Annotated in this window: 195 protein-coding genes and 10 pseudogenes (2 of these 205 only partly in view); 90 read left to right on the plus strand and 115 right to left on the minus strand. The window is 68.8% G+C overall.

What is annotated here, in order from left to right:
- From WS92_RS10420 to WS92_RS10430, 3 genes are all read right to left on the minus strand, one after another.
- Positions 1-344, minus strand: partial view of a DUF488 domain-containing protein gene (locus tag WS92_RS10420; protein WP_006027521.1) — the 5' portion only. Its footprint begins 46 nt before the window's first position; the window shows 344 of its 390 coding nt (coding positions 1-344); it begins with the start codon at positions 342-344; the stop codon falls past the left edge of the window.
- 262 nt (positions 345-606) lie between these two features.
- Entirely contained in the window at positions 607-1,809 is a 1,203-nt protein-coding gene (locus WS92_RS10425) for an amino acid aminotransferase (protein ID WP_059930144.1), read from the minus strand.
- A 31-nt stretch (positions 1,810-1,840) separates the two neighbouring features.
- Positions 1,841-3,226, minus strand: a complete 1,386-nt coding sequence (locus tag WS92_RS10430) for an amino acid permease (protein ID WP_059930146.1) — start codon at positions 3,224-3,226, stop codon at positions 1,841-1,843.
- A gap of 330 nt (positions 3,227-3,556) precedes the next feature.
- Between WS92_RS10430 and WS92_RS10435 the strand changes: the two genes are divergently transcribed.
- Entirely contained in the window at positions 3,557-4,024 is a 468-nt protein-coding gene (locus tag WS92_RS10435; RefSeq protein WP_006027524.1) for an Lrp/AsnC family transcriptional regulator, read from the plus strand.
- Between the two features lie 36 nt (positions 4,025-4,060).
- Here WS92_RS10435 and WS92_RS10440 read toward each other — a convergent pair whose 3' ends face one another.
- The 13 genes and pseudogenes from WS92_RS10440 to WS92_RS10495 form a co-directional block, all read right to left on the minus strand.
- Positions 4,061-4,681 (minus strand): PAQR family membrane homeostasis protein TrhA, encoded by a 621-nt coding sequence (locus WS92_RS10440; RefSeq protein ID WP_009914721.1) that lies wholly within the window; start codon positions 4,679-4,681, stop codon positions 4,061-4,063.
- Between the two features lie 261 nt (positions 4,682-4,942).
- A complete protein-coding gene (locus WS92_RS10445; RefSeq protein ID WP_051139245.1) occupies positions 4,943-6,040 on the minus strand; it encodes a branched-chain amino acid ABC transporter substrate-binding protein in 1,098 nt (365 codons plus the stop codon).
- A 141-nt stretch (positions 6,041-6,181) separates the two neighbouring features.
- Positions 6,182-6,262, minus strand: a pseudogene (locus tag WS92_RS31785) (DUF4442 domain-containing protein); the annotation flags it as partial.
- Positions 6,263-6,313: 51 nt separating this feature from the next.
- Positions 6,314-6,652 (minus strand): L-rhamnose mutarotase, encoded by a 339-nt coding sequence (locus WS92_RS10450; protein ID WP_009914716.1) that lies wholly within the window; start codon positions 6,650-6,652, stop codon positions 6,314-6,316.
- Between the two features lie 35 nt (positions 6,653-6,687).
- Positions 6,688-7,464: an SDR family oxidoreductase gene (locus tag WS92_RS10455; protein ID WP_059930148.1), complete on the minus strand. Its 777-nt coding sequence runs from the start codon at positions 7,462-7,464 to the stop codon at positions 6,688-6,690.
- 109 nt (positions 7,465-7,573) lie between these two features.
- Entirely contained in the window at positions 7,574-8,416 is an 843-nt protein-coding gene (locus tag WS92_RS10460; RefSeq protein WP_006027529.1) for an ureidoglycolate lyase, read from the minus strand.
- 70 nt (positions 8,417-8,486) lie between these two features.
- Positions 8,487-9,230, minus strand: coding sequence for an SDR family oxidoreductase (locus WS92_RS10465; protein ID WP_059930150.1), 744 nt, complete (start codon positions 9,228-9,230; stop codon positions 8,487-8,489).
- Between the two features lie 157 nt (positions 9,231-9,387).
- Positions 9,388-10,227, minus strand: coding sequence for an amidohydrolase family protein (locus WS92_RS10470; RefSeq protein WP_059930152.1), 840 nt, complete (start codon positions 10,225-10,227; stop codon positions 9,388-9,390).
- Between the two features lie 136 nt (positions 10,228-10,363).
- Positions 10,364-11,710 (minus strand): UxaA family hydrolase, encoded by a 1,347-nt coding sequence (locus tag WS92_RS10475; protein ID WP_059930154.1) that lies wholly within the window; start codon positions 11,708-11,710, stop codon positions 10,364-10,366.
- A gap of 36 nt (positions 11,711-11,746) precedes the next feature.
- On the minus strand, positions 11,747-12,067 hold the full coding sequence (locus WS92_RS10480; protein ID WP_059930156.1) for a UxaA family hydrolase: 321 nt from the start codon (positions 12,065-12,067) through the stop codon (positions 11,747-11,749).
- Entirely contained in the window at positions 12,064-13,089 is a 1,026-nt protein-coding gene (locus WS92_RS10485) for an ABC transporter permease (protein ID WP_059930158.1), read from the minus strand. The genes WS92_RS10480 and WS92_RS10485 overlap by 4 nt, the downstream gene beginning before the upstream one ends.
- A complete protein-coding gene (locus tag WS92_RS10490) occupies positions 13,079-14,644 on the minus strand; it encodes a sugar ABC transporter ATP-binding protein (protein ID WP_059930160.1) in 1,566 nt (521 codons plus the stop codon). Before WS92_RS10490 ends, WS92_RS10485 begins: the two co-directional genes overlap by 11 nt.
- Positions 14,641-15,654: a sugar ABC transporter substrate-binding protein gene (locus WS92_RS10495; protein WP_006027536.1), complete on the minus strand. Its 1,014-nt coding sequence runs from the start codon at positions 15,652-15,654 to the stop codon at positions 14,641-14,643. Before WS92_RS10495 ends, WS92_RS10490 begins: the two co-directional genes overlap by 4 nt.
- Positions 15,655-15,832: 178 nt before the next feature.
- Here WS92_RS10495 and WS92_RS10500 point away from each other — a divergent pair, with 178 nt between their 5' ends.
- Positions 15,833-16,657: an IclR family transcriptional regulator gene (locus WS92_RS10500; protein WP_059930162.1), complete on the plus strand. Its 825-nt coding sequence runs from the start codon at positions 15,833-15,835 to the stop codon at positions 16,655-16,657.
- Between the two features lie 362 nt (positions 16,658-17,019).
- Here WS92_RS10500 and WS92_RS10505 read toward each other — a convergent pair whose 3' ends face one another.
- Positions 17,020-20,595 carry a YadA-like family protein gene (locus WS92_RS10505; RefSeq protein WP_059930164.1) on the minus strand — a complete coding sequence of 1,192 codons (3,576 nt, stop codon included), beginning with the start codon at positions 20,593-20,595 and terminating at the stop codon, positions 17,020-17,022.
- 794 nt (positions 20,596-21,389) lie between these two features.
- On the minus strand, positions 21,390-21,563 hold the full coding sequence (locus WS92_RS35710) for a hypothetical protein (protein WP_156442981.1): 174 nt from the start codon (positions 21,561-21,563) through the stop codon (positions 21,390-21,392).
- A gap of 397 nt (positions 21,564-21,960) precedes the next feature.
- Between WS92_RS35710 and WS92_RS10510 the strand changes: the two genes are divergently transcribed.
- Both WS92_RS10510 and WS92_RS10515 read left to right on the plus strand, forming a co-directional pair.
- On the plus strand, positions 21,961-22,794 hold the full coding sequence (locus WS92_RS10510; protein ID WP_059930166.1) for a response regulator transcription factor: 834 nt from the start codon (positions 21,961-21,963) through the stop codon (positions 22,792-22,794).
- Positions 22,787-25,180, plus strand: a complete 2,394-nt coding sequence (locus WS92_RS10515) for a sensor histidine kinase (RefSeq protein ID WP_059930328.1) — start codon at positions 22,787-22,789, stop codon at positions 25,178-25,180. Before WS92_RS10510 ends, WS92_RS10515 begins: the two co-directional genes overlap by 8 nt.
- A 57-nt stretch (positions 25,181-25,237) precedes the next feature.
- Here the strand turns inward: WS92_RS10515 and WS92_RS10520 are convergent, their stop codons facing one another.
- Positions 25,238-27,454, minus strand: coding sequence for a TonB-dependent siderophore receptor (locus WS92_RS10520; RefSeq protein ID WP_059930168.1), 2,217 nt, complete (start codon positions 27,452-27,454; stop codon positions 25,238-25,240).
- Between the two features lie 557 nt (positions 27,455-28,011).
- Here WS92_RS10520 and WS92_RS10525 point away from each other — a divergent pair.
- Positions 28,012-28,452, plus strand: coding sequence for a DUF1801 domain-containing protein (locus WS92_RS10525; RefSeq protein WP_059930170.1), 441 nt, complete (start codon positions 28,012-28,014; stop codon positions 28,450-28,452).
- A 67-nt stretch (positions 28,453-28,519) separates the two neighbouring features.
- Here the strand turns inward: WS92_RS10525 and WS92_RS10530 are convergent, their stop codons facing one another.
- Entirely contained in the window at positions 28,520-28,936 is a 417-nt protein-coding gene (locus tag WS92_RS10530) for a cupin domain-containing protein (RefSeq protein ID WP_015603149.1), read from the minus strand.
- Between WS92_RS10530 and WS92_RS35715 the strand changes: the two genes are divergently transcribed.
- Positions 28,935-29,078 (plus strand): hypothetical protein, encoded by a 144-nt coding sequence (locus WS92_RS35715; protein ID WP_156442982.1) that lies wholly within the window; start codon positions 28,935-28,937, stop codon positions 29,076-29,078. The genes WS92_RS10530 and WS92_RS35715 overlap by 2 nt on opposite strands.
- 167 nt (positions 29,079-29,245) lie before the next feature.
- On the opposite strand, the gene WS92_RS10535 is transcribed toward WS92_RS35715, so the two are convergent.
- The 9 genes from WS92_RS10535 to WS92_RS10575 form a co-directional block, all read right to left on the minus strand.
- Entirely contained in the window at positions 29,246-30,181 is a 936-nt protein-coding gene (locus tag WS92_RS10535; RefSeq protein ID WP_006027545.1) for an SMP-30/gluconolactonase/LRE family protein, read from the minus strand.
- Positions 30,182-30,238: 57 nt separating this feature from the next.
- Complete coding sequence (gene araH, locus WS92_RS10540) at positions 30,239-31,258, minus strand: L-arabinose ABC transporter permease AraH (protein ID WP_009914699.1); 1,020 nt, start codon at positions 31,256-31,258, stop codon at positions 30,239-30,241.
- Positions 31,259-31,293: 35 nt separating this feature from the next.
- Complete coding sequence (araG, locus tag WS92_RS10545) at positions 31,294-32,844, minus strand: L-arabinose ABC transporter ATP-binding protein AraG (protein ID WP_059930172.1); 1,551 nt, start codon at positions 32,842-32,844, stop codon at positions 31,294-31,296.
- 22 nt (positions 32,845-32,866) lie between these two features.
- Entirely contained in the window at positions 32,867-33,871 is a 1,005-nt protein-coding gene (locus tag WS92_RS10550; RefSeq protein WP_006027548.1) for an arabinose ABC transporter substrate-binding protein, read from the minus strand.
- 266 nt (positions 33,872-34,137) lie between these two features.
- Positions 34,138-35,067 carry a Gfo/Idh/MocA family protein gene (locus tag WS92_RS10555; protein WP_061083841.1) on the minus strand — a complete coding sequence of 310 codons (930 nt, stop codon included), beginning with the start codon at positions 35,065-35,067 and terminating at the stop codon, positions 34,138-34,140.
- A 30-nt stretch (positions 35,068-35,097) separates the two neighbouring features.
- Entirely contained in the window at positions 35,098-36,027 is a 930-nt protein-coding gene (locus WS92_RS10560) for a dihydrodipicolinate synthase family protein (protein WP_006027550.1), read from the minus strand.
- A 47-nt stretch (positions 36,028-36,074) separates the two neighbouring features.
- Complete coding sequence (locus WS92_RS10565; protein WP_082743570.1) at positions 36,075-37,484, minus strand: MFS transporter; 1,410 nt, start codon at positions 37,482-37,484, stop codon at positions 36,075-36,077.
- Between the two features lie 125 nt (positions 37,485-37,609).
- Complete coding sequence (locus WS92_RS10570; protein ID WP_015602683.1) at positions 37,610-39,196, minus strand: aldehyde dehydrogenase (NADP(+)); 1,587 nt, start codon at positions 39,194-39,196, stop codon at positions 37,610-37,612.
- Positions 39,197-39,211: 15 nt separating this feature from the next.
- Positions 39,212-40,963 (minus strand): IlvD/Edd family dehydratase, encoded by a 1,752-nt coding sequence (locus WS92_RS10575; RefSeq protein ID WP_015603555.1) that lies wholly within the window; start codon positions 40,961-40,963, stop codon positions 39,212-39,214.
- A gap of 107 nt (positions 40,964-41,070) precedes the next feature.
- On the opposite strand from WS92_RS10575, the gene WS92_RS10580 reads away from it, so the two are divergent.
- Entirely contained in the window at positions 41,071-42,045 is a 975-nt protein-coding gene (locus tag WS92_RS10580; protein WP_006027554.1) for a LysR substrate-binding domain-containing protein, read from the plus strand.
- A gap of 57 nt (positions 42,046-42,102) precedes the next feature.
- On the opposite strand, the gene WS92_RS10585 is transcribed toward WS92_RS10580, so the two are convergent.
- Positions 42,103-42,324 (minus strand): hypothetical protein, encoded by a 222-nt coding sequence (locus WS92_RS10585; protein ID WP_015603889.1) that lies wholly within the window; start codon positions 42,322-42,324, stop codon positions 42,103-42,105.
- A gap of 940 nt (positions 42,325-43,264) precedes the next feature.
- Here WS92_RS10585 and WS92_RS10590 point away from each other — a divergent pair.
- From WS92_RS10590 to WS92_RS10610, 5 genes are all read left to right on the plus strand, one after another.
- Positions 43,265-43,909, plus strand: coding sequence for a response regulator (locus tag WS92_RS10590; RefSeq protein WP_059930176.1), 645 nt, complete (start codon positions 43,265-43,267; stop codon positions 43,907-43,909).
- 329 nt (positions 43,910-44,238) lie between these two features.
- A complete protein-coding gene (locus WS92_RS10595; protein ID WP_059930178.1) occupies positions 44,239-45,219 on the plus strand; it encodes an alpha/beta hydrolase in 981 nt (326 codons plus the stop codon).
- Positions 45,220-45,464: 245 nt separating this feature from the next.
- Entirely contained in the window at positions 45,465-47,132 is a 1,668-nt protein-coding gene (locus WS92_RS10600) for a phospholipase C (RefSeq protein ID WP_015603269.1), read from the plus strand.
- Positions 47,133-47,178: 46 nt separating this feature from the next.
- Positions 47,179-48,756, plus strand: coding sequence for a cytochrome-c peroxidase (locus WS92_RS10605; RefSeq protein ID WP_308411139.1), 1,578 nt, complete (start codon positions 47,179-47,181; stop codon positions 48,754-48,756).
- Between the two features lie 228 nt (positions 48,757-48,984).
- Entirely contained in the window at positions 48,985-49,308 is a 324-nt protein-coding gene (locus tag WS92_RS10610; protein ID WP_006027563.1) for an H-type lectin domain-containing protein, read from the plus strand.
- A 131-nt stretch (positions 49,309-49,439) separates the two neighbouring features.
- Here WS92_RS10610 and WS92_RS10615 read toward each other — a convergent pair whose 3' ends face one another.
- A complete protein-coding gene (locus WS92_RS10615) occupies positions 49,440-50,768 on the minus strand; it encodes a chloride channel protein (protein WP_059930332.1) in 1,329 nt (442 codons plus the stop codon).
- A gap of 322 nt (positions 50,769-51,090) precedes the next feature.
- On the opposite strand from WS92_RS10615, the gene WS92_RS10620 reads away from it, so the two are divergent.
- The 4 genes from WS92_RS10620 (at position 51,091) to WS92_RS10635 (ending at position 55,187) form a co-directional block, all read left to right on the plus strand.
- Positions 51,091-51,819 carry a GntR family transcriptional regulator gene (locus WS92_RS10620; RefSeq protein WP_006027565.1) on the plus strand — a complete coding sequence of 243 codons (729 nt, stop codon included), beginning with the start codon at positions 51,091-51,093 and terminating at the stop codon, positions 51,817-51,819.
- Positions 51,820-51,884: 65 nt separating this feature from the next.
- Positions 51,885-52,682: an SDR family oxidoreductase gene (locus tag WS92_RS10625; protein ID WP_059930180.1), complete on the plus strand. Its 798-nt coding sequence runs from the start codon at positions 51,885-51,887 to the stop codon at positions 52,680-52,682.
- Positions 52,683-52,753: 71 nt separating this feature from the next.
- Positions 52,754-53,686: a 3,5-dioxohexanoate:acetyl-CoA acetone transferase gene (locus WS92_RS10630; RefSeq protein ID WP_006027567.1), complete on the plus strand. Its 933-nt coding sequence runs from the start codon at positions 52,754-52,756 to the stop codon at positions 53,684-53,686.
- A gap of 196 nt (positions 53,687-53,882) precedes the next feature.
- Complete coding sequence (locus WS92_RS10635; RefSeq protein ID WP_006027568.1) at positions 53,883-55,187, plus strand: MFS transporter; 1,305 nt, start codon at positions 53,883-53,885, stop codon at positions 55,185-55,187.
- 63 nt (positions 55,188-55,250) lie between these two features.
- On the opposite strand, the gene codA is transcribed toward WS92_RS10635, so the two are convergent.
- The 5 genes from codA to WS92_RS10660 all read right to left on the minus strand — a co-directional run bounded on the left by codA (position 55,251) and on the right by WS92_RS10660 (position 61,218).
- Positions 55,251-56,507, minus strand: coding sequence for a cytosine deaminase (gene codA, locus WS92_RS10640; RefSeq protein ID WP_059930183.1), 1,257 nt, complete (start codon positions 56,505-56,507; stop codon positions 55,251-55,253).
- The gene (locus WS92_RS10645) at positions 56,507-57,739 is read right to left on the minus strand and encodes a PucR family transcriptional regulator (protein WP_059930185.1); all 1,233 of its coding nucleotides are present in this window, start codon (positions 57,737-57,739) and stop codon (positions 56,507-56,509) included. Before WS92_RS10645 ends, codA begins: the two co-directional genes overlap by 1 nt.
- 4 nt (positions 57,740-57,743) lie before the next feature.
- Positions 57,744-59,006, minus strand: a complete 1,263-nt coding sequence (codB, locus tag WS92_RS10650; RefSeq protein ID WP_009914674.1) for a cytosine permease — start codon at positions 59,004-59,006, stop codon at positions 57,744-57,746.
- A 473-nt stretch (positions 59,007-59,479) separates the two neighbouring features.
- Positions 59,480-59,944, minus strand: a complete 465-nt coding sequence (locus tag WS92_RS10655) for a VOC family protein (RefSeq protein ID WP_059930187.1) — start codon at positions 59,942-59,944, stop codon at positions 59,480-59,482.
- Positions 59,945-60,063: 119 nt separating this feature from the next.
- Positions 60,064-61,218, minus strand: coding sequence for a porin (locus tag WS92_RS10660; RefSeq protein ID WP_059930189.1), 1,155 nt, complete (start codon positions 61,216-61,218; stop codon positions 60,064-60,066).
- A gap of 17 nt (positions 61,219-61,235) precedes the next feature.
- Here WS92_RS10660 and WS92_RS37155 point away from each other — a divergent pair.
- Together WS92_RS37155 and WS92_RS10665 are read left to right on the plus strand one after the other, a co-directional pair.
- A pseudogene (locus tag WS92_RS37155) lies at positions 61,236-61,470 on the plus strand (hypothetical protein).
- 68 nt (positions 61,471-61,538) lie between these two features.
- The gene (locus WS92_RS10665; RefSeq protein ID WP_015603033.1) at positions 61,539-61,841 is read left to right on the plus strand and encodes a DUF4148 domain-containing protein; all 303 of its coding nucleotides are present in this window, start codon (positions 61,539-61,541) and stop codon (positions 61,839-61,841) included.
- Between the two features lie 211 nt (positions 61,842-62,052).
- Here the strand turns inward: WS92_RS10665 and WS92_RS10670 are convergent, their stop codons facing one another.
- Positions 62,053-63,063, minus strand: coding sequence for a LysR family transcriptional regulator (locus WS92_RS10670; protein WP_009914671.1), 1,011 nt, complete (start codon positions 63,061-63,063; stop codon positions 62,053-62,055).
- A 205-nt stretch (positions 63,064-63,268) separates the two neighbouring features.
- On the opposite strand from WS92_RS10670, the gene WS92_RS10675 reads away from it, so the two are divergent.
- From WS92_RS10675 to WS92_RS10685, 3 genes are all read left to right on the plus strand, one after another.
- Positions 63,269-65,506, plus strand: a complete 2,238-nt coding sequence (locus WS92_RS10675) for an FUSC family protein (RefSeq protein ID WP_059930191.1) — start codon at positions 63,269-63,271, stop codon at positions 65,504-65,506.
- Between the two features lie 128 nt (positions 65,507-65,634).
- Positions 65,635-65,853 (plus strand): hypothetical protein, encoded by a 219-nt coding sequence (locus WS92_RS10680; protein WP_004195003.1) that lies wholly within the window; start codon positions 65,635-65,637, stop codon positions 65,851-65,853.
- Between the two features lie 174 nt (positions 65,854-66,027).
- Complete coding sequence (locus tag WS92_RS10685) at positions 66,028-67,662, plus strand: histidine-type phosphatase (RefSeq protein ID WP_059930193.1); 1,635 nt, start codon at positions 66,028-66,030, stop codon at positions 67,660-67,662.
- Here the strand turns inward: WS92_RS10685 and WS92_RS10690 are convergent.
- Both WS92_RS10690 and WS92_RS10695 read right to left on the minus strand, forming a co-directional pair.
- Positions 67,653-68,783, minus strand: a complete 1,131-nt coding sequence (locus WS92_RS10690) for a DmpA family aminopeptidase (protein ID WP_059930195.1) — start codon at positions 68,781-68,783, stop codon at positions 67,653-67,655. The two genes, WS92_RS10685 and WS92_RS10690, sit on opposite strands and share 10 nt — an antisense overlap.
- Positions 68,784-68,824: 41 nt before the next feature.
- The gene (locus tag WS92_RS10695; protein ID WP_009914663.1) at positions 68,825-70,234 is read right to left on the minus strand and encodes an APC family permease; all 1,410 of its coding nucleotides are present in this window, start codon (positions 70,232-70,234) and stop codon (positions 68,825-68,827) included.
- A gap of 148 nt (positions 70,235-70,382) precedes the next feature.
- Between WS92_RS10695 and WS92_RS10700 the strand changes: the two genes are divergently transcribed.
- On the plus strand, positions 70,383-71,156 hold the full coding sequence (locus WS92_RS10700) for a helix-turn-helix transcriptional regulator (RefSeq protein ID WP_231755896.1): 774 nt from the start codon (positions 70,383-70,385) through the stop codon (positions 71,154-71,156).
- 126 nt (positions 71,157-71,282) lie between these two features.
- A complete protein-coding gene (locus tag WS92_RS10705; protein WP_006027582.1) occupies positions 71,283-71,654 on the plus strand; it encodes a COG4315 family predicted lipoprotein in 372 nt (123 codons plus the stop codon).
- Between the two features lie 179 nt (positions 71,655-71,833).
- On the opposite strand, the gene WS92_RS10710 is transcribed toward WS92_RS10705, so the two are convergent.
- Both WS92_RS10710 and WS92_RS10715 read right to left on the minus strand, forming a co-directional pair.
- Entirely contained in the window at positions 71,834-73,351 is a 1,518-nt protein-coding gene (locus WS92_RS10710; protein WP_059930334.1) for a CoA-acylating methylmalonate-semialdehyde dehydrogenase, read from the minus strand.
- Positions 73,352-73,431: 80 nt separating this feature from the next.
- Complete coding sequence (locus WS92_RS10715; RefSeq protein ID WP_059930199.1) at positions 73,432-74,832, minus strand: omega-aminotransferase AptA; 1,401 nt, start codon at positions 74,830-74,832, stop codon at positions 73,432-73,434.
- A 58-nt stretch (positions 74,833-74,890) separates the two neighbouring features.
- Between WS92_RS10715 and WS92_RS10720 the strand changes: the two genes are divergently transcribed.
- The 3 genes from WS92_RS10720 (at position 74,891) to WS92_RS10730 (ending at position 77,701) form a co-directional block, all read left to right on the plus strand.
- Complete coding sequence (locus tag WS92_RS10720; protein ID WP_006027585.1) at positions 74,891-75,841, plus strand: LysR family transcriptional regulator; 951 nt, start codon at positions 74,891-74,893, stop codon at positions 75,839-75,841.
- Between the two features lie 442 nt (positions 75,842-76,283).
- A complete protein-coding gene (locus WS92_RS34650) occupies positions 76,284-77,072 on the plus strand; it encodes a hypothetical protein (RefSeq protein WP_059930201.1) in 789 nt (262 codons plus the stop codon).
- Positions 77,073-77,206: 134 nt separating this feature from the next.
- The gene (locus tag WS92_RS10730) at positions 77,207-77,701 is read left to right on the plus strand and encodes a 2,4'-dihydroxyacetophenone dioxygenase family protein (protein ID WP_006027587.1); all 495 of its coding nucleotides are present in this window, start codon (positions 77,207-77,209) and stop codon (positions 77,699-77,701) included.
- 112 nt (positions 77,702-77,813) lie between these two features.
- Here the strand turns inward: WS92_RS10730 and WS92_RS10735 are convergent, their stop codons facing one another.
- The 4 genes from WS92_RS10735 to WS92_RS35720 form a co-directional block, all read right to left on the minus strand.
- Positions 77,814-78,575, minus strand: coding sequence for a metallophosphoesterase (locus WS92_RS10735; RefSeq protein ID WP_059930204.1), 762 nt, complete (start codon positions 78,573-78,575; stop codon positions 77,814-77,816).
- Between the two features lie 52 nt (positions 78,576-78,627).
- The gene (locus tag WS92_RS10740) at positions 78,628-79,596 is read right to left on the minus strand and encodes an acetyl-CoA carboxylase carboxyltransferase subunit alpha (protein WP_009914660.1); all 969 of its coding nucleotides are present in this window, start codon (positions 79,594-79,596) and stop codon (positions 78,628-78,630) included.
- 511 nt (positions 79,597-80,107) lie between these two features.
- Complete coding sequence (locus tag WS92_RS10745; protein ID WP_059930206.1) at positions 80,108-80,437, minus strand: hypothetical protein; 330 nt, start codon at positions 80,435-80,437, stop codon at positions 80,108-80,110.
- A 56-nt stretch (positions 80,438-80,493) separates the two neighbouring features.
- On the minus strand, positions 80,494-80,706 hold the full coding sequence (locus tag WS92_RS35720) for a hypothetical protein (protein WP_009914659.1): 213 nt from the start codon (positions 80,704-80,706) through the stop codon (positions 80,494-80,496).
- Between the two features lie 653 nt (positions 80,707-81,359).
- Here WS92_RS35720 and WS92_RS10755 point away from each other — a divergent pair.
- From WS92_RS10755 to WS92_RS10775, 5 genes are all read left to right on the plus strand, one after another.
- On the plus strand, positions 81,360-82,925 hold the full coding sequence (locus WS92_RS10755; protein ID WP_059930208.1) for an HlyD family secretion protein: 1,566 nt from the start codon (positions 81,360-81,362) through the stop codon (positions 82,923-82,925).
- A 17-nt stretch (positions 82,926-82,942) separates the two neighbouring features.
- On the plus strand, positions 82,943-84,274 hold the full coding sequence (locus tag WS92_RS10760) for a hypothetical protein (protein ID WP_059930210.1): 1,332 nt from the start codon (positions 82,943-82,945) through the stop codon (positions 84,272-84,274).
- A 2-nt stretch (positions 84,275-84,276) separates the two neighbouring features.
- Complete coding sequence (locus tag WS92_RS10765; RefSeq protein ID WP_059930212.1) at positions 84,277-86,244, plus strand: glycosyltransferase family 2 protein; 1,968 nt, start codon at positions 84,277-84,279, stop codon at positions 86,242-86,244.
- Positions 86,245-86,293: 49 nt separating this feature from the next.
- Positions 86,294-87,886, plus strand: a complete 1,593-nt coding sequence (locus tag WS92_RS10770) for an efflux transporter outer membrane subunit (protein WP_059930213.1) — start codon at positions 86,294-86,296, stop codon at positions 87,884-87,886.
- Positions 87,887-88,198: 312 nt separating this feature from the next.
- On the plus strand, positions 88,199-90,226 hold the full coding sequence (locus WS92_RS10775) for a methyl-accepting chemotaxis protein (protein ID WP_059930215.1): 2,028 nt from the start codon (positions 88,199-88,201) through the stop codon (positions 90,224-90,226).
- Positions 90,227-90,301: 75 nt separating this feature from the next.
- On the opposite strand, the pseudogene WS92_RS10780 reads toward WS92_RS10775, so the two are convergent.
- Together WS92_RS10780 and WS92_RS10785 are read right to left on the minus strand one after the other, a co-directional pair.
- Positions 90,302-90,526: pseudogene (locus WS92_RS10780) on the minus strand (hypothetical protein); the annotation flags it as partial.
- 124 nt (positions 90,527-90,650) lie between these two features.
- A complete protein-coding gene (locus WS92_RS10785) occupies positions 90,651-92,312 on the minus strand; it encodes an acyl-CoA synthetase (RefSeq protein ID WP_059930219.1) in 1,662 nt (553 codons plus the stop codon).
- A gap of 154 nt (positions 92,313-92,466) precedes the next feature.
- On the opposite strand from WS92_RS10785, the gene WS92_RS10790 reads away from it, so the two are divergent.
- The 6 genes from WS92_RS10790 to WS92_RS10815 all read left to right on the plus strand — a co-directional run bounded on the left by WS92_RS10790 (position 92,467) and on the right by WS92_RS10815 (position 101,737).
- Complete coding sequence (locus tag WS92_RS10790; protein ID WP_231755897.1) at positions 92,467-93,273, plus strand: Crp/Fnr family transcriptional regulator; 807 nt, start codon at positions 92,467-92,469, stop codon at positions 93,271-93,273.
- 295 nt (positions 93,274-93,568) lie between these two features.
- Complete coding sequence (locus WS92_RS10795) at positions 93,569-96,781, plus strand: efflux RND transporter permease subunit (protein WP_059930224.1); 3,213 nt, start codon at positions 93,569-93,571, stop codon at positions 96,779-96,781.
- A 15-nt stretch (positions 96,782-96,796) separates the two neighbouring features.
- Positions 96,797-98,050 (plus strand): efflux RND transporter periplasmic adaptor subunit, encoded by a 1,254-nt coding sequence (locus WS92_RS10800; RefSeq protein ID WP_015603405.1) that lies wholly within the window; start codon positions 96,797-96,799, stop codon positions 98,048-98,050.
- 8 nt (positions 98,051-98,058) lie between these two features.
- Positions 98,059-99,609, plus strand: coding sequence for an efflux transporter outer membrane subunit (locus tag WS92_RS10805; protein WP_059930336.1), 1,551 nt, complete (start codon positions 98,059-98,061; stop codon positions 99,607-99,609).
- Positions 99,606-100,301: a heavy metal response regulator transcription factor gene (locus tag WS92_RS10810; protein ID WP_015603449.1), complete on the plus strand. Its 696-nt coding sequence runs from the start codon at positions 99,606-99,608 to the stop codon at positions 100,299-100,301. Before WS92_RS10805 ends, WS92_RS10810 begins: the two co-directional genes overlap by 4 nt.
- The gene (locus tag WS92_RS10815) at positions 100,301-101,737 is read left to right on the plus strand and encodes a heavy metal sensor histidine kinase (protein WP_059930226.1); all 1,437 of its coding nucleotides are present in this window, start codon (positions 100,301-100,303) and stop codon (positions 101,735-101,737) included. The genes WS92_RS10810 and WS92_RS10815 overlap by 1 nt, the downstream gene beginning before the upstream one ends.
- A 19-nt stretch (positions 101,738-101,756) precedes the next feature.
- Here WS92_RS10815 and WS92_RS10820 read toward each other — a convergent pair whose 3' ends face one another.
- Entirely contained in the window at positions 101,757-102,476 is a 720-nt protein-coding gene (locus tag WS92_RS10820; RefSeq protein ID WP_059930228.1) for a pyridoxamine 5'-phosphate oxidase family protein, read from the minus strand.
- A gap of 103 nt (positions 102,477-102,579) precedes the next feature.
- On the opposite strand from WS92_RS10820, the gene WS92_RS10825 reads away from it, so the two are divergent.
- Both WS92_RS10825 and WS92_RS10830 read left to right on the plus strand, forming a co-directional pair.
- Complete coding sequence (locus WS92_RS10825; RefSeq protein WP_059930230.1) at positions 102,580-104,088, plus strand: MocR-like pyridoxine biosynthesis transcription factor PdxR; 1,509 nt, start codon at positions 102,580-102,582, stop codon at positions 104,086-104,088.
- Between the two features lie 170 nt (positions 104,089-104,258).
- Positions 104,259-105,053 carry an SDR family NAD(P)-dependent oxidoreductase gene (locus WS92_RS10830; protein WP_059930232.1) on the plus strand — a complete coding sequence of 265 codons (795 nt, stop codon included), beginning with the start codon at positions 104,259-104,261 and terminating at the stop codon, positions 105,051-105,053.
- Positions 105,054-105,119: 66 nt separating this feature from the next.
- Here the strand turns inward: WS92_RS10830 and bamE are convergent, their stop codons facing one another.
- From bamE to fabI, 4 genes and pseudogenes are all read right to left on the minus strand, one after another.
- The gene (bamE, locus tag WS92_RS10835) at positions 105,120-105,527 is read right to left on the minus strand and encodes an outer membrane protein assembly factor BamE domain-containing protein (RefSeq protein ID WP_059930235.1); all 408 of its coding nucleotides are present in this window, start codon (positions 105,525-105,527) and stop codon (positions 105,120-105,122) included.
- A gap of 129 nt (positions 105,528-105,656) precedes the next feature.
- A complete protein-coding gene (locus tag WS92_RS10840) occupies positions 105,657-106,727 on the minus strand; it encodes an AI-2E family transporter (protein WP_006027607.1) in 1,071 nt (356 codons plus the stop codon).
- Positions 106,728-106,883: 156 nt separating this feature from the next.
- Positions 106,884-107,039, minus strand: a pseudogene (locus WS92_RS37160) (GNAT family N-acetyltransferase); the annotation flags it as partial.
- 2 nt (positions 107,040-107,041) lie between these two features.
- On the minus strand, positions 107,042-107,803 hold the full coding sequence (gene fabI / locus WS92_RS10845) for an enoyl-ACP reductase FabI (RefSeq protein WP_059930237.1): 762 nt from the start codon (positions 107,801-107,803) through the stop codon (positions 107,042-107,044).
- A gap of 55 nt (positions 107,804-107,858) precedes the next feature.
- Here fabI and WS92_RS36510 point away from each other — a divergent pair, with 55 nt between their 5' ends.
- Positions 107,859-108,302, plus strand: coding sequence for a hypothetical protein (locus WS92_RS36510; RefSeq protein WP_242425346.1), 444 nt, complete (start codon positions 107,859-107,861; stop codon positions 108,300-108,302).
- A gap of 75 nt (positions 108,303-108,377) precedes the next feature.
- Here the strand turns inward: WS92_RS36510 and WS92_RS10855 are convergent, their stop codons facing one another.
- From WS92_RS10855 to WS92_RS10865, 3 genes are all read right to left on the minus strand, one after another.
- The gene (locus WS92_RS10855; protein WP_059930241.1) at positions 108,378-109,475 is read right to left on the minus strand and encodes an NADH:flavin oxidoreductase/NADH oxidase; all 1,098 of its coding nucleotides are present in this window, start codon (positions 109,473-109,475) and stop codon (positions 108,378-108,380) included.
- A gap of 89 nt (positions 109,476-109,564) precedes the next feature.
- Positions 109,565-110,245: a type 1 glutamine amidotransferase domain-containing protein gene (locus WS92_RS10860; RefSeq protein ID WP_059930243.1), complete on the minus strand. Its 681-nt coding sequence runs from the start codon at positions 110,243-110,245 to the stop codon at positions 109,565-109,567.
- Between the two features lie 142 nt (positions 110,246-110,387).
- Entirely contained in the window at positions 110,388-110,990 is a 603-nt protein-coding gene (locus tag WS92_RS10865; protein WP_015602979.1) for a TetR/AcrR family transcriptional regulator, read from the minus strand.
- Between the two features lie 343 nt (positions 110,991-111,333).
- On the opposite strand from WS92_RS10865, the gene WS92_RS10875 reads away from it, so the two are divergent.
- The 3 genes and pseudogenes from WS92_RS10875 to WS92_RS36515 all read left to right on the plus strand — a co-directional run.
- The gene (locus WS92_RS10875) at positions 111,334-112,626 is read left to right on the plus strand and encodes an MASE1 domain-containing protein (protein ID WP_059930245.1); all 1,293 of its coding nucleotides are present in this window, start codon (positions 111,334-111,336) and stop codon (positions 112,624-112,626) included.
- Between the two features lie 13 nt (positions 112,627-112,639).
- A complete protein-coding gene (locus WS92_RS10880) occupies positions 112,640-113,455 on the plus strand; it encodes an alpha/beta hydrolase (protein WP_059930247.1) in 816 nt (271 codons plus the stop codon).
- A pseudogene (locus WS92_RS36515) lies at positions 113,434-113,716 on the plus strand (short-chain dehydrogenase/reductase); the annotation flags it as partial. The gene WS92_RS10880 and the pseudogene WS92_RS36515, both read left to right, overlap by 22 nt.
- An 85-nt stretch (positions 113,717-113,801) precedes the next feature.
- On the opposite strand, the gene egtD reads toward WS92_RS36515, so the two are convergent.
- The 4 genes from egtD to WS92_RS10900 all read right to left on the minus strand — a co-directional run bounded on the left by egtD (position 113,802) and on the right by WS92_RS10900 (position 116,908).
- Positions 113,802-114,776: an L-histidine N(alpha)-methyltransferase gene (gene egtD, locus WS92_RS10885; protein ID WP_059930249.1), complete on the minus strand. Its 975-nt coding sequence runs from the start codon at positions 114,774-114,776 to the stop codon at positions 113,802-113,804.
- Between the two features lie 4 nt (positions 114,777-114,780).
- Positions 114,781-116,016: an ergothioneine biosynthesis protein EgtB gene (gene egtB / locus WS92_RS10890; protein ID WP_059930340.1), complete on the minus strand. Its 1,236-nt coding sequence runs from the start codon at positions 116,014-116,016 to the stop codon at positions 114,781-114,783.
- Between the two features lie 161 nt (positions 116,017-116,177).
- Positions 116,178-116,558 (minus strand): DUF427 domain-containing protein, encoded by a 381-nt coding sequence (locus WS92_RS10895; RefSeq protein WP_015603053.1) that lies wholly within the window; start codon positions 116,556-116,558, stop codon positions 116,178-116,180.
- Between the two features lie 170 nt (positions 116,559-116,728).
- A complete protein-coding gene (locus WS92_RS10900; RefSeq protein ID WP_009914628.1) occupies positions 116,729-116,908 on the minus strand; it encodes a hypothetical protein in 180 nt (59 codons plus the stop codon).
- Between the two features lie 180 nt (positions 116,909-117,088).
- On the opposite strand from WS92_RS10900, the gene alr reads away from it, so the two are divergent.
- Positions 117,089-118,213, plus strand: coding sequence for an alanine racemase (alr, locus tag WS92_RS10905; protein WP_059930252.1), 1,125 nt, complete (start codon positions 117,089-117,091; stop codon positions 118,211-118,213).
- A 117-nt stretch (positions 118,214-118,330) separates the two neighbouring features.
- Here alr and WS92_RS10910 read toward each other — a convergent pair whose 3' ends face one another.
- Complete coding sequence (locus WS92_RS10910; protein WP_059930253.1) at positions 118,331-119,125, minus strand: enoyl-CoA hydratase; 795 nt, start codon at positions 119,123-119,125, stop codon at positions 118,331-118,333.
- Positions 119,126-119,505: 380 nt separating this feature from the next.
- Between WS92_RS10910 and WS92_RS10915 the strand changes: the two genes are divergently transcribed.
- Together WS92_RS10915 and WS92_RS10920 are read left to right on the plus strand one after the other, a co-directional pair.
- Positions 119,506-119,859: a hypothetical protein gene (locus WS92_RS10915; RefSeq protein WP_041862062.1), complete on the plus strand. Its 354-nt coding sequence runs from the start codon at positions 119,506-119,508 to the stop codon at positions 119,857-119,859.
- Positions 119,860-120,237: 378 nt separating this feature from the next.
- A complete protein-coding gene (locus tag WS92_RS10920; protein ID WP_015602932.1) occupies positions 120,238-120,780 on the plus strand; it encodes a cysteine hydrolase family protein in 543 nt (180 codons plus the stop codon).
- A gap of 186 nt (positions 120,781-120,966) precedes the next feature.
- Here the strand turns inward: WS92_RS10920 and WS92_RS10925 are convergent, their stop codons facing one another.
- The 3 genes from WS92_RS10925 to WS92_RS10940 all read right to left on the minus strand — a co-directional run bounded on the left by WS92_RS10925 (position 120,967) and on the right by WS92_RS10940 (position 125,600).
- On the minus strand, positions 120,967-122,169 hold the full coding sequence (locus tag WS92_RS10925) for a porin (protein ID WP_015603285.1): 1,203 nt from the start codon (positions 122,167-122,169) through the stop codon (positions 120,967-120,969).
- A gap of 800 nt (positions 122,170-122,969) precedes the next feature.
- On the minus strand, positions 122,970-124,835 hold the full coding sequence (locus tag WS92_RS10930; RefSeq protein WP_231755898.1) for a rhodanese-related sulfurtransferase: 1,866 nt from the start codon (positions 124,833-124,835) through the stop codon (positions 122,970-122,972).
- A 165-nt stretch (positions 124,836-125,000) separates the two neighbouring features.
- On the minus strand, positions 125,001-125,600 hold the full coding sequence (locus WS92_RS10940) for a cysteine dioxygenase family protein (protein ID WP_059930342.1): 600 nt from the start codon (positions 125,598-125,600) through the stop codon (positions 125,001-125,003).
- 62 nt (positions 125,601-125,662) lie between these two features.
- On the opposite strand from WS92_RS10940, the gene WS92_RS10945 reads away from it, so the two are divergent.
- Positions 125,663-126,646: a LysR family transcriptional regulator gene (locus tag WS92_RS10945; RefSeq protein ID WP_059930258.1), complete on the plus strand. Its 984-nt coding sequence runs from the start codon at positions 125,663-125,665 to the stop codon at positions 126,644-126,646.
- A 151-nt stretch (positions 126,647-126,797) separates the two neighbouring features.
- On the opposite strand, the gene WS92_RS10950 is transcribed toward WS92_RS10945, so the two are convergent.
- A complete protein-coding gene (locus WS92_RS10950) occupies positions 126,798-128,108 on the minus strand; it encodes an acyl-CoA dehydrogenase family protein (RefSeq protein WP_141668012.1) in 1,311 nt (436 codons plus the stop codon).
- A gap of 319 nt (positions 128,109-128,427) precedes the next feature.
- Here WS92_RS10950 and WS92_RS10955 point away from each other — a divergent pair, with 319 nt between their 5' ends.
- The 8 genes from WS92_RS10955 to WS92_RS10990 all read left to right on the plus strand — a co-directional run bounded on the left by WS92_RS10955 (position 128,428) and on the right by WS92_RS10990 (position 137,219).
- Positions 128,428-129,513 (plus strand): LLM class flavin-dependent oxidoreductase, encoded by a 1,086-nt coding sequence (locus tag WS92_RS10955; RefSeq protein WP_059930262.1) that lies wholly within the window; start codon positions 128,428-128,430, stop codon positions 129,511-129,513.
- A 91-nt stretch (positions 129,514-129,604) separates the two neighbouring features.
- On the plus strand, positions 129,605-130,447 hold the full coding sequence (locus WS92_RS10960; RefSeq protein WP_059930264.1) for a class II aldolase/adducin family protein: 843 nt from the start codon (positions 129,605-129,607) through the stop codon (positions 130,445-130,447).
- A gap of 57 nt (positions 130,448-130,504) precedes the next feature.
- Complete coding sequence (locus WS92_RS10965; protein WP_231755899.1) at positions 130,505-131,587, plus strand: ABC transporter substrate-binding protein; 1,083 nt, start codon at positions 130,505-130,507, stop codon at positions 131,585-131,587.
- A 5-nt stretch (positions 131,588-131,592) separates the two neighbouring features.
- The gene (locus WS92_RS10970) at positions 131,593-132,699 is read left to right on the plus strand and encodes an ABC transporter permease (protein ID WP_059930346.1); all 1,107 of its coding nucleotides are present in this window, start codon (positions 131,593-131,595) and stop codon (positions 132,697-132,699) included.
- A complete protein-coding gene (locus tag WS92_RS10975) occupies positions 132,693-133,541 on the plus strand; it encodes an ABC transporter ATP-binding protein (RefSeq protein ID WP_059930265.1) in 849 nt (282 codons plus the stop codon). The genes WS92_RS10970 and WS92_RS10975 overlap by 7 nt, the downstream gene beginning before the upstream one ends.
- Before the next feature lie 157 nt (positions 133,542-133,698).
- Entirely contained in the window at positions 133,699-134,889 is a 1,191-nt protein-coding gene (locus WS92_RS10980; protein ID WP_059930268.1) for a c-type cytochrome, read from the plus strand.
- Between the two features lie 333 nt (positions 134,890-135,222).
- The gene (locus WS92_RS10985; RefSeq protein ID WP_015603383.1) at positions 135,223-136,191 is read left to right on the plus strand and encodes an ABC transporter substrate-binding protein; all 969 of its coding nucleotides are present in this window, start codon (positions 135,223-135,225) and stop codon (positions 136,189-136,191) included.
- A 158-nt stretch (positions 136,192-136,349) separates the two neighbouring features.
- On the plus strand, positions 136,350-137,219 hold the full coding sequence (locus tag WS92_RS10990) for an MOSC domain-containing protein (RefSeq protein WP_006027639.1): 870 nt from the start codon (positions 136,350-136,352) through the stop codon (positions 137,217-137,219).
- Between the two features lie 108 nt (positions 137,220-137,327).
- Here the strand turns inward: WS92_RS10990 and WS92_RS10995 are convergent, their stop codons facing one another.
- Positions 137,328-138,806, minus strand: a complete 1,479-nt coding sequence (locus WS92_RS10995; RefSeq protein WP_059930270.1) for a sensor histidine kinase — start codon at positions 138,804-138,806, stop codon at positions 137,328-137,330.
- Entirely contained in the window at positions 138,803-139,474 is a 672-nt protein-coding gene (locus WS92_RS11000) for a response regulator (RefSeq protein WP_015603424.1), read from the minus strand. Before WS92_RS11000 ends, WS92_RS10995 begins: the two co-directional genes overlap by 4 nt.
- A gap of 129 nt (positions 139,475-139,603) precedes the next feature.
- On the opposite strand from WS92_RS11000, the gene WS92_RS11005 reads away from it, so the two are divergent.
- The 4 genes from WS92_RS11005 (at position 139,604) to WS92_RS11020 (ending at position 144,790) form a co-directional block, all read left to right on the plus strand.
- Positions 139,604-140,692 carry an ABC transporter substrate-binding protein gene (locus tag WS92_RS11005; protein WP_009914609.1) on the plus strand — a complete coding sequence of 363 codons (1,089 nt, stop codon included), beginning with the start codon at positions 139,604-139,606 and terminating at the stop codon, positions 140,690-140,692.
- 99 nt (positions 140,693-140,791) lie between these two features.
- Positions 140,792-142,561 carry an ABC transporter permease gene (locus WS92_RS11010; RefSeq protein ID WP_059930347.1) on the plus strand — a complete coding sequence of 590 codons (1,770 nt, stop codon included), beginning with the start codon at positions 140,792-140,794 and terminating at the stop codon, positions 142,559-142,561.
- Positions 142,554-143,621: an ABC transporter ATP-binding protein gene (locus WS92_RS11015; protein WP_059930272.1), complete on the plus strand. Its 1,068-nt coding sequence runs from the start codon at positions 142,554-142,556 to the stop codon at positions 143,619-143,621. The genes WS92_RS11010 and WS92_RS11015 overlap by 8 nt, the downstream gene beginning before the upstream one ends.
- 77 nt (positions 143,622-143,698) lie before the next feature.
- Positions 143,699-144,790, plus strand: a complete 1,092-nt coding sequence (locus tag WS92_RS11020) for a porin (protein ID WP_059930274.1) — start codon at positions 143,699-143,701, stop codon at positions 144,788-144,790.
- A gap of 149 nt (positions 144,791-144,939) precedes the next feature.
- Here the strand turns inward: WS92_RS11020 and hpaI are convergent, their stop codons facing one another.
- The 7 genes from hpaI to WS92_RS11055 all read right to left on the minus strand — a co-directional run bounded on the left by hpaI (position 144,940) and on the right by WS92_RS11055 (position 150,897).
- Positions 144,940-145,755 (minus strand): 4-hydroxy-2-oxoheptanedioate aldolase, encoded by an 816-nt coding sequence (gene hpaI / locus WS92_RS11025; RefSeq protein ID WP_015602902.1) that lies wholly within the window; start codon positions 145,753-145,755, stop codon positions 144,940-144,942.
- Between the two features lie 9 nt (positions 145,756-145,764).
- A complete protein-coding gene (gene hpaH, locus WS92_RS11030) occupies positions 145,765-146,568 on the minus strand; it encodes a 2-oxo-hept-4-ene-1,7-dioate hydratase (RefSeq protein WP_006027647.1) in 804 nt (267 codons plus the stop codon).
- A 22-nt stretch (positions 146,569-146,590) separates the two neighbouring features.
- Entirely contained in the window at positions 146,591-146,983 is a 393-nt protein-coding gene (locus WS92_RS11035) for a 5-carboxymethyl-2-hydroxymuconate Delta-isomerase (protein ID WP_006027648.1), read from the minus strand.
- 58 nt (positions 146,984-147,041) lie between these two features.
- A complete protein-coding gene (gene hpaD, locus WS92_RS11040; protein WP_059930276.1) occupies positions 147,042-147,890 on the minus strand; it encodes a 3,4-dihydroxyphenylacetate 2,3-dioxygenase in 849 nt (282 codons plus the stop codon).
- A 69-nt stretch (positions 147,891-147,959) separates the two neighbouring features.
- Positions 147,960-149,423: a 5-carboxymethyl-2-hydroxymuconate semialdehyde dehydrogenase gene (gene hpaE / locus WS92_RS11045; RefSeq protein WP_006027650.1), complete on the minus strand. Its 1,464-nt coding sequence runs from the start codon at positions 149,421-149,423 to the stop codon at positions 147,960-147,962.
- Positions 149,424-149,446: 23 nt separating this feature from the next.
- A complete protein-coding gene (locus tag WS92_RS11050; protein WP_059930278.1) occupies positions 149,447-150,211 on the minus strand; it encodes a fumarylacetoacetate hydrolase family protein in 765 nt (254 codons plus the stop codon).
- The gene (locus WS92_RS11055; RefSeq protein WP_041862055.1) at positions 150,208-150,897 is read right to left on the minus strand and encodes a fumarylacetoacetate hydrolase family protein; all 690 of its coding nucleotides are present in this window, start codon (positions 150,895-150,897) and stop codon (positions 150,208-150,210) included. The genes WS92_RS11050 and WS92_RS11055 overlap by 4 nt, the downstream gene beginning before the upstream one ends.
- A 165-nt stretch (positions 150,898-151,062) precedes the next feature.
- On the opposite strand from WS92_RS11055, the gene hpaR reads away from it, so the two are divergent.
- Positions 151,063-151,500 carry a homoprotocatechuate degradation operon regulator HpaR gene (gene hpaR / locus WS92_RS11060; RefSeq protein WP_009914602.1) on the plus strand — a complete coding sequence of 146 codons (438 nt, stop codon included), beginning with the start codon at positions 151,063-151,065 and terminating at the stop codon, positions 151,498-151,500.
- A gap of 39 nt (positions 151,501-151,539) precedes the next feature.
- On the opposite strand, the gene WS92_RS11065 is transcribed toward hpaR, so the two are convergent.
- Positions 151,540-152,739, minus strand: a complete 1,200-nt coding sequence (locus WS92_RS11065) for an SDR family oxidoreductase (protein ID WP_059930349.1) — start codon at positions 152,737-152,739, stop codon at positions 151,540-151,542.
- A 393-nt stretch (positions 152,740-153,132) separates the two neighbouring features.
- Between WS92_RS11065 and bprR the strand changes: the two genes are divergently transcribed.
- Complete coding sequence (gene bprR, locus WS92_RS11070) at positions 153,133-153,855, plus strand: two-component system response regulator BprR (protein ID WP_015603072.1); 723 nt, start codon at positions 153,133-153,135, stop codon at positions 153,853-153,855.
- Complete coding sequence (locus tag WS92_RS11075; protein WP_059930280.1) at positions 153,856-155,184, plus strand: ATP-binding protein; 1,329 nt, start codon at positions 153,856-153,858, stop codon at positions 155,182-155,184.
- 172 nt (positions 155,185-155,356) lie between these two features.
- On the opposite strand, the gene WS92_RS11080 is transcribed toward WS92_RS11075, so the two are convergent.
- Genes WS92_RS11080 through WS92_RS11090 form a run of 3 tightly spaced genes read right to left on the minus strand, consistent with a single transcriptional unit; the run spans position 155,357 to position 159,260 of the window.
- Complete coding sequence (locus tag WS92_RS11080) at positions 155,357-156,760, minus strand: LLM class flavin-dependent oxidoreductase (protein ID WP_059930282.1); 1,404 nt, start codon at positions 156,758-156,760, stop codon at positions 155,357-155,359.
- 42 nt (positions 156,761-156,802) lie between these two features.
- Entirely contained in the window at positions 156,803-158,017 is a 1,215-nt protein-coding gene (locus tag WS92_RS11085) for an SfnB family sulfur acquisition oxidoreductase (RefSeq protein WP_059930284.1), read from the minus strand.
- A 4-nt stretch (positions 158,018-158,021) separates the two neighbouring features.
- Complete coding sequence (locus WS92_RS11090; protein ID WP_059930286.1) at positions 158,022-159,260, minus strand: SfnB family sulfur acquisition oxidoreductase; 1,239 nt, start codon at positions 159,258-159,260, stop codon at positions 158,022-158,024.
- A 395-nt stretch (positions 159,261-159,655) separates the two neighbouring features.
- Here WS92_RS11090 and WS92_RS11095 point away from each other — a divergent pair, with 395 nt between their 5' ends.
- Positions 159,656-160,009 (plus strand): DUF3564 family protein, encoded by a 354-nt coding sequence (locus WS92_RS11095; protein WP_006027660.1) that lies wholly within the window; start codon positions 159,656-159,658, stop codon positions 160,007-160,009.
- A 349-nt stretch (positions 160,010-160,358) separates the two neighbouring features.
- Here the strand turns inward: WS92_RS11095 and WS92_RS11100 are convergent, their stop codons facing one another.
- Both WS92_RS11100 and WS92_RS11105 read right to left on the minus strand, forming a co-directional pair.
- On the minus strand, positions 160,359-160,757 hold the full coding sequence (locus WS92_RS11100; RefSeq protein ID WP_059930351.1) for a nuclear transport factor 2 family protein: 399 nt from the start codon (positions 160,755-160,757) through the stop codon (positions 160,359-160,361).
- 192 nt (positions 160,758-160,949) lie between these two features.
- Positions 160,950-161,939, minus strand: a complete 990-nt coding sequence (locus WS92_RS11105) for an AraC family transcriptional regulator (protein WP_006027662.1) — start codon at positions 161,937-161,939, stop codon at positions 160,950-160,952.
- 196 nt (positions 161,940-162,135) lie between these two features.
- Between WS92_RS11105 and WS92_RS11110 the strand changes: the two genes are divergently transcribed.
- The 3 genes from WS92_RS11110 to WS92_RS11120 all read left to right on the plus strand — a co-directional run bounded on the left by WS92_RS11110 (position 162,136) and on the right by WS92_RS11120 (position 165,558).
- Positions 162,136-162,597, plus strand: a complete 462-nt coding sequence (locus WS92_RS11110) for a (2Fe-2S)-binding protein (RefSeq protein WP_009914591.1) — start codon at positions 162,136-162,138, stop codon at positions 162,595-162,597.
- Between the two features lie 2 nt (positions 162,598-162,599).
- Positions 162,600-164,828, plus strand: coding sequence for a xanthine dehydrogenase family protein molybdopterin-binding subunit (locus WS92_RS11115; protein ID WP_006027664.1), 2,229 nt, complete (start codon positions 162,600-162,602; stop codon positions 164,826-164,828).
- Between the two features lie 319 nt (positions 164,829-165,147).
- Positions 165,148-165,558 (plus strand): winged helix-turn-helix domain-containing protein, encoded by a 411-nt coding sequence (locus tag WS92_RS11120; RefSeq protein ID WP_059930288.1) that lies wholly within the window; start codon positions 165,148-165,150, stop codon positions 165,556-165,558.
- 49 nt (positions 165,559-165,607) lie between these two features.
- On the opposite strand, the gene asnB is transcribed toward WS92_RS11120, so the two are convergent.
- Both asnB and WS92_RS11130 read right to left on the minus strand, forming a co-directional pair.
- Entirely contained in the window at positions 165,608-167,578 is a 1,971-nt protein-coding gene (asnB, locus tag WS92_RS11125) for an asparagine synthase (glutamine-hydrolyzing) (RefSeq protein WP_059930290.1), read from the minus strand.
- Positions 167,579-167,797: 219 nt separating this feature from the next.
- Positions 167,798-168,622 (minus strand): autoinducer binding domain-containing protein, encoded by an 825-nt coding sequence (locus WS92_RS11130; protein WP_059930292.1) that lies wholly within the window; start codon positions 168,620-168,622, stop codon positions 167,798-167,800.
- Positions 168,623-169,021: 399 nt separating this feature from the next.
- On the opposite strand from WS92_RS11130, the gene WS92_RS11135 reads away from it, so the two are divergent.
- Entirely contained in the window at positions 169,022-169,918 is an 897-nt protein-coding gene (locus WS92_RS11135; RefSeq protein WP_015602631.1) for a helix-turn-helix transcriptional regulator, read from the plus strand.
- A 286-nt stretch (positions 169,919-170,204) separates the two neighbouring features.
- Here the strand turns inward: WS92_RS11135 and treA are convergent, their stop codons facing one another.
- Both treA and WS92_RS11145 read right to left on the minus strand, forming a co-directional pair.
- Entirely contained in the window at positions 170,205-171,899 is a 1,695-nt protein-coding gene (treA, locus tag WS92_RS11140; protein ID WP_059930293.1) for an alpha,alpha-trehalase TreA, read from the minus strand.
- Between the two features lie 120 nt (positions 171,900-172,019).
- On the minus strand, positions 172,020-172,226 hold the full coding sequence (locus WS92_RS11145; protein WP_006027670.1) for a hypothetical protein: 207 nt from the start codon (positions 172,224-172,226) through the stop codon (positions 172,020-172,022).
- 47 nt (positions 172,227-172,273) lie between these two features.
- Here WS92_RS11145 and WS92_RS11150 point away from each other — a divergent pair, with 47 nt between their 5' ends.
- Positions 172,274-173,671: an MFS transporter gene (locus WS92_RS11150; RefSeq protein ID WP_009914584.1), complete on the plus strand. Its 1,398-nt coding sequence runs from the start codon at positions 172,274-172,276 to the stop codon at positions 173,669-173,671.
- A gap of 364 nt (positions 173,672-174,035) precedes the next feature.
- Here the strand turns inward: WS92_RS11150 and WS92_RS11155 are convergent, their stop codons facing one another.
- Positions 174,036-174,584, minus strand: coding sequence for an ISAs1 family transposase (locus WS92_RS11155; RefSeq protein ID WP_061083842.1), 549 nt, complete (start codon positions 174,582-174,584; stop codon positions 174,036-174,038).
- A gap of 277 nt (positions 174,585-174,861) precedes the next feature.
- Between WS92_RS11155 and WS92_RS11160 the strand changes: the two genes are divergently transcribed.
- Complete coding sequence (locus WS92_RS11160) at positions 174,862-176,091, plus strand: winged helix-turn-helix domain-containing protein (protein ID WP_059931660.1); 1,230 nt, start codon at positions 174,862-174,864, stop codon at positions 176,089-176,091.
- 43 nt (positions 176,092-176,134) lie between these two features.
- Here the strand turns inward: WS92_RS11160 and WS92_RS11165 are convergent, their stop codons facing one another.
- The 7 genes from WS92_RS11165 to ftrA all read right to left on the minus strand — a co-directional run bounded on the left by WS92_RS11165 (position 176,135) and on the right by ftrA (position 183,592).
- Positions 176,135-176,353, minus strand: coding sequence for a DUF1653 domain-containing protein (locus WS92_RS11165; protein ID WP_059931658.1), 219 nt, complete (start codon positions 176,351-176,353; stop codon positions 176,135-176,137).
- Between the two features lie 73 nt (positions 176,354-176,426).
- Positions 176,427-176,864, minus strand: coding sequence for a GNAT family N-acetyltransferase (locus WS92_RS11170; protein ID WP_059931656.1), 438 nt, complete (start codon positions 176,862-176,864; stop codon positions 176,427-176,429).
- A gap of 102 nt (positions 176,865-176,966) precedes the next feature.
- The gene (locus WS92_RS11175; protein ID WP_059931654.1) at positions 176,967-179,165 is read right to left on the minus strand and encodes an NHL repeat-containing protein; all 2,199 of its coding nucleotides are present in this window, start codon (positions 179,163-179,165) and stop codon (positions 176,967-176,969) included.
- A 369-nt stretch (positions 179,166-179,534) separates the two neighbouring features.
- Positions 179,535-180,113 (minus strand): NnrU family protein, encoded by a 579-nt coding sequence (locus WS92_RS11180; protein WP_059931686.1) that lies wholly within the window; start codon positions 180,111-180,113, stop codon positions 179,535-179,537.
- A gap of 333 nt (positions 180,114-180,446) precedes the next feature.
- Complete coding sequence (locus tag WS92_RS11185; protein ID WP_059931684.1) at positions 180,447-180,791, minus strand: TfoX/Sxy family protein; 345 nt, start codon at positions 180,789-180,791, stop codon at positions 180,447-180,449.
- 109 nt (positions 180,792-180,900) lie between these two features.
- Complete coding sequence (locus WS92_RS11190; protein ID WP_059931652.1) at positions 180,901-182,352, minus strand: M20 family metallopeptidase; 1,452 nt, start codon at positions 182,350-182,352, stop codon at positions 180,901-180,903.
- A gap of 283 nt (positions 182,353-182,635) precedes the next feature.
- Positions 182,636-183,592, minus strand: coding sequence for a transcriptional regulator FtrA (gene ftrA, locus WS92_RS11195; protein ID WP_059931650.1), 957 nt, complete (start codon positions 183,590-183,592; stop codon positions 182,636-182,638).
- A gap of 121 nt (positions 183,593-183,713) precedes the next feature.
- On the opposite strand from ftrA, the gene WS92_RS11200 reads away from it, so the two are divergent.
- Together WS92_RS11200 and WS92_RS11205 are read left to right on the plus strand one after the other, a co-directional pair.
- Complete coding sequence (locus tag WS92_RS11200) at positions 183,714-184,115, plus strand: rhodanese-like domain-containing protein (protein WP_006027680.1); 402 nt, start codon at positions 183,714-183,716, stop codon at positions 184,113-184,115.
- 156 nt (positions 184,116-184,271) lie between these two features.
- Positions 184,272-184,598, plus strand: coding sequence for a superinfection immunity protein (locus WS92_RS11205; RefSeq protein ID WP_006027681.1), 327 nt, complete (start codon positions 184,272-184,274; stop codon positions 184,596-184,598).
- A gap of 89 nt (positions 184,599-184,687) precedes the next feature.
- On the opposite strand, the gene WS92_RS11210 is transcribed toward WS92_RS11205, so the two are convergent.
- Together WS92_RS11210 and WS92_RS11215 are read right to left on the minus strand one after the other, a co-directional pair.
- On the minus strand, positions 184,688-184,957 hold the full coding sequence (locus WS92_RS11210; RefSeq protein WP_009914577.1) for a YodC family protein: 270 nt from the start codon (positions 184,955-184,957) through the stop codon (positions 184,688-184,690).
- 378 nt (positions 184,958-185,335) lie between these two features.
- A complete protein-coding gene (locus tag WS92_RS11215; RefSeq protein WP_015603620.1) occupies positions 185,336-186,196 on the minus strand; it encodes a MurR/RpiR family transcriptional regulator in 861 nt (286 codons plus the stop codon).
- A gap of 190 nt (positions 186,197-186,386) precedes the next feature.
- On the opposite strand from WS92_RS11215, the gene WS92_RS11220 reads away from it, so the two are divergent.
- Positions 186,387-187,049: a response regulator gene (locus WS92_RS11220; RefSeq protein WP_059931648.1), complete on the plus strand. Its 663-nt coding sequence runs from the start codon at positions 186,387-186,389 to the stop codon at positions 187,047-187,049.
- Entirely contained in the window at positions 187,046-188,425 is a 1,380-nt protein-coding gene (locus WS92_RS11225; protein ID WP_059931646.1) for an ATP-binding protein, read from the plus strand. Before WS92_RS11220 ends, WS92_RS11225 begins: the two co-directional genes overlap by 4 nt.
- Before the next feature lie 432 nt (positions 188,426-188,857).
- Here WS92_RS11225 and WS92_RS11230 read toward each other — a convergent pair whose 3' ends face one another.
- The 3 genes from WS92_RS11230 to WS92_RS11240 form a co-directional block, all read right to left on the minus strand.
- Positions 188,858-189,568, minus strand: coding sequence for a DUF899 family protein (locus WS92_RS11230; RefSeq protein ID WP_006027687.1), 711 nt, complete (start codon positions 189,566-189,568; stop codon positions 188,858-188,860).
- 40 nt (positions 189,569-189,608) lie between these two features.
- Positions 189,609-190,268 carry a glutathione S-transferase family protein gene (locus WS92_RS11235; protein ID WP_006027688.1) on the minus strand — a complete coding sequence of 220 codons (660 nt, stop codon included), beginning with the start codon at positions 190,266-190,268 and terminating at the stop codon, positions 189,609-189,611.
- 83 nt (positions 190,269-190,351) lie between these two features.
- Positions 190,352-190,828 (minus strand): VOC family protein, encoded by a 477-nt coding sequence (locus tag WS92_RS11240; RefSeq protein ID WP_059931644.1) that lies wholly within the window; start codon positions 190,826-190,828, stop codon positions 190,352-190,354.
- Positions 190,829-190,915: 87 nt separating this feature from the next.
- Between WS92_RS11240 and WS92_RS35740 the strand changes: the two genes are divergently transcribed.
- On the plus strand, positions 190,916-191,080 hold the full coding sequence (locus tag WS92_RS35740; protein ID WP_156442995.1) for a hypothetical protein: 165 nt from the start codon (positions 190,916-190,918) through the stop codon (positions 191,078-191,080).
- 57 nt (positions 191,081-191,137) lie between these two features.
- Here WS92_RS35740 and WS92_RS11245 read toward each other — a convergent pair whose 3' ends face one another.
- From WS92_RS11245 to WS92_RS11265, 5 genes and pseudogenes are all read right to left on the minus strand, one after another.
- A complete protein-coding gene (locus WS92_RS11245) occupies positions 191,138-191,401 on the minus strand; it encodes a hypothetical protein (protein WP_015604016.1) in 264 nt (87 codons plus the stop codon).
- A gap of 95 nt (positions 191,402-191,496) precedes the next feature.
- On the minus strand, positions 191,497-193,779 hold the full coding sequence (locus WS92_RS11250) for an amylo-alpha-1,6-glucosidase (protein WP_015603929.1): 2,283 nt from the start codon (positions 193,777-193,779) through the stop codon (positions 191,497-191,499).
- 87 nt (positions 193,780-193,866) lie between these two features.
- Positions 193,867-194,457: an HD domain-containing protein gene (locus WS92_RS11255; RefSeq protein ID WP_059931642.1), complete on the minus strand. Its 591-nt coding sequence runs from the start codon at positions 194,455-194,457 to the stop codon at positions 193,867-193,869.
- Positions 194,458-194,719: 262 nt separating this feature from the next.
- The gene (locus WS92_RS11260; protein ID WP_059931640.1) at positions 194,720-195,274 is read right to left on the minus strand and encodes a helix-turn-helix domain-containing protein; all 555 of its coding nucleotides are present in this window, start codon (positions 195,272-195,274) and stop codon (positions 194,720-194,722) included.
- Between the two features lie 266 nt (positions 195,275-195,540).
- Positions 195,541-196,007: pseudogene (locus WS92_RS11265) on the minus strand (autotransporter outer membrane beta-barrel domain-containing protein); the annotation flags it as partial.
- Between the two features lie 98 nt (positions 196,008-196,105).
- Here WS92_RS11265 and WS92_RS35745 point away from each other — a divergent pair.
- From WS92_RS35745 to WS92_RS36520, 4 genes and pseudogenes are all read left to right on the plus strand, one after another.
- Positions 196,106-196,261, plus strand: a complete 156-nt coding sequence (locus WS92_RS35745) for a hypothetical protein (RefSeq protein ID WP_156442994.1) — start codon at positions 196,106-196,108, stop codon at positions 196,259-196,261.
- A 255-nt stretch (positions 196,262-196,516) separates the two neighbouring features.
- Positions 196,517-197,071, plus strand: a complete 555-nt coding sequence (locus tag WS92_RS11270; protein ID WP_231755927.1) for a hypothetical protein — start codon at positions 196,517-196,519, stop codon at positions 197,069-197,071.
- On the plus strand, positions 197,068-197,511 hold the full coding sequence (locus WS92_RS11275) for a hypothetical protein (RefSeq protein WP_059931636.1): 444 nt from the start codon (positions 197,068-197,070) through the stop codon (positions 197,509-197,511). Before WS92_RS11270 ends, WS92_RS11275 begins: the two co-directional genes overlap by 4 nt.
- A 402-nt stretch (positions 197,512-197,913) precedes the next feature.
- Positions 197,914-198,135: pseudogene (locus WS92_RS36520) on the plus strand (c-type cytochrome); the annotation flags it as partial.
- An 11-nt stretch (positions 198,136-198,146) separates the two neighbouring features.
- On the opposite strand, the gene WS92_RS11280 reads toward WS92_RS36520, so the two are convergent.
- Positions 198,147-199,211 carry a rod shape-determining protein gene (locus WS92_RS11280; protein WP_009914569.1) on the minus strand — a complete coding sequence of 355 codons (1,065 nt, stop codon included), beginning with the start codon at positions 199,209-199,211 and terminating at the stop codon, positions 198,147-198,149.
- A gap of 296 nt (positions 199,212-199,507) precedes the next feature.
- On the opposite strand from WS92_RS11280, the gene WS92_RS11285 reads away from it, so the two are divergent.
- A complete protein-coding gene (locus WS92_RS11285) occupies positions 199,508-201,961 on the plus strand; it encodes a patatin-like phospholipase family protein (protein ID WP_059931634.1) in 2,454 nt (817 codons plus the stop codon).
- 83 nt (positions 201,962-202,044) lie between these two features.
- Here WS92_RS11285 and WS92_RS11290 read toward each other — a convergent pair whose 3' ends face one another.
- Together WS92_RS11290 and WS92_RS11295 are read right to left on the minus strand one after the other, a co-directional pair.
- Positions 202,045-203,160 (minus strand): ATP-binding protein, encoded by a 1,116-nt coding sequence (locus tag WS92_RS11290; RefSeq protein WP_059931632.1) that lies wholly within the window; start codon positions 203,158-203,160, stop codon positions 202,045-202,047.
- Between the two features lie 322 nt (positions 203,161-203,482).
- Positions 203,483-204,193 carry a response regulator gene (locus tag WS92_RS11295; RefSeq protein WP_059931630.1) on the minus strand — a complete coding sequence of 237 codons (711 nt, stop codon included), beginning with the start codon at positions 204,191-204,193 and terminating at the stop codon, positions 203,483-203,485.
- A gap of 349 nt (positions 204,194-204,542) precedes the next feature.
- On the opposite strand from WS92_RS11295, the pseudogene WS92_RS31880 reads away from it, so the two are divergent.
- Positions 204,543-204,893, plus strand: a pseudogene (locus tag WS92_RS31880) (glutaminase); the annotation flags it as partial.
- 369 nt (positions 204,894-205,262) lie between these two features.
- Here the strand turns inward: WS92_RS31880 and WS92_RS11305 are convergent.
- Together WS92_RS11305 and WS92_RS11310 are read right to left on the minus strand one after the other, a co-directional pair.
- Entirely contained in the window at positions 205,263-205,829 is a 567-nt protein-coding gene (locus tag WS92_RS11305; RefSeq protein WP_009914560.1) for a TlpA disulfide reductase family protein, read from the minus strand.
- Positions 205,819-206,886 carry a transporter gene (locus WS92_RS11310; RefSeq protein ID WP_059931628.1) on the minus strand — a complete coding sequence of 356 codons (1,068 nt, stop codon included), beginning with the start codon at positions 206,884-206,886 and terminating at the stop codon, positions 205,819-205,821. The genes WS92_RS11305 and WS92_RS11310 overlap by 11 nt, the downstream gene beginning before the upstream one ends.
- On the opposite strand from WS92_RS11310, the gene WS92_RS36525 reads away from it, so the two are divergent.
- The 7 genes and pseudogenes from WS92_RS36525 to WS92_RS11345 form a co-directional block, all read left to right on the plus strand.
- Positions 206,885-207,547, plus strand: a complete 663-nt coding sequence (locus tag WS92_RS36525; protein ID WP_231755926.1) for a hypothetical protein — start codon at positions 206,885-206,887, stop codon at positions 207,545-207,547. The two genes, WS92_RS11310 and WS92_RS36525, sit on opposite strands and share 2 nt — an antisense overlap.
- Before the next feature lie 743 nt (positions 207,548-208,290).
- Positions 208,291-210,426: a polysaccharide deacetylase family protein gene (locus WS92_RS11320; protein WP_015603623.1), complete on the plus strand. Its 2,136-nt coding sequence runs from the start codon at positions 208,291-208,293 to the stop codon at positions 210,424-210,426.
- A gap of 88 nt (positions 210,427-210,514) precedes the next feature.
- On the plus strand, positions 210,515-211,750 hold the full coding sequence (locus tag WS92_RS11325) for a S53 family peptidase (RefSeq protein WP_059931626.1): 1,236 nt from the start codon (positions 210,515-210,517) through the stop codon (positions 211,748-211,750).
- Positions 211,740-213,500 carry a c-type cytochrome gene (locus WS92_RS11330; RefSeq protein ID WP_231755925.1) on the plus strand — a complete coding sequence of 587 codons (1,761 nt, stop codon included), beginning with the start codon at positions 211,740-211,742 and terminating at the stop codon, positions 213,498-213,500. Before WS92_RS11325 ends, WS92_RS11330 begins: the two co-directional genes overlap by 11 nt.
- A gap of 102 nt (positions 213,501-213,602) precedes the next feature.
- Positions 213,603-214,223, plus strand: a complete 621-nt coding sequence (locus WS92_RS11335) for an SCO family protein (protein WP_141668014.1) — start codon at positions 213,603-213,605, stop codon at positions 214,221-214,223.
- 477 nt (positions 214,224-214,700) lie between these two features.
- Positions 214,701-215,624 carry a glutaminase gene (locus WS92_RS11340; protein WP_015603249.1) on the plus strand — a complete coding sequence of 308 codons (924 nt, stop codon included), beginning with the start codon at positions 214,701-214,703 and terminating at the stop codon, positions 215,622-215,624.
- Between the two features lie 316 nt (positions 215,625-215,940).
- Positions 215,941-216,374: pseudogene (locus tag WS92_RS11345) on the plus strand (immunity 52 family protein); the annotation flags it as partial.
- A 19-nt stretch (positions 216,375-216,393) separates the two neighbouring features.
- Here WS92_RS11345 and WS92_RS37165 read toward each other — a convergent pair.
- The 3 genes and pseudogenes from WS92_RS37165 to sfnG form a co-directional block, all read right to left on the minus strand.
- Positions 216,394-216,516, minus strand: a pseudogene (locus WS92_RS37165) (DNA adenine methylase); the annotation flags it as partial.
- A 93-nt stretch (positions 216,517-216,609) separates the two neighbouring features.
- On the minus strand, positions 216,610-217,332 hold the full coding sequence (locus tag WS92_RS11350) for a ribonuclease T2 (protein ID WP_015603090.1): 723 nt from the start codon (positions 217,330-217,332) through the stop codon (positions 216,610-216,612).
- Positions 217,333-217,489: 157 nt separating this feature from the next.
- Positions 217,490-218,584, minus strand: a complete 1,095-nt coding sequence (gene sfnG / locus WS92_RS11355; protein WP_006027712.1) for a dimethylsulfone monooxygenase SfnG — start codon at positions 218,582-218,584, stop codon at positions 217,490-217,492.
- Between the two features lie 372 nt (positions 218,585-218,956).
- On the opposite strand from sfnG, the gene macA reads away from it, so the two are divergent.
- Genes macA through WS92_RS11370 form a run of 3 tightly spaced genes read left to right on the plus strand, consistent with a single transcriptional unit; the run spans position 218,957 to position 223,515 of the window.
- Positions 218,957-220,156 (plus strand): macrolide transporter subunit MacA, encoded by a 1,200-nt coding sequence (gene macA / locus WS92_RS11360; protein WP_006027714.1) that lies wholly within the window; start codon positions 218,957-218,959, stop codon positions 220,154-220,156.
- A gap of 2 nt (positions 220,157-220,158) precedes the next feature.
- Complete coding sequence (macB, locus tag WS92_RS11365; protein WP_006027715.1) at positions 220,159-222,120, plus strand: macrolide ABC transporter ATP-binding protein/permease MacB; 1,962 nt, start codon at positions 220,159-220,161, stop codon at positions 222,118-222,120.
- A 9-nt stretch (positions 222,121-222,129) separates the two neighbouring features.
- Positions 222,130-223,515 carry an efflux transporter outer membrane subunit gene (locus tag WS92_RS11370; protein WP_059931623.1) on the plus strand — a complete coding sequence of 462 codons (1,386 nt, stop codon included), beginning with the start codon at positions 222,130-222,132 and terminating at the stop codon, positions 223,513-223,515.
- A 95-nt stretch (positions 223,516-223,610) separates the two neighbouring features.
- On the opposite strand, the gene WS92_RS11375 is transcribed toward WS92_RS11370, so the two are convergent.
- The 6 genes from WS92_RS11375 to WS92_RS11400 all read right to left on the minus strand — a co-directional run.
- Positions 223,611-224,759 carry an enoyl-CoA hydratase/isomerase family protein gene (locus WS92_RS11375; protein WP_059931620.1) on the minus strand — a complete coding sequence of 383 codons (1,149 nt, stop codon included), beginning with the start codon at positions 224,757-224,759 and terminating at the stop codon, positions 223,611-223,613.
- Positions 224,756-225,550, minus strand: coding sequence for an enoyl-CoA hydratase (locus WS92_RS11380; protein WP_059931618.1), 795 nt, complete (start codon positions 225,548-225,550; stop codon positions 224,756-224,758). The genes WS92_RS11375 and WS92_RS11380 overlap by 4 nt, the downstream gene beginning before the upstream one ends.
- Positions 225,550-226,446, minus strand: a complete 897-nt coding sequence (gene mmsB, locus WS92_RS11385; RefSeq protein WP_015602520.1) for a 3-hydroxyisobutyrate dehydrogenase — start codon at positions 226,444-226,446, stop codon at positions 225,550-225,552. Before mmsB ends, WS92_RS11380 begins: the two co-directional genes overlap by 1 nt.
- Positions 226,447-226,458: 12 nt before the next feature.
- The gene (locus tag WS92_RS11390) at positions 226,459-227,988 is read right to left on the minus strand and encodes a CoA-acylating methylmalonate-semialdehyde dehydrogenase (protein ID WP_009914541.1); all 1,530 of its coding nucleotides are present in this window, start codon (positions 227,986-227,988) and stop codon (positions 226,459-226,461) included.
- A 78-nt stretch (positions 227,989-228,066) separates the two neighbouring features.
- Positions 228,067-229,770 carry an AMP-binding protein gene (locus WS92_RS11395; protein ID WP_059931616.1) on the minus strand — a complete coding sequence of 568 codons (1,704 nt, stop codon included), beginning with the start codon at positions 229,768-229,770 and terminating at the stop codon, positions 228,067-228,069.
- 207 nt (positions 229,771-229,977) lie between these two features.
- A protein-coding gene (locus tag WS92_RS11400) for an acyl-CoA dehydrogenase family protein (protein ID WP_015603915.1) crosses the window boundary here: on the minus strand, positions 229,978-230,686 show its 3' portion. The gene runs 425 nt beyond the window's last position; the window shows 709 of its 1,134 coding nt (coding positions 426-1,134); the start codon falls outside the window, past its right edge; it ends in the stop codon at positions 229,978-229,980.

The following is a 230,686-nucleotide window of genomic DNA, read 5'->3' on the forward strand; positions in this document are numbered from 1 at the left end:
ACGCTGCGGTGGCAGTGCGCCTCGTTCTCGCAATAGCAGCCGATCGCAAAATTCGACGTTGCCGACAACGCGGCGAGCACGTCGAGCACCCTGCTCGCGTCGCCGTGCTTCATCTCCGCGCGGAACTTGCGCGCGAACGCCTTCCATTCGGCGTCGGATTCCGCCGCCTGCGCTTCGGCGACGAGCTCCGGGCTCGGCGACAGCGTCGGCAGCCAGACGTCGTAGTAGTCGCGCGACGCGAACGCTTCCTTCGGCACGCCGCGCGGCGGACGGCGCACGGTGCCGATCCGCACGCCCTCGTCGTCGGCGCGCGGCTCGCCGAGCCGGACGATGCTGATGCTCATGTTGGACTCCCGTTCAGAGTGATCGACGCGCGGGGCGCGCTTGAGTTGCCGGCGCGCGCGCCGCACACCGCGCGCGGTCCTTGCCGATCCGCGATACCGATGCCGACTCCGCAACCGCATCGCGCCGCCGATCGCCTTCGATGCGATCCGATGCGATCAGCCCCCGACGCGCCGCCGCGGGCATCCGGCATCGCACCGCCCCAACCACATACCGCGCGCGCCAGGGCCCAGCTTCCCGCCGCGCCCGACGCGCGCGCAAACGTCAGACGCCGCTCGCGATCACCGCGCCGATCGCTTCCGCGACGACGCCGACGTTCGCCTCGTTCAGCCCGGCGACGCACATCCGGCCCGAGCGCAGCACATAGACGCCGTGCCGCTCGCGCAGGCATTCGACCTGCGCCTCGGTGAGCCCCGTGTACGTGAACATCCCGCGCTGCCTCACATAGCGCGACAGCGCCTCGCCCTGCACATGCGCGCGCAGGCCGTCGTGGATCGCGCTGCGCATCTTCGCGATGCGCCGGCACATCGCCGCGAGCTCTTCTTCCCATTGCGCGCGCAGCGCGGGCGTCGTCAGCACCTGCGCGACGATCCTCGCGCCGTAGGTCGGCGGATTGCTGTAGTTCGAGCGCACCGCGCCCGCGAGCTGGCCGAGCACGCGCGCGGCCGCCGCCGCGTCCTCGCAGATCACCGACAGCGCGCCGACGCGTTCGCCGTACAGCGAGAAGTTCTTCGAGAACGAGTTGGCGACGAACGCCGGCACGCCGCGGCGCGCGAGCTCGCGGATCGCGAACGCGTCGGCCGCGAGACCCGCGCCGAACCCCTGGTACGCCATGTCGACGAACGGCAGCAGCTCGCGCGCCTGCAGCACGTCGATCAGCTTCAGCCACTGCGCGTCGTCGAGGTCGACGCCCGTCGGGTTGTGGCAGCACGCATGCAGCAGCACGACGCTCTTCTTCGGCAGCGCATCGATCGCGGCCAGCATCGCGTCGAACTTCAGGCCGCCCGTCGCCTCGTCGTAGTACGGGTACGTGTTGACCGTGAAGCCCGCGCGCTCGAAGATGAACCGATGGTTCTCCCAGCTCGGATCGCTGATCCACACCTGCGCGTCCGGAAAGTAGCGCTTGATGAAATCCGCGCCGACCTTGAGCGCGCCCGAACCGCCGAGCGTCTGGACCGTCGCGATGCGCCCGGCCGCGCGCGCGTCGCTGTCCTCGCCGAACACGACCGCCTGCACCGCGTCGCGATACGCCGCGAGCCCCGTCATCGGCAGATACGGCTTCGGACCGGATTCGCGCTGCACGATGGCTTCGGCCTCGCGCACGGCGCCCATCACCGGAATCCGGCCGTCGTCGTCGAAATAGATGCCGATGCTCAGGTTGACCTTGCGCGTGCGCGGGTCCTGCTGGAAGTTCTCGTTCAGCGTGAGAATCGGATCGCCGGGGTATGCATCGATATGTTCAAACATGGCGGTTTCTACAGGTGAAGAAAAATCGGGTTCAACGGGCCGACACGCCGTCGCCGAGCGCATAGCCGGCGCCGCGCTGGCGGAACCGGTAGCCGACCGCGAGCACGACGAGCCACACCGGGATCAGATAGACGGACAGACGCAGATCCGGCGTGCGGAACATGACGACGAGGATGGCCGCCATGAAGACGAGACAGAGATAGTTCGTCAGCGGGTAGCCGAGACTCCTGAAGCGCGTCGTCTCGCCCGCCGCGCGTTTGGCCTGACGAAACCGCAGATGAATCACGCTGATCATTGCCCAGTTGATGATGATCGCCGATACGACGAGCCCCATCAACAGCTCGAACGCCTTGCCCGGCATGAAATAGTTGATCACGACGCACAGCGCGGTCGCGAACGCCGACACGCCGAGCGCGGCGACCGGAATGCCGCACCGGTTCGCGCGCGCGAGCGCCTGCGGCGCGTTGCCCTGCTGCGCGAGGCCGTACAGCATCCGGCTGTTGCAGTACACGCAACTGTTGTAGACGGACAGCGCGGCCGTCAGCACGACCACGTTCAGCACGTTCGCGGCGGTGTCGCTCGACAGCGCGTGGAAGATCAGCACGAACGGACTGCCGCCCGTCACGACCTTCTGCCACGGATACAGCGACAGCAGCACGCCGAGCGCGCCGATGTAGAAAATCAGGATCCGGTAGATCACCTGGTTCGTCGCGCGCGGGATGCTGTGCGACGGATCGTCCGCCTCCGCGGCCGTGATGCCGACGAGCTCGAGGCCGCCGAACGAGAACATGATGACCGCCATCGCCATCGCGAGGCCGCCGATGCCGTTCGGGAAGAAGCCGCCGTGCCGCCACAGGTTCGCGACGCCGGCATCCGGGCCCGCATGCCCCGACAGCAGCAGGTAGCCGCCGAAGCCGATCATCCCGACGATCGCGGCGACCTTGATGATCGAGAACCAGAACTCGGTCTCGCCGTACGACTTGACGCTCGCGAGGTTGACCGCGTTGATCGCGACGAAGAACACGAGCGCGGAGATCCAGGTCGGCACGCCCGGCCACCAGTACTGGACGTAGATGCCGACCGCGGACAGCTCGGCCATGCTGACGAGCACGTACAGCACCCAGTAGTTCCAGCCGGACAGGAAGCCCGTGAAGTGCCCGCAGTATTTGTTCGCGAAATAGCTGAACGAGCCGGCGACGGGCTCGTCGACGACCATCTCGCCCAATTGCCGCATGATGAAGAACGCGACGACGCCGGCGAGCGCATAGCCGAGCAGCACCGACGGCCCCGCCATCCGGATCGTCTGAGCAATGCCGAGGAAAAGCCCCGTGCCGATCGCGCCGCCGAGCGCGATCAACTGGATGTGGCGATTCTTCAGCCCCCGCTTGAGGCCGTCGTTGTCCTGATCTGAAACCATGTCTTCTCCGTCTCGTCCGCCCTTTTTGGAGGCGGCGCGCCTTCGGGCTGGCCCGGGCGCCGTGTACTTGTTCCGGCTGCCGGCGCGGATGTCGCGGCGGGCGGCCGGGCTGGGGATGTCGAGTTCCTGCGCGGCGTGCATCGTCTTCGCGTGGAGCGGGAAGCACAGCCCTCCGCTCCTGCCTGCACGCTCCGAGTTTTTATTGATCCCGCGCAAAAAATCGGGGCTCAGTTTATCGCCGGCAGGATGAAATGGGGTTTCGTAAGCCCTTCATGCAAACCCTACATTATGAGATAAAATTGCACACGGGAGACAATCAAGGAAACAAAAATGCAAGAACCGCTTCTTGATCGCATCGATCGCCATCTGCTCGAGATCCTGCAGGAAAATGGCCGCATCTCCAATCTGGAGCTTGCCAAGGCCGTCGGGCTGTCGCCCGCGCAGACGCTGCGGCGCCACCGGCGCCTCGAGGAGATCGGCGCAATCAAGCGCTACGAGACCCGGCTCGACGCCGACACGCTCGGCTTCGGCGTGACCGCGTTCGTCCAGGTGACGATGGAACGCGGGCACATCCGCGATCTGTCGACATTCCAGAAGCTCGTCTCCGAGCTCGCGCAAATCCAGGAGTGCTTTTCGGTCACGGGCGACATCGACTACGTGCTGAAGGTCGTCGCCGCGGATCTGAAGGGCCTGTCGACGTTCCTGCTCGACACGCTGATGCGCATCCCCGGCGTGAGCGGCGTGCATTCGAGCGTGTGCCTCGACGAGATCAAGTGCACGAGCGCGATGCCGCTGTAACGGCGAGAAGTGGCGAGCAGGACTCGCCGCCGCGCATCATGCGACGTAGCCCGCGACGCTGACGAACTGGCACAGGCTGCCCGCCAGCACGAACAGGTGCCAGATGCCGTGCCCGTGGCGGATGCGCTCGTCGTTGACGAAAAAATAGATGCCGACGCTGTAGATGACGCCGCCCGCCACGAGCCAAGCCGTCCCCGCCGCGGGCAGCGCATGGACCAGCGGGCGGATCGCGACGAGCGCGAGCCAGCCCATCAGCACGTACAGCGCCATCGACACGCTGCGGGTGCGCCGCCCGAGCGTGAGCTCCTGCACGATGCCGAACGCGGCGAGCCCCCAGCTCACGCCGAACAGCGACCAACCCCACGGCCCGCGCAGCGTGACGAGCGTAAACGGCGTGTAGCTGCCCGCGATCAGCAGATAGATTGCCGAGTGATCGCACTTCTGCAGGATGGCTTTCAGGCGCGGGCCGCGCACGCTGTGATAGAGCGTCGAGATCGCGTAGAGCACGCACAGCATCGCGCCGTAGACGCTGAAGCTCACCACCTTGTACGCATCGCCGTCGAGCGCGCCCATCGTCACGAGCGTGGCGAGCCCCGCCACCGACAGCACCGCGCCGACGAGATGGGAAATGCTGTTGAAACGCTCACCGACATGCACGACGCTACGCTCCACTTCGACACGGGTTGATCAAGACGAATAGCTCATATGATACCGATCCCACGGCGAAGACGGCGGCCGCTTCGTGGCCCCGGCCACGCTTGCGGGCAATTTATTCGATGCGGCTTGATCGAGCCGAACAAAATCGACCGCCGCGCGAAGGCCCGCGCGGCAATGCGAAACGAAACGGGCGGACGCCGAACCCGGCGCCCGCCCGTTTCATCGCTCGGCGAGCCGGGCGGCAAACGCCGCCCGCCCCGCTTACATCGTCACCTGATCGAGGAAGGTCTTCTTGCCCCCCTTGAAGTCGTACAGCGAAATCACGCCGTGCTTCAGGTCACCCTTCGAATCGAAGACCGTCGTGCCGATCACGCCCGTGTAGTTCGTCTTCGGCATCGCCGCGAGAATCTTCGCCGGGTCCGTCGAGTTCGCGCGCTTCATCGCGTCGACGATGATGTACACCGCGTCATACGTGAACGGCGCGTCGAAGCGGATCGGCTGGTTGAAGCGCTTCTCGTACTTCGCCTGGAACGCCGCGCCGCCCGGCATCTTCTCGAGCGCCGCGCCCGCCTGCGAGCACACGACGTTGTCGGCCGCATTGCCGGCAAGCGCGGGCAACTGCTCGGTGCATACACCGTCGCCCGAGAAGATCTTCGCGCGCAGGCCGAGCTGCTTCGCCTGCTTCGCGAACGGGCCGCCCGTCGCGTCCATGCCGCCGTACATGATCGCGTCCGGGTTCGTGCCCTTGATCTTCGTCAGGATCGCGCGGAAATCGACCGCCTTGTCGTTCGTCGCGTCGTGCGACAGCACCTTCAGGCCGAGCGCCTTCGCCTTCTTCTCGAACTCGTTCGCGAGGCCCTGGCCGTAGGCCGTCGAATCGTCGACGACGGCGACCGTCCTGATCCCCTTTTGCTTCGCATAGTCGGCGAGCGCCGGGCCTTGCTGCGCGTCGGTCGCGACGACGCGGTAGGTCGTCTTGAAGCCTTGCTGCGTATAGGCCGGATTCGTCGCCGACGGCGAGATCTGCAGGATGCCGGCATCGCTGTAGATCTTCGACGCCGGAATCGACGTCCCCGAGTTCAGGTGGCCGATGACCGCGACGACCTTGCCGTCGACGAGCTTCTGCGCGACCTGCGTCGCGGTGCGCGGGTCGGCCGCGTCGTCCTGCGCGTCGAGCTGGAGCGTGACCTTCTGGCCGCCGATCGTGAAGCCCTTCGCGTTGATTTCCTCGACGGCGAGGCGCGCGCCGTTCTCGTTGTCCTTGCCGAGGTGGGCGATGCCACCCGTCAAGGGCTCGGCGCTGCCGATCTTCACGACCTGATCGGCCAGCGCATGCGCCGAGGCCGCGGCCATCACCATCGCGGCCGCGCTGATCGGCAACAGTCTGTTGGTTTTCCTTTTCACTGCAGTCTCCTTGTTGGACGGGCGTAGATCATATGATCGGATGATACCCGTTCAAAATTCGTGCAGCGAGTCTCGCGAGGAGTCCGCGCCCGCGGCTCAGGCCTTGACGTTCATCGCGATCCGCGCGGTGAACACCGTCTTGCCTTCCGAATCGGTAATCTCGACCGGGACGAGCTCGCGATCGCGGCGTGGCGGTCGGTTTCGAAGGCGTAGGCTCGACGCGCCGCATCACTGCACCGCAAGATCGAAGATCCGCGTCATCGGCGTCCATTTCATGCCGGCGGGCGTCCACGGCGTCGGCTGCTGGAACGTGCCCATCAGCGCTTCCCACTCGACGATCTTCGCGTCGGCGCGCGCGTCGGCGTCGAAACGCGCCGCGTCGAACCGCGCGTCGTCGGTTTCCATCACCATCGTCATCCGCGTGCCGAGCCGATAGATCTCCATCGCCACGACGCCATGCGCGCGAAGATGCGCGGCGACCTCCGGCCAGATCCGCTCGTGATGCGCTTCGTAGCGCGCGATCGCATCCGGGTCGTCCTTCAGGTCCAAAGCAAGGCAGTAACGCATCGCGCGCTCCGTCGTCGATCGTCGGGGAAGCCGCGTCAGGTCAGCGCGCGATCGAGATGCGTGTAGCCGCCGTCGACGAACAGCCACTGCCCCGTCGTGTGCGACGCGCGCTCGGACAGCAGGAACACCGTCGTCCACGCGATCTCGTCGGCGCTCGTCATCCGCTTGCCGAGCGGGATCTTGCGCGCGATCGACTGCAGCTTCGCGTCCGGATCGTCGAACTGCGCGAGCCAGTTCGCGTAGAGCGGCGTCATCACCTCGGCGGGAACCACCGCGTTCACGCGCACGCCGTCGCCCGCGAGCGATGCCGCCCATTCCCGCGTCAACGAAAGCTGCGCGCCCTTCGATGCGCAATAGCCGCTCGTGCCGCCTTGCCCGGTGATCGCGGTCTTCGACGACACGTTGACGATCGCGCCGCGGCTCGCCTTCAGATGCGGCAGGCAATAGTGCGCCATCACGTAGTAGTGGATCAGATTGCTCGCGAGCGACGCGACGAATGCGTCGCGTCCCGCGTCGAGCCCGACGCTGTCGTTGACGCCCGCGTTGTTGACGAGCCCGTCGATCCGGCCAAGCGCCGAGATCGTCTCCTCGACGGCCTCGCGGCAGCGCGCGTCATCGGCGAGTTCGACGCGCACGAAACGCGCGCGCGGCTGCAATGCGAGCATGCGTTCGGCGAACGCCGCGTCGAGCGGGCTGCGGCCGAGCACGACCGGAATCGCGCCTTCCCCGGCCAGCGCGAGCGTGATCGCGCCGCCGATGCCCGAGCCGCCGCCCGTCACGATCACGACCTTGTCTTTCAGGTTCAGGTTCACTTGTCTGCTCCGATGTTTCGACGGGCGCCGCGCCGGATCGCCCGACGGCGAAGCGAAGCGCAGCGGCCGACGCGCGACGCCCGCCCGGTCTTGCCGCGCCCCGTTCGCGTCAACCCTGCACGACCCGCTGCCGCTGCTCGCCGAGCCCCTCGATGCCGACCCTCATCACCTGCCCCGCGCGCAGATAGACGGGCGGTTTCTGGCCGAGCCCGACGCCGGGCGGCGTGCCGGTGGAGATCACGTCTCCCGGCTGCAGGCTCATGAAGCGGCTCAGGTAACTGATCAGGAACGGCACGCGGAAAATCATCGTCGCGGTCGAGCCATTCTGATAGCGATGGCCGTCGACGTCGAGCCACAGTTTCAGCCGGTGCGGGTCCGGCACTTCGTCGGCCGTCACGAGCCAGGGCCCAAGCGGGCCGAACGTGTCGCATCCCTTGCCCTTGTCCCACGTGCCGCCGCGCTCGAGCTGGTACTCGCGCTCGGACACGTCGTTGACCACGCAATAGCCGGCCACGTGCGCGAGCGCATCCGCTTGCGCGATGTGGCGCCCGCCCGTGCCGATCACAACGCCGAGCTCGACCTCCCAGTCGGTCTTCGTCGAGCCGCGCGGGATCTCGACGTCATCGTCGGGGCCGCAGATCGCACTCGTCCATTTGCCGAAGACGACGGGCTCGCTCGGCACGTCCATGCCGGATTCGGCCGCGTGGTCCGAGTAGTTGAGCCCGATGCAGATGAACTTGCCGACGCGGCCGACGCATGCGCCGAGCCGCGGCGCGCCTTCGACGAGCGGCAGGCTCCCCGGATCGATCGCGCGCAGCCGCGCAAGCGCGTCGGGGCCAAGCGCGCTGCCCGCGACGTCGTCGATGACGCCGGACAGATCGCGAATGCGCCCCTGCGCGTCGAGCAGGCCGGGTTTTTCGTGGGACTTCGCCCCGTATCGCAACAGTTTCATGAATTCGCCAGGTAGGTGAGTGCCAATGAACGGCGCATGAACGCCGCATGCGGCCGCCGCGCGGCGGGCTTCAGTTCGACCAGCCGCCGTCGATCAGATGAATCGCGCCCGTCGTGAACGACGATTCGTCGGACGCGAGATACGCGACGAGCGCCGCGATCTCCTCCGGCTTGCCGATGCGCCCCATCGGCTGGCGCGCGACGAACGCGGCGCGCACCGCATCGATCGGCTCGCCGCGCGCGTGCGCCTGCGCGGCGATGCGTGCATCGAGCGACGGCGATTCGACAGTGCCCGGGCAGATCGCGTTGCAGCGAATCCCGTGCGTGACGAAGTCGGCGGCGACGGCCTTCGTCAGGCCGATCACGGCCGCCTTCGTCGCGCCGTAGACGAACCGGTTCGGCACCCCCTTCACGCTCGACGCGGCGGACGCCATGTTGATGATCGAGCCGCGCTCGCGCGCGAGCATCGCGGGCAGGAATGCGCGGATCGTCCGGTACATCGACTTCACGTTCAGATCGAAGCCGAAGTCCCATTCGTCCTCGGTCGCGTCGAGCACCGAGCCCGCGTGGACGAAGCCTGCGCAGTTGAACAGCACGTCGACGGGGCCGATCGCACCGGCGAGCGCGCCGATCGCCGCGCCGTCGCGCACGTCGAGCACGCGCGCATCGAACGGGCCGTCGCGCAACGCGTCGATGCGGATGTCGGTCGCGATCACGCGCGCGCCTTCGCGCGCGAGCCGCTCGGCCGCCGCGCGGCCGATGCCCTGCGCGGCGGCCGTGACGAGCGCCGTCTTGCCTGCCAGTCGTTCTCCCATGTTCAGCTCCCGATGAAGTGATCTCTGCCGGATGAAACGTATCTGTCGATGTGTCGTCGCGCTTGCCGGTCGCGCTTGCCGTTCCCGGCCGCGTGGCGCCGGTCGCGAACGGCGCGCGAAGCGCATCGCATGCTTTCGGGATGCGCGCCGCGCCCGCTCATAGCCGGTAGAACGCCGCGGCGTTCGCGCCGAACACCGCGTCGCACGCGCGTTCGCCGAAGCGCGCGGCGGTCAGCGCGCGCGCGCTCGCATGCCAGAGCGCGTAGTCGCCGTTCAGGTTCAGCACCGGCCAGTCGCTGCCCCAGATCATCCGCGCCGCGCCGAACGCGCCGAACAGATGGTCGACGTAAGGAGCGATGGTTTCGCGGCGCCAGCCGTGCGCGGCCTCGGTCGCGAGCCCGGACAGCTTGCAGTGCACGTTCGGCAGCGCGGCGAGCGCCGCGATGCCGTCGGCCCACGGCTGCCACGCGGCGCGGCCCGCGCGGATCGGCGGCTTCGCGCCGTGATCGACGACGATCCGCAGCCGCGGAAAGCGGCGCGCGAACGTCGCGAGCGGCGCGAGATGGCGCGGCGTCACGAGCGCGTCGAACGCGAGGTCGAGCTCGACGAGCGCGTCGATCGCGGGCGCGAGCGCCGGGTTCGCGATCCACGCGGCATCGGGCAAATCCTGCAGCATCGGGCGCACGCCCTTGAACGCAGGATCGCGCGCGAGCGCGGCGAGCGTGTCGCGCGCATCGGGCGCATCGAGCGGCGCCCAGCCGACCACGCCCGCGATCGACGGCTCGCATCGCGCGAGATCGAGCAGATAGCGGGTCTCGTCGACGGTCGGCGCCGCCTGCACGGCGATCGTGCGTGCGACGCCCGCCGCCGCGCGCAACGGCGCGAAATCGGCGGGGCCGAACGGGCGATACAGCAGCGCGAGCGCGGGCGTGAGCCAGCCGTAGTCGCCGCGCGACGGGTCCCAGTAGTGCTGATGGGCGTCGATGATGCCGGTCACGCGCCGCTCCTTCCGGTCGACGGCGCTGCCGCCGCATCCGATGTCGCGCCAACCGCGCCGCCACGCGCAAGCCTCGCCCGTCGTCCGGCGCCGAAGACTTCCTTCGCCGCCGCCGTCATCCGCCGCGCCGCCGCGCTCATGCCTGCCGCGCCGCGCGCAGCGGCCCCGCGACGGGCAGGCACGCGGGCCCGAGCGGCTCGAACGCCTTGTAGGTCAGGATGAACTCCTGATGGCCGAGCGCCTCGGATTTCGACGTCGCGCCGCTCGCGACCGCGAGCGTCTTCGCGAGAATCTCGCGGCCGACTTCGTCGAGCGTCGCGTGGCCTTCGAGGATGCGGCCCGCGTCGACGTCCATGTCGCCCTCGAGCTTGCGGTATGTCGCCGGATTCGCGCACACCTTGACGACGGGCGCGAGCGCGGAGCCGACCACCGAGCCGCGGCCCGTCGTGAACAGGATCACGTGCGCGCCGCATGCGATCAGCTCGGCGATCTCGGCGTTGTCGCTGATGTTCGGGAATCCGAAGCGCGGCTCGCCGTCCGGCACGACGTCGAGCAGATAGAGGCCCGGCGTCGGCGGCACGTCGCCCGGCTTCACGATGCCGACGATCGGCGACGCGCCGCTCTTCGCATACGCGCCGAGCGATTTCTCCTCCTGCGTCGTGAGTCCGCCGTCCGCGTTGCCGACCGCGAAGCTGCCGTGTCCGAGGATCGAGTAATAGCGCTCGGCCTTCTGCACGCACGCGACGATCTCGCGGCCGAGCTCGGGCCGCGCGGCGCGGTTCTGCATGTGATATTCGCAGCCGACGAGCTCGCCCGTCTCCTCGAACAGGCACGCGGCGCCCTGCTCGACGAGCAGGTCGAACGCGCGGCCGACAGCCGGATTCGCGGTGATGCCGCTCGTGCTGTCCGAGCCGCCGCAGATCGTGCCGACGATCAGCTCGCCGATGCCCATCGGCACCTTCGCCTGCTTCGCGAGCGCCGCTCGCGCATCGCGCACCCAGTCGACGCCCGCGCCGATCGTACTCAGCGTGCCGCCCGCGTCCTGGATCGTCAGCACCTCGGCCGGGCGGCCGCTCGCGCGCACCGCGTCGACGAGGTAGCGCTTGTTCATGCTCTCGCAGCCGAGCGATACGAACAGCACCGCGCCGACGTTCGGATGCGTCGCGAGCCGCTCGATCATCTTTTCCGCGTAACCGTTCGGATAGCAGCCGGGAAAGCCGATCAGATGCACGGGCGGCGCGTCGGCCGCGGGCGGCGCGGCGCCGCCGAAGCGCAGCGGCGTGCGGAACTGCGCGACGATCTCCCGCGCGACGTGATGCGCGCACTCGACGAGATACGCGACCGCGACGACGTTGCGGATGCCCTTGCGCCCGTCGCTGCGCGGATAGCCCGCAAGCACCGCGCGGCGCACGCCGTCGGGCGGCACGCGCTCGCCTTCGGCGGAAATCGCCGCGAAACCCGGCGTCGAGACTGTCATGGACATGAATGGTTCACCTCTGAATAAACGGTTGCGGCCGCGTCAATGTGCGACGAACGCGTGGCCCGCGTCGTGCGTGTACGTCGGCAGGTAGTCGCTCACGAGGTTGTGCGTGTGCAGATGCTCGCCGCGCGCGACGTCGCGAATCACGTGGCCGATCGGCGCGCCGTAGCGCAGCACCTTGTCGTTCGCCGCGAGCGGCGCGCGCGCGAGCTTGTGTCCGGTCTCGATCGTCTGCGCGAGCACGACGCGCTCGCCGTCGATCGTCACGCACTGCCCGGCGCAAAGGCGCGTCGCCGCGATCAGGCAGTTGTCGTCGGGCGACAGCAGCAGCAGCCGCGCGTCGGTGGCGGGCGCGCTCACGATTGCCCCTCGCCGCCCGCGACGCGAGCGACCATCAGCGCGCCCAAAATAATCGCGCCGTAGATCGCCTGAATCCAGAACGACGGCACCTGCGCGAGCGTCAGCAGGTTCTGCACGACGCCGAGCAGCAGCACGCCCGTCAGCGCGCCGAGCATCGTGCCCTTGCCGCCGTCGAGCGAGATGCCGCCGATCACCGCGGCCGCGAACACCGTGAAGATCATCCCGCTGCCCTGGTTCGCGTTGATCGCGCCGACATAGCCCGTGACGACGAGCCCGCCGATCGACGCGAGCACGCTGCCGAGCACGAACACGCCCCACGTGATCCGCTCGACGCGAATCCCGGCCGCGCGCGCGGCCTCGCCGTTGCCGCCGATCGCGTACAGCGCGCGGCCGAGCCGGTGGTAGCGCAGCATGAACGCCGCGCCGCCGAACACGGCCGCCGCGAGCCACACGGACAGCGGCAGGCCGAACACGATCGTCGTCGCGAGCGCGAAGAACGACGGCGGCATGTCGAACAGCGTGCCGCCCTTCGTCGCGCCGACGAGCATCCCGCGCAGCACGATCAGCATCGCGAGCGTGACGATGAACGCGTTCAGGCGCATCCGCACGACGAGAAAGCCGTTGACGAAGCCGATCAGCGCGCCGATCGCGACGATCGCGGCGAGCCCCGCGGCGGCGGGCCACTGGAAGCCGAAGCCGGCGGACGAGGCCGGCATCACGAGCATCGCGCCGATCGCGGGCGCGATGCCGACCGTCGATTCGAGCGACAGGTCGAACTTGCCCGTCAGCACGATCAGCGATTCGGCGAGCACGACGAGCGCGAGCGCCGCCGACGCGCCGAGCACGCTGATCAGATTCGCCTTCGTGAGAAAGCTCGGGCTCACGAACGCGCCGATCGCGATCAGCAGCATGAGCGCGGGCAACAACGCGAGGTCGCGCAACCGCGCGATCTCGAACGGCTTGCGCGCGACGGCGCGCGCCGGCCCCGGCGGCAGCGCGGAACTCGTCAGGCTAGACTTCATGGGCATCGACTCCTTCGATGGATGCAATCAATTCGTTGTCCTGCCAGCCGGCCGGAAACTCGGCGACGATGCGCCCGCGGAACATCACGAGCACGCGGTCGCAGGTGCGCAGATCGTCGAGCTCGCCCGACGCGACGAGCACCGCCTTGCCGTCGTCGCGCACGCGCCCGACGACGGCGAGCAGCGCCTCCTTCGATTTCACGTCGACGCCCGCGGTCGGATCGATCAGCACGAGCACGCGCGGATCGTTCGCAAGCGCGCGCGCCATCACGACCTTCTGCTGATTGCCGCCCGACAGCCCCGACACCGGCTGCCGCGGCCCCTGCGCGACGATGCCGAGCGCGTCGATCATCCGCGCGCCGAAGGCGTGCTTTTTCGCGGGCGGCGCAAGCCCGAAGCGCCCGAAGCGCCCGAGCGCGCCCGCGATCGTCATCGATGCGTTCTCGGCCACCGATTCGCCGAGCACGAGCCCTTCGCGATGGCGATCCTTCGGCACGCAACCGACGCCGCGCGCGAGCGCGGCGGGGACGTTGCCCGGCGGCAGCGCGTCGCCGTCGATGCGGATCGCGCCCGCGCGCGGCGCGCGCAACCCGGCCACCGCCTCCGCGACGCCCGTGCGGCCGCTGCTCGTCGCGCCGGCCAGCCCGACGACCTCGCCGCGCCGCACGCAAAACGACACATGCGCGTAATCGCCGCCCGCGAGGCCGTCCACTTCGAGCGCGCGCGGCGCATCGGCCGGCAGCGGCGGGCGGCGCGCCGCATCGGCCACGGCGAGCCCGCCGCGCTCGCCCGTCATCGCCTCGATCAGCGCGTCGCGCGGCAGCGCCGCCACGGGCGCGCTGACGATGCGCCGCGCGTCGCGCAGCACCGTCACCGCCTGGCAGATGTCGTACACCTCCTGCAGGTGATGCGAGATGAACAGGAACGTCACGCCGTCGCGCTGCAGCTCGCGAATCCGCGCGAACAGCCGCTTGATCTCGTCGCCGTCGAGCTGCGCGGTCGGCTCGTCGAGGATGATGAAGCGCGCGCCGTACGACAGCGCCCGCGCGATCTCGACGAGCTGGCGCGCCTCGACCGTCAGGTCGCCCGCGCACGCGTCCTCGCCGACGTCGATCCGCCAGTGGTCGAGCAGCGCGCGCGCGTCGCGCCGCAGCGCGCGCCAGTCGATCGCGCCGCGCTTCGTCGGCTGCCGGTTGATGAACAGGTTCTCGGCGACGGTGAGCTCGCGGATGATCGTCGAGTGCTGATAGACGCACGCGACGCGCGCGCGCCAGCCGTCGCGATCGGCGAGCGGCGGCGCATCCTCGCCGCCGAAGCGCACGATGCCCGCGTCCGGCTTGCGCAGCCCGGTGAGAATCGACACGAGCGTCGACTTGCCCGCGCCGTTGCGCCCGACGAGCGCGTGCGACTCGCCCGGCCGCACGCACAGATCGACGTCCGCGAGCGCGGTGTGCGGGCCGAAGCGCTTGGTGACGGCGCGCGCCTCGACGACGGGCGCGCCGCCGCACGCGGCGGCGGCGGCAGTGACATCGGCGGTGGCGGCGGTCGCGTTCATTTGATCGTGTTGCCCCACAGGCTCTTGTCGTCGACGTTCGCCTTCGTCACGAGCGGCGCCGGCAACTGGTCTTCGAGAATGCCCGGCGCGCGCTGCACGATCACGCTGCCGTGATCGGTCGGCCCCGGCCTGAACGTCTGGCCGGCGAGCGCCGCCTTGATGTAGAAGAGCCCGTAGCGCGCGTACAGGTCGGCGGGCTGCGACACGGTGGCGTCGATGTCGCCGCGGCGGATCGCTTCGTATTCCTGCGGGATGCCGTCGTTGCTGACGATCACGACGTGCTTCGCGTCGCCCGCCGGATACAGCATCTGCTTGCGGCGCAGCGTTTGCAGCGTCGGCGACAGATAGACGCCGCCCGCCTGCATGTAGATGCCCTTCACGTCCGGATTCGCGGTCAGCAGGCTGTCGAGTGCGGTCGCGGCGACGTCGCCCTTCCACGCGGCCGGGATCTCGAGCACCTGCAGGTGCGGATAGCCCTTCATGCACGCGCGGAACGCCTCCGAGCGGTCGCGGCCGTTCACCGACGCGAGATCGCCCATGATCTGCACGACCTTGCCCGCCTGCACGTGCTCGCCGAGGTACTTGCAGGCCTTCTCGCCGTATGCGCGGTTGTCGGCGCGCACGACCATCGCGACCTTGCCCTGCGTCGGCGCGACGTCGACCGCGACGACGCTCACCTTGCGCGCGGCCGCCGCGTCGAGCGCGCGGCCGATCGCCGCCGAATCGAGCGGCCCGACGACGATCCCCTTCGCGCCGAGATTCAGCAGGGTGGTCATGTCCGTGATCTGCTGCGCGGGATCGCCGTTCGAATTGACGGGCGCGAGCGCATCGATCTGCATGTCCTTCGCGTAATGCAGCAGATAGTTGTTGTACGACTGCCAGAACGGCGAAGTCAGCAAAGGCAGGTCGAGCCCGACCTTGCCCGTGTCCGCGCCCGCCGGCGCGGCGGCGATCGCGCCCGCCAGCGCGACGCACCCGGCGAGCGCTCGCCCGCGATTGATCCACGTCATGCCTGTCTCCTTTCCTCTGATGTTTGTCGGCCCGGCGTGCGGACCGTTGCCATATGTTCACTGGCGAAATTATTATTTATATACGGACTTTTTGAAGTCAAGGAGACCGTGGCGCAGAATGACTGCGTATTTTCCCTATCCCTGTCCTCACCCCTATCCGACGCACCCGATCGCCAACATGAACGCCAGGAAACCACGACCGGCCGGCTCCGCCGACGAACCGCAGGATATCGACGATGCGGACCGCTACCGCGCGCCGGCGCTCGACAAGGGGCTCGACATCCTCGAGCTGCTGTCCGAACGCAAGGATGGCTTGACGCGCACGGAGATCACGAAGGAGCTCGGCCGCAACGCGAGCGAGATCTACCGGATGCTCGAGCGGCTCGTCGCGCGCCAGTACGTGATCCGCTCGCCGGGCGGCGACCGTTATTCGCTGAGCCTGAAGCTGTATGCGCTCGCGCACCGGCACCCGCCGATGCACCGGCTGATCGCCGAGGCGCTGCCGCCGATGCAGCGCTTCGCGGACGCGGCCGAGCAGTCGTGCCATCTGTCCGTCTACGATCGGGGCAACCTGCTCGTGATCGCGCAGGTCGACGGGCCCGGCATCTGGGGGATGTCGGTGAAGCTCGGCTCGCGTGTCGGGCTCATCGATACCGCGTCGGGCCACGCGATGCTCGCGTTCCAGTCCGCCGAGCAGCGCGCGCACATGCTCGCCGAGCACACGAAGGTGAAAGGCGAGCAGCCGCTCGCCGCGCGCAATCTCGACGCGCGCCTCGACGCGATCCGCGCGGCCGGACACGTGCAGCAGGACAGCCGCCAGATGTTCGGCGTCACCGACGTCACCTACCCGATCCTCGGCCCGGCGGGCCAGGCGATCGCCGTGCTCACGTGCCCGTACATCCGCCGGATCGACGCGTACGTCGCGCCGCAGCTCGACGAGGTCGTCGCGCTGCTGCACGCGACGGCGGCGCGGTTGTCGATGGTCGGCGAGGCGGCCGTGTGACGATCGCGCCGGCGCGGCCGGGCCGCGCGGTCAGTCGGTCAAACCGGCGGCGGATCGCCGAGCCACCTCTCAGGCAGGCAAGGTCAGTCGGAATTCGTGGGGGGCCGCAACGGGTTGGCCAAGCAGCGGTCTGTCAGATGGAAGCGCTGCATGAATGCAGCAGGCGATCGATAATCGAGATGCGCCTGCGTGCGTTGCCGGCTGTGGAAGATCTCGATGTATCCGCGGATCGTGGAAAGCGCCATCGGCAGCGCCGTAAAGCTCGATACGAGGAACCGCGAAGCGACATGCCCTGCCCGGGCATGTCGCTCATCGAACACAAGCCAGGTCCGACCGAATCGTTCCTGACGACGCGGCTTCGCTCAGAACTGATAGCCCGCGCCCACCACCGCGCCGAAGTCCGAACGGCTGTTGCCCGTCACCGACGCCTTCACCACCCACTTGTTGTTTTCGGTCACGTAGCTGTAGCCGGCCGCGAAACCCTGCTGGCCGTGATAGTTCGCCGTCGCGGCCGACACCATCGAACGGCCCGCGCCGGTCGGTTGCGGCAACCCGGCCACCGCCATCGCCGACGCAACGCCGCCGTACATGTCTTTCTTCAGGTCGTTGAACGAGTTGTACACCTGACCGATGCGCTGATCCGTATAAGCCTTCGCATCCGATCTGGCCGACTGGACGTTGTCGTTCAACTGCTGAACGTTGACGGCGTCGGTCGGGGCCGTGCCGGCCGCGACGTTCGTGACCTGGCGTTCGTTGCCCTTCGCGCCGACCGAGAACGAATTGTCGCGATCCGCGACCGAGCCTTGACCGACTGCGACCGAATTCTTGCCGCTCGCCGTCGCCGTCGAGCCGAACGAACCCGCCTCCGCGCGCGCGATCCAGTTCGTGTTCGCATCGGTCGCCGTCGCCCTGACCCTTTCGTTGTCCGCAACGTTCTTCAGCGCGCTGTTCAACTGGCCGACGTTGACGGCATCGTTGTTGTTGACGCCCGCGGCAACGCCCGTCAGAACGCGGTCGCCCGACGTGCCGGAGAAATTCACCGACGTGCCGCCCGTGTCCTTGCCGACCGTGATCGGGCTGCCCGCGTCTTGCTGCTGCACCAGACCGGCCTTGCCGTTCGCAACATCGTCCACCTTGTTTTCGATGTGGGTCACGCGGTTATCGAGATTGTTGATCGCCTGCGTGTTTTGCGAGACTTGCTGATTCGTCGCATACAGTTGCGAACCGTTCACCGCCTGGGTGCTGTCGGCCGACAATTTGCCCGCCGCGACGTTGTTGATCACGACCGGCCCCGAGCCGTTGCCGACGAGCGTCACCGAGTTCAGGCGCGCGCCCGTCGTCGGATCGACATCGTATTGGACGGCGTTTTTCGTGCCTTCCTGCACCGCGCCCGCCACCTTGTCGTTCAACTGCTTCACGTTCACGGCATCGGTATCCGCGATGCCGGTTGCGACATTTTTCAGTTGCACCGGCGCCGACTTGTCGCCGCCCGCGAACGTGACGGCGTTCAGACGCGTCGAGCCATCGGCGCTGTAATCGTACTGAACGGCGCGCGAAGCCTTGCTGTCCACGCCGCTCAGGTCGCCCTTGAGCGCATTCAACTGCTGGCCGTTCACCGCGTCGGTGCTCGTGTCGGAAATCTCGCCCGGCGCGACGTTCGTGATTTTCTGCGGCGAAGCCGAGCCATGCGAGGCATCGTATGCGCCGAGCGTCGAATTCCACTGCAACGCGTCTTGCTTGAGCGCCGAAATGTCGGTCGTGTTGTTCGCGATGTTCGTCGCGTTCTGCGTCACGCGGCCATCGATCGCGGTGACTTGATCGCCGAGTTTCGTCACGTTGCCGCTGATGTTGCTGATGCTCGCTTCGGTCGCGCCGACGCGTTGATTCGTCGCGTACAGTTGCGCGCCGTTCACGGCGTCGGCGCTGGTTGCGTTCAGCGCGCCCGCCGCGACGTTGGTGATCGTCACCGCGCCCGGCTGACCGCCGGCGAGCGTGATCGAATTCAGGCGATCGCCTTGCGCGCCCGTGTCGTACACGACCGCATTCTTCGTCGCGCCGCCGATTTGACCGTTGATCTGGTCTTGCACGCTCTTCAGTTGCGCGCCATTGATTGCATCCGTGCTCGTAGCGGAAATGTCGCCCGCCGCCACGTTCGTGATTTTCTGCGCGGCGCCGCTGCCGTGAGAAGCGTCGTACGCGCCGGCCGACTTCGACCATTGCAGCGCGTCTTGCTGCAACGCGCCGATTTGGGTCGTGTTGTTCGTCACGCGCTGATCGATGTTGTCGATCTGCGTGGACAGATCGCCCGTCGCTTTCGACAGTTGGCCGACGTTCACGGCGTCCATTGCATCCTTGCCGTCCGCGACGTTTTTCAGCGCGACGGCCTGCGACGCGCCGACACCGCCGAGCGTCACCGATTGCTTGCCCGCGTCGTCGTACTTCACCGACAGCTTGTCGGACGCTTGCAGGTTCGTGATGTCCGTCGCGTTCTGCGCGACCTGTTGATTCGTCGCGTACAGTTGCGAGCCGTTCACGGCATCGCTGCTGTCGGCCGACAGCTTTCCGGCCGCGACATTCGTCACGGTCGTGCCGTTCGCCCCTTGCAGCGTCACCTTGTCGAAACCCTCCGCGCCGTCGTATTTCACGTTGCGCTTGTCGGCGGCCTGCAGATTCGACACGTCGGCTTGCGTGCCGACGAGACTCGTGCTCAGGTTCGTGACGTTCGCGTTCGTCTGGCTGAGCGATGTGCTCAAATTGGTCACGTTGCCTTGCAGATTCGCGATGTTCGTCACGGCCGACGACAGCGACGATTGAATCGGCGAAATCGCGCCGTCGAGCTGACCGACGTTCACCGCATCGTGCGCGTCCTTGCCGTCCGCGACGCCCTGGATCGTGGTGCCGTTCGCGCCCTTGAGCGTAATCGACGATTTGTCGGCGCCATCGTATTTCACCGAGAGCGCGTCCGAAGCCTGCAGATTCGTGATGTTGCTCGTAGCCGTGGAAAGCGACGTATTGATGTTCGCGATCTGGCCGCCGATCGTCGTGCCGAGGTTCGTGACGTTCGTATTCGTCTGGTCGATCTGGCCTTGCAGACCGCTGTTGACGTTCTTCAACTGCTGAACGTTCACGGCGTCCGTATCGGCCGCGCCCGCTGCGACGTTTTTCAGTTGACGCTCGTGAGCGAGCGAGCCGAACGACACGGCGCCGCCGACAGGCGCCGCCGTGCCGCCGAAAACCGGCGTGCCGCCGTTGTTCGCCCCCGCCGCGCCCGAGCCGATCGCGATCTGATCGTCTCCGTTCGTCACCGCACCTGCGCCGATTGCGATGGCGCGCTTGCCTGCCGCGCGCGTTTGCGTGGTTGCGTCGTACGTTGCGCCGCCCGACACGCCATCGTTGCCGCCACCGACCGCCGAACCGATCGCGATCGACTGCGAATCCTGCGCGAGCGCCGAATGGCCGAGCGCGATGCTGCGGTCGCCCTTCGCATCCGCGACGTTGCCGAGGGCCATCGAAAAATCGCCGAGCGCCGCCGATTGGCGGCCCACCGCGAGCGACGTATTGCCCGCCGCGACCGCCACCGTGCCGATTGCCGTTGCCGAATTCGCGAGCGACTGCGCGCCGACGCCTACGGCGATCGCGCCGCCGCCGCCGGTGCCCCCCTTGCTGTTCGCGTTCGACTGGTCGCCGATCGCAATGCCGGCCACCCCGGCTTTCGCGTTGGTCCCTGCACTGTAGCTCGAGCTGCTCACCGCGACATAATTTCCGCTCTTCGTTGCGACGCAGAGCGGGTTCGTGCCGTCGATGCATTGACCGCTGAGTGCGTTGTCCGGGTTGCCGCGATCCACGAAGTTGGCTTGAGCGTGGGCGGCTCCCGAGGCGAGAAGACCCGTGCCCGCGAACATCGTCGTGACGATCATCGAAATGTGTTTCTTCTTCATGCTTTCTTCTCCGTTCTACGTAGCGTCTGGTTAATTAAGAACTACTAACTTGCTGAACTGCATGTCGATCACGAGTCCGACAATGGACGAACGCGAATCGCATTCCGCGCACATCGACACTCGCGCCGATGCGCGCGGCCATCGGCCTGAGGGCGTCGATCATTGAGGCACGGGCCGCCAACTCCGGGCCGTGCGGCATTTCCGCCGGAAGGTCCGGCCGCCTATCGCCCGGAGGCTTGCCTTTCCGGTAACAAATCCTCTTGAATCAGGTACGCATATGATTTTTCAAAAATCACCGCGGCATCGAATACATCAGCCGACACGATTTTAAAAATCATAAAATCCGGATATTCAGATCACGGTCTATTTTCATCACCCCACGCGAATCACGCACCTTCCGCCTTCGATATTGAGCAGCCGATAAATAGAGATGAATCAGCGCGCGCCAATCCCTCGGCATCAATCCGATTTCATCAGGCCCCTTCCATTTAAGTTCATTTCCGGACTGCGGCGCCGCCACTTACACTCTTTATCCACCCGAGTAAGTTCGGCATCCAACTTTCGAGCAGATTATGAAACAGCAACCATCAGGAGCAAAGGCATCATTGTTTATAAATTGTCAAATTCTCATTCATTCCCCTCTCCTTTAAAATCTTTAATACTTAATGTTTTCCAAATAGGAAAAATACTTTTCCAGAGCGGATCGCATGAAATTGATGTCACGCGACATACCGGGCAGAAATCCCGGATACCCCAGAACACTCGACCAGCGGGGAACCAGTGGCGAACGGTCATCACGATGAGCGACACGCTCGACAAGCCTCACCGGCGACGGCGTTTTTGCCTTGCCGCGAAAGCTGAAGATTCGACGCGCCCGTGCCGATGCCGCCCGTATAACCGGTCACGGTCACGCGCGAGAAACGCTTGCCGCATTGCTGATTCGGCGGATAAGCGAGCTTCAAGAACATGCGTGTAGCGCGGTTATTCGGATCGCCAAATCTCTTTTTTAGCGGAAATATTCTTTTCTGGCGCGAACATCATCAACATATTTCAAAAGCACGCCGAATGCCGACCGACTGAAATATCAAATAAATTCAAATCGAGCCAAAATCGTCACCGCCAAAATAGAACCGTGATACGGTTCGAGACGTTTCATCGCGGCCGTCCGGTCTTGCGGTGCTTGCCCGCCGCCGCCCCGCTCTCTGCCTGGACAGGCAGCGCGGCAGGACGACTGGGACGGGATACCCCCAAGCGTCAGTTTCGTCAGCTTATAATTTTCTGCGCCGATGTTTTGCCCCAATGGAGCCGGCGGAACGCGGCGCCCGCAGACCAACTAAATCAGACCATTCCGATTCGTTCGCAACCATGTCAGCTCGCTTGCCCAGTTCGACGTCGCTTCGCGCCGCGCCGGTTCTCTCGGACGCGCACCTTCTTGTCGTGGATGACCGGCCGAACGAACTTCAGTTGCTGGTCGAGATCTTGCGCGCCGCGCACTGCCGGATCAGCGTCGCGTTCGATGGCTTGCAGGCGTACCATCGCGCGCAGGCCATTTCGCCCGACCTGATCCTGATGGACGTGCGCATGCCGCACATGGACGGCTTTGCCGCATGCCGGCTGCTCACGTCCACGCCGTCGACCCAAGCCATCCCGATCATCATGCTGACCGCCGCCGGCGACCTCGGGGATCGTATCGAGGGACTCGAGATCGGCGCGATCGACTACATCATCAAGCCGTTCGAGCCCGCCGAGGTGATCGCACGCATCCGGAATCATTTGAAGAAGCCGCCCGGCAGCCGGCCCCCGGAGCACTTGCCCGCCCTTCCCGACCATCCGGACGCCTCCCTGGTGCGCGCCGCGAGCGAAGTCCTGCTGCGCGACCTGCGCAATCCGCCGGCGCTCGAGGCACTCGCCAAACTGGTCGGCACTCACGAAAAGCGGCTGTCCCGGGTGTTCCGCGACAACCTCGGCCAGACAGTGTTCGAATATCTGCGCGACACGCGGTTGCGCACGGCGCAGCGCTTTCTTGCGCAAACATCGATGGGCATTGGAGACATTGCCCAGGAAATCGGCTTTTCCAACGCAGGCAATTTCGCGACCGCCTTTCGCGAGCGCTTCGGCGTCACGCCGTCCGATTGGCGGCGGCTGCACGGCCGCGGCAATGCAACCGGCACCGCCGAAGGCCGGCAACCCGATGCGTAGCCTACGCGGGCCTTGCGGCCGTGCGCGTCACGTCGCGCTGTTCATTCTGCTGGCCGCATGCCTCACGTGGATGACGGCACGCGCCGCGACGGCCGAAAGCCCGGCGCGACTGGACGGCATATCGATCTTCGAGGACCCCACGGCCGCGATGCCGGTCGATCGGGTGCTTGCGCGCCTCTCGAACGCGCAGGGCGGCTTTTTGCCGGCAACGCGAGCGCGGCTCAATCCGGGGTTTTCCCGGTCTGCGTGGTGGCTGCGCGTCACGCTCGTCAATCGCGACAGCGCCGAGCATCCGCTCGTGCTGGCACTGCGCGATGCGCGTATCGACCAGGCGGATTTCTATATCTTCCGGAACGGACGATGGACGCTCGGCGCGCGCTTCCCTTCGCATGACGCCGATGCAGGCGGAATGCCGCCGCGGTATCCGACGCTCGACACGACGCTGCTTGCCGGCGAAAGAATTCCCGTCCTGGTGCGAGTCACGTCCCGCAAGACATTGCGGCTGGCGCCGGCGGTGTTCACCCGTGCAGCGTGGCACGCCCACGAGGTGCGCGCCGCCATGTGGAATTTCGGCCTGTTCGGCGGGCTGCTGGCGCTCGTATGGTGCGCGCTGCTGGTCGGCTTCTTTTCCCGCAGCACCGCGTTCTATCTGCTCGCCGCCTTATGCCTCGGCACGACGCTGTTCGAGGCGGCATTCCGCGGCTATACGCGGGCGTATTTATGGCCCGATGCGCCCGAGTGGTCGGCGCGCAGCGAAACGCTGTTTGCGTATTTTTCCCTTGCGCTCTTCATCGTGTTCGTCTTGAAGATCGCGAGAGGCGAGAAGGTCGACATGCCGGTGCAGGCCGCGTATGTGGCGATGCTGTGCCTCCAGTGCATCGGAATGGCGGGCGCCGCGCTCGGCGATCTCCTGGTCTTCGCCCGGTTCTGCCTGCAACTGAACATCGCATTCGCCGTCCTGAACGTCTGCACCGCACTGCTGCTTGCCCGACGCGGCACCCCGACCGGCCGTCTGATGCTGGTCACGATCGGCTTCGCCCTCTTCAACTTCCTGATTCGGGTCGTCGACGGGATGGATGCGATGCCGCCGGCGCTGTCATGGCTCAGATCCGACATTTACCCCAATCCCGTCATCGCGATCATCGGTCTCGCCACGCATCTGATGGTTCTGGCCGCCTGGATCAACCATGTGGGGCGTCAACGCACCGAGGCGAGAAAGCGCCTCGAACACTGGCAGCTCACGGAGCAGGACCGCCTGCGGGACGAAGTCGCGAAGCGCACGGTCGCGCTCAACGAAGCGCTGCATCAGGCGCAAACCAACATGCAGCAGAAAATCGAGACGCTCGGGTATGTCAGCCACGATCTGCGCGCGCCGCTGTCGACAATCAACGGGTATTCGAAGCTCCTGCTGCAAAGCGCAACGTCGAGCCAGTCCCGGCTGATCCAGTCCATCGACCGAAGCATCCGCTATCAGCTCGCGCTGATCGACGAGCTGCTCGCATATACGAAGGCCGAGCTCCAGCCGCTCGCCCTTTCCCCCGAGGCCACGGATTTGCCCAGGCTGCTGGACGACATCGGCAGCTACGCCGTCGCGCTCTGCGCGCAGCAGGAAAACCGGTTCGTCTATCAGCCGCTGACGCCGCTGCCCCAAACGCTCGAAATCGACGGAATCCGTCTCCAGCAGGTATTGCTCAACCTGCTTTCCAACGCATCGAAATTCACGCGCAAGGGTGTCGTCACGCTCTCTGCCCATGCGCGCCGGCAAGCCGATGGCTACCGCATCGGCATCGAAATCACCGACACGGGCATCGGGATCGATCTCACGGAACGCGCCGACATCTTCCGCGCCTATCAGCAGGTCCACGTCGTCAACGGCGGCACCGGGCTCGGTCTGTTCATCGCGCAGCGCATCGTGAGGGCCATGAATGGCGAGCTGGCCGTCTCCAGCCAGCCAGGTGTCGGAACGTCGTTCTCATTCGAGATCGCCGCGCCCGCCGTCGGGCACGCGCTCGTCTCTCCGGCGGCGCGTCCGGGGCCGTCGCAGCCGGACGCCGACGCGGAGCATGCCCCCGCTTCACGCGCGACTCGCCATCCGTGCGCCGAGGCGCTTGACGAACTGGGCCGACTGGCCAGGGATGGCCGCCTCACGGATATCGAGGACTGGATCGGCCGATATGCGCACGATCCCGGCTATGCGGCCTTCTTGCAGGAAGTGCGAGAGCATGTCGACGCGCTGGATTTCCAGCGAATCGAGGCGCGGGTGGATGCGTTGCGACACGCAGGCGAGCCGGGCCCGCCCCCCGCCGCCGAAACGCAGGCCGCCGCGCATGCGCGGCCGGCATCCAGGCGCACGCTGAACCCCGCGGAAGACGGCTGCGCCGGATGAACGGCGTTGCCGCTCGATGCGGCGGCGCATCGCCGGCACGCCCGTCATCGCGGCTCGTCACCAGTTGTATTTCGCGCTGGCGAGGACGGTGCGCTCGTTGCCGAATACGCAGACCGCGGACGATTGGCAACCGCTGACGAAATGCCGGTCGAACACGTTCGTCACGTTCAGCGCGAAACGCCAGGCGCGGGTGTCGTAGTGCAGCGCCGCATCGTACAGCGTGTAGCTCGCGACGTTCAGTGCGTTGTCCGGCGCGCCCGCCGACGCGCTCTGGTAGCGAATGCCGCCGCCGAACCCCAGCCCCGGGAGCGGGCCCGCATGCGATGTCCAGTCGCCCCACAGCGACGCCATCTGGCGCGGGAGCGGAACCGCGACCGGCCAGTGGTTCAGCGACGCGTCGTTCGCCTTCACGTTCTTCACATCCTGATAGACATATGACGCGACGATCGACAGTTCCGGCGTGACCTTGCCCACCGCGCTCAGCTCGACGCCTCGCGAGCGCACCTCGCCCGTCTGCACGAACGACGTGCCCGTCGGATCGAGATTCGTCGGCGCGGGCGTCACCACGTTCGTCTCGTCGATCCGGTAGACGGCGGCGCTCAGCATGAGGTTCCTGCCGGGCGCCTGCCAGCGCAGGCCAGCCTCGATCTGCGCGCCGCGCGTCGGCTTCGGCACGCCGCCGCCGAATATCCTGACGCCGATCACCGGATTGAACGACGTCGCGTAGCCGACGTATGGCGACAGCCCGTGGTCGCCCCGGTAGGTCAGCCCGAGGCGGCCCGAGAACGCGCTGACGTCCGCCCTCGACTGCGCGCCCGCCGCGAGATCGTCCTGCCGGATGCTCACCCGGTCCTCGCGGCCGCCGATCGTGAGCGCCCAGCGGCGCCACTCGATCTGGTCCTGCGCGTATACGCCGAACGTGTTCATCGCCGTGTACTGATCGATGTGGCCCAACGACGTCGGGCCGGAGAAGATCGCCGCCGTGACAGGCGTGTAGACGGGATCGTAAAGATTCAGGCTCGGCGCCAGCGCGAGCCATACGCTGTTGGTCGTCGTCTGCCGGTTGTAGTGCAAGCCGAGCAGCAGCGTGTGTTCGAGCGGCCCCGTGCCGAAGCGCGCCTGCGCGTTGCTGTCGATGTCGAAGCGGCTGTAGTTCAACTGGAACAGCCCCGCGAAGCGCATCATGTCCGTCGTGCTGCCGCGGGCAAGGCCGTTGCCGAAAACCGATGCGTCGTCGAGCGACAGGTGCATCCAGCGCACGCTCTGGCGCAGCGTCCACGTCGAATCGAGTGCGTGCTCGAACTGATAGCCGACGGACCACTGTTTCTTCCGGTAATCGTTGAACGCCGGGTCCCCCATGTAGATGTCCGGCGACAGGCGGCCATTCGGATTCGGCAGCACGGCGCCCCGTGCGGGCAGGAAATTGAACGAGATGTCGCTCTGGTCCCGCAGGCAGGACGCGGAAACCGTCAGCGAAGTGCGGGCATCCGGCCGCCACCGGAACGACGGCGCAAGCGCGATGCGCCGGTCCGCGTTCGGGCCGGTCGACGCGTTGCCGTCGCGCGCGACGCCGACGAGGCGGTACGCATATTCGCCGTCCCCGCCCAGCCTGTCGCCGACGTCGAACATGAACTGCTTGCGCGCATCATTGCCGATCTGCACGCCTGCTTCGCGCACGCGCTCGCCGTCGGCCCGCTTCGTCCGCACGTCGACGATCGCGCCCGGATCGCCCGCGCCGTAAAGCACCGACGCCGGCCCGCGCAGCACGCCGACGCTGTCGATCATGAACGGATCGACGCGCCAGTTCGCGATGGTGGCCGTATTCGGCGCCTGCAATCCGTCGACGAACAACGTGGGCGTGAAGCCGCGCAGCGCCGCATACCAGTCGGTACGGCTGTCGGAGCCGAACGATGCGAAGCCCGGCACGTAGCGCAGCGCCTGGTTGAGATCGGTCGCGCCGGTCATCTCGATCTGCTGCGCCGTGACGACGTTGATCGTCTGGGGCACCTCGGCGATCGGCGTGTCCGTCTTCGTGCCGATCGCCGTGCGCATTCCGACGAGCCCGATCGACGCCGCGTTCGCCTCGCCTTTCACCGCGATCTCCGGCAACGTGACGCCGGGCGCCGCATCGATCCGGCTCGCCGCGCCCATCGCCTGCGCGTCGTTCACGGCTTGCGCCGCCTGCGCACAGGCATGGCCGGACGCCGCCGCACCAAGCACGCCCCCGGCAACGATCGTGATCGCACGCCGGCTCGCATCCGTTCCCCTCCCCATCATTCAATGCCCCGTCATGGTGGCGGCCGGTTCGGCCTGCCCGTTGGTCAAAGTGCGGGCCGTCCGGCGTCCGCTTCGCTTTTTCGATGATTGTCGCTCGCGCCGGCAGCGCGTCCCGGCCGGTTGCGCCGTGGACGAACGCCGATGATATCGGTTGAAAATTGCACTGCCTTTAAAGCGGTCCGTCGAATGGCCCGCGTCGGCCGCCCGGGCGGGCCGCGAGCATGATCGCCAATAACGGACGCGATGCCAAGCGATCAGCGCCCCTTGACGCGAAGGCCGGACGGAATCGCTCCGCGACCGGGAGCCCGACGAATGATGGGAAAGCCGCGCCGTCCGAGACGAAATCGGATGGCCGAATCGGGCCGCCGGCCCAGGCGCGCCCGTTCCGGCCGTTCGGCCGAACGGCCAAAATCGCGCGTAGGCGCCGAAGATCGAGTACTGTGGAAGCCATGCGTCGGGCTTGCGGCGTCCGGATGCGCGAGCGCGTGCGCGCCGATCGCATCGAATCGCCTCGGCATCGATTGCAAAGAACCCGACAGCCTCCGGATGAGCCCATGAAAAACACCGATTCGCCCGAAAACCAGCCGGCCTCCGGGCTGATCGACCGACGGATCGCCGAACTCGGCGACTGGCGCGGCGACACGCTGAGCCGGATGCGCCGGCTGATCCATGAAGCGGACCCGGACGTCGTCGAGGAATGGAAGTGGAGAGGCACCCCCGTCTGGTCGCACGACGGCATCATCTGCACCGGCGAGTCGTACAAGGCGGTCGTCAAGCTGACTTTCGCCAAGGGCGCATCGCTCGACGATCCGGCCGGACTCTTCAATTCGAGCCTCGACGGCAACGTCCGGCGCACGATCGACATCCGCGAAGGCGAGACGCTTGACGCCAACGCGTTCAAGACGCTCGTGCGCGCCGCGATCGCGGTCAATCAGTCGAACGGCAAGGCGAAGGCGGAGTCGAAGGCAAAGCGCGCGAAGCCGGACGAGAAATGACAAATGACGCAACGCGCGAAACGCGCGGCGGCCGAGCCCGCGCCACGCGCTCCGCTTCGCGCGCCCGTCACCGCAACGCGCCGGCCAGCTTGCGGATCGCCCTGTGGACGAAAAGCGCCGGCCCGGCAAGGTGCGGCCGCAGGATCGCGTGCTTGCGCACGTACTTCGGCACGTGCCATTCGGTGCGGCTGCCGGCGTAGAACAACGCGGCGTCGCCGGCGCGCAGCGTGCGGGGCGGGTCGCCGTCCGACGAGACGATCACCTCGCCCTCGATCACGTGAATGGTTTCGTCGCAGTCGAAGTACCAGTTGAAACGCCCCGCGGTGCAATCCCAGACCCACATCGACGTCGTCGAGTCGGGGCTGCACGACCACCGGCCGCTGCGCGCAACGGGCGCTCCTTCGATGATCCATCCGGGATCGATCGGAGAAGGTTGCAATACGACGTCGTCCAGCCGTACGGCCTCGAAAACGGAACGGGACATGGATCTGCCTCTGCTGCTGTTCAATCCGGAAATGACGGGAAACGCGCGGCGGCCGGAAACGGCGGGACATCCGCCGGACACGCTCTGCGAACGAGCCGAAGCGGCTATTTTGCAAGCTTTGTTTTCGGCGGCGCAAGGATGATATTTGCGATTTGTAATAAATCACACGCTCGCGGAGAGCCGCGCGCCTACGATCGAATCGCGGCGGCGCGCGCACCGCGGACGCCACGCACATTCCCGCGACGCCCGGAGGACGCATACCGGCCGATGCCCGGCTTGCGCTTCACGCCGGATTTGGCGCAGCCCGCTTCATGCGTTGCGCGCGAGCGCGAACCGCGGCGTCGCGATTCCCGCATGGCGCGTACCGGCGACGAACACGCCGCCCGCGCCCGGATCGCGCGCGAGCGCGCCGCCGTCGAGGCCGACGCGCGCGCTCGTCACGTATAGCCGCCCGTCGCCGTCGAGCGCCACGCAGCTCGGCTGCGGCGTCGGCACCGCGATGCGATCGGTCTCGACGCCTTGCGCGTCGTAGCGCACGACCCGCGCGCCGCCCCACTGCGCGTTCCACACGCCGCCACTTGCATCGACCGTCGAGCCGTCGGGCTCGCCGTCCGCGTCGGCAAGCCGGACGAACGACCGGACGCGATCGACGCCGCCGCCCGGCCGGTAGTCGCACACCTGGATTTCCCGCGTCGGCGAATCGCAGAAATACATCGCCGAGCCGTCCGGAGAAAATGCGATGCCGTTCGCGATCGCGGCGGGCGGCAGCGCAAGCCGCTGCAGGCTCAAATCCGCGTTCAGCCGGTAATAGCCGCCCACCGCGCGCGGCGACGCGCCGCCGCCCTCGTCCTTCATCCCGAACACGAAGGCGCCCGCGCGGTCGCAGCGGCCGTCGTTGACGCGCGTCGGCAGCTCGGGCTCGACGTCGACGACCGGCGCGAGCGCCCGCCGGCGCGTGTCGAAGAACGCGATGCGCGACGCAAGGCCGACGAGCAGCACATCGGGATCGTCGGTGAGCGCGAAGCATGCGATGCGCTCGGGCATCTCCCAACTGTCCGTCGCCGCGCCGCCGTACGCGCCGGCCGCGCGCCATCGCCACAGGCGCGCGCCTTCGATGTCGACCCAGTACAGCGCGCGCGTCGCGTCGCACCACGTCGCGCCTTCGCCCAGCGCGTTGCGGCAGTCGACCAGCAGCGTCGCGGCGGCTGCCGCATCCGTTCGCGCCGGTCGATTCGATGATTCCATATCGTCTCCTGATGTCGCGGTGCTGCCACGCGGCCGGAGGGCCGCGCGGCAGCAAGGTCAGCCCCGCATCGCGCGCCGCCGACTGCGACGATACTGGTCGAACAGCACCGCGAGCAACAGAATGCCGCCGCGTATCAGATATTGGTAAAACGTCGGCACGTTGAGGAGGCTCATCGCGTCCTGCACCGAGCCCATGATCAGCACGCCGACGAGCACGCCCGAAATCGTCGCGACGCCGCCCGTCAGCGACACGCCGCCCAGCACGCACGCCGAGATCACGCCGAGCTCGAGGCCGACCGACGTCTTCGGGTCGCCCAGGCTCATCCGCGACGCGAGCATCACGCCGGCGAAGCCCGTCACGAGCCCCTGCAGCACGAACACGGTGATCCTGATTCGCATGACGGGCAGGCCGGCGAGCAGCGCCGCCTCGCCGTTGCCGCCGACGGCGAGCACGTTCTTGCCGAACACTGTCTTGCGCAGCAGGAAGCCGAACGCGACGAAGCCGACGATGTTGCTCCAGATCGGATACGAGATGCCGAGGAACGAGCCCGAGCCAAGCGCGAAGAAGCGCTCCTCGGAGATCATCACCGCGTCGCCGTTCGACGTGATGAACGCGAGCCCGCGCACGACCTCCATCATCGCGAGCGTGACGATCAGCGAATTGATCCGCCAGCGCGCGATCAGCACGCCGTTGACGAGCCCGACCGCGCCGCCCGCGAGCACGCCCGCCGCGGCGCCGAGCGCGATGCTGTGCGTCGCCGTGATGAGCGTCGAGGCGACGACGCCCGAGAACGCGACGATCGACGCGACCGACAGGTCGACCTCGCCCAGCGCGAGCACGAACATCATCGTGACCGCAATCGAGCCGATCAGCGTGACCGACAGCAACAGGCCCTGGATGTTGCGGGCCGTCAGGAAGTCCGGCACGGCGATCGCGAGCGCCGCGAACAGCGCGACGAACACGACGACGATGCCGGAGCGGTTGAGGAGATCCCACGCGGCGGCGCGCGGCCGCGTGACGGATGCCGGGGAATCGGCTGGGGAAGAAGTGCCTTGGGGTTGCATGGCTTGACTCATGTCGTTCGCGTTTTCCGGTTTGCGCTGCCGCGCCGCTAGCGCGGCAGCGCGAGCTTGATCAATGCGTCGGGGCTCGCCTGCGCCTTCGCCACGCAGCCGGCGATCCGCCCTTCCTTCATCACGACGATGCGGTCCGACACGCCGATCACCTCGGCCAGATCGCTCGACACGATGAGCACCGTGCGGCCCGCGTCGGCGAGCTCGTAGAACAGGTTGTAGATTTCCGCGCGCGCGCCGACGTCGATGCCGCGCGTCGGCTCGTCCATCAGGAACACGTCGATGCGCTCGGCGAGCCAGCGCGCGAGGATCACCTTCTGCTGGTTGCCGCCCGACAGCGCGCCGATCGGCGTATCGGCGTCGCGCGTCTTGATCGCGAGCCGCGCGATGTAGCGCGCGGCGAGCTCGCGCTCGCGCCGAGCGTCGAGCAGCAAGCGCGCGGGGCTGAAGTGGCGCCGCGCGCTCAGGTTCAGGTTGTCCGCGACCGACGCGATCGCGACGATCCCTTCCTGCTTGCGGTCCTCCGGGCACAGCGCGATGCCGGCGCGCACCGCGTCGCGCGGGCTCGCGAACGACACGCGCCGGCCGTTCAGCTCGACGTGGCCCGCGCTCGGGCGCGCGGCGCCGTACAGCAGCTTCATCAGCTCCGAGCGCCCGGCGCCGACGAGCCCGAAGAAGCCGACGATCTCGCCGCGCCGCGCGCTGAACGACACCGGCTCGGCGAGGCCCGGCCCGCACAGGCCCTTCGCCTCGATCGCCACGTCGCCCGGCTCGCGCGGCCGATAGCCGTACACGTCGGCGATCGGGCGGCCGACCATGCAGCCGATCAGCCTGTCGCGATCGAGATCGGCGACCGATTCGAACGTCTCGATGCGGCGGCCGTCGCGAAACACCGTCACGCGGTCGCACAGCGCGTCGACCTCCTCCATCCGGTGCGTGACGTAGATGATCGCGCGGCCGTCCGCGCGCAGCGCGTGAATGATCCGGAACAGGCGCTCGGTCTCGCGCGCGGACAGCGAGCTCGTCGGCTCGTCGAACGCGATCACGCGCGCGTCGCGCATCAGCGCCTTGCCGATCTCGATCATCTGCCGCTGCCCGATCGACAGCAGCTTCACCGGCGTGTTCGGATCGATCCGCTCGCCGAGCCGCTCGAGCCCGGCCGTCGCGCGCGCGACGAGCGCGCGCTCGTCGAGCACGCCGGCGCGGTTCGGCAGTTGCCCGAGCATCAGGTTCTCGGCGACCGTCAGCTCGGGCACGAGATGCAGTTCCTGATAGATGATCGCGATGCCCGCCTCGAGCGCCGCGCGCGTCGAGCCGAAGCGCTGCGCGTGCCCGTTCAGCCGCAGCGTGCCCGCCTGCGGCTGGTTCACGCCGGAGAGCACCTTCAGGAGCGTCGACTTGCCCGCGCCGTTCTCGCCCATCAGCCCGTGCACCTCGCCCGCGCGCACCGACAGCGACACCGCGTCGAGCGCGCGCACGCCGGGAAACGTCACGGTGACGCCGTCGAGCTCGAGGCATGCGGCGCGCGGCGCAGGGCCGGCCGCGCCGGCCGCCGGCGCGCCGCGCGTGTGTATCGTCGTGTCAGTCATCGGTTCCTCGTCGACGTGCCGCTCAGATGCCCAGCTCGGCGCGCACCGCCTGCCAGTTCTCGCGCGTCATCAGCTTGCCGCTCGTCTGCGTATCGGCGGGCGGCGCCTTGCCGCTGCGGATCCAGTCGACGAGGTTCTGCGCGCTCTGCTTGCCGTGGTTCGTCGAGCTGACCGCGATCGTGCCGAAGAAGCCCGTCGGCTCCTTCTTCTGGAATTCGGCGAACGCCTCGCCCGCGCCGTTGATGCCGACGCCGATCACGTCCGCCGCCGGAATGTGCAGTTGCTCGGTCGCGCGCACCGCGCCCAGCACCGTTTCCTCGTTCAGCGCGAAGATCACCCACTTCTTCACGTTCGGATGCCGCGCGAGCACGGGCGCCGCCGCGCTGAAGCCGCCTTCGTCGTCGGTCGTCTTCTGCGGCGCGTCGAAGATGTTCTCTTTCCTGAAGCCGCTCGCGAGGAGCGCCTGCGTCGCGCCGTCGGTGCGCAGCTTCGCGGTCGGCAGCTCGTAGTTCGTCACGCGCAGCGCGCCGACTTCCTCCGGCTTCCAGCCGCGCCTTTTCATCTCGTCGGCGATCGCCTGGCCCACCTGGTTGCCGATCTTCGTCGCCGACATCCCGAGGTGCGGCACGTTCGCGAGCGGCTTGCCCGACGAATCGACGAGCTGGTCGTCGACGGTCACGAACTTCATGTCGTAGCGCTTCGCGCGCGCGGCGATCGCGGGCCCGAGGCGCACGTCCGGCGCGCAGATCACGAAGCCCTGCGCGCCCTGCGTGCCGAGGTTGTCGATCGCGGCGAGCACCTTCTCGCCGTCCGGCGTGCCGATGTTGACGACCGCGAAGCCGTCCTTTCGGCCGAGCGACGTCGCGGCCTTCTGCTCGTTGATGAACCACGCCTGCTCGGGCATCTTCACGAGGAAGCCGATCTTCAGCGGCGTGTCCGCGCGGGTCGCGGCGGGCATCGCGAGCGGCGCGGCAAGAAGCGCCGCGAACGCGGCGCGCAGGGTCAATCGGCGAATCGTGCGGGTCATGGTGCGTCTCCTTGTCATGTTGCGTCTCCTTGATGTGGGTCGTTTCCGACTGTCGTGCGTGTTGCCGGCTGCGTGCCGGCTGTATGCCGGCTTGCTGCCGATTCATGGCGGCTCGTCGCGGCGCGTTGCCGTGTTGCGTTGCCGTGTTGCCTTGCCGTGTTGCCGCGTTTGCCGCATGTCGCCGTGCGTCGCCATACAGCGCGTGCGCGAATCCGGCGCATGCTCCAGCTCCGCGCGCCCGTCCGCCGCCCATGCCCGGCGGCGCTTCAGCGGTGAAACGGGTCGGCCGCGATGCGCCGGCCGACCATGAACGCGTCGGCGACGAGCCGCAGCGGCCGATCGTCGACGTCGCTCTCGCGCGCCGCGATCAACGCATGAAAGCGTGCGTACAGCGACGGGTATTCGCACTCGGGCGGCAGCGCGACGGGCTCGCCCGCGATCGACAGCCGCGCGCCGCCCGCGCCGATCGCGAGCACGCCGCCGTCGGTATCGACCGCGATGTCCCATTGCTCGACCGGGCCGTGCCGCCAGTCGAACTCCGCGCGCACCGGCACGCCCGCCGTGTCGACGCAGTCGAGCTCGGCCGCGATCGGGGTGTGCACGTTGGCGGGCACGACGAGCGTCGCCGCGCGCAGCACGAGCTCGCGCGGCAAGATCCGCGTGACGATCGACAGCGCGTTGATGCCCGGATCGAACACGCCGAGCCCGCCCGGCTCCCAGATCCACTGCTGCCCCGGATGCCAGCGCCGCACGTCTTCCTTCCAGCGCACCTGCACCGCGCGGATCGTGCGCGTGGCGAGCCACGCGCACGCGGGCTCGACCGCGCGCGCATGCCGCGAATGCCAGCTCGCGAAGAGCGTGCGGCCGCGCTCGCGCGCGAGCGCGCGCAGCGCCGCGATTTCGCCGACCGTCGCACCCGGCGGCTTTTCGAGCATCACGTGCTTGCCGGCGTCGAGCGCGGCGCGCGCCTGCGCGTAGCGCACCTGCGGCGGCGCGGCGAGCGACACCGCGTCGAGCGCCGGCTCGGCGGCGAGCAGCGCGCCGATGTCCGGGTGATTGCGCACGCCGCGAACTTCCGCGTGGCGGCTCGCGCATGCGCGCAGATCGAAGCCCGGCTCAGCCGCGATCGCGGGCAGGTGCTGATCGCGCGCGATCTTGCCGATGCCGACGAGGCCGAGCGTGTAGACGGTATTCATCGCATGACTCCTTGCCGGGTTCGCCGCGCGTCAGCGCGCCCAGCGCAGCACGAGCGGATCGAGCCGGCGCGCGATCTCGATCAGCTCGGCGCGCGAATCCGGATGGATCGGCGGCAGCGGATGCCGCGGCCGCTCGCACGCGATCACGCCGCCCTCGCGCATCAGCGCCTTCGCGGCGACGAGCCCCGTCTGCCGGTTCTCGTGATTGATGAGCGGCAGCCAGCGCTGGTACAGCGCGAACGCGTCGTCGGCGCGCCCGTCGCGATGCGCGTCGACGATCGGCCGGATTCCGTCCGGATACGCGCCGCCCGTCATCGCGCCCGTCGCGCCCGCGTTCAGGTCCGCGAGCAGCGTGATCGCCTCCTCGCCGTCCCACGGCCCCTCGATCGCGTCGCCGCCGAGCCGGATCAGCTCGCGCAGCTTGTTCGCCGCGCCCGGCGTCTCGATCTTGAAGTACGACACCTGCTCGATCTCGCGCGCCATCCGCGCGAGAAACGGCGCGGACAGCACGGTGCCGCTCGCGGGCGCGTCCTGGATCATGATCGGGATGTCGAGCGCGTCCGACAGGCGCGCGTAGAACGCGTGGATCTGCGTGTCGGGCACGCGGAACGTCGCGCCGTGATACGGCGGCATCGCCATCACCATCGCCGCGCCCAGCTCCTGCGCGCGGCGGCTGCGCGCCGCGCAGACCCGCGTGCTGTAGTGCGTCGTCGTCACGATCACGGGCACGCGGCCCGCGACGTGCTCGAGAATCGTTCGCGTGAGCACGTCGCGCTCGTCGTCGGCGAGCGCGAACTGCTCGGAGAAGTTCGCGAGGATGCAAAGGCCCTCCGAGCCCGCATCGATCATGAAATCGACCGCGCGCATCTGGCTCGGCAGATCCAGCTCGCCGGTCTCGGTAAACGTCGTCGGCACGACGGGGAAGACGCCGCGGTAGCGCGGCGAGCGGCTCGTATTCATCGGTCGGTTCCTGCGTCAGTGAAAGCGTTCATCGGTCCAGGGCCTGTTCATGTGCGGATGCGCGGTTCGCCGGCGAGCCCGCCCGCATCCGGCAGCGGCGCGCGCAGCGCCGCGCGCACGACGAACGTCATCGGCACCGCGAACGCGAGCGTCGCGGCGAGGAAATACAGGCCCGCGGCGAGGCTGCCCGTCGCGTCCTTGATGAGGCCGATGCCGTATGGGCCAACGTAGCCGCCGAGATTCGCGAGCGAGTTGATCGCCGCGATGCCGACTGCGGCGCTCGTGCCCGTCAGGAATTCGCCGGGCAGCGCCCAGACGACGGCCTGGATCGAATAGATCGAGAACGCGCTCAGACAGATGAACAGGAACTGCAGCGCGGGCGCATGGACGGCCGCGCTCGCGGCGAGCGTGAGCGCGGCCGCCGCCGACACGATCGCGATGTGGCCGTAGCGCTCGCGCTTGCGATCCGAATGGCGCGGCACGACGAGCAGCCCGCCGACCGCGAACAGGTACGGCACCGCGAACAGCAGGCCGGTTGCCGCATCGCCGACGCCGAACGCCTTGATGATCGTCGGCAGCCACAGCGACAGCCCGTAGATGCTGAGCGGAAACGGCAGGAACAGCGCGGCGAGCAGCAGCACGCGCGTATCGCGCAGCGCGGCGAGCGGCCGGTGGTGCGAGTGCGGCCGGTACGCGCGGCGGTCGGCGTCGAGCTCGCGCTCGATCCAGCGGCGATCGACCGCGTCGAGCCAGCGCGCGTGCGCGGGCGACGCCGGCAACAGCCGCAGCGTCGGCGCGGCGAGCAGCACGGCGGGCAACCCGCTCGCGACGAACAGCGCCTGCCAGTTCGACAGGCCGAGCACGCCGTGCGTCGCGAGCAGCATGCCCGCGAGCGGCCCGGTCACGATGCCGGCGATCGGCTGCGCGAGCACGAGCAGACCGATCACCCGCGCGCGATGACGCATCGGAAACCATTGCGTGAGGAAATAGAGGATGCCCGGATAGAGCCCCGCCTCCACCGCGCCAAGCAGGAAGCGCAGCACATAGAAGCTCGCCGGCCCTTCGACGAGCGCCATCGCGACCGTGATCGCCCCCCACGTGACGAGAATCCGCGAGAACCACACGCGCGCGCCGAAGCGCTCGAGCGCGAGATTGCTCGGCACCTCGCACAGGAAGTAGCCGATGAAGAAGAGGCCCGCGCCGAGGCCGTACGCGGCGTCGCTCAGGCCCACGGCCGCGTTCATGTACAGCTTCGCGAAGCCGACGACGGTCCGGTCGACATACGCGACCACGTAGATCAGCGCGAGAAACGGCACCAGCTTGCGCGTGAGCAGGCGCACGATGCGCCGCTCGTCGTCGCCCGATGTGGCCGAGGGGGCGTGCGGCGGCGCGGCGTCGGCGCGCGCGCCGCTCGCGTCGGGCAATGCGTGCGCGGAAATCATGCGCTCGGTGGCCATGCTGTCGTCTCCTTATGTCTTCGATGTCGCGATGTCTCGCGCCGGCGTCGCCGCCGGTCTGCGTTGCGCGCTTTGGTGCGCGCTTTGGTGCGCGCTTCGCGTTGCGTTCGTGCGTCCGCGCTCGCCTAGCGCGGCGCGGCGGCTTCCCGCCGGCCGCCGACCCGGCGCGGCACGGCGAGCGGATTGCCGTCGCGCAGCGCGCCGGGCAGCAGCGCGTCGTCAACGTTCTGGTAGCAGATGGGCCGCTGAAAGCGCTCGATCGCGGCGGTGCCGACCGACGTGCTGCGGCCGTCCGAGGTCGCCGGGAACGGTCCGCCGTGAACGATCGCGTCGCACACTTCGACGCCCGTCGGAAAGCCGTTCGCGAGAATGCGGCCCGCGCGGCGCTCGACGATCGGCAGCAGCGTGCGCGCGAGCTCGCGATCGTCGGCGCTCAGGTGCAGCGTCACCGTCAACTGCCCTTCGAGCCGCCGCATCGCATCGCGCATCTCGTCGGCGCTCGCGCATTCGACGAGCACGCTCGACGGGCCGAACACTTCGTCGGCGAGCGTCGCGTCGGCCATCAGGTCGCGCGCGCTCACGCGCAGCAGCGCCGCCTGCGCGCGATCGCCGGCCGCCGCGCCGCGCGCGACGACATCGACGGCCGGATGGCGCGCGAGCCGCGCGACGCCCGCGTCGTAAGCGCGCAGGATGCCCGCGCTCAGCATCACGCCCGCCGGCACGTCGCGCAGCGCGCGCGCGGCGGCGTCGACGAACGCGTCGAAGCCCGCGCCCGCGATGCCGAGCGCGAGGCCCGGATTCGTGCAGAACTGCCCGCAGCCGAGCGTGACCGACGCGACGAACTCGCGCGCGAGCGCCTCACCGCGCGCCGCGAGCGCGCCGGGCAGCAGCAGGTTCGGATTCACGCTGCTCATCTCCGCGTAGACCGGAATCGGCACGGGCCGCGCCGCCGCGAGCGCGGCAAGCGCGAGGCCGCCCGCGCGCGAGCCGGTGAAGCCGACCGCGCGGATCGCCGGATGCGCGACGAGCGCGCGGCCGACGTCGTGCCCCGCGTCGGCGAGGAGCGCGAACACGCCGGCCGGCAGCGCGGCCGCGCGCACGGCCGCCTGCACCGCGCGCCCGACGAGCTCGGACGTGCCGGGATGCGCGGGATGCGCCTTCACGACGACCGGGCAGCCGGCCGCGAGCGCCGCCGCCGCATCGCCGCCCGCGACCGAAAACGCGAGCGGGAAATTGCTCGCGCCGAACACCGCGACCGGGCCCACGCCGATGCGCAGGAAGCGCAGATCGCCGCGCGGCGGCTGCCGCTCCGGCAGCGCGGGCTCGATCCGCACGTCGAGCGCGTCGCCGCCGCGCACGAGCGCCGCGAACATCCGCAATTGGTTCGCGGTGCGCGCGCGCTCGCCTTCGAGCCGCGCGCGCGGCAAGCCGGTCTCGGCCATCGCGCGCACGATCAGCGCGTCGCCGAGCGCTTCGATCCGCGCGGCGATGTCGTCGAGCAGATCCGCGCGGCGCGATGCGGCGAGCGCGCGGTACGTGTCGAACGCGGCATCGGCGAGCGCGCATGCCGCATCGACGTCCGCCGGCAGCGCGCCATGAAAGACCGGCTCGGCGATCGCCGCGCCCGTCGCCGCGTCGATCGCGTGAAACGCCTCGCCCCGGCCGCGCCGCGCGCCGCCGTCGATCAGGAGTTCGCCCGTGGGCCCGCTCATCGTCGCGCCTCCCGGTCAGTGCGAATGCCGCGGCACAGCGGCGCCGCGCCGGCCGACCAGGAAGTCGAGGTCGCAGCCCTCGTCCGCCTGCAGCACGTGGTCGACGTAAAGACGCGCGTAGCCGCCGCTGCCCGCCTGCCCGGCGGCACCCGGCGCGCTCGCCGGATCGAGGTCCGACAGCCGGCGCGCGAGCTCGTCGTCGCTCACGTCGAGCGTGAGCGTGCCCGCTTCGCAATCGAGCGCGATCCAGTCGCCGTTGCGCACCGCCGCGAGCGGGCCGCCCGCCGCCGCCTCCGGCGCGACGTGCAGCACGACCGTGCCGTACGCGGTGCCGCTCATTCGCGCGTCCGAGATCCGCACCATGTCCTTCACGCCCTGGCGCAACAGCTTCGGCGGCAGCCCCATGTTGCCGACCTCGGCCATGCCCGGATAGCCGCGCGGCCCGCAGTTCTTCAGCACGAGCACCGAGCTCGCGTCGACGTCGAGCGCCTCGTCGTCGATCGTCGCCTTGTAGTGCTCGAAGTTCTCGAACACCACCGCGCGGCCGCGATGCCTGAGCAACTCCGGGCTCGCCGCGGACGGCTTGAGCACCGCGCCGCGCGGCGCGAGATTGCCGCGCAGGACCCGGATGCCGCCGTCTGCGATCAGCGGCCGCGCGAGCGGACGGATCACTTCGTCGTCGTGGTTCGGCGCGTCGCGCACGTTCTCCCACAGCGACTTGCCGTTGACGGTCAGCGCGCCCGGATGCGGCAGCAGGTTCGCCTCGCCCAGCCGGCGCAGCACGGCGGGCAGCCCGCCCGCGTAATAGAACTCCTCCATCAGGAACCGGCCCGACGGCATCAGATCGACGATCGTCGGCGTATCGCGGCCGATGCGCATCCAATCCTCGAGCTCGAGCGGCACGCCGAGCCGCCCGGCGATCGCCTTCAGATGGATCACCGCGTTCGTCGAGCCGCCGATCGCCGCGTTCGCGCGGATCGCGTTCTCGAACGCCGCGCGCGTCAGGATCGTCGACAGCACGAGCCCTTCGTGCGCCATCTCGACGATGCGCGCGCCCGACAGGTGCGCGAGCACGTAGCGGCGCGCATCGACGGCCGGGATCGCCGCGTTGTGCGGCAGCGCGACGCCGAGCGCTTCGGCCAGGCACGCCATCGTCGACGCGGTGCCCATCGTGTTGCAGGTGCCCGCCGAGCGCGACATGCCGGCCTCCGCCGACAGGAAGCGGTGCAGGTCGATCTCGCCCGCCTTCAGCGCCTCGTGCAGTTGCCACACGGCGGTGCCGGAGCCGATGTTCTTGCCGTCGAGCTTGCCGTTGAGCATCGGGCCGCCGGACACGACGATCGCCGGCACGTCGCAGCTCGCCGCGCCCATCAGCAGCGCGGGGGTCGTCTTGTCGCAGCCGGCGAGCAGCACGACCGCGTCGATCGGGTTGCCGCGAATCGCCTCCTCGACGTCCATCGAGGCGAGATTGCGCGTGAGCATCGCGGACGGCCGCAGGTTCGATTCGCCGTTCGAGAACACCGGAAACTCGACCGGAAAGCCGCCCGCCTCGTAGACGCCGCGCTTCACGTGCTCGGCGAGCTTGCGAAAGTGCGCGTTGCACGGCGTGAGCTCCGACCAGGTATTGCAGATGCCGACGATCGGCCGGCCGTCGAATTCGTGATCGGGAATACCCTGATTCTTCATCCAGCTCCGGTACATGAAGCCGTTCTTGTCATGGGTGCCGAACCATTGAGCCGAGCGCAGCTTGGGTTTGGATGCCGACATCGTCACGTCCTGTATGGCGGAATATTCGGCGCAGTCTAGGGAGAATTTTGATAACCTACTAATGACGTTTTGGCGCTTTCAGATATCTTTTAAATATTGATATAAAAATGCCGACAACACTCCCGACAACGCTCGACACGCATCCCCGGGCGATCCGAAGCCGACTGAAGACGCGCCAGTTGCTGCTGATCGTCGCGCTCGCCGACGAGGGCAACATCCACCGCGCGGCGGCGGCGCTGAACATGACGCAGCCGGCCGCGTCGAAGCTGCTGCGCGAACTGGAGGACACGATCGGCGCGATGCTGTTCGAGCGGATGCCGCGCGGCATGCGGCCGACGCTGTATGGCGACGCCCTGATCCGCCACGCGCGCGCGGCGCTCGGCAGCCTCGACCAGGCGCAGGACGAGCTGGCCGCGCTGAAGGCCGGACGCCTCGGGCACGTCGCGATCGGCGCGATCACATCCCCGGGCCTGCGGCTGCTGCCGCCCGCCGTCGCGGCGGTCAAGGCGACGCACGCGAACGTCCGGATCTCGGTCGAGATCGACACGAGCAACGTGCTGCTCGAACGCCTCGCGCAGGACAAGCTCGACGTCGTCGTGGGCCGCCTGTCGGCTGAGCACGACAAGCTGCGGCTGCGCTACGCGCCGCTGACGGGCGAGCCGGTGGCGGCCGTCGTGCGGGCCGGGCATCCGCTCCTCGAACGCGCGCCGCTGACACTGGCCGACGTGCAGCGCGCCGCGTGGGTCGTGCCGCCCGCGGGCAGCGTGCTGCGCCATCGCTTCGAGCTGATGTTCCAGCGCGCGAGCCTCACGCCGCCCGCGAACGTCGTCGAGACCGCCGCGCTCCTGTTCGTCACGCGCGTGCTCGAGCGCAGCGACATGATCGCGGTGCTCGCAGAGGACGTCGCGCGCTACTACGCGACGCACGGCATCGTCGCGATGCTGCCGCTCGAGATGGATTGCCGGATGGACGATTTCGGGATCATCACGCGCACGGACAAGGTGTATGCGCCCGCGGCGAGCGTGACGATCGATGCGATTCGCGACGCCGCGCGCGAGATTTATGGGGTGGCGGCGGCTTGATGACGTAGGGGCCCGACGGTCCGCGGGATCGAGCGAGCGGGCCGGGTGCCGCGGCGCTCAGATTCGCTGCACCGCGGCCGCCTTCGCACACGCGATCCGCTCGACCAGTTCGCGGCCGAGCGGCGTCAGGAGCGCGCCCGGCACGATCGACCGTCCCCCGCCCATCGCCGTCGCGAGCCCCATCTCGACGAGCGAAACGAATTCCGGATCGCCCATGTCGACATCCTCGGGCGAACGCGCGATACACAACAACGTCGAGAGTTCATGCGGCGTCAACATGATCATGTCTCCGTCATCGAGCGCCGCGTGCCTGCGCCGGCCGCGTCGCTCACGCTGGGTCCGTGTTCGAAACTGCGCTCCCTCGCACTGTGCAGGCACAGGCCGCGAAAGAATATCGGCAATTACGAGATAAGCGCATGGCCGCAATTCGTCGGCTTGCAGGATTTTGCCGATTCCGCAGCGGATTCGATTGCCGTTTTCGCGGGCATGGCGCGGCGATTCGCCGGCTGCGCCTGCGTTTGCGCGGCTCGCACGCGCATCGGAAAAACGTTTTCCTCGTTTCGAATTGCGCGGTGCAATCGAACAGCCGCGCTGCCGGCGCTCGCCGACTTTCGACGCAACGAAGCTTCGAGCGGACACGTCGCAACACCGCGCATCGACATCGTCATCGGCGGGCGTCGTCCGCCCGGTCACGCAGACTAATCGACACGGTCCCGACATCGTGCGGCAAGCCTGTCGTCCGACGGTATGAGCAATTCGCCGGGCCGCGCCGCGAAACGCCATCCGCGATTTCACCCATACGATTGCGCGCGCAACCATCAGGATCACGTAAGCAAGGTGGCATAAGATTGAAACGTGGCACTCGGCTCGAGCGCCGCACCGCACGTCCGCCATTCGGCGGACGACGAAACCGACGACGTGAACGACACATCCGCGCGAACGCGTCGCGCCGCATCCGCCGGATATCGTCGGCGCCGCGCAGCTCGCACGAAGCCGCAGCCTCGACGCCTTTCAAGCCGTAGCGACTTGTCGCAACGCGCGCGCCGGGTTCGGAGAAACCCGCCGACGCCCGACGCGACGCAACGGTCCGGGGAACGAGCGTCCGGAGTTCGGCCGGATCGCCGCATGCGTTCGCGCGCCGCCGCGACGCGGCGCGGCGCGAGCGCTGATCGCCGATACGCGATGGCCATAAGCAGGTGCGCGCTACGAGGCTTCGCCGATGATCAGGCTGTTGATGGTGGACCGTCACGCAGTGTTGCGCGACGGCTTGCGACACATACTCGAAAAATCCGGCGAGTTCGAAATCGACGGCGAGGCAGGCGACGCCCCGTCCGCGTTCGAGCTCGTCAAGCAGGGCCGCGCCGGAATCGCGCTCCTCGATCAAACCACGCTCGGCCACGATTGCGCGGACCTGATCCATCGCATCCGCCGCACGGCGCCGTCCACGCGCGTCCTCGTGATGGCCGCGCGCGCAAGCCAGCGGCACGCGGCCGAGGCATTCCAGGCCGGCGCGTCCGGCTACCTGACGAAGCAAAGCGGTTGCGACGAGCTGATCGCCGCGCTGCGCAAGATCGCGGCAGGCGGCGTGTACGTCAGCATGGACGTCGCCGAACAGCTCGCGGAAAATCTGCATGCGCCGTCGGACGCGGACGTGCCGCCGCACGAGCGGCTGTCGAAGCGCGAATTCGAGGTATTCCTTCATCTCGCGGCGGGCGACACGCCCGCCGAGATCGCGCAAGCGCTCGGGATCAGCGCGAAGACCGTGCGGATCTACAAGGCGCACGTGCTCGACAAGTTGGCATTGCCGAACGAATCGGCGCTCGTGCGGTACGCGGTCGCGCATCGGATCGGCGATCCGCCGTGATCGGCGCCGCGCCGCAGATCGCGCCGCGGGCCACGTGTCCGGTCGCGCCGCGCCCATTTCCGCGCCCATTTGCCGGCCGCGGCGAAGGCGCGTCATGCGATGCCGCGCCGCGCATCCGGTAACATGGGCGCGCCCGCGCCCGGCGTCCCGATGCGCACGAGCCGTCGCGAAATCGCGATGGCCCGACGGCCGCGTGGACCGGCCGTGCAACGAACGCGCCGCGAGAGACTCGCCCCCCGCCCTCGGCAAACCCGCGCACGCGCTTTCCCCTACGATGCCGACGCCGCGAAAGCGGCGTCGTCTTCCGATTCCGATCCGGAGCCTTCGACATGGACTTCACCCGACGCAGCCTGCTCGGCGCCGCGCTCGCCGGCGCGCTCGACACGATCGCGCCGGCCGCGCACGCGCAGACCGCCATGCACGGCGCGCCGCAGCCGGGCGACGCGCCCCGCGCCGTTCCCGATGAAACGATTGCGCTGTGGCCGGGCCCCGCGCCCGACCCGGTCGCGACGGGCGCAGGCGACGGCGAGCGGAGCGGCAGGCACGGCAGCGTGTCGCGCGTCGCCCGGCCGCGGCTCGACGTCTACCGGCCCGCGCACGGCAATGGCGGCGCGGCGCTCGTGATCGCGGGCGGCGGCTACGATCACATCGAGCTCGGCAACGAGAGCACGCCGATGTGCGCGTGGCTGAAGTCGCTCGGCGTGACCGCGTTCGAGCTCGTGTACCGGCTGCCCGGGCAAGGCTGGTCGCGGCTCGCGCCGCTGCAGGACGGCCAGCGCGCGATGCGCGTGATCCGCGCGCGCGCGAAGCGCGACGGCATCGATCCCGCGCGGATCGCGATCGTCGGCTTTTCCGCGGGCGGACATCTCGCCGGGATGACGGCCGTCGAACCCGACGCGCGGCGCTACGCGAGCGTCGACGACGCCGATCGCGAATCCGCGCGCCCCGATCTCGCCGCGCTGCTCTATCCGGTGCTCACGCTGATGCCGCCGTTCGATCGCACGCGCACGCGGCTGCACGCCATAGGCGCGCATCCGGCTCAGGCTGACAGCGAAGCGCTGTCGGTGAACCTGCACGTGAGCGCACGCACGCCGCCGACGTTTCTCGCGCACGCGTTCGACGATCCAATCGCGCCGATCGACAACAGCCTGCTGATGGCGAGCGCGCTGCGCGCGGCGCAGGCGAGCGTCGAGCTGCACGCGTTCCAGGCGGGCGGCCACGGCTGGGGAATGGGCAAGCCCGGCAGCGCCGTGCACGCATGGCCCGCGCTTTTCGAGCAGTGGGCGCGGCTGAACCGGCTGCTGCCGTGATGCAATCGCGCGCGGCGCGCGCCCTACGATCGTCTTTCCGCCCGTAACGCCGCCGATACCCGCCTGTAACCCTGCCGAAGGCGCAGCGCCTCCATAACTTCATACCGAACTGATCCAATGCTGCCGTTTCGTTTCCGGCGCGCGGCGCGTCCCCGACGCCCGCTCTTGCCGCGCAGCCGGCTCCCGTCGCGCGATCCTCCGCGGATCGCCGTCAATCGAGCGATCTTTCATTGGAGTCCTGCCTGATGTTTCGTCGAGCCTTGATCGCCACCGCGTGCGCCGGATCGGCCATCGCCCTCTACGCGTGCGGCGGCACCGACAGCAGCACGCCCGTCACGTCGCAAAACGCGTTGCAGACCGCGACGCCGATCAAGCACCTCGTTGTAATCTACGGCGAGAACGTATCGTTCGACCACTACTTCGGCACCTATCCGAACGCCGCGAACCCGCCGGGCGAGCCGGCGTTCAGCGCCGCGTCGGGCACGCCGCCGATCAACGGCCTGTCGGGCCTGCTGCTCACCGCGAACCCGAACGCGACGAATCCCGCGAACGGCGCGGGCGCGGCCAATCCGTTCCGCCTCGACCGCACGCAGGCCGCGACGGCCGACCAGAACCACGCGTACACGGCCGAAGAGCAGGCGTACGACAACGGCCTCGCGGACCTCTTCCCGAAATACACGGGCAAGGGTTCGAGCGGCGGCGCGGGCGCGTTCGGCACGACGGGCCAGGTGATGGGCTACTTCGACGGCAACACGGTGACCGCGCTGTGGAACTACGCGCAGCGCTTCGCGATGAGCGACAACGCGTACACGTCGACCTACGGCCCGTCGACGCCGGGCGCGCTCAACGTGATCGCCGGCCAGACCGACGGGATGCAGATCGTGAAGACGTCGAAGGCCGTGTCGACGCTCGCGAAGACCTCGTACTACGTCAATGACGGCCAGGGCGGCCTCACGATGATCAACGACGTCGACCCGGGCTACGACGTGTGCTCGAGCCCGACCGATCAGGCGATGATGTCCGGCAAGAACATCGGCGATCTGCTGAACGCGCGCAACATCACGTGGGGCGGCTTCATGGGCGGCTTCAACCTGTCGACGGCGAACGCGAACGGCACGACGGGCTGCAAGCGCAGCACGATCGCGACCGCGGTGAACGCGGCGACAGCCGACTACATCCCGCACCACAACTGGTTCCAGTACTACGCGTCGACCGCGAACCCGCAGCACACGCGCCCGAGCGCGATCGCGGCGATCGGCTCGAGCGTCGAGACGGACGGCAAGACGCCCGAGCCCGCGAACCACCAGTACGACTCGGACGACTTCTTCGCGGCCGTGAAGGCGGGCAACTTCCCGTCGGTCAGCTTCCTGAAGGCGCCCGCCGCGCAGGACGCGCACGCCGGCTACTCGGACCCGCTCGACGAGCAGCAGTTCGTGACGAAGATCATCAACTTCCTGCAGCAGCAGCCCGACTGGGCGAACACCGCGGTGATCGTCACGTACGACGACTCGGACGGCTGGTACGACCATGCGTACACGTCGCCGACGCGCGCGTCGTTCGACGCGGTCGATCAACTGAACGGCAACGGCGTGTGCGGCGCCGGCGCCGCGACGACGGGCGTCGCCGGCGCGCCCGTCAACGGCCGCTGCGGCCCGGGCACGCGGATTCCGTTCGTCGTCGTATCGCCGTGGGCGAAGCAGAACTACGTGAGCCACACGCTGATCGACCAGGCGTCGGTCGTGCGCTTCATCGAGGACAACTGGCTCGGCGGCCAGCGGATCGGCGGCGGCTCGTTCGATGCGACGGCGGGCGACATGCGCGATCTGTTCGACTTCTCGGGCGCGGTGAACAAGACGCCGCTGTACCTCGACCCGACGCTCGGCACGAAGCTCGCGACGGCGCCTTCGATCTGACGTCCTCGTCACGCACGCGGCGCGCCGCGCTGCCGCGCGACGCGCAATGCGCAACTGGCCGGCTGTCGTTCCGGCGCGCCGCGCCGGATTTTTCTTTTGCACGATCACGACCGAACGCTCCAGCATGGCCGAACCGCTTTCCGCGCAATCCGCTGCGCCTTCCCGCTCCGACGATTCCGCCCGGCCTCCTCGCCCCGCCCGATTCGACGCGTGCGCATCGGCGGCGCCTTCCGCCCCCTCGCCCCATGCACCCCATGCGCGCCGCCGCCGCGCGCACGCGATGCGCCACGTGCTGTCGGCCGCCGCGTTCGGCGTGCTCGGTCTCGCCGCATTCGCGCTCGCGTTTCCCGAGCACGCGCCGAGCGCGGTCGGCGCGATCGTCGAAGACCTGACGGGCGCGAATCCGCATCCGGTCGTGCTGCGCCGCCCGGCCGCCGAACCGTTGAGCGCGGTCGCGCAGCTCGGCCGGGCGTTGTTCTTCGATCCGTCGCTGTCCGCGTCGGGCCGACAGTCGTGCGCGTCGTGCCATAGTCCCGACCATGCATACGGCCCGCCGAACGATCTCGACGTGCAACTGGGCGGCGCCGCGCTGACGCGGCCCGGCTACCGGCCGCCGCCGTCGCTGATGTATCTGTACCGCCAGCCGAACTTCAGCATCGGCCCCGACTCGTCGGAGAACGACGATGCGGCGAGCGTCGCGCAACAGGCCGCGTCGGCGGCGGGCGTCGTGCGCGCGCAGAAGACGGCGGGCGCGGACGCCGCGCCGCAACTCGTGCCGCAAGGCGGGATGTTCTGGGACGGCCGCGCGGATACGCTGCAGCAGCAGGCGTTCGGCCCGCTGATGAATCCGGTCGAAATGGCGAACGCGAGCACCGACGACGTCGCGCACAAGCTCGCGAACGCGCGGTACGCGCCGCAGTTCCGGCAGTTGTTCGGCCCGCGTATCTTCGACGACGCGCGTCTTGCGGTGTCCGAAGCAATGTTCGCGATAGCGCGCTACCAGGTGGAGGACCCGTCGTTCCATCCGTATTCGAGCAAGTACGACCGCTGGCTCGAAGGCGACGCGCGGCTCACGCAGGCCGAGCTGCGCGGGCTGCGGCTCTTCAACGATCCGGCGAAGGCGAATTGCGCGGGCTGCCATCTGTCGAAGCCGGGCGCGGACGGCCTGCCGCCGATGTTCACCGATTTCCAGTACGAAGCGCTCGGCGTGCCGCGCAACCGCGCGCTCGCGCAGAACCGCAATCCGGCGTTCCACGATCTCGGCGTCTGCGGGCCGTTCCGCGACGACCTGAAAACGCAGACGCAATACTGCGGGATGTTCGCGACGCCGTCGCTGCGCAACGTCGCGACGCGCCGCGTGTTCTTCCACAACGGCGTCTATCACTCGCTCGATCGGGTGCTCGCGTTCTACAACCTGCGCAGCGTCGATCCGGGCAGGATCTATCCGCGCGACGCGAGCGGCCAAGTGCAGCAATACGACGACATCCCTAGCGCATATCGCGCGAACGTCGACGTCGCCGACGCGCCGTTCGACCGCAAGCCGGGCGACGCGCCCGCGATGACCGGGCAGGACATGCGCGACATCGTCGCATTCCTGAACACGCTGACCGACGAGAAGCGCTGAGCTTCGCGATGTGCGGCGGGTGGAATCGCGAACGGGGGTGTTCGCGATTCCGGGCTCTCCCGCCCCCCGGTTCCCCGGCCCACGCCGCCGGCGACGGCCGGCGCCCGCAAGCTACAACGTCTCCGAGTTGTTCGTCGCGCGGCGCGATTTCTATAACGTTCGTACGGCCGTCGGTCATCGACGGGCCCGTGCATCGCATTACTTCAACAATACGATGGAGAATTCGACATGACCCAGAAATTCGTCGGTACGCACGTCGTCGGGCCGCGCGAGAAGCTGCCGCCTGGCAAGCCGTGGATCAATGCGCCGCTGACCGTCAAGGTTCCGTTCCCGGCGGAATTCACCGCCATTCCCGTTGTCATCGCGAGCGCGTTGCAGGACCCGAAACATGCGTCTCCGTATCCGGACACGTTCGCCGTCACCGTGATCAACGTCAGCAAGACCGATTTCACGGTCAACATCTGCCGCACCGATTATGTTCGCGACGAGTACACGACGAGCGGCTGGGGCCAGAATCTGCATCTGGCCTACATCGCGGAGACGCCCGCCTGATCGGGCATTCGGCGCGGCATTCGCGGCGCGCGACGCGCTTCCGATGTTCGCGCGGAAAACGGCGATGCCTGTCGAATCGCGCCGGCGGCAGGCATCGCCGATCGACATCGCCGATTGCGCCGTCGAGCCGGTCACGCCTTTCTTTCTCTCCTCCGCGCGAGCACCCGAAACACCGCGACCGCTCCCGCCGCCGCGATCAGCATCGGAATCAGGAAATCGTGCCCAACGCGCGTGAACTCGACCACGAGCACGATCGCGGTGAGCGGCATCTGCATCGACGCGGCGAGAAACGCGGCCGCGCCGACGATCGCGAACGCGCCGGTCGGCTCGCCCGGCCACGCAACACTCCATAGCCCGCCGAGCACGATCGCGAGCAACGCGCCGTTCGCGATCCCCGGCGTCAGCAGACCGCCCTCGGCGCCCGCGCGCAGGCTGCTCCACGTGATCGCGATCTTCAGCACGAGCAGCGTCGCCGCGAGCCCCATCACGAGTTGTCCGTCGAAGCCGAGCGCGACCGGCCCCTTGCCGTTGCCGAGTAGTGGCGGAAACACCGTCGCGAGCGCGCCGACGATCGTGAAGTTGACGAGCGCGAGCACCGGCAGCCGCGCGTCCTTCGGCGCGCGCGCCCGCGCGTGTGCGGTCAGCCGCGCGAAGCCGTACGCGGCGACGCCGAAGAGCGGCCCGCACACGGCCGACCACGCGAACAGCGAAGCGCCGGCCGCGAGCGGCGCGACGTGGTACTGCTGCTCGTTGCCGAGCCCGATCCAGGCGACGAGCGTCGCGATCGCGGACGTCGCGACGGCCGGCACGAGCGCGCGCCACGCGAACGTGCCGAGCAGCACCTCGAGCACGAACAGCGCGCCGCCGAGTGGCACGTTGTAGACGGCGGCGAGCCCGGCGCCCGCGCCGCACGCGACCATCACCCGCGCGTCGGCAGCGGGCAGCCCGACGCGATGCGCGAGCCAGCCGGCCCACATCGCGCCGATCTCGCGCGGCGCGACCTCGCGGCCGAGCGGCGAGCCGAGCGCGACGGTGACGATCTGCAGCAGCGCGTGCGCGGTCGTGCTCGCGGCCGGCATTCGCGGATCGTCGGCGCGCACCGCGCGGCGAATGCCGACGAGCGGCGCGCCGAACCGGTACAGCGCCCACCAGCCGCCGCCCGCGACGACGCCGCAACCGATCAGCACCACGAACCGCCGCAGCGGAGGCGCGGCCGTCACGCCCTGAAGGAAGCTCTCTTCGCCGATCGCGTGCGCGACGTCGTACCCATACGCGACGTGCTGGATCGCGTGCAGCAGCAGCGCGAGCAGCATGCCGCCCAGGCCCGCGCCGACACCCGTCAGCAGCGTGACGGCGGCGAGCTCGACGAGCGGACCGCGCGCGGCGGCGGACGCGGATGACGACGGCCGGGCGGAAGGAATCGACGAAGCGGACGAAGCAGATGCGATCGGATTGAACATGTGCGATGACGAATCGAGGAAGCGAACGCGCGCGTCTCGGCACGCTCGCTCGGCATGGACGAATGGCGCCATCGTATGCGCCGGTCAATCATGAAACAAATGGATTTTTCTTATCCATTGATGAGCTCTACACATTCAATCCGACGTCACGCGTTGCGCTCGTCCCGCCCGGACCGGCGACGCTGTCCGTGTCACGCCCCAGGCGCCCCTCCTCGCGTTTTCCCTGATCGCCGCGCGCTTGACACCGCGCATCGCATCGACAACACTTCATGACACCGCAAGTGTGATCACGGATCACAGATCAAACTACAAGGAGTCCGTCTTGGCGCCGCGCATCGTCCCGCCCGCTCTCGAAGCCATCGAACAGGAAACGATGGCCGACAAGGTCTACCAGCAACTGCGCGAGGCGCTGATGAGCGGCCGCTTCGCGCCCGGCCAGGCACTCAGCCTGCGCAGCGTCGCCGAGGCGGTCGGCTCGTCGACGATGCCCGTGCGCGCCGCGCTCACGCGGCTGCGCGCGGAGCGCGCGCTCGTCGACGGCCCGAACCGTGCGCTCGTCGTGCCGCCGATGACGGTCGAGATGCTCGACGAGCTGCGCGACGTGCGGATCGCGCTCGAAGGCTGCGTCGCCGAGCGCGCGGCGACGCGGATGACCGACGCGCAGATCGCCGGCGTGCGGCGCATCTGCGAGACGATGAACGCGCACGTCGAAGCCGGCCGAAGCCGCGCGTACCTGCAAAGCAACTTCGCGTTCCACAACGCGATCTACACGCACGGCGCGAGCGAGAACACGCTCGCGATCATCCGGAATCTATGGATGCGGATCGGCCCGTTCCTGAACATGGTCGCGCTCGACGTGCCGCATATGCGGCGCTCGATGGACGCGCACCGCGCGATCGTCGACGCGCTCGAGCGCCGCGACGGCGCGGGCGCGCGTGCGGGCATCGCGCTCGACATCGGCGGCGCCGCGCACGACCTCGCCGGGACGCTCGCGGCCGGGCGCGAGCGGCTCGGCCCGCGCCGGCTCGCGAAGAACGCGAAGAACGAATAGGCTTCGCGAATCGAATCATCTGCATCGCCAAACAAAACAACTGACATCACTGGAGACAGACACGCATGGCCGCAATCGATCTGCTGAAACCATACGCCGGGCTGCGCGTACTCGTGACGGGCGGCGCGTCCGGCATCGGACTCGCGATCGCCGACGCGTTCGCCGAATGCGGCGGCAAGGTTCACGTCTGCGACGCGTCCGAGAAGGCGCTTGCCGCGCTCGCGGACCGGCCGTCGCGCGCCGCGCTCGGCACGACGCTCGCCGACGTCGCCGATCCGGCCGCCGTCGGGCGCGTGTTCGACGATGTCGCGCGCACGCTCGGCGGGCTCGACGTGCTCGTCAACAACGCCGGCGTCGCCGGACCGACGGGCGGCATCGACGAGATCGATCCCGCGCAATGGGAGCAGACAGTCGCGATCAACCTGAACGCGCAGTTCCAGTTCGCGCGCCGCGCGGTGCCGATGCTGCGCGACGCGCCGCACGGCGGCGCGATCATCGCGCTGTCGTCGGTCGCGGGGCGGCTCGGCTATGCGTTTCGCACGCCGTATTCGGCCACGAAGTGGGCGGTCGTCGGCCTCGTGAAGAGCCTCGCGATCGAGCTCGGCCCGCTCGGCATCCGCGTGAACGCGATCCAGCCGGGCATCGTGCGCGGCCCGCGGATGCGCCGCGTGATCGAGGCGCGCGCCGCGCAACTCGGCATCGGCCACGACGAGATGGAAGCGCGCTATCTCGAGAAAATCTCGCTGCGCCGGATGACCGATCCGGACGAGATCGCGGCGACCGCGCTGTTCCTCTGCTCGCCGGGCGGGCACGGGATTTCCGGACAGGCGATTTCCGTCTGCGGCAACGTCGAGGCGCTCTGATCCGCCGCCATTCATTCGCCCTTCATTGCCTCCATCTCCCTTCACCGCCGAGCATCGAAAGGAGCCCTAACGTGGCCAGCCCCCGCAAAGTCGTCATCACCTGCGCGCCGACGGGCGCGATCCATACGCCGTCGATGTCGCCGCATCTGCCCGTGACGCCGCGCGAGATCGAGGATGCCGCGGTCGCGGCGGCCGAAGCCGGCGCGGCGATCCTGCACCTGCACGCGCGCGATCCCGCCGACGGCCGGCCGACGCAGGACCCGGCCGTGTTCGCCGAATTCCTGCCGCGCATCAAGGCGCGCACCAACGCGGTGATCAACATCACGACGGGCGGCAGCCCGCACATGACGGTCGCCGAGCGCCTGCGTCCCGCGCATCATTTCCAGCCCGAAGTCGCGTCGCTGAACATGGGCTCGATGAACTTCGGCCTGTATCCGATGCTCGAGCGCTTTCGCGAATTCCGGCATCCGTGGGAGCGCGAGCATCTTGAAAAGAGCCGCGATCTCGTGTTCAAGAACACGTTCGCCGACATCGAGACGATCCTCGCGAACTGCAGCGCGAACGGCACCCGCTTCGAATTCGAGTGCTACGACATTTCGCACCTGTACAACCTCGCGCATTTCGTCGAGCGCGGGCTCGCGAAGCCGCCGTTCTTCATCCAGAGCGTGTTCGGGCTCCTCGGCGGCATCGGCGCGCATCCGGAGGATCTCGCGCACATGCGCCGCACGGCGGACCGCCTGTTCGGCGGCGATTACGTGTGGTCGGTCCTCGGCACGGGCAAAAACCAGATTCCGCTCGCGACGATCGGCGCGGCCCAGGGCGCGAACGTGCGCGTCGGCATCGAGGATTCGCTGTGGATCGCGCCCGGCAAGCTCGCCGAATCGAGCGCCGCGCAGGTGCGCAAGATTCGTCAGGTGCTCGAAGGATTGTCGCTCGAGATCGCGACGCCCGCCGACGCGCGCGCGATGCTCGCGCTCAAGGGCGGCGACGCGGTCAACTTCTGAGCCCGCGCCGCCCGACCATTCGACACGCAAGCGCAGACACGCGGCATCGGCGCACGCCGATGCCCGGCAGGCCGCCTTTCGCCCCGCTCGCCCCGAGCGCCGCCGGCGCGCGGCCCGCGCATCTGCCCGTCATCTGCTGAACGCGGAGCGCCGTGCTTGCCGTGCGCTCCGGATCGCCTCTCACGGAGTCGCACCCATGTCCGCACCCCATGCCGAAGCCCTCTATCCGCCTGTCGGCGACGCGCGCGCGTCGTTGAACCGCCTGCTGTTTCGCAAGCTGATGCCGATCCTGATCACCGCGTACGTGATCAGCTTTCTCGACCGCACGAACATCGCGTTCGCGAAGCACTCGATGGCCATCGATCTCGGCCTCTCGTCGGCGGCATACGGCCTCGGCGCGGGGCTCTTCTTCCTCACGTACGCATTGTTCGAGATCCCGAGCAATCTGATCATGCATTGCGCCGGCGCACGGTTCTGGATCGCGCGGATCATGATCACGTGGGGCGCGCTGTCCGTCGCGATGGCGCTCGTGCGCGGCGAAACCTCCTTCTACGCGATGCGGCTCCTGCTCGGCGCCGCGGAGGCCGGGCTCTTTCCGGGCGTGATGCTGTATCTGACCTACTGGTTCGGTCGCGAGGAACGCGCGCGCGCAACCGGCTATTTCCTGCTCGGCGTATGCGTCGCGAATATCGTCGGCGGCCCGCTCGCGGGCGCGCTGCTCGAGCTCGACGGCGCGCTCGGGCTGCACGGCTGGCAGTGGCTCTTCATCGTCGAAGGCGTTCCGGCGATCGCGCTCGCGTTCGTCATCTGGACCCGCCTGCCGGACCGGCCGAGCGACGCGCGCTGGCTCGCGCCCGAGCTCGGCCGCGCGCTCGAGCGCACGCTCGCGAACGAGCAGGCGGCGGGCACGGCGGCGCACGGCGCGCACGCGTTCGGCGCCGCGCTGCGCGATCCGCAGATCTGGCTCGCGATCTTCGTGTACTTCTGCCATCAATTGACGATCTACACGATGATCTTCTTCCTGCCTGGCATCATCGGCGAATCGGGACGCGTCACGCCGATCGTCGTCGGCCTGCTGAGCGCGATGCCGTGGATCGCCGCGGCGCTCGGCGCGGCGACGCTGCCGCGCTTCGCGCGCGATTCGTCGCGGTCGCGGCGGATTCTGTGCATGGGGCTCGCGGTGATGGCGGCGGGGCTCGTCTGCGCCGCGTATGCGCCGCCCGCGGCCGCGCTCGCGAGCGCGTGCGCGGCCGCGTCGATGTTCTTCGTCGTGCAGTCGATCGTCTTCACGTTTCCGGCCTCGCGCCTCGCGGGCAGCGCACTCGCGGGCGGGCTCGGCCTCGTCAACACGTGCGGCCTGCTCGGCGGCTTCGTCGGGCCCACCGTGGTCGGCGCGATCGAGCAGACGACCGGCCACGCGAAGAACGGCCTCGCGTTTCTCGCGATCGCGCTCGTCGTCGCCGCGTTCGCGAGCCTGCGGCTGCGTCACGGGCACGAGTGACGGCATCGAACGCGGCGGGCGGTGAGCGGCAAGCGGCGGGCCGCATGCGTCCGCCGCCACGCGTCAGCGCGCGGCCGGGTAGTCGATGCGCTCGGGCACGCGGCGCATGATCACGTCGCCGCCGCGAATCGACAGCAGCGCCTTCGCCTGCCGCCGCAGCGCCTCGTAATCGTCGGACGCGTCGAGCACGACGAGATTCGCGGGGCGCCCCGGCTCGATTCCGTAGCGCTCGCCGAGATGCATCGCGCGCGCGCTGTGGTCGGTGACGAAATCGAGGCTGCGCGCGAGATCCTGATAGCCCATCATGTGGCAGATGTGCAGCCCCGCATCGAGTGCGCGCAGGATGTTGCCGTTGCCGAGCGGATACCACGGATCGCGAATCGAATCCTGGCCGAAGCACACGTTCATCCCGGCGCGGTCGAGCTCGGCGACGCGCGTGAGGCCGCGGCGCTTCGGGAACGTGTCGAAGCGGCCCTGCAGATGAATGCTCTCGGTCGGGCACGAAATGAAGTTGATCTCCGAGCGCTTGAGCAGGCGAAACAGCTTCGAGCAGTACGCATTGTCGTACGAGCCCATCGCGGTCGTGTGGCTCGCCGTCACGCGCGCGCCGATCCCGCGCACGCGCGCCTCTTCGGCGAGCACTTCGAGAAAGCGCGAGTTCGGATCGTCGGTCTCGTCGCAGTGCACGTCGACGAGGCAGCCGCTGCGCTCGGCGAGATCCATCAGGAACGCGATCGAGCTCACGCCCTGCTCGCGCGTGTTCTCGAAGTGCGGAATGCCGCCGACGACGTCCGCGCCCATCTCGATCGCCCGCTCCATCAGCGCGCGGCCGCCGTCGAACGATTCGATCCCTTCCTGCGGAAACGCGACGATCTGCAGATCGACCAGCCCGCGCGCCTCGGCCTTCACTTCGAGCATCGCCTCGAGCGCCGCAAGCGAAGGGTCGGTCACGTCGACGTGCGTGCGCACGTGCTGGATGCCGTGATCGCGCAGCATCCCGATCGCCGCATGCGCGCGCGCCTTCGTGTCCTCGCGTGTGATCGTCGCCTTGCGCTGCGCCCAGCGCTCGATCCCCTCGAACAGCGTGCCGCTCATGTTCCACTCGGGCTCGCCCGCCGTCAGCACCGCATCGAGGTGGATATGCGGCTCGACGAGCGGCGGGATCACGAGCTTGCCGTCGACGTCAATTTCGTCCGCGCGCGGCGCGCCTTGCACGCCGATGCGCGCCGGCTGCGGCGTGACGCTCGCGATCGCGCCGCCGTCGAGCGCGATGCTGAAAAGGCCGCTGCGCTTGCGCAGCGTCGCGTTGATGAGCTTCATCAGAACTCCTGTCGTTGCGTGTCCGACATCCGCCAAGCGAGCAGCGCGACGGATGCGTTCAACCGAAAATACGGATCGGCGAGCGATTGCCCCGATTGCGTCTCGATCCTGCGCAGCCGGTGATTGAGCGTGTTGCGATGGATCGACAGTTGCTCGGCCGCCTTGATCGCGTTGCCGTTTTCCTGAAGCAGCGCTTCGAGCGTTTCGATCAGCATCGTCGGATGCTTGCGGTTGCTGTCGAGCAGATTGCCGAGCGTTTCCTTCACGAAGCCGTCGATCAGCGTCGGATCGGGAATGGCGGCGAGCAGCTTCAGCACGCCCAGCTCGCTGTAGTCGCACAGCCCCTGCCCCGCGCGCATGCCCTCGGCGACGCCGAGCGCCTGCCGCGCCTCGGCGAGCCCGCGGCAGTAATGGCGCGCGGCGCCGACCGTCGACGAGATCCCGACGAACAGCGTGAGCGGGCCGATCTGCCGGTTCAACGCGTCGCGCAGCGCGCCGAGCGCGAGCTTGTGCTTCCTGAAACGCGGATCGTCGCACGGCAGCAGCAGCACGAACAGTTCGCCCTGCTCGACCACCGGCAACGCGCCGTCCTCGTCGCGCAGCCAGTCGTCCAGGCCGCGCTGCACCGTCTGCCGCGCATCCTGCAGCAGCGCCTCCGCCGCGGCCGGATCGCGGCCTTCGAAGAGCGCGGGCACGCCCGCGAGCCGCAGCGCGACGACGCGGCGCGGCCGATCGAGCGCGAGCTGGAGGTTGCGCGCGCGATGGGCCGCGATGTCGATGCTCGGGTAATCGCCCGTCAGCAACTGGTTCACGATGTCGCGCTGCGAGCGCAGCGTGTTCTCGTGCCGCACGAGCGCGGTGCCGATCAACTGCGTGACGATCACCATCTTCAGCAGATACGGCTGCTCGATCAGCACGATCTCGAGCTGCTCGGCAAGCGCGACGACCGAATCGGGAATGCGGCGAATGAACGCCTCGCCCGTCAGGATCACCATCCCGGCGATGCGGCTCTTCGCGCCTTCGCGAATCAGTTGCAGCAGGTTCGCCTCGTCGCGCGGATGATTGATCCCGGTGACGAACACGAGCTCGCCGCCCATCACCCAGTCGGCGATGCCTTCGTTCTCCGCGACGTAGTACCAGCGCACCGGCCGTTGCACGCCGCGCTCGCCCGCGCGCAGCGCGAGCTCTTCGAGACCGGGCAACTGCAGGATCTCGCCCACGGTCAGACTCATCGCTTCACTCCCCCTGGACCGACGGCGCACGCGCGGTTCGGCCCGCGATCTGCACGAACACGACATAGCAGAGCGACGACGCGGCGATGCCCACGAGCGGCGCGATCCACGGCGACGCGTATGCGAGCGCCGCGCCGATCGCATACGCGGCGAGCCCGGCGGCGTTCAAGCGCGGCAGCCGCGCGGTCGCGATCGCCGGATAGCGGCCGCGGTGGCGATACCAGAAGTCGGCGAGCATCACGCCGCCGACGGGCGGAATGATCGAGCCGAGCAGGATCAGGAACGGAATCAGCAGTTCGTACATGCCGCCGATCGCGAGCACGATGCCGAGCACCGCGCCTGCGAGCGTCAGCGTGCGGCGGCGCTCGCTGCGCAACAGATGGCACGCGGCCGCCGATACGTTGTAGATCGTCGGCCCCTGGATCGTCCACAGGTTCAGGCAGAGCATCACGACGGCCGCGATCGACAGCCCTTGCAGCATCATCACTTCGACGATGTCGGACTGCTGATAGACGATCGCGCAGTACGCGCCCGCGACGATCATCAACCCGTTGCCGACGAAAAAGCCGATCATGCTCGCCGCGACGGCCGCGCGGCCGCTTTTCGCGAGCCGCGTCCAGTTCGTCGCCTGCGTCGCGCCGCTCGCGAACGTGCCGAACACCATCGTGACCGCGGCGGCGAAGCTCATCGGCTGCGTCGGCACGATCTTCGCGAGGCCCGGCCAGCCGCCGACGTCGCGCGTCGCGATCCACATCGACGTGACGAGCAGCACGAACATCAGCGGCACCGACACGCGCGACAGCGCGTCCATCCCGCGATAGCCGACGATCGCGGTGATCGAGAAGCCAAATCCGAACAGCACCATCAGCGGCGTCGTCACCGACGCGGGCCAGCCGAGCATCTTGACGAGCACGATCGCGACAGTCGCGGTGCCCCACGCGTACCAGCCGAGCTCGGCGAAGCCGAGCAGGAAATCGGACAGCTTGCTGCCGACTTCGCCGAAGCAGAAGCGCCCCATCAGCACCGAATTCAGCCCGCTGCGCGACGCGACGAACGCGAGCGCGGCCGCGTAGGCGGCGAGCAGCAGATTGCCGACGACCGCGACCCACACCATGTCGACGACGCGAAACGCGACGCCGATCTTGCCGCCCGCGAACATCGTGCCCGTGAAGAACGTGAAGCTGAGCAGCACCATCGTGATCGACAGTGCGCCTTTGCGCTCGTGCGCCGGCACCTCGCTCAATGAAAATTCGCCCCGTGTCGCCATGTCTTTTGGCCTCCAGCATTTCAGCGTGAACGGATGATGCCCGGCCAATAAAGCCGCCGCATCCCGATTCGGACAATTAATACCGAAATCGAACTCGAGTATGGCAAAGCGGACAATTCCCGTCATTCACCTTGCACAAGCGACATCCATCATGCCGCTACCCGGCCGCCATTTTACTGTGCAAATCGCTCAACGCAATCACACGATCAAAGAGGAATAATTCGAGCGGCGAAAACCGGTTCGCGCGGGTATTGAAATAATTGCCGATAATGCCCGGATTTTGGCTGACATATTTTTGGGAAATCGGTTAGCGAGCGCTCGCAGAAAAAGCGCGCTGAAAAATGCAGCGAGAACGGTGCGCGCATCCGGCGGCTCGCGCGGCCGGCCAATCGTCGGATGATAGGCGGACGGATCGATTGGCCGATTGCGCGGCGCGACGGAAATCGGTGCGAAGCGAATGCGCTACGGCGCGCTCATCGCCAGCCTTCGATCGAAAGCCCGCTGTGATGCGCGGCTTCTTCGCGCGACACGCGGCGCACCGTCTGGCCGAACGTCCAGACGTGCCGCTCCGGGTCGCGCGCGCGATACGTGCGGTCGCCGTAGAACTGATCGGCGGGCTCCTGCAGGATCACGGCGCCCGCGGCGCGGGCCCGTTCGCAATGCGCGTCGATGTCGGATTGGAGTTGCACGTGCACGCACTGCGTATTCTTGCCGTCGAGCGACTCGGGGCTGACCGCGAAGTCGCTCCAGCCGCCCTCGCCGATCATCACGATGCCGTCGCCGAACGACATCTCGGCGTGCGCGATGCGCCCTTGCGCATCGCTGACGACGACGCAGCGCGCGAAGCCGAATGCGCGCTCGAGCCATTCGAGCGCGGCGCGCGGATCGCGGTAGAACACCGCGCTGCTCAACGACGGGCGATGGGACGTGGCATTCATCGGAACGGCTCCTCCGGAGTTGGCGAAGCACCACTGTCGTCAACGCCGCAGGCGGCGTCAAGCCATAAATTCGGGCTCCGTCCCTTACCCGTGCGCGACGCGGCGCGGTGCCGGAACCGTTAGAAGCGCGTGCGCAGGCCGACCGCCGCGACGACCTGATTGCCCGTCGACGACGCGCCGCCCGCGGTATTGATCATCGCGACGTAATTGCGGCCCGACGCGTGCTGGTACATCCCTTCGAGGTAGACGTCGGTGCGCAGCGACAAACGGTACACCGCCTGCAGATCGACCTGATGCCACTTCGGATCGGAACCGTATTTGACGGTGTTGTCGACGTGGCCGTCCGTGTACGTGTACGCGCCGCCGATGCTGAATGCGGGCGTCAACTGATACTTGCCGTTCAGTTCGTAGTTGTCGAAGCGCACCGTGCCGCCCGTCGAGCCGAACGACGCGGTGTTCTCGTATTCGGCGCGCGTGTAGACGAAGCCGACCGTCGCCGGGCCGAACGCGTAGTTCAGGCCGCCGCCGTACGAGCGCATCCGGTCCGCGCCGAGCGAGAAGCCGCCCTTGCCGTTCGCCGCCGATTCGACGATGTCGACCGCGCCCGGGCTGCCCGCCGTCGTCCCCTTCGAGCCGTTGATCTGCAGGTAGCCGGCCGCGACGCTCAGCGGCCCGCGCGTGTAGCTCGCGCCGAAGCTGTATGCGCGGTTCGTCGCGAAATCGGTGCTGTTCGACATCGCGTACATGCCGCCGAACTTGAAGCCCGCGTACGTGTTGCTCGTGTACTTGATCGCGTTGTTGATCCGCAGCGAGTGGTTCAGGTTGTCGTTGTCGAACGGATGCGCGAAGCTCGCGTCGCCGAACGTGCCCGCCGTCGCCGACAGCGGCGCAACGAAATCGACGAGCGAATCGTATTGCCGGCCGATCGTCAGGGTGCCGAAACGATTGTCGGACAGCCCGACGTACGCGAACCGGCCGAACAGCCGGCCGTCCTGGCCGAGCTTGCCGTTCTCGGCGTTGAAGCCGTTCTCCAGCACGAACAGCGCCTTCAGGCCGCCGCCGAGATCCTCGGCGCCGCGCACGCCGAAGCGGCTGCCGTTCACCGCGCCTGTCGTCGCCTGCACGAGGCCGCCGTGCGAATTGCCGCTCGCGACGTTGTTCGTGTACATGATGCCCGCGTCGATCAGGCCGTACAGCGTGACCGAGCTCTGCGCGTGCGCGGCCGTCGCGGCCAGAACCCCTGCGGTTGCGCATGCAAACCGGATGTTTTTCACAACGAAACTCCTTGTTGATTGGAATGAAACGACTCGATCCGACGACGGTCGAGTTTAGGGATTCGTTCGCTCCGGATCTGCGGCCCGATGCGCAGCGCTTCTTTGCGCAGGCCGGAACGAACGGACACATTTCCGTCACGAAGCCTCGCCCCGATCGGCCGCGTGACGCGCGCCGCGCGCCCTTCAGTGTTGTGCAATCTGGAAGGCTGCGTGCCGGCGCGGCCGGTTTTTCCGCGCGCGGCGGCTGCGTAGACTTTGCCTCGTCAGTTCGGGACGCCGAACCGCGAACTGCATCGAATCGAATCACACTGGAGGTCATCTTGAAATCGATCGTCGTCACCGCTGCCGCCGCCCTCGTGCTCGCCGCACCGGCCGTCTCGTTTGCCCAGTCGTCGAACGGCTCGCTCACGCGCGCGCAAGTCATTCAGGAACTCGTCGATCTGGAATCCGTCGGCTATCAGCCGTCGCGCGGCAACGACAACACCTACCCCGACGACATCCAGGCCGCCCAGCGCCGTCTCGACGCGAAGCGCCTCGCCGCACGCAAGGCGGCCGAGGCCGCGCACGGTCCGGCCGTCGCGGGCGCGGCACAAGCTGGCAAGCCCGCGGCCGGCGCGCAGTAAGCGGGCATCGCTCGGGAGGCATCGTTCAGGGAGGCATCGTCGGTGAAGAGGCGGGCGCGATGCGCCGCCTCTTTTTTGCCGTCTCGCCGTCGCGCGGCCGCCCCCTCTCGATCGCGCGAACGAACGCCGCGCATCGCCGAAGCCGAGCCCGTGACATGCGACATGCGACATGCAGGCGACATGCCGGCGCCGACATCGACGCATGGATCACTCAATGACTGAGCGCGTGCGCCGATTCGAGCCCGACGTCGAGCGCCCCGGCGATCGCGCTTTGCGTCGCATCGGACGCTTCCGCGCCGATCGCCGACAGCATCGCCTCGTCGCGCGCGATCATCTTCGGCATGTGAAAGCGCAGCGCTTCCACCCAGGTGCGCACTTTCGCGTCGATGAAGCGGCGCGACGGATAGAGCGCGTAGACGTTCATCTTCTGCAGCCGATGCGCGGGCAGCACGCGCACGAGGTTTCCGCAGCGCAGGTCTTCGATCGCAGCATAGAGCGGCAGCATGCCGATGCCGATGCCCGCGCGGATCGCAACCGCGAGCGACTCGGCGGTGTTGGTCTGCACCGGGCCGTCGACCTTGATCTCCTCGGCGCCGTTCGGCCCTTCGAGCAGCCACTCGTTCGTCGGAAACGCCGGCGTGCGCAGCGTGAGGCACGCGTGCCGCGCGAGATCGCGCGGCGTGCGCGGCGCGCCGTGCGCGCGCAGATACGCGGGCGTCGCGCACAGGATGCTGAACGTCGAGCCGAGCAGATGCGACACCAGCTCGGAATCGGGCAGCGACGACGCGGTCACGACCGCCATGTCGCTCGATCCGTCGAACAGGTCGGGCATCCGCTGCGACAGCGTGAGCTCGATCGAGACGTCCGGATGCTGGCTGCGATACGCGGTGAGCGCCGGCAGCACGTAGTGCTGGCCGATGCTCGCGAAGCTGTGCATGCGCAGCACGCCCGCCGGGCGCTCGTGCGCGCAGCTCGCCTCCTCCTCCGCCTGATCGACGTCGGCGAGAATCTGCCGGCATCGCAGCAGGTAGCGCTCGCCCGCGGGCGTCAACGCGAGGCGCCGCGTCGAGCGGTTCATCAGGCGCGTGCGCAGCCGCGCCTCGAGCTCCGACACCGCGCGCGACATCGCGCCCGTTGTCGAATTCAGCGATTGCGCGGCCGCCGTGAAGCTGCCCGCCTCCACCACGCGGGCGAACACCCGCATGTTCTGTAGCGTATCCATTCCCGTCCGAAACGTATGTAGAGACGATATTGTCCTCCCGCAAGGACCGCACATTGTTGCTGCCACGGCAACTATGGTTTCCCTGTGGTCGCGTTAATGCGCGTGCGCGCGACTCCTACAATCGGCGCCTCTCCGGTCGGACTGGCATCGTCGCGCGAGGCCGGAGGCCCCCGATTCGCGCCCGCCAGAAGCACCGCCCACAGCCATGAAGCACGAGCCCGCGCTACAGCGATTCCTCATCGATCCGCAACGATGGCAGGGGCGGCTGCGAAGCGCCGTCAGGCTCGCGCGCGACTGGGCGGGCCACGACGGCCTCGTCTGGCTGCATCTCGCGAAGACGGTGGCGGCCGCGCTGCTCGCGATGGGCATCGCGATGCTGCTCGACCTGTCGCAGCCGCGGATCGCGATGACGACCGTGTTCGTGCTGATGCAGCCGATGAGCGGGATGGTGCTCGCGAAGAGCTTCTATCGCGTCGTCGGCACGGGCGTCGGGCTCGTCGCGGCGCTCGCGCTAGGGGGCCTCTTCGCGCAGCAGCCGGAGCTGTACATGGCGGGCATCACGCTGTGGGTCGCGGGCTGCATCGCGGCCGCCGTGCGCAACCGGCACTTCCGCTGGTACGGCTACGTGCTCGCCGGCTACACCGCCGCGCTGATCGGCCTGCCCGCGGTGATGGCGCCGAACACGCTGTTTCTGTCGGCGCTCACGCGCGCGGCCGAAGTCGCGGTCGGGATCTTCTGCTCGGGCGCCGTCAGCGCGCTCGTGTTTCCGCTCAGCTCGAGCGCTGCGCTGATGCGCACGCTGAACGCGCGGCACGCCGGCTTCGTCGCGTTCGCGGCGAGCACGATGGCGGGCGCGGTCGAGCGCCGCGATTTCGAGCGGCGCTTCGCCGACTTCGTCGACGGCATCGTCGGCTTCGAGGCGACCCGCGCGTTCGCGACGTTCGAGGACCCGCACATCCGCGCGCGCAGCCGCCGGCTCGCGCGGCTGAACAGCGAGTTCATGAACGCGTGCGCGCGGCTTCATGCGTTCCATCAGTTGCTCAGGCGGCTGCGCGCGAATCATGCGGCCGAGGTGCTCGCGGCGATCGCCCCGCACGTCGATGCGCTGTCGGACGTGCTGTGCGCGCTGCGCCGCGATCTCGCGCAGCCGCGCGCGGCGCCGTCATCGTCGCCCGCGCCCACGCCCTCGGTCGCGCTCGTCGAGCTGAGTGCGTATCTCGCCGCGCTGCCCAAGCGCGCGCGCGCGTCGCGACGCGCGGTCGAGACGCTCGCGCCCGCCGGCGTGCTCGACTTCGACACCGCGATCGAGCTGCTCTACCGCTTCGTCGACGAATTCCTCGGCTACGCGGAAACGCACGCGTCGCTCGCGCTCGACAGCCACGTGCTCGAACGCTCGATCACGCGCTACGCGGTGAAGACCAATCGCTACTTCGTCGGCTTCACGTTCCTGCGCACGCTCGTCGCGATGGGTGCGATGAGCGCGTTCTGGATCGCGTCCGAGTGGCCGAGCGGCGCGCTCGCGGTGATCGGCACCGCGATCGCGTGCGCGCTCAGCTCGACCGCGCCGCGCGCGAGCCGCTTCGTCGCGCAGATGGCCGCGGGCGCGGCGCTCGCGACGCTCGCGGGCTATCTGTACGTGTGCCGCGTGTATCCGAACATCGACGGCTTCCCGCTGCTGTGCGTGGCGCTCGCGCCCGTGCTCGCGGCGGGCGCGTATCTCGCGACGCGTCCGGGCAAGTCCGGCTACGGGATCGGCTTCGTCGTGTTCTTCTGCCTGCTCGCGGGGCCGGACAACGTGATCGTCTACGCGCCCGACGTGCTGATCAACAACGGGCTCGCGCTCGTCGTGTCGATGCTCGCCGCATCGATCGCGTTCGCGGTGGTGTTTCCCGCCGAGATGCCGTGGCTCACCGGCCGGATCGCGCGCGACCTGCGCCGGCAGATCGCGCTCGCGTGCGACGGCCCGCTGCAAGGGCTCGACCAGCGCTTTCAGTCGAGCTCGCACGATCTGATGTCGCAACTGCGCAATCTGCTGATGAAGCGCTCGCGCCGGCATCGCGACGCGCTGCGCTGGATGCTCGCGACGCTCGAAATCGGCCACGCGGTGATCGACCTGCGGCGCGAGATGCAGGCGTTCACGGCCGCGCAGCCCGCGCAGGCGCTGCGCTGGAGCGCGTTGATCGACGCGGTGCGCGAGGCGCTGCCGCGGCTGTTCGAGACGCCCGACGCGCATCGGCTCGCGCGTGCGCTGAAGTCGGTCAATCTCGCGATCCGCGCGGTCCGGCACACGCAGCACCTGTGGTACGCGGTGCCCGACGAGCGCCGCCGGATGCAGCGCATCGTCAGTTGCCTGCACTTCATCCGCAGCGCGCTGATCGATCAGGACGCGCCGTTCAATCGGGGCTCGCGCGCCCGCGAACGCGTGCGCGCGAGCCGCATGTGACGCGCGAAACGATCGTTGTGCGAAATGGAAAGAAGCTCCCCAGGCCGGGCGATTAATCCCAACCCGACCGAGTCATATAGTTTCATCACCGTCGAGCAAGACGGCAAAACCCTCAAGGAGAAAATCAAATGAAGTCGCTGCAAATCGCCGTCGTCGCGCTGTCGCTGTCCGCCGTCATGGCCGCCGCTCACGCGCAACCCGCCGCCGCCGATGCGGGCCGGCAGCCGGCGAACCGCACCGAGGCCGTGCAAGCCGCCGGCCGCGTCCCCGCCGCTCATCAAGACCGCCAGGACCCGAACGCATGCGTCGGCCCGGTCAGCTTCTGCAACATCTACTTCGGCAGCTAAGCGTCGTGCGCGCCGCGCTCCCGATGGAACGGAAAGCTCGCATCGAGCTTTCCGTTCGATGACTTCAAGCTGTCAAAAACCTTTGCGAGACTGCGCGCTCGATTCACCGTCCGCGCAACGCTTCGACGAGCGGCGGTGCCGTCCGGCCGAACCAACCTAGCCCCTTCCGTTTCGATGAAACGCTGCCTCGCCCCGCTCTTCCTGTGCATCGCGCTCGCCGCCTGCGGCGCCGATGACGCGGACGACGCCGCCGCGCCGCCGTCCACCCAGCCGAACCCGACGCCGGACGCACCCGCGTCGACACCCGCCCCGACACCCGCCGCGCCCACCTACTACCAGACGAAGACGCCCTATAGGCCGCAGCAGAATGCGTCGAGCTACGAAGCGCCGCCCGCGGGCTACGCACCCGTCTACACCGAGATGGTCGCGCGCCACGGCTCGCGCGGATTGTCCGGCTTCAAGTACGACGGCGCGATCTACGACATGCTGCAAAAGGCGGACGCCGAAGGCTCGCTAACGCCGCTCGGCCAGCAACTGAAGGCCGACACGTTCGCGATGATGAAGGCGAACGCGCTGCTCGGCTACGGCGTCGCGGGCATCTCGACGCCCGGCTACGGCAATCTCACGCAGGCGGGCATTCGCGAGCATCAGCAGCTCGCCGCGCGGCTGCTGCAGCGGCTGCCCGCGCTGTTCGACACGGTCGCGGGCGCGGCGGGCGGCACGCCGCGCAAGATCGTCGTCGTCCATTCCGGGCAGGACCGCGCGGTCGACAGCTCGGCCTACTTCTCGGGCGCGCTCGTCGCCGCGCGCCCCGCGCTCGCGCCGGCGATCACGCGGCCGGGCGCGCCGGCCGGCTATCCGGAAGGCGCGCCCGTTGCGCAAGCAGCGGGCGTCAATCGCTTCCTGCTGTACTTCCATGCACTGAAGCCGTCGGTCGATCTCGTCGCGTCGACGACCGATCCGCATTACGCGACCTATCGCGACAGCCTCGCGTACCAGGCTTACGGCAGCGACGCCGCCGTCGCCGCGAAGCTCGACGCGATCATGCAGTCGCCGCAAACGTCGCAGGTCGCGCAAACGGTGCTCGCCGGGCTCGTGAAACCGGATTTCGCCGCGAAGCTCGGCACGGCGGGCTACACGTTCTCGAACACGGGCACGTACACGTTCGCGTCGGCGGACGCCCGGTTCGCCAACACGCTGAAGGGCGACGGCAAGACCAGGATCAAGTCCGCCGCCGACGCGGCGAACGTGCTGTACAACCTGCTGCAGGTCGCGCCCGCGATGACGGCCGAGACGGGCGGCGTCACGATGGAGCGCTACATCGCCGCGCCGCAGGCCGAGTACCTCGCGTATCTTCAGGACGCCGAGGATTTCTACGAGAAAGGCCCCGGCGTCGCCGAAGCGAATCCCGTCACGTACCGGATGGCGCAGGCGCTCGTCGACGATTTCTTCGGCGAGATCGACGCGATCGCGCGCGGCGACCTGACGAACGCGGCGAAGCTGCGCTTCACGCACGCCGAAGTCGTGATTCCGTTCGCGTCGATCCTGAAGCTGAAGAACGTGTTCGCTCCCGTGCCGCAAGCGCAGACCTACACGTATGCGGACAATCCATGGCGCGGCGAAACGGTGTCGCCGATGGCCGCGAACCTGCAATGGGACGTCTACCGCAACGGCTCGCGGCTCATCGTGAAGATGCTGTACAACGAGCGCGAGACCGATTTTCAGCCCGCTTGCGACGGCGCGCGAATCGCGCCCGGCAGCCGCTTCTACGACTACGCCGGCTTGCGCCGCTGCCACGGCTATAGCTGAGCGTCTCCCGCGCGCGGCCGCCAGCCGGTCTCGCGCAACGCATCGACGAGCCGCGCGGCGCCGAGCGCGTCGACGCGCACGCCGCGCGCCGCGAGATCGGTGGCCGCGACGAGCGCGTTGACGATCGCCTCCTCGACCGCTTCCGCCGCCGCGTCGAACAACGCGCAGATGTGCACGTCGGCGACCATCCGCACGCCGACTGTCGTCGGGGCCGGCCGGCCGTAGCTCGCGATCGGCAGGCCCGTATTGCCGGTTGCGAACGCGACGAAGATATCGCCGCTCGAGTTGTCGGTGCCGCCGCCGCAGCGCGCGAGCCCGATGCCCGCGCGCTGCGCGAGCCGCGTGCACTGATGCGGCAGCAGCGGCGCGTCGGTCGCGAGCGTCACGACGATCGAGCCCATGCCGGCCTCGCCCGCCGCGCCCGGCGCGCCGAACGGCGAATGGAGCCCGCGCAGCACTTCGCCGACCGGGTAGCCCGCGACGCGCAGCGCCGCGCGCTGTCCGTAGTTCGCCTGCACGAGCGCGCCGACCGTCCAGCCGCCCGCCGTCTCGGCGACGACGCGCGACGCGGTGCCGATGCCGCCCTTGAACTCGTGGCAGATCATGCCGGTGCCGCCGCCGACGCAGCCCTCCTCGACCGCGCCCGAACGCGCGGCGGCAAGCGCCTGCGCGACGTGCCCGGCGCGCACGTGCTGCCCCCAGATGTCGTTCAGGAGTCCGTCGAACGTCTCCATCACGACGGGCATGCACCAGTACACGTGCTCGCGATCGCGCGCGCCGCCCTGCTCGCGCTCGGCGGCGACGAGCGCATCGCGCACGACGCCGACGCTGTGCGTGTTCGTATAGGCGATCGGCGTCGTCAGCAGTCCCGCCTCGCGAATCCATTCGAGCCCGGTCGCGTCACCGTTGCCGTTGAGCACGTGGACGCCCGCGAAGCACGGCTCGTCACGCGCGCGCGCGGCGCGCGGCTCGATCACCGTCACGCCGGTGTGCGCCGACGCGTCGCCCGCGTCGACGTGCAGCGTGCAATGCCCGACCCGCACGCCGGCGACGTCGGTGATGGCGTTCAGGGGCCCCGGCTTGCCGCGGCCGATGCGAATGCCCAGATCTCGTGTGCGCATGCTGATGGTCCTCTCTTTCGGTTCGTTGCCCGGTTCGTTTTTCAGAGCTCGCGGAACGCCGCGCTGCGGCGCGCCCAGCGCGCGTAGGCCGCGAGCGAGACGGCCGCGAGCCCCGCGATGATGTACAGGTCGGTCGGCTTCGCCGCGGCGGCGATCGTCGTGTACAGCGTATATCCCGCGCCCGCGATCGCGACGATGGGCGGCAGCGGCCACCACGGCATCCGGTAATGATGATCGACGTCGCGCCGCGTCACGCGGCTCGCGAGCGCCGCGACGCCGACGGCGAGATAGATGAGCAGCAGCAGATCGACGGTGAACGCGGTCAGCTCGTCGAGGCTCGACACGAACACGAGCAGCGTCGACGGCACGGCGAGCGTGAGCGTGGCGATCCACGGCGATTCGAGGCGAGCATGGATGCGCGTGAACGCGCCGTTGCACGCGCGCGACCACAACGCATGGCGGCCGCTGCTGTACAGGAAGCGCCCGACCATGATAACGATCGCGATGATCGCGTTGAACACGGACAGGAAGATGCCGCCGCTCACGACGCGCGACACGCCCGGATTGCTGAGCGCGCGCACGACATAGCCGATCGGATCGGCGCTCTTCGCGAGCTCGACGAACGACGGCGCGCCGAGCACGATTGCGGTGAGCGGCACGAGCTCGACGACGAGAATCACCGCGAGCGAGCAGATCACCGCTTTCGCGATGTCGCGATTGCCGCCTGCGAGATCCTCGGCGAGAAACACGGCCGCGCCGAAGCCGTTGTAGCAGAAGATCGCCGTGCCGACGGCCGGCATGATCGCGGCGAGCGTCGCGGGCACGAGTGTTGCGCCGCTCGCGACGACCGGATGCACGAGCGCGAGCGGCGAGCGATGCGGCTCGGAAAAGCCGAGATACGCGATCAGCGCGAGCACGAGGATCTCGATCACGAGAAACGCGCCGGTGATCCATGCGTTCGTGCGGATGTTCAGGATACCCAACGCATAGCTCGCGAGCACGATCACGAGCGCCACCGACTGATTGCCGAACTGCGTGCCGAGCGCCGCGTTCAGATAGGGCGCGGCGCCGCTCGCGAGCACGGCCGGGATGAACACGTTGACGGCGAGCACCGCGACGAACGTCAGATAGCCGGGCAGCGCGCCGAACACGCGCTTGACCATCACGTACTCGCCGCCCGCGCTGCGGTGCGCGGCGCTCAGCTCCGCATAGCAAAGCGCGAACGCGAGCGCGAGCAGCCCGCCGAGCGCGAACGACATCACCGCGCCGCTGCCCGCCTGCTGGATCGCGAACGGCGCGATCACGAAGATCGAGCTCGCGGGCGTCACGCCCGACACGGTGATCATCACGACGTCGCGCACGTCGAGCGAACGCGCGAGCGTCTCCGGCGCGGGCGCGCCGCCCGATGCGGCGGCCGCCGCCGCGCTCGAAGACTCCGATATCATCGCCATCTTGCACTCCTTTGCCGCAGGTTTTTGAACGCCCATACTCGGGCAACGCATGGCGCGCAGTCTAGGAAGCCAAATTGCGCGCCGCCATTCCCCCTTGGGGTTACGCCAAACCGGGGCGCACATGGATCGACTGTTCCGCGAAGTAGCGATGCATCAAGCGTTCGGACGCGCGCTCGATCACCTCGGCGAGCCGCGCTTCTGGCGCCTGCTGATTCTGTTTCTCAACGAGATGGTGCCGTTCGACAACGCGCTCGCAACCGCGCTCGGCCGCGACGGCGCGCCCGTCGTGCTCGACGAATACGACACGGGCGGCGCAAGCGGGCCGTCGCCCGTGCCGCTGTACCTGGACGGGCTCTATCTGCTCGATCCGTTCCTGCAGGCCGCGCACGACGGCCTCGCGGACGGCTGCTACCGGCTCGAGGAAGTCGCGCCCGATCTGTTCCGGCAGAGCGAATATTTCCTCAGTTATTTTCGCGACGCGGTCGGCGAGGACGAATTGCAGATCATCGTGCGCACACGGCCGGACGAGATGCTGTCGCTGTCGCTCGGCGCGCACGCGCGCTTCGACACCGATACGCTCGGCCGCCTCGCCGCCTGCTCGCCGTGGCTCTTCGCGGCGATCCGCCAGCACCGCCGGCTGCAGGGCGACGCGTCGCGCACGCGCGGGGACGACGATCTCGCCGAGCGCGTCGAGCGCGCGCTCGCAAGCTTCGGCGCGCCATTGCTGACCGAGCGCGAGATGGCGATCGCGCGGCTCGTGCTGCGCGGCAACTCGTCGAAGGCGATCGCCGAGCGGCTCGCGATCTCGCCCGAGACCGTCAAGGTGCATCGGCGGCACTTGTATTCGAAGCTCGGGATCTCGTCGCAGCCGGAGCTGTTCTCGCTGTTCCTGCAGGCGCTCGGGCACGACGCGCCGCGCTGACGCCGCGCGGCGCGCGCGGGCCGCGTCGCGGCGGGCGGGCGACGATCGCCTTTCGTCCGTCGGCAAAACCGCCTATGGTTGGTAAGGGTGCGCAACGGGCGCGCCCGCCGGAACAAGGAGACAGTCATGAGAACCGCTTATGTCGCGTGCGCGCTCATCGCCGGCTTCGCGTCGGCCGCCGCGCTCGCCGATGCGCCCGCGATGCCGAGCGGCGGCATGCTGGTCGCCGCCAACGGCATGACGCTTTACACGTTCGACAAGGACATCCCGAATTCGGGCAAGAGCGCATGCAACGGCCCGTGCACGACGAACTGGCCGCCGTACAAGGCGAGCGCGACCGATCAGCCGGCGCTCGGCTACACGATCATCAAGCGCGACGACGGCACGCTGCAATGGGCGTACCAGGGCAAGCCGCTTTACTTCTTCGCGAAGGACGCCGCGAAAGGCGACAAGAAAGGCGACGGCTTCAAGGACGTCTGGCACGCGGTGAAGGAATAAGCGCGCGGGCGTTGCGGCGGGGATAAGCGGCGTGACGTCGCGTAATGCGGCGCAGCTTGCGCCTCGCGCCCGCCACCGCCGAAAAAGAAAGAAGCCCGCGTTTTGCGCGGGCTTCGAAACAGGCCGCCGACGCAACACGCCGCCGAACGACCTGGATAGGCCAACTACAAACCGGTTGCTCAGCGGCTCGACGGAAAGCTGAACATCGTCCCCTCGCGCACGCCGGCCGACGGCCAGCGTTGCGTGATCGTCTTGCGCTTCGTGTAGAAGCGCACCGCGTCCGGGCCGTATGCGTGCAGATCGCCGAACAGCGAGCGCTTCCAGCCGCCGAACGAGTGATACGCGACAGGCACGGGCAGCGGCACGTTGATGCCGACCATCCCGACCTGGATGTTGTCGCTGAAGAAGCGCGCGGCCTCGCCGTCGCGCGTGAAGAGGCACGTGCCGTTGCCGTACTCGTGCGCATCGACGAGCGCCATCGCCTCGGCGAGCGACGCGACGCGCACGACGCCGAGCACCGGCCCGAAGATCTCGTGCTGATAGATCGGCATGCCGGGCTTCACGTTGTCGAACAGGCATGGGCCGAGGTAGTAGCCGCCGTCATGGCCGTCCACCTTCACGCCGCGCCCGTCGACCACCAGCGTCGCGCCCGCCGCGACGCCCGCCTCGACGAAGCCCGTCACCTTCTCGAAATGCTGCCGCGTGACGAGCGGCCCCATGTCGACGCCCGGCTCGACGCCCGGGCCGACCTTCATCTTCGCGATCTCGGCCTGGATGCCCACCACCACCGCGTCGCCCGTCTCGTCGCCGATCGCGACGACGAGCGGAATCGCCATGCAGCGCTCGCCGCACGAGCCGTACGCGGCGCCCATCAGCGCGTTCACCGCGTTGCCGATGTCGGCGTCCGGCATCACGATCGCGAAGTTCTTCGCGCCGCCCAATGCCTGCACGCGCTTGCCGTGCGCGCAGCCCGTCGTGTAGATGTATTCGGCGATCGGCGTCGAGCCGACGAAGCTCACCGCCTTCACGCGCGGATCGGCGAGGATCGTATCGACCGCCTCCTTGTCGCCGTTCACGACGTTCAGCACGCCGGGCGGCAGGCCCGCTTCGAGCGCGAGCTCGGCCATGCGCAGCGTCGACGACGGCGTGCGCTCCGACGGCTTGAGCACGAACGTGTTGCCGCACGCGACCGCCATCGGCCACATCCACAGCGGCACCATCACCGGGAAGTTGAACGGCGTCACGCCCGCGACGACGCCGAGCGCCTGGAACTCGCTCCACGAGTCGATCGCCGGGCCGACGTTCTTGCTGTGCTCGCCCTTGAGCAGCTCGGGCGCGTAGCTCGCGTACTCGACGTTCTCGATCCCGCGCTGCAGCTCGCCCATCGCGTCGGCGAGCACCTTGCCGTGCTCGGCCGTGACCAGCGCGCACAGCTCGTCGGCATGCGCCTCGAGCAGCATCTTGAAGCGGCTCATCACGCGCGCGCGCTTGAGCGGCGGCGTGTTGCGCCACGCCGGATACGCGGCCTGCGCGGCCGCGATCGCCGCCTCGACGGTCAGCCTGTCGGCAAGGCGCACGCTCTTCGTCGATGCGCCCGTCGCCGGGTCGAACACCGGCTGCACGCGCTCGCCGCCGTCGACGCGCTTGCCGTCGATCAGGTGGCCGAGGGTGGAAGTGACGTTGCTGTCGTGTTTCATCGCGGTGTTTCCTGAATTCGTGTGTTGCGTGGATGCGGCAAATGCGTGCGGCGAATGCGCGGCGCGGCGGCCGCGCATCGTCAGGCGGTGGCGAGCAGCGCGTCGTTCAGCGCGCCGATCAGGCTGTCGATCTCGTGCTTCTCGGCGATGAAGGGCGGCGCGAGCTGGATCGTGTCGCCGCCGTAGCGCACGTAGAAACCGTTCTCCCAGCAATGCATCGCGATCTCGTAAGGGCGCCGCGCGGGCTCGCCCGGCGCGTGCTCGATCGTCAGGCCCGCGGCGAGCCCGCAGTTGCGGATGTCGGCGACGTGGCGCACGCCCTTCAGGCCGTGCACGGCCGCCTCGAAATGCGGCGCGAGCGCGCGCACGCGGCCGAGCGCGTCTTCCGCGACGAGCAGATCGAGCGCCGCGACGCCCGCCGCGCAGGCGACGGGATGCGCGGAATACGTGTAGCCGTGCGGGAACTCGAGCATGTAGTCGGGGCCGCCCGCCGCCATGAACGCGTCGTAGATCTCCCGGTTCGCGATCACCGCGCCGAGCGGCTGCGCGCCGTTCGTCACCTGCTTCGCGACGTTCATGATGTCCGGCACGACGCCGAACGCGTCGGCGCCCGTCATCGCACCCGTGCGGCCGAAGCCCGTGATGACTTCGTCGAAGATCAGCAGGATGTCGTGCGCGGTGCAGATCTCGCGCAGCCGCTGCAGATAGCCCTTCGGCGGCACGACGACGCCCGCCGAGCCGGAGAACGGCTCGACGATCACCGCCGCGATGTTCGACGCGTCGTGCAGCGCGATCAGATCGAGCAGGCGGTCGGCGAGCTCGGCGCCATGCTCGGGCAGCCCGCGCGAGAACCTGTTTGCCGGCAGTTGCGTGTGCGGCAGGAAATCGGCGTCGATGCCCTGGCCGAACAGCTTGCGGTTCGGCCCGATCCCGCCGACCGAGATGCCGCCGAAGTTCACGCCGTGGTAGCCCTTCTCGCGGCCGATCAGGCGCGTCTTCGTGCCCTTGCCCTTCGCGCGCCAGTACGCCCGCGCCATCTTGAGCGACGTGTCGGCCGCCTCCGAGCCCGAGCCCGTGAAGAACACGTAGTCGAGGCCGGCGGGCGTCATCGCCTTGATCCGGTTCGCGAGCTCGAACGACTGCGGATGGCCGAACTGGAACGCGGGCGAATAGTCGAGCCGCGCGACCTGGCGCGCGACCGCGTCCGAGATCTCGGCGCGGCCGTGGCCGAGGCCGCAGCACCAGAGGCCGGACAGGCCGTCGAAGATCTTGCGGCCGTCGGCCGCCGTGTAATACGCACCCTTGCCTTCTATGATGATTCGCGGGTCCCGCTTGAACTGGCGGTTCGCGGTGAACGGCATCCAGTGCGCGTCGAGCCATTCGGCGTCGGTGCGCACGGTCGTGTCGGGAGCGGTCGGTTCGGTCAGAGCGTTCATGTCGGTCGGCGTCGCGATGCGCGGATGAATGAAGATGTTGCGCATTGTCGAGTCGGCGAATAGTCTTTTGAATATCGCAATATCAATGTTTACTTGAGCATTCATGCAAGCAAGAAAACCGAAAAGCCGCGCGCTCCTCGGCCAGTTGACCGACATGGACCTGCGCCTGCTGCGCGTGTTCAGGAGCGTCGTCCAGTGCGGCGGGATGGCTGCGGCCGAGCTGGAGCTGAACATCGGGATCTCGACGATCAGCCGGCACGTGAAGGATCTCGAGACGCGCCTCGGCCTCGTGCTGTGCCGGCGCGGCCGCGCGGGCTTCACGCTGACGCCCGAGGGCCAGACCGTCTACGAGGAGACGCTGCGGCTGCTGGCGTCGGTCGAGGCGTTCAGGAGCCGCGTGGACGGGATTCACGACCGGATGGGCGGCGAGCTGCAGATCGCCGTGTTCGACAAGACCGCGACGAACCCGCGCGCGCGGCTCGGCGACGCGATCGGGCGCTTTCACGACGAGGCGCCGGACGTCGCGCTGAACCTGCACGTCGCGTCGATCAACGAGGTCGAGCGCGGGATCATCGACGGCAGTTATCAGGTCGGGATCATTCCCGCGCACCGCAGCTCGGGCAGCCTCGTCTACGCCGACCTGTTCGACGAGCGGATGCTGCTGTACTGCGGCGCGAACCACGCGCTGTTCGACGCGCCGCATGCGAAGCTCACGTGGCGCCAGGTGCGCGGCTACGCGTTCGCGGGGCTCGGCTACCACTCGCCGAACATGGAGCTGAGCCATCGCGCGAAGCTCACGCGCAGCGCGACGGCGTCGGATCAGGAATCGATCGCGACGCTGATCCTGTCGGGGCGGTATCTCGGCTTCCTGCCCGATCACTATGCGGAAAGCTTCGAGGCGAAGGGATTGATGCGCTCCGTCGCGCCGCAGCGCTTTCATTATTCGTGCCGCTTCGTGAGCCTGCTGCGGCGCTCGCCGCGGCCGTCGCGCGCGGCGCTGCTGTTTCAGGAATGCCTCGAAATCGCGCATGCGGCAGGGCGCGCGAAAGCGTGAGGGCGCGCCCCGCGCCCGCGCCCGTCGATGCCGATACGGACGATACGCCACCCGGCCGCGCCGCCCGTTCGGATTCCCGGCGCCGTCTTCGCCTGCCGGGCGAACCGGCGCGCCGCGTTGCCGAATACTGAAGACGGTCGGGCGGGCATCGTTCGATGCGCGCCGGCGACCGGCGCACGAACGCCCCTTTCCCGGGCGACGCCCGCCCGAACGGGCTGCGCGCGCCCGATCGTCTCGAATGCGATCGCGTGCGCCGCGCGGGAGATCCACTATTAACGACAGGACGAGCCGCCGAAAGGCCGCGCCCGCGGGCGCCCGGCACGGCGACGGGACGGGAGGCGCCGATGCTCTCGCGAATCCGCGCAAGAGCGTCGGCGCGCCCCGCCCGCCGGCGGCCGGCACACCCCGCATCGCCCGGCCGGGAGGCGCTCATGGCAACCGAATGAATCCCAGAGTCACGGAAGGCAGCAGCGTCGGGCAAACGTACCCCTCGACGCCGACCACGGCCGAACCTCCAGCGACAAGCCCCACATCGGGCACGTCGCGCACGATACCGCCCGGGCTCAGCAAATTGCAGCGCACGCCACACAAGCTCGGCGGCTCGCCGGTTTTCCAGTGCCCGGTCCAGCCGAACCGCGTCGGGGGCGGCGTCGGCGTCGTCATTCCGGAAAACAGCTTCGGCCGGATTCCTCCCGGCGAGGCGGCCAACCTCTGCTATCCGAACATCAGCTCCTGCGTGACCGTCTCGGCGCTGACCAGAAACGGCAGTCTTCGCGGCGTCCATCTGACCACGCCCCAAGGCTTCGAGAAAAAGGACATGGAGACGACGCTCGAAGCGATCGACGCAAGGAACTGCGAGAAGGTCGTGGTGGCGGGGCCGATCAATGAGGCCAAGGCGCGCACCAAAAACTCGGCGTTCGATACCCGGGCGAACATCACGGCCCGGATGCACGAGCTCGCGCCGAACGCGGAGGTCGGGTTCGTCGAAACCGAAGCGACCGTTCGTCCCCATGACATTTATGTCCGGCACGATCCGCAAACTGCCGACGGCAAGCTCGAGGTTCACGTCGCCCCGTCCAACGCGCCGCAGGAAGAGGGCGTGAAGGCCGGGAAGCCTCCGCAGGACGCATCGATACCGGGCAACGCGAACCGCGTCGCCGACGGCGACATCGTCCAGAGCAAGCCGGGCGGGCTACGCCGGCTGTTTTCCTTCTCGAAGAACAACGCGTGACCGGCCGGCCCGACGGGCGGCGATCTTGACCGGCCCGGCGCACCATGCGCGCGAGCCGTCCGCCGCCGCCGCCCGCTCTGCGATAATCGCGGTTTCCCGCGTCCTTGCGCGCCGTCGAGGCGCCGCGCCCTGCCATGAATTCACCGTTGCCGCCCGCCCCCGCCGCGTTCCTGCCGCCGATCCCGTGCCTGCAGGACGACGATCGTCCCTGGCTGCCGATGGACGCGAGCCTGCCCGGGCTCGCGATCAAGTACCTGCACATCAACGTCGCTGCCGACGAGATGACCGTGCTGCTGAAGATGCCGGTCGGGCTCGCGCTGCCGCGGCACCGGCACGACGGCGCGGTGTTCGTCTACACGCTGCAGGGCGAGTGGCGCTACCGCGAATACGACTGGGTCGCGCGGCCGGGCAGCACGGTGCTGGAGCCGGCGGGCTCGCATCACACGCCGGAGGCGATCGCGTCGGACACGGGCGCGGTCGTCACGTTCAACGTGATGCGCGGCGATCTCGTACTGCTCGACGATGCCGGCAACGAAACGGCGCGCGAGAACTGCCGCGTCGCGCTGCTGCGCGAACGCCGGTTCGCGCGCGGCGCGCCGGACGCCGCGCCGCCGTTCGTGACGCGCTGAGCCGGCGAAGGGCGGGTCGGCCTCGGCACGCATCGGCAATCGCGCCGCACACATCAAGCGCGCGATCTGTGTCGCCTGCAAGCGCATTATGCCGGCACCCGTTTCCCACGCGTCAATCGGACCAGATCAGCGACAGCCGCCTGCGGGAGATGTGCGCTTCGGACGGCGTGCCGAGCGCGCTGTTGACGTATCGCACGCCGTCGATGGTGCGCGCCTGATTCAGATGGCTGTGGCCGAACACGTGAATGGCCGATCCCAGTGCGCGGATCTGCTGGTCGATCCGCCACGATCCCATGACGGGCGCAAGCGCCTTGACCCACGCCGGCGCCATCGACGGCATCAGGTCGGCGCGCGGCAGAAAGTGCGAACACGAGATCACGATATCGTTTCGGATACCCAAATAGGGGCGATTGCACTCCTCCAGATATCGCGCGACGTCCGCGGGCGTCATGTCCCGCGGCCACACGCAGCGGCGATAGTCGCCCCACACTTGCAGCAGGCCGTCGGAAGGCGCGCCGAAGCTGTAGTCGTACCACGCGAGGAGCGGCACGACGCAGACGCCGTGCGCATGGAACGGCTCGACGCGCACGCCCGTGCGTTGCGCGAGCTCGCGCAACGCGTGCCACTTGTCGATCGACGTCGCGGCCGTGTCGCGCGGCCCGAGCCATAAGTCGTGATTGCCCGGCACGAAGACGACCGCCTCGAACCGCGCGGAGAACGCGTCGAAGACGCGTGCGACATGAGCGAGATCGGTGGCGACGTCACCCGCCAGAATGAGGACATCGCGCGTGTGCTCGTATCGCGGCAGCGCGTCCAGCCATCTGGCGTTTTCCGGATACTCGACGTGCAGATCCGATATGGAGAACACACGCATGTTCGGCCGGCCGCCTATCGCGCACGGCGCCCGACGGCGCGGCCGGATGCGTTCATGCCGCCGTTTCGCGGAACTTGCCGTAGTGCATGAGCCGCTCGTGACGGCGAGCGACAAGCTGCTTCGAGTCGAGCGATTCGACGTTGCGCAGGCTTTCCTGCAGGACGCGCTTGAGCATCAGCGCCATTTGCTGCGGGTCGCGATGCGCGCCGCCGACCGGCTCGTTCGCGATCTTGTCGATCAACCCCAGCGCCTTGAGGCGGTGCGCGGTCAGGCCCAGCGCGTTGGCCGCCTGCTCCGCGTAGCCCGGGTTCTTCCAGAGAATCGACGAGCAGCTTTCGGGCGAGATGACGGAGTAAGTCGCGAACTGGAGCATGATCGACACGTCGCCGACGCCGATCGCGAGCGCGCCGCCCGAGCCGCCCTCGCCGATCACCGTCGTGATGACCGGCGTCTGAAGGCTCGACATTTCCATCAGGTTGCGGCCGATTGCCTCGGACTGGTTGTGCTCTTCGGCGTCGATCCCGGGCCACGCGCCCGGCGTGTCGATGAACGTGAAGATCGGCAGCCCGAATTTCTCGGCGAGCCTGAAAAGCCGCAGCGCCTTTCGGTATCCCTCGGGCCGCGGATAGCCGAAATTGCGCATCGCGCGCTCCTTCGTGTTGCGCCCCTTCTGGTGGCCCACCACGACGCACGGCCGGTCGTTGAAGCGTGCGAGCCCGCCGACGATCGACTGATCGTCCGCATAGCAGCGATCGCCATGCAGCTCGTGAAAATCCGTGAATATGAAATTGACGTAATCGAGCGTATAAGGCCGCGCCGGATGCCGCGCCACCTGGACGATTTGCCACGGCGTGAGCCGCTCGTACAGTTCCTTCGTCAGCTTCTCGCTGCGCGCGGACAACCGGTTGATTTCCTCGGAAAGATCGATCGCCGATTCGTCCTCGGAACAACGTAGCGCGTCGATCTTCGCATCCAGCTCGCCGATCGCCTTTTCGAAGTCGAGATACGTTACGTTCGTCATGTAGTTCTCCGGCTGCAAATGCGGACTCTCAGGTATTCGACGAGGATTATCGTCGGACCGCCCAATTTTTTCGGCCGTTTTCGATGTTCGTTCGGAATGCGCGCATTCGCCGCGGAGGATGTCATCGATGATCGATGGCCGCGAATGCACCGCCATGCACGGCCGCGATACTAACACACCGCCCTGGCTTCATTGTGCCGCGCACGTCCGCTAACGCGCCGCCGCCACTGCCCCGACGCCGCCCGCCCGATGCGACGCCGGCGCAAGGCCGACGCAGGCCGCCCGCCGCCCCCGCCGCCCCCGGCGCACGCGGGGCGCGTGGGGCGATCAGCTTGCCGTCGAACGCCGGGCCTTCGAGCTCGAGAAATTCCTCGCAAAACGGCAGCATGGCGAAAGGCTGCGCGGCGACGAGCGACGACGCTCGCTCGAGCCCCTGTCGAAAGTGCGCGTCGAACGTCGTGCGCGGTCCGGGGCGCCGCGTCGGCTGCGTGCGTCGAGGCTCGTATCCGGCTCACTCCGGATACGAATCGTGGACCTTGAGCTTCGCGAGCTTGAAGATCGTGCGGAGCGTGCGTGGATGAATGTCGCGGCGCGCGGCGAGCGACGACAGGATGAAGTCGAGCACCTTCGCATGCCTGAGCAGCACGAGGCAATTTTCGAGATCGGCGGCGTGGGTCGCGTTCATGCGTTCGGCAAGCTGCAGCATCTCGACGGCCAGCTCGCGCGCCATGTCGAGTTCGATCTGCTGCTTTTCGCTCCATGCGGCGGGCTGCGGCTGCTCGAGCAGCTTCGCCAGGAAAGCCTGGAATTGCGCGTCGGACTGGTTCGGGAGCGTGTCCATGTGTTGCTCCGTGCGGCAATTGAGCGAGCGAACCCGATGGGCGCGCCCGACAAGTTTCACTGTATCCGCGCCGATCGTCCGGCGCGGTCCTCGTCCCCGATGTCACGCAGAAACCGTGCCAGCGCATCGCGATGCCGCGCGGAACCTTCCGCCAACGGCCGTTCGGCCGCGTCCCCGCGTTGCCGGAACGCAACGCGGCCGCATCGCCGGCCGCGCGTGCGGGTGCGCGCATCCGTTCCGCGCGCGAATTCGTCGTCGAAATGATTCATCGACGTTACGTAACACGCGCGTTGGCCGTCGGGACATGGGGATATGTATCGCCACTGAAACATCGCGCTCGTTGCGGCCTGTCCGCGGCGCAAATCCGCGGCGGGAATCCGTGCACGAAGACGGCACGACGGCCGATGCGCCGAACCGCGCCATGCCTGCCGGCAACCGGCGCGCATTCTTTGCGACAAGTGGCGCGCACCACGCTTTGCCCAACGAAATCGATCGAATCGCGGGCCGATCGAATTCGGCGGCCACATAAAGATGATCCTTTGGGGTCCTAGTGAAATCACCTTTTACACATTCTTACAGTAGCGCCCCGGCGATTTCACTAGCCTGAATCGACTCGCAGCGCCTTGGCCGCACTCGCCTGCGCGGGCCGCTCGAGTCTTCCATGCAATTCAAGTCCGTGGCGCGCAAGCGCGCCACGGTCACGGGGTTGATCCCGGGCCGTCAACCACGGCCCGTTCACGCAGTGCGTCGCTTCGACGAATGCCCGGACGCGGCGCGCTGCAGGCAGCCAACAGACCAAGAAAACCCGTATCTGCGCGCCGACGCACGTACGCAAGGAGGCCGGCTTGCCGTCATCGACGGCACGCCGGCTCCGAGCAGCCCGTGCGCGCGCGTCCTTTGTCTCATCGTTCGCACTTTTGCCATGCAGGAGGGCAACATGTCCGACCAGCCACGGGAGAATCGCCCGACCGAAGCGCGCGCCTCCTCACTCGTCACGCACGACGAACCGGTGGCGCGCAGCCGCCGCACGCTGCGTCCGTTCTGGACGCTCGCGCCGCGCGCCGCCGGCTACGGCGTCGTGTTCTTCGTCATCTGGATGGTGCTGACCATCATGTTTCCGAACGTCTTCACGCGCTCGTCCGAACGCGCGGTCGTCAACAACGAAGTGACGCTCGTCACGTCGCCGGTCGAAGGCGTCGTGACCGAGCAGCACGTCGCGGCAGGCAAGCCGTTCGATGCGAACCAGCCGCTGATGACCGTGCAGAACCCGAACATCGATCGCGCGCTGCTGATCGACCTGACGGGCAAGAAGCTCGACAACCAGCAGCGCGAGGACGCGGCGCGCGCCGAGCTCGCGGGCGACGAGAGCCAGCTCGCGTCGACCCAGCACGACCTGCTGCGCTATCAGTCCGTCGCGCAGAAGGAGCACGCGGCGAACATCCGCGCGCTCGAAGCGCGGCTCGCCGTCGCGCGGGCGCAGGTGGACCAGCAGGAAGACGTCGTCAACCGCAATCAGGCGATGCAGTGGGCGGGCGCCGTCAGCGAGGCGTACACGAGCGCGTCGCGCTACCAACTGTCGATCCTGTCGAACGCGAAAGCGGCCGCGGCCGCCGAGCTCGAGCACGCGATCGCGAACGGCGATGCGTCGCGCAGCAAGGTCTACGCATCCGCGACCGACGGGCCGGCCGCATCGCTGTCGCAGCGCGGCCGGCTGCTCGGCGCGGACATCGTGCAGCGCAGGGCGGAGATCACGCAGTTCGACGCGTACGCCCAGTCGGTCGACAAGCTGATCGCCGCCGAGCAGCAACGGCTCGACAGGCTGAGCCACATCGAGATCCGCTCGGGCGAGCCGGGCGTCGTCGAGGACGTGCTCGCGCCGCCCGGCTCGCGCGTCGCCGCGGGCGCGACGCTGATCCGCGCGAGCAACTGCGCGCGATCGCGCGTCGTCGCCGTGTTTCCGCGCAGCCTGAGCGACGACCTGCTGCCCGGCACGCATCTGAACGTGCGGATGGACGGCGTGCCGTCGGTGCTGCCCGCGTCGATCGCCGAGGTGCTGCCGCGCGCGTCCGAAGGCGAGCAGGCGCGCTACTTCGTGCCCTTCCCGCCGATCGAGAAGAACGAGATCTACGTGATCGCGAAGCTCGACGAACCGCTGTCGTCGCTGCCGCGCCGCGCGAGCGCCGATCCGGGCGAGCGCTGCGCGATGGGCCGCTGGGCGAGAGTGAGCCTCGATCGGGGCTGGCTCGCGAGCAACGTGTCCGGTCTCGCGCACGTCGATCCGAACTGGGCCGCCGGCTGGCATTCGGCGGCCGAGCGCGGCAGGCAATGGCTCGGCAAGGCCGGCGTGCAAGGCCGGCGCTGGCTCGGCGAGCTGGCCGCGAACGGCCGGCGCTGGCTGGGCGCACTGGCCACGAACGGCAAACGCTGGCTGGACGAACTGGCGAGCGTCGGCCGGCGCTGGCTCGACGATCTGAGCGCGGCGGCCTGAGCGCCCGCGCGACAACCATGCCGACGAGACTTCACGTCATGCGCCGCCTGCGCCGGGCGGCATCGCTCGCGATCGGGTCGATGGCCTCGCTGATCTTCGTGACGCACTGCGCCGCCGGCGAGCAGAGCCCGCCGCCGCGCGAGGCGTTGCTCGCGGCCGGATGCAGGACGCTCGCCGAGCGCGTCGACGCGGTGCCCGGCTCGGGGCCGGTCCTGCTCGGCAGCTACGAGCAGGCGCCCGGCGGCGCGGCGCTCGCGGGCGCGCTGACGCAGGCCGCATTCGTCTACGACAACGCGCTCGCGAGCGTCGCGCTCGTCGCCTGTCACCGCACCGACGATGCGCGCCGCATCGCCGACGCGATCCTGCAGGCGAGCAGGCAGGACCGCCACTACCACGACGCGCGCGTGCGCAACGCGTACCGCGCCGGCGCGCTGCCGCCGGGGCCGGCGCCGCTGCCCGGCTGGTGGGACGCGCCGAGCAGGCGATGGTTCGAGGATGCGTATCAGGCGGGCACCGCGACCGGCAACGTCGCATGGGCCGCGCTGTCGCTGCTCGCCGTGCACGAAGCGACGCACGACAGGCGCTACCTCGACGGCGCCGCCGCGCTGATGAGCTGGGTCGATCCGGGCCGGCTCGACGCGACGGCGCCGGCGGGCTACGTCGGCGGCGAGTTCGGGCACGAGCCGCAGCCGATCCGCCAGGGCTGGAAATCCACCGAGCACAACGTCGATGTGTACGCCGTCTTCCATTGGCTCGCGGCGCGCACGGGCGACGCCCGCTGGCGCGCGGCCGCCGCGCGCGCGCGCAGCTTCGTGTCGGCGATGTGGGACGCGGGCGACGGCCGCTTCCTGATCGGCACGCGCGACGACGGGCGCAGCCCGAATGTCGGGCCGTCCGCGCTCGACGCGTCGCTGTGGCCGCTGCTCGCGATGCCCGACGCGCCGGCCGACTGGCGCCGCTCGCTCGCGTGGGTCGAGCGCGCGCATCGCGTCGACGGCGGCTACGGCTTCAACGCGCATCCGGACGGCGTCTGGACCGAAGGCACCGCACAGGCCGCGCTCACGCTGCAGGCGGCCGGCCGGGCGGACGATGCGCAGCCGCTGTGGGCGCTGCTGATGTCGCAGCGCGCGCCGTCCGGCTTGCTGTATGCGACGCCCGAGCCGCGCATCCGCACCGGCCTGCCGATCGGGCCGACGTCCAGGACCGACGATTTCTACTACTTCCATCTTCCGCACCTGGGCGCGACCGCGTGGGCCGTGCTCGCGGCGGCGGGCTGGAATCCGTTTCGCCCCGGCGGCTGCCTCGCCGCCGGCTGCCCGGGCGACGCCGCCCATACCTCCGGGGAGTGACGATGTTCGACTTCTTTCTCGCCAACCGGTCGCTCATCGACATCAACGGCGGCGTGCTGCTCGTCGTGCTGCTGCTCACGCGCGTCGGCAGGCGCGAACGCGCGGCCGACCGGATCGTGTTCGGCGGCGTGACCGCCGTGCTGCTGCTCGTCTATCTGGCGTGGCGCGCGACGCAGACGCTGCCCGAGCCGCGCATGGATTTTCCGAGCGCATGGGCGCACGTGTTCTTCGGTTTCGAATGCATGGCGCTCGCGTACACGCTGATCTCCGTTGCCGTGCTCACCCGCACGACCGACCGCACGCCGCAGGCCGACGCCGGCGAAGCCGCGCTGCGGCGCGCGGCCGCGGCGCCGCGCGTCGACATCTTCATCGCGACGTACAACGAGGGGCTCGACATCCTGGAGAAGACCATCGTCGCCGCGCTCGCGATCGACTACCCGGATTTTCGCGTGTGGGTGCTCGACGACACGCGCCGCGACTGGCTCAGGGCGTTCTGCGAACAGGTGGGCGCGCACTACGCGACGCGCGCGGACAACGCGCATGCGAAGGCCGGCAATCTCAACAACGGCCTGCGCCGCAGCGCGCGAAGCGAAGGCGGCGGCGCGCCATACATCATGGTGCTCGACGCCGATTTCGCGCCGCACCGGAAGATCCTGCTGCGCACGGTCGGGCTCTTCGCCGATCCGGCGGTCGGCGTCGTGCAGACCCCGCAGTTCTACTACAACGCCGATCCCGTGCAGTACAACCTGCGCTCGACCGAATGCTGGGTCGACGAGCAGCGCGCGTTCTTCGACGTGATGCAGCCCGCGAAGGACGCGTGGGGCACGGCGTTCTGCATCGGCACGTCGTTCGTCGTGCGGCGCGATCTCGTCGAGCGCATCGGCGGCTTTCCGACGGGCACGGTCACTGAGGACATCCACCTGACCTATCGGCTGATGCGGCACGGCTACGTGACGCGCTGGCTCAACGAGCGGCTGTCGGTCGGCCTGTCGGCCGAGGGGCTGCCGGAGTACATCAGCCAGCGCAGCCGCTGGGCGCTCGGCACGATCCAGGTCGCGCTGACGCCGGACGGGCCGCTGCGCGGCCGCGGCTACACGTTCGCGCAGCGGCTGCACTACGTGCACGGCATGCTGCACTGGCTGAGCCGCCCGTTCACGCTGATGCTGCTGCTCGGGCCGCTGCTGTACTGGTACTTCGACATCCCCACGCTGTACGGCGAGCCGCTGCAGTTTCTCGCCTACGGCCTGCCCGCGCTGATCGGCTACTGGGGCTACAGCATGTGGATCACCGGGCGGCGCGCGCTGCCCGTGTTCACCGAGGTCACGCAGATCGTCTGCGCGCTCGCCGTCAGCCTGTCGCTCGCGAGCGCGATCGTGCGGCCGTTCGGCCGTCCGTTCAAGGTGACGAACAAGGGGCTCGACCGCTCGAAGCTGATCGTCCACGGCCGGTTCGCCGCGTTCTACGCGAGCCTGCTCGCGCTGTCCGCGCTCGGGCTCGGGCGCGCGCTGCTGAGCGACCCCAACGCGCCGGGGCTCGCGTTCAACGCGGCGTGGACCGCGATCTCGCTCGCGCTCTATCTCGCGTCGCTGCTCGTATGCATCGAGCTGCCGCGGCCGCGCAAGGAGGAGCGCTTCCCGTATCGCGCGCAGGCGCGGCTGCGCGTCGGCGATCGCGAGTACGCGGTCGCGACACGCGATCTGTCGTGCAACGGCGCCGCCGTGACGACGCCGCAGGCCGCGTCGCTGCCGCTGCATGCGCCAGGCGCGCTGTGGCTCGCGCCGACCGGCTGGGTCCCATGCCGCATCGTCCGCCGCGACGGCGCGCTGCTCGGCGTCGCGCTGCACGCGGACACCGCGGCGCGGCACGGCCTGATCCGGCTGCTGTTCGGCGATCCGCCTCACAACATCGCGACTCGCGGCCAGCCCCGGCTCGCGATCTCGCGCCTGATGCAGCGTGCGCTGTCGGGTTAGCGCCGCGTTCGCCGCCTGCCAACCGTCCTGACGCGAGGAGCCCTCGACCATGCCTAGTTCCCCGTTTCTTCCATCCCCGAAGCGCGCGCTGCCGATCGCGCTCGCGCTCGGCATCGCCGGCTGCTCGATGGAGCCCGCCTATCACCGGCCCGATGCGCCGATTCCGTCCGCGTATCCGAACGGTCCCGCCTATTCGACATCGGACGCGCAGCGCACGGCCCCGAGCGAGCCGGCGGCGCCCGACCTCGGCTGGCGGAATTTCTTCGCCGATGCGCAATTGCAGCAGCTCGTCGCGCTCGCGCTCGCGAACAACCGCGACCTGCGCGTCGCGACGCTCGACATCGACGAAGCGCGCGCGCTGTACCGGATCCAGCGCGCCGCGCAGTTTCCGGCGATCGACGCGGGCATCGGGTTCACGAGCCAGCGCATGAGCCCCGCGCTGCGCGCGCCGGGTCAATCCGCGACGATCAACAGCTACAACGCGAACATCGGCCTCACCAATTTCGAGCTCGACCTGTTCGGCCGCGTGCGCAGCCTGAGCCACGCCGCGCAGGAGCAATACCTGGCCACCGAGGAGGCGCGGCGCAGCGTGCACATCAGCCTCGTCGCCGAAGTCGCGAACACCTACCTGACGCTGCTCGCCGACCGCGCGCTGCTCGCGCTCGCGCAGGACACGCTCAAAAGCCAGCAGGACGCCGCCGACATGATCCATCGCGGCAAGCAGGCGGGCGCGATGGCGCAACTCGACGAGCATCGCGCGGACACGCAGGTGCAGACCGCGCGCGTGGCCGTCGAGCAATACACGCGGCAGGTCGCGCAGGACGAGAACGCGCTCGCCGTGCTGATCGGCGGGCCGCTGCCGGACGGCGTGTCGCGCGCGGCGCCGCTCGACGGCCGGACGCTGCTCGCGGAGTTTCCGGCGGGCCTGCCGTCGACGCTGCTCGAGCGCCGCCCCGACATCATGGCCGCCGAGCACCGGCTCATCGCCGCGAACGCGAACATCGGCGCGGCGCGCGCGGCGTTCTTCCCGAGGATCACGCTCACGGGCGCGCTCGGGGTGGCGAGCGCGAGCCTCGCGGGGCTGTTCTCCGGCGGCGTCGCGTGGCTGTTCGTGCCGCAGCTCACGCTGCCGATCTTCAACGCGGGCAGCAATCGGGCGAATCTCGATCTCGCGACGGTGCGCCGCGACATCAATGTCGCCGGCTACGAGCGCACGATCCAGGACGCGTTCCGCGAAGTCGCCGACAACCTGGCCGCGCGCGCGACCTACGAGCGGGAGGCGAAGGCGCAGGAGGCGATGATCCACGACCTGACCGAAACGAAGCGGCTTGCCGAAATGCGCTTTCGCAACGGCGTCGACGACTACTTCGGCGTGTTCGACACGCAGCGCCAGTTGTTCGCCGCGCAGCAACTGCTCGTCACCTACGAGCTTGCCGGGCTGACGAGCCGCGTGACGCTGTACAAGGCGCTCGGCGGCGGCTGGGTCGAATCGACGGGCGCGGCGGCCGCGCAGCAGCGGACGGTCCGGCCGCAGGCGATGCAAGCGCCGGGCGCGCCGCCGCAGGCGATGCAACCCACACCGGTCGCTCAACCGGAGCTGACTCAGCAGCAGACGGCCCAGCCGCCGATTTTTCAGCCCTAGACAATGGATGACGTATCGATTGCAACGCGTGCCACCATAGACCGCGATAAACCGCTCTAGACCCGCTCCAGACCGCTTCGACACGGCCCCGCGGCCCGCGCCGCTTTCAAGGCCGCCGCCCACAGTCGGCGCGCCGCGAACGGGCGACGGCCCGATCGCAACGCACGCCCCGCCCGCTTCGTGCTCCCGACCCACGCGCCCACCCCTTACAAAATCCTAAAGATTCGCCCGCGCGTGCCGACAACCACGCCATCAGAGAGCGGTGACGCGTGCGTTCCGCCAACGTACCCGTCACGCACTCCGGAGTCATTCATGCACGTGCCTTTCCTGCGGCGCGCGAGCGTCGGCGCGCGCCTCGCGGCGCTGTCGAGCGCGCTCTTCGCCCTCCTGTTCGCCGCGTTCGTCTGGGCGCTGACCCACGCCGCCGCCGGCCAGATCGCCGATCAGGTCCATGCGCGGATCGACGAGAAGGATCGCTCGATCGCCGCGATGATCGCGCTCTTCGACGAAGCGCTGACCGCCGAGGCGAGCCGCGCGATGACGCTCTTCGCGAGCTTCCTGCCCGCCGGCTACGCGCTCGATCCCGCGCGCACGATCGACGTCGCGGGCGTCGCGGCGCCCGCGCTCACGGCGGGCGGCCAGACGCTGAACCTCGATTTCTCGATTCCCGACCAGTTCCTGCAGAAGAGCGGCGCGATCGCGACGATCTTCGCGCGCCGCGGCGACGACTTCGTTCGCGTGACGACGTCGCTGAAGAAGCAGGACGGCAGCCGCGCGATCGGCACGCTGCTCGACCGCAAGGGCCCCGCGTACGCGCCGCTCGTCGCCGGCCGGACCTACACAGGTCTCGCGACGCTGTTCGGCAAACGTTACATCACCCAATACAAGCCGATCGCCGACGCGAGCGGCGCGATCGTCGGCGCGCTGTTCGTCGGCATCGACGTCGGCGCGGAAATGCGGCTCGTCGAGACCGGCATCCGCCAGTTGAAGATCGGCGAGCACGGCTACTACTTCGTGCTCGACGCGTCGGACGGCCCCGCGCGCGGCACCCTGCTCGTCCATCCGGAGCGCGCGGGCCAGCGCGCCGACGACGCGGCCGCGCCGTACGCGCGGATGCTCGCGGCGAAGAACGGCCAACTCGCGTACACGTCGACCGACACCGCCGCCGGCGACGGCGGCCCGCGCGCGAAGTTCGTGTCGTTCGTGACGGTTCCGCAGTGGCAATGGCTCGTCGGCGGCATCGCGATCGACGACGAAGTGATGGCCGACACACGCGCGACCCGCAACCGCTTCGCGGCGATCGGCTGCGCGTTCGTGCTCGCGTTCGCGGCGCTGTTCGTCGCGGTCGTCAAGCGCGTCGTCAGCCGGCCGCTCGACGCGGCGGCGCACGCGTCCGAGCGCTTCGCCGCGGGCGACCTCAGCGTGCGGATCGCCGCGCCTGGCGCGCACGATGCGCACGATGGCGAGGCGCGGCCGCATGCGGGCAGCCGAGGCGACGAGATCGGCCGGCTCGTGCGCGCGGTGGACGGCATCGGCGACGGCCTCGCGCGCATCGTCGCGCAGGTGCGGCGCGGCGCGGCCGACATCGCGCACGGCACCGTGACGATCGCGGCCGGCAGCAGCGACATGGCCGCGCGGATCGCGACGCAGGCGAGCAGCGTCGAGCAGACCGCGGCGAGCATGGAGCAGATCACCGCGGCCGTTCAGCAGAACGCCGATCACGCGGCGCAGGCGAACGAACTCGCCACCGGCGCGTCGAGCGCCGCGACGACGGGCGGCGCGGCCGTGCAGCGCGTCGTCGCGACGATGGGCGACATCCAGGGCGTCGCGCGCAGGATCGCCGAGATCACCGGCGTGATCGAGGGCATCGCGTTCCAGACCAACATCCTCGCGCTGAACGCGGCTGTCGAGGCGGCGCGCGCGGGCGAGCACGGCAAGGGCTTCGCGGTCGTCGCGTCCGAGGTGCGCGCGCTCGCGCAGCGCAGCGCGTCGGCGGCGAAGGAGATCGACGCGCTCGTCGGCGAATCGGCGACGACGGCCGAGCACGGCTTCCGGATCGCCGAGGACGCGCGCGCGGCGATGCAGGACATCGTCGCGCGCGTCGACCAGGTGCGCGCGATCATCGCCGAGATCAGCGCGGCGTCGCGCGAGCAGTCGAGCGGGATCGAACAGGTGAATCTCGCCGTCACGCAGATCGGCGCGGCGACGCAGCAGAACGCGACGCTGATCGCCGACGCCGAGCGCGCGGCCGCCGAGCTGCGCGACGAGGCCGCGCAGCTCGCGCACGCGGTCAGCGTGTTCAAGCTCGCGGCGGATGAGGGCGCGCTCGGCGCGCGTTGAACCAATACGCCCAATACGCGCGCGCGCAGCAGCGCGGCAGCCTGCTCACGGCCGCTGCGCGCCGCCCGCCGCGCTTCAAGGCGGGACGTTGACCGTGCCGAACCGGTCGCGCGCCTCGTACCCGATGCGCGGATCGGCCGGATCGCGGTACGAATAGCCGGTCACGGTGCTGAACGCGCCGGGATGCGTTGCCACGCACGTGAAGCATCGCGCGATCGCGAGATCGACGCCGCACGACAGCGGCAGCGGATTGCCGGCCGCGAGCGAGTACGTGCCGCCCGGCACGCGCAGGTTTCAGGTGTTTCAGATGTTTCATGGGTCATCCCCGTCGTTCGTCAGTCATCACATCGCCCATATCGTCAGACGATATGGGCGACTTTGACAACGGGGTGACAGCGAGGCGACAGCGGCGAACGTCGTGCGCCTACCCTTTCTTCGCGGCCGCCGCCACCAGATCGATCGCCGAGCTCGAGCCGACCTGCGCGCGCAACTGGAATTTCTGGATCTTCCCGGTGGACGTCTTCGGCAGCTCGCCGAACCGCACCGTCTTCGGGATCTTGTACGCGGCGAGCAGCAGCCGGCAGTGCGCGATGATCTCCTCCTCGGTCGCGGTCATCCCTTCGCGCAGCTCGACGAACGCGCACGGCACCTCGCCCCACTTCGGGTCCGGCAGCGCGACGACCGCCGCGACCGCGACGGCCGGATGCCGGTACAGCGCGTCCTCGACCTCGATGCTCGAAATGTTCTCGCCGCCCGAGATGATGATGTCCTTGCGGCGATCCTTGATCCGGATGTAGCCGTCGGGCGTCAGCACGCCGAGGTCGCCCGTGTGGAACCAGCCGCCCGCGAACGCCTCGTCGGTCGCGTGCGGGTTCTTCAGGTAGCCCTTCATGCAGATGTTGCCGCGGAACATGATCTCGCCGAGCGTCTCGCCATCCGCCGGCACGGGCGCCATCGTGTCCGGATCGAGCACGGTCGCGCCCGCCTGCAGGTGGTAGCGCACGCCCTGCCGCGCGTTCAGTTGCGCGAGCTCGTCGTCGGGCAGCGACGCCCAATGCGCCTGCTTCGCGCAGACGGTGGCCGGGCCGTACACCTCGGTGAGCCCGTAGACGTGCGTGAGGTCGAAGCCGATCTCCTTCATCTTCGCGATCACGGCCGGCGCGGGCGCCGCGCCGGCGACGAATGCGTGCACCTCGTGCGCGATCCCCGCGCGCCATTCGGCCGGCGCGTTCGCGATCGCGCTCTGCACGATCGGCGCGCCGCTGTAGTGCGTGACGCGCTCGCGCCGGATCAGATCGAGCACGAGCTTCGCGTCGAACTTGCGCAGGCACACGTTCACGCCCGCGCGCGCCGCGACCGCCCACGGGAAGCACCAGCCGTTGCAGTGGAACATCGGCAGCGTCCACAGGTAGACCGCGTGCTTCGGCATGTCCCATTCGAGGATGTTGCTGATCGCGGCGAGGTACGCGCCGCGATGATGGTAGACGACGCCCTTCGGATCGCCCGTCGTCCCCGACGTGTAGTTCAGCGCGATCGCCTCCCATTCGTCGGACGGCGGCGTCCACGTGCAAGTGGGATCGCCGCCCGCGAGGAACGCCTCGTAGTCGATCGCGGCGGGAAAGCGCGCGGGATCGGCGGGCATCGCGTCGGCGACGCTGACGATCGTGAGCCCCGGCACTTCGAGCGCCGCGCGGTGCGCGAACTCCGCGTACTCGGTATCGACGATCAGCACCTTCGCCTCGCCGTGACGCAGCATGAACAGCATCGAAGCGATGTCGAGCCGCGTGTTCAGCGCGTTGAGGACGGCGCCCGCCATCGGCACGCCGAAGTGCGCCTCGATCATCTGCGGGATGTTCGGCAGCAGCGCGGCGACCGTGTCGCCGCGGCCAACGCCTGCGCGCTCGAGCGCGCTCGCGAGCCGCCGCGCGCGTGCGTAGGTTTCGCTCCACGTGCGGCGGATGTCGCCGTGCACGACGGCGAGGCGCTCGCCGTACACCTCGGCCGCGCGCGCGATGAAATCGATCGGCGTGAGCGGCACGTAGTTGGCCTCGCGCTTGCCGAGCCCCTCCTCGAACTTCTGCGTCATGATGTCGTCTCCTGCAAGGCGTGCGCCTCGGCATCGTTGGTTTGTGATCCAATTGGACAAGCCTACTCGCGGCCATTGTGAGCCGTCTGTCACTCAGGCGACAGACTCGGCGGCGGCGACCGCGCGTATTCCCTATCCTCGCAAACCCTGTGTGATGCCAGACGACATCCAAGCTCCGCACCGTTCGCCGCCGCTCGCCGGCGAGACCGCCGAAGCTGCCGAAGCTGCCGAAGCGCCCGCCGAAGTGTCCGCGCAAGCGCCGGCCGCGGCAGCCGACGCCGGCGAGCTTCGCGCGCTCTTCTCCCACTGCGGCTGGTTCAGCGCGCTCGCGCCCGAGCATCAGGCGCTCGTCGTCGCGCAGTCGCACGCCGAATACCGCGACGCGGGCGATTGGGTCGCGCGCCGGCAGGCGCCCACCGAATACTGGATCGGCGTGCATCGCGGGCTCGTGAAGCTCGCGATCTACAACGTGTCCGGGCGCGGCTGCACGTTCTCCGGCGTGCCGTCGGGCGGCTGGTTCGGCGAAGGCAGCGTGATCAAGCGCGAGCTGCGCAAGTACGACGTGATCGCGATCCAGCGCTCGCTCGTGCTGTTCGTGCCGACCGCGACATTCCACGCGCTCCTCGACAGCAGCCTGCCGTTCACGGGCTTCGTGATCCGCCAGTTGAACAACCGGATGGGGGAATTCATCGCGTCGATCCAGAACAGCCGGCTGCTCGACGTCAACGCGCGCGTCGCGCAGTCGCTCGCGCAGCTCTTCAATCCGGCGCTGTACCCGGACACCGGCGCGACGCTCGCGATCTCGCAGGAGGAGCTCGGCATGCTCGTCGGCGTGTCGCGGCAGCGGATCAATCAGGCGCTCCAGCACCTCGAGCGGCTCGGCGCGCTGCGCGTCGCGTACAACCAGATCGAGGTGCTCGACCTGCCGAGGCTCGCGGTGTTCGGGATGGAGCAGATCTGACGGACAGGATGGCGGCCGCCCGTTCGCGGCGTTTCCCCGTCCGCCAGGCTCTCCGTCCTGGCGCTCAGCTCAAGCTCCTGCCCAAGCTCTCCGTCCGGGCTTTCCGTCGCCCGCTCGTCGCGACGCGCTACCCGTCGCACTCGCCCCGCCCGATTCCCCAGATTCTTCCGATTCGTCCGACGAACCCTTCCTGACAATTCCGCCATCTTCGCGTCAGCAACCCGTCCGGGGCGTTTTTCTATCATGCGATCCCGACCACCGACGCAACGCCCGCCCGTCCAGGCACCCGCCCTCCATGTGGATCGTCAATCTCGCGCTCAGGCGCCCGTACACGTTCATCGTGATGGCCATCATGATCCTGCTGGCCACGCCGCTCGCGCTGATGCGCACGCCGACCGACGTGCTGCCGTCGATCGACATCCCGGTCGTCAGCGTGATCTGGAATTACAACGGCCTGTCCGCGCAGGAGATGGCCGACCGGATCACGTCGGTCCACGAGCGCACGCTGACGACGACCGTCAGCAACATCCAGCACATCGAATCGCAGACGCTCCCCGGCATCGCGATCATCAAGATCTTCCTGCAGCCCGGCGCGAGCACGCAGACGGCGATCGCGCAAACGGTGTCTTCCGCGCAGGCGATCGTGCGGCAGATGCCGCAGGGCGCGACGCCGCCCCTCATCATCAGCTACTCGGCGTCGAGCATTCCGGTGATCCAGCTCGGGCTGTCGAGCCGGTCGATGAGCGAGCAGCAGCTCGCCGACGTCGCGATGAACTTCCTGCGCCCGCAACTGATCACGATTCCCGGCGCGCAGGTGCCGTACCCGTATGGCGGCCGCACGCGCGTGATCTCCGTCGATCTCGACATGCAGGCGCTGCTCGCGAAGGGCATGACGCCCGCCGACGTCGTGGCTGCGGTCAACGCGCAGAACCTCGTGCTGCCCACCGGCACCGCGAAGATCGGCCAGACCGAATACCGGATCGGCACGAACGCGTCGCCCGGCTCGATCGCCGAGCTGAACCGGCTGCCCGTGCGGACGACGGGCGGCGCGACGATCTATCTGTCCGATGTCGCGCACGTGCGCGACGGCTTCACGCCGCAGACGAACGTCGTGCGCAAGGACGGCGAGCGCGGCGTGCTCGTGTCGGTGCTCAAGAGCGGCGACGCGTCGACGCTCGCCGTCGTCAACACGCTGAAATCGCTGCTGCCGTCGATCGAGAACACGCTGCCCGAGGACCTGAAGATCACGCCGCTGTTCGATCAATCCGTGTTCGTCGACGCGGCGATCCAGGGCGTGATCCACGAGGCGCTGATCGCCGCCGCGCTGACCGCGCTGATGATCCTGCTGTTCCTCGGCAACTGGCGCAGCACGCTGATCATCGCGATCTCGATTCCCCTCTCCATCTTCACGTCGCTGCTCGCGCTCGCCGCGCTCGGCGAGACGATCAACATCATGACGCTCGGCGGCCTCGCGCTCGCGGTTGGGATCCTCGTCGACGACGCGACGGTGACGATCGAGAACGTCGAGCGCCATCTGCATCTCGGCTCGGACCTGCGCACCGCGATCCTCGAAGGCGCGGGCGAGATCGCGGTGCCCGCGCTCGTGTCGACGCTCTGCATCTGCATCGTGTTCGTGCCGATGTTCTTCCTCACGGGCGTCGCGCGCTATCTGTTCGTGCCGCTCGCGCAGGCCGTCGTGTTCGCGATGCTCGCGTCGTACGTGCTGTCGCGCACGCTCGTGCCGACGCTCGCGATGCTGCTGTTCGCCAGGCACCGGCCGGACGCCGACGCCGCCGCGCACGCGGCGCGGCGCTCGCGCTTCGCGCGCCTGCATCACGCGTTCGACCACGCGTTCGAGCGGCTGCGCGCGAGCTACATCGTGCTGCTGAGCGTGCTGCTCGTGCGCCGGCGCTTCTACGCGTCGCTGTTCCTCGGTTTCTGCGTGCTGTCGACGGGCCTCGTGTTCGCGCTCGGCCGCGACTTCTTTCCGAGCGTCGACGCGGGCGACATCCGGCTGCACCTGCGCGCGCCGACCGGCTACCGGATCGAGGAAACCGCGCGGCTCGCCGACGAGGTCGAGCAGACGATCCGCGAAGTCGTGCCGGCCGCCGAGCTCGGCACGATCGTCGACAACCTCGGGCTGCCCGTGAGCGGCATCAATCTGTCGTACAGCAACGCGGGCACGATCGGCACGCTCGACGGCGAGATCCTGATCGCGCTCAAGCCCGGGCACGCGAGCGCGCGGCGCTACGTCGAGCAGTTGCGCGGCCTGTTGCCCGCGCGCTTTCCGGGCGTCGAGTTCTTCTTTCAGCCGTCGGACATCGTCACGCAGATCCTGAACTTCGGGCAGCCCGCCGCGATCGACGTGCAGGTGCAAGGCGCCGATCTCGCGTCGAACATGGCGATCGCGAGCCAGTTGATGAAGCGCGTGCGCACGATTTCCGGCGCCGTCGACGCGCACGTCCTGCAGCGCAACGACGAGCCGCTCCTCACGGCCGACATGGACCGCACGCGGATGCAGCAGCTCGATCTGTCCGCGCAGAACGTCGCGCAGAATCTGCTGATCTCGCTTGCCGGCACGTCGCAAACGACGCCGTCGTTCTGGGTGAATCCGAAGACGGGCGTTCAGTATCCGCTGACGATCCAGACGCCGCAGTATCAGGTCGGCTCGGTCGGCGATCTGCTCGCGACGCCCGTGTCCGCGGCGGGCGGCGGCGCGAGCGCGCCGTACCAGTTGCTCGGCAATCTCGTCGACATCGCGCCGGGCGTGTCGCCCGCCGTCGTCACGCACTACAACATCCGGCCCGTCGTCGATCTGCTCGTGAGCGTCGAGGGCCGCGACCTCGGCGCGGTCGCGACCGACATCGGCCGCGTGATCGACGACGCCCGCGCGACACTGCCGCGCGGCACGACGATCACGATGCGCGGCCAGGTCGAGACGATGCGCACGTCGTACCTCGGGCTCGGCGCGGGCGTCGCGATGGCGATCGTGCTCGTCTATCTGCTGATCGTCGTGAACTTCCAGTCGTGGCTCGATCCGCTCATCATCGTGAGCGCGATGCCCGCCGCGCTCGCCGGCATCGCATGGATGCTGTTCGTCACCGGCACGCACCTGTCCGTGCCGGCGCTCACGGGCGCGATCATGACGGTCGGCGTCGCGACCGCGAACAGCATTCTCGTCGTCGCGTTCGCGCGGCAGCGGCTCGACGCCGGCGTGCCGCCGCTCGCGGCCGCGCTCGAGGCGGGCGCGACGCGCATCCGCCCGGTGCTGATGACCGCGCTCGCGATGATCATCGGCATGATCCCGATGGCGCTCGGCCTGGGCGAGGGCGCCGAGCAGAACGCGCCGCTCGGCCGCGCGGTGATCGGCGGCCTCTCGTTCGCGACGGTCTCGACGCTGCTGTTCGTGCCGCTCGTGTTCGCGGGCGTCCACCAGCGGCTCGCGAAGCGTCGCGCGCGCCGCGCCGCCGCCGGCGACGATCCGTCCCGCTCCGTTGACCCGAATTGATGACCGGTTGAACCCATGGAAGAGAAACATCACAGCGCCGTCGGCATTCACGTAGACGAATCGGGCCTCGACCTGCCCGCCCGCGCGCAGGTCTGGAAGCGCGCGCAATGGGCGCTCGCCGCGGTCGGCCTGTTGCTCGCGGCGGGCGGCGTCCGCACGCTCGTCGCCGACTGGCGCAACGCAAACCGGCTCGACGCGCTCGCCGCGCAGAACGCACGCCAGTACGTGAGCGTCGCGCAGCCGAGCCCGGCGACGCTCGCGAGCCGCCTCACGCTGCCCGGCACGCTGCGCGGCTACGTCGAGGCGCCGATCTACGCGCGCGCGAGCGGCTACGTGCTGCGCTGGCGCGCGGACATCGGCGCGCGCGTGAAGCAGGGCCAGTTGCTCGCCGAGCTCGACACGCCCGAGCTCGACCAGGAACTCGCGCAGGCGGTCGCGCAGCGGCAGCAAGTCGAATCGACGCTCGCGCTCGCGAAGACGTCGCTCGACCGCGCGCGGCAGTTGCGCGAGCGCGATGCGGTGTCGCAGCAGGAGCTCGACGATCGGCAGGGCGCGTACAGCCAGGGCGTCGCGAACCTCGCCGCCGCCGATGCGAACGTGCGGCGCCTCACCGAGCTGAAGTCGTTCCAGAAGATCGTCGCGCCGATCGACGGGATCGTCACGCAACGCAACATCGACGTCGGCGATCTCGTCAACGCGGGCAACAGCGGCACGGGCCGCGCGCTCTTCACGGTCGTGCAGGCGGACCGGCTGCGGCTGTACGTGCAGGTGCCGCAGGCGTACGCGCAGCAGGTGCAGCCCGGCCAGCACGTGAGCGTCGCGCAGCCCGAGCTGCCCGGGCAGACGTTCGACGGCACGATCACGCACACCGCGCAGGCGATCGACGTCGCGACGCGCACGCTGCAAATCGAGATCACGCTGCCGAACGCCGACGGCCGGCTGATGCCGGGCGCATACGTCAAGGCGACGCTGCCGATGGCGCCCGCCGGCAACCTGACGATTCCGGCGAACACGCTGCTGTTTCGCGCGGAGGGGCCGAGCGTCGCGGTGGTCGAGGCGAACGGGCAGATCCGGCTGCATCGCGTGACGATCGCGCGCACGCTCGGGCAGACGCTCGAAATCGACAGCGGCCTCGCGGCGACCGACCGGATCGTGCTCAATCCGGGCGATTCGCTCGCGAACGGCGACGCGGTGATCGTCGCGCAGCCGCCGAAGGCCGGGCCGGCCGCGCCGAAATCGCCGCAGGCGGCGACGGGAGCGCGCACGTGAGCGCGCGGATGGCGTTCGGCGCGCGCGGCCGGCGCCCGCTCGCGCTGCTCGCCGCCGCGACGCTCGTGCTCGCCGGCTGCGCAGTCGGCCCCGACTACCGTCGCCCGCCCATCGATACGCCCGCCGCGTGGCAAATCGAACCGGCCGATTCGTACTGGCAGCCGGCCGCCCCCGCGCGCGCGTCGCTCGCGCCCGACTGGTGGCGCGCGTTCGGCGATCCGCTCCTCGACGATCTCGAAACCCGCGCGCTCGCGAGCAACCAGAGCGTGCAGGCGATCGCCGCGCGCTACGATCAGGCGAAGGCGATGCTCGCGTCGGTCGCGTCCGCGCAGTGGCCGAGCGCCGGCGCGACCGCGGGCGCGTCGCGCGCGCGGATCTCGGCCGACCGGCCGCTCACGAACTACGCGCAGCCGAATCATTCGACCGTGCAGAACGACGTGCAGATCGGCGCGACGGTCAGCTACGAACCCGATCTGTTCGGCCGGCTCCGCCGCTCGGTCGAATCCGCGCAGGCATCGGCCGACGAGGCGCGCGACGATCTCGCGAACGCGCGCCTCGTGATGACGGCGAGCCTCGCGACGAGCTACCTCGCGCTGCGCGAGACCGACGCGGAGATCGACGTGCTGAGCCGCTCGGTCGCGCTGCAGCGCAAGGCGCTCGACTTCGTGTCCGCGCAGCACGAGCTGGGCGCCGTGTCCGGCCTGAACCTGATGCAGCAGAAGGCGCAGCTCGACGCGACGCGCACCCAGGCGCAACTGCTCGTGAACCAGCGCGCGCAGCTCGAGCACGCGATCGCGACGCTCGTCGGCACGCCCGCGCCGGCGTTCTCGATTGCGCCGCGCGTGCAGGCGCTCGCCGCGCCCGCGCTGCCCGCCGGGTTGCCAAGCGACCTGCTGCAGCGCCGGCCGGACGTCGCGTCGGCGGAGCGCGCGATGGCGGCGGCGAACGCGCAGATCGGCGTCGCGCGCGCCGCGTATTTCCCGCGGATCACGCTGTCGCCGGCGCTCGGCTGGGATGCGACCCGCTTTGCGAGCCTCTTCGCCGCGCCGAGCCTGCTGTGGTCGATCGGCGCGTCGCTCGCGCAACCGCTGTTCGAGGGCGGCCGGCTCGCGGCGGGCGTCGCATACGCGCAGGCGGGCTACGCGGCCGCGCAGGCGGCTTACCGGCAGACCGTGCTCGCCGCGTTCGAGGAAGTGCAGAACGCGGTCACGGGGCTGTCGGTGCTCGACGAGGCCGAGCGCCGCGCGCGCTCGGCCGTCGACGACGCGCAGCGGCTCGTCGGCCTCGCGCAGGACCGCTACGCGGGCGGCCTGACCGCATACATCGACGTGATCGGCGCGCAGCAGCAGTTGCTCGCGAGCGAGCGGCAGGAGGTGCAGATTCGCGGGCAGCGCGCGGCGCTCGTCGTATATCTCGCGAAGGCGCTCGGCGGCGGATGGAGCGCGGCGGAGACGGCTGACGCGCAGCGGCCGGCACGATCCGCCGCGACAGGTGCACAATCTACGGCGAACGCCGCCGCGGCGCCGCCCGCCGCGCCGGCACAACGGGACAGAACATGAAAGTACTGATCGTCGAAGACGAAGCGAAAGTGGTCGATTACCTGAAGAGCGGCCTCGCCGACGAAGGCTGGGTCGTCGATGCCGCGACCGACGGCGAGGAAGGCGCGTGGATGGCGGTCGAATACGACTACGACGTGGTCGTCCTCGACGTGATGCTGCCGAAGCTCGACGGCTTCGGCGTGCTGCGCTCGCTGCGCGCGCACAAGGACACGCCCGTCATCATGCTGACCGCGCGCGACCGCGTCGACGACCGCGTGCGCGGCCTGCGCGACGGCGCCGACGACTACCTGACGAAGCCGTTCTCGTTCCTCGAGCTCGTCGAGCGGCTGCGCGCGCTGACGCGCCGCGCGCGCGTGCAGGAATCGACGTTGATCTCGATCGGCGACCTGCGCGTCGACCTGATCAGCCGCCGCGCGACGCGCAACGGCGTGCGGCTCGATCTCACCGCGCAGGAATTCCAGTTGCTCGGCGTGCTCGCGCGCCGGCGCGGCGAGGTGCTGTCGAAGACGACGATCACCGAGCTCGTCTGGGACGTGAACTTCGACAGCAACGCGAACGTCGTCGAAACCGCGATCAAGCGGCTGCGCGCGAAGCTCGACGGCCCGTTCGCGGACAAGCTGCTGCACACGATCCGCGGGATGGGCTACGTGCTCGAGGAACGCGCGGACGACGACGGGCAGGCGAAGCGATGATGACGCGCTCGATTTCGAGACGGCTGTCGGTGCTGTTCGGCGTCGCGTCGCTGTTCGTGTTCACGCTCGTCGGCGTGGGCCTGTTCGCGATGATGGAGCGGCAGTTGTTCGCCGAGCTGCGCGCGACGCTCGACACGCGCACGAAGATCGCCGCGATGATCGTGTCGCACGGCACGACGGCCGCGCGCTTCAGGATCACGCAGGACAAGCTCGCCGATCTCGAGCCGCCCGACGGCTCGACCCGCTATCACGTCGACAGCGCCGATCCCGCGTTCCGCTTCGGCAAGCCGGTCGAGGGCGCGCCCGACGGCTACGCGGCCGACGGCTTCCTGCGGCTGCGCCCGCCCGGCAGCGAGTACGATGTGATGACGAAGACCGTCGTGCTGCCCGCGAGCGGCGAGCGCCCGACACTCACGCTCGTCGTGTCGACCGCGTGCGAGCGCACGCAGAAGAGGCTGCGTCACATCGCGCTGACGCTCGCCGCGCTGATCTCGGCCGCGACGCTCGCGACGCTGCTGCTGAGCCGCGCGGTCACGCGCGTCGGGCTCGCGCCGCTCGCGCGGCTGTCGCGCGAGGCGGCCTCCCTCGGCCCGGCGAACCGGCGGCAGCGGCTGCGCACCGACGCGCTGCCGCGCGAGCTGCACGATCTCGCGAGCTCGTTCAACGGCGCGCTCGAGCGGATCGAGCGCGCGCACGAGCGGCTCGAAGCGTTCAACGCCGACGTCGCGCACGAGCTGCGCACGCCCGTCAGCATCCTGATCGGCCAGACGCAGGTCGCGCTCGCGCGCGAGCGCTCGGCGGACCGGCTGCGCGAGACGCTCGAGTCGAATCTCGAGGAGTTCGAACGGCTGCGGATCATCGTCAACGACATGCTGTTCCTCGCGCGCTGCGACCGCGGCGAGCGTGCGACCGATCTCGCCGACGTGTCGCTCGCCGCCGAGGTCACGCGCATGCTCGCGTTCCTCGAGATGTCGCTCGACGACGCGCAACTGCGCGCGGAACTCGCGGGCGACGCGCGCGCGAGCGTCGATCCGTCGCTGTTCGGCCGCGCGATGACGAACCTGCTGATCAACGCGATCCAGCACACGCGGCCGGACAACGCGATCCGCGTGACGATCGCGCCGCGCGGCGAGACGGTCGAGATCGCGGTGTCGAATCCGGGCGAGCCGATCGACGCGACCGCGCGCGCGCATCTGTTCGAGCGCTTCTACCGGATCGAGGAGGCGCGCGCGAACAGCAACGAGAATCACGGGCTCGGGCTGTCGATCGTGAAGGCGGTCGCCGAGATGCACGGCGGCGCCGTGTTCGTGTCGTGCGAAGGCGGCTGGAACACAATCGGCTTCTCGGTCGCCGCGCGGCCGGTCGACGCCGGACCGCACGCGCGCGACGTGCGCCCGGCGGCGGGCGCGCGGCGGCCGGCGTTGAAAACGACGTGAGCTGCGGGCGGCAGCCCGCTCAACGCACCGCGGCCCGCCTCGCCTCCTCGTCCCGCGTCTCGCGAAGCGGCACCGCGTCCTGCCAGCGCCGCACGTAGTCCGGCACGCCGGCGGGCGCGGCGTCCGTGATCGGCGCGAAGTGCGCGTCGCGCATCGGCAGCACGCCCGCCCACACCGGCAGGCCGAGATCCGCTTCGTCGTCCTTCGGGCCGCCCGTGCGGACCTTCGTCGCGGCTTCGTCGAGCGCGATGCGCAGCACCGTCGTCGCCGCGAGCTCGCTCGCGTCGCCCGGCCGCGCGTCGCGGCTTCTGCCCGGCGCGATCCGCTCGACGAACGTGTCGAGCACGGCCGCCTTCTGCGCGTCGGGCACGGCCTCGAACTCGCCGTAGATCACCGCCGACCGGTAGTTCATCGAATGATTGAACGCCGAGCGCGCGAGCACGAGGCCGTCTAGATGCGTGACGGTCACGCACACCTGCGCGCCCGCCGCCGCGAGCTTCAGCATCCGGCTGCCGTTCGAGCCGTGGATGTACAGATGATCGCCTTCGCGCCAGCACGCGGTCGGAATGCAGTGCACGCCCGAGTCGTCGGCGAATGCGACGTGGCACACATACGCATCGTCGAGGATCGCTTCGAGCGTCGGGCGATCGTAGTGGCCGCGATAGGCGGCGCGGCGCACGCGGGTGCGCTCGGTCGGCGCGCTCGGGTCTTGGACGGAATCGGCTGCGGTCGAGGTCATCGGCGTGGCTCCTGCATCGGCATGTTCGTTTCGGAAGACTCGACGATAGAAAATCTGTGGCACCATGAATAGATCCATGCGATCACGAATTTTTGGAGCCACGATGGACTACGGCGTGCTGCTGTCGAACTTCGAGCGGGACAACGCGCACGATGCGCTCGCGCGCGCATCGCAGCAGCACAGGCTCTACGCGTGCCTGCGCGCGGCGATCCTGAACGGCACGCTCGAGCCCGGCACGTATCTGATGTCGTCGCGCGCGCTCGCCGAGACGCTGCGGATCGCGCGCAACACGGTGCTCTACGCATACGAGCGGCTCGTCGCCGAGGGCTTCGTCGTCGCGCGGCGGCAAGGCACGATGGTCGCGCGCGTCGGGCTGCCCGCGGCCAGCGCGGCCGCCTCGCCCGCGAACGCGCGGCCCGCGCTCGCGCGGCGCGTCGCAGGGCTGCCGGACATCGACGCCGACGACGAGCGCGAGCCGCTGCCGTTCCTGCCGGGGATGCCCGCGCTCGACCAGTTTCCGCTCGCGCCGTGGCGGCGCGCGCTCGAGCGCGCGTGGCGGCGCATCGGCCCCGCGCAGCTCGGGCATGCGCCGCTCGGCGGCAATCTGCGGCTGCGGCAGGCGATCGCCGAATACCTGCGCGTGTCGCGCGGAATCGGCTGCGATGCGCAACAGGTGTTCGTCACCGACGGCACGCAGCACGGCCTCGACCTGTGCGCGCGCACGCTCGCCGACTCGGGCGACACCGTCTGGATCGAGAATCCCGGCTACGCCGGCGCGCGCGCGGCGTTCGAGGCGGCCGACCTGCGGCTCGTGCCGATTCCCGTCGATGCGGACGGCCTCGCGCCGAGCGCCGGGCACTGGCGCGCGGCGCCGCCGCGGCTCGTCTACATCACGCCGTCGCATCAGTATCCGCTCGGCGCGGTGATGAGCGTCGAGCGGCGCGTCGCGCTCGTCGCGAGCGCGCGCGCGGCGGGCACGTGGATCGTCGAGGACGATTACGACAGCGAGTTCCGCCACTTCGGCGCGCCGCTCGCCGCGCTGCAAAGCCTCGGCGACGACGCGCCCGTCGTCTATCTCGGCACGTTCAGCAAGACGATGTTTCCGACGCTGCGCATCGGCTTCGTCGTCGCGCCGGCGGCGCTCGCGCCGGAGCTGCGCCGCACGATCTGCGCGCTCGCGCCGCGCGGGCGCCTCGCCGAGCAGCTCGCGCTCGCCGACTTCATCGAAGCGGGCCATTTCACGCGGCATCTGCGCCGGATGCGCCGGCTCTACGACGAACGGCGCGGCGCGCTGCAGGACGCGCTCACGCGCCATCTCGGCGGCGCGCTGACGGTGTCGGGCGGCGCGGGCGGCATGCATCTGTCCGCGCGGCTCGATGCGCCCGTCGCCGACGTCGACGTCGCGCACGCGGCGCGGGCCCGCGCGATCAGCGTGCGGCCGCTGTCGCGCTTCTGCCTGCCGGATACCGATTGCACCGCGTACAACGGCCTCGTGCTCGGCTACGGCGCGGTGCCGACCGAGCAGATCGACGCTTGCGTGCGGCGGCTCGGCGCCGCGATCGACGATGCGCGGCACGCCGGGCGAAAGACGGCGCGCAGCGCCGCGAGGTAAACCGGACGGCATGCGAGCGCGCCCGCCCGGCGCCTCCCGGCGCGCCGCCCTCCGCCGCCCTCCGCCGCGCCACGTCCCGCGAGACTGCCGACTTCCCCGCTTTCGTCTAAGCTGGTCGCTCGCCGCCGCCTCGCGGCGATCCGTTCTCCCCCTTTTTGCGGAGTCAGCCCATGCACATCGACCTCACCGGCAAGACCGCCCTCGTGACCGCCTCGACCGCCGGCATCGGCCTCGCGATCGCCGAGGGGCTCGCGCGCGCCGGCGCACAACTGATCGTCAACGGCCGCAGCGATTCGTCCGTCAAGGCCGCGCTCGCGCATCTGCGCGCCGCGGCGCCCGGCGCGAGCGCGCAAGGCGCCGTCGCGGACCTGTCGGACGCGCAAGGCGCAAAGCGGCTGATCGACGCCGCGCCGTCCGTCGACATCCTCGTCAACAATGCGGGCATCTACGGCCCGAAACCGTTCTTCGACATCGACGACGCCGAATGGGAGCATTTCTTCCAGATCAACGTGATGTCGGGCGTGCGGCTCGCGCGCCATTATCTGAAGGGAATGCTCGAGCGCGACTGGGGGCGCATCGTGTTCATCTCGTCGGAATCGGCGCTCAACATCCCGGCCGACATGATCCATTACGGCTTCACGAAGACCGCGCAGCTATCGATCTCGCGCGGGCTCGCGAAGCTCGCGGCCGGCAGCCGCGTGACCGTGAACGCGGTGCTGCCCGGCCCGACGATGTCCGACGGCGTGAAGGCGATGCTGAAGGCGACGGCCGACGCCCGGCACCAGAGCGTCGAGCAGGCGGGCGTCGATTTCGTGCGCGCGCATCGGTCGAGCTCGATCATCCAGCGGCCGGCGACTTGTGACGAAGTCGCGAATCTCGTCGTCTACGTGTGCTCGCCGCAGGCGTCCGCGACGACGGGCGCGGCGCTGCGCGTCGACGGCGGCGTCGTCGACACGATCGCGTAGCGAAGAATCGGGCCGCGCGGTCGGGCCGCGCGGCCGAGCCGTTCAGCCGTTCAGCCGGCCCGCCGCTCACGCGCGCGGCTCGTCGCGCGTCGCGCGCGCGCCGCCGCCGCCGCCGCCGCGCAGCAGCCCGGCGCGGTCGGCTTCCGCGCAAGTCGCGAAGCCGTGCCCCGAAACGACGCCGTGCCGGTCGAACACGACGTAGTACGTCCGGTGGTCGTTGCCGTGCCGCAAATCGTAGTTGTAGCAGACGCCCGTGCCGTTGCGCACCATCCAGACGCTTGCCGGATTGCCGCCTGCCTTCACGATCTGCGTCTGCGTCGCACCCGGCTGCGCGGCCGCCTTCGGCAGCGGCAGCCTCGCGTACGAGAACGAGTCGAACCAGCCGCTGAACCACGAACAGCCGCTCATCAGCAGCGCGGCGGCGAGCGGGCAAGCAAGGGCGGAAACGGTGCGGTTCGTCGTCTGGATTGGCATGCTGCTCTAGCTCGGCGGCACGATGCCGTCGCAGTGGAAAACTGCATGCTAATCGACGTTTCGCTGTCTTTTTGTTGAATTTTTAAAAACAGCCGGAAAAACAACGCGCCGTTCGTTCGGCGCGCGCCGTCAATCGACCCACTCCGCCCATAGCACGGTCAGCACAGTCATCAATGCGGGGCCGACGAACAGGCCGAGCAGCCCGAACGTCTCCGCGCCGCCGAGGATGCCGAACAGCACGAGCAGGAACGGCAGCCGCGCGGAACTGCCGATCAGCACCGGCCGCACGAAGTGCTCGGCGACGAACACGACGACGGCCCCGAACGCCGCAAGCCCGATCGCCCAGCCGAGCGCGCCCTGCACAAAAAGCCACAGCGCCGCGCCGCCGAACACGAGCGGCGCGCAGAACGGCAGCATCGCCGCGACCGCGGTGACGAGGCCGAGCAGCGCCGCATGCGGCAGGCCCGCGAACGCATACGCGAGCCCGAGCAGCACGCCTTCGCCGAAGCCGACGACGACGAGCCCCGTCACCGTCCCGTACACGGCGGCCGCCATCCGCCGCAGCAGCGCCGCGCCGCTTTCGCCGAACGCGCGCCGCACGCCGGTGAGGAGCGCCCCCGACAGGCGCGGGCCCGCCTGGAAGATCACGAACAGCGTGACGAGCATGAAGCCGAACAGCACCGCCGCGTGCGCGAGCCGCGAGCCGAAGTGCCGGCCGAACGTGACGACGCTCCCGCCGTCGACGCTCTTCACCGCGCTCGCCGGATGCAGCGGCTTCGCGAGATTCGCCTGCCACCACGCGCTCGCCTGCTGCGAGCCGAACGGCAGATGCGACAGCGCGTCGGGCGCCGGAATGCCGGTCTGCTCGGCGCGATGCAGCCAGCCGAGCAGCTCGTGGCTCTGCTCGACCGCCTCGACGAGCCCCGCCGCGATCGGCACGACGACGAGGAGCGCAACCGCCGACGTCAGCGCGGCGGCGACGAGCGTCGCGCGGCCGTGGAACGCGGGCAGCGCGTCGATCCGGCGCAGCGCGGGCCACAGCGCGATCGCGACGACGCACGCCCACGCGATCGCCGGCACGAAATCGCGGATCACCCACAACGCGAGCGCGACGAGCGCCGCATACAGCGCGCCGAGCGCGATCGACTGGGCCTTCGGACGGCCGGCGGGCTCCGGCGGGACAGACGCGTTCTGGACCATGAGGACTCTTGGCAAAATATGTGAGCGCGGCGCGCCGACACCGCCATCTTAAAGGATGCGCGCGAGCGCGCCGGCGCAGCGGCCGACCGTCGCGCGCGGCCGGGTTCAGCGCAGCGTTTTCGTCATGAACACGCGGCTCGTGCCGGGCGGATCTCACGGCACCTCGCCGAAGCGGCGCCAGCCGAACTTTTCGTGGAACGCGGGCGCCTGGCCGCTGATCACGTAGAGCACGGCCGCGCCGCAGCCGCGCTTGCGCGCTTCGTCCTCGGCGAGCCGCAGAATTTCGCTGCCGACGCCTTCGCCGAGCAGCGCCGTCAGCCGACGACGTGATAGCCGCCGTCGATGTACTCGACGTTGCCCGTCAGCGCGGCTGCGTCGTCGCTCGCGAGGAACGCGGCGACCTGGCCGACGTCGTCGATGTCGACGAGACGATGGCCGGGCGTGCGCTCGCGAACGCGTTCGAGCAGCGCGTCGAAGCGATCGATGCCCGATGCGGCGCGCGTCTTAAGCGGCCCGGGCGACAGCGCGTGCACGCGGATGCGCCGCGGCCCAAGCTCGGCGGCGAGATAGCGCACCGAGCTCTCGAGCGCTGCCTTCACGGGCCCCATCAGGTTGTAGTCCTCGACCGCCCGCTCGGCGCCGTAGAACGTGACCGTCAGCAGGCAGCCGCCGTTCGCCATCAGCGGCTCGGCGAGATGCGCGACGCGGATGAACGAATGGCACGACACGTCCATCGCCATCGCGAAGCCCGCCTGCGAGCAGTCGGTCACGCGGCGATGCAGGTCTTCCTTCGGCGCGTACGCGATCGAGTGCAGCACGAAGTCGAGCTGCCCCCACTCTTGCGCGATGCGCGCGAACACGCCTTCGAGCCGGCCGGGCTCGCGCACGTCGCACGCCACGACGAGCCGGCTGTCGAGACGCTCCGCGAGCGGCCGCACATAAGGCTCGGCCTTCTCGTTCAGGTACGTGATCGCGAGCTCGGCGCCCTGCTCGCGCATGATCCGCGCGCAGCCGAACGCGATGCTGCTTTCGTTTGCGATGCCGATGATCAAGCCACGCTTGTGCTGAAGTCGCATTGGGATCTCCTTCGACGGTCGTTCGACGGGGGCGGGCGGCGCGCGGAATCGCGCGGTGCGGTTCGGGTTGCGCGAGGATGCACGAGTGCGGCGCATTCACGCCGTGAATGCCCGGCTGCGTTTCATGTTCGCGGGCAGCCGGCCTCGCGCCGCTCGCCCGAAAACTGTCGGCGATCGATGCGGGCCGGGAGTTGATCGATATCAATCGGAGAGCGAAACGTGCGCCGCATTTCGCCGGCTGAATGCGGCTCGCGATTCATTGCAGAAAGATGACGCGCCGAGCGCGGCGCGCGATATCGGGCCGGCAATTTCATTCCAGGCGGACGACATCGCACCGTCCGCCTTCAACGGAACCGCCCACGCCATGACGATGCCGATCGGACACGAGAGGCTCTCCACGCACCCGCGCGAACCTCATGCGCGGCGGCATGGCATGCAGCGGACCGGCAACGAACATACGGCATCACGCATTCGAAGCCGCGGCCGCCGACGCGCTTGATGCGCACGCGCGAACGCCTCGCCGCCTCGCCGCCTCGCCGCCTCGACACCGACGAAGCGTCGGCGCGTCGCACCGTCACGCCGCGCGATAACGTTCGAGCCAATGCGCATACGGCGCGGGCAGCGTCCAGGACGCGCGATCGACGCCGAGCTCGAGCGCCGCGCGATACGGCCAGTGCGGATCGGCGAGATGCGCGCGGCCGACCATCACGAGATCGAGCTGCCCGTCGCGGACGACGCGCTCCGCGAGCGCCGGCGCATCGATCCCCCACGCGGACGCGACGGGCAGTTGCGCTTCGCGGCGCACCCGCTCGGCAACGGGCGCGAGAAACGCGGGGCCCCACGGAATGCGCGCGTCCGGCGTCGAGAAGCCGATCGTCACGCTCAGCAGGTCGAGCCCTTCCTGCTTGAAGCGCTTCGCGAGCCCGATCGATTCGGCGAGCGTCTCCTCGTCGCGGCCGTCGTACTCGATCACGCCGAAGCGCGCGGTGAGCGGCAGACGCTCGGGCCACACCTCGCGCACGGCCGCGAGCGTCTCGACGAGAAAGCGCCCGCGGTTCTCCGCCGAGCCGCCATACGCGTCGGTGCGCCGGTTCGAATGCACCGAGAAGAAACTCTGCGCGAGATAGCCGTGCGCGAAATGCAGCTCGAGCCATTCGAAGCCCGCGTCGAGCGCGCGCTTCGCGGCCGCCGCGTAATCGGCCTTCACGCGCGCGATGTCGTCCGCCGTCATCTCGCGCGGCGCCTTCGGCAGATGCGCGCCGTACGGCACCGCCGACGGCGCGATCGTCTGCCAGCCGCGCGCGTCGCCCGCGGCGATGTGGTCGTCGCCTTCCCACGGCCGGTTCGCGCTCGCCTTGCGCCCCGCGTGCGCGAGCTGGATGCCGGGCACCGCGCCCGCGGCCTTGATCGCGTCGACCGAGCGCGCGAACGCGGCGGCCTGCCCGTCGTTCCAGAGGCCGGTGCAGCCCGGCGTGATGCGGCCTTCCGGCGACACCGCGGTCGCCTCCGCGATCACGAGCCCCGCGCCGCCGCGCGCGACGCCCGCGAGATGCACGTGATGCCATTCGTTCGGCACGCCGTCCTCGGCGACGTACTGACACATTGGCGGCACCGCGATGCGGTTGCGCAGCTTGATGTCCTTCAGTTGAAACGGTTCGAACAACGCGGCCATCTACGACTCCTTCGGTATTCGTGTTGCGGTCGGTGGGGTGACTCGGGTGATGCTGCGATTGCGATCTGAGCGGCCGCTCGCGCCGCGCGTCACGTCTTGAGCAGATCGAGCAGCGCTTCGGCAACCGGCTCCGACGACGCCGGGTTCTGCCCGGTGACGAGCAGCCCGTCGACGACGACGTGCGGCGCCCAGTCGGCCGCGCGCGAGTAGCGGCCGCCGTTCGTCTTCAGCATGTCCTCGACGAGGAACGGCACGACCTCGGTGAGCTCGACGGCCGCCTCCTCGCTGTTCGAGAAGCCCGTGACGTTGCGGCCCTTCACGAACGGCTCGCCCGACGGCCCCTTCACGTTGCGCAGCACGCCGGGCGCATGGCAGACGGCTGCGACGGGCTTGTTCGTCGCAATCGCGCGCTCGATCAGCGCGATCGAATGACGGTCCTCGGCGAGGTCCCACAGCGGGCCGTGGCCGCCGGGGTAGAACACCGCGTCGTAATCGTCGATCGACACGCCGGCGAGCCTGCGCGTCGACGCGAGCGCGGCCTGCGCTTCGGAATCCTTGTCGAAACGGCGCGTCGCGTCGGTCTGCAACGCCGGATCGCTGCTCTTCGGATCGACGGGCGGCAGCCCGCCGCGCGGCGACGCGAGCGTGAGCTCGGCGCCGGCGCCCTGCAGCGCGTAGTACGGCGCGGCCAGTTCCTCGAGCCAGAAACCGGTTTTCTTGCCGGTCGTGCCGAGTTCGTCGTGCGAAGTGAGAACCACGAGAATCTTCATCTGGATGCCCTCCTTGGAGTCTTGAGAATCAGGCGGCGCGGCCTGGGCGGACCCGCTATTAGACCAGTCGTCTATAAAATGGCCGCAAAAAACGCGGCGGCGCGATTTCCATCGTCCGCGCCGCCGCGCATGACATTCGTGTTCAGCGCGCTCCCGGCAGACCGAGGATGCGGCGCGTGCTCGCCATCGCGACCGCGAGCGGCTCGCCGTTGCGCCGGATCTTTTCGATCAGCGTCGCGCCGACCCACAGCTCGTACAGCATCGCGGCCGTCTGCTGCGCATCGAGGTCGACCTTCAGCGAGCCGTCGTCGAACGCCGCCGCGATGCACGCGGCGAGCCGCGCGACGATCTGCGACGTGCCGCGCTCGAGCGCCGCGCGCATCGCCTCCGACAGATCGCAGACCTCGGCGCCGAGCTTGACGACGAGGCACTTGCCTTCCGGGTCGTTGCCCGTCTGCATCTGCTGCCATTGGGTCCAGTAGCGCATCAGCCGGTCGATCGCGGCGCCGGAGCCGCGCACGAGCAACTCGTCGAGGTGCGCGAGGTAGTCGTCGAAATACGATTCGAGGATCGACTCGCCGAACGCCTCCTTCGACCCGAAATAATGGTAGAACGACCCCTTCGGTACGCCGGCCGCCGCCAGAATCTCGTTCAGGCCGACGCCCGTGAAGCCCTTGCAGAGCATGATGGGCTTGGCGGTGTCGAGGATGTGCTGCCGGACGTCGGCGGTGGTTGCGGCGTTCATGGGGGTGGATGATAACGCGGAATTAGACCGGTCGTCTAGTAACGGAACATCGGCCCTGGGCGCGGCATGGAATGCGCCCGAAAGCGCGGTCGACCGATCGCGCGACGCGCGTCGTCGTCGATGGCGACGGCGACGGCGACGCGCGATCTTTCGCCACGCCACCCCGGCATCGGCGCGCCGATGCCCCGATACCGCAACGCCTCGCGCCCCCTTCGGTATTCCAACGCGCGTGACGCACGCATATCATTCGCGCATCGCGCATCCGCAGGGCCAGCGGCGCGCGCCGGCTCCGACGAACGAACCGGCGCGCTCGCCTGCGCGGCGCAGCACACAGGAATCCTAGATGAACACCAAGCGTTCCCGGACGGAACTCGTCGCCGCGCTGCTCTGGGCGGCGCTGTATCTCGCGAGCGGCTATCTCTCGCACGCGCTCAACGGTCCCGTCCGGATGACGGGCTACATCTGGCTGCCGGCCGGCGTGACGATCGGCGCATTCATGTTGCGGCCCGTGCGCGAATGGCCGATGCTGGCCGCCGCGTTCCTCGTCGCGCAGCTCGCGCTGACGGGCATCGAGCACGGCAACCTGTTCAACGCGGCGCTGTTCGCGATCGACGAGGTCGGCGCGGCCGCGCTCGCGGTAGGGTTCGTGCGGCGCATCCGTTTCTCGCTCGAAGGCCTGTATTTCCTGCGCTCGGTGATCCTCGCCGGCGTGATCGCGGGCGTGCTCGGCGCGATCGGCGGGGCGGCCTGGTACACGGTCGTCAACGGCGCGTCGTTCGTCGGCGTCGGCCTCGTGTGGGCGGCGTCCGATTTCGTCGGCGTGCTGCTCGTCACGCCGGTGCTCGCGTCGTGGTCGCGCTTTCGCGCGCACCGCTCGGGCGATCACGAGCGCTTCGACCTGATGCTCGGCGTCGTCGCGTTCGCGCTGGTCGTGATCGGCGCCTTCGCGATCTTCGACGGCGACAGTGCGTCGAAATTCGGCGTCGGCCCGGGCTTCGCGATGACCTACATCCCGCTGTTCCTGACCGTCGCGGTGACGCTGCTGCTGGGCGGCCGCGCGGGCTCGTCGTCGGTGCTCGCGCTCGCGCTGATCGTGATCATGCAGACCGCGCAGGGGGACGGCCCGTTCGCGTCGCTCGACGCGCATCACGGCCGTTCGCTGCTCGAGGCGCAGCTCTATCTCGCGGTCGCGTCGCTGCTGGTGCTGGCGGTGAGCACGCTGAAAACGACGCGCGAGCGCGTGCACGAACATGCGGCGGTGCTGCAGAACAACATGGAGCTCGCGCTCGCGAGCGCCGGCCAGATCGCGTACGTGCTCGATCCGCCATCCGGGCGGATCGACTGGAGCGGCGACATCGAGCGCGTATTCGGCGTCGGCGTCGACGCCGCGCAGATCGCGAGCGTACCGCTCGTGCTCGAACGCGTGCATCCCGGCGACCGCGACGCGCTGCGCGACTACTGGCGCGCCGAGATCGCGGGCGAGGATCGCGCGCCGCTGTCGCTGCGCGTCGTGCAGCGCGACGGCGGCACGCAGACGATCACCGATCACGGCGCGCCGCTGCTCGATTCGAACGTCGACGTGGCGCTCGTCGCGGGCGTCTGGCAGATCGAGCGCGTGTGGCCGGCGGACGAATGAGCGAGCGGGCGTCATGACCGGCCAAACGGGCATTCTGCTGATCCACGGGCTCGGCGGGACACAGTACGATCTCGGCTCGCTGCACAAGGCGATGCGCCGGGCGGGCGGCGATACGCACATGATCACGCTGCCGGGGCACGGCACGCGCCCCGAGGATCTCGTCGACGTGCGCGCGGAAGCGTGGCTCGACGCGGTCACCGCGCAGTATCGCGCGCTCGAGCGCGAGTACAACACCGTGCATGTCGCGGGCATGTGCATGGGCGCGCTCGTCGCGCTGCTGCTGTGTCAGCGCGTGCGGCACGCGCGCGGGCGGCTCGCCCTGCTGGCCACGCCGATGTTCATCGACGGCTGGTCGACGCCCTGGTACCGATCGCTGCGACATCTGCTGTATCGCGTGCCCGGCGTGTCGGAGCGGCTGCGCGTCGACGAGGACGAGCCGTTCGGCATCAAGAATCCGACGATTCGCGCGATCGTGAAGAAGAAGTTCGAACGTCAGGACAACTTTCATTATCCGTGGGTGCCGCTTGCCTGCATTCGCCAGGTCGACCGGATGCGGAACTGGGCGCGCGCGGCCACAGCCGACACGCACTGCCCGACGCTCGTGCTGCATGCGCGCGAGGACGAGCTGACGAGCCTGCGCTCGGCGGACTTCCTGCTGAAGAACATGCCCGACGCGCGCGGAATCGTGCTGGAGAACAGCTACCACATGATCTGCGCGGACAATGATCGCGACGAAGTCGCCCGCCAGGTGCTGACGTTTTTCGGCTTCGATCCGTCGCATGCGGTGAGCCCGGCGATGGCGCGCAGGATGGGGCGAGTCGATCCGTGAGCACGATCGGGCCGCCGCGCTCCCTCCCGGATTACGACGCTATCTTCGATCCCATCCGCCAAGCCCGAGAGGAGAAAAGCAGCAAGCAACCGGGCGATCCCGAAAAAGCAGCGCGCGATGCTCGCCGCGATTGCCGCTGACCGCCCTCCCGCACATCTTTTGCCCGGTAGCGATGCACTCGGGCTCGTGCGCGACAGGTTGTCGGCATTGGCGGACAAGATCCGTGCGTGGGAGGCTGTGACGGTCTCGACGGGCGGCTGACGCTCGCCGGAGCCGGGGGCTGCCGAGCCCCTCCGGCTCCGGTAAGGCACGGTGCGCAATCATGATGCGGCAGTCCGCTACCGCCTCACCCGCGACTCTCGAGCCAATGCACGCTGAACAACCGCGCATCGTCGATCCACACCGTCCCCGGCGTGAACCCCGCCGCCTGCGCGAGCGCGCGAAACCCGTCGACCGTGAACTTGTGCGAGTTCTCGGTATGCAGCGTCTCGCCCGCCTCGAACCGGAACGCGTAGCCCGCCACGCGCACCGTCTGCGCGCGCCGGCTCACGAGATGCATCTCGATGCGCTGATGGTCGACGTCATAGAACGCGCGATGCGCCCACGCGCCGAGCGCGAAATCCGCGCCCAGCTCGGCGTTCGCGCGCTCGAGCAGATTCAGGTTGAACGCAGCCGTCACGCCCGCCGCATCGTTGTACGCGCGATGCAGGATCGACACGTCCTTCACGAGATCGACACCGATCAGCAGCCCGCCGCCCTCGAGCAGCGAAGCCGCGCGCCGCAGGAACGCCGAAGCCTCGTCCCGCGAGAAATTGCCGATCGTCGAGCCGAGGAAGCAGCCGACACGCCGCCCATTCACCCGCTCGATCGCGCGCAATTGCTCGGACTGCAGATAATCGGCGACGACGGGCTGCACGTCGAGCCACGGATACGCGTCGCGCAACGCGGCGGCCGACTGCGCGAGATGCTCGGCCGAGATGTCGACGGGCAGATAGCGCACGGGCGGATTCGACGCCGCGCACGCGTCGAGCAGCACGCGGATCTTCGACAGCGACCCCGCGCCGAATTCGATCAGGTTCGCGTCGCGGCCGATCTGCGCGGCGATCTCGTGCGCGCGGCGCTTCAGGATCGCGAGCTCGGTGCGCGTCGGATAGTACTCGGGCAGCTCGCAGATGCGGTCGAACAACGCGGAACCCGCCGCGTCGTAGAAATATTTCGGCGCGATGCTGCGCGGCGAGCGGCGCAGCCCCGCGAGCAGATCATGGCCGAACGCGCTGTCGCGCATCGTGTCGATCGCCACGCCCGCGGCGGCTTCATCCATCCGTTCAGAGATCTCTCGCAAGACGCACTCCCGTGAATTGCCAGCGCGCGGCCGGCGGAAAGAAGTTTCGATACGTCGCGCGCGCATGCCCGGGCGGCGTCGCGGCGCTGCCGCCGCGCAGCACCTGCTGCCCGACCATGAACTTGCCGTTGTATTCGGCCGCGACGCCCGCCATCGGGCGAAAACCCGGATACGGGTCATACGACGAGCGCGTCCATTGCCACGCGCAGCCCGTCATCTGCGCGATGCCCGGCGCGTCGAACGCCGCCTCCCATTCGGCCTCGGTCGGCAGCCGCGCGCGCGCCCATTCGGCGTACGCGGCCGCTTCGTAGAAGCTCACGTGCGACACGGGCGCGTCGCGCATCAGCGGCCGCAGGCCGCCCAAGCCGAACTCGCGCCAGCCGAGCCCTTCGCCGCCGTCGGACGCGATCCAGTAGAGCGGCGCCTTCCACCCTTCGCGCTGCGCGATCGCCCAGCCGTCGGACAGCCAGAACTCCGGGCGCGCGTAGCCGCCGTCGTCGATGAACGCCGCGTATTCGCCGTTCGTCACGAGCCGGTCCGCGATCTCGTGCGGATGCAGCATCGTCCGATGGCGCGGCCGTTCGTTGTCGAACGAAAAGCCGCGGCCGTCGTGGCCGATCTCGACGATGCCGCCCGGCCGCGGCAGCCAGCGCATCGCGCCGTTCGTGCGCCGCGCATCGGCCGAAGGCGTCGCGTCGCCGCTTCGATACGCGGGCAGCAGCGGATTCAGCGAGAACGCATGCAGGATGTCCGTCAGGATCAGCTCCTGGTGCTGCTGCTCGTGATGCAGGCCGAGCGTGATCTCCGGCTCGATCGCGATCAGCATCGGCAGATCGGACGTGCGCAGCAGGCCGAGCAGCGCGTCGTCGACGTGACGCCGATAGCGATGCACGTCGTCCAGCGACGGACGCGACAGCATTCCGCGCTGCGGCCGCGCATGGCGCGGGCCGAGCGCTTCGTAATACGAATTGAAGAGATACGGATAGCGCGAATCGAACAGCTTGTAGCCGCGCGCATGCCGCGCGAGGACCACGGTCTCGAAGAACCATGTCGTGTGCGCGAGATGCCACTTCGTCGGACTCGCGTCCGGCATCGATTGCAGCGCCTGGTCCTCCGCGGACAACGGCTCCGCGAGCTCGACGCTGTATCGGCGCACGTCCGTGAAGCCGCGCGCGAGGTCCGACGCGAGACTGCGCGCCGTTTCTTCGTTCTTCGTCATGTGCATCGTCCCGACTGGATGGCTCGCCCGCGCGCCGTGCAACGCCCGTGAACCCATGCAACAAAGAATAGGACACGCGCGCGGCGTCGCGACCGCGATCGCGACGCCGCGCGCGCACCGCTTTCGCGGCGCACCCCGTTGGCGTGATGAATGTTGCGGCGTCAGCCGATCTTGATCGAGTCGACGCGATCCGGATAGAACGCGAGATGGCCGGCGATCTGCCTGACCGCGTCGTGCGGCGTTTCGTACGACCAGATCGCATTGACGCCGCGCTCGCCGGCGCCCTTGATGCTGTAGTAGGACGCGTCGCCCTTGTACGGGCAGTGGCTCTCGTGCGTCGTGCGTTCGAGTCGCGCGAGATCGACGTCCTTGCGCGGCACGTACTGCACCGGCGGATACGACGCCTCGCGCAGCGTGAGCGCGTCGCGCGTGTCGGCGAGCGTGTGGCCGGCCGCCTTGACGACGACGCGCTCGCCCGTCGCCTCGATCGTGATCGGATGATCCGGGCCAGGAACCTTGACTGTATGACTTGACTGAGTCATGAAAGCGCCTCCGGTTGCAAAACACGTCGGATGTCGGGCACATCGTACGCCGCTGCGGCGCGGCGGACGACGCGCGAGCCGCGAATTCTGAAGTTCCGGCGGACGAACAATCCTCGTTGCAGACGCGGTTAATTGCAAGGTGTACGGCGATCGAAAGCAACGCGCGCGATTCATCCGATCTCGCGTGCGCGCAGATTCCATTCCCATTTGCCGAAAGCGTCCGGCTGGTCGACGATGCGCGTCGCCCTTTTTGCATGGACCGTCTCGCGCGGCGAGGTTCCCCGGTCTTCGTTCACATGCAACGAACCGTTCGCGCGCGCAACGCCGCGCCAACCGCGTGCCGCGCTCATCAGTTTTTACTGAAATTACGACAAATACATTAAATAAAACCATCGCCAAGCACATACCATAGCGGCCAACACTGGCTATGGCGTTTCACACGGCGGATATTCACCGAACGGGCGCCTCCGTTTCACCCTCGCGACGCGTCGCACACGTGCGCGCGCCGCCTTGACTTCGCAGAGAGATTCATGCCCCGCCCCATCGTCGCCCGCATTCACCCCGACGCCGTCGCGCACAATCTTGCAATCGTCCGGCAAAAAGCGCCGAGCTCGCGCGTCTGGTCAGTCGTCAAGGCGAACGCCTACGGTCACGGCATCGAGCGCATCTATCCGGCGCTCGCCGGCGCGGACGGCATCGCGCTGCTCGACCTCGACGAAGCGGTGCGCGTGCGCGAGCTCGGCTGGACGAAGCCCGTGCTGCTGCTGGAAGGCATCTTCGACGCGGCGGACGTCGAGACCGCGGATCGCTATCGGCTGACGGTCGCCGTGCATGGCGACGAGCCCTTGAAGCTGCTGACGTCGTCGAAGACGGCGCGCCCGATCGACATCCAGTTGAAGATGAACTCCGGGATGAACCGGCTCGGCTATCGTCCGGACGCGTTCCGCGCCGCGTGGGAACGCGCGGCCGCCGCGCCGTCGATCGGCCGCATCGCGCTGATGATGCATTTCGCGAACGCCGACGACGGCGAGATCGACTGGCAGATGAGCATGTTCGACGCCGCGACGGACGGCCTGCCCGGCGAGCGCACGCTGTCGAACTCGGCCGCCGTGCTGTGGCATCCGCGCGCGCACCGGGACTGGGTGCGGCCCGGCACGATCCTGTACGGCGCGTCGCCGACGGGCGCGACCCGCCACGTCGCGGACGTGCCGCTGCGGGCCGCGATGACGGTCACGAGCCGGATCATCGGCGTGCAGACGCTGTCGCCGGGCGAGACGGTCGGCTACGGGCGCCGCTTCGCGGCCGGGCGCGCGATGCGCATCGGTGTCGTCGCGTGCGGCTATGCGGACGGCTATCCGCGCCACGCGCCCACCGGCACGCCGATCGCGGTGGACGGCGTGCGCACGCAAGTCGTCGGCCGCGTGTCGATGGACATGCTGACCGTCGACCTCACGCCGTGCCCGAACGCGGGCGTCGGCTCGACGGTCGAGCTGTGGGGCGAGCAGGTGCGCGTCGACGACGTCGCGCAAGCCGCGGGCACGATCGGCTACGAGCTGATGTGCGCGCTCGCGCGGCGCGTGCCGGTCCTCGTCGATCCGTATCCCGCCGCCACCGCGCACGCGGAGCCCGCACGGACCGGAAGCCACGGGCGCTGAGCGGAGCACGGGCCGGCGCTTCTGCGCGTCGCCGCATCGGCTCGCACGATCCCACTGCGCCGCATGCGACGCCCGTGAGCGGCCGCCCCGCGCGCGGCATGCGCATGCACCCGCCGCTCACGTCCGCCAGCGCGGCGGCCGCTTGTCGAGAAACGCGTCGATGCCCTCGCCCGCGTCCGCTTCCATCATGTTGCGCGCCATCACGTCGGACGCATACGCGTATGCATCGTCGAGCGGCATCTGCCGCTGCCGGTAGAACATCGCCTTGCCGTAGCGCACCGCGGCCGGGCTCTTCGACGCGATCGCCGCGACCGTGCGCGCGACGGCCGCGTCGAGCGCGTCCGCCGGCACCGCCTCGTTGACGAGGCCCCAGTCGACGGCCGTCGCTGCGTCGATGAAGCGCCCGGTGACGAGCATGTCGAACGCGCGCTTCGCGGATACGTTGCGCGACAGCGCGACCGCGGGCGTCGCGCAGAACAGCCCGACGTCGATGCCGGACACCGCGAAGCGCGCCGTGTCGGCGGCGATCGCGAGATCGCAGGACGCGACGAGCTGGCAGCCCGCCGCCGTCGCGATCCCGTGCACACGCGCGACGACGGGCACGGGCAGCGCGCGGATCGCCTGCATCACGCGGCTGCATCGGCCGAACAGGTCGCGGTAGTACGCGAGATCGGGCGTGCCGCGCATCTCGCGCAGATCGTGGCCCGCGCAGAACGCGCGGCCTTCGGCGGCGAGCACGACGCAGCGCACGCGCGGATCGCCGGCGAGCGCCGCGAGCTCGCACTGCAACGCGTCGAGCAGCGCCTCCGACAGCGCGTTGAACTGCGACGGCCGGTTCAGGCGCAGCGTCGCGACGCCGTCGCGATCGTCGCGCACGAGCGGCGGCGCGAACGCCTGGCTGGATGGTTCCATGTCTTCCTCCTCGATGGGCACGCTGGGCACGCGGTTCGCGCCGGGGCCGGCGCAAGCGTCGCCCGGCGCGTGTCGAACAAAGGTATACCGTATCCCGAACGGATCAAACCGCGTGGCGTCAAGCGATGCGCACGAGCGAATCCGTCGATGCGGCGAAAAACCGACACCATCCGACGGAGCGCGCCGCGGCAGTGGACATCGTCTGGAAAAGCTGTATATTCATACAGCTCGCGCCGCCGGTTTTCCATGCGAGAATCGCGTGCCGCCGGGCAGCCCGCCGAGCCGCTCGCGCTTCGGCGCGGCGGCCGAGGCGAATCGGGCATCGCGAGACGGGCCACGGAGAAGACATAGTGAAACTGGTTGGATGCGGATTGCTGTTGTTGGCTTTCACAGCCTCGACATTGGCGGGCGAACGCTACGTCGAGATCTGGAATCCGCCCGAAGCGCGCACCGGCTCGAGCACCGGCGCGCGCCACGACCCGCCTGCCCGCAAACCGGCCGCCCCTGCCGCGAAGCGCAAGCGCGTCGCGCCGCACGTCGTCGAGGCGCGGATGCATCATCCGCCCACGGCCGTGAAGATCGCGCCGAAGCCGCGCGCGATCGAGGACGACGCACCGCGCCCCGCACCCGCGCTGCCGTCGCCCGCCGCCCCCGACATCCCCCGCCTGTTCACGCCGGACGGCAACGTGCTGCGCGTCGGCATGCGCGGCTACCGCGCCGACGTCGAGCGCTGACCGAAACGGCGCGTCGCTTCGGCGTCGATTCGGCGTCGGTGTGCATCGGGTATGCATCGGCACGCGCCGCGCCGACAGCCGCGCCGTCACGCCCGGCCCGGCATGTGCGATCGATGCTGCTGCTCGCCCATGCGCGACAGCGCCCGGCCGCCGGCACGACCCGGAACGACGATTGACGCGACGCCCGGCTTCCAGCATGATCGCTCGCATGGCCCACGTCACTTTCACCGCGACTACGACGACCACGACCGCCGATGGCGGGTCGTGAGGTCAGTACGTCGGCTTCGATTCACTCAACGTATTCACCCAAGGCCCCGCCCGCGAAGGACGGGGCCTTGTCGTTTCTCCGTCCGCCGCGGGCAATACCGGAGAAACACGATGAACGCGCCACGCGCCTCACGCCGCGCCCTTCTGATTGTCGACATGCAGCACGGCTTGTTCAACGGCCCCGACCGGCCCCACGCGGGAAGCCGCGTCCTCGATAACATCAACCGGCTGATCGGCAAGGCTCGCGAAGCCGATGCCCCCGTTTTCGCGGCCCGGCACACGGGCCCGCAGGGCTCGCCGATCGCGCCGGGCAGCCCGCTGACCCGGTTGCTGCCCGATCTTGCCGTGCGCGCGAACGTCGACACGCTATTCGACAAGACCCGCCCGAATTGCTTTCTCGGCACCGGCCTGGCGGCCTGGCTCGCCGACGCCGGCATCGACGAACTGGTCGTCACCGGCATGAAAACGGAGTACTGCGTCGACACGACGTGCCGCGCGGCCGCCGATCTGGGTTTCCGGCCGGTGCTGGTCGCCGACGCGCACACTTGCATGGACACGTCGGCGCTATCCGCACGCGCAATCATCGAGCATCACAATCTGACGTTGAACGGCGCGTTTGCGACGCTCGAAGACACCGCGAACTGCCGGTTCTGACCAGCGCCGATCGGGCGCGTCCGTCCGATCGCTTGCCCGGACGCGCGGCAAACGCGGCGAGCAGCGCATGCCGCGGCATGCCGCGACGCGAGCGCACGCCGCCACGCCCAAAGCAAACAGCCGGCCCGAAGGCCGGCTGCTCGTGCGACTGCCCGCGCGACGCAAGCGTCGCGCCGACGCGTGCGCTTAGAAGCGGTGGATCAGACCGACGCCGAGGCCCACCTGGCTGCGCGACGACGACGGCGACGTGTTGAAGCCGTCGCCGATCGACGCGGTCGCGTCGATGATCTTGCCGCCCGCGAGCGTCTTGCCGTTCGCGCGCTGGTACGCCTCGACCGCGTAGAGGCCCGTGCGCTTCGACAGGCTGTAGTACTGCGACAGCGTGAACTGGTGGTACTGCGCGGCGCTCGTGATGCCGTTCGATTGCGTCGCGCGCGTGTACGCGTAGCCGCCCGCGAAATCCCACTGAGCCGACGGCTTGAAGTGCAGCACCGCGCCCGCGGTGTTGAAGATCGCCGTGTTGCGGAACGCCGAGTTCACGCCCGGGATGTACTGCACGTTCGAGTACGACACCGAGACGTCCCACGCGGGCGAGAACTGGTAGCCGGCCGTCACCGCGACGCGCTGCTGCGCCTGCGCGGTCTTGTAGCCGTTGTTGATCGCGGACACGGCCGTCTGCGCGCCGCCGTTCGACGTCGTCGAATTCGCGCCCCAGTCGCCGCCGCCCGACGTCGAGTTGTTCACGCGCTGGAACGCCGCCGCGATGCCGAGCGGACCGTTCATGTACTGGATGCCCGCGCTCCACGTGGAACCGGCGTTCACGCTGCCCGGCTGGCCGCCGAACGCATATGAGCCGCCGAACGTGAAGCCGTAGAACTTCGGCGACAGGTAGACGAGCGAATTGTTCGCGCGATAGCTGGTGTCGAGCGAATCGATGTCGCCCGGATGCGCGCCGAAGTAGCCGGTGAGCCAGGTCGTCGGGCTGTACGGCGACAGCAGCGTGTAGTACGCGGTGTATTGACGGCCGGCCGTCAGCGTACCATACGTCGGGTTGGTCAGGCCGACCCACGCCTGACGCGTGAAGATGCCGCCCGCGAACTGCGACGTGCCGTTGGCCGTGCTGAAACCCGATTCGAGCTGGAAGATCGCCTTCGAGCCGCCGCCGAGGTCCTCGCTGCCCTTCAGGCCGAAGCGGCTGCCCGCCCACACGCCCGTCGACATCTTCACGGCCGAGCGGCCGCCTGTCGTCGAGCCGAGCGACGTGCTGCTGCTCTGATACGCGATGCCGTTATCGACGATGCCGTAAAGCGTCACGCTGCTCTGTGCGTGCGCGGTGGCGACAGCCGCCAAACCGACGGCCGTCATCGCGACCGCTGTGCGCTTTTTCATTGATTCTCCGTCCTCAAGAAATTTTTGTGTGGTGTGTCACGCGGCATGGTCTGCCCATGCGGCCGCCATTCTCACCGATCCGGTCGTGTTGCAAAACGAAGAATAAAGATCCGTCGGCTCCGCGCAACGCGGGAATTCACTAACCAGTTAGTTTTAATGCTGCAAGGACAAGGGTTTCGCGGGCGGGCAAGCGGTTGACTGAAACCGGTTCCCCGCGACACGGGATTTACCCGAATTTACATTCACACAGTCCTTCCAGATTGCTTCCAGACAGCTTTCGTGTGACGATTCCGGGCGGCCGGAACCCCGTGCCCGCGGAAGCGAAAACGTGTTCGTTCAATGACCTGGGTGCGGGGCGCGAGTTGCGCAGCGGGAGAAGCGGCGCGTCGGGCGGCCGGGGCGGACGTCGGCGCAGGTGGCGGCGGCGCTTGGGTTCGGGCGCCGGCCCGGCATTGGGCCTCGGCCTTCGCCCCCTTCGAATTGGGCCCCCGGACTTGCGGCTTCGGACTTCGAACGAAAAACGAATGCATCGGGCCCGAATTCGATGTCGGAGCTTGCCAAACCGGCCTCGGCTGTGCTCGCGAAGCGCAGCCGGCCGATTTTCGGCCAGCGTCGGCTCGCGCCGCATCGTGTCGAACCCGTTGCGCCGCATCGGCCGCGCCCTTCATCGGGTCGCGTCCCTCGCTCGCCCCTCTCGCCCCTCTCGCCCCTCTCGCCCCTCTCGCCCCTCTCGCCCCCGTCGCACGAAACGATCGCAAGCCTCGCTCAGGTCATCCGCTCATCGCGCGCGCGACGCACGTTCAAAGCACGTCGAAGCGGTGCGTGCCGTCGCGCCCGAGCTGCTCGACGAGGCCGAATTCCCAGTCGAGGTACGCCTGCATCGCTTCGGCCGCGTTGCCCGTGCCCTCGTATGGCCGCCGGTAGCGGTCGATGCGCGGCGAGGCCAGCCGCGTCTCGCCGTGCTCGACCGGCAAGCCCGCGGCAAGCCACGCGAGCGTGCCGCCTTCGAGCACGTGAACCGGCGTGCCCGCCGGCAGCAGCGCGCGCAGATCCGCCGCCGCGAACGCGGCCAATTGCCCCGATCCGCACGTCAGCACGTAGCGGCGCGCGCGCGGCATGCGTGTGAGCGCGTCGCGAAGCTGTGCGCGCACCGCATACCATGCGCCGGGAATGTGCCGCTTCACGTAGTTCGTGCTCGCGGTGACGTCGATGACCGCGACGTCGATTGGCGCGTCGTCCGCTCGCTCGCCGGCACGGCGATCCGCATGCCCGCCGCCGCCTTCGCCGGGGACTTCGCGTGCATGCGCGTCCTGCGCGTCCCGTGTGTTCCGCGCGCTCGCATCGCCGTGCGCAGCTTGTCCTTCGGGAAGCCCGTTTGCCGCCGCGCCGGCGCTCGCGTGCGCGCCCGCATGCGCGCCCAGCCATTGCGCGAGTGTATCGACCGACACCGTCTCACTCGCCTGCGGCTGCGGCGCGCTCGCGGCCGGCTCCCCTCGCTCCCCGCGCTCGCGCGCGTCGACCGGCTCGACGACGCGCACGTCCCACCCCATCTGCGCGAGCCACGACGCGGTCATGTCGGCGCGCACGCCGTCGTCGTCCGCGAGCACGATCCGCGCGCCGCGCACCGGCGCATGATGGTCGGTCTCCTGCACGAGCTGGCCGCCCGGCGCGCTCGCGAAGCCCGGCAGGTGGCCGGCCGCGTATTCGTCCGGCGTGCGCACGTCGAAGCGATAGAGCGTGCGATCGTCGGCCTCGAGCGCGCGCAGCTCGCTCGACGCGATGCGCGCGACGCCCGCGCGCCGCGCAACGTCGCGCGCCGCCTGCCGCGCGGCCTCGCGCCGCGCCGCGTCCACCTGCTCGGGAAAGCGCCGCGACGCGCCGTGATCGAGCGTCTGCCCCGCGAGCGTCCAGCCGATCGTGCCGTTGCGCAGCGCGGCGACCGGATTCGGCAGCCCCGCGTTGACGAGCGACTGCGCGCCGATGATGCTGCGCGTGCGCCCCGCGCAGTTCACGATCACGCGCGTTGCCGGATCGGGCGCGAGCTCGCGCACCCGCAACACGAGTTCCGCGCCCGGCACGCTCGTCGCGCCCGGGATGCTCATCGTCTGGTATTCGTCGAAGCGCCGCGCATCGACGATCACGACGTCGGCCCGCGCATCGATCAACTGCTTCACTTCCTGCGCGGACAGCGACGGCGTGTGCCGCTTCGCCTCGACGAGCTCGCCGAACGCCTTGCTCGGCACGTTGACGTCGATGAAGAGCTCGCCGCCCGCCGCCTGCCAGCCGGCGAGCCCGCCTTCGAGCAGATGCACGCGCGTGTAGCCGAGCGACGCGAGCACCGCTGCCGCGCGCGGCGCGAGATCCTCGCCGAGCGCTTCGCCGTAGATCGCGATCGTCGTGTCGCGGCGCGGAATGCGCGTCCATGCGTCGAGTTCGAGCTTCGACAGCGGAAAATTCGCGGCCCACAGCGGATGGCCGCGCGCATATGGGTCTTCCTCGCGCACGTCGATCAACGCGATCTCCGCGCCGGCGAGCAGCGCGGCGCGCACGTCGGCGGCGGATAGCGCCGGCAAGCGCGCGGGTGCGCAATCGCGCGCGTTCGGCAAAGCGGAATCGGCGACGCGATGCGAGGCCGGCGAAGATGGGGTCACGGAATCGATGGTCATCGGATCAGGCGGCTTCGGAAAAAACGGGAGTGGATGGGCGTCGCGTCGCCGTCGGCGATCGACGCGCGGCAGGGAAAAGACATCGGGCGATCGCGCGCGCCGGCCGCAGCGCGCGCCGCGCGGCGAAGCGCCGCAGACCGGTGCACGCGCTCGATCGGCACGCGCTCAACCGGCATGCGAATACCCGGACACGAACGGCTTGCGCGTGCCGTCGTCGCGATAGACCGAGCGCTCGACCGCGCCGATGTCCGCGCCATAGACGTGGATGCTGATCGACACGCGATCGGAGAACGCGTTGCTCACGCGATGGATGTCGCCGATCGACGGCGACACCGCGTCGACGCGCCCCGGCTCGAGCCGCACCGCCTTGCCCGCGGGCAGCGGCCGTCCGTCCGGCGCGAGCGCGTAAGGCTGCGAATACTCGGCGCCGCGCAGCACGCCGATCAGCCCCCAAACGGTGTGGTCGTGGATCGGTGTCGCCTGCCCCGGCCCCCACACGAAGCTCACGACCGAAAAGCGCGCGGCCGGATCGAGATGCAGCAGGAACTGCTGGTAGCGCTCGGGATCGGAACGGGCGTAAGCGAGCGGCAGCCAGTCGTCACGCGCGACGAGATCGGCGAGCAGCGCCGCGCCGTCGCGCAGGATGCGCGGCTCGTCCGGGCGCGTGTCGACGAGCCGCTCGAACGCGGCCACGAACGCGCGCAGCGGCACGCTCGCGCGCAACGCAGCCGGGGAGGATTCGTTATGCAAAGAACGCGCGCTCATCGGCAGTCTCTTCGAATATGATTGATCGACATGATGCACCTCGAACTCCATGCAAGACAAACATGAAAATCAGCGACATCGACGCCTATGCCGCCGTGGTCCGCTGCCAGTCGCTGAGCCTGGCCGCGGCCGAGCTCGGCATCACGCAGCCGGCGATCACGCGCCGCGTGCAGAACCTCGAGGAAGCGCTCGGCGTCGAGCTGCTCGACCGCAACACGAAGCCGCCCCGCCCGACCGAGATGGGCTGGCGCGTGCACGACCAATGCCGTGCGGTGCTGCGCGAGATGCGCGCGCTGCGCGAGCTCGCCGCCGAGCCGCTGCCGCCCGCGGGCGCGTTCCGGCTCGGGCTCACGCACGGGATCGGCGAGCTGCTGCTGCTCGATCTGCTCGCGATGCTCGGCGAGCGCTGGCCCGCGCTCGCGCCGCGGGTCGCGACCGGCTGGGGCGGCGCGCTGCTCGATCAGCTCGGCCGTGACGAGCTCGACGCGGCGCTCGTGTTCCTCGCGCGCGAGATCGCGCTGCCGCCGCAAGTCGCGGGCGAGCGACTCGTCGGCACGCGGCTCGTCGTTGTCGCGCGCAAGGGCGACTTCCCGCGCCGCAGCTACCGGCTCGCCGACTGCCACGAAGCCGGCTGGGTGCTGAACCCGGACGGCTGCGGATTTCGCGCGGGCCTGAAGCGCGCGCTCGACGCGCAGCGGCTGCCGCTGCGCGTCACGCTCGACACGTATGCGCGCGAGCTGCAATTGCAAAGCGTCGCGAACGGCCTCGGGCTCGGGCTCGCGCCGCTGCCGCTCGTCGAGATCAGCCCGTTGCGCGAGGCGCTCGACATCGTGCCGCTCGCCGACTTCAAGCCGCGGATCGATCTGTGGGCGCTGCGGCGCGTGGACGCCGCGCGGCTCGCCGAGCCCGCCGGCGCGATCGGGCAGCTCGCGCGGGCGCGGTTTCGCACGCTCGGGGATGCGCGCGAGCCGAATGCGGCACGCGCCGCGCGAGCGCCGCGCGAGCGAGTCGGCGGCAGCGCGAAACGGCCGCGCGAGCGGGCCTGAGACGGTCCGAGACGGCCCTGGGCGGAACGTCGCGGCAGCGTCCGTTTTGCGGTTTTGCGCGCACGCCGCGCGATGCGGCGCGGCGCTTCGCTCCCCGCGCGGTTCATCGCGCCGCGCGCCATTCGCTTCGCGTTGCGCTTCGCGAAGCGCATCACCGCGCATCGAGATCGCGATGCGCGGCGAACGCGGCGCGCCCCGCCGCGACGAGTATCGAATCGTTCTGCGGCGTGTGAATCCGGCTGCACAGCACGTCGCGATGATGCCGCTCGAGCGGGTTGTGACGGCTCAGCCCGTGGTTGCCCGATAGCTGCAACGCGAGCTCCGTCACGCGAATCGCGTGGTTCGTCACCGTGAACTTCACGAGCCCGCTCGCGTCGACGCGAAGCGGCGCGCCGGCGTCCGCGCGCGCGGACGCGTCGTCGAGCAGCACGCGGTTCGTCTGCAGCAGCGCGTCGATCTCGCCGACGATTTCCTGCACGCGCGGCAGCGTCGCGAGCGGCGCGCCGAGGCCCGCCGGCGCGCGCTCGCTCGCGAACCCGACGACCCAGTCGCGCGCCGCTTGCGCAACCGCGTCGTACAGGCTGCCAAGCAGCACGATCATCCATGCTTGCTGGTCGGCGTGCGCATCGACGTCGGCCTGGCTCGCGCTCGCCCGCGCCCATTCGTCCGGCGCACGCAGATCGACTGCGTGATCGAGCGGAATCCGCACGCCGTCGAACACGACTTCGTGGCTGCCCGATGCGCGCAGCCCGAGGTGATTCCAGCTTTCTATCACGCGGATGCCATCGCCGCCCGCATGCGCGCGCGCCGCGTCGCGCGGCACGAGAAACACGCCGACGCGCGGCGGCGCTTCGTCCGTCCGCGCCCACACCGCGAGCCAACGCAGCGCCGGAATGCCGGTGCTGTACAGCTTGTGGCCACTCACGCGCCAGCCGTCGCCGTCGCGGCGCGCGACGGTCGCGGGCAGCCCGCCGCGCGCGGGCGAGCCGAGCTCGGGCTCGACGCGCAGCGCGTTGATCAGCGCGCCGTCGGCAACCGCGCTCGCGAATACCGCGCGCCGCGCGGACGCCGGCCAGCGGCTGTCAGCACGGCCGAGCGCGTGATGCTGCAGGTAGGTCATCGTCAGCACGAGCGCGGTCGCCGCGTCCGCGCGCGCGATCGCGCCGACGATCCGGCGCGCGCGGGCGAGCGTCGCGCCGCCCCCGCCGTGCTCGCGCGGCACGGCCTGCGCGATCAGGCCATGCGCGTGCAGCCATTCGAAATGCGCGTGCGGAAAGCTGCCGTCCGCGTCGTGCCGCGCCGCGCGCTCGGCGATGCGCGGAACGAGTTCGGCCAGGCTCGCGGCAAGACCCGCGTCGAGCCGGGCGTCGTCGTTCGCGGCGGTCGCGGATTCAACCGACGCGCGCTCATCGTGCGCGCCGTCCGCGTGCACGGAAGACGATTCAGCAAAAAGAGAAGCCATCTGCGGACATTCCGTCATCGAATCCGATCGCGAGCGAGCCGATCGATCGTCAGAACAGTCAGAAAAGTCAGAAAAAAACCGCCCGACCGATGCGCGAAGCAGCGCAAACGAACCGGATTGCCCACAGCGTAAGCGCGCCGTCCGGCCCGGCAAACCATGCAAATACGATATGGTTTCCGGGATTTATTATTTATCTGTTGCATGATCCCGGCGGTAATCTGCGCTCCGGAGTCCCGCCGCGCGCACGCTTTTTCCGGCGCGCGCCGGGCCGGCATCGAACCGCCCGGCCGCGGCCGGGCAACCCGCATCGGAGACCCAGATGAGCGTCGAGATCATCGGCATGATCCAGAGTCAGAAGCAGTCGGAGATCCATCCGCCGACCGGCAACGCGGTCGACCGCGACTACGTCCGCACGTTCACGCAGGCGCACGAGCGCGCCGGCTTCGATCGCATCCTCGTGCCGCATCATTCGACGGGACCATCGGCGACGCTGACGATCTCGTACGCGGCGGCCGTCACCGAGCGCATTCACTTCATGCTCGCCCACCGCCCGGGCTTCACCGCGCCCACGCTCGCCGCGCGCCAGATCGCGACGCTCGACCAGTTCAGCGGCGGCCGCCTCGCGGTCCACTTCATCTCCGGCGGCTCCGACGACGAGCAGCAGCGCGACGGCGATTTTCTCGACCACGACGCGCGCTACGCGCGCACCGATGAGTATCTGGGCATCCTGCGCCGGATCTGGACCGAGGATCGCCCGTTCGATCACGAAGGCGTTCACTACCGCTTCAGGCAGGCCCATTCGGAAGTGAAGCCCGCGCAGAAGCCGCACGTGCCCGTGTATTTCGGCGGCGCGTCGGAGACGGCGCTCGCGGTGGCCGGCAAGCACGCGGACGTCTACGCGCTGTGGGGCGAATCACTCGACCAGGTGCGCGAGCTGACGGCGCGCGTGCGCGCCGCGGCGGCCGCGCACGGCCGGCAGGTGCGCTTCTCGGTGTCGTTCCGCCCGATCCTCGCCGCGACCGAGGATGCGGCGTGGGCGCGCGCGCACCGGATTCTCGGCGAGACGCGGCGGCTGCGCGACGCGGCCGGGCTCGGCGCCGGCAGCCCGCAGCAGAGCGAAGGCGCGCGGCGGCTGCTCGCCGCGGCCGCTCACGGCGCGCGCGTCGACAAGCGGCTGTGGACCGAGATCGCGACGCTCACGGGCGCGCGCTCGAATTCGACTGCGCTCGTCGGCACGCCCGAGCAGGTCGCCGACGCGCTCGCCGATTACTACGACCTCGGCGTCACGACGTTCCTGATCCGCGGCTTCGATCCGCTCGACGACGCGATCGATTACGGCCGCGAGCTGATCCCGCGCGTGCGCGCGCTCGTCGCCGCGCGCGACGCGGCCCGCAAGGTTGCTTGAGCGCCGCCGAGGTTCGTCCCGCGCGCCGCCGGCGATCGGGCACGTCGTCGATCAGCCGGTCAGCCAACCAGTTCCCCGAGCCCCCACCGCCATGTCCGCCATCCTGTCCGCCGAAACTCGCCCCGCGTCCGGTCTCACGCTCAATCCGCATCCGCAGCGGAAATTCTGGTTCGATCCGCCCGCGCCGCGCATCGGCGCCGACGCGCAGCGCCGGCATCGGCGCGAGCGGCTCGCCGGCGCATTCCGGCTGTTCGCGCGGCATGGCTTCGATCTCGGCCTCGCCGGCCATATCACCGCGCGCGACCCCGAGCTGACCGACCACTTCTGGGTCAACCCGCTCGGCGTGCATTTCTCGCGGATCAAGGTGTCGGACCTGCTGCTCGTCAATGGCCGCGGCGAAACCGTGATCGGCGAGCAGCCGCTCAACCAGGCCGCGTTCGCGATCCACGCGGCGATCCACGACGCGCATCCGCACGTCGTCGCGGCCGCGCACACGCATTCGACGCACGGCAAGGCATGGTCGACGCTCGGCCGCCCGCTCGATCCGCTGACGCAGGACGCCTGCGTGTTCTTCGAGGATCACGCGCTGTTCGACGACTTCACCGGCATGGTCGTCGACACGAGCGAAGGCGAGCGGATCGCCCGCGCGCTCGCGAAGCCGGACGGCGGCGGCACCGTGAAAGGCGTGATCCTGCGCAACCACGGCATCCTCACCGCCGGGCCGAGCGTCGAGGCGGCCGCGTGGTGGTATATCGCGCTCGATAACGCCGCGCACACGCAGTTGCTCGCCGAGGCCGCGGGCGCGCCGCGCCCGATCGACGCGGCCACCGCGCGCCATACGCACGGCCAGATCGGCGGCCCGGAAGGCGCGCTGCACGCGTTCGAGAGCCTGTACGCGGCGCTCGTCGCCGACGAGCCCGACCTGCTCGACTGAGCGCGCTCGACGCACGGCCGCCGCTCACCTCATTCGCCCCATCTGGAGATCTTCGTCATGACACGCGCCCCCGACGCCCCCGACGCCCTCTCGCCCGACGCCGCGCCCGCTGGCGGCACGCCCGCCGATGCGCCCGCGCCGCCCGCATCGAGCCGCCGCACGCTGCTGCGCGCGGCGGGCGCGGCCGCGCTCGCCGCGCCGGCGCTGACGCTCGGCCGCAAGGTCTGGTCCGCGCCGCCGCTCAGGAAGCTCACGTTCGCGTGGAACCAGAACGCGTTCTGCCTCACGCCGATCGTCGTCGCGAAGGAACTCGGCTTCTTCGAGAAGAACGGCCTGTCGGTCGAGCTGATCAACTACAGCGGCTCGACCGACCAGTTGCTCGAATCGATCGCGACCGGCAAGGCCGACGCCGCGGTCGGCATGATCCACAGGTGGTTGAAGCCGCTCGAAGCGGGCTTCGACGTGAAGATCATCGGCAGCTCGCACGGCGGCTGCGTGCGGCTCGTCGGCGCGAAGGCGGCGGGCGTCACGTCGCTCGCGGCGCTCAAGGGCAGGACAGTCGGCGTGAGCGACCTCGCCGCGCCCGGCAAGCACTTCTTCTCGATCCTGCTCGCGAAGCACGGCATCGATCCGGAGCGCGACGTCACGTGGCGGCAGTATCCGGCCGACCTGCTCGGTGTCGCGGTCGACAAGGGCGAGATCCACGCGATCGCCGACGGCGACCCGAACCTCTATCTGCTCGAAAAGCGCAGCGGCGGCAAGTACGCGGAACTCGCGACGAACCTGACCGGCGAATATGCGCGCAAGGTGTGCTGCGTGATCGGCGCGCGCGGCGCGCTCGTGCGCAACGACCGGCCGGCCGCCGCCGCGCTCGCGCGCGCGATCGTGCAGGCGACCGACTACACACACGAGAATCCGAACGAATCGGCGAAGGTGTTCGCGAAGTATTCGCCGAAGATAGATCCGGAAGACCTGCGCAAGCTGTACGCGACGCTCACGTACACGCATCATCCGACGAACGTCGATCTGCAAAGCGAGATCGCGTTCTACGCGGACGACTTCCGCCGGATCGGCGTGATCAGGAAATCGACGGACCCGCAGCGCTTCGCGCAGCAGGTCTATGCGAACGTGCTGGGGTGAAGCCGATGGCAACGCTCCGACACGCATCGTCCGCGACGCCGCCGGCCGCCATCGACGGCGCTCGCGCACCCATCTCCGCCTGCGGCGCGTGCGCGGCGGCGAGCGACACCATCACGCCGCGCGCGGGCACAGCCGCGCCGTGGCGCACCGGCTTCGTCGCGGCCGTCGCGTGGCTCGCGTTCGGCGCGATCGCGCGGCTGTGGCCGAACCGGATCGTCGGCTTCGCCGACTGGGCGTACACCGACGAGACCGGCGTCGCCGCATGGGCGCTCGCCGCCGCGCTGGCCGCGGTCGCGGCGCTGAGCGCATTCGCGCGCGCCGCGCCCGGCTCGCGCGCCGCCGCCCGGCTCGCGACGCTGCGGCGCGCGGGACCGTGGCTCGTCGCGCTGCCGCTCGGTCTCGCCGCGTGGGAGATCCTGACCGCCAAAACCGCGCTGCTGCCGACGCCGTTCTTCGCGCCGCCGCAAGCGCTGATCGAGGTGTATGTCGACGACTGGCCGCGCCTCGCCGGCAGCGCCGGCAACACGCTGAAGCTGCTCGGCATCGGCAACGCGTACGGCGCGCTCACGGGCTTTCTGGTCGGCGCCTCGATCGGCTGGTCGCGGCGCATCGGCTACTGGGTGCATCCGGTGCTGCGCGTGCTGGGCCCCGTGCCCGCCACCGCGCTGCTGCCGCTCACGTTCTACTTCTTCCCGTCGAGCTATTCGGCCGCCGCGTTCCTGATCGCGCTCGCGACAGGCTTTCCGGTCGCGGTGCTCACGTGGTCCGGCGTCGCGGGCGTGAACAAAGCGTATTACGACGTCGCGCGCACGCTCGGCGCGAACGCGCGCTTTCTCGTGCTGCGCGTCGCGATTCCGGCCGCGCTGCCGCAGGTGTTCGTCGGCCTCTTCATGGGCCTGAGCGCGTCGTTCACGGTGCTCGTCACGGCCGAGATGATGGGCGTCAAATCGGGCCTCGGCTGGTATCTGAGCTGGGCGCAGGGCTGGGCGTCGTACGTCAACATGTACGCGGCGCTCATCGTGATGGCCCTGCTGTTCTCCGGACTCATCACGCTGCTGTTCGCGGTGCGCGACCGGGCGCTCGCGTGGCAGAAAGGAACCGTCAAATGGTGAACGAAGCGATGGCCGCGCGGACGGCCGGCACCGGCGGCGAGATCTCCGCGAACGCGGCGGCGGAAACGGCGGCCGCCGACGCGCCCGGCGGCGCGCGCATCGACGTGCGGCGCGTGAGCCACTGGTTCGACACGCCGGGCGGGCCGCTGCAGGTGCTCGACGACGTCACGCTGTCGGTCGCGCCCGGCGAGTTCGTCGCGCTGCTGGGCCCGAGCGGCTGCGGAAAATCGACGCTGCTGCGGCTCGTCGCGGGCCTCGACGCGGCGACGCAAGGCGCGCTCCTGCAGAACGGCGCGCCGATCAGGCGGCCCGATCCGTCGCGGATCGTCGTGTTCCAGGACCCGACGCTGTATCCGTGGCGGCGCGTGCGCGCAAACGTCGCGCTCGGGCTGCAGGCGCGCGGCGTGCTCGCCCGCGAGCGCGGCCGCGTCGACGACGCGCTCGCACGCGTCGGCCTGAGCGAATTCGCCGACGCGTTTCCGCATCAGTTGTCGGGCGGAATGGCGCAGCGCGTCGCGCTCGCACGGGCGCTCGTCAACGATCCGCAACTGCTCGTGCTCGACGAGCCGCTCGGCAAGCTCGACTCGCTGACGCGGCTCGCGATGCAGGCCGAGCTCGCCGCGCTGTGGCGGCGCGCGCGGTTCTCCGCGCTGCTCGTCACGCACGACGTCGAGGAGGCGCTCTTTCTCGCGCAACGCGTGATCGTGTTCGGGCCGCGGCCTGCGCGCATCGTCGCGGAGCTGCGCGTCGCGCTGCCTTATCCGCGACATCGCGGCGATCCGCATCTCGCCGAGCTGCGGCGCGAGGCGCTATGGCACCTCGGGCTCGATGCGGATTGGTAGGCGGCGGTGACGGCGTGACGGCGATGGTGACGATTGCAGCAGGACCGACGACAGCGAAGCCGACGGCAACGAAACCCGCAATTCGGCCGCCGCGCCGGGTCCGCGCGCAGGGTGCGACGCGCGCGCGGCATCGCGCATTCCGTTCTCCGACGAAGCGATGAACGCGCTGCCCGCCGAATCGTGGCTGAACGCGCTGCTGAGTGCGCTGCGCGCGGCCGAACTCGCGCTGCTGCACGCGGCGCATGCGCTCGGCATCGCGGCGGACACGCACGGCCAGCCCGCTTGGCCGTGGGCGCGGCGCGTCGCCGCCGAGACGCTGCGGCTCGATCTCGGCGTCGCGCGTGCGCTCGCCGCGGCGCTCGCGATGACCGCCGCGGCGCCGCTGATCGCGATCGTCGCGCTCGCTCGACGCCGGCGGCGCGCGCCTCTGCTCGTGATCGCCGCGCTGTCGGCCGCGTGCGCGCCGTGGCCCGCGCCGTCGCTATGGCTCGCCGACGCCGTGCCGACCAGCTTCCACACGCGCCCCGAGCCGTTCTCGGTCGCGTCGGCCGTGCGCGGCGCACGGCTCTATGCCGCGCACTGCGCCGCGTGCCACGGCGAGGACGGCCGCGGCGACGGTCCGCTCGCGCACACGCTCGAACGCTGGCCGCCGACCGTCGTCGGCCCGCTGCTCGGCCGCCGCGTCGACGGCGAGCTGTTCTGGCGCGTGGTCGCCGGCATGCGCGACGCGCGCGGCGCGCCGACGATGCCGGGTTTCGCGGGCCGGCTGTCGGACGACGACGTCTGGGCCGTGCTCGACTACCTGAACGTGCTCGCCGCGCGCGGCGGCGCGCAGAGTGGCGACGGCTGGCCGCTGCCGGTGCGGCTGCCCGCGCTCGACGTGCGCTGCGCGGGCGGCTCGCCGCAGCCGCTCGCGCAATGGCGCAGCGGACAGCGCGTGCGTGTCGTCGCGCTCGGCGAGCGGGGCGCGCCGCCCGTCGAAGACGCGCGCTGGCAGACGCTGCTCGTCACGCGCGACGGCGGTTCGCCCGCGGCGGCGAACGCAGTCGGTCGCGCGGCTTGCGTCGCGGCGACGCCCGGCGCATGGGACACGTTCGCCGCGCTCGCGGGCATCGCGCCACGAGCGTTCGCCGGCGCGCAACTGCTCGCCGACCGCGACGGCTGGCTGCGCGCGGCGGCGCGGCCCGGCGAGCGCGGCTGGCGCGACGCGGATCTGCTGTGCGCGCCGGCGCGTTCGCCAGGCCAGCCGTCGCCGCCGCCCACGCGCGGCGGCGACGCGCTGACCGCGCTCCTGCTGCGCATCGATGCGCAGCCCGTGCGCGACGTGCGAGGCGGGTTCATCCATTGACGCGCCGGGCGAATGCGCAACGCGCGGCGATCGAAACGAACCGCCGCGCGAATCGAATGATTCGTGCGTATCGAGCAAATCAAGCGCTTCCACAGCTATTCGAACCCGCCGAATGAACCGAGAACACGAAAGACATCGCCGCAGCGGCGCATTCCGGACCAATCTGCCGCCACCCGAATCGCAATCGATCGCGCACATCGCGCCGCGCAGCACGCCGGCGCCCCGAGCGCCGCGATCGCGCCGAACGTCATGCGCAACTCGCCCGGCGCGATCGGCATCGCCCGTCCGCCGCCCGCTCCGCCGCCACGCACGGCCCACACCCCCGACACGCCGATGACCTCGACACCCAACCCCACCCGCCGACGCTTCCTCGCGCACGCCGCCGCAACCGCGCTCGCCGCGCCGCTCGCCGCCCGCGCGCAGGCGGGCGCCCGCCCGCTGCTGAAAGCCGGCGACCAGAAAGGCGGCGTGCGCGCGCTGCTCGAAGCGGCGGACGCGCTCACGGGCATACCCTACGACATCCAATGGACCGAGTTCCCCGCCGCCGCGCCGCTCGCCGAAGCGCTGAACGCCGGCGCCGTCGATTGCGGCCCGATCGGCGACGCCCCGGTGATCTTCGCGCTCGCCTCCGGCGCGCGCGTCAAGGTGATCGGCGCGAACCGCTCGGACCCGTACGGCACCGCGATCGTCGTCGCGCCCGACGCGCCGCTACGCGGCGCGGCCGATCTGAAGGGCAAGCGCATCGGCACGACGCGCGGCTCGATCGGCCATTTCGTCACGCTGAAGGCGCTCGACTCGGCGGGCCTCGCACCCGCCGACGTCGAATTCCGCTTCCTGCCGCCCGCCGACACGATGCTCGCGCTCGCGAGCGGCTCGGTCGACGCATGGGCGACCTGGGAGCCGTACACCGCGCTCGCGCAAACGAGCGGCCGCGCGCGCGTGCTCGTCGACGGGCGCGGCCTGTGGTCGGGCCTCAGCTACCTCGCGGCGACCGACGCCGCGATCGCCGCGAAGCGCGACGTGCTGCGCGACTTCCTGCAGCGGGCCGCGCGTGCGCAAGCGTGGTCGTACCGGCACGTCGACACCTATTCGGCGACGCTCGCGCGGATCATCGGCATTCCGCCCGCCGCCGCGCGCCTGCAGTTCGAGCGGCGGCGCACGCAATGGCTGCCGATCGACGGAACGATCGTCGCCGAGCAGCAGCGCACCGCGGACTTCTACCTGAAGGCCGGGCTGCTGAAGCGCCCGCTCGACGTGCGGCCGACGTTCGATCGCGGCTTCCCGCTCGCGCGCGGCGCGTGACGGATTGCGCCGCCATCGGATGCGCAATGGCCGCGATCCGCTCGGCGCGAAGTGGACGCGCTCGGACGCCAGCGGTTGCGGACACGGGCAATCTGGCAGAATCACGGTTCCGCCGCCATTTTTCCAATCCGTACCGGCCCCCCCGGCCCGAGCGCGCCATGCCAGTCATCAGCGAACTTTTCGTCTATCCGATCAAGTCCTGTGCGGGCATTGCGACCATTCGCGCACAGTTGCTCGTCACGGGCCTCGAATACGACCGCAACTGGATGGTCACCGATCCGGCGGGCGCGATGATCACGCAGCGCACGCATCCGCGGCTCGCGCTCGTGCGCACGGCGATCGGCGAGCGCGAGCTCGTCGTCACCGCGCCGGGGATGCCCGAGCTGCGCACGCCGCTCGCGGCGTCGGCGCTCGCGGGCGCCGAGCCGCTCGCGGCAACCATCTGGCGCGACACCGTGAGCGCCCTCGACACCGGCGCGCACGCGGCGCGCTGGTTCAGCGATTTCCTCGGCGCGCCCGCGCGGCTCGCGCGCTTCGCGCCCGATGCGCGGCGCGTGGTCGGCGCGAAGTGGACGGGCGCGTTCACGTCGTACGCGCAGTTCGCGGACGGCTTTCCGATCCTCGTCGTCGGCCAGTCGTCGCTCGACGACCTGAACGCGCGGCTGCGCCGCAAGGGCGCGAGCGCGGTGCCGATCAACCGCTTCCGCCCGAACGTCGTGCTGGCGGGCCTCGACGCATACGAGGAAGACTACGTCGACTACCTCGACGTGCAGACGGACGGCGGCGGCGTGCGCCTGAGCCTCGTGAAGCTGTGCACGCGCTGCCCGGTGCCGACGATCGACCAGCGCACGGGCGCGCCGGACCCCGCGTGGCCGAACGAGCCGACCGACACGATGAGCGTCTATCGCGGCAGCGCGCAGTTCGGCGGCGCGCTGACGTTCGGCAAGAACGCAATCGTCGTGAACGGCGAAGGCGCGTTTCTGGAAGTCGGGCAATCGGTCGACGCGGAGATCGCATTCGGCGATTGACCTGCGATCGATCCGCGCACGTCGCGCGCATGCGTGAGACATGCGGCGGCACGCACCGCCGCCGTTGCGCTCGCGCCAGCCGGTGCGCGACTGTCGGCCGCCGGGCGTTCACGCCGCGAGAGCCGGCAGCGTGACGCGCACGACGAGCCCGCGGCCGCGCGCCGAATGCTCGGTCGCCCGCCCCTCGTCCGCCTCGCCGCTCCTGCGGCCCGCGCCGCCCTCGTTGCGCTCGCCCGCGGTGTCCGCCTCGTCCAGCTCGACCGCCCCCCGGTGCACGCGCGCGATCTCGCGCACGATCGACAGCCCGAGCCCCGTCCCCTCGACCGCGAGCGTCGCGTGGCTCCGGTAGAAGCGCTCGAACACCGCGTCGCGCTCGTCGGGTGCGATCCCCGGCCCGTTGTCGATCACTTCGAGCCGCGCGAGCGCGCCGTCGCGCGCGACCCGCACCGTGATCACCGCGCCGTCGCCCGCGTAGCGGATCGCGTTGTCGATCAGATTGCCGACGAGCTCGCCGAGCAGATCCGCGCGCCCCATCACGTCGACGCCCGCGTGCGCTTCGAAGCCGAGATCGATGCCGCGCGCGCGGGCGACGCCCGACCAGTCGAGCGTCACGCTGCGCGCGAGCTTCGCGAGCGCGACCGGCTTGCGCTCGATCGCCGGCGCGACATCCGATTCGAGCCGCGACAGCGACAGCAACTGCTGGACGATCTTCGCCGCCTGCCGCACCGCGCCGTTCACGCGCCGCAGATGCACGTTCACGCGCTCGCGCTCGGCGGGCCGCAGCGCGAGCTCGACGCCCGCCTGCGCGGCCGCGAGCGGCGTCTTCAACTGGTGCGCGGCGTCGGCGAAGAAGCGCCGCCGCGCGACCTGCATGCGCTGCGTGCGCGCGACGTACTGGTTGATCGATTCGACGAGCGGCGCGACCTCGCTCGGCAGCCCGAGCGTCTCGAGCGGCGTCGGGTCGTCCTCCGCGCGCGCGGCGACCTTCGCCGACAGCCGGTTCAGCGGCCGCAGCCCGCGCCCGACGCCGAGCCACACGATGCCGAGCGCGAGCACGACGAGCAGGCCCTCCTGCAGCAGCGAGCCGACGAGGATCTCGCGCGCGAGCGCCTGCCGCGCCTCGATCGTCTCGCCGACCATCACCCAGACGACGCGCGTCTGCGCGCTCGGCACGTCGTGCACGGGCAGCCGCAGCGCGGCCATCCGCAACTGCTCGCCGCGATAGACGGCGTCGTAGAACGCCGTCGCGTAGAGCGGCGCGCCCGCCGCCGCGCCCGGCATCGGCAGATCGCGGTAGCCGGTGATCGCGCGGCCGTCGTCGCCGCGGATCAGGTAGTAGATCTTGCCGCCGTCGTTCGACTCGAACATCTCGAGCGCGAGATACGGCAGATCGACCTCCACTTCGCTGCCGACGAGCCGCACGCCCTCGCGGATCGACTTCAGCGACGACGCGAGCGTGCGATCGAACGCGACGTGCGCGGCGTTCATCGCGCGCTGGTACGTGAGCCACGAATCGAGCGCGAGCAGCCCGAGGAACGGCAGCAGCAGCCATAGCGCGACCTGCGCGCGCAGATTGAGCCGCGTCACGACGGCTGCGCCTCGAGCAGATAGCCGAGCCCGCGCAGCGTGACGATCGCGACGCCGCTGCCCTCGAGCTTCTTGCGCAGCCGGTGCACGTAGATCTCGATCGCGTCGGCGTTCACCGATTCGTCGAGCCCGAAGATCTTCTCCGACAGCGTCTCCTTGTTGATCGCGCGGCCGTTGCGCAGGATCAGCACCTCGAGCACCGAGCGCTCGCGCGGCGTCAGCGCGAGCGCGTCATTGTTCAGACGAAAGCTCCGGTCGACGCTGTCGAACGCGAGCGGCCCGCATTCGACGCGCGCGTGCTCGTGCCCGAGGCTGCGCCGGATCAGCGCGCGGGCGCGCGCCTCGAGCTCGGTCAGCTCGAACGGCTTCGCGAGATAGTCGTCCGCGCCGAGATCGAGCCCGCGCACGCGGTCCTCCACCGAGCCGTGCGCGGTGAGGATCAGCACGGGCACCGGGTTGCGCCGCGCGCGCAGCCGCCGCAGCACTTCGAGGCCGTCGAGCTTCGGCAGCCCCAGATCGAGAATCACGAGCGCGTAGTCCTGCGTGTGCAGCACGTGGTCGGCGGCCTCGCCGTCCGCCATGTGGTCGACCGCGAAGCGCGCGGAGGAAAGCGCGTCGGCGAGCGACTGCGCGAGGATCGGGTTGTCTTCGACGAGCAGCACGCGCATTAAGCAAAACCTCGGGAAATCCATAATCGAAAGAAAGCGATTGTGACGAAAAATGAAAGCACGCTGAAAGTGCGCACCGCTTACCATCCGCGTCACTCGAACCGAACAAAGACGCAACTGGAGGAAGACATGCATCACGCACCAGCCGGCATCGCCGCCGTTCTTTTCGTCGCCGCAAGCACTGTCTGCGCACAGGTCCCGGCCGGCTATCCGGGTAATTACCAACACGTGATCGACGCGGCGAAGCAGGAAGGCAAGCTCGTCGTCTACTCGACGACCGACACCGCGCTCGTGCGCCCGCTCATCAAGGATTTCGAAAGCCTGTACGGCGTGAAGGTCGAATACAACGACATGAACAGCACCGAGCTTTACAACCGTTACGTCAGTGAAAGCGCCGCGAAAAGCGCGAGCGCCGACGTGCTGTGGAACTCGGCGATGGACCTCCAGGTGAAGCTGGTCAACGACGGGCTGATGGCCGCATACGATTCGCCCGAGACGCCGCACGTGCCGCAATGGGCGCAGTACCAGAAGCTGGCTTACGGCACGACCTACGAGCCGCTCGCGATCGTCTACAACAAGCGGCTGATTCCCGAGCACGACGTGCCGAAGACGCGCGCCGACCTGATCAGGCTGCTGCAGTCGCAGCCCGAGAAGTTCAAGGGCAAGGTGACGACCTACGACATCGAGAAATCGGGCGTCGGCTTCAACTATCTGACGCAGGACGCGCACGTGAACGAAAAGGTCACGTGGGAGCTCGTGCGCGCGATCGGCGCGGCGGGCCCGAAGCTGCAGTCGAGCACGGGCGCGATGATGGAGCGGATCTCGTCGGGCGAGAACCTCGTCGGCTACAACATCATCGGCTCGTATGCGTACGCGAAGGCGAAGAAGGACAAATCGATCGGCTACGTGCTGCCGAAGGACTACACGCTCGTCGTGAGCCGCCTCGTGACGATCTCCAGGCAGGCGCAGCATCCGAACGCGGCGAAGCTGTGGGTCGACTATCTGCTTTCGAAGCGCGGCCAGACGCTGATCGCGAACCAGGCGAACCTGTACTCGATCCGCGCGGACGTGTCGGGCGAGACGTCGATGACGAGTCTCGCGAAGGAGTTGGGCGACGCGCTCAGGCCGATCCAGATCGGCTCGGGCCTGCTCGTCTATCTCGACCAGTCGAAGCGCCTCGCGTTCCTCAAGCAGTGGCAGCAGGCGCTCAAGCGCTGAGCCCGCGCGCGTGACGGCGCGCGCGGCGGCCGCCGCGCGCGCCCCTTCCCTTCGTTTTCCTTCTCGTTGACGCGGCCTGCGGGCCGCAAGGGTGAACTCATGCTTACAACCCGCACCGGCCGCCCCTGCGCGCCCATGCCCGGCGCGCTCGTCGGCGGCGCACAGGGCGCGCCGTCGGCGGGCGGACTCTGGCCGCTCGCGGGCATGCTGCGCTGGATCGTCGTCGCCGTCCTGACGATCGCCGTCGCGCTGCCGATCGCGTTCATCGTGTTCCAGAGCCTGTTGTCCGCGCCGTTCTTCGACGCGAACAGAACGCTCTGCGTCGAGGGCTTTCGCTTCATCTTCGGCGATCCCGACTTCTGGTCCGCCGTGAAGAACTCGTTCGTCATCGCGGGCGGGATGCTGTTCATCTCGATTCCGCTCGGCGGCGTCCTCGCGTTCCTGATGGTGCGCACCGATCTGCCCGGCCGCCGCTGGCTGGAGCCGCTCGTGCTCACGCCGGTGTTCGTGTCGCCGATGGTGCTCGCGTTCGGCTACGTCGTCGCGGCGGGCCCGGTGGGCTTCTACTCGGTGTGGTTCAAGGCGCTGTTCGGCGTCGAATCCGTGCCGTGGAACGTCTACTCGATCTTCGCGATCACGGTCATCGTGGGCCTCACGCACGTGCCGCACGTGTACCTGTACGCGTCGGCCGCGCTGCGCAACCTCGGCTCGGACGTCGAGGAAGCGGCGCGCGTCGCGGGCGCGCGGCCGTTTCGCGTCGCGCTCGACGTGAGCCTGCCGATGACGCTGCCCGCGCTGCTCTTCTCCGGCGTGCTCGTGTTCTTCCTCGGCTTCGAGGTGTTCGGGCTGCCGCTCGTGCTCGGCGACCCCGAAGGCCACCTCGTGCTCGCGACGTACCTGTACAAGCTGACCAACAAGCTCGGCGTGCCGTCGTATCACCTGATGGCGGCCGTCGCCGTGTGCATCATCGCGATCACGTTCCCGCTCGTGCTCTTGCAGCGCCACCTGCTGAAATCCGCGAACCGCTACGTGACCGTCAAGGGCAAGGCGGGCCGCGCGACCGTGCTGCCGCTGCGCGCATGGCGCTGGGTCGCGCTCGCGATCGTCGCCGCGTGGCTCGCGCTCACCGTGATCGTGCCGATCTCCGGCATCGTGCTGCGCGCGTTCGTCACGAACTGGGGCGAAGGCGTGCCGCTCGCCGAGGTGCTGACCGTCGCGAACTTCGTCGAGCTGTTCGAGCAGGACAACCTCGTGCGCGCGATCGTCAACACGCTCGGCATCGGCGTGATCGGCGGCGCGCTCGCGATCGGCTTCTATTCGCTCGTCGCGTTCGCGGGCCACCGCCGCCACGACTGGGTCGCGCGCATGCTCGACTACATCGTGCTGCTGCCGCGCGCGGTGCCGGGCCTGCTCGCCGGCCTCGCGTTCCTGTGGATCTTCCTGTTCGTGCCGGGCCTGCGCGAGCTGAAGAGCTCGATGTGGAGCATCTGGATCGCGTACACGGTCGTGTGGCTCGCGTACGGAATGCGCGTGATCCAGAGCGCGCTGCTGCAGGTGGGCCCCGAGCTCGAGGAAGCGGGCCGCAGCGTCGGCGCGACGCGCGCGCGCGTGTCGCTCGACGTGACGCTGCCGCTCGTGCGCTTTGGCCTCCTGGCCGCCTGGCTCCTGATCTTCATGATCTTCGAGCGCGAGTACTCGACGGCCGTCTACCTGCTGTCGCCCGGCACCGAGGTGATCGGCGCGCTGCTCGTGTCGCTGTGGGCAACGGGGGCGGTCGACCAGGTCGCCGCGCTGTCCGTCATCAACATCGCAATGGTCGGCGCGGGACTCGCCGTCGCGTTGCGCTTCGGAGTGAAACTGCATGGATAAGCTCATCGTCGACGATCTGCATCTGAGCTACGGCGCGAACCCGATCCTCAAGGGCGTGTCGTTCGAATTGAACGCGGGCGAGGTCGTGTGCCTGCTCGGCGCGTCGGGCAGCGGCAAGACGACGCTGCTGCGCGCGGTCGCGGGGCTCGAGACGCCGTCGGCCGGCCGCATCCGGCTCGACGAGCGCACCTTCTTCGACGGCGCGAACCGCATCGACCTGCCCGTCGAGGCGCGCTCGCTCGGCCTCGTGTTCCAGTCATACGCGCTGTGGCCGCACCGCACGGTCGCCGAGAACGTCGGCTACGGGCTCAGGCTGCGCCGCGTCGCATCGGGCGAGATCAAGCGCCGCGTGCAGACCGCGCTCGACCAGCTCGGCCTCGGCCACCTCGCCGGGCGCTATCCGCACCAACTGTCGGGCGGCCAGCAGCAGCGCGTCGCGATCGCGCGCGCGCTCGTCTACAACCCGCCCGTGATCCTGCTCGACGAGCCGCTGTCGAACCTCGACGCGAAGCTGCGCGAGGAAGCGCGCGCGTGGCTGCGCGAGCTGATCGTGTCGCTCGGCTTGTCCGCTCTCTGCGTGACGCACGATCAGGCCGAGGCGATGGCGATGTCGGACCGCATCCTGCTGCTGCGCGACGGCCGCATCGAGCAGGAAGGCGCGCCCGCCGAGCTGTACGGCGCGCCGCGCACGCTCTACACGGCCGAGTTCATGGGCAGCAATAACCGGCTCGACGCACGCGTCGACGCCGTCGACGGCGAGCGCGTGACGCTCGCGGGCGACGGCTGGCGGCTCGCGGCGCGCGCACGCGGCGCGCTGCGGCACGGCGAGGACGCGCACGCGGTGATTCGCGTCGAGCGCGTGCAGGTTGCGGACGGCCCCGGCGAGAACCGGCTGCCCGCCGAGCTCGTGGCGTCGATGTATCTCGGCGATCGCTGGGAGTACCTGTTCCATTGCGGCGCGCTGCGGCTGCGCGCGTTCGGCACGGTGCCGCGCGCGGCGGGCCGGCACTGGCTCGAGTTCCCGGCGAACGATTGCTGGGCGTTCGCGAAAGCGGGCTGACCGAGGCCGCGCACGCCGCCCGACGGCGAACGTGCGCGCCCCCTAAAACAACCACCACTCAATCGGAGACACCGAAAATGAAAAAGCATCGCCGCATCGCCGGCACGACTGCGATCTCAGCCGGCCTCGCCGCGTGCGGGAGCCTCTCGGCCGGCCACGCGCTCGCGCAATCGAGCATCACGCTCTACGGGATCATGGACGCGGGCATCGAATACGTGAACCACGCGGCGCCCGACGGCGGCGGCGCGTTCCGGATGAAGTCGGGCAACAAGAACACGTCGCGCTGGGGCCTGCGCGGCGTCGAGGATCTCGGCGGCGGCCTGAAGGCGGTGTTCCGGCTCGAAAGCGGGATCGATCTCGCGAACGGCGCGTTCGACGACGGCCCCGACTCGATCTTCGCGCGGCGCGCGACGGTGGGCCTCAAGGGCAAGTGGGGCGAGCTGACGCTCGGGCGCAACTTCACGGTCACGTACGACTACATGCTGCCGTTCGACCCGATGGGCTACGCGCAGAATTATTCGTGGGCGACGTCGTCGACGGCCACGGGCGGCCGCAAGGACGGCCTCTTCACGCGCTCGTCGAACGCGGTGCGCTACGACGGCGCGCACGGCGGCTTGCGCTTCGGCGCGATGTTCGGCTTCGGCAACGTGCCGGGCAGCGTGAAGACGAGCTCGAAGTACGACTTCGCGCTCGGCTACGAGAGCGGCCCGTTCGCCGCGGTCGTCACGTTCGACCGCCAGAACGGCGCGGCCGACAGCGTGACGCCCGCGGACCCCGTCAACTACGTGCAGGGCATTCACGCGGGCGTCAGCTACGACTTCGGCAACCTGAAGACGATGGCGGGCTACCGCAACTACCGCCGCACGTATCACACGGCGGCGGCGACGCAGTTGAGCGACATGTACTGGATCGGCGGCGCGTACAACTTCACGCCGGCGTTCTCGCTCACGGGCGCGGTCTATCACCAGAACATCAAGGGCGGCGCCGACGCCGATCCGACGCTCGTGTCGCTGCGCGCGCAATACGCGCTGTCGAAGCGCACGGTGCTGTACGCGGCGGGCGGCTTCGCGATCGCGAAGCATGGGCAGAACGTCGGCGTGTCGCGCGATACGCTCGGGTATGCGGATACGCAGGTCGGCGTGACCCTCGGGATGCAGCAGCGGTTCTGATCGAACGGCGCGATGCGCCGCTCACTCATGCGCCGCGATCGCTTCGCGACGGTTGTCGAAAAGCGCGGGATGCGCCCGTCGCCCGAACGGTGACAATCGCCGGCGGCCTCGCCCAAGCGGAATTCGTTTGGGCGCGATGTCGGCTTCGCTCAATACGTCACATCGCCCTCGATCACGCCCGCCCGTTCGCCGCCGGCCGCCGGCCTGAATTGCGCGGCGAGCCGCTCGGCGCCGCGCGCGAGCAGCGTCGTGTCGACGCCGACCGCGACGAACGTCGCGCCGGCTTCGAGATAGCGCCGCGCCGCGCGCTCGTCCGCGCTGAGAATGCCCGCCGCCTTGCCCGCTGCGACGATCGCGGCGATCGCGCGGCCGATCGCCGCCTGCACGTCCGGATGCGCGGGGTCGCCCAGACGCCCGAGATCGGCCGCGAGATCGGCGGGCCCGATGAACACGCCGTCGACGCCGTCGACGCGCGCGATCGCATCGATCGCGTCGAGCCCCGCGCGCGTCTCGACCTGCACGAGCACCGCGATCCGCTCGTTCGCGCGCCGCAGGTAATCGTCGACGCGATTCCAGCGCGACGCGCGCGCGAGCGCGCTGCCGACGCCGCGCACGCCATGCGGCGGATAGCGCGTCGCCGCCACCGCCGCGCGCGCCTCGTCGGCGTTCTGCACCATCGGCACGAGCAGCGTCTGCGCGCCGAGATCGAGCACCTGCTTGACGATGACCGCGTCGTTCCACGGCACGCGCACGACGGGATGCGACGGATACGCGGCGATCGCCTGCAATTGCGCGAGGATCGTCGGCACCGTGTTCGGCGCATGCTCGCCGTCGATCAGCAGCCAGTCGAAGCCCGCGCCCGCAACGACCTCCGCCGCATAGGCGTTCGCCAGCCCGAGCCACAGCCCGATCTGCGCCTGCCCGCGCGCAAGCGCGGCCTTGAACGTGTTCTCAGGAATGCGCATCGTCGTCCGTCATTCGAAGTGGCAATGGATCGCGCCGAGCGGGCCGTAATCGACGTTGAACGTGTCGCCGCTCTGTGCCGCGCACGGCCGCGTGAACGAGCCGCCGAGGATGATCTCGCCCGCGTCGAGCGACACGTCGAAGCGCGCGAGCCGGTTCGCGAGCCACGCGACGCCGTTCGCCGGATGGTTCAGCACGCCCGCCGCGACGCCCGTCTCCTCGACGACGCCGTTGCGCGACATGATCGCCGCGACCCAGCGCAGGTCGACGTCCATCGGCCGCACGGGCCGCCCGCCGAGCACGACGCCCGCGTTCGCCGCGTTGTCGGCGATCGTGTCGAACACCTTGCGCGGGCGCTTCGTGTCCGGATCGATCGACTGGCTGCGCGCATCGATGATCTCGAGCGCGGGCACCACGTAGTCGACCGCGTCGTACACGTCGAACACCGAGCAGTGCGGCCCTTTCAGCGGCTTGCCGAGCACGAACGCGAGCTCGACCTCGACGCGCGGCACGATGAAGCGGCGCGCCGGAATCGTCGCGCCGTCCTCGAAGAACATGTCGTCGAGCAGCGCGCCAAAGTCCGGCTCGTCGATCTGCGACGAAGACTGCATCGCCTTCGACGTGAGGCCGATCTTGTGCCCTTTCAGCACGCGTCCCTCGGCGAGCTTCATGTCGACCCACGTGCGCTGGATCGCGTACGCGTCGTCGATCGTGATCTCCGGGTAGTCGAGCGAGATCTGGCGGATCTGCTTGCGCTCGCGCTCCGCGGCGTGCAGCCGGCGGGCGAGCAACTGGATGGTGGAGGAATCTAGCATTGTCACTGTTGTCGGGATGGGGTCACGCGCCGCGCCGGTAGCGCGCGTGGATGTTGTTGTGCTTGTACGAGCCCGTCTCGCTGAACTCGGCGAGCTCCATCGACAGCGCGAGATAGCGCTGCGCGTAGAGCGCCGCGAAATGCGCCTTGATCGCGTCGAACAGCGCGTCGCACGCGGCCTGTTTCGTCGCATCGTCGCGGCCCGAGCCGATCTTCAGCGTCACGTGCACGAATGCGTCGTCGGCGGTGCCGTCCGCGACGCAGTAATCCTGCAGCTCGATCGCGCGCGAGCGGATGCCGCCCGTCGGAAACACGCCGCCCTGCGCGATCAGCGTCTCGTTGATCGTCTTGAGCAGCACGGGAATCCGTGCGTCGTCGCGAATGTTCGCGGTGTATTCGACGATGATGTGAGGCATGTCGGTTCTCCGTTTTCTTCAGGATGGCGTTCGGCGCGCGAAGCGAACGGCGCGCCGCTCACGGCAGCGGAAAGATCGCGTTGATCTGCCCGGTGCCCGAGCTCGCGAAGTAGTCGGTCACGATCTCGACCGGCTCGTCGTAGCTGTCCCAGCCGAGCAGGCCGAGCAGCATCGCGGTGTCGTGCATGCCGCCCTCGCCGTGGCAATGCGTGCTGTACTCGGGCAGCATCTTGCAGAACGTCGCGAAATCGCCCTGCTTCCACAGCTCGACCACGCGCAGATCGACCTGCCTGTAGAACTCGCGGCTGATCATGTGGATCGCCTCCTCCGGGCTGCCGTTGTCGTTGAAGCGGTGCGACAGCGAGCCGCTCGCGAGGAACGCGACGTTCGAATCGCTCGCCTCGATCGCGTGCCTGAGCGCTTCGCCGAAGCGGCGGCTTTCGTCGAGCGAGTGCCACACGCACCAGCCGGCGATCGACACGACCTTGAAGTGCCGATCGGCGTTCATGTAGCGCATCGGCACGAGCGTGCCGTACTCGAGCTCGAGGCTGTCGATCTCGTGCGCGCGCGTGCCGATCCCGCGCGCGTTCGCGCTCGCCGCGATCAGATGGCCGAGCGCCGGATTGCCCGGATATTCGTAGCGCATGTCGCGGATGAAGTGCGGCAGCTCGTTGCTCGTGTAGACGCCCGCGAAATGCCCGTTGCAGTTCACGTGATAGCCGGCGTTGACGAGCCAGTGCGTGTCGGCGACGACGATCGTGTCGACGCCGAGCGCGCGGCAGCGCTCGCCGATCGCCTGATGGCCGCGGATCGCCTCCGCGCGGCAGCCGTGATGCCGGCCCGGCAGCTCGGACAGATACATCGACGGCACGTGCGTGACCTTCGCGGCAAGTGACAGCTTTCCCATCGTGAGTCTCCTGCCGCGCGGCCGGCCGACGGCCCCGGCGCGCGGCGTATCGTTCGTTGTCGGCGGGCGTCACACGCCCCAACGGGGAATGTGATGGCTGCCCATCGAGATGCACACGTTCTTGATCTCGGCGAACACCTCGAAGCTGTATTCGCCGCCCTCGCGGCCGGTGCCCGATTCCTTCACGCCGCCGAACGGCTGGCGCAGGTCGCGCACGTTCTGGCTGTTGACGAACACCATGCCCGCCTCGATTCCGCGCGCGAGCCGGTGCGCGCGGCCGACGTCCCGCGTCCACAAATACGACGCGAGGCCGTACGACGTGTCGTTCGCCGCGCGCAGCCCGTCCTCCTCGCCGTCGAACGGAATCAGGCACGCAACCGGCCCGAAGATCTCTTCCTGCGCGATGCGCATCCGGTTGTCGACGTCGGCGAACACGGTCGGCCGCACGAAGTTGCCGTTCGCCAGATGCGCGGGCAGGTTCGCCGGCTTGTCCGCGCCGCCCGCGACGAGCCGCGCGCCCTCTTCGACGCCGAGCCGGACGTAGCCCGTCACCTTCTCCCAGTGCGCGCGCGTGATCATCGAGCCCACCTGCGTGTTCTCGTCGGCCGGGTCGCCCACGATCAGGTTGTTCGCGCGGCGCGCGAACTCGGCGACGAACCTGTCGTAGATCGTCCGCTGCACGAAGATCCGCGAGCCCGCCGTGCAGCGCTCGCCGTTGATCGAGAAGATCGTGAAGAGCGACGCGTCGAGCGCGCGGTCGAAATCGGCGTCGTCGAAGATCAGCACGGGCGACTTGCCGCCCAGCTCCATCGAATATTTCTTCAGGCCCGCACGCTCCATGATCCGCTTGCCCGTCACCGTGCCGCCCGTAAACGACACCGCGCGCACGTCCGGATGCCGCACGAGCGCGTCGCCCGCCGTCGCGCCGTAGCCCTGCACGACGTTCAGCACGCCGGCCGGAATGCCCGCCTCGAGCGCGAGGCGGCCGAGCTGGTCGGCCGTGAGCGGCGAGAGCTCCGACATCTTCAGCACCGCGGTGTTGCCGAGCGCGAGACACGGCGCGGTCTTCCACGTCGCGGTCATGAACGGCACGTTCCACGGCGACACGAGCGCGCACACGCCGACCGGCTGGTACAGCGTGTAGTTCAGCATCTGGTCGTCGACCGGATAGCTGCGGCCGTTCATCCGCGTGCACACTTCGGCGAAGAAGTGGAAATTCTCCGACGCGCGCGGGATCAACTGCTTCCTCGTCTGCGAGATCGGCAGGCCGGTGTCCTGCGTTTCGAGCGCGGCGAGCGCGGGCACGTTGCGCTCGATCAGCTCGCCGAGCTTGCGCATCAGCTTCGCGCGCTCCTTCGCCGGCGTGCCCGCCCATTTCGGAAACGCGTCCTTCGCGGCGCGCACCGCCGCGTCGATTTCCTGCGCGCCGCCCGACGCGACCTCGGCGATCGGCTCGCCCGTCGCCGGATTGAACGTCGTGAACGTTTCCCGGCTGTCGACTTCGCGGCCGCCGATCCAGTGCTTGATGCCCATGCGTCTCTCCTTGTGCGGCGGCGTCAGCCGGCGCGATAGTAATCCGCTTCGCCGACGATCGTGTTGACGAGCCGGCCGATCCCCTCGATCTCGGTCACGACCTCGTCGCCCGGCTTCGTGTCGGCGAGCCCCTCGGGCGTGCCGGTCAGGATCAGGTCGCCGGGCGAGAGCGTCATGAATCCGCTGATGTATTCGATCAGCGACGCGACGTCGAAGATCATGTCGCGCGTGTTGCCGCGCTGCGTCTCGACGCCGTTGACCGTCGTGCGCAGCGCGAGATCCGACGCGTCGCCGATCTCGTCGCGGCTCACGAGCCACGGGCCGAGCGGCGTGCACGTGTCGCGATTCTTCACGCGCAGGTTCGGCCGGTAAAAGTTCTCCAGATAGTCGCGAACCGCGTAATCGTTGCCGATCGTGTAGCCGAGCACATGGTCGAGCGCCTGCGCGCGCGCGACGCGCCGCGCCTCGCGGCCGATCACGACCGCGAGCTCGCACTCGTAATGCATGTGCGTGGCGTCGGCGGGCCGCACAGTTTGCGCGCGGTGGCCGACGAACGTGTTCGGCCCTTTCAGGAAGATGAGCGGCTCGGCGGGCGCGCTGAACGCAAGCTCCTTCGCGTGATCGGCATAGTTCAGGCCGAGCGCGAACGTCGTGCGCGGCACGATGGGCGGCAGCCACGAGACGTCCGTCTCGGCGAGCACGCGCCCGGTATCGAGCCGCACGCGCCCTTCGCCCGCCGGCTCGGCCGCGTGCAGCGCGCCGTTGAATACGATGCGCGCGGTCTTCATCGCGCCCCCTCCGCGATCAACGTGTGACGCAGCGTGCCGATGCCCGGCGCGTCGATCTCGATCGCGCTGCCCGCCGCCGCGCGCGGCGCGTTCGGGCCGACGCCGACGAGCAGCACGTCGCCCGCGTCGAACGACATGAACGCCGATACGTCGGCGATCAGCCGCGCGACCGGGCGGATCAGGTTCGCGGTGCTCGCCTCGTAGCGCCGCTCGCCGTCCACGCGCACCGTCACCACGAGCGCGTCCGCGTCGCGGATGCTTGCGCGTGCAACGATCGCCGGCCCGAGCGGGCAAAAGCCGTCGCGGCACTTGAAGCGCACCGCCGGGCGGTAATAATCGGGATGCGGAATCGACACGTCGCTTGCAAGCGTAAAACCTTCAACGAAGTCGAGCGCCTGCTCGGCCGGCACGCGCGTCGTGCGGCGCGCGAACACGACGCCGACCGACGCGCCGATTTCGAGCGCGTCGACGCCCGCCGGCACGACGACGGCCGCGCCGTCGCCCGCGTGCGTGTTCGCGGGCTTCACGTACAGCACGGGCGCCCGCGGCGGCTGGTTGTACGGCGGCGCGTGCACCGCGTCGCCAAGCGCCGCGAGCGCGCCGCGATCGTTGAGCAGCGCGCCGTAGACGGCGCCGATCGGCACCGTCGCGACGCGCGCGCCGCGTTCGACGAGAGACAGCTCCATGCGATTCATCCTCCGCCGCGTCGCGCGGCCGGGTCAATTGCTTAACATATTAACTACAGCATGCGAAAAGAACAACCGCGATAACCCTGATAACCCTGATAAGGCGGTCACCGACGATTTTCGCCCTGCTAAGATTGATGGATCAACTGCCCTTCCAGGACCCTCATGAATCGTAAGTTCGATCACCGCAATCTGGCCATGCTGCTGCTCGAGGCCCGCGAAACGTTGATGGGCCGGTTCCGGCCGATCCTGAAGGAATTTGCGCTGACGGAGCAGCAATGGCGGATCATTCGCGTGCTGGACGGCGAACCGTCTCATGAGCTCGAAGCCGGGCAGATCGCGAAGCGCTGCTGCATCCTGAGCCCGAGCCTCACGGGCGTGCTGGAGAGAATGGAGCGCGACGGCCTGATTCGCCGCACGCGCGCGCAGGAGGATCAGCGCAGGCTGATCGTCAGCCTGACGCCGCAGAGTCGTCAGCTCGTCACGCAGATCGGCCCGCGCATCGACGAGCAGTATCGGCTCCTCGAGCAGCGCTTCGGCGCGGATGCGCTCCGCGAGGTGTACGCGGCGCTCGACAAGCTGATCGAAGTCGGCGGCTCGTGACGCGCGGCCGCCGCGCGCAAGTCCAGGGTCTGTTCGCGCTCATGACAGGCTTGCGCCGGCAGCCGTCCGCGGCATCTGCGCAAGCACGTCGACGCCGCGCGACGTGCGCATGCATTCGTTCACGTAATCGACGAACGGCAGCGGCTCGAAATCGATCTCGCGGCGCACGCGCGCGTTGTCGAACACATGGTCGAGCTCGGCGAACGCGGCGTAAGACTGCAACGCGCGCCGGATCACGCGCTCGCGCGCGGCGTCGCGGCGGCCGAGCACGTCGCGCGCGATCGAAGGAAACTCGGCGGACGAGCAGAGCGCGTAGCGCGGCTCGTCGTCGAGGCCCACCGCCTCGTCCATCGCGCGCACGATCTGTGTGACGGTCGGCGCTTCGTCGCCCGCCGACACGTGGTACGTATCGTGCGCGAGCGACGGCTTGAGCGCGAGCAGCATCAGCGCGCGCGCGCAGTCGTCCACCGCGATCACGTCGATGCGCGCCATCGGCCGCGCGGTGAAGCGGCGCGCCGCGTGAACGATCCGGAACATCCAGAACGTGCTCGCCGACGGCTGCGTGCCGAGCAGCGTGTGCCCGACGACGCACGACGGCCGCACGACGACGAGCGGCAGGCCGAGCGCGCGCAGTTGCGCTTCCGCGTCGCGCTTGCCGCGCGTATACGGCCCGACATCGATCTCGCGGCCGCGCGCCGGCGTATCGTCCTCGTGGATCGTGCCGCGGGCCCTGATCCCGCAGGCGAACGCCGCGCCGACATGCACGAAGCGCTGCAGCCGCCGGCTGCCCGCGAAGCGGCGCGCGAAGTGCAGCGTCGCGTCGACGTTCGTCTCGTTGACGACGCTCGCATCGGCGAGCGACGCGACGCCCGCGCAATGGATCACGTGCGATGCGAGCGCGATGCGCGCCGCGTCCGCATCGGCGAGCGCGCCGTCGAGCTCGCCCGCGATCACGTTCGCCTCGGTCAGCCGCTCGGCCCAGTAAGGCGCGAGCCCGCTCTTGAGCGCCGCCGCGCGCAGCCGCGCGAGCGCGTGCGCGCGGTCGCACGCGCGCACGACGCACACGACGCGATCGAGCAGCCCGGCGTTGACGAGCGACACGAGCACCGCGCCGCCGATGAAGCCGGTCGCCCCGGTAAGCACGATCCGGTCGACGTGCGCGGCCGCGGCGGGCGCGCTCGCGGGCGACACGAGGCCCGCCCGCCAGGTGAGCGAAAGCGCGGTTTTCCAGATCAGCACGATGGGCACCTCCTTCTTCAGAATCAGAAACATCGCCGAGCCCGGCGCGCTGCCCATGCCCTTCATATAATCCGGGCCCGGCCGGTCGAAGCGGCTCTCGTCCGCGCAGCCGTCGTCATGACTCACCGCGGCCGCGACGGACATGAAGCCCGCGAACGGCACGCAGTACCGGAGGGAGTGAAGGGATGGCCGCGCGGTGCCGGGAAAGAGCCAGGGAGTCCGCAGTCTAGGTTCGGGCGCCCGGCGAATCTGTCCCGAATGTTTCGGGAATATGTGCGGATTTGTGTCCGATTGTCGGCGATTGTTGTGGCCGTCCCCGGCGGCCGGCGCGCGCGGCTAGAATGCGCGTGCCCTGCCCGCGCTTCGCGCGCGCAGCCCCTTGCCGAGGAAACCATGAACGAAGTGCCGCTCAAATACCGGGTGCTGCTGATCGAAGACGACGATCGCCTCGCGCAATTGATCCGCGAGTATCTCGACAGCTACGAATTCTCGGTGACGGTGGTACGGCGCGGCGACCTCGCCGTCGGGGCCGTGCGCGAGCATCAGCCCGCGCTCGTGATACTCGACCTGATGCTGCCGCATCTCGACGGCATGGAAGTGTGCCGCCGCATCCGCGGGTTCTCGAACGTACCGGTGCTGATCCTGACCGCGCGCTCGGACGTCTACGATCAGGTGGCCGGCCTCGAGACGGGCGCCGACGACTACGTGACGAAGCCGATCGAGCCGCGCGTGCTCGTCGCGCGCGCCCGCGCGTTGCTGCGCCGCGCGCAGCCGGGCGCGAGCGTCGAATCGCCCGCGAGCGAGACGCTCGTGTTCGGCGAGCTTGCGATCTCGCCGCCGAACCGCACGGTCACGTGGCGCGGCGAGCCCGTCGACCTGAAGACGGCCGAGTTCAACCTGCTGCTGATCCTCGCGCGCTCGGCAGGCACCGTGCTGAGCCGCGACGACATCCTCAAGCAATTGCGCGGCATCGAGTTCGACGGCCTCGACCGCTCGGTCGACTCGGGCATCTCGAAGCTGCGGCGCCGGTTCGAGGACGCATCGTCCGAGCCGCACAAGATCAAGACGATCTGGGGGCGCGGCTATCTGTTCAGCCCGTCCGCATGGGACGACTGAATGCTGCGCTCGCTCGTCAGGCTGTATCTCGTCGTGGTCGTCTGCGCAGCGGCGGCGATCCTTTTCATCAACACGTCGTTCACGCGCTTCTTCTACGACCGGATGTCGAGCGCCGCGCGCGAGACGCTCGGCACCTATGCGTTCGTGCTGAACGATTATCTCGAGCGCCATCCGGGCGAGTCGCGCCAAGGCGCGCTGCGCGAGCTCGCGAAGCACGGCAACGAGGGCTTCGGCTTCATGTCGATCGACGACGCGCGCAAGCTGCTGAGCGCCGAGCAGCGGCGCGATCTCGACCGCGGCGAGATCGCGATCAGCTACGACGGCAAGGACTATTTCATGCCGCTCGTCGACGGCACCGTGCTGCACGCGCGCCCGGACGAGCCGCCCAGCCTCGACATCCAGATCTACGCGTACCTGACCGTCGCGCTCGCGACGCTGCTCGCCGTCGCGCTGTGGATCCACTACCACTGGCGCGACCTGCGCAAGCTCGAGGCGGCCGCGCGCGCGTTCGGCAACGGCCGGCTGTCGACGCGCGCCGAGCTGTCGCGCAAGTCGAACATCTATGAGCTGTCGCAGCAGTTCAACGACATGGCGAAACGGATCGAGGCGTCGATCCAGCAGCAGCGCGAGATGATGCATGGGATCTCGCACGAGCTGAAGACGCCGCTCGCGCGTCTCGAGTTCGGCCTCGCGCTGCTCACGTCGCCGGATGCGACCGAGCGCATGCGCGAGCGGCAGGAGGCGCTTCGCCGCGACGTGCGCGAGCTCGACGAGCTCGTCACCGAGCTGCTGACGATCGGCCGGCTCGAACAGGGCGAGCGGCATCTCGCGCTGATGCAGGTGATGGTCGCGGAGCTGATCGACAGCGTCGCAGCGAGCGTCGCGCACGACATCGCCGATCGCCGGCTCACGCTCGACGTGGCGGCGCGCGGCGCGCCCGCGTGCCACGTGTGCGATGCGAAGCTCGTCGCGCGCGCGCTGCTGAACCTGATTCGCAACGGCATGCGCTACGCGTCGTCGACGATCTCGCTGCGGGCGGCGCTCGGCGAAGCGGGCGCGCTCGTGCTGACTGTCGACGACGACGGCCCCGGCATTCCGGCAGCCGACCGCGACCGCTTGTTCGAACCGTTCCACCGGCTCGATTCGAGCCGCGACCGGCTAACGGGTGGCTTCGGCCTGGGCCTCACGATCGTGCGGCGCGTCGCGCTCGCGCACGGCGGTGACGTGCGGCTCGACGACTCACCGCTCGGCGGCGCGCGCTTCGTGATCACGCTGCCCACGCTCGATGCGCCGGCTCGCGAGCAGAAGGCGCGAAGCGCGGCTGCGTGACGACGCAAGGCGCGAACGCCTGCCGGACTCGGCGGATTCGGCGATCGGCGCGGGCGCGCCGGCAACGCAGGCCGGCGGCCGCCGAGCCTCGACTCGACGCCCGGCATCGCGCGCCCGATCATCGTCCTCGGATCGCCGCCGACCGACCGGCGACGCCGCGGACTGCTCGCCGTCACTCCCCCGCTGCGATCCGCTCGGCCGCCGCGTGCTCGCCGCCGACGCGATAGCGCGCGGCCGGATGCGGCGCCGCGAGCCGCGGCCCCGCGCGATGCAGCTTCTCGCGCAGCGTGCCCGGCGCGTAGTCGGTCTGATAGACGCCGCGCCGCTGCAGTTCCGGCACGACGAGCTCGACGACGTCGACGAACGTCTCCGGCGTCACCGCGTACGCGAGGTTGAAGCCGTCGACGTCGGTCTCGTCGACCCACGATTGCAGATCGTCGGCGATCTCGCGCGCGTCGCCGACCGACACCGGCCCGAGTCCGCCGATGCCGCCCCAGCGCGCGATCTCGCGCACGGTCCACTGGCGCGTCGGATCGGCGCTCGACAGCGCCTCGACGGCCGACTGGATCGCATTGCTCTCGACGTGCTCGAGCGGCGCGTCGAGGTCGTATTTCGACAGATCGATCCCGGTCCAGCCGGACATCAGCGCGAGCGCGCCCTCGTCGCTCGCGTAGCGGCGATAGTCGGCGTGCTTCGCGTGCGCGTCGGCCGACGTGCGGCCCGTGATCACCGTGTGCAGGTTGAAGATCAGCACGTCGCGCGGATCGCGGCCGAACTGCTTCACGCGCTCGCGGATGTCGGCGACGAACGCCTTCAGGATCGTGCGCGACGGCGCGGCGACGAAGATGCACTCCGCATGCTGCGCGGCGAAGTCCTTGCCGCGCCGGGAAGCGCCCGCCTGATAGAGCACCGGCGTGCGCTGCGGCGACGGCTCGCACAGATGGATGCCGGGCACGTCGTAATGGCGGCCGCGATGGCCGACCGGATGCACCTTGGACGGCTCGGCGAACACGCGGCGCGCGGCGTCGCGCACGACGGCGTCGTCTTCCCACGAGCCTTCCCACAGCTTGTAGCAGACCTCGAGATACTCGTCGGCGATCGCGTAGCGCTCGTCGTGATTCGTCTGCTGCGGCAGCCCGAGGTTGCGCGCGGCGCTGTCGAGGTACGACGTGACGACGTTCCAGCCGACGCGCCCGCCCGTCAGATGATCGAGCGTCGACATGCGCCGCGCGAACGGATACGGATGCTCATACGACAGCGAGCACGTGACGCCGAAGCCGAGATGCCGCGTCGCGGCCGCCATCGCGGACACGAGCAGGATCGGATCGTTGACGGGCACCTGCGCGCCCTGCCGGATCGCCGCTTCGCCGCTGCCCTGATAGACGTCGTAGATGCCGAGCACGTCGGCGATGAACAGGCCATCGAACTTGCCGCGCTCCAGCAGTTGCGCGAGCCCGGTCCAGTAGCTCAGTTCGCGATAGCGCCACGACTCGTCGCGCGGATGCGCCCAGAGCCCCGGCGACTGATGGCCGACGCAGTTCATGTCGAAGGCGTTGAAACGGATCTGTCGGGTCATGGTGAAGCGTTCTCTCGATTCGGTCGATGCGCAGCTATCGCGTCACAACGCGCCGTGGCGCGGCGGCAGCGCGTCGTTCAGGTAGTAATCGGCGATCGCGATGTATTTCCAGCGCACCGGATCGTGCAGCGTGTGCGTGCGCGCATTGCGCCAGTGGCGATCGAGCGCGTGCTCGGCGAGCGTGCCCTGCGTGCCCGCGAGCTCGACGAGGCGCGACGACGCCGCGAGCGCGATCTCGGTCGTCGCCGCGCGCGCCTTCGCGACCGCGATCGACGCGGCCGCGACCGTGCGCTCGTTCGCATCGTCGATCGCCGCGTCCACGCGCATGCCCGCGCGCTCGGTCAGCGCGCCGGCCGCGTCGAGGTCGACCGCGAGCCTGCCGAAGATCTCGAGCGCGAGCGGATCGTCGCTCGCGCGCGCGACGCCGCTGTCGATCCACGGCCGCGCGCGTTCGCGCACGAAGCGGCGCGCGTCGGCGAACGCGGCGCGCGCGATGCCGAGATCGACGGCCGCGTGCAGCAGTTGGCCGAGCGGGCCGACCGGCGTCGGCTTCGCGTCGAACGCGTCGCTGTACGGCACGACGGCCGATGCGTCGACATACACGTCGTCGAGCCGCGTCGTGCCGCTGCCTGTCGTGCGCTGGCCGAAGCCGTTCCAGTCGTCGTCGACCGTGAGGCCCGGCGCGTGCGCCGGCGCGAACGCGACGTGCAGCCGGTCGTTCGCGTCCTTCGCGACGACCGGAATCCAGTGCGCGAAGAGCGCGCCCGTCGAATAGAACTTGCGGCCGTTGAGCCGGAAGCCCGCGCCGTCGGGCGTGATCGTCGTCCGGTAGTCGCGCACGTGCTTCGTGCCGCGCTCGGACAGCGCGTTGCCGAAGCGCTCGCCCGCGAGCGCGCGCTCGAAGTAGAAGCGCTGCTGCGCGCGCGTGCCGTTCACGCGCAGCACTTCGAGCATGAAGAAATGGTTCTGCGGAATCTGGCCGATCGCGGGATCGGCCTCCGACACGATCGCCGTGACCTCCGCGAGCGTCGCCGCCGACACCGCCGCGCCGCCGAATTCGCGCGGCACCGCGATGCCCCAGAGGCCCGTTGCCGAATACGCGTCGAGCTCAGCGTGCGGCAGGCGGCGCTCGCGATCGCGCGCGGCGGCGTCGGGCGCGATCGTCGCCGCGAACGCGCGGGCCGCGTCGAGCGCGTCGGCGTCGCTCGAAATCCGTCGCGCCGCACGCGCGACGGCCGGTTGCGTGATCGCGTTCATCGGCTCAGTTCCATGCGTGGCGCGCGGGCGCGACGCCGTTCAGATAGTAGTTGCCGACGAGGTGATATTTCCAGCGCACCGGGTCGTGCAGCGTATGCGTGCGCGCGTTGCGCCAGTGGCGGTCGAGGCCGTGCTCGGCGAGCGTCGCCTGCGTGCCGGCGAGCTCGAACAGCTTCTCGCTCGCGAGCAGCGCGATCTCGGTCGTCAACACCTTCGCCTCGCCCACCGCAACCGATGCGCACGCGACGTCGTCCTCGGAGACTTCGCGTTGCGCGGCGAGCGCATCGAGCGTGCGCGCCGCGCGTTCGAGCAGCGCATCGGCCGCGTGCAACTGGATCACGAGGCTGCCCGTCTCGCGAATCGTCAGCGGATCGTCGGCCGCGCGCTCGACGCCGCTGTCGATCCACGGCCGCGAGCGCTCGCGCACGAAGCGCAGCGTGTCGTCGAGCGCCGCGTGCGCGATGCCCGCGTCGATCGCCGCCTGAATGATCTGCGACAGCGGGCCGTTCAGCGTCGGCTGATCCGACACGCGGTGCGCGGCAAACACATGCGACGCCGGCACGCGCACGTTGTCGAGCCTGACCGTGCCGCTCGCGGTCGTCCGCTGGCCGAAGCCCGACCAGTCGTCGATCACCGAGAGCCCGGGCGTGCCCTTCGGAATGTACGCGAGCCAGCCCTTGCGATCGTCGTCGATCCCGAGCACCGGCACGTAATGCGCGAACAGCGCGCCCGTCGAATAGAACTTCGTGCCGTCGACGCGATAGCCGTCGCCGTCGCGAATCACTTTCGTCTTCAGGTCGAGCACGTTCTTCGTGCCCTTCTCCGAGAAGCCGTTACCGAATCGCTTGCCCTTCAGAATCTCGCCGAAGAAGAAGCGCTTCTGCTCGTCGGTGCCCGTGAGCGCGATCACGTCGACGAGGCCGAAGTGGTTCTGCGGCAGTTGGCCGAGCGACGGGTCCGCGGCCGCGACGCGCTTCACGACCTCGGTCAGCGTCACGTGCGACACGCCCGCGCCGCCATACGCCTTCGGCACCGTGATCGCCCAGAGGCCCGATTGCGAGAACCAGTCGATTTCGTCGTAGGGCAGCCTGCGCTCGCGATCGCGCTCGGCCGCGCCTGGCGCGAGCCGCTCGGCGAGCGCGCGCGCGGCGTCGATCGCCTCGGCGTCGCTCGCGATTAGATGCGCGTCTCGCGCGGGCTCGCCGCGCGCGGTTTGGACGGCCGTCTCATAGATCGCGGACATGCGTGTCTCCGTTGAAGAACAAGGGACCAATCTATCAACGGGGCTTGCCGCGACCAACCGATCGATTCGGGAAACGTTATTCCGGACCCCGGAAAATGCGCATCGCACAAGCTGCTTTGGCGACGCGCGCAACCGCGTGCGCGCGGCAAATCGACGCGCCCGATAACGCGATGCAATCGGGCCGACATGACGTGCGTGCGCACGCATCGCTCATGAAAACACCTGATTGCGCAGACAAGCCCGTTCACGGCACGCTATGCGCAACCGTTTCGCACGCGCCGCCCAATGCCGCGCAACGCGATCCGCGTCGATCTTTTTGTGACGCCGCTTGCGTTCCGTGTCAATCCACCTAGACTGAGAAAGCTCACCGGCTAACCTTCGAAAGGAGACGAAGCATGCGCCTCACCATTCGAATCAACGGCAGCGGTTCCTCTGCGCAGCAATTCGCGGTCCTGTGGCTCGACACCGACGAGCAACTGTGGTCGCGCGAAGCGCATCAGGGCATCGATCTGCCGACGTGGGGCAAGGTGAAGGACGTCGAAGGCGCGGTTGCGCTGTGCTCGGCCGACAGCGGCGAAGCGCTGTGCCGGCTGCAAGGGCTGTCGTTCTCGAACGTAGAGCGTTCGTCCGACGAAGAGCATGGCGACGCGGTCCTCGGCGGCGAGAACCCGCAAGGCGCGTGGCGCCTGCAAGCGGTCGATTCGGCGTCGATCCAGCCCGAGCATCAGGGATTCACCGTCGTGCGCTGAGCGCGGCGCACGTGTGGCCGAACTGAGCCGGACGTTGAGCAGCGCGGCTCGCACGCGCGGCCGGTTTCGAATCGGTGCACCGATCGGCAGCGGACCTCCGAACCACCACGACACATCACGTCAAGCATGGCGTTCGCGAAACAGGCGAACGCCGTTTTGTATCGTCGACCCAGTGGCCGGCGCTCGTATGTTCGGCGTTCGTGCGCGCGGCGTGAGCACGGCATGAGCGCGGCGTAGCGATCCCTGATTCGCCCGGCGGGCCGCCGTCAGGCAGCCGCCTGATTTTTTGCGACGCGCGTCGCACGCTTCGGCACGCGCACCACCCTATCCGTTCGCTTGATCGTTTCGCTCAATCGATCCGCTCGACGAGATGCGAGCGATCGTAGGGCGCGGCGTATGGCTCGGGCCAGAACTCGACGATGCGCGCAATCTTCCGATGCACCACCGTGAAGAACGAAATCGCCCGCGCGCGCTGGACGCCGTCCGTGACGGACACGTCGGACACGGCCTCGTGCGCGTCGCCGATCATCCGGCCGATCGTAAACGTCCATGGCCCGTGCGCCGGGTATTCGCTATTCAGCATCGCGAAATTTCGGGCGCCGCGAATGCGCTCGTTCGATTGCGGCCAGTCGAGCACGAAGTCGTCGGCGAGCACCGCCGCGACCGCATGAAAATCGTTCGTGCCCATCAAGCGCCAGAACTCGCGCGCCACGCCGACAGCCGTTTCGAGGTCGGAATTCATTTCGATGTCCGTATTCATGTTCATTGCCTCATTCGCGCCGGAACCGCCGCTTCGCCCGCGTGCGCATCGCGCGCGCACATGCGGGCATGCGCACGATCGCGCGGACCGCATGAGACGAGCGTCCCTCGCCGCGCGCTGCGCATGCCGAACCGAGACCGGTGTCTCACGCCACGCGCCGGCCGCCACTCGCCGCGCGCATCACTCCTGGACGCCCGTCCCGTCGCGGCGCCTCAACTGCACGACGTCGCGCAACGGCGGCGCGCCGAACAGCCGGCTGTACTCGCGGCTGAACTGCGACGGGCTGTCGTACCCGACCCTGAGCGCGACCGAGCCGACGTCGCCGTGCTGGCCGAGCAGCAGCCGGCGCGCCTCGTGCAGCCGCAGTTGCTTTTGATACTGGAGCGGGCTCAGCGTCGTCACGTGCTTGAAGTGATGATGCAGCGACGACACGCTCATGTTCACCTGCTGCGCGAGCGTCTCGACCCTGAGCGGCTCCGCGTAATGATCGCGGAGCCATTCGATCGCGCGCGCGATCCGGTACGTCTGGCTGCCCGCGACCGCGATATGCCGCAGCCGCGCGCCCTGCCCGCTCGTCAGCAGCCGGTACAGCAGTTCCTTTTCGATCAGCGGCGCGAGGATCGGAATGTCGCCTGGAGTATCGAGCAATCGCACGAGCCGCAGCGCCGCGTCGAAGAGCGGCTCGGACAGCGCGCCGACGGCGATCCCCTCGCCCGTCGGCACCGCGTCCGGCGGCGGCATCCGCATCTCGGCCGCGAGTTCGGCGATGCGCTGCACGTCGAGCGCGATCTTCACGCACAGATACGGCGCATCGGCCGACGCGCGCGTGACCTGCGACAGCATCGGCAGATCGACCGACGTGACGAGGCACTGCTGATGATCGTATTCGTATGCCTGCCCCGCGACCGTCACCCGCTTCGCGCCCTGCGCGGCGAACACGAACGCGGCGCGCGTGACGCTGCAGCCGAGGTCGACGGGCGACGAGCAGCGGAAGAACGACAGCGCGGGAATCGCGCTCGGGTGCGCGCCGTCGGCGGGCGCGAAGCGGTCGATCAGCGCGGCGAGCTCGCGGCGCGCGGCCTCGCGCGGCGCGAGCGACGGCAGCCGCGCATCGGCCGGGGGAGACGCCGCGTGCGCGGCGGATTCGAGTGGAGCGTAGCGCTGATCCATCGGCAATGAGCGAGCGTTGGAGTCGTGATCGTAGCAGGCGCGGATGCGGGCGACGCGGCGGCCGCCCACCGCGCTCGGGATTTGCAGGATTGTTCAATATTTTTGCAGGATTGTGTAAACGCAACGGCGGTCCGTCCCTCACACTGCCGGCTATCACCCGGCGCCAAGTCCGGGCATTCCCCCACGGAGATTGTCCATGTCTACCTCGTTTGTGCTGAACGGCAAGAATCTGACGCTGGACGCCGATCCCGCGATGCCGCTCCTCTGGGCGATCCGCGAAGACGCGGGCCTGCACGGCACGAAATTCGGCTGCGGCGCCGCGCAATGCGGCGCGTGCACCGTGCATCTCGAAGGCCAGGCGGTGCGCTCGTGCGTGCTGCCGCTCGCAGCCGTCGCCGGCAAGCGCGTGACGACGGTCGAAGGGCTCGCGAGCAAGCCCGCGAAGGCCGTCCAGGCCGCATGGGTCAAGCTGCAGGTGCCGCAGTGCGGCTACTGCCAGTCCGGCCAGATCATGTCGGCGACCGCGCTCCTCGAACAGAACCCGGCGCCCACCGACGCCGACATCGACGCCGCGATGAACGGCAACATCTGCCGTTGCGCGACCTACACCCGCATCCGCGCCGCGATTCACGAAGCGGCCGCCACCCTGAAGGCCTGACGATGACGACCGACCTCGATCTCCCGAATGCGGTGCGCGCGTCCCGCCGCACATTCCTGAAGGCCGCCGGCGCCGCCGCGGCCGTTGGCCTCACGATCGGCTTCGAATGGCGCGACGCGGGCCGCCCGGCGCTCGCCGCCACCGCCCCCGCCGCCGATGCAGGCGCAGCCGGCGCGTTCGCGCCGAACGCGTTCCTGCGCGTCGCGCCGGACAACAGCGTGACCGTGATCGCGAAGCACGTCGAGATGGGCCAGGGCGCGTACACCGGCATCGCGACGATCGTCGCCGAAGAGCTCGACGCGAACTGGCGCGACGTGCGCGTCGAAAGCGCGCCCGCCGACGCATCGCGCTACGCGAACCTGCAGTTCGGCAAGCTGCAGGGCACGGGCGGCAGCTCGGCGATGGCGAACTCGTGGATGCAGTTGCGCGAGGCGGGCGCGAAGGCGCGCGCGATGCTCGTAGCGGCGGCCGCCGCGCAGTGGAACGTGCCCGCCGCCGAGCTGACGACGGGCGACGGCGCCGTGCGCCATGCGGCGAGCGGCCGCGAGGCGACCTACGGCTCGCTCGCGGCGGCCGCGGCCGCGCTGCCCGTGCCGGAGAAGGTCACGCTGAAGTCGCCGGCTGATTTCCGGCTGATCGGCAAGCCGGTGCCGCGCGTCGACGCGCTCGCGAAATCCGACGGCACCGCGCAGTTCACGATCGACGTGACGATGCCCGGCATGCTCGTCGCGCTGCTGCAGCGCCCGCCCGTCTTCGGCGGCAAGGTGAAGTCGTTCGACGCGAGCGCCGCGAAGGCGGTGCCGGGCGTCGTGTCGGTCGTGCAGGTCGAGCGCGGCGTCGCGGTCGTCGCGAAGGGCTTCTGGGCCGCGAAACAGGGCCGCGACGCGCTGAAGGTCGAATGGGACGATTCGAACGCGGAGAAGCGCAGCTCCGACGCGATCATGCGCGAGTACCGGCAGCTCGCCGAGCGCCCGGGCGCGTCCGCGCGCCGCGACGGCGACGCCGACCACGCGCTCGCCGGCGCGGCGAAGCGGATCTCCGCATCGTACGAGTTTCCGTATCTCGCGCACGCGCCGATGGAGCCGCTCGACGCGGTCGTCAAGCTGACGGCCGACAGTTGTGAGATCTGGGCGGGCGATCAGTTCCAGACGATCGACCAGGGCAACGCGGCGCGCGTCGCGGGGCTCGATCCGTCGCAGGTCAGGATTCATACTCTGTATGCGGGCGGCAGCTTCGGCCGGCGCGCGAACGCGTGGTCGGACTATGTCGTCGAGGCCGTGTCGATCGCGAAGGCGCTCGGCGCGAACGGCACGCCCGTCAAGCTGCAATGGACGCGCGAGGACGACATCCACGGCGGCCTCTATCGTCCGATGTACTTCCACAAGCTCGACGCGGCGCTTTCGAAGGACGGCAAGCTCGTCGGCTGGCGGCATCGGATCGTCGGCCAGTCGATCCTCGCCGGCACGCCGTTCGAGGCGGTGATGGTGAAGAACGGGATCGACCAGACGTCGGTCGAGGGCGCGGCGAACCTGCCGTATGCGATTCCGAACGTATCGGTCGAGCTGACGACGACGAAGGCCGGCGTGCCGGTGCTGTGGTGGCGCGTCGTCGGCAGCTCGCACACCGCGTATGCGGTCGAAGCGTTCGTCGACGAGGCCGCGCACGCGGCGGGCAAGGACCCGTACCTGTTCCGCCGCGACCTGCTCGCGCACGCGCCGCGCCTGAAGGCCGTGCTCGAGCTCGCCGCCGGGAAGGCCGGCTGGGACCCGGCAAAGCCGCTGCCGAAGGGCCGCGGACGTGGGATCGCGGTCGCCGAGGCGTTCAGGAGCTACGTCGCGCAGGTCGCCGAGGTGTCGGTGGACGAGCACGGCGCCGTGAAGGTCGAGCGCGTCGTCTGCGCGGTCGACTGCGGCACCGCGATCAATCCGGACGTGATCGCCGCGCAGATGGAAGGCGGCATCGGCTTCGGGCTCGGCGCGGTGCTGCACGGCGCGATCACGCTAAAGGACGGCAAGGTCGAGCAGAACAACTTCGACGGCTACCGCGTGCTGCGGATCGCCGAGATGCCGAAGGTCGAGGTGCACATCGTGCCGTCGGGCGAGGCGCCGACGGGCGTCGGCGAGCCGGGCGTCGCGCCGATCGGCCCCGCCGTCGCGAACGCGATCTTCGCGGCGACGGGCAAGCGGCACTACGCGCTGCCGTTCCCGGCCGCCGGAGAAGCGGCGGCTTGACGGGCGGGGGGCGATGGGCGATGGGCGGCGCCCGCCGCCCGCCCCAATCGCTCCGCCGCACGTTACGTCGCCGGTCGCACAGACGTAACGCAAACGTCCGTGCTACGTAACACACCTTCAAACGGTTTCAGATTGTTACATTTCCGGCGCTACCGCAGGCCACGCGCCGCCACCCGAAAACGCTTTCGATTCATGCACTTGAGCGATAAAAAAGACCTTTGATGCCGTTTGACCGCTGCATCTCGCCAGCCTGGCCCGACACTTGCAGTAACGCTCCTCGTGCCGTTCGCCCATTCATCTGCGAATCACGAGGATCATCATGGATTGCAAGTATCTGTACATCGACAACATCAAGATCAACTTCGTCCGCCGCATCATCGAGATCGACGGCGAGCCAGTCAGCCTGACCCCGCGCGAATTCGACGTCGTCGAATTCCTGCTCGACAACATGAACAAGGTCGTGTCGCGCCAGGCGATCCAGGAAGCGGTGTGGGGCCGCGAGCTCGCGGTGTCGTCGCGCACGCTCGACACGCACGTGTCGCGCATCCGCTCGAAGCTCGGCCTCGATTTCGACAAGAACATGCGGATCATTCCGGTCTATTCGATCGGCTACCGGCTCGTGCTGTTCGGCACGGCGACGACGCGCGTCGAGCCGCACGACGAGCAGCACGCGCCGCTCGCCCGTCCGGCCGCCGCGCCGCACCTCGCGCTCGTCGCCGAATACCACTGAACGCGGCGCGCGCCGCCGCGCGAAACGCGTTCGTTCGCGCGGCGGCGGCCTACCCGGCGCGCTGCCGCTCGAGCCACGCCTGGAACATCAGCACCGTCCAGAGCGGATGCTGCCAGTTCATCCGGCCCGACTGGTGCTGGCGCCACAGCCGCTCGACGCGCGTCGCGTCGAGATAGCCTTCGTCGCGCAGGCGCGCGGGGCGCAGCAGCTCCGCCGCCCAGTCGCTCAGCTCGCCGCGCAGCCACGCGCCGACGGGCGCGCAGAAGCCCTGCTTCGGCCGGTCGATCAGCGGCCGCGGCACGTAGCGGTACAGCAGCTTGCGCAGCAGCCACTTGTCCTGCCCGTCCGGGATGCGCAGCGCCTCCGGCAGCCGCCACGCGAACTCGACGACGCGATGATCGAGAAACGGCATCCGCGTCTCGAGGCTCACCGCCATCGCCGCGCGGTCGACCTTCGTCAGGATGTCGGTGGGCAGGTACGTGAGCGTGTCGACGGCCATCGCCTGCTCGGCGAACGAGAGCCCGGCGGGCCACGCGCCCGGCGTGTCGATCAGCGTCTGCGGCTCGTGCCCCGCGAGCGTGAAGCGCTCCGGATGATGGACCGACGACATCAGCAGCCGGTACAGCGACGTGCGGCTGTCGGCCGTCATCACGTTCGCGAGCTTGTGCAGGCGGTCGCCGACGCGCGGCGACGCGTCGCGCTGCGCGGACCCGCTCCATACGCCCTGCACGAGCGCGGCGATCTGGTCCGCATGGTCGGGCCGCAGCGCGTGCAGCGCGGCCGCGATCCGCATCCGCACCGCGGCCGGCACGCGGCGCAGCCGCCCCCACAGGCGCGGCGTCAGGAAATAGCGCGTGTAGCCGCCGAACAGCTCGTCGCCGCCGTCGCCCGACAGGCTCACCTTCACATGGCGGCGCGTGAGCTCGGAGACGAGCAGCGTCGGAATCTGCGACGAATCGGCGAACGGCTCGTCATAGACGGACGGCATGCGCGGGACCATCGCGAGCACGTCGGACGGCTTCACGTAGAGCTCGGTGTGCGACGTGCCGAGATGCCGCGCGACTGCCTTCGCATAGCCCGCCTCGTCGTAGCCCGCCTCGTGGAAGCCGATCGTGAACGTCTGCACCGGCTGCGCGGTCTGCGTCTGCATCAGCGCGACGATCACCGACGAATCGACGCCGCCCGACAGGAACGCGCCGAGCGGCACGTCGGCGACCGACTGTTCGGCGATCGCGTCGCGCAGCACGTGATCGAGCTGCGCGACCGCGGCGTTCGCATCGCCGTCGAACGGATTCGCGCGGCCCGCGGCGATCACGCGCTCGAGCGACCAGTAGCGGCGCGGCGCGGGCTCGTCGGCCACGTCCTCGAGCTGCACGCAGGTGCCTGGCGGCAGCTTGCGAATGCCTTCGTAGATCGTGTACGGCGCGGGCACGCTCGCGTGGCGCAGATACAGGCACAGCGCGTCGCGGTCGATCGGATGCGCGTCGAAGCCGGGAAAACGCCGCAGCGCCTTCAGCTCGGAGCCGAACACGAACGAGCCGCCGATGCGCCCGTAATAGAGCGGCTTCTCGCCGACGCGATCGCGCGCGAGCGTGAGCACGCGCGATTCGCGGTTCCACAGCGCGAGCGCGAACATTCCGGCCGCCTTTTGCAGCGCGCGATCGATCCCCCACGCGGAGAACGCCGCGAGCAATACTTCGCTATCCGAATGACCGCGCCACTCGGGCGCGCGATGCTCGCGCTCCAGCTCGCGGCGCAACTCGCGAAAGTTGTAGATCTCGCCGTTGAACGTCATCGCGTAGCGGCCGCACGCAGACAGCATCGGCTGATGCCCGTGCTCGGACAAATCGACGATCGACAGGCGCCGATGGCCGAGCGCGACGCCCGCGTCGGGATCAATCCACAAACCGGTATCGTCCGGGCCGCGATGCGCGAGACTGTCCGTCATTCGCGCGAGGGTCGCGCGGGCTGTCTCCGGTGCACATGCAACAGGGCCAACGAAGCCGCTGATTCCGCACATGACGAATTTCTCGTTCGAATGGTGAAAAAGGGTATGGCCTGACGAGCGGCCGGCGCCCGTCGGTTGGGCGCATATTACGAAGAAAATATTCGTCAATTAATCCGGCTTGCGGCGGACATTTTTTTATAGTGAAAAATTAATTCGCCCGTAAACGGTTTTGTATACGATGCGCCAGTCTGTTGCGCCGCATCATCCAACTTGCGTCCGATGCACGCTTCGTCATCCGCGCAAGCGCCGCGCCGCAAGATACGCGAGCTGCGCGCGGTTGCGCGCATTGAAGCGTTTTTCGAGCATGCGGATCTGCGCGCCGACGCGATGCAGCGACGTGCTGAGCGCGTTCGCGATTTCCTGATCGGACAGGCCGTGCACGAGCCGCTCGAGCACCGCCGCCTCGTCGTTCTCGAGCACGAACGCGCGCGCGCCGCCGACGCGCGCATCGAGATGCGGCTGCGCGGCGCGATGCAAGTCGAGGCTGAGCGCGAGCGCGCAGCCGATCACCCGATCGTCGAGCGAACCGTCGTGCGCCTCCGACGCGAGGCTCACCACGACGCGCAGATCGAGATGCGGCACCGGCCAGCAGAAGATCACGCCGCTGTGCATTGCATGCGCACGCAACGAATTCACGAGCGCGTGCATGCGCCGCTCGCCCGTGCGGCGCGCATGTGCGTCGAGCTCGTCGAGCCGCCACGCGATCGGCGAAACGCCCTGCCGCCATTCGGCGAAGCGCGGATCGACTTCGAACAGCCGGCCTTCGACGTACGCGCGCAAGAACGACACGGGCGCGAAATCGCGCAACAGATATGCGGCGAGCATCTGCTGGCCGATCAGCTCGAACGCGCCGTAGCAGAGCGTCGTGAAGCCGACCGCGCGCAGGCGCGCATCGCAGTTCGCGACGTCGAACGCCGCGCGACGCGGCCCATCGGGCAATACGGCGAACGAGGAAACGGGAGGATGCGTGTCGCGCGGGGCGAATCCGCCGCGCGATGCGGCGAGCTCGGCATGCGAAAACCATTCGATGCGCGGCGCGCTGTCAGCAATTGTCATGGGGGAAAGCCGGCTTCTTGTGTTCGTGATGCTGTTGCGCAGGAACCCCGGCAAGCAAGTGGTCTTTGATTCGCGCTTTCGTCTCGCTGCCGAGCGCGGTTAGTATTACAAGATATTACGCGCAAGCGTGCCGCTTTGTACAATGCCTTCGCTCGCGACTCGGGCGCGGCGCGCGACGTCTCGATGCCGGATGCGAATGCGCGTTGGCGACGCGCGCGACGGAGCGCACCCGCGCCGCAGACGCAGCAAGCGCGAACGTGAACGCGCTCGTCGCAGCCGCTCGCGTCGCGAGCGAGCAGGCCGCATACGCGTTCGTCACGAGCGTACACGTTGCGATCGCACACCGCGTCCGTCCGTTCGATCGAACGGCACCGGACCACCGCCGCGAGGTTTTTCGTCATGTCGGACATTGCAGTGCAGGAAGTCGCCGCCGTCGCGGCAGTCGCGCGTCCCGTGTCGCACGTGAATCCGGGCGGCACGACGCGCGACGCGCAGACGATCGACGTCGTCTGGTGCGGCCACGCGAGACGCGCGGCCGACGCCGAGCCGCGCTTCGCGCCGCGCCTGGGCGTCGCGGAAATGCTCGCGAGCGCGCGCGGCACCGCCGAGTGCGGCCGCATCGCGACAAGCCTGCTGCGGCTGATGGGCTTCGCGACGTTCGCCTATTTCGCGCTCGAGTTCACGCGCGACGCCGCCGAATGCCTGTACCTGCACGAAGCGTTCACGCCTGCCGCGTATCGCGGCGATTACGTGCGCCGCCGCCATCACGACATCGATCCGCGGATGCTCGGCACGCGCGCGTCGAGCATGCCCGTCGTCTGGGATCTGCGGCAGCTCGCGCGCGATCACGCGGCGCACGGCTCGAATGCGGATGCGCTCGACGGCTTCCTGCGCGTGATGCACGACGACGACATGTGCAGCGGCGTGATGTATTCGATGCCCGTGCCGGGCACGCGCGTGCATGCGTTCGCGAGCTTCACCGCGCCGCGCCGCTCGCGCGACTGGATCTCGTCGACGACGCTCGAGCAGGTGCTGTCGCTCGGTTTGTCCGTGCACCGGTTCGCGGCGCCGCAGTTGATCGCGTCGGCGCGCGAGCGCGCGGCCGAGCGCCTCACGCCGTTCGAGCGCGAATTGCTCGTCGGCATCGCCGAAGGCGCATCCGACAAGGAGATCGGCCGGCGGCTCGACACCAGCGCGCACAACGTCGACTACCATCTGCGCAAGCTGCGCAAACGCTTCGGCGTCGCGAACCGGATTCAGTTGACTTATTTCGCGTCGGCGCGCGGGCTGATCTGATGCGCGCTGATGCGCGCGATCGCGCACGGCGTCAGGCCGCGCGCAATCGCGTTCGGGAAAGCCGCCGCCGCGAATCGGGGACAGCGGCGACCGCGACGAACAACAGGCGGCGCGCCCGAACGGCGAGCAGAACGCGAACGCAACCGGGCGCGGCGAAGCGCGCTCCGTCGACGACGATCGCGAGGCGTCGCCCGGCATCGGCTCGCCGATAATCGTTGCGCTCGCAACCAACGGATGCAGCGCAAGCGGCTCGCCGCCGCCCGCGCCCTACCCGTCGCGTCGCGCGTCAGCCGCCGTACAGGTCGAGCAGCTTGAGCGTCACGCCGTTGGTCCAGCCGAAGCCGTCCTGCAGCGGATATTCGCCGCCGCCTCCGCCACCCGTGCCCGCGCCTTCGACGATGTACTTCTCGACGAGCTTGCCCTGCGCCGCGTACACGCCCTTCACGTCCGCGAGAAAACGCGTGCCGATGTCGTTCGCGAGCGACTTCTCGCCATAGTGCTGCAACCCGACGAGCGCGATCCAGTGCAGCGGAGCCCAGCCGTTAGGTGCGTCCCATTGCTGCGTCGTATCGTAAGCCGTCGTCGCGAGCCCGCCCGGCTTGAGCAGCGTCTTCTGCACATTCTTCGCGGTCTGCTTCGCGCGCTCCGGCCACGCGACGCCCGCGAACAACGGATACAGCGCCGCCGCCGTCAGGTTCTCGCGCGGCAAGCCGCGCTTCCAGTCGTAGTCGCCGTAATAGCCGTTGCGGTTCCACAGGTAGCGATTGATCGCGACCGCGCGCTTGCCGGCGCGGCCGGCGAACTCGGCGACGCACGCGAAATCGCGCGTCACCGCGCAGCCCTTCACGATCGTCGTCTCGAGGTTGAACATCAGGCTGTTCAGGTCGACGGGCACGATCGCGGTCGTGCGGATCGTCGCGAGCGTGCGGCTGTCGCCGAACCAGCGCGAGCTGAAGTCCCAGCCGCTCTCGGCCGCCGCGCGCAGGTCGCGCCACACTTCCGGCGCCGGCCGGCCGCTCGCCTGCCGCGCGGTCTTCACGTCTTCGAGATACGACTCGTCGCGCGGCGTGTCGCTCGCGTCCCAGTAGCGGTTCAGCACCGAGCCGTCCGGCATCGCGACGACGTTGCGCGTCGCCTGGCCGCGCGGCGTCGTGCGCTCGCCCTGCATCCAGTACGCGTATTCCTTGCGCAGCGCGGGCAGGTACTTCTGATAGACGCGATTGCCCTCGGCCTTCGCCGCGAGCGTCACCATGTACGCGAAGAACGGCGGCTGCGAGCGGCTCACGTAATAGCTGCGGTTGCCGTTCGGCACGTGGCCGACGGTATCGATCAGGTACGCGAAGTTGTCGAGCATGTCGTCGACGAGATCTTCTCGGCCCGCCTCCTGCAAGCCGAGCATCGTGAAGTACGTGTCCCAGTAATAGCCCTCGCGGAAGCGCCCGCCCGGTACCACGTACGGTTTCGGCAGCGCAATCAGCGAGCTGTACGGCGGCACGGTCGCCGTCGTGCGCGTGAGCTTCGGCCACAGCCAGTCGATGTGCTCGCGCAGCGTCTGGTTCGGCGGCGGCGTCACCGACTGATCCGACGGCGGCGTGAAGAACTGCGCGACGAACGCCTTCAGCGAGAAGCCGGGCTGGCCCTTCTGCTGCTGGTACAACTGGACGATCGTCGCGGGATCGGCGTTCGGCGTCGAATCGACGAAGGTCTTCTGGTCTTCGAAGATCTGCGCGGTTTGCACCGCAACAAAGAGATCGCCGTAGAGCTGGCTCGGCGGCGGCGGAATCGACGCGGCGCTCGGCGCGGAAGCGGCGCTCGACACGGCCGCGGATGCAGGCGCAGGCGACGAGTCGGCGCGCGCGAGCGTCGCGCTCGTGCAGCCGATACCGGCCGCGGCGACGAGCGCGACCCACGCGGGCGCGTTCAGCAGGCGACGATAGAACGGACTTTCAACATGAAGCGGGCGACGCCGCGGCGTGACCATATCTCCTCCTCCCGTTTTCGAGATGAACGGCAATACGGTCTCCTGCTCGCGCGGGCCCGGCGCGTCGCGGCGTTTGTCTGTGGTATGCCGCGGCGGGCAGATTCGCACGAAAACCGGCGCTCAGGCAAGCGGTTCTTCGCACATGACGCGCAAATAGCCGTGCGCCGCGTGCAGCACGCGCGCTTCAAGCGCGGGCGCGCTGGTTTCGCTGCGCTCGTCCGCCGCGTCGACGATGCCTTTCGCGATCGCCGGCAGGTCTCGCGCCGCGACGGCCGGCTCTCCGAACGGCGACGCGCGGCGACAACACACCGTTGCGCGCGCAAGCATGCTGCAACAATCGATGCAATAATGGCATCTTTACGCGCGTCGTTGCCATGCCGTCTGCCATCTACGCTTTCATCGCACCGCTGATCGTCGCTTGCGCGTTGTTCATGGAGAGCGTAGACGCCAACATCATCGTCACGGCGCTGCCCGCGATGGCGCGCGACTTCGGGCAGAGCCCCGTCACGCTGAACATCGCGATCACGAGCTACGTCGTCGGCCTCGGCGTGTTCATCCCGATCTGCGGATGGCTCGCCGACCGCTTCGGCGCGCGCACCGTGTTCCGCACCGCGATCGGCATCTTCGTCGCGGGCTCGCTGCTGTGCGCGGCGTCGAACAATCTCGAGATCTTCACGTTCGCGCGCTTCGTGCAAGGCGTAGGCGGCGCGATGATGGTGCCCGTCGGGCGCATCATCATCTTCCGCGCCGTGCCGCGCTCGGAGCTCGTGCGCGCGATGAACTACCTGAGCGTGCCCGCGCTCTTCGGGCCCGCGGCCGGGCCGCTCCTCGGCGGCTTCATCACGACGTACCTGCACTGGCGGCTGATCTTCTTCATCAACGTGCCGATCGGCATCCTCGGCATCTATCTCGCGAACAGGCACATCGCGAACACGCACGAGCTCGATCCCGGCCCGCTCGACTGGTTCGGCTTCGTGCTGTCCGCCGCCGGCGCGGCGCTCTTGCTGATGGGCCTCACGCTGCTCGACGGCGCGCTCGTCACGCGCGGCGCCGCGCTCGCGATGGGCGCGACGGGCGCGGCGCTCCTCGGCGGCTACGTGCTGTATGCGCGGCGCGTCGAGCGGCCGGTGCTCGATCTGCGCTTCCTGCGCATCCCCACCTACCACGCGAGCGTCGTCGGCGGCTCGCTGTTCCGGATCGGCCTCGGCGCGGTGCCGTTCCTGCTGCCGCTCGCGCTGCAGGAAGGGCTCGGCATGAGCGCGTTCCATTCCGGCGCGATCACCTGCGCGTCGGCCGTCGGCGGCGCGTTCACGCGGATGCTCGCGCCGCGCACGCTCAAGCGCTTCGGCTTCCGGACGGTGCTGATGTACAACGCGGCGTTCGCCGGGCTCGCGATCGCCGCGTACGGCGTGTTCCATCCCGGCATGTCGACGCTCGCGATCTGGCTCATCGTGCTCGTCGGCGGCATTTTTCCGTCGCTGCAGTTCACGAGCCTCAATTCGATGATCTACGCGGAGATCGCCTCGCGCGACGCGGGCCGCGCGACGAGCCTCGGCAGCGTCGTCCAGCAGATGTCGCTCGGCCTCGGCGTGACGGTCGCGGCGCTCGTGCTGCACGTGTCGCATTGGGCGCAGGGACATCCGACGATGGTCTGGTCGGACTTCTGGCCGGCGTTCGTCGTGGTCGGCCTGTGTTCGTTCGCGTCGATTCCGATCACGCGGCGGCTGGCGCCGAACGCGGGCGACGAGGTAGCGCGCGGCAAGCGAAGCTGAAGCGGGCCGCGCGGCCGAAGCGATCAGGAAAACGAAGCAAGTGGAGAAGCGGGCGGGACGCGACGTGCGCCGCCGGCTGGAATCGAATGGCCGGCCGGGATTGGGCCGCCGAAAATCCGTCGTTCCAAAAAAATCGGCGGACATCCACTCGGGGCCGGCTGAAAGCCGCATGGATGTCCGCTTGAACTGCCCGGCCGCCTCGACGGGGGTGAGGCGTCCGGACTCGCTCCCTGCGTGCCATAGAGGTATCGTGCGTCGGAAGCAGAGTGCTTGTTTCGATGAGACTATAAGGAAACTTCCGAGAGACTTCTGTCAACGATTGTCAGACGCCCGCGCGGCAACCAGGGCAATCGCATGAAGGTCCTTACCAGCCAAGGAGTTGAGCCCGGTAGTTGTCGCTGGTGGCGGCCTTGAGTCGACGGATTTTGAGGCCGGCCTTGGTCTGAGTATCTTTGCGCAGCAGGTTCATCGTGATGCGCCGCAGGATGGCAAAGTTCTGCGCCGCATTCTCGACCCGCACCCGGCACTGGTCTTCACCGAATGCCACGTCGAGCGCCCAGTGCATCGAATTCTCGATGCCCCAGTGGGAACGCACGGCGTGCGCCACGCGCACCGCATCGGGCGGTAGGCTCGTCACGTAATACCGGCGTTCAACCGACACCGTGCCGCCGATCTCGCGTGTGGCCTCGACCATTGCGATCGAGCGCATGCCCGGCCACAGCGCCGCCGCGCGCCATGTGCTCACCACGTCGCTGACGAGGCAGCGACGCGTTTCGATCCGGCCGTGGTCCTTTTCGACGGCTCGATGCTCATTCGAACAGTCCCAGCGCTCGCCGGGCGGAAGACGGTCGAGCGCGTCGAGCGTTGTGCGAATCTCCACGAGCAGCGTCGGCTGGTTCTCCTTGACCGCCAACAATCGTCGGCCGGCGTCCGGCTACGCGGATCGCGCAACTCGCCGAACGCGTCTTCGATGCTCAAGGCTTGCGTTTCCGTCATCTGATGCCTCCGCAAAAGATGGTAGTAAACGCTTGATTCGCCTCGGTTTACAACCCCGCTCGTCACTCCTTGATTGTTAACGCCCATTCATGCGATTGCCCTGGCGGGGCAACGCTTCGCCGCGCGCAGCGCGCCGGGCCGATTCGCGCTACAGTGGCGCATCCGTTTCTCGTGCGCCCTTTCCCCCGCCGCTCGTGTCCGCCCCGCTCTCGATCGCCTCCGCCCGCGCGCTGCACCTCGCCGCGCAGGGCCTCTTGACGCCGCCCCGCCGCAAGGCGGTCAAGGCCGACGTGCTCGTCGCCATCCGCCGGATGGCCCAACTGCAGATCGACACGATCCACGTCGTCGCGCGCAGCCCGTATCTCGTGCTGTTCAGCCGGCTCGGCGCGTATGCGCCGCAATGGCTCGACGAGCATCTCGCCGACGCGGAACTGTTCGAATACTGGTCGCATGAAGCGTGCTTCCTGCCGATCGAGGACTTCGGGCTGATGCGCCACACGATGCTCAACCCCGTCGGCATGGGCTGGAAATACGCGGCCGAATGGCACGCGAAGCATCGCGGCGCAATCGACGCGCTGCTCGCGCACATCCGCGCGAACGGCCCCGTGCGCTCCGCCGATTTCGCGCGCGGCGCCGGCAAGGGCAACGGCTGGTGGGACTGGAAGCCCGAGAAGCGGCATCTCGAAGTGCTGTTCTCGACCGGGCAATTGATGGTCGCCGAGCGGCGCAACTTCCAGCGCGTCTACGACGTTGCCGAGCGCGTGCTGCCGGGCTGGGACGACGCGCGCGACCTGCCGCCGCGCGAAACGGTGCTGCCTCGCCTCGTCGACAACACCTGCCGCGCGCTCGGCATCGTCCGCGCGGACTGGATCGCCGACTATTACCGGCTGCCGAAGCGCTCGTATCGCGACGATTTGCATGCGCTCGCGGACACGGGCGAGCTGCTGCCCGTCGCGGTGGATGGCTGGAGCGCCGACGCGTTCGTGCATCGCGAGCTCGCGCCGCTCGTCGACGCCGCGCGCGACGGCGCGCTGCGCCCAACGGTCACGACGCTGCTGTCGCCGTTCGATCCGGTCGTCTGGGACCGGCGGCGCGCCTCGACGCTGTTCGACTTCGATTACACGATCGAGTGCTACACGCCCGCGCACAAGCGACGCTACGGCTACTTCTGCCTGCCGATCCTGCACCGCGGGCGGCTCGTCGGCCGCGTCGACGCGAAGGCGCATCGCGCGCAGCGCGTGTTCGAGCTGAAGGCCGTGCACATCGAGCCGGGCGTGCGGATCGGCACGGGGCTCGCGGCCGATGTGGGACGCGCGATCCGCAAGCTCGCCGACTGGCACGAAACGCCCGTCGTCGAGGTCGGCCGCGCGCCGAAGGAGATCGCGCGGGCGATCGGGGCGGATCGACTCGCCGGGCTAGGGTAAGGGCCGCGGGCGGGAGCGGGCGCGGGCGCCCGTTCGCGCTCGCTCAATCGCCCAGCTTGCGAAAACGCGGCGCGCCGTCGGCAAGCGTCTCGTCGAACATCGCCGCGGGGCGCACCCAGAGGCTGCGCTCCTTCGGCCACAACTGCTCGTAGACGACGAGCCGCTCCTCCGTCTCCGAATGCCGCGCGACGCCGATCACGCGATACAGCCCGCCCTTGTAATGACGATGCGTCGCGATGCGTTCGGCTTCCTGCTCGGTCATATGCGCTCCATGAAAATCGACGAGCGCGTATTGTATGCGCGGCGCGCCCGGCGCAGCGCGCACCCGCTTTCGGCTACGCGTAGACGCCGGGCCGATGCAGTTCCATCCAGCGCTCCGGATGCGAGGGCGCCGTGAAGCCGACCGGGCGATACAGCGCGTGCGCGTCGCTCGTGACGAGCGCGACGCGGCGCAGCGCGCGCACCGCGTCCTGCGCGAACACGTGGTCGATCAGCGCGCGGCCGTAGCCTTTGCCGCGCTGCTCGCGCAGCACGAACACGTCGCACAGGTAGGCGAACGTCGCGTGATCGGTGACGAGACGCGCGAAACCGACGAGCCGCCCGTCGAGATACGCGCCGAAGCACAGCGATCCGGCGATCGCCCGCTCGACCACGTCGCGCGGAATGCCCTTCGACCAGTGCGCCTCGTCGCGCAGGAAGGCGTGGATCGTGTCGATGTCGAGTTCGGCCTTGTCGGCCGAAAAACGCAGCGCGGACGTCGATGAGATAGGCACGGCAGGGCTCCGAATACAAAACGCCGATGGCGAATGTTTCGGACGATAACGCGAAGCGGCGGCGTTCAACAAGAGGCGCGGCAACGCCCGCGCCGCGCCGCGTCAAGGCGTCCACCGATACATCAGCAGCTTCGCACGCGCGTCGTCCTCGACGAGCACGACGTATTCGCCGGTCGGCCGCTGGAACGCGCTGATCCCGAGATAGACGTCGACCCAGCCGCTCGTGCCGCCGACGTCGGCGCCCGGCGTCATATAGCCGGCGAGCACGCCCGTGCGCGCGTCGTAGACGTCGATCTTCGCGGTGTACAGCTCGGCGACGAACACGTAATTGCCCGCGACCGCGAAGCCGACCGTCGTGCGCTGCGGATTCGCGCTCATGTCCCACGGCAGCGTGATCGCATAGCGCAGCTCGGGCGCGCCCGAGCGCCAGTTGTCGTAACGGGCGAGCACGCGCCCCTGCTCCTTCCAGTGCGCCGGATCGTAAGGCAGCGCCGGCGTGAAGCCCGCGACGTACATCGCGTCGCTGTCCGGCTGGTACGACACGCGCGCGATCCGGTTGAACGGCGCCGGCATCGCGAACATCTGCGCGCTCGCGTAATCGTAGATCGGGTTGCCGTGTGCATCGAAGCCCTGGAACGGCAGCCGGCGAATGCCGCTCACGAGCGAGCCGAGCCACACGTCGCCAGCCGCGTCGACCCACCAGAAGCCGTTCTGCATCGTGTTGCCGGTAGCCGGATTCGCGACGATCTCGCTCGCGTCGACCTTGCCGTTGCCGTTCGCGTCGCGCCACATCCATTCGCCGTATGCGGGCTGCCCGGCGGGCCACGTACCCGGTATCGGGTTCTGCGACAGGAGGCCCGCCGGAATCGCGATCTGCCCTTGCGTCGCGGTGTCGAAGCGATAGACGCTCAGATAGTGGGAATACATGTCGATCGTGTACAGCAGCCGGCGGCCGCCGACCCGCCGCAGCATCGGCTCGCCGCGCACGCCCTTCGGCAGATGGAACGCGGGATCGTCGGGAAAGCCGAAGCGGTCGAGCGTGAACGCCGCGTAGCGCCAGTCCTGGCCGGGCGGCTTCGTATAGTCGATCGCGAAGCGCTTCGAGCCGGTGAACACCTGGTTCGGCTCGTCGGGATCGATCGAGCCGCCGTCGACGAACAGCAGCCCGTCCAGCCGCCAGTTCAGCGTCCGGCTCGCATACGCGTAGCTCTCGAGCACCGCGCCTTCGCCCGTCAGCGCCGAGCCCGGCGCGCGCGGCCCGAAGCCGTTCTGCGATACGTACAGATTGCCGCCGCGATCGAAGCCGATGCCGGTCGGCCCGTTGAAGCGCCAGTCGCCGGGCGCGCCCTTGACTGCATGGAAGATGCCCGAGCGCGTGCCGAGCATGCCCGACAGCACCGGCACGCCGGCCGGCTTCGCGTAGACGTAGATCTGCTGCGACGGGCCGCTGTCGGCGATCAGCAGTTGCCCCGACGGCGAGATCGCGAGATCGGCGGGCAGCACGCCCGGCGGCAGCGCGGCGAGCGACGGCAGCGCGGCGCCCGACGCCGTGTAATGCGCGATCGCGCGACCGGCCGCCGCCGCGTAGCCTTCGATCACCCACAGCGAGCCGTCCGCGTCGACCGCGATGCGGCCCGGCTGGTTCGCGCACCAACTGCGCAACTGGCGCATCGTGTTCGCGTCGTAGACCACGATCAGGTTCGACGCCGTGTTCGCGACGTACAATTCGTGGTCGGTCGCCGCGATGCCGCGCACGCTGCCGTCGACGCCCGAAGGCGACACGTTCACGCGCAGGAAGCTGTTCTTCGCCGGATTCCAGCTATTGCCGATGCCGCTCGCGAACGGCGCGCCGATCTTGATGCTGGAAAGCGGCCGCCGCGTGAGGCCGTACCACGTCTGGCCCTTCGGCGGAAAATCGGCGCCGGAAAGCAAGCCGTTTTCGTTGCTGATCGACATCGCCGCGTACAGGTAGGCGCCGTTGACGGCGATGGCGTCGCCGCCGTGACTGCCCCAGCCGTGCGTCCAGCCGGCCACCGCGACGCGATCGCCGCCGCGGTAGGCACTGACCTCCGCGCCGCTCTCGTCCCACGGCGCGTTCGCATAGACGGTGCCGTCGGGCGCGATCGCGATCGCCTCGATGTTCTGCTGCACCCATTTGCCGTCGCCGAAGCCGAACGTGTTGCCGATCCACGACGTCGTGTAGGTGAGCGGGGTCTGCGCGCCGGCGTCCGCCGGCCGCAAGCACAGCAGCGATGCGGCGAGCATCGCCGCGAAACCGTTCAGCAAGCGGGGCGCTTTCATGCGTCACTCCTTGGCTGCGTGGCGGGCAGCATCGAAGCAAACGTAGTCGCTGAAAATGAGGAAGACGAGAATTAAAAAAATCGAAAACAAATAGGCGATTCAAAAAGTCGTGCGCCGAGACATTCGTCCGTTTCGATTTTCGATACACCAGCATCCATTGCACCGCTTCGTGACCGGGTACTGCGCCAGACTGGTGCCCAAGCCTTTCTCCATCAGGCTTTCCATCTCGCGCACCGTCATCAATCATTCAATTTCCGAACGCGAATTTTTCGAACTCTTGATTTCGAATCGCTCAAAACCGATCGCCTTGTTTTCGCGCCGTCCGCGAAACAGCGGCCGCATCGCGCCGCTGCGCCGCCGCCCGCGCCGTCACGCGAACGGGCGCACGCCGATCAGCCATCCGTGCAGCACGAACGCGAACAGCGCCCACGCGACGAGGCCCACGACGATCGCGATGCCGTCGCGCGCGAGCGAGCCCGCCGGATAGCGAACGCCGTCGCGCCGATCGCGCGCGCGCGACGCGATGAAGTCGACGAACGCCCATACGAAGAACGCGGCGAACAGCAGCTCCGCATGCAGCGTGCCGTTCGCGAGCAGATGCGCGCCCGCCCACACCATCACGCCCGCGAGCATCGGATGGCCGACGAGCGCCTTGATCCGCGTGCCCGGCACGTAAGCCGCCACGAGCAGCACGAACGCGATCGCGGTCAGGAGCCCCGTCAGATGCCGGATGCCGACCGGCGGAAACCACAGCGACGCCATGTCCGCGCGCGCGAGCCCGTAGCCCCAGACGATCAGCGCGAATCCGGCCACCGACGCGAGCGCATACATCCCCTTCCAGCGCTGCTCGCCGAGCGCCGCGATCCGCGCGGCGCGCCAATCGCCCGCGACCAGCCGAATCGAATGCGTACCCAGGAAGATCACCAAACCGAGAATCAGGACGAGCATGGACATGTCTCCAGTTGGGGAAATCTTGTTGTCGGTCGAACCGGCATACGCTGCCGCCGTGCATCGTACACCTCGCGCCGCGCGCGTTTGCATCCTCCATACCGTCGTGCGCCGTCTGCGCCGCACGCTTCGCGATCGCGCGCTCGACGGCACGCTTGCAACGCCCACGCAACGGCGCAAGCGACCGATGCGCGCGGTCTTGCGCTCAGGCAGTCTCACACGCGCACGACGCCGCCCCAGCCGCTGCCTTCGGCTTCACCCACACGCCATCGCGCACACCGTACACCATTGCGCGCGCGGGCGCGCATCGCGCGGCGGCGTGCCGCAGCCTCGCTACGCCCGCTTCGCGCGACGCGCCGCGCGATACGCATCGCGGCACCAGTCGCGCAGCATGCCGACGTCTTCGAGCACGTCGGCGGGCGTCTCGTAATAGCCGCCGACGACGACCGTGCGCGTGCGCCCCGGATACGAGAACGGCCGCATGCCCGCGCGCTCGAACGCCGCGCGGTTGTCGTCGTCGACGCGCAGGAACAGCGATCCCGCATGAACGAAGCCGAACAGCACGCCGTCGAGCCTGAGCGACGCGCCGCTGAAGAAGCGCGCGACGCCGATCGGCCCGAGCGCGTCGAGTTGCTCGGCAAGTTCGTCCGCGCGCAGTTTTTCCGCTTTCCAGTTCATCGCAGCCCGCGCCATCGCGCCGCGCGTGAGCGAACGTCCACGGCCGCGCCGCCGGATGCGCGCGGCGATGCAGCCGTCACCGGAAGAGAAGGACGAATCGACACGCACATCAATGCGCGGCGGCGATCACGTCGGCCACCGCGGCCGTCAGCTTCTTCGCGTATGGCACGTGCAGGAACTCGTTCGGCCCGTGCGCGTTCGATTTCGGGCCGAGCACGCCGCACACCATGAATTGCGCGGACGGGAAGCCTTCGTGCAGCACGTTCATCAGCGGGATCGTGCCGCCGAGGCCCATGTACGCGCAGCCGGCGCCGAAGTGCCGGCGCGACGCGTCGTCGAGCGCCGCGCCGAGCCACGGCGCGACGTCCGGCGCATTCCAGCCGGTCGCCGCCCCCGCTTCGGGCTGGAACGTGACCTTCGCGTTGTACGGCGGATCGAGCTCGAGCAGCGCCTTCAGCCGCTGCACCGCCTGCGCGGCGTCGACGAGCGGCGGCAGCCGCAGCGAGAGCTTGAACGCGGTGCGCGGCCGCAGCACATTGCCCGCGTTCTCGAGCGCGGGCAGGCCCTGCGCGCCCGTGACGGACAGCGACGGCCGCCACGTCGAATCGAGGAGCGCCTCGCGCGGATCGGTCGTCGTCGGCAGCACCGGCTTGCCGTCCTGCCCGCACGCCCACGGCAGCCCCTTCCACACGGCGTCGCCGAGAATCGACGCGGCCGCTTCGGTCTCGCGCAGGCGGCTCGCCGGCACCTCGCAATGGAACGACGAGGGCAGCAGATTGCCGGTCGCCGCATCCTCGAGCCGCTCGAACAGTTGGCGCATCACGCGGAAGCTCGACGGCGCGATCCCGCCGTACACGCCCGAATGCACGCCCTCTTCGAGCACCTCGACCTGCAGGTCGCCCGACACGAGCCCGCGCAGCGACGTCGTGAGCCAAAGCTGATCGTAATTGCCCGCGCCCGAATCGAGGCACACGACGAGGCTCACGTCGCCGAGCCGCGCGCGCAGCGCGTCGACGTACGGCAGCAGATCGTAGCTGCCCGACTCCTCGCAGGTCTCGATGAGGCCGACGCAGCGCGGCCGCCCGATGCCCTGCGCGTCGAGCGCGCCGAGCGCCGCGAGGCTCGCGTAGATCGCATAGCCGTCGTCCGCGCCGCCGCGGCCGTACAGCTTGCCGCCCTCGAACTTCGGCGTCCACGGGCCGAGATCGGCGCGCCAGCCGTCGAATTCGGGCTGCTTGTCGAGATGGCCGTACAGCAGGATCGTGTCGGCGCTGCCCGCGCGCGTCGCCGGCGTCTCGAAGAAGATCACCGGCGTGCGGCCGGCGAGCCGCACGATCTCGACCTTCAGCCCCTTCACCGGCTGCCGCTCGGCCCACTGCGCGGCATCGACGGCAACGCGTTCGATATAGCCGTGCTTCGCCCAGTCGGGATCGAACGCGGGGCTTTTTGCGGGCACCGCGATGTAGTCGGTCAGCGCGTGCAGGATCTCGTCGTTCCATTTGCGTTCGATGAAATCGGCGAGGCGGTCGTGATCGATGGCGGATGCAATGGCGGTGGTCATGGCGCGTAGCAGACGAGCGGTCTGACGGATGTGAAGTGGCGATGATAGCGCCGATGCGGGCGGTTACGCACGCGTCGAAAAAGCGACCGGCGTTGTGCGATGCAACTCGAGCAGGCGCTCGCTGCGCCGGGGACGCGTGCTCATCGAGTGCGTATGGGCAGCGCGCACGTTCGCGACATGCGCGTCCGCGACATGCGCGTCCCCGCAACATACACGACCACGGCACGCGACGCCGTCACGGGCCCCGCCGCGTTGCGCGTCACACACCGCGCATCGACACACATCAACCCACATCGAAACTGCGGCGATACGCGGTCGGACTCGTCGCCGCGATGCGCCTGAAATGCCGGCGCAGCGACTCCTCCGAGCCGAACCCCGCGAGCGCGGCGACGCGCGCCACGGGCAGCGCGGGGTCACGCTCGATCATCTCCTTCGCGAGCCCGATCCGCTCGCGGATCAGCCACTCGTACGGGCCGAGCCCTGTCGCATCACGAAACTGCCGCTGCAGCGTGCGAGGACTCATCGCCGCGCGCGCGGCGAGCGTCGCGAGCGTGTGCGGCTGACTCGCATGCTCGCGCATCCAGTCGATCAGCTTCGCGAGCCGGTCGCCGCCGACGCTCGGCAACGGCCGCGGCACGAACTGCGCCTGGCCGCCGTCGCGATGCGGCGGCAGCACGAGCCGCTGCGCGACGCGATTCGCGATCGCGCTGCCGTGATCGCGGCGCACGAGATGCATCAGCATGTCGAGGCCCGCCGCCGAGCCCGCCGACGTGACGATCCGCCCTTCGTCGACGTAGAGCGCATCGGGATTCACGCGCAGCGACGGGTAGCGCGCCTGCAGACGCCCGGCGTAACGCCAGTGCGTCGTGACGGCCGCGCCGTCGAGCACGCCCGCCGCGGCAAGCACGAACACGCCCGAGCAGATCGAGCACAGCCGCGCGCCGCGCCGATGGGCGCCGCGGATCTTCTTGAGCAGCGGCTCGGGCGGCGTTTCGTCCGGATCGCGCCAGCCGGGAATCACGATCGTGTCCGCGCGATCCATCAGCGCGAGCCGATACGGCGCCTCGACCTTGATGCCGCCCGCCGCGCGCACGGGCCCCGGCTCGCTCGCGCAGACCGCGAAGCGATACCAGTCGACGCCGAGCTCCGGCCGCGGCAGCGCGAACAGTTCGACGACGCAGCCGAATTCGAAGGTGCAGAGCCGATCGTAGGCGAGCGCGACGACAAGATGATTGTGCATGGCGCGATGTTACCGGAAGTTGTCGATCGCGCCACTGTCGCACCGCGCGGGCGCCCCGGATACTGAGCGCTCGTCCGCAGCCGCCCCCCGGCCGCCGCGTTCCGACCCGAGGAGAACCGACATGTCCCACGTCACCGAGATTCCCGCCGCCGACAGCGCCGCCGCCGTCGCCCATTTCGCCGCATCGCTCGCCTTCGAGACCGATTGCTGGGACGTGCACGACGCGCTCGCGTCCGGCGCGCCCGACTTCGTGCTGCTCGACGTGCGCAGCGCCGAGCATTATGCGGCCGCGCACGTGCCCGGCGCGCTCAGCCTGCCGCATCGAAAGATCATTGAAAGCAAGTTGTCCGAATTTGCGCGCGACACGTGCTTTGTCGTCTATTGCGCCGGCCCGCACTGCAACGGCGCGGCGCGCGCGGCGCTCAGGCTCGCGCGCCTCGGCCGGCCGGTGAAGCTGATGCTCGGCGGCGTGACGGGCTGGCTCGACGAAGGATTCGCGCTCACGCGCGGCAACGGCGTGTAACGCCAAGCAAGACAGCATAAGGCAGCGAAAGGCGACGAACGATCCGTTACGAAACCGCAACAATTTGTTGTCAGCACACCCGGAGGAAAAGCGCGACAATGAAATCTATTGCATGTGCGACGTCAAGTCGCACCGCAGCAAGGACGGAGAAGCGCCATGCAGATGGAAATCCTGATTCAGGTTGTCGGCTCGGTCGTCGCGATCGCGCTCTACTTTCTTCCGGCGACCGTCGCCGATCGCCGCCATCGCCACGACAGGCTGACGGTCGCGCTGTTCAACGCGCTGTTCGGCTGGACGGGAATCGGCTGGCTGCTGACGCTGTACTGGGCGCTGCAGCCGGACGCGCCCGCCGATTTCGTCAGCGACGTGCGGCTCAAGCGCCGTGCGGTCAGCATGAAAACGTTCTCGACGGGCCTCGTCGAACGCGTGCAGCGGCGAATTGCCGCGCAGGAGCAGTGGGCCGAAAAGCAAGGCACGCGCTGAGCCCCCGAACGGATACGCGGCGCATCGTCAGACTGTCACACGCTTGCGATCTGCCTGACAAATCCTTTACGTCGAACGCGTGATCGACGTCACGCCTGCATGCCGCCGCGCACCGACAGCGAGCGCATCCGCGCGAGCCCCGCCGAAATCGTCCGCGGCTCGAGCACGACGGTCTCGTTCGAGAACATCTCCTGGCGAAACTCGCCGTGTTCGTCGAACCATTGGCAGATCACCCACTCGCCCGCGTCGAACACGACCGGGCCGGCATACGTCACCGTCATCCGCGGACCGCCTGTCTTGAGCGTCACGACATCGCCGATCCGGAACGAAGTGGTATGCGTATCACGGTAAGTCGTCATGGTGGCCTTTTCTCGGAAATGATTTATTTATTCATTTTTCCGGATCTTCGATCCGGCTATTTGTTCATCTCCCGCAGATTAGCAATCGGCGGAATGACCGGCAAGTCACCATTAAAATTTTTTCGGATTCGAGTTAATAAGTCGCAGCATCGTTACGGCCCTTTGGCCGCTCCCGGGCGCGTCGGAACAGCCTCCGAAGCGGCGCGCGGCCCAGTTTCATTTGCGCCGCAACAATTGCCGCCGGTCTAAATCGGCGCATCGATGCGTGGAAACGTTTCCAATTGCAAGACGTTTTATATTCAAATTCGCCGCAAGAAATCGATGCACTCCGGATATTGCAACGCGAAAGACTTTTGCAATCCGCGCGCGGGCCGCGCGTCAGACGACGTAGGCGCCCTTCGCGTGCAGTTCGGCCTCGGCCTGTTCGAGCGCCGCGATCGCCTCGCCGCCCTCGAGCGCGAGCAACTGCGCGACGAGCGCCTCCACGAGCGCGTGCGCGGCGACGAGCGACGGGAAGAACGACGGGCTGTCGTGCGTGAAGATCAGTTGCGCGTCCGCGTGCAGCGCGATCGGCGACACCGCGCTGTCGGTGATCGCGACGATCTTGCCGCCGTGCGCGCGCGCCGCCTGCGCGACGCGCGTCGCTTCGGCCGAATACGGCGCGAAGCTGACGACCACGGTCACGCTGTTCTTCGCGATGGTCCGCAGCTCCATGTCGAGCGAGCCCGCGATGCCCGTGAGCAGCGACACCGTGGGCCGGAACAGCCGATAGCCGTAGACGAACCCGAACGCGACCGGATAGCACGATCGAAAACCGGCGACGTGCACGTGCGCGGCCTTGCGGATCAGCTTCGCCGCATCGGCGAGCGCCTGCGCATTCTGCGCGGCGCTCGCCTCGAGATTGTGCCGCTGCGCGGCGAGCAGATCGGCCGCGAGCGACGCCTTCGCATTCGGCTTCACGAGCGAGCGGGCGCGCTGCGTGAGCGGCTGCGGCCGCGTGCGCACGCGCGCGACGAACAGGTCGCGCAGCTCGTTCCAGCCCGGAAAGCCGAACTGCTGCGCGAGCCGCACGAGCGACGCCGGCTGCACGTTCGCGCGCTGCGCGACCTTGCGCATCGACGAGACGGCCACCTCGTCGGGATGATCGAGCAGGAACGCGGCGCCCACCTGGAATTGCGGGCTCAGCTCGGAAAATTGCGCCCGGATCAGGGACGCGAGTTCGTCGAAATCGGCGGGCATCGTGATCGCTAAAAAAGTCGATCGGACATGGTATCACCCGCCTCGCGCAGCCGATGGCTCCGACGCCGCGCCGCTTCCAAAGCCCGTTCACGCTCATGGGCGGGCTTTAAGCCGCCGCTAAGCCTCCACCGCTTATCATTCCCGCAAGCGGCCCGCACACGCGCGCCGCGCTCTGACGGAATCACGGAACATGCGCGTATTGCTCGTCGAAGACGATCCGCTCATCGGCAGCGGGCTCGAACAGGGACTGAAACAGGAAGGCTTCGCGGTCGACTGGGTGCAGAACGGCGACGCGGCGACGCTCGCGCTGCGCACGACCTCGTATGGGCTGCTGCTGCTCGATCTCGGCCTGCCCGACAAGGACGGCCTCGCGGTGCTCGCCGCGCTGCGCCGCCGCGACGACGCGCTGCCCGTGATCGTCGTCACCGCGCGCGACGCGCTGCCCGACCGGATCGCCGGCCTCGACTGCGGCGCCGACGATTACCTCGTCAAGCCGTTCGCGCTCGAAGAGTTGCTCGCGCGCATCCGCGCGGTGAACCGACGCCAGGCCGGACGCGCGCAGACGGTGCTCGCGGTCGGCGCGCTGCGGCTCGATCCGGCGCGCCATCAGGTGTGGCGCGGCGACGAGGAAGTCGCGCTGTCGCCGAAGGAATTCGTGCTGCTGCACGAGCTGATGCGCGAGCCGGGCGCGGTGATCTCGCGCGAGCAGTTCGAGGAGCGGCTGTACAGTTGGGGCGAGGAAATCGAAAGCAATGCGGTGCAGGTCCATATCCACAACCTGCGCAAGAAGCTCGGCCACGACACGATCCTCACGGTGCGCGGCGTCGGCTACCGGATCGGAGACGGCGCATGACGGGCGTGCGCGGCTTCGCGCGGCGCCTGAACGCGTCGCTGCGCGGGCGGCTGCTGATGTGGCTGCTGCCCGCCGCGTGCGTCGTCGGCGTGCTCGCGAGCACGGGCACCTATTGGGGCGCGCTGCGCGAGCTCGACGATCTGCTCGACGACCAGATGCGCAGCATGTCGAAGCAGATTCAGGTCGACGACGCGGGCAAGCTGTCGATCGAAGGACGCGACAGGCTCGGCAAGCGCCATCCGGCCGACTACGATTCCGACGACGTGCTGCTGCAGGTGTGGCGCGGCGGCAAGCTCGAATTCACGACCGATCCGGCCACGCAACTGCCGCCGCCCGATGCGGCCGGCTTCGTGACGCTCGACGCGGGCGGCCAGCGCTGGCACACCTACGTGCGCGAGAGCGCGGGCACGACGATCCGCGTCGCGCAGCCGCGCCAGGCGCGCTGGGCGGCGATCGCGGGCATCGCCGTGCATCTGCTGTGGCCGGTGCTGTCGCTGCTGCCGCTGCTCGCGATCGGGCTGTGGCTCGGCATCGGCTACGGGCTGCGGCCGCTCGGCGCGATCGCCGCGGGCCTGAAGCGCCGTCATGCGAATCGCCTCGATTCGCTCGACATCACGACCGTGCCGACCGAGGCGCAGCCGCTCGCCTCCGAGATCAACGATCTGCTCGCGCGGCTCGATCGCTCGTTCACGCTGCAGCGCAATTTCATCGCGGACGCCGCGCACGAGCTGCGCACGCCGATCATGGGCCTGTCGATCCAGACGCAATTGCTGCAGCGCACGGCGAGCGCCGACGAACGCGCGCGCATCCTCGCGCAAATCCAGGCCGGCACGACGCGGCTGTCGCATCTCGCCGAGCAGTTGCTGACGCTCGCGCGCCTCGAGCCCGACGCGCAATCGGCGCCGTTCGCCGAGCTTGACCTCGCCGCGCTCGGCCGCTCGGTGGTCGCCGAGCGCGCGCGCATCGCGCTCGCGCAGCACGTCGATCTCGGCGCGGTCGGCACGGCGCCCGTGCGCGTGGCCGGCAACGCGGACACGCTGCGCGTGCTGCTCAACAATCTCGTCGACAACGCGATCCGCTATGCGGGGGCCGGCGCGCGCGTCGACGTCGAAGCGCGCGTCGACGCCGACGGCGCGCCGGCGCTCCAAGTGCGCGACAACGGCCCCGGCATTCCGGCTGCCGATCGCGAGCGTGTGTGGGAGCGCTTCTATCGCGGCGGCGGCGCGCAACTCGCGTCGGCGTCGGGCAGCGGGCTTGGGCTGTCGATCGTCAAGCGCATCGCCGAGCAGCATCACGCGGACGTATCGCTCGGGACCGGCGCCGACGGGCGCGGGCTGACGGTCACGGTGCGCTTCGGCGCGACGCGGCGGGCATGACCGGCGCGGCGGCGCGGCGCTTGCGCGCACGCCGTCCGGGATCGATCGCGCTCGACGAGCGCCGTCGTTTTCCACATTTTTTGTGGTCAAGCTTGTGGACATCCTGAGCATCCGTCGTCCAACCCATTGATCCAACGGCATTTTCCCGGAACCGCCAAAAATGCGGCATCGCAGCGGAAATCGGCTCGCCGCGCGCACGCCGGACCTTCTCCATCCTCGAATCGTCCGGCGACGCCCCCTCGCAACGACAACTATCCACAACCTGTTTTCGACGTGAGGGTTTTCCACAGTTTTTGTGCGCAAGCTTGTGGATATCTCGTGCCGATGCGCGCCAAGCAATTGATCCATCGAGGCTTTTCCGAAATCCTCGTATCTTCGGCACAAAGCCCGCGCATGCGCCGGCCGCCGCATCCTCGACGTCGCGCCTCGCCGTCAATCCGGATAGTCGAGCGACGGATACCAGTCGACGCCGCGCCCTTCGGGCGTCATGTCGAGGATCGTCCACAGCGGCATCGGGTCGGGCGCGCCGCGCGGGTCCTGCCCCGGGTCGGCGCTCCAGCCGCCCATCTCGCCGCTCCAGAAGTGGCGGATCGTGCCGTCGCGGCGCGTGAATACGTTGATCGCCGGCTCTTCGCCGCCGTCGGCGCCGATCGCGTGATAGTCGCGGCTGTAGCGGCCGTCGAGATCGCAATACAGCTTCAGGTCGCGCCAGCCGCGCTCGCGCTTGAACGCGACGAGCCGCTCGAGCGGCGAGCGCGCGACGACCGCGAGCGCGACGCGCTGCTCAAGGTCGCGCGCCTCGCCGTTCCACGCGCCGAGCAGCGACGTGCACATCGGACACGGCCGCTCGCGCTGCGGTCCGAACATGTAGCTGTAGACGACGAGCGTCTGCTTGCCGCCGAACAGTTGGGCGAAATCGCACGGGCCGCGCTCGCCTTCGAAGCGATAGCCGCCCGTCACTTCGCCGCCCGGCGGCAGCGTGCGCCGCAGCGCGGCGACCCGCTCGACGCGCCGGCGCAGCTCGATCTCCTCGACGAGCAGCGCGTCGCGCGCGCGGCGATACGCATCGCTTTCGTTCGGCCATCGGGTCGTGTTGCGCTTCACGAGCTCGGCGGCCGGTGTCAGCATCGAATGCTCCGTCATGTCTGCCTCCTGTCGATCGAACGGCCGGGGCCTGTTCCCGCTAATCCCGGTCGGGCGCGCCGAGCGGGAACAGGTGCCGGTACGGACGCGCTTCGTCGACCGCCCGCGCGAACGACGGGCGCGCGAGCAGCCGCTTGCGATACGCGATCACGCGCTGCAGCGACGGATCGATCGGATGCGTCCAGTCCGCATAGAACAGCGACGGCGCGGCCGAGCAGTCGGCCAGGCTGAACGCGTCGCCCGCCGCCCAGCCGCGGCCCGCGAGCGTGCGCTCGAGCCACGTGTACGACGTGTCGAGCATCCGCCGCGCATCGGCCACGCCGCGCGCGTCGCGCTCGGCTGGCGGCCGCAGCGCGTCGAACACGATCTTCTGCAGCGGCGTCGACACGTAGCAGTCGAAGAAGCGGTCCATCATCCGCACGTCGAGCGCCGCGCCGGCGTCGGCGGGCAGCAGCCGCACCGGCGCCGGACGACGCAGGCCGAGGTATTCGATGAGGATCGTCGACTCGACGATCGTGCGATCACCGTCGACGATCATCGGCATGTGCTTGAGCGGCCACCGCGCGGCGAACTCGGCGCTCGCCTCGGGCGTGTCGCCCGCGAGCAGGCGCCATTCGAACGGCACGTCGTACTCGTACAGCGCGATCAGCACCTTCTGGCAATACAGCGAAAACGGGTGCCCGTAGAACTTCAGGCTCATTGCGTTCCTCCTCGATTGACGCGGCGCGCACGACACGCGCGCGCCTCATGCCGATGCCCGGCCGCCGCCCGCGCACCGCGCGCTCACTGCGCGGGCGGCGCGCAGTTCTCCATCCCTTCGCGGATCTGCTCGGGGGGCAAGTCGCGCTTGTGCGTCGCGACCGACCAGCGGTGGCCGAACGGGTCTTCGAGCTGGCCATAGCGGTCGCCCCAGAACATGTCGGCCGGCGGCATCGTCAGCTTCGCGCCCGCCTCCACCGCGCGCGCGATCACCGCGTCGACATCCGGCACGTACAGATGGATGAACACCGGCGAGCCCTTCAGGGCCTTCGGGCCGAGCGCGCCGCAGTGCGCCATTTCGTCGACGAGCATCAGCGTCGAATCGCCGATCCTGACGGCCGCATGCATCAGCCGGCCGGCATCGCGCGACGGCAGCCGCGTGATCTCGACGGCGTCGAACGCCTTCTTGTAGAACTCGATCGCGGCGGCCGCGCCGTCGCAAATCAGATGAGGGGTCAGCGAATGCATCCCCTCGGGGATCGGTTTGACTGCGGTAGGCATGATCGCGGCTCCTTGGCTTCGAATGGGTTCATCGACCGAGCGCGCCGCACGCGCGGAGACGCTCTATCGCCACGACGAACGAATCCCGTGGAAATCGACATGCATCGCAAATTTTTTTGGGAAGGCGGCGATCGCCGGCGGCGGCTGCCGATGAAAGAAGGTGGACGGCTGCGCGCATCCGGGCGCCGGTTATCAACAATTTCTGTCGACAAACATGTGGATATCCTGCGCACGCGTGCGCCAAGCCGTTGAAACGACAGCACTTTCCGCACCGCGGCAAAGAACGGACAGCGCGCCGCCCGTGCCGCGTCAGCGGTTGTCGAGATTCGCCTTCAGCTCGTTCGCCTTGTCGCGCAGCGCCTCGTAGCCGGAGCGCGCGTGCTCGGGCAGGTCCGGATCGCCGACGAGCGCGCCGAGCGTCTCGATCAGGCTGAACAGGATGCCCTTCGCCGCGCCGGCCGCGATGCTCCGCGACTGGATCGATTCGTGCAGATGGTCGACGGCCGCCTCGAGTTGCTCGAGCTTCGGATCGTCGTCGTGCGGGCGGGCGTCGCCCGGCTTCTGGTTCGTCATGGTGATGGCCTCCGATATCGGTTCGTTGCGAATCGTCGATCGATGCCGTCATTGTATGGCGCGCCGCGCGCGGCCGACGCGAGCGAGCGCAATCTTTACAGCACCGCGACGACGCGCGCGCCGCCCGGCTCGGCCGCCGCGACCACCTGCCCTTCGACGCGCCGGAACGTGAGCGATACGCTCTCGTCGCCGACGCGCAGATCGTCGACGCGCAGCCAGTCGACGCCTTCCGGCAGTTCCGGCCGCTCGACGCGCACCTCGCCGCGCGCCGCGTCGACCGAGATGCCGAGGCACGCCTGCAGCATCATGAACGGCGCGCCCGCCGCCCACGCCTGCGGCAGGCACGCGACCGGATACGCGGTCGGCGGCTCGCCGCGCCGGCGCGGAAAGCCGCAGAAGAGCTCGGGCAGCCGCATGTCGAAGCTCACGGCCGCCTCGAACAGCGCGCGCAACAGATCGAGCACCGAGCGCTTGTCGCCGTAGCGCGCGAGGCCGCGCGCGGCGAGCGCGTTGTCGTGCGGCCAGATCGAGCCGTTGTGATACGCCATCGGATTGAAGCGCGGCTGCCCGGCCGCGAGCGTGCGCACGCCCCAGCCGGTACGGAACAGCGTCGAGCCGAGCACGCGCGCGACCGATTCGCCGCGGCTCTGCTCGGGCAGGCCGAACGCGAGCAGATGCGCGGCGTTCGACGCGAGCACGCGGCACAGCTCGCCGTGGCCGTCCACCGCGATTCCGTAGAAGCCCGCCTCCGGCATCCAGAACAGCGACTCGACCTGCTCGCGCAGCGACTTCGCGCGTTGCGCGTAGCGCACGATGCCGGCCGCGTGGCCGCGCCGGCGCGAGAACGTCGCCATCGCGTCGAGCGCCGCGCACGCGTATGCCTGCACTTCGACGAGCGCGATCGGCCCGATCGGAAAGCGGCCGTCCGCATGGAACACCGAATCCTGGCTGTCCTTCCAGCCCTGGTTCGCGAGCCCGCGCGCGGACGTGCGCTGGTAGTCGAGCAGCCCGCGCGGGTTGCGCTCGCACACGCTCATCACCCATTGCGCGGCGCGTTCGAGCGCGGGCCACAGCTCGTCGATCAGCGATTCGTCGCCGGTGTGCTCGAGATACGCGCCCGCGAGCACGACGAACAGCGGCGTGGTATCGACGCCGCCGTAGTACAGCGCGAACGGCACTTCGCCCGTGGCCGCCATCTCGCTCTTGCGGAACTCGTGCATGATCTTGCCCGGCTCGGCGTCGCGAAACGCCGACGTCTCGCGCGCCTGGTGCTCGGCGAGAAAGCGCAGCACGCCGCGCGCGAGCGACGGCTGCAGCCACAGCATCTGCAGCGACGTGATCACCGCGTCGCGGCCGAACGGCGTCGAGAACCACGGGATGCCCGCGTACGGATACGGGCCGGTTTCGAGCGACGTCGTCAACAGGCCCAGGTCGGCGAGCGAGCGGTCGAGCCAGGCGTTGAACAGCGGATTGCTCGTGTGCACGCGCGCGATCGTGCGGCGGCGCTCGCGCATCGCGCGGTGCACATCGGCGAGCGCCTTGCGCAGCGCGCCGCGCCCCGTGGCGACGCACGGCTGCTGCGCGAACGCGTCGCCGCCCGCGTGCGCGGCGCCGACGCACGCCTCGACCGTCAGATACAGCGACACGCACGCCTGCGCGGCGATCGTCAGCGTGTAGTCGGCGCGATCGACGGCGAGCGTGTCGGGCGGCGGCTCGAAGCCGATCCGCACGCTGCGCTCGACCGCGTCGAGCCCGTCGTAGCGCAGCCGCACCGCGCCCGCCTCGACGCACGGCGGCGCGATCGCGCCGCGCCGCTCGCGCCGCGAGCCGCGCACTTCGAACATGTCCTTGAAGTCCGCGCCGAACGACACCGACAGCGGCACCTCGGCGTCGCTCGTGCCGTAGTTCGTCAGCGTGAGCGCCTCGTGGAGCACGTTGTCGGAAAGCACGCGCATCCGCTCGATGTGAATCACGCCCTCGGGCGTCTCGCGGCCGCCGAGCGGCGGCAGCGGGCGGTTCGTCAGATGCGCGGTGAACGACGCGTTGTCCGCGCTCGTCGTGCCGGACAGCAGCGACGGCGCGCGGCCGCCGAACGTGAGCCGCCATTGCGACAGCACGCGCATGTCGTCGACGAACAGGCCGTCGTCGCGCCCGCCGATGTCGCCGAGCGTATCGCTCACGACGAACGCGTCGCCCGCCTTCAGCACGAACTGGCTGCCGCGCACGACCGTCTGCGCGTCGTGCTCGGGCGCGATGAACGCGGGCGTGGGCGGCGCCGGTTGCGGCGTTGCGGCGGGCGCAGATGAAGGCGCGGACGAGAGCGCGGGCGCGGCGGCCCGCGGCGCACGCGGGGAAGAAGGGTCGGCTTGCCTCGGCATCGGAACTCCTGGGCTGGGCTGGACGCGGCGCGCCGGGTGCGCCGCGTTTTCCGCACAGGATAGGACAGAACGCGCCGGGCGCGCCCGCTATCGCGCCGGCGGCTCGCCGCCCCGCGCGTCGATCCGGCTTCGCGTCTGCGCGTCGACGATCTCGCGCATCGCGCGAAACAGCGGCGCCGCGCTCGTGTAGCGGCGGCCGTACGTGAGGTTGAACGCGTAATCGAAATCGGGCGGGTTCTCGCCCTGGTTGTGCTGCAGGATCGTCTCGAGCTTGTCGAGCGCCTTCACCGCCTGCGCCTCCGGCGACGCCGCGCCCTCGTACTCGTCCCACAGCGACAGGATATCATCGCGCAGCGGCGCATCGGCCATGCGCGTGAGCACGAGCAGATCGGCGCGCTCGTGCGCGCGCTTGTCGCGATGCGCGCCGACGCAGATCGCCGGCACGTCGCCGCGCAACGCCTCGCCGAGATCGTGGATCACGCACATCTTCAGCACCTTCAGCATGTCGAGCCCGGGCAGCGCGTCGGCGAACGCGATCGCCATCAGGCACAGCCGCCAACTGTGCTCGGCGGTGCTCTCGGCGCGGCCCGTCGATGTGTGCGCGCTCCTCAGCACGCTTTTCAGGCGCTCCGCTTCGCGCAGGAAGTCGAGCCTCGCTTCGATCTCTTGAATGTTCATGACGATGTGACGGGATTGGGACGGCGCGCGATTCGGTGCGGCGGGCGCGACGGGCGAACCCAGGGCTCGCTCGCTGCGCGTCGCGCGATACGTCGCGTGGCGTTCCGGTGGACGATGCGGCCAGTCTACGGCGTGCGCCGACGCATCGTCCACGCATGAGTTATGCGCGCGGCGGGGGCGTGTGCGTCCGTGCGTCCGTGCATCCGAGCGCGCACGATCTGCGTGCGCTCGGACGCGCCGCCGACGACGCTTCGCGCGCGCGTCACATCGTCTCGACGAGGCGCGCTGCAGTACCGTCCGAGAGCAGCATGCGCGTCCACCGGCAGCGGCTCGCGCGAATCGGCACGACGTCCGAATCGTTGACGCCGCTCGCGAATTCCAGCGACGCGAACGTGACGCCGTCGTGCCAGCCCGCTCCGGCGAGCCGCGCTTCCTGCTCGGCGATCTCGGCCGTCGCGTAGCGCCACATCGAGCGGTTCATCAGGTCCGACAGCGGCACGCCGAACTCGGCCTCGCGCGCGGACGAGCAGGCGAGCAGGCAGTGCGTGAGGTCGCAGATCAGATGCACGGGGCGGCGGCTGTCGGCGACGAGCCGCGCGAGCGCGCGATCGCCCGCCGAATCGAGGCGCGCGGCGAGCCGCGCTTCGACGCGCACGCGCTCGGCGGGCGCCATCTGCTGGACGCCGGATTCCCAGCGCGAGATCGTCGATTGCGCGACGCCGAAGAGTTCGGCCGCGTGCGACTGCTTGATGCGGCGCATCAGGCGCCAGCGGCGCAGCGTGCTGCCGAGGGGCGAAGAAACGATCGAGTTCGGCATGGCGGCGGCTCTCGGACAGGCTCGGGATCGGATGCGTGAAAGACGGTTGACGATCGATGCGGCTCCGCGCGCGGCATGGGCCGGGCGGGAGCGCGGGCGAACGGCGCGTGACGCCTTTTCGTGCATCGTTGCAGCGGCGGAGCGATTCGCTATCGTCATGGCGGCCGCGGCGACGACGGCCTCGCAACGCAACAACAGTCACGCCGGCTTCGATCGACGTTCGTCGACGAACCGCGCCGACGAACCGCCATGTTAGCGCGTTCGCCCGCGCCGCCGTTGCCGGTGATCGTGCCCGTGCCGAGCGACGCATTGTTGCCGATGAGCGCGACGCCGCCCGACAGCGTCGCGTCCTGCGCGGTCGACGCGCCGCTGGTCGTCCACGCGCCGCTCGTCACGTCGAGATGATTGAAGTTGATGTAGTTGTTGACGGCAATCGCGCCCGTCGCCGGGCCGCCCGCCGCCTGCTGCAGCATGAGCGTGTTGTTGCCGCCCGCCGCGCTGACCGTCGAGCCCGTCATCGCGGTGAACGTGTTCGTGCTGTTCGTGCCCATCGACACGCTGCCGTCGATCGTTCCCGAGTTGACGAACGTGTTGCCCTCTACTCGGCCGTGCCGTTCGACTGGAACGCAATCCGCCCGGTGATCGTGCCGCTGTTGTTGAAATTGACCTGCCCGCCGCCGTATGCGGCGACGACGGGCGAATCCGGCCCGACCAGCGTCGCGCCAACGAGCGCGACGAACACGCCCATCGACTGCGCGGTTTTCGGATGATCGCGGGTCTTTCTGGAACGCGGGCAGTTCAAGTTGCCCCTTCCTTGTTATCGAAAAACAGATGTCGAAGGAAACTGCTTGGCACCGCATCCGGCCACATGTCGGTGGCCGGACACTTCAAAAAACGAAAAACGGAAAACCCGTGAAGACGCGAACGCTGCTCGATCAGGCGAACGGCATGGCGACTCCCCCTTATGGCGGCGACATCTCGAATTAGTCTAGTTAATGCGGATGACGACTTGTCGAAAGGCTATATCAAAGAATCGGGCCATGCAAAAATTGCATTCAAACCATGTTCATGGCTGACAAACAGCCAACTCGTTCACTTCTTAATTTTTTCCATTTCATTTCGCATCTCGAATAATGACTCATCACACCATTCCGATTGATCTGCCTCAACTCGGAAAGCCTGCCGTCCGACACGATGAAAGCGGAACCTGCCAAATGAACGGAGGCCATGATGGAAATTTCAATGAGGGATCTGCTGACCGTGCTGCACGGCATGGGCTTCGGTGCGCTGTTCATGCTCGCGTTTTCCGGCGCGATCGCCGAGGTCTACCGGATGTCCGCGCCGGGCGCGCCCGAGGTGCCCACGCCGCGCGAACATCGGCTGTTGATGATTTATCTGTCCGCGATGGTGATCCTCGCGTGGGCAACCGTGTTCTCCGGCGCATACGTCGTCTATCCGTGGTATCGCGCCGTGCCGCCCATCGGCCTGACCGATCTCGCGAACTACCCGCAACGCCTGTTGATGTCGAGCCGCAACACGTCGGGCTGGCACAGCCTCGGGATGGAGTGGAAGGAACATGTCGCGTGGCTCGCGCCGATCGCGATGACGATGGTCGCGTACGTATTCGGCAAGTATGGCCCCGCGCTCAGCCGGCAACGGCAGATTCGCAATGCCGTGCTGACGTTCACCGTCGTCGCGTTCGTCGCGACCGGCGTCGCGGGTGTATTCGGCGCGTTCCTGAACAAGTACGCGCCGGTTCGCGGCGGCACCGCCATCCATCTCATGACGGGAGAATGAACATGCCTACCTCGCATCCGCGCACTGCGACGCCGAACACGACCGGCGTCGACCAAAATCAGTCATCCGTATCAAGCGAGTCGACGGCCACGTCGCGCGCGAGCGCGCCCGCTTCCTCCGGCGCGCTGCCGAACGGCCCGGCCGCCGCCGCGATTCTCGCAGCGGGCATCGGCTGCTTCGCCGTCGGGCTCTTTGCGCTCGCCGGCGATGCATTCCGCCCGGTTGCGCATTTCTTCACGTTCTACAAGCCAACCGGGCCGCTCTCGGGCGTGACGACGAGCGCGATCGTCGTCTGGCTGCTGTCGTGGGTGGCGCTGTCGCGCCTGTGGAGCGCGAAATCGGTCGCGCTCGGCCGCGTGACGGCCGTCGCGTTCGTGCTGCTGACGTTCGGCATCCTGCTGACCTTCCCGCCGTTCATGGATCTGCTGCAGGGCAAGTAGCCGCACGCTTGCCGAAGGGAGTCTCGCGCTCTCTTCGGCGCGCGCGGCGCGCCGCGTCGGCAAAGCGTATCGGCGGCGAGGCGCGCGATTCCACTTGGTCCATCTGATTCACATCAATTTTCGAAACGGCGGCAATCCTAAACTCGAATCGTCGATATCGATCGATGCGAGAATCGATTAGCTGGCATCGCGACGCATTCCATAAATTCGAAATAATTCCGAAAGGAACAAGAACAACCACAACGAATATCGGTAAACAACACCAGCTTCAATGCAAGACAAAAAGAGCGGTCGCTGAGCAAAGAACCGATCGGCACAGGCCCGAACGATCGACAACAAAGGGGAGGCGGTATGTTCAATCGTATCCGCCGCAGTTTCACCGCAATGCTTGCATATCCGTAGATGTCGGTCGCCGCGCTCGCCGGTTGGCCCGCCGGCTCCGCGCACGCGCAGGACGGCGCACGGCTCGCCGCGCAGCTCTGCGCCGCTTGCCACGGCCCGCACGGCCCGCACGGCCGCAGCGAATCGCCGATGTTTCCGCGGCTCAACGCGCAAACGAACGAATATCTGACCGCGCAGTTGAAGGGCTTTCGCGAGCACGCGCGCGGCGAGACCGACGCGCGCGATTCAGCGATTCAGCGATTCAGGCCGAAATCGCCCGCGTCTTCGTCGCCGGCGTCGAACCCGCCCCGCCCCATCGCCTCGCCGGCGCCACGCACCGCGCAGGTGAGAGGATCGTCGGCGACCCGCGCGGCGAGCCCGGTCTCGTCGCGCAGCCGCTTGCCGAGATTCGCGAGCAGCGCGCCGCCGCCCGTCAGCACGATCCCGCGATCCGCGATGTCGGTGATCAGCTCGGGCGGCGCGTTCTCGAGCGCGCTCTTCACCGCGCTCACCACCTGGTTCAGCGGCGCGGCGAGCGCATCCGCGATATCGTGATTGCTGAGCTCGATGGTTCGCGGCAGGCCGTCCGCGACGCTGCGCCCGACCGCGTGGATCGATTCGCGCGGCACCCGGCGGCTCGCGGTGCCGATCGCCTTCTTCACGTGTTCGGCCGTGTGCTCGCCGAGCAGCACGCCGTACAGGCTCCGGACGTGATTGACGATCGCCGCGTCGAACTGGTCGCCGCCGACGCGAATCGCCTCGCGATAGACGATGCCGCCGAGCGCGATCACCGCGACCTCGGTCGTGCCGCCGCCGATGTCGACGACCATCGATCCGACCGCCTCCGATACCGGCAGCCCCGCGCCGAGCGCGGCCGCGAGCGGCTCGCTGATCAGGCTGACCCGCGACGCGCCCGCGGCGAGCGCCGCTTCGCGGATCGCGCGCTGCTCGACCGCCGTCGCGTTCGACGGCACGCAGATCGTGAACTCGACGCGCCTGCCGAACAGCGAGCGCGCATGCGACATGCCGACGAACTGCCGCATCATCTGCTCGGCCGCGTGATAGTTCGCGACGACGCCGTGCCTGAGCGGCCTGACGGCTTCCAGATGCTCGGGCGAGCGGCCGAGGAGCGCCTTCGCCTGCTCGCCGACCGCCTCGACGCGCGCCCTGTCGGCCGGGCCGCCCCGTTTGCGGAAGCAGACGACCGACGGCTGATTCAGCACGACGCCGCGATCGCGGACGTAGATCAGCGTGCTCGCGGTGCCGGGATCGACCGCGACGTTGTGCGCAAAGAACCTTCCGAGAAAGGGTGCCGCCATCGTGAAGCCTCTATTGAATCAGGTGGAAGGATTCTGTGGATGCGCCTGCGGCCGCCCCCGGGGCCGATCGCCGGCGACGAGCGCAATCCACTCAGTCGCTTAGCGGCAGGATGCCTGAATACTTTAGGAGATTTCATGAATTTTCTATAGCGCGGCAGGCCGCAGTGCGCGCGCGCGGCCCGCGCGAACCGCGGCGACGCGTGGTCGCGCCCCGACAAAAGCGGTACTCTCTCGCTTTTGCCGATTCCGCATCGGCGCTCCCGACCGTTCAGTCCGACCACACCCAAGCAACGATAATGACGGCGCTCGCCTCTTCCGCCCGTCCGGGCCTTCGCGTTCCCGGCCTCGTGGCCGCCCTCCTGTTCGTCTGCGCCGCGACGGGTGCCTCGGCGGCCGCGCCCGTCGCGCCCGTCGCGGCCGCGTCGCCGGCGCCGGCGACGCCCGCCTCCGCCATCTCGGATGCAACCGACGCTTCGGCGTCCGCACAAGCCGCGCCGGCCGCCGCGGAGGCGTCCGTTTGCACGGCGGACGGCGGCAGGCCAGGCCGGCCGGCGATCGGCCTCGTCCTGTCGGGCGGCGGCGCACGCGGCTACGCGCATCTCGGCGTGCTGAAGGTGCTCGAGGCGAACCGGATTCCGGTCGACTGCATCGCGGCGACGAGCATGGGCGCCGTCGTCGGCGGGCTGTACGCGACCGGGATGACGGCGCAGGAGATGCAGCGGCGGCTGTCGCAGGTGAATCTCGCCGACATCGCGTTCGACGTGACCGAGCGCGCGGACCTGCCGCAGAAGAAGCGCGAGGACGAACGCCTCTATATCGACAGCCTGACGATCGGCTTCGATTCGAAGGGCTTCAAGGCGCCCGTCGGGCTCGTGCAGGGCAACCGGCTGCAGGCGCTCCTCGCGAGCTGGACGGCCGCCGTGCCGACGAACCAGCCGTTCGACCGGCTGCCGATCCCGTTCCGCGCGGTCGCAACCGATCTGCAGACCGGCCAGAAGGTCGTGCTCGACCACGGCTCGCTGCCGCTCGCGATCCGCGCGAGCATGGCGCTGCCGGGCCTCTTCTCGCCCGCCGAGATCGACGGCCGCGCGCTCGTCGACGGCGGGCTCGTCGGCAACCTGCCCGTCGACGCCGCGCGCAGGATGGGCGCGGACGTCGTGATCGCGGTCGACATCGGCTCGCCGCTGCGCCCGCTGAACGCGCTCGCGTCGCCCGCCGACGTGATGCAGCAGATGATCGGCATCCTGATCCGGCAGAACGTCGCCGAGCAGCGCAAGCAGTTGACGGCAAGCGACATCCTGCTGCAACCGGACCTCGGCAAGCAGACCTTCACCGATTTCCAGACCGCGAACCAGGCGATCGCCGCGGGCGAAGCCGCCGCCGTCGCCGCGCTGCCGCGGCTTGCGCGCTACGCGCTGTCGCCCGAGCAATACGACGCGTATCGGGCCGCGCACAAGCGGCCGCAGCAGCAGCCGATCCGCATCACGTCGATCGAGATCCGCACCAACGGCGCGGCGGTGCCGAAGCGGGTCGTGCGCAACGCGCTGCGCGTGAAGCCGGGCGACGTCTACGATCCGCAGGCGGTCAGCGCCGACCTGTTGTCGCTGACGACGAGCGGCAATTTCGAGAACGTCACGCAGCAGATCGTCAACGAAGGCGACGAGCACCGGCTCGTGATCGACGCGCAGGAGAAGTACTGGGGGCCGAACTTCCTGCTGTTCGGGCTCGGGATGTCGAGCAGTTCGAGCGACGAAGGCGGCTTCAGGCTGCACGTCGGCTACCGGCGGCCGTGGCTCACGCAGTCCGGCCTCGAATTCCGCGCGGACACGACGCTCGGCAGCGACATGCAATCGGCGCACGTCGAGCTGCGCCAGCCGCTGTCGAACACGATCGGCTATTACGTCGCGCCGTACGCGGAATACTTGCGCCGCTATGCGAACGTCTACGACTCGAGCGGCGACATCAAGATGACGCAATACCGGCTGCAGACCGAGCGGATCGGCATCGACTTCGGCTTGCCGATCGGCCGCCTCGGCGATTTCCGGATTGGCCTCGCGTACGCGCACGGCACCGGCGCGCCGACCTACAACATACCGTTCGACATCGGCGACACGGTCCCGCAGCAAATACTCCTGTTCTCCGACTACACCGCGCGGGCGCTGAGCGCGCGGGCGCGGCTCGTCATCGACCAGCTCGACGACCCGCTGTTCCCGCGCAGAGGTTATTTCACGGAACTGCGCGTCGAGCGCTCGCTGTCGTCGAGCAGTGCCTTCTCGGACCCCGACTCCGGCGAGGATACGAGCAACGCGCCGTACACCGAGGTGTACGGCAAGGCGATGATTGCGCAACAGTTCGGCCGGCATAGCCTCAGCGCGACCATCGAGGGCGGCAAGAGCTTCGGCGGCACCAATCTGATCAACCGGTTCAACTTCACGCTGGGCGGCTTCCAGCATCTGTCCGCCTATGCGGCCGACCAATTGAACGGCGACGCGCTGTTCTACGGGCAAGTCACCTACATGAACCAGCTTGCGACGTTCAATGCGTCGCCGATCAAGGCGCTCTATGTGGGCGCGAGCGCGGAAGTCGGCAACGTGTGGGCGGGCGGCGAGCGGATCGGCGGCGGCTCGCTCAAGCAGAGCTATACGCTCTTCACGAGCCTGACGACGGCGTTCGGGCCGGTGTACGTCGGCGTGGCGTTCGCGCCGGGCGGGCGGCGCAACCTCTACTTCCAGCTCGGCCGCACGTATTGAGCCGGGCGCCGGCCGGGGTGACGCTCCGGCGCGAATCCGTCCGTGGTGCGCCGCGCGCCGCGAACGCGCGCCCCCGCCGCGCGTCAGACCGGCCAGCTCATCTCGAAACGCGCGCCCGGCAGCAGCAGCGGATCGACGACGGCAACGCGCCCGTTGTGCGCCTGCAGCACCAGCCGCGTGATCGCGAGCCCCAGCCCGTAGCCGGCCGTATGGCGATCGAGCCGCACGAACGCCTCGAAGATCCGCTCGCGCTCGTCCGGCGGCACGCCGGGCCCGTCGTCCTCGACATCGATCTCGATGTTGCCGTGGCGCATCCGCAGGCCGACCGCGATCCGCCCGCGCGCATGCTTGCTCGCGTTGCGCAGCAGATTGCGCATCGCATACGACATCAGCCGCTTGTCCATCTTCACGCGCAGATCGGCGGGCACCGCGACGCGCGCGTCGAGCGTCTTGCTCGGATACAGCAGCGCGGCGTCGGCAACCTGCTTGTCGAACCACGCGACGAGCGCCGTCAGCTCGAGATTCGACTGCAGCGAGCTGTACTCGAGCCGCGCGTACGTGAGGCTCATGTCGATCAGCTCGTCGAGCTCGGACACGTCCTGCTCGATGCTGTCGATCGCGTTCTGATACTCGTCGGCCGACCCCGGCTCGCGCAGGCTCTCGAGCGCGAAGCGCACGCGCGCGAGCGGCGTGCGCAGCTCGTGCGAGATGCCGTTCGTCAGGTCGCGCTGCGCGGCGATCAGGCGCTCCATCCGCATCGCGAGCGCGTTCAGCGTGCGCGCGAGCGGCCCGATGATCACGCTGCGCGATTCGCGCGCGCGCGTGTTGAAGCGGCCGCCCGTGAAGTCGATCGCGCGCTCGCGCACCATCACGAGATCCGACCAGACGGGCCGCATCCACCGATAGCCGGCGAGCGCCGGCACCGCGAGCACGAACGCGGCGAGCGGAAGCGCGCCGCCCGGCAGCGCATCGAGCGCGCGCCACACCACATGCGGCGCGAGCGCCGAGCAGAGCGCGGCGATCGTCCCGCCGACCGTCACCAGCACGAGGCCGACGAGATGCAGATAAGTCCGCAGATAAAGGCGCGACCAGCTCGGAATGCGGTCGGCGCGCGTGTCGGTCCACGAGCGGCGGAAATGCAGCCAGCGCCATTTGCAATAGCGGAACGGGGACAATCGGTGCGCTTGCGTGCTGTTCATGATCGTGTCGAGAATGTGGGGGAATCGGCGCCGTCAGTCATCGGGAGAAAACCGGCCGGGCCTGTATCGGCCTGTGTCGGCCTGATCGGCCGGTCGGGACCGGCGTTCGGCCGACGCGCGGCCGGCTCGTCTGCCGCATGGGTCGTCTATCGCGCCAACGCCGCGGCGTTTCGCCGAGTAAAACCGCGGCAAATGTCCGGGCGCAATCGGAGCGCCATGCCGCGCTGCATCTCGTTCGGCGTGGCGCGGCACGCGCGCCAAACGAAGTGCGAGACGGAAGCCGAGCCGCGCGCGACGCCGGCCGTGCACCTCGACGCGCCGCTCACTCCCACGCGTTCTTGCTGAATTGATACCCCTTGCTGCGAATGGTCTTGATCCGCTGCGGGCAGCTCGCGTCGTCGCGCAGCTTGCGGCGCAGCTTCGAGATCCGCCCGTCGATGGTCCGGTCGAGACCGTCGAATTCGACGCCGCGCAGTTGCAGCATCAGATCGTCGCGGCTCACGACTTCGCCCGCATGGCAGACGAGCACCCACAGCAGGTCGAACTCGGCCGACGTCAGCTCGGGCGTCGTGCCGTCGGGCAGGTTGACGGTCCGGTTCGTCCGGTCGATCGTGAACTGGCCGAACGTGTAGCTCTCCGGCTGCCCGAGCGCGCCGTCCGCCTGCCGCGCCGGCGCGCGGCGCAGTTGCGCCTTGATCCGCGCGAGCAGGATGCGCGGCTCGACCGGCTTGTGCACGTAGTCGTCCGCGCCGAATTCGAGGCCGAGCAATTCGTCGAACGGCTCGTCGCGAGCCGTCACCATGATGATGACGCCATCGTAGTGCTCGCGCGCGTCGCGGCAGATCTCGAAGCCGTCCTTGCCGGGCAGGTTCACGTCGAGGATCACGAGATCGGGGCGTCCCGTCAGAATCGCGTCGACGGCGTCGTCGCCGTTCAGCACGGTGTCGACGACGTACTCGTGCTTGCGCAGGTAGCCCGCGATCAGCGTGGACAGGCGATTGTCGTCCTCGACGAGGAGAATCCGGAAAGGCATGGGCAAATCAGTCGATATGGAAGCCAAATATTATTTGAAACAAGGGCTTAGCGCGAACGAGCGAAACTGACGCGCCAACTTTGTAAGATCCTGAAACATTTGGAATGATACTGCGACGCGCGCCGGCAGACGAACCTCTCGTATCCGCCCCCCTGAAAATCGCGCGTCGGCCGCCCGCCCGCAGCCGCCCGCAGCCGTTACGCTCGCTGCGCCGCAGATGCTTGACGAATCGCCGCCGAGAAGGTTCCATACGGGCTCGCTTCACACCCGCGCGGCGCGCCGCGCACCGATTCGATGAAATACCCAGCGATCCTCGAACGCATTCACGCGGAACTCGCCCCCTGGATCGGCGCAGGCCGCGCTCTTTCTCGCGAACGGCGGCGTCGCGCCCGCGACGGGCGCGCGGATTCTCGATCCGAGCTCGGCGAAGCGGCTGTCGGCGCTGATGCTGACCTGCGGCACCTACGACGCCGCGGGCGACTTCGTCTACCGCGTCGGGCTGCCGGCGAAGAGCGGCGTGGGCGGCGGGATCGTCGCGGTGCTGCCGGGCGAGATGGCGGTGTGCGTGTGGTCGCCGGGGCTCGATCCGAACGGCAATTCGCTCGCTGGCACGCTGGCGCTCCACTCATATAATTGTTGGCCGGCCACTTCTTTGCCTCAGGCTGGATTGAGCAGACACCGGAAAAACAATACAAACTGAACACCAGCGCGGCTAAAGCAATTCGCACGATGATCGAGCTTGTCAAACAGGGATATCGAGCACCTCGCGTTATAGAAGCGCTCAACGAAATGGGCTTAGCATTAACGCCGGACGTCCCAATCACGTCGACCGCGTTCGAAATATCGTCTCCAAGCGGGCATTGACCGGCAAGCGGTCATGCCGTTGATAGGGCTTGATAGAGTAGATCGCCGAATGATTCACGCTTCGTTTCATCTCGCTCTCATCGAATGACCGCTTGTGTTTGAGGGATGGCGGACAATATCGCAATCACGAGCAAGAGCGCACTCAACATTGACGCCTGTCCACCGGAGCAGGACACCACAACGCCGAAGATGCTCAACATGCGACTTATCCATGTAAGAGCGGCGTTACGACGCGCTCGAGGCGATCGGCTGTCCACGAGGGCTTAGGATCATCCCAGCCATTGTCGGCAAGGAGCCCGTTCCGGTCGATTGTGAAGCTCACCGGGATGCGCCACATTCGACCATAGCCGCCGGCGTATGCACTGCCCAGGAGGCCAACTGGAAAGCTCAATTTGGCCGCGACTTGTTGGACAGCCGCGAGACTGTCTGGCCCGTCCAGGCTGAAACCGAGCACTCGCAAGCCGTTCGCCGCATGATGCGCCGCGTATTCGGACAACAGCGGCAGTTCGATTCGACACGGCTCGCACCATGTCGCCCAGAACGTCAGAATGACCACGTTTCCACGCAAATCGTCGCTGGCGATATTTTGCCCGTCGAGCGTGTGCAAGACGAGGCCTGGCGCCGGACGGCCCACCGCCAGGCTGTTGGCCTGCGCCATCGGCAGCCACCCGCCGAGGCTGGCGCCCAGCGCGACCCCACCGGCCCCGCGCAGCCAATCCCGCCTCGACCAGCCACGCTTGGCGAACGGCGATTCCTCAACATCAGAATGCATAGCTCGCCCCGACGGTGCCCGACCAGCGCGGAAACAACTGATAGCCACTGAGCCGGCTATACAGCGACTTCTGGACGAATGCGTAAACATTCAGATTCTTCACCACATTCACCGTCACGCCAGGCGACAGATAGACAACCGTGCCGGCCGTATTGTCAGTGTCAGCGAGCGCGCCCTGGTCCGCACTCTTGCGGGTCACGTTGATCTGAAGTTGCGGGACGATCTTCGGATTCGCCTCATAGCGCAGACCGACGCTGACCGTCGCCTGATTGCCGGGACGGTAGTCCTGGCCAAGACCGTGAAGATTCTCGATCACAGCCGACTGGAATTGACCGTTGATGAACGCGTCGAAGTTCTGGCTCACCGGCTGGTAGTAGTACGCGCCAACGATGAGGTCAGTGCTGCCGGTACCCGGCTGCAAGCTGGTATCGAGCGCCTGGCCGCCTGCGCTGTTCGGGCCCGACGAGAAGAACACCGGACTGCGGCCCACGGCGGCTCCCGTTAGTGTATTTTGGCCGCCGTACTTCCCGGTAGGTAGCTTGACCCCGAGTTGAACGCCGAGATTGTGAGTCGGCAGGAAGCCCTGATAGCTGGCGATCAACTTAACGTCGCCGAGCCCACTGCTTGTTGCGCCGCTCAGATTGCCAGGGGTGAGTTGATCTGGCGTCGCGTTGCCGTAAGTCGAATGGCTGCGGTCGACGAATGGAATGATCGCGCTGAAGCTCCACTTCGCATTCGGGCTATAGTTGATGCCGAGGTTCCAGTAGCGGTTGATCGTCTGGTGTTCGACTTCCTGACTCCCGCCCGCCGCGTTGATTGCCGCCGGCACGTTGGGCGATACCGCACTCGTTCCGCTACGCAATTGGTTCTGCGGGATGTACGTGTAATCGAGGCTGATACGCCAGCCTGGCATCGCCGAGTAGCCCATTGCGGCATCGGTACTTAGCGAGCAGCCGCAGGTCGCGCATGCATGGGCGGCAACAGGTATGGTCAGCCCCGTCAAGCAGGCGAGTGCAGCAAGTGCAACGTCGATATTTCGATTCGATTCGATTCGCATGTCTTTCCTCTTTGTGTCGTTTTGGCGCGCGCAATCGATCCGTCGTAGCGCGGACGCGTGGCGCGAACTGTTTCAGTGGCAATCTCGCGCCCAAGAGTCCCGCTCGATTTGGCAGGGCTTCTTGAAGTGGCTGAAAACGATTGACTTAGGCGAGGAACGGCGAATCCCGCGGGTGTCCTGCGGAGAATGCGTCACCGTCTACGAATGTAGACGGTACCGACGATTGGGCAATGCGGTACTTCCCGGTCCCCACCATCTGCGGCAAGGCGAGCGGCGGTGCCGGCACATGATGCGTAAGCAGATCGCAATATCCGCAAGCGCCGAGGTGAATCATGGCCACGTGATCTTCGGCGTCATGCCCCCCATCAACCGAGCAGGTCTGCGCAGACGGCAGCTCTCGATCAATAGACGCTATGCCATGACTCACGATCGGGGAAAAAACGATGAACCACATGGCAAGAAGGCCAAGCCAGGCGATCATTCGATTACGGCGACGAGCGGTCATGATGGCGGGCATCGCGGGAGCGACGGCATTTTAACGGAAACCAGAAATGCCGACGATACCGGCAAAACTGGCGGCGCAACGCGACATTTGATCGCATCGCTGATGTGCGTCAACACCCGTTCGGTTGGACCTATCCGTCAAAGAAATGAAGTATGAGCTTGCCGAACCACGCCAAGACCATCAGCGTCGCGCTGCCCGTCGGCGCTCGACAAGTACACGGTGCCCTGGGCGGCCGTAGCCTCCGACGATCATCGAAGCCAGCGCGGCTACATGTTCACGGTGAAATGACGAAGGCCGATGTTGCATACCAGCTCCATTTCTGACCCGTTCGTCACGTTTCGCGTCACTCGCACGTAGCCGTCCGATACCCTGCCTAGAGGGCATTCATCATACGATGTCAGCGGCTTCGCCATTCGCCGTACCGGCGGCACGCCGACATCGGCTCATTTCGCGAAGCGATGCCACCGCCTCGTCGCGCCCGACCTCGCCAGGTCTTCGCAGCATTGGATGTCCGCCTCCTCTCCACGCATCACGTATCAGCATTGCGACATTTTTTACCGACTCCGAAAGGCAACGGTATCCCCATGCGCCGGGCCTCCCCATGCAGCCGGCAAACGGCCGGGTTGGCACGTTGCTAGCTTCTTTCGACACGCTCCCAATGGCGAATTCGACGCGCGTTCGAGGACGACTGGCGATCCAGCACTTCCTGACGGAAGCCGTGACGCGCCGGTTTGTCTTCCGCTCGAAAAACGCCACGGGTCCGCAACGCGCCTATCGCTCCCTATCTTCGATTCGCTCGGCCGACGCAGTCTCTACACGTCACCGCCGAACGCATCCGGACGAAGCGCGTACCAGGAACGTTGGATATCACGTGTCGTCCACCCTGACAGGAGAGCACCATGCTGGTCAAGTCGATTCGATTCCTCAGGACGTGCCTGATCCTGTGTTCTCTATGTCTCGCCATCGTCCCCGGACGAGCAAACGCGGCGTCGAATCAGTTGCTGCTGCTGCTGCCGGACAACTTCACGCTCACCGATCCGCGCGTGTCCGCCTGGTTCGACGCGGCGTCGGAAGAAGGCTTGCAGCTTTCTGTCATGTACGACAGCCAGTTCGAACAGGCAGGCACGTCGCTCCAGGAGTATAGAGGCCTGATCCTGCCCGATCAGGTTCATACGGTAGCCGACGACGCGCTCGTGACGGCCATCCAGAACTACGTGCTCAACGGTGGCCACGTGATGCTGGTCTACGATTTCGGCGTCCTCACATCGACCGGCTTTTATTCCGTCCCGCAGTCGAGGTTCAGCTCGATGGCGGGCGTCAGCTACGTTCTCTACAATTCGCTGGGCGGCAACATGATCGGACTGGGGCCTGTGACAGGCATGGGCAGCACGTTGCGTACGCTCCAGGTTCCGCCCGGAAAGTCGATGACTTGGCCTACCAGCACGGGTTCGACCACGGCTACCGTCACAACGTCGGCGTCCGTATCCGTTGCCGCGTCGTCCGCTCAAGTGCTCTATCTGCGGCCGAGCCCGACCAATCCGGGCGGGCTTGCCGGCTACAACCACAACGCGTACTTCAACTACAAGACCGAGAACGGCCTCGCAACCAACATCAGCCTGAATCTCGGCCGCGTGTCCAAAGGAGCGAAGGTCAAGTCCGGCACCTATACCGCGATGTCGACCAAGAGCAAGACCGCATCGACACCGACGACTTCCACCGGAACGTCCGCGCTCGCCACGACAACGACCGCCGCGACGACGGACGTGCTCGAAGGCATCTCGGGCTACGTGTACGGCTTCCTCACGTATCCGAGCTTCGTCACGCAGGGCACGTACAGCGGCACGGCCTTGCTGACTTCGCCGAACTTCGGCCTCGTCGCCGGCTACAACCCGTACGGCAGCGGCGGCGTGCTGTTCGTGAACATGCCGCTCAGCTACCTCGAAGGGCAGACCGACGGCATGCCGCTCCACGGCTTCCTTCACTACTTCACGACGAGCGTGTTATCGATGCCGCATCTGTCGCTCGAACCGAAGGCGCAAGCGGGGATGGTGCTCAACTGGCACTTCTGCGCGGAAGAAATGATCCAGCCGGCGCTATACCTGAAGTCGCTCGGCATCTGGAACAACGGTCCGTTTTCGATCGTCGTGACGGCTGGCCCCGACGATGCCGCAATAGGCGACGGCCTCGGCATCAATCTGACCAACAACACGCAGGCAGAGCAGTTGATGCAGTATCTGCTCGGCCACGGACACAACATCGGCAGTCATGGCGGGTGGGATCACGACTACTGGGGCGCCAATGCGAGCGAGACCGATCAGAGCACGTTCCAGCAGTACCTCACGCTGAATCATCAGGCGGTGCAGTCGGTCACCGGCAAGCCCGACGTCGAATGGGCAGCGCCGGAAGGTAACACCCCGACGTGGGCCGCGACCTGGCTCGAGAGCAACGGCTATTCGGGCTACTACTTCACCGGCCACACCGGCATGGCGCAGACCCGCGCGTACCGCAACGGCGCGCTGCTGAATCCCGGCATCTGGGCGTTCCCGGTCATGCCGTTCGGCAAGTACGCGACGTTCGAGGAGTTCCAGGAGTTCGGCGTATCGACGACGGACGTCACGAACTGGTACGAGTCACTGATGAACTTCGTCGTCGCCAATCGCACGACCCGGCTCATCTACATGCACCCGCTCGGCGCGTCGTGGTACCCGAACATACTCACGACCATCTTCAGCTATGCGAACACGCTGATCGCGACCGGGCAGTACAAGTGGTACACAATGGACCAGTTGACACAGTTCGACAGGCGGCGCCTGCTCGTCACATGGACGGCGACCGATACGGGCAGCGGTTGGTCGTTCAGCGCGTCACAGCCGACGAGCCTGCAGGACATGACGTGGCTGCTGCCGAAGAACGCTTATCAATTGCCGGTCGTGACCGGGGGATCCGCCACAGTCGTGACGACCGACCCGACCAATTGGCTCGTGATCGCCGGCGCGGGAACGGCCTTGACGTTCACGAGCGCCAAAGTCCAATAGCGCCGCGCAGAACGTGCGCTGACGATCATCGATCCGTCGATCGAATGGTCGTCGGCGCCGCCGGGATCGCTCACGGCAGAGAAACGACATGGAACGACACTCGCTACGTCATTCGCTTGGCATGCTTACCGTAATGGCGACCCTCGCGCTCACGACGGCTGCGCCGTTTGCACAGCAAACGAATCGGCCGTCTCGCGGCTTCACGCGTCCGCCGTTCCATCTGCAACGACATACGGCCGCGAGCCCGGGCGGCCTTTCTCCGGCGCAGATCCGGAATTTCTACGGATTCGATCAGTTGCCGCGCGATTACCGCGGCAGTGGACAAGTCATCGCGATCGTCGACGCTTACGACAACCCCAACGCCGAGGCGGATCTCGACGCGTTCAGCCGCAACTTCGACCTGCCGCCCTGCAATGCGGCCAACCGATGCTTCGCCAAGATCTATGCCACAGCCGATCGAAGCCGTCCGCCCGCGGATGCCGGCTGGGCGCTAGAAAGTTCGCTCGACGTCCAGTGGGCCCATGCGATCGCACCCGACGCGAAGATCGTGCTGATCGAAGCGGCATCCAATGCCTTGACCGACATGATGAGCGCGGTGGCCACGGCGGTCGCGGCGCCGCCCGAAGGCGCCGGCGCGAAAGTCGTGTCGATGAGTTGGGGCGGCAACGAGTTTCTGTCGGAAACGCAATTTGACGGCCAGTTCACGAGCGCGAACGGCGTGTCGTTCGTCGCCGCGTCCGGCGACGGCGGGAACGCCGTCGACTACCCCGCCGCATCGCCGTATGTGCTCGGGGTCGGCGCGACGACGCTCGTCACCGACGCGAGCGGTCGTTATGTCGGCGAAACCGCGTGGTCCGGAAGCGGCGGCGGCCAGAGCGCAATCGAATCCGAGCCACCGTATCAGGCAAGCTATCGGATTCCGTTCGACTCGCCCGGCGTGCGAGGCGTGCCCGACGTCGCCTACGCGGGAGACCCGGCGTCGGGTTTCGCGATATACGATTCGTACGGCTACGGCGGGCAGCGCGGCTGGTTCGTGGTCGGCGGAACGAGCGCGGGCGCGCCTCAATGGTCGGGCCTGCTCGCGATCGCGAACGGCGTCCGGGTCCAGCGCGGCAAATCCACGCTGAATGCAGTCAGTGCCGTCGAAGCGGTCCTGTACCGCATCGCGTCCGCTTCATACCAAACGACTTTCTACGACGTCACGAGCGGCGCGAACGGCACATGCGGCGCGTTGTGCGACGCGATGCCCGGCTACGACTACGTCACCGGGCTCGGACGTCCGATCGCCGGCAATCTGGTGCAAGCGCTGATCGATGCGCCGTGACGAGGATCTGCCCGAAAGGGTACTGCCGGAACACGTCGGAGAGTCGAAACCGCCGCTGTCGGACCACGCCCGCTCGCAGGGCGGATTGCGCCGAACAGCCGGGGCCGCCGCCTCGGTCACTGCGCATCCGCCCGCCGTGCCCGCGCTCGTGCCGCTGTTCGCCCTGACGCTCGCGCTGTCCGCTGTCGTGACGGCGCGGGCGGACGGATCGCCGACAGACGACCCCGGCGAGGCGATCTATCGCAACGGAGTACTGAGCTCCGGCGCGCCACTTCAAGCGCTGCGCGAAGGCGGATTGCGCATGGAAGGCTCCGCGGTCGCCTGCGTCAACTGCCATCGGCGCAGCGGCCTCGGAGCCAAATCGGGATTCACGTCGATCCCGCCGATCGCCGGAACGTATCTGTTCAATCCGAGCACGCTGAGTGGCGAGCGTCCCGGCATGCCGTACGTAGAGAGCATGCGCAGCGATCGCGCCGCCTATACCGACGTGATGCTCGCCCGCGCGATCCGCAGCGGAATCGATGCACAAGGCCAACGCCTTGGCTACTTGATGCCGCGCTACGCGTTGAACGACGACGACATGGCGGCGCTGCTTCGCTATTTGAAACGCCTCGATCCGCGGCCCGCGCCGGGCGTCACCGACAACGCCCTCCATTTCGCGACGATCACGACACCGGACGCCGATCCGGTGAAGCGCCACGCAATGCTCGACGTGCTGCGGCACTACTTCGCCGACAAGGACGCATTCCCGACGGGCGCGGCCCCACCGCATCCGTCGAGCGACGCGCCAGCCTCGGTTCCGCGTCGCTGGCAACTGCATGTCTGGGAACTGAGCGGCGCGGCATCGACGTGGGAGGCGCAACTCGCTCGGCATCTGGCCGCCGAACCAGTGTTCGCGGTGATATCGGGGATGGGCGGGCGGACCTGGGCGCCCGTTCGCGCGTTCTGTGAACGCGCCCGTATTCCGTGCCTGTTTCCTAACGTCGAGGTACCGGCCGTCCGCAACGACGACTTCTATTCGATCTACTTCTCGAACGGTGTACTGCTGGAGGCCGGACTGATCGCCTCCGAAATCTCCCGGGGCAAACACGACGTCGCACCACAAACGGTCCACGAAGTGTATCGGGTCGGCGACAGCGGCGAAGCGGGCGCGCAAGCGCTCGCCACTGCCTTGCGGGCACGGGGATTCGACGTGTCTCGCCATGCGCTGATGCCAGCCGATCGCGTCGCGAGGGTGTTGAACGGCATCTCGAAAAACGATGCGCTCGTGCTGTGGCTGCGCCCCGCCGATATTGCGACGTTGGGTGACGCGGCGCCAACGCGAATGGTCTACATGTCCGGCATGGTGGGCGGCCTCGATCATGCGCCGCTGCCCGGCGGCTGGCGTGCGGTCACGCACATCGCGTATCCGTTCGACATGCCCGATCGTGTGCGCCGACGCGTCGACTACATGCTCGACTGGGCAGCCACCAGGCACATCCCGATCGTCGATCAACAGATTCAAGCGGACACTTTCCTGGCGTGCGTGTTGCTCGAAGAAGCACTGGGCCACGTGACCGGAACCTACGTTCGTGACTATCTCGTCGAGCGCATCGAAGACACGCTCGAACAGCGCGTGATCACCGGCTACTATCCGCGCCTGACGCTTGCACCGGGACAGCGCCTCGCATCGAAAGGCGGCTACATGGTCCGCTTCGCGGACTCGAGCGGCACCCGCATCGTGGCCGACGGAGCGTGGACCGTCCCGTAAACGCCGATCCCGCCTAATTCACGGGACGATGATTCGCCGTGTTGCAATCGAGACGCCGAAGGCGACGACGATCTACGCGGCTCACCACTCAGGGAGACTGAAATGAACATGGTCGGGAAGCTTTCCATATTCGCCAACACGCTGATCGCGGCCGGCACACTCACGCTCATCGGACATCCGGCATCGGCTCAAGAAGACATGCATGCACATCATCACATGATGATGTCGAGCACGAAGACATCGACGGTGGCATACACTGTCCCGGCCGTGACGCTCGTACGCGACGACGGGAAGACCGTTGCACTGAAGGACGAACTCGACGACGGACGTCCGGTCGTGCTGACGTTCATCTATACCACCTGCACGTCGATCTGCCCGGTGCTCAGTCAGACGCTGTCGCAGTTCCAGCACGAACTCGGCGCGGACCGCGACAAAGTCCATATCGTGTCAATTTCGATCGATCCGGAAAACGACACGCCTGCGCGCCTTCGCGAGTATGCAGCGAAGTTCGGTGCGGGACCGGAGTGGCAACACTACACTGGAACGGTGGCAGCGAGCGTTGTCGCGCAGAAAGCCTTCAACGTGTACCGGCAGGACAAGATGGATCACAACCCGGTCCTGCTACTACGTGCAACGCCGGGCAAATCATGGCTTCGGATCGACGGATTCGCGACCGCTGACGATCTACTGCATTTTTACCACTCGCTCATAGCATCCGATTAACCACCTTGATGCATGGCGCGAAACATATTTCGAGTCAAGAATGGATATTCGCCACGTGTCAAGAATTAGCGTCGGAAACAACGATTGACGACACATGTGATGAGATGAATGAGTGCATAGGGATAACCGTAGGTGGTGACGAAATGTCCTCAATCGAATGAGGGCACCTCGTCAAGTTGCCATGACGGGAACCGACGATCTCGATTATTTTTGCAAGATGACGCCTTGGAACGTTGGAACAACCCGGCCGGCTGCGTGGGGTCATTCCAACTGCAATCACATTCGTAATGGAAACGGCGTCCACTGGACGCCGTTTCCACATCCACGCCGGGAACCCTGCCCGATGGCAAGCGTGGACAGCCAATATCGCCGAAAGGGCCCACGTGTCGTATGCATGAAATGCAGACGCGCAGGTTGAACGCCGACCGGCTGCGGTATCATCGCGGGCCACGCTCAAGAGTTCTCGGACACGCATCCATGACCGAAACCAACTATCAGGAAATCCTCGAACGAATTCATTGCGACATCGAGCCGTTGCGCACGGCGGGCTGCGTTGCTGACTACATCCCGGAGCTTGCCAGCGTGCCTGCTGAGCGCTTCGGCATGGCCGTCGTCACCCTCGACGGCCGCGTGTTCTCCGTCGGCGACGCGCGCGAACGGTTCTCGATCCAGAGCATCTCGAAACTCTTTGCGTGTACCCTCGCCTTCCAGTTGCTTGGCGACTCGCTTTGGAAGCGGGTGGGCCGAGAGCCGTCGGGAACCGCTTTTAACTCGCTCGTCCAGCTTGAGAGCGAGCGCGGCATACCGCGCAATCCGTTCATCAATGCCGGGGCGCTCATCGTCACGGACGTCTTGTGCCGTCGGTTCGTCGGTGCTGAAACTGCGCTCGTCCAGTTCATGCGACGTCTGACTGGTGTCGCCGACCTCGACTATAACCTCCGCGTCGCGAATTCCGAGCTTGCCCACGCCGAACGCAATCGCGCGATGGCACACTTCATGGCAAGCTTTGGCAACCTGCACATGCCGCCCGAGGCGGTTATCGACGCCTATTGCCGCCAGTGCGCGATCGAAATGAACTGCATCGAGCTGGCGACTGCGGCCCTCTTTCTCGCCAATGCCGGCGTTGCCCCCGTTTCCGGCGAACGCATTCTCGACGCCAGTTCAACCAAACGCCTATCCGCCCTCATGCTGACGTGCGGCACATACGACGCGGCCGGCGACTTCGTGTATCGTGTCGGCCTGCCCGCGAAAAGCGGCGTAGGCGGCGGCATCGTCGCCGTGCTACCGGGCGAGATGGCCGTGTGCGTCTGGTCTCCCGGACTCGACGCAAACGGTAACTCCGTCGCCGGCGTTCAAGCGCTCGAACAGTTGACCACGCTTACCGGCCAGTCGATTTTTTGACGCCTGCATCGCGCATCATCGTCGGTTCATTTTCCCGAGCGCTGGCACGCTGGCGCTGGAATGGTTGACGACCTATTCGGGGCGGTCGATTTTTTGAAGCGCCGAGGTCGAGCGCGGCTCATCCGGCGCAATGGCGGCAGGTCAAATACCAACGGCAGAGCCGATGGCTTGCGATGAGCGCATCAAACGCGCCCATAAAACCGTGGGCCCCCGGCGGCTTTTTCAAAGGATTCGACTCGATGCAAGCCACCACCGGACGACGGAGCGCAGCCGTGCGGGCCATCCCTCCAACACGATTGATGTGGTACTTCCAAACGCTAGCGACGACGGCGCGTCCCTATCGTGCCATGTCGAGGACAAATCCCTCCCTGACACATCAATCCTTCGCATCAAAGGTGAACGGTGGAACGCCTATACGGCCATTTCCGGAATCGGATCGAAAATGGTCGCGGTATTCGGTTCAGCGCTCGCCGAAGTAAGCGTCGATGAGTACGCGGTCAAGCAGGTTTTCGACGACAAGCCCGGCTTGGGATGGATGCTCTACCTGCCGAAGATTCTTGCACCGCAGCAGACTCCGGAAGCGCGCGTCCTGATCCCCGTACCCGAAAAAGGCAAGCAGACCGGCACGATCATCGTCAGCGTGACGGATGCCCCTTTCTCGGTCGACAATCCCGACACGTGGCAATCGCGAACCGCATCGAGAGCCGGCTCGTCGACCAAGACCTGCTCCCCGCCTACGTCGATATCTGAACCATGCCGGCCGCACTCGTCAAAACAACCCGGCCGGCCCCGCTGAATCGTCCCGACTGAAAATGATCAGTCCGCGACGCTCGACGCCCTTTCCATCGCCTATCGCGTACCGAATCGGCACACTCTCTATGTGGAAACCCGAACGATCTCCCCGGCGATCGCGCCCACGCGACTTCGTTGGCTCGCGTCACCCGATCCGAACCGTTCCGTCCGAACCGGGCGCACGCAGCCGAGCCTACTTCGCGATATAGATCCCGGACGTCGGGCACGTGCCCTGCGTGCCCGCGTCGGTCACGAGCGACGCCGCGCTCGGGAACTGTGACGTCGCATCCGTCTTCACCGAGATCCACGCCTCGGTGAAATAGCTGACGTAGTTGACCTTCACGCACTTGAGCGACACCGCGCCGCGCGTGTTGCTGCCGAACGCGCCTTCGAACGCGTTCAGCAGTTGCGTCCGCGTCACGGTGCTGCCCGCGTTCGACTGGAGGAACGTGTTGAACGACGTCGTCGACAGGCGGCTCACCATCCCCGTCGCGTTGTTCCAGTACACATCGGCCGACGGCGCCTGCGCGCAGGTGCCGTGCTTGTACCACTCGTGCTTGTCGAGGCACGACGCGACGCCCGGCATGTACGTCGAGAGCGTCGCGAGCGTCGACGAGCCGACCGGGTACGCATCCATGCTGCACCACTGATGATTGTTGTCGAGGTCGATCTCGTTTTGCGGCACGCCGCAATAGAACGGCTGGTTGCCGTCGTAATTGTTCGGCCACAGACCATGCAGCGACAGGTTCGTCGACGCGTACGAGCCCGACAGCGTGCTGCATTCGGCCGCGCTGTGCGTCGCGCAGAAGCCCGGCTCCCACGACGTCGCGAGCAGCAGATAATCGTATGCGTTGGCGGTGTTGCAAGCCGACGCGACAGCAAACGCGCACGCGGCGCGCGCAAAGGTACGAAGCATACCGCCCCCCCTCAGTATGAACGCGGCGGCCTCGGGAGAGACGCCGCGATGTTGGTGAACTGTCGGGTGCCTATTGTGCTTTCGTCAATATTGCAGCGGTGTGACTTCGCGAACGCGCGACGCTGCCCGCCGCACGACGGCCGAGCCGCTTCCCGCATCAGGCCGGCTGCGCGTCGCGCTGCCGCTCCAGCTCGCGCACGAGCGGCAACACGCGCTTGCCGAAATACTCGACGTCCTCCAGATAGTGCAGGAATCCGCCGAGCACGAGATCGACGCCGATCGCCTTCAGCGCGACGATGCGCTCGGCGATCTGCTCGGGCGTGCCGATCAGGTTGGTCCTGAAGCCGTCGTTGTACTGAACGAGATCGGCGAACTTCGAATCGGCCCACATCCCCTGCCCTTCGGGCGCGGCCTTGCCCGCCTGCTTGACCGCGTGGCCGAATGCGTTGACGGCGTCGACGTCCGCGTGGCGCACGATCTCGTCGAGCACGTCGCGCGCCTCGCGCTCGGTATCCCGCGCGATGATGAACGCGTTGACGCCGAACTTCACCTGCCGCCCCTGCGCGGCCGCCGCCGCGCGGATCTCGTCGATTTGCGCGCGATGGCCGTCGGGCGTGTTGCCGTTCATGAAGTACCAGTCCGACACGGCGGCCGCCATCCGGCGCGCGGCCGCCGAATTGCCGCCCTGAAAGACTTCGGGATGCGGCTGCTGCAACGGCTTGGGCTTCAGCGTGTAGTCGTTGAACCGGTAGAAGTCGCCCTTGAACGTGAAGTTGTCCTGCGTCCAGATGCCCTTCACCGCGCGGATGAACTCCTCGGAGCGGCGATAGCGCTCGTCGTGCTCGAGCCACGGCTCGCCGATCGCGGTGAACTCGCCCTTGAACCAGCCGCTCACGACGTTGATCGCGACGCGCCCCTGGTTCAACTGGTCGATCGTCGCGAGCTGCTTCGCGACGACGGCCGGATGCCACGGTCCCGGCAGGATCGCGGCGATCACCTTCAGGCGCTCGGTCGCCGCGAGCAGCGCATGGCTGAACGCGACGGACTCGTGCTGATATTCGGCGCCGTAGCCGGCCGTGAAGCGGATCTGCGACAACGCATAGTCGAAGCCGTTCTGCTCCGCAAGGCGCGCGAGGCGGCGGTTGTAGTCGATATCCCAGCTCGTGCGCTGCTCGATCTTGCTGACGACCAGGCCGCCGCTGACGTTGGGCACCCAGTAGGCGAACTTGAGGGGGTCCGGCTCGTGACTCATCGGATCGTTCCTTGATGCGTGAAGGGGACGGTGGAAATCCGGCGGCGCGCGGCGCGGCCGGCCGGTCGGCAATGGCCCTCGGACGCGCCGCTTCGCGCGGCGTCTGTCCCGGCGCATCGTAGGGCGGGCCGGCATGTCGGCCAACCAACGAATTCAGCTATCGATGCCCGCCGCCGCGAGATATGCAAATGACGCACGGCGGCGCGCGCAACGGCGGCGCCGCGCCCGCCCGCCCATGCGCCTGTCACGAACTGTCGAATTTTTGAGGAAATTTGTCGCCGCATTGAACCCGGCGCGCCTTTCCGTATTCCAATGGCCGGTTTGCATTTTCATTACAATCCCTCGCCTGCCACGCGTCATCGTTCGCCTCTCATGAAAAAATCCCAACGCCGCTGGATCGCCGCGGCGGCCGGCATCGTCGTGCTCGTCTCGCTCGCGGCGCTCTACCAACGCTTCTGGTCGAAAGACAAGGCGCCGCATTACCTCGCCGCGAACGTCGCCCGCGCCGATCTCGAGAACGCGGTGCTCGCCACGGGCACGCTGCACGCGTTCAAGCAGGTCGACGTCGGCGCGCAGGTGTCCGGCCAGTTGAAGTCGCTGAAGGCGAAGCTCGGCGACAAGGTGAAGAAGGATCAGTGGCTCGCCGAGATCGATCCGGTGATCTCGCGCAACGAGCTGCGCCAGGCCGAGGCGAACGTCGAGAACCTCGTCGCGCAGAAGCGCTCGACCGCCGCGCAACTGAAGCAGGCCGAGCTCGCGTTCAGGCGGCAGCAGCAGATGCTGCCCGACGACGCGACGTCGCGCCAGGACTACGAGGCCGCGGCCGCGTCGCTCGACGTGCAGCGCGCGAGCCTCGTCGCGCTCGATGCGCAGATCCGCGCGGCGCGCATCAGGATCGAGACCGCGCGCGCGAACCTCGGCTATACGCGGATCGTCGCGCCGATGGACGGCGAAGTGGTCGCGATCGTCACGCAGGAAGGCCAGACGGTGATCGCGCAGCAGCAGGCGCCCGTGATCCTGAAGCTCGCCCAACTCGACACGATGACGGTCAAGGCGCAGGTGTCGGAGGCGGACGTGATCCGCATCCATCCCGACCAGGCCGCGTATTTCACGATCCTCGGCGAGCCCGACAAGCGCTACTACGGCAAGCTGCGCGCGATCGAGCCCGCGCCGCAGAACTTCCTCGACACGCAGAGCAGCCTCGGCGGCATGGGCGGCGGCTCGTCGAAGACGAACGCCGCGGTGTTCTACAACGCGCTGTTCGAAGTGCCGAATCCCGGCCACAGGCTGCGCATCTCGATGACCGCGCAGGTGAACATCCTGCTCGGCACCGCGCGCAACGCGCTCAACATCCCCGTCGCCGCGCTCGGCGCGAAGGACAAGGACGGCACGTATGCCGTGCGCGTCGTCGGCGCCGACGACAAGGTCGCGACGCGCAAGGTCCGCACCGGCATCAACAACAACGTGAAGGTCGAAGTGCTGTCGGGCCTCGCCGAAGGCGAGCGCGTGATCATCGGCGATGCGGCCGAGCCCGCCGGCGCCGGCGCGGCCGCCTCCGACGCGAGGAACTGACGATGACCGGGCCGCTGCTTCAGCTCACGCGCGTCACGCGCCGTTTTCCCGCGGGCGACAAGGACGTCGTCGTGCTCGACGACGTGAACCTGTCGATCGACGCGGGCGAGATCGTCGCCATCGTCGGCGCGTCCGGCTCGGGCAAGTCGACGCTGATGAACATCCTCGGCTGCCTCGACCATCCGAGCTCGGGCAGCTACACGGTCGGCGGGCGCGAGACGAGCGAGCTCGAAAGCGACGAGCTCGCGCGCCTGCGCCGCGAGCATTTCGGCTTCATCTTCCAGCGCTATCACCTGCTGCCGCATCTGTCCGCGGCCGAAAACGTCGAGATGCCCGCCGTCTATGCGGGCAGCGCGCACGCGCAGCGGCGCGAGCGCGCGCTGAAGCTGCTCGCGCGCCTGGGCCTGTCCGATCGCGCCGGCCACCGGCCGAGCCAGCTATCGGGCGGCCAGCAGCAGCGCGTGAGCATCGCGCGCGCGCTGATGAACGGCGGCGAGGTGATCCTCGCCGACGAGCCGACGGGCGCGCTCGATTCGAACAGCGGCCGCGACGTGATCCGGGTCCTGCGCGAGCTGAACGCGCTCGGCCACACGGTCATCATCGTCACGCACGACGAGCACGTCGCCGCGCACGCGCGCCGCGTCATCGAGATCAGCGACGGCCGGATCGTCGGCGACCGGCTCAATCCGCGCGCGGATGAAGCCGGCGCCGCGCGCGACGCGAACGGCAACGCCGGGCCGCTTCGCGCGCACCGGCTGTCGGCGGGCGTCGGCCGCTTCGCGGAAGCGTTCCGGATGGCGTGGATCGCGCTCGTGTCGCACCGGCTGCGCACGCTGCTCACGATGCTCGGGATCATCATCGGGATCACGTCGGTCGTGTCGATCGTCGCGATCGGCGAAGGCGCGAAGCGCTACATGCTCGACGAAATCGGCAGCATCGGCACCAACACGATCAACGTCTACCCCGGCGCCGACTGGGGCGACAGCCGCGCGGACGCGATCCAGACGCTCGTGCCCGCCGACGCCGCCGCGCTCGCCGAGCAGATCTACGTCGACAGCGCGACGCCCGAGACGTCGCGCAGCCTGCTGCTGCGCTATCGGAACATCGACGTCAACGCGCTCGTGAGCGGCGTCGGCGAGCGCTTCTTCCAGGTGCGCGGGATGAAAATGGCGCAAGGCATCGCGTTCGGCCCCGACGAGGTGCGCCGCCAGGCGCAGGTCGCGGTGATCGACGAGAACACGCGCCGCAAGCTGTTCGGCGCGAACCCGAATCCGCTCGGCGAAGTGATCCTGATCGACAATCTGCCGTGCGTCGTGATCGGCGTGACCGCCGCAAAGAAGAGCGCGTTCGGCGACATGAAGAACCTGAACGTCTGGGTGCCGTACACGACGGCGTCCGGGCGCCTGTTCGGCCAGCGGCACCTCGACAGCATCACCGTGCGCGTGCGCGACGGCCAGCCGAGCAACGCGGCCGAGCAAAGCCTGACGAAGCTGATGCTGCAGCGGCACGGCCGCAAGGATTTCTTCACGTACAACATGGACAGCGTCGTCAAGACGGTCGAGAAGACCGGACAATCGCTGACGCTGCTGCTGTCGCTGATCGCGGTGATCTCGCTCGTCGTCGGCGGGATCGGCGTGATGAACATCATGCTCGTGTCGGTGACCGAGCGCACGCGCGAGATCGGCATCCGGATGGCGGTCGGCGCGCGGCAGGCCGACATCATGCAGCAGTTCCTCGTCGAAGCCGTGACCGTCTGCCTGATGGGCGGCGCGATCGGCATCGTGCTGTCGTTCGGCATGAGCTTCGTGTTCTCGCTGTTCGTCGACCAATGGAAAATGGTGTTCTCGGCCGGCTCGATCGCGTCGGCGTTCCTGTGCTCGACGCTGATCGGCGTCGTGTTCGGCTTCATGCCCGCGCGCAACGCGTCGCGGCTCGATCCGATCGATGCGCTCGCGCGCGATTGAGGTGACGCGATGACGACACTACCCTCGACTCATCGTTTCGCCCGGCGCGCCGCCGCGCTCGCATGCGCGGGCGCGCTGCTGTCCGGCTGCGCGAGCTCCTCGCGCAACGCGCCGCCGCCCGCGCTCGAGCTGCCCGCGCAGTGGGCCGCGCCCGTCGCCGCGCAGGCGAGCGCCGCGCCCGACGACTGGTGGCGCCGCTTCGGCGACCCGATGCTCGATCGCCTGATCGACAGCGCGCTGCGCACGAACAACGATCTCGCGGCCGCCGCGATCCGCGTCTACCGCGCGCAATTGCAGGCGGGGCTCGCGGACACGAACCTGACGCCGAACGTGACGCTCGGCGCGACGGGCAACGTATCGCGCACGCTCGACACGCACCGGATGAGCCGCACGAGCGGCATCACGGCGGCGCTCGGCTACGAACTCGACCTGTGGGGCAAGCTCGCCGCGCAGCGCGACGCCGCGCGCTGGGAGCTGGAAGCGACGCAGGCCGACCGCGATGCGGCGCGGCTCGCGCTGATCGGCACGACGGCGGCGCTGTACTGGCAGATCGCCTACCTGAATCAGCAGATCGCGATCGGCGACGCGAACATCGCGTATGCCGAGCGCACGCTGCAGCTCGTGCAGTCGCGCCACGCGGCGGGCGCGACGTCCGGGCTCGACCTCGCGCAGGCCGAGCGCAACCTGTCCGCGCTGCGCGCCGACCAGACGCAGTTGATCCAGCAGCGCACCGAGAATCGCAACGCGCTCGCGATCCTGTTCGACCGTCCGCCGCAGCGGCAAGCGGCCGAGCGCGACGCGCTGCCCGCGGCGCCGCTTCCGGACGTCGCCGCGGGCGTGCCGGCCGAGCTGCTCGGCCGCCGGCCCGATCTGCGCGCGGCCGAGTTCCGGCTGCGCGAATCGCTCGCGAACGTCGACGTGACGCGCACGAGCTTCTATCCGACGTTCACGCTGACGGGCAACGTCGGCACGGCGAGCACGAGCCTCGAGCGCGTGCTGCAGAATCCTGTCGCGACGCTCGGCCTCGGGCTCACGCTGCCGTTCATCCAGTGGAACACGATGCAGTTGCAGATCAAGGTATCGAAGTCGCAGTACGAGGAAGCCGTCGTCAATTTCCGGCAGAGCCTGTATCGCGCGCTCGGCGAAGTCGAGAACGCGCTGTCGGCGCGCGTGCAGCTCGAGGCCGAGGCCGACGAACGCACCCGCGCGCTCGCGCAGGCGCAGCGCGCCGAAACGCTCGCGAAGGCGCGCTTCGCGGCCGGCGCGACGGGCGTGCAGCCGTGGCTCGACGAACAGCAGCGGCTGCGCGACGCGCAAAGCGCGCTCGCGCGCAATCAGTTGGGACGGCTCAACAACCGGATGGATCTCTACAAGGTGCTGGGCGGCGCGGGATAGGCCGCAGCGGGGAACGGCGGAGCGGCCGCATCGTCGTATCTGCCGCCGGCCCCGCGCCTCGAACCGCCAATCGCCGCGCCGCCGCCAACGCGCGCTCAGCCCGCGGCCGCGCCGAGATCGGCGAGCGGATGCGCTTCGCGCTTCCACGGCGACGTCAGGAAATGCAGAACGCGCTCGCGCTGCACCTCGACGAGCGTCGCGGGCGCCCAGCCCGGCCTGCGGTCCTTGTCGACGAGATGCGCGCGCACGCCTTCGCAGAAGTCGCCCTCCTCGATCGCATGCGCGACGATGCCGAGCTCCATCCGGAACGATTCGGCGAGCGTCATCTGCCGGCCGCGCAACAGCGCGTCGCGCGTGACGTCGAGCATCGTCGGCGAATGGCTCGTCAATGCATCGAGCGTCGTCTGCAGCCATTGCCGATGCTCGCGCGAGAGTTCGTCGCGCGTCAGGTCCTGCCGCAGCGTCGCGACGATCCGCTCGACGCCGGAGCGCTTGTCGAAGTGGCGGACGATCCACGGCATCTGGCTGTCGAGCGCCGCATGCGGAACGACGTTGCACGGCGGCGCGAACACCGCGCGCAATCCGCGCAGCACGTCGCCCGACCAGTCGGCGCGCTCGAGCCGCGTCTCGAACGTGTCGAGCCACGACGACGGCACCGACAGATCGGCGAGCTTCGCCGCGAGCGCGTCCGCGCCCGACAGCGTCGCGCCCGTGAGGCCGACGTACAGCGACAGCTCGACCGGCAGCCGCGCCAGGAAATGCGTCGCGCCGACGTCGGGCACGAAGCCGATCCGCGTCTCCGGCATCGCGATCTTGCTGCGCTCGGTCGACACGCGCAGCGCGGCGCCTTGCGCGAGCCCCATTCCGCCGCCCATCGTGATGCCGTCCATCAGCGCGACGACGGGCTTCGGGAACGTGTGAATCGCGTAGTCGAGCCGGTATTCGTCGATGAAGAACGGCAGCCAGCCGCGGCCGCGCGCCTTCGCCATCCGGTAGAGCGCGCGCACGTCGCCGCCCGCGCAGAAGCCCCTGTCGCCCGCGCCGCGCAGCACGACCGCGACGATCGAGCGATCGTCGCGGCAGCGTTCGAGCAACGCGGCGAGCTCGCGCACCATGTCGTGCGACAGCGCGTTGAGCGCGGCCGGCCGGTTCAGCGTGATCAGCGCGACGCGGTTCACGACGCGCATCAGCACGTCGCGCGCCGCCGCGTCGTGCGAGACGTCATGCATCATCGGCGTGCTCATCGCGGCTGCCCTCCGTCGTCGGCTCGCCATTGCGGCTTGCGCTTGCCGAGAAACGCGGCCACGCCTTCGCGCGGCTCGCCGCCGTCGAACAGATCGACGAAGCGCTCGCGCTCGACCGCGAGCGCGGCGCCGCGCGGCACGCCCTGCCGCGCAAGGCCGATCAGCTCCTTCGCGACACCCACCGCTCGCGGGCCGAGCGCAACCGCGCCGCGCGCGAGCTCGATCGCGGCATCGCGCGCGCGGCCGGTGTCGACGACTTCCTCGACGAGGCCGATGCGCAGCGCGGTTGGCGCGTCGACGCGCACGCCCGCGAGAATCATCCGCTTCGCCCAGCCCTCGCCGACGAGCCAGGGCAGCGTCTGCGTGCCGAGCCCGCACGGCGTGAGGCCGACCGACGGCTCGGGCAGCGCCATCTGCGCGTGCCGCTCGGCGACGCGCATGTCGCATGCGAGCGCGCATTCGAGACCGCCGCCCATCGCGTAGCCGTTGATCGCGGCGATCGTCGGAAAGCGGGCGTCGTGCAGCACCTCGAACGCGGCGCCGAAGCGCGACGCCATCGTGCGCGCCATCGCGTGATCGCCGTCGGCGAACGAATGCAGATCCGCGCCCGCGCTGAAGAACTTCGGGCCGTCGCCCGTGACGACGAGCGCGCGCACGCGGGAATCGGCTTCGAGCCGCTCGATCGTGCGCTGCAGTTGGAGGAGCCCGTCCGCGCTGAACGTGTTCGCGGACGGGCGCTTGAGCGTGACGAGCGCGATCGCGCCGTCGTCGACATAGTCGAGCTCGATCATCAGGTTTCCTTTTTGACCGGCTGGTACAGGCGGATCACCGCCGAGAAATCGAGCTTGCCGTCGCCGCGGCTGCTCATCGTCTGATACAACTGCTGCGCGAGCGCGCCGAGGTAGACCGGCTGCCGCGCCTGCTTCGCCGCGTCGTTCGCGAGGCCGAGATCCTTCAGCATCAGATCGGTGCCGAAGCCGCCCGTGTAGCCGCGCGACGACGGCGCGGCCTCGATCACGCCCGGATATGGGTTGTACGTGTCCGAGCTCCAGCAGCGGCCCGTCGACGTGTTGATGATGCCCGCGAGCACCTTCGGATCGATGCCGAGCGACGCGCCGAGCGCCATTGCCTCGGACACGCCCGCCATCGTGATCCCGAGCACGAGGTTGTTGCAGACCTTCGCGACCTGCCCCATGCCGGTCGCGCCGCAGTGGACGATGTTCTTGCCCATCGCCGCGAGCACGGGCTTCACGCGCGCGTAGTCGGCGTCGCCGCCGCCGACCATGAAGGTCAGCGTGCCCGCCGCCGCGCCGCCCGTGCCGCCCGACACGGGCGCATCGACGAACGCGCCGCCGCCGCCGCGCACGAGCTCGCCGAACGCCTGCGCGCTCGCCGGATCGATCGTGCTCGAATCGATCACCATCGCGCCCGCGGCAAGGCCCGCGAGCACGCCATCCTCCTGCGTGAGCACGGCGCGCACGTGCGCGGCCGCGGGCAGCATCGTGACGACGAACTCGGCGCCCGCCGCCGCGTCGCGCGGCGAAGCGGCAACCTGCGCGCCGCCGTCCTTCACGAGGCGCAGCGCGTCCTCGCTCAGATCGAACGCGCGCACTTCATGGCCCGCCTTCAGCAGATTGAGCGCCATCGGCGCACCCATGTGGCCCAAGCCGATAAAACCGATCTTCATCGCGCCCTCCGATCAGTGCAGACGAATCGTCGTATTGACGGCGCCCGCCGTCGCGTCGTCGTCGAACCAGCGCGCGGTGACGGTCTTCGTCTGCGTGTAGAACTGCACGACCTGCTTGCCGTACGGGCCGAGATCGCCGAGCTTCGAGCCGCGCGAGCCCGTGAAGCTGAAGAACGGCACCGGCACCGGAATCGGAATGTTGATGCCGACCTGGCCGATGTCGATCTCGCTCTGGAACTTGCGCGCGGCCGCGCCGCTTTGCGTGAAGAGGCCGACGCCGTTGCCGAACGGATTGGCGTTGACGAGCGCGATCGCTTCGTCGAGCGTGTCGACCGACATCACGCACAGCACCGGGCCGAAGATCTCGTGCGTGTAGACCGACATCTCCGGCTTCACGTCCGCGAAGATCGTCGGGCCGATGAAGTTGCCGTGCTCATAGCCGGGCACGCTCACGCCGCGGCCGTCGAGCGCGAGCTTCGCGCCCTCCTTTTCGCCGGCTTCGATAAGGCCGAGGATCCGCTGCTTCGCCGCGCGCGACACGACGGGCCCCACGTCGGTGCCCGCTTCCGCGCCCGCGTTGACCTTCAGCGTCTGCGCCTTCGCGACGATGTCGGGCAGCCAGTCGCGTGCCGCACCGACGAGCACCGCGACCGACGTCGCCATGCAGCGCTGGCCCGCCGCGCCGAACGCCGCGCCGACGAGCGCGTTCACCGTCTGCTCGCGATTCGCGTCGGGCAGGACCACCGCGTGGTTCTTCGCGCCCATCATCGACTGCACGCGCTTGCCGTGCTCGCTGCCGAGCCGGTACACGTGCGTGCCGACGGCCGTCGAGCCGACGAACGAGATCGCCTTCACGAGCGGATGCGAGCACAGCGCGTCGACGACTTCCTTGCCGCCGTGCACGACGTTCAGCACGCCCTTCGGCACGCCCGCCTCGATTGCGAGTTCGACGAGCTGCATCGTCGACAGCGGGTCCTGCTCGGACGGCTTCAGCACGAACGTGTTGCCGCAGACGATCGCCATCGGGAACATCCACAGCGGGATCATCGCGGGGAAGTTGAACGGCGTGATGCCGACGCACACGCCGAGCGGCTGGCGCAGCGAATACGTATCGACGCCGCCCGCGACGTTCTCCGCGAATTCGCCGAGTTGCAGCGTGCCGACCGAGCACGCGTGCTCGACCACTTCGAGGCCGCGGAACACGTCGCCCTCGGCATCGGGCAGCGTCTTGCCCTGCTCGGCCGTCAGCGTCTTCGCGATCTGCGGCAGGTTCGCGCGCACGAGATCCTGGAACTTCAGCATGATGCGCATCCGCGCGGAGAGCGGCGTGCCCTTCCATTTCGCGAACGCGGCCTGCGCGGCCTCGACGGCCGCGTCGACTTCGGCGGCGGTCGCGAACGGCACGCGCGCGAGCAGCTCCTGCGTCGCCGGATTGACGATGTCGCGCCACTCGGTCGCGTGGGATTCGACGAATTCGCCGGCGATCAACAGCTTCACGGTCGGCACGTGATGTCCCTTCCGGGACGACGGAGTTGCGTTCATCGTGAGATTCTCCTGGCTATGGCCGGCGGCGCGCCGCGCGCGTCGCCGGCCGGTTGATGCGAAGCGGCACGCCGGGCGTCACTTGCCCTCGGCCGCGAAATCCTCTTCCCAATACTCGCCGGGCATCCGGCCCGACGCGTCGTCGCCGCGCTCCAGCTCGCGGCGGCGCAGCTCGACGCGGCGGATCTTGCCGGAGATCGTCTTCGGCAGCTCGGCGAACTGCAACCGCCGAATCCGCTTGTACGGCGCGAGCTTTTCGCGCGAGAAGCGGAAGATCTCGCGCGCGAGCGCCTCGCTCGGCTCGTAGCCCTCGCGCAGCGTGATGAACGTCTTCGGCACCGACAGCCGCAGCGGGTCCGGGCTCGGCACGACGGCCGCCTCCGCGATCGCCTCGTGCTCGATCAGCACGCTCTCCAGCTCGAACGGGCTCAGCCGGTAGTCGGACGACTTGAATACGTCGTCGGCGCGGCCGACGTAGACGAAGTAGCCGTCGTCGCGGCGCAGCGCGATGTCGGACGTGCGGTAATGGCCGTCGCGCATCGCGTGCGCGGTCGCCTCCGGGTGGTTCGCGTAGCCCTTCATCAGGCCGACCGGGCGCCCGGCGCCCGGGCCCACCGGCAGCGCGACCTCGCCTTCGCTCGCGGGGGTGCCGTCCGGATCGAGCAGCACAATCGCGTAGCCCGGCAGCGGCCGGCCCATCGAGCCCGGCACGACCGGCTGGCCCGGCGAGTTGCCGATCAGGCACGTCGTCTCGGTCTGCCCGTAGCCGTCGCGGATCGTCACGCCCCACGTCTTCTTCACGCGCTCGATGATCTCCGGATTGAGCGGCTCGCCCGCGCCGACGATCTCGCGCAGCTTCACCGGGAACGCCGCGAGCGGCTGCTGGACGAGCATCCGCCAGACGGTCGGCGGCGCGCACATCGTCGTGACCTGATACCTGACGAGCGCGTCGAGCACGACCTTCGGCTCGAAGCGCGCATAGTTGAACGCGAACACGCACGCCTGCGCGTTCCACGGCGCGTAGAAGCAGCTCCATGCGTGCTTCGCCCAGCCGGGCGAGCTGATGTTCCAGTGGACGTCGCCCGGCTGCAGGCCGATCCAGTACATCGTCGACAGGCTGCCGACCGGATACGTGCGGTGCGTGTGCTCGACGAGCTTCGGCTTCGACGTCGTGCCCGACGTGAAATACAGCAGCATCGGATCGCTCGCGCGCGTGACGCGCTCGGGCGCGAAATCGGCCGCGGCCGCATAGCCGTCGGCGAACGCGAGCCACCCCGCGCGCGGCGCGCCCGCGACGATCTTCGTCACGTCGAGCCCCGGCTGCTCGAACTTCGCGGCCTCGCTCTCGTCGACGATCGCATAGCGCGCGCCGCCGATCTGCACGCGCTCGCGCACGTCGTCGGCGGACAATTGCGTCGTCGCGGGCAGCACGACCGCGCCCAGCTTCATCGCCGCGAGCATCGCGTCCCACAGCTCGACGCGGTTCGGCAGCATCAGCAGAATCCGGTCGCCGCGCGCGACGCCGATCCCGCGCAGCCAGTTCGCGATCCGCGCGGAACGCTCCGACATCTGCGCGAACGTGTACTGCGCGCCGTCGCCCGTCGCCGCGTCGACGATCCACAGTGCGGGCTTGTCGTTGCCGCGCGCGATCGCGTCGAAGTAATCGAGCGCCCAGTTGAATTCGTCGAGCGCCGGCCACCTGAAATCGCGATATGCGGTGTCGTAGTCGGTGCGGTGGCGCAGCAGAAAATCGCGTGCGTCGAGGAACGCCAGTGCCGTCATCGTGTCGTCTCCTGTCGATCGGAGTTGGCGCTTTAGCGCCTACTCCGATCCCATGCAAAGCTGTCGATCGGAGTTGGCGCTTCAGCGCCTACTCCGATCCCATGCAAAGCAGTCGATCGGAGCTGGCGCCTCAGCGCCTACCCCGATCCCATGCAAAGCTGTCCATGTTGCGCGAGTGCTTCCTTGCGGCGATTCGCGCGACAGCGCTCAAAGCTGCCGCGCGATCACCATTCTTTGCACTTCGCTGGTCCCCTCGTAGATCTGCGTGATCCGCGCATCGCGGTAATGGCGCTCGACCTCGTAATCGACGAGGAAACCGTAGCCGCCGTGGATCTGGATCGCGTCCGAGCACACCGCCTCGGCCATCTCGGACGCGAAGAGCTTCGCCTGCGACGCCTCCGACAGGCACGGCAGCCCCGCCGTGCGCAGCCGCGCCGCGTGATGCGTGAGCAGGCGCGCGGCGTTGATCTGCGTCGCCATGTTCGCGAGCTTCTCGGCGATCGCCTGATGCTCGGCGATCGGCTTGCCGAACTGCACGCGCTCGCGCGCATAGCGGCGCGCGCGGTCGAACGCGGCGCGCGCGATGCCCGTCGCCTGCGCGGCAATGCCGATGCGCCCGCCCTCGAGGTTCGACAGCGCGATCCTCAGCCCCTCGCCGCGCTTGCCGAGCAGATTCTCCTGCGCAATCGCGCAGTTCTCGAGCGTGATCGGACACGTGTCCGACGCGCGGATGCCCATCTTCTTCTCGGGCTTGCCGACGATGAAGCCCGGCGTGTCGGCCGGCACGACGAACGCGGACAGCCCGCGCTTGCCCTCGTCCGGATCGGTCATGGCAAAAACGATCGCCAGGCCCGCGCGCGCGCCGTTCGTGACGAACTGCTTGCTGCCGTTCAGAATCCACTTGCCGTCGCGCAGC

It is taken from the genome of Burkholderia sp. MSMB1588, assembly GCF_001546925.1.
GTDB classification, from domain to species: Bacteria; Pseudomonadota; Gammaproteobacteria; order Burkholderiales; family Burkholderiaceae; genus Burkholderia; species Burkholderia humptydooensis.

Bases quoted from the DNA above. Each gene is read 5' to 3' on its own strand.
- WS92_RS10425 (WP_059930144.1), bottom strand. From the start codon at position 1,809: ATGTTTGAACATATCGATGCATACCCCGGCGATCCGATTCTCACGCTG.
- WS92_RS10430 (WP_059930146.1), bottom strand. From the start codon at position 3,226: ATGGTTTCAGATCAGGACAACGACGGCCTCAAGCGGGGGCTGAAGAAT.
- WS92_RS10435 (WP_006027524.1), top strand. From the start codon at position 3,557: ATGCAAGAACCGCTTCTTGATCGCATCGATCGCCATCTGCTCGAGATC.
- WS92_RS10445 (WP_051139245.1), bottom strand. From the start codon at position 6,040: ATGGTGATGGCCGCGGCCTCGGCGCATGCGCTGGCCGATCAGGTCGTG.
- WS92_RS10450 (WP_009914716.1), bottom strand. From the start codon at position 6,652: ATGCGTTACTGCCTTGCTTTGGACCTGAAGGACGACCCGGATGCGATC.
- WS92_RS10460 (WP_006027529.1), bottom strand. From the start codon at position 8,416: ATGAAACTGTTGCGATACGGGGCGAAGTCCCACGAAAAACCCGGCCTG.
- WS92_RS10465 (WP_059930150.1), bottom strand. From the start codon at position 9,230: ATGGGAGAACGACTGGCAGGCAAGACGGCGCTCGTCACGGCCGCCGCG.
- WS92_RS10475 (WP_059930154.1), bottom strand. From the start codon at position 11,710: ATGTCCATGACAGTCTCGACGCCGGGTTTCGCGGCGATTTCCGCCGAA.
- WS92_RS10485 (WP_059930158.1), bottom strand. From the start codon at position 13,089: ATGAAGTCTAGCCTGACGAGTTCCGCGCTGCCGCCGGGGCCGGCGCGC.
- WS92_RS10490 (WP_059930160.1), bottom strand. From the start codon at position 14,644: ATGAACGCGACCGCCGCCACCGCCGATGTCACTGCCGCCGCCGCCGCG.
- WS92_RS10495 (WP_006027536.1), bottom strand. From the start codon at position 15,654: ATGACGTGGATCAATCGCGGGCGAGCGCTCGCCGGGTGCGTCGCGCTG.
- WS92_RS10500 (WP_059930162.1), top strand. From the start codon at position 15,833: ATGAACGCCAGGAAACCACGACCGGCCGGCTCCGCCGACGAACCGCAG.
- WS92_RS10505 (WP_059930164.1), bottom strand. From the start codon at position 20,595: ATGAAGAAGAAACACATTTCGATGATCGTCACGACGATGTTCGCGGGC.
- WS92_RS35710 (WP_156442981.1), bottom strand. From the start codon at position 21,563: ATGTTCTTGAAGCTCGCTTATCCGCCGAATCAGCAATGCGGCAAGCGT.
- WS92_RS10510 (WP_059930166.1), top strand. From the start codon at position 21,961: ATGTCAGCTCGCTTGCCCAGTTCGACGTCGCTTCGCGCCGCGCCGGTT.
- WS92_RS10515 (WP_059930328.1), top strand. From the start codon at position 22,787: ATGCGTAGCCTACGCGGGCCTTGCGGCCGTGCGCGTCACGTCGCGCTG.
- WS92_RS10520 (WP_059930168.1), bottom strand. From the start codon at position 27,454: ATGGGGAGGGGAACGGATGCGAGCCGGCGTGCGATCACGATCGTTGCC.
- WS92_RS10525 (WP_059930170.1), top strand. From the start codon at position 28,012: ATGAAAAACACCGATTCGCCCGAAAACCAGCCGGCCTCCGGGCTGATC.
- WS92_RS35715 (WP_156442982.1), top strand. From the start codon at position 28,935: ATGGATCTGCCTCTGCTGCTGTTCAATCCGGAAATGACGGGAAACGCG.
- WS92_RS10530 (WP_015603149.1), bottom strand. From the start codon at position 28,936: ATGTCCCGTTCCGTTTTCGAGGCCGTACGGCTGGACGACGTCGTATTG.
- WS92_RS10535 (WP_006027545.1), bottom strand. From the start codon at position 30,181: ATGGAATCATCGAATCGACCGGCGCGAACGGATGCGGCAGCCGCCGCG.
- araH (WP_009914699.1), bottom strand. From the start codon at position 31,258: ATGAGTCAAGCCATGCAACCCCAAGGCACTTCTTCCCCAGCCGATTCC.
- araG (WP_059930172.1), bottom strand. From the start codon at position 32,844: ATGACTGACACGACGATACACACGCGCGGCGCGCCGGCGGCCGGCGCG.
- WS92_RS10550 (WP_006027548.1), bottom strand. From the start codon at position 33,871: ATGACCCGCACGATTCGCCGATTGACCCTGCGCGCCGCGTTCGCGGCG.
- WS92_RS10555 (WP_061083841.1), bottom strand. From the start codon at position 35,067: ATGAATACCGTCTACACGCTCGGCCTCGTCGGCATCGGCAAGATCGCG.
- WS92_RS10560 (WP_006027550.1), bottom strand. From the start codon at position 36,027: ATGAATACGAGCCGCTCGCCGCGCTACCGCGGCGTCTTCCCCGTCGTG.
- WS92_RS10565 (WP_082743570.1), bottom strand. From the start codon at position 37,484: ATGGCCACCGAGCGCATGATTTCCGCGCACGCATTGCCCGACGCGAGC.
- WS92_RS10570 (WP_015602683.1), bottom strand. From the start codon at position 39,196: ATGAGCGGGCCCACGGGCGAACTCCTGATCGACGGCGGCGCGCGGCGC.
- WS92_RS10575 (WP_015603555.1), bottom strand. From the start codon at position 40,963: ATGTCGGCATCCAAACCCAAGCTGCGCTCGGCTCAATGGTTCGGCACC.
- WS92_RS10580 (WP_006027554.1), top strand. From the start codon at position 41,071: ATGCCGACAACACTCCCGACAACGCTCGACACGCATCCCCGGGCGATC.
- WS92_RS10585 (WP_015603889.1), bottom strand. From the start codon at position 42,324: ATGTTGACGCCGCATGAACTCTCGACGTTGTTGTGTATCGCGCGTTCG.
- WS92_RS10590 (WP_059930176.1), top strand. From the start codon at position 43,265: ATGATCAGGCTGTTGATGGTGGACCGTCACGCAGTGTTGCGCGACGGC.
- WS92_RS10595 (WP_059930178.1), top strand. From the start codon at position 44,239: ATGGACTTCACCCGACGCAGCCTGCTCGGCGCCGCGCTCGCCGGCGCG.
- WS92_RS10600 (WP_015603269.1), top strand. From the start codon at position 45,465: ATGTTTCGTCGAGCCTTGATCGCCACCGCGTGCGCCGGATCGGCCATC.
- WS92_RS10605 (WP_308411139.1), top strand. From the start codon at position 47,179: ATGCGCAACTGGCCGGCTGTCGTTCCGGCGCGCCGCGCCGGATTTTTC.
- WS92_RS10610 (WP_006027563.1), top strand. From the start codon at position 48,985: ATGACCCAGAAATTCGTCGGTACGCACGTCGTCGGGCCGCGCGAGAAG.
- WS92_RS10615 (WP_059930332.1), bottom strand. From the start codon at position 50,768: ATGTTCAATCCGATCGCATCTGCTTCGTCCGCTTCGTCGATTCCTTCC.
- WS92_RS10625 (WP_059930180.1), top strand. From the start codon at position 51,885: ATGGCCGCAATCGATCTGCTGAAACCATACGCCGGGCTGCGCGTACTC.
- WS92_RS10635 (WP_006027568.1), top strand. From the start codon at position 53,883: ATGTCCGCACCCCATGCCGAAGCCCTCTATCCGCCTGTCGGCGACGCG.
- codA (WP_059930183.1), bottom strand. From the start codon at position 56,507: ATGAAGCTCATCAACGCGACGCTGCGCAAGCGCAGCGGCCTTTTCAGC.
- WS92_RS10645 (WP_059930185.1), bottom strand. From the start codon at position 57,739: ATGAGTCTGACCGTGGGCGAGATCCTGCAGTTGCCCGGTCTCGAAGAG.
- codB (WP_009914674.1), bottom strand. From the start codon at position 59,006: ATGGCGACACGGGGCGAATTTTCATTGAGCGAGGTGCCGGCGCACGAG.
- WS92_RS10655 (WP_059930187.1), bottom strand. From the start codon at position 59,944: ATGAATGCCACGTCCCATCGCCCGTCGTTGAGCAGCGCGGTGTTCTAC.
- WS92_RS10670 (WP_009914671.1), bottom strand. From the start codon at position 63,063: ATGGATACGCTACAGAACATGCGGGTGTTCGCCCGCGTGGTGGAGGCG.
- WS92_RS10675 (WP_059930191.1), top strand. From the start codon at position 63,269: ATGAAGCACGAGCCCGCGCTACAGCGATTCCTCATCGATCCGCAACGA.
- WS92_RS10680 (WP_004195003.1), top strand. From the start codon at position 65,635: ATGAAGTCGCTGCAAATCGCCGTCGTCGCGCTGTCGCTGTCCGCCGTC.
- WS92_RS10685 (WP_059930193.1), top strand. From the start codon at position 66,028: ATGAAACGCTGCCTCGCCCCGCTCTTCCTGTGCATCGCGCTCGCCGCC.
- WS92_RS10690 (WP_059930195.1), bottom strand. From the start codon at position 68,783: ATGCGCACACGAGATCTGGGCATTCGCATCGGCCGCGGCAAGCCGGGG.
- WS92_RS10695 (WP_009914663.1), bottom strand. From the start codon at position 70,234: ATGGCGATGATATCGGAGTCTTCGAGCGCGGCGGCGGCCGCCGCATCG.
- WS92_RS10700 (WP_231755896.1), top strand. From the start codon at position 70,383: ATGCATCAAGCGTTCGGACGCGCGCTCGATCACCTCGGCGAGCCGCGC.
- WS92_RS10705 (WP_006027582.1), top strand. From the start codon at position 71,283: ATGAGAACCGCTTATGTCGCGTGCGCGCTCATCGCCGGCTTCGCGTCG.
- WS92_RS10710 (WP_059930334.1), bottom strand. From the start codon at position 73,351: ATGAAACACGACAGCAACGTCACTTCCACCCTCGGCCACCTGATCGAC.
- WS92_RS10715 (WP_059930199.1), bottom strand. From the start codon at position 74,832: ATGCGCAACATCTTCATTCATCCGCGCATCGCGACGCCGACCGACATG.
- WS92_RS10720 (WP_006027585.1), top strand. From the start codon at position 74,891: ATGCAAGCAAGAAAACCGAAAAGCCGCGCGCTCCTCGGCCAGTTGACC.
- WS92_RS34650 (WP_059930201.1), top strand. From the start codon at position 76,284: ATGAATCCCAGAGTCACGGAAGGCAGCAGCGTCGGGCAAACGTACCCC.
- WS92_RS10730 (WP_006027587.1), top strand. From the start codon at position 77,207: ATGAATTCACCGTTGCCGCCCGCCCCCGCCGCGTTCCTGCCGCCGATC.
- WS92_RS10735 (WP_059930204.1), bottom strand. From the start codon at position 78,575: ATGCGTGTGTTCTCCATATCGGATCTGCACGTCGAGTATCCGGAAAAC.
- WS92_RS10740 (WP_009914660.1), bottom strand. From the start codon at position 79,596: ATGACGAACGTAACGTATCTCGACTTCGAAAAGGCGATCGGCGAGCTG.
- WS92_RS10745 (WP_059930206.1), bottom strand. From the start codon at position 80,437: ATGGACACGCTCCCGAACCAGTCCGACGCGCAATTCCAGGCTTTCCTG.
- WS92_RS35720 (WP_009914659.1), bottom strand. From the start codon at position 80,706: ATGAATCATTTCGACGACGAATTCGCGCGCGGAACGGATGCGCGCACC.
- WS92_RS10755 (WP_059930208.1), top strand. From the start codon at position 81,360: ATGCAGGAGGGCAACATGTCCGACCAGCCACGGGAGAATCGCCCGACC.
- WS92_RS10760 (WP_059930210.1), top strand. From the start codon at position 82,943: ATGCCGACGAGACTTCACGTCATGCGCCGCCTGCGCCGGGCGGCATCG.
- WS92_RS10765 (WP_059930212.1), top strand. From the start codon at position 84,277: ATGTTCGACTTCTTTCTCGCCAACCGGTCGCTCATCGACATCAACGGC.
- WS92_RS10770 (WP_059930213.1), top strand. From the start codon at position 86,294: ATGCCTAGTTCCCCGTTTCTTCCATCCCCGAAGCGCGCGCTGCCGATC.
- WS92_RS10775 (WP_059930215.1), top strand. From the start codon at position 88,199: ATGCACGTGCCTTTCCTGCGGCGCGCGAGCGTCGGCGCGCGCCTCGCG.
- WS92_RS10785 (WP_059930219.1), bottom strand. From the start codon at position 92,312: ATGACGCAGAAGTTCGAGGAGGGGCTCGGCAAGCGCGAGGCCAACTAC.
- WS92_RS10790 (WP_231755897.1), top strand. From the start codon at position 92,467: ATGCCAGACGACATCCAAGCTCCGCACCGTTCGCCGCCGCTCGCCGGC.
- WS92_RS10795 (WP_059930224.1), top strand. From the start codon at position 93,569: ATGTGGATCGTCAATCTCGCGCTCAGGCGCCCGTACACGTTCATCGTG.
- WS92_RS10800 (WP_015603405.1), top strand. From the start codon at position 96,797: ATGGAAGAGAAACATCACAGCGCCGTCGGCATTCACGTAGACGAATCG.
- WS92_RS10805 (WP_059930336.1), top strand. From the start codon at position 98,059: ATGGCGTTCGGCGCGCGCGGCCGGCGCCCGCTCGCGCTGCTCGCCGCC.
- WS92_RS10810 (WP_015603449.1), top strand. From the start codon at position 99,606: ATGAAAGTACTGATCGTCGAAGACGAAGCGAAAGTGGTCGATTACCTG.
- WS92_RS10815 (WP_059930226.1), top strand. From the start codon at position 100,301: ATGACGCGCTCGATTTCGAGACGGCTGTCGGTGCTGTTCGGCGTCGCG.
- WS92_RS10820 (WP_059930228.1), bottom strand. From the start codon at position 102,476: ATGACCTCGACCGCAGCCGATTCCGTCCAAGACCCGAGCGCGCCGACC.
- WS92_RS10825 (WP_059930230.1), top strand. From the start codon at position 102,580: ATGGACTACGGCGTGCTGCTGTCGAACTTCGAGCGGGACAACGCGCAC.
- WS92_RS10830 (WP_059930232.1), top strand. From the start codon at position 104,259: ATGCACATCGACCTCACCGGCAAGACCGCCCTCGTGACCGCCTCGACC.
- bamE (WP_059930235.1), bottom strand. From the start codon at position 105,527: ATGCCAATCCAGACGACGAACCGCACCGTTTCCGCCCTTGCTTGCCCG.
- WS92_RS10840 (WP_006027607.1), bottom strand. From the start codon at position 106,727: ATGGTCCAGAACGCGTCTGTCCCGCCGGAGCCCGCCGGCCGTCCGAAG.
- fabI (WP_059930237.1), bottom strand. From the start codon at position 107,803: ATGCGACTTCAGCACAAGCGTGGCTTGATCATCGGCATCGCAAACGAA.
- WS92_RS10855 (WP_059930241.1), bottom strand. From the start codon at position 109,475: ATGGCCGCGTTGTTCGAACCGTTTCAACTGAAGGACATCAAGCTGCGC.
- WS92_RS10860 (WP_059930243.1), bottom strand. From the start codon at position 110,245: ATGAAGATTCTCGTGGTTCTCACTTCGCACGACGAACTCGGCACGACC.
- WS92_RS10865 (WP_015602979.1), bottom strand. From the start codon at position 110,990: ATGAACGCCGCAACCACCGCCGACGTCCGGCAGCACATCCTCGACACC.
- WS92_RS10875 (WP_059930245.1), top strand. From the start codon at position 111,334: ATGAACACCAAGCGTTCCCGGACGGAACTCGTCGCCGCGCTGCTCTGG.
- WS92_RS10880 (WP_059930247.1), top strand. From the start codon at position 112,640: ATGACCGGCCAAACGGGCATTCTGCTGATCCACGGGCTCGGCGGGACA.
- egtD (WP_059930249.1), bottom strand. From the start codon at position 114,776: ATGGATGAAGCCGCCGCGGGCGTGGCGATCGACACGATGCGCGACAGC.
- egtB (WP_059930340.1), bottom strand. From the start codon at position 116,016: ATGACGAAGAACGAAGAAACGGCGCGCAGTCTCGCGTCGGACCTCGCG.
- WS92_RS10895 (WP_015603053.1), bottom strand. From the start codon at position 116,558: ATGACTCAGTCAAGTCATACAGTCAAGGTTCCTGGCCCGGATCATCCG.
- WS92_RS10900 (WP_009914628.1), bottom strand. From the start codon at position 116,908: ATGAGCGCGGCACGCGGTTGGCGCGGCGTTGCGCGCGCGAACGGTTCG.
- alr (WP_059930252.1), top strand. From the start codon at position 117,089: ATGCCCCGCCCCATCGTCGCCCGCATTCACCCCGACGCCGTCGCGCAC.
- WS92_RS10910 (WP_059930253.1), bottom strand. From the start codon at position 119,125: ATGGAACCATCCAGCCAGGCGTTCGCGCCGCCGCTCGTGCGCGACGAT.
- WS92_RS10920 (WP_015602932.1), top strand. From the start codon at position 120,238: ATGAACGCGCCACGCGCCTCACGCCGCGCCCTTCTGATTGTCGACATG.
- WS92_RS10925 (WP_015603285.1), bottom strand. From the start codon at position 122,169: ATGAAAAAGCGCACAGCGGTCGCGATGACGGCCGTCGGTTTGGCGGCT.
- WS92_RS10930 (WP_231755898.1), bottom strand. From the start codon at position 124,835: ATGACCATCGATTCCGTGACCCCATCTTCGCCGGCCTCGCATCGCGTC.
- WS92_RS10940 (WP_059930342.1), bottom strand. From the start codon at position 125,600: ATGAGCGCGCGTTCTTTGCATAACGAATCCTCCCCGGCTGCGTTGCGC.
- WS92_RS10945 (WP_059930258.1), top strand. From the start codon at position 125,663: ATGAAAATCAGCGACATCGACGCCTATGCCGCCGTGGTCCGCTGCCAG.
- WS92_RS10950 (WP_141668012.1), bottom strand. From the start codon at position 128,108: ATGGCTTCTCTTTTTGCTGAATCGTCTTCCGTGCACGCGGACGGCGCG.
- WS92_RS10955 (WP_059930262.1), top strand. From the start codon at position 128,428: ATGAGCGTCGAGATCATCGGCATGATCCAGAGTCAGAAGCAGTCGGAG.
- WS92_RS10960 (WP_059930264.1), top strand. From the start codon at position 129,605: ATGTCCGCCATCCTGTCCGCCGAAACTCGCCCCGCGTCCGGTCTCACG.
- WS92_RS10965 (WP_231755899.1), top strand. From the start codon at position 130,505: ATGACACGCGCCCCCGACGCCCCCGACGCCCTCTCGCCCGACGCCGCG.
- WS92_RS10970 (WP_059930346.1), top strand. From the start codon at position 131,593: ATGGCAACGCTCCGACACGCATCGTCCGCGACGCCGCCGGCCGCCATC.
- WS92_RS10975 (WP_059930265.1), top strand. From the start codon at position 132,693: ATGGTGAACGAAGCGATGGCCGCGCGGACGGCCGGCACCGGCGGCGAG.
- WS92_RS10980 (WP_059930268.1), top strand. From the start codon at position 133,699: ATGAACGCGCTGCCCGCCGAATCGTGGCTGAACGCGCTGCTGAGTGCG.
- WS92_RS10985 (WP_015603383.1), top strand. From the start codon at position 135,223: ATGACCTCGACACCCAACCCCACCCGCCGACGCTTCCTCGCGCACGCC.
- WS92_RS10990 (WP_006027639.1), top strand. From the start codon at position 136,350: ATGCCAGTCATCAGCGAACTTTTCGTCTATCCGATCAAGTCCTGTGCG.
- WS92_RS11000 (WP_015603424.1), bottom strand. From the start codon at position 139,474: ATGCGCGTGCTGCTCGTCGAAGACAACCCGATCCTCGCGCAGTCGCTC.
- WS92_RS11005 (WP_009914609.1), top strand. From the start codon at position 139,604: ATGCATCACGCACCAGCCGGCATCGCCGCCGTTCTTTTCGTCGCCGCA.
- WS92_RS11010 (WP_059930347.1), top strand. From the start codon at position 140,792: ATGCTTACAACCCGCACCGGCCGCCCCTGCGCGCCCATGCCCGGCGCG.
- WS92_RS11015 (WP_059930272.1), top strand. From the start codon at position 142,554: ATGGATAAGCTCATCGTCGACGATCTGCATCTGAGCTACGGCGCGAAC.
- WS92_RS11020 (WP_059930274.1), top strand. From the start codon at position 143,699: ATGAAAAAGCATCGCCGCATCGCCGGCACGACTGCGATCTCAGCCGGC.
- hpaI (WP_015602902.1), bottom strand. From the start codon at position 145,755: ATGCGCATTCCTGAGAACACGTTCAAGGCCGCGCTTGCGCGCGGGCAG.
- hpaH (WP_006027647.1), bottom strand. From the start codon at position 146,568: ATGCTAGATTCCTCCACCATCCAGTTGCTCGCCCGCCGGCTGCACGCC.
- WS92_RS11035 (WP_006027648.1), bottom strand. From the start codon at position 146,983: ATGCCTCACATCATCGTCGAATACACCGCGAACATTCGCGACGACGCA.
- hpaD (WP_059930276.1), bottom strand. From the start codon at position 147,890: ATGGGAAAGCTGTCACTTGCCGCGAAGGTCACGCACGTGCCGTCGATG.
- hpaE (WP_006027650.1), bottom strand. From the start codon at position 149,423: ATGGGCATCAAGCACTGGATCGGCGGCCGCGAAGTCGACAGCCGGGAA.
- WS92_RS11050 (WP_059930278.1), bottom strand. From the start codon at position 150,211: ATGAAGACCGCGCGCATCGTATTCAACGGCGCGCTGCACGCGGCCGAG.
- WS92_RS11055 (WP_041862055.1), bottom strand. From the start codon at position 150,897: ATGGAGCTGTCTCTCGTCGAACGCGGCGCGCGCGTCGCGACGGTGCCG.
- hpaR (WP_009914602.1), top strand. From the start codon at position 151,063: ATGAATCGTAAGTTCGATCACCGCAATCTGGCCATGCTGCTGCTCGAG.
- bprR (WP_015603072.1), top strand. From the start codon at position 153,133: ATGAACGAAGTGCCGCTCAAATACCGGGTGCTGCTGATCGAAGACGAC.
- WS92_RS11075 (WP_059930280.1), top strand. From the start codon at position 153,856: ATGCTGCGCTCGCTCGTCAGGCTGTATCTCGTCGTGGTCGTCTGCGCA.
- WS92_RS11080 (WP_059930282.1), bottom strand. From the start codon at position 156,760: ATGACCCGACAGATCCGTTTCAACGCCTTCGACATGAACTGCGTCGGC.
- WS92_RS11085 (WP_059930284.1), bottom strand. From the start codon at position 158,017: ATGAACGCGATCACGCAACCGGCCGTCGCGCGTGCGGCGCGACGGATT.
- WS92_RS11090 (WP_059930286.1), bottom strand. From the start codon at position 159,260: ATGTCCGCGATCTATGAGACGGCCGTCCAAACCGCGCGCGGCGAGCCC.
- WS92_RS11095 (WP_006027660.1), top strand. From the start codon at position 159,656: ATGCGCCTCACCATTCGAATCAACGGCAGCGGTTCCTCTGCGCAGCAA.
- WS92_RS11105 (WP_006027662.1), bottom strand. From the start codon at position 161,939: ATGGATCAGCGCTACGCTCCACTCGAATCCGCCGCGCACGCGGCGTCT.
- WS92_RS11110 (WP_009914591.1), top strand. From the start codon at position 162,136: ATGTCTACCTCGTTTGTGCTGAACGGCAAGAATCTGACGCTGGACGCC.
- WS92_RS11115 (WP_006027664.1), top strand. From the start codon at position 162,600: ATGACGACCGACCTCGATCTCCCGAATGCGGTGCGCGCGTCCCGCCGC.
- WS92_RS11120 (WP_059930288.1), top strand. From the start codon at position 165,148: ATGGATTGCAAGTATCTGTACATCGACAACATCAAGATCAACTTCGTC.
- asnB (WP_059930290.1), bottom strand. From the start codon at position 167,578: ATGTGCGGAATCAGCGGCTTCGTTGGCCCTGTTGCATGTGCACCGGAG.
- WS92_RS11130 (WP_059930292.1), bottom strand. From the start codon at position 168,622: ATGACAATTGCTGACAGCGCGCCGCGCATCGAATGGTTTTCGCATGCC.
- WS92_RS11135 (WP_015602631.1), top strand. From the start codon at position 169,022: ATGTCGGACATTGCAGTGCAGGAAGTCGCCGCCGTCGCGGCAGTCGCG.
- treA (WP_059930293.1), bottom strand. From the start codon at position 171,899: ATGGTCACGCCGCGGCGTCGCCCGCTTCATGTTGAAAGTCCGTTCTAT.
- WS92_RS11145 (WP_006027670.1), bottom strand. From the start codon at position 172,226: ATGCTTGCGCGCGCAACGGTGTGTTGTCGCCGCGCGTCGCCGTTCGGA.
- WS92_RS11150 (WP_009914584.1), top strand. From the start codon at position 172,274: ATGCCGTCTGCCATCTACGCTTTCATCGCACCGCTGATCGTCGCTTGC.
- WS92_RS11165 (WP_059931658.1), bottom strand. From the start codon at position 176,353: ATGACCGAGCAGGAAGCCGAACGCATCGCGACGCATCGTCATTACAAG.
- WS92_RS11175 (WP_059931654.1), bottom strand. From the start codon at position 179,165: ATGAAAGCGCCCCGCTTGCTGAACGGTTTCGCGGCGATGCTCGCCGCA.
- WS92_RS11180 (WP_059931686.1), bottom strand. From the start codon at position 180,113: ATGCTCGTCCTGATTCTCGGTTTGGTGATCTTCCTGGGTACGCATTCG.
- WS92_RS11185 (WP_059931684.1), bottom strand. From the start codon at position 180,791: ATGAACTGGAAAGCGGAAAAACTGCGCGCGGACGAACTTGCCGAGCAA.
- WS92_RS11190 (WP_059931652.1), bottom strand. From the start codon at position 182,352: ATGACCACCGCCATTGCATCCGCCATCGATCACGACCGCCTCGCCGAT.
- ftrA (WP_059931650.1), bottom strand. From the start codon at position 183,592: ATGCACAATCATCTTGTCGTCGCGCTCGCCTACGATCGGCTCTGCACC.
- WS92_RS11200 (WP_006027680.1), top strand. From the start codon at position 183,714: ATGTCCCACGTCACCGAGATTCCCGCCGCCGACAGCGCCGCCGCCGTC.
- WS92_RS11205 (WP_006027681.1), top strand. From the start codon at position 184,272: ATGCAGATGGAAATCCTGATTCAGGTTGTCGGCTCGGTCGTCGCGATC.
- WS92_RS11210 (WP_009914577.1), bottom strand. From the start codon at position 184,957: ATGACGACTTACCGTGATACGCATACCACTTCGTTCCGGATCGGCGAT.
- WS92_RS11215 (WP_015603620.1), bottom strand. From the start codon at position 186,196: ATGCCCGCCGATTTCGACGAACTCGCGTCCCTGATCCGGGCGCAATTT.
- WS92_RS11220 (WP_059931648.1), top strand. From the start codon at position 186,387: ATGCGCGTATTGCTCGTCGAAGACGATCCGCTCATCGGCAGCGGGCTC.
- WS92_RS11225 (WP_059931646.1), top strand. From the start codon at position 187,046: ATGACGGGCGTGCGCGGCTTCGCGCGGCGCCTGAACGCGTCGCTGCGC.
- WS92_RS11230 (WP_006027687.1), bottom strand. From the start codon at position 189,568: ATGACGGAGCATTCGATGCTGACACCGGCCGCCGAGCTCGTGAAGCGC.
- WS92_RS11235 (WP_006027688.1), bottom strand. From the start codon at position 190,268: ATGAGCCTGAAGTTCTACGGGCACCCGTTTTCGCTGTATTGCCAGAAG.
- WS92_RS11240 (WP_059931644.1), bottom strand. From the start codon at position 190,828: ATGCCTACCGCAGTCAAACCGATCCCCGAGGGGATGCATTCGCTGACC.
- WS92_RS11245 (WP_015604016.1), bottom strand. From the start codon at position 191,401: ATGACGAACCAGAAGCCGGGCGACGCCCGCCCGCACGACGACGATCCG.
- WS92_RS11250 (WP_015603929.1), bottom strand. From the start codon at position 193,779: ATGCCGAGGCAAGCCGACCCTTCTTCCCCGCGTGCGCCGCGGGCCGCC.
- WS92_RS11255 (WP_059931642.1), bottom strand. From the start codon at position 194,457: ATGAACATTCAAGAGATCGAAGCGAGGCTCGACTTCCTGCGCGAAGCG.
- WS92_RS11260 (WP_059931640.1), bottom strand. From the start codon at position 195,274: ATGCCGAACTCGATCGTTTCTTCGCCCCTCGGCAGCACGCTGCGCCGC.
- WS92_RS35745 (WP_156442994.1), top strand. From the start codon at position 196,106: ATGTCGAAGGAAACTGCTTGGCACCGCATCCGGCCACATGTCGGTGGC.
- WS92_RS11270 (WP_231755927.1), top strand. From the start codon at position 196,517: ATGAGGGATCTGCTGACCGTGCTGCACGGCATGGGCTTCGGTGCGCTG.
- WS92_RS11275 (WP_059931636.1), top strand. From the start codon at position 197,068: ATGAACATGCCTACCTCGCATCCGCGCACTGCGACGCCGAACACGACC.
- WS92_RS11280 (WP_009914569.1), bottom strand. From the start codon at position 199,211: ATGGCGGCACCCTTTCTCGGAAGGTTCTTTGCGCACAACGTCGCGGTC.
- WS92_RS11285 (WP_059931634.1), top strand. From the start codon at position 199,508: ATGACGGCGCTCGCCTCTTCCGCCCGTCCGGGCCTTCGCGTTCCCGGC.
- WS92_RS11290 (WP_059931632.1), bottom strand. From the start codon at position 203,160: ATGAACAGCACGCAAGCGCACCGATTGTCCCCGTTCCGCTATTGCAAA.
- WS92_RS11295 (WP_059931630.1), bottom strand. From the start codon at position 204,193: ATGCCTTTCCGGATTCTCCTCGTCGAGGACGACAATCGCCTGTCCACG.
- WS92_RS11305 (WP_009914560.1), bottom strand. From the start codon at position 205,829: ATGCATTCTGATGTTGAGGAATCGCCGTTCGCCAAGCGTGGCTGGTCG.
- WS92_RS36525 (WP_231755926.1), top strand. From the start codon at position 206,885: ATGTCTTTCCTCTTTGTGTCGTTTTGGCGCGCGCAATCGATCCGTCGT.
- WS92_RS11310 (WP_059931628.1), bottom strand. From the start codon at position 206,886: ATGCGAATCGAATCGAATCGAAATATCGACGTTGCACTTGCTGCACTC.
- WS92_RS11320 (WP_015603623.1), top strand. From the start codon at position 208,291: ATGCTGGTCAAGTCGATTCGATTCCTCAGGACGTGCCTGATCCTGTGT.
- WS92_RS11325 (WP_059931626.1), top strand. From the start codon at position 210,515: ATGGAACGACACTCGCTACGTCATTCGCTTGGCATGCTTACCGTAATG.
- WS92_RS11330 (WP_231755925.1), top strand. From the start codon at position 211,740: ATGCGCCGTGACGAGGATCTGCCCGAAAGGGTACTGCCGGAACACGTC.
- WS92_RS11335 (WP_141668014.1), top strand. From the start codon at position 213,603: ATGAACATGGTCGGGAAGCTTTCCATATTCGCCAACACGCTGATCGCG.
- WS92_RS11340 (WP_015603249.1), top strand. From the start codon at position 214,701: ATGACCGAAACCAACTATCAGGAAATCCTCGAACGAATTCATTGCGAC.
- WS92_RS11350 (WP_015603090.1), bottom strand. From the start codon at position 217,332: ATGCTTCGTACCTTTGCGCGCGCCGCGTGCGCGTTTGCTGTCGCGTCG.
- sfnG (WP_006027712.1), bottom strand. From the start codon at position 218,584: ATGAGTCACGAGCCGGACCCCCTCAAGTTCGCCTACTGGGTGCCCAAC.
- macA (WP_006027714.1), top strand. From the start codon at position 218,957: ATGAAAAAATCCCAACGCCGCTGGATCGCCGCGGCGGCCGGCATCGTC.
- macB (WP_006027715.1), top strand. From the start codon at position 220,159: ATGACCGGGCCGCTGCTTCAGCTCACGCGCGTCACGCGCCGTTTTCCC.
- WS92_RS11370 (WP_059931623.1), top strand. From the start codon at position 222,130: ATGACGACACTACCCTCGACTCATCGTTTCGCCCGGCGCGCCGCCGCG.
- WS92_RS11375 (WP_059931620.1), bottom strand. From the start codon at position 224,759: ATGAGCACGCCGATGATGCATGACGTCTCGCACGACGCGGCGGCGCGC.
- WS92_RS11380 (WP_059931618.1), bottom strand. From the start codon at position 225,550: ATGATCGAGCTCGACTATGTCGACGACGGCGCGATCGCGCTCGTCACG.
- mmsB (WP_015602520.1), bottom strand. From the start codon at position 226,446: ATGAAGATCGGTTTTATCGGCTTGGGCCACATGGGTGCGCCGATGGCG.
- WS92_RS11390 (WP_009914541.1), bottom strand. From the start codon at position 227,988: ATGAACGCAACTCCGTCGTCCCGGAAGGGACATCACGTGCCGACCGTG.
- WS92_RS11395 (WP_059931616.1), bottom strand. From the start codon at position 229,770: ATGACGGCACTGGCGTTCCTCGACGCACGCGATTTTCTGCTGCGCCAC.